Consider the following 223,924-nt stretch of genomic DNA (forward strand, 5'->3'; position numbering starts at 1 on the left):
CCACGCTGGTCCAGTGCACGCTGACCGCAATCCGCTATTCGGGTTACCTCAATGCCTTCTACCGGCGCATCAAGGACCGGCGTGGCCCGGGAAAGGCCATCATCGCCACAGCCCGCAAGCTGCTCACCATTATCTTCGACACCCTGAAAAACGGATGGGTCTTCGAGGACTTTCCAAACTTCATCATCGCCGGAAAAGAAAATCCGGCTCGACAATCATCATAGGAGGAGCATATTATGAGCATGGATAAGCCCATCGTGACGCAGGCGATGATCAATGCCTATGATGAATATACGCATCTGACGCTCGATCGCCGCGGTTTCATGGAAAAGCTGACGAAGCTCGCAGGCTCGGCGGGGGCCGCGGCCGTGATCGCGCCTTTGCTGGCGGCCAACAAGGCGAGCGCCGAGATCATTGCCGCCGATGACAGCCGCCTGGAGACGAAGGACGTCACCTATCCCGGCAGCGGCGGTGAGATGAAAGGGTATCTCGCTCGGCCCAAGGGCGAGGGCGAGAAGCTTGGCGGCGTGATCGTCATCCATGAAAATCGCGGCCTCAATCCGCATATCCGCGATGTCGCTCGCCGCATCGCGCTGCAAGGCTTCGTCGCCCTGGCGCCGGACTTCCTGTCGCCGCTCGGCGGCACGCCGGAAGATGAGGACAAGGCGCGCGAGATGTTCACCAAGCTCGATGCAGCACTGACCGTTGCCAATGCCGAAGCGAGCCTGACCTATCTTTCCAAGCTCGACGGCTCCAACGGCAAGATCGGTGCGGTCGGCTTCTGCTGGGGCGGCGGCGTCGTCAACCGCCTCGCCACCAAATCACCGGAGCTGAAGGCTGGCGTTGCCTATTACGGCATGCAGCCCGCGGCCGCCGATGTACCCGATATTAAAGCTGCCCTGATGCTGCATTATGCCGGCCTCGACGACCGCACCAATGCCGGCATCGACGCTTATCGGAAAGAGCTGCAGGCCGGCGGCAAGACCTTCGAGATCTTCGTCTATGACGGCGCGAACCACGCCTTCAACAATGACACCTCGGCTGCGCGCTATGACAAGAAGGCGGCCGATCTTGCCTGGGGCCGAACGGTCGAGTTCCTGAAAAAGTATCTGGCCTAACCGCAGGCGGCGACGGACTAGAGGGATAACGGCGGAATGATCCTTCCGCCGTTGCCGCCGCGGCTGTAACAACACTTAACACTTAAAATTGAACTTTTCCCATTTACGCGCATTGAACATGGCTGCGGGATAAGCTTTCATACGCCCCGGCGTCGCTCCGACGGAATAATAAAAATGGGAAACGCATGAGCCCGGACAAACCCGATCGCATCAAATTCCGCAAGGCGCCGCAGCAGGAACGAAGTATCCATCGCGTTGACGTCATTTTGACGGCCGCCGCCCACCTGATTGCGGAAAAAGGCGTGAGCGCCATGAAGATGACGGAACTCGCCGCGGTAGCCGGTGTGCCGATCGGTTCCGTGTATCAATATTTTCCCGAAAAAGCGGCGATAGTCACCGCGCTGTTCGACCGCCACGCCGTTCTCGTCCAGCAAAAAACGGCGGAAGTCTTCGTCGCCGTAAAATCCCTCGATCACGCCATCGATCTCGTCTGCGGCATGGTCGATTGGTACTATCGCGAGTTCCGTGGCGATCCGACCTATATGGGCGTGTGGCTGGGGACGGAGATGGATCAGGATCTTCTGAAGCTGAACATCCAGCACAGCAATCGCGTCGCCGAAATCTTCCTGCAGGGCATCGAAGCCCACATTCCGGCCGACAGTCAAATCGACCTCCAGGCTCGCGCCCAACTCTTCAGCCATCTCATCGGCGCCTCGGTCCGCCTCGCGATCATGAGCGAGAGAAGCCTCGCCATCCGCATGCTCCACGAATGGAAGCGGATGATCCGCGCGACGCTATTTGCCGAGCCGAGCGGCGAGGCAATCGGCAATAGGCATTAGGCAAGTTCTCGACGGAGGCCGGCTTAGGCCAGTTCGGTCTTGCGGCGGTCTGTATCCATAGAATAAAATGCCTCCATGGCTAAGCAGGTCCTCTTCGTTCAAGGAGCCGGCGAAGGCGTCCACGCCCGCTGGGACAATAAGCTCGTGGCGGGCCTTGAGCGCGAACTCGGTGAAAACTACGCCATCCTCTACCCCCAAATGCCAGGCGAGAACGATCCCAGCTATTTGGCTTGGAGGGCTGCGCTGATAAGGGAATTCGATTTGCTGGAGGATGGGGCAATTCTGGTCGGCCACTCGATCGGCGGCACAATTTTGCTGCATGTGCTTGCCGAGCAGCCGCCGAAACTCAGGCTCGGCGGGCTATTCATCATCGCTGCGCCTTTCATCGGCGAAGGCGGCTGGCCGAGCGATGACATCGACGATCGCAAGGATTTCTCAGAACGCCTTCCGTCCGACGTTCCTGTCTATCTCTACCATGGCGCGGATGATGACGTGGTGCCAACAGCCCATGTTCATCTCTATGCGAAAGCGATTCCGCACGCGGTAGTCCGCGCGGTCGAACACAGAGATCACCAGTTCAACAACGATATGAGGGACGTCGCCCGAGACATCCGTTCAGCAGGTTGAACTGAGCCAAGGCTTGCGCCCAGCTCCTAAAATCACCAACCCGGCAGAATATGCCCGGCGCGCAGGCGCGGGTAATAGCGCGTGAAGGTCTTTACGTCGCCATCGAGATCATCGTCGACCGCAGCCGGCGTAATGTTGTCAAGGCAAGCGGAAATGTGGGCGGTGATGGCGTTCATCAGCGATACCGAAAGCCCCGGCCGCTTCATGATGCCGATCTGCACGGGCGGCAGTGGCGGGAAGCCATCGGCCTGGCTCAGAACCTTCATGCCGGTGCGAAGTGCCGATTCCGGCATGACCGATACCGCCATGCCGGCAAGCACGGCAGCGGCGACAACGGTGCAGGACCAACTGGTGAACAGGATCTGGTAGTCGCGGCCGCCGGCATCGAGCGCCGAGCAGGCAAGCTGCCGCCACTGACAGTCACGCCGCCCGACGGCGAGCGGTACAGGTGCATCGTCGCGTAGCGGATGATTGGCCGAACCGACCCAGCAGAGCGGTTCCGTGCGCACCACATCGGACATTCTCTCGCGCGGGTTGTGGGTAACAAGCGCAATATCGAGCTCGCCGCGATGCATGCGTTCGGCGAGATCGACGGAAGGTTCGCAGACAATATAGAGCTCGACATTCGGATGCGTCTTGGCGAAGCGTCCGATGATTTCGGGCATATAGCGGTCGGCATAATCGTCCGGCGTGCCGATGCGCAGCGTGCCCTCGAGCCTGTTGTCGTCGAATGCGGCGATCGCCTCGTTGTTCAGCCGGATGATGCGGCGTGCATAGTTGAGCAGCTTTTCGCCTTCTGCCGTCAGCCGGTTGCCGCGGCCGTCCTTGATGAAAAGCTGCTTGCCGACGCGTTCCTCCAGCCGGCGCATCTGCATAGAGACCGCCGACTGGGTCTTGAACACCCGGTCGGCCGCCTTGGTGAAGCTGCCCGAATCCACGATGGCGATGAAGGTCTGCAACTGATCGATATCAAGCGGCGCGGCCATGATCTCACCTATAAAGGAGTTTGATAATTATCATTAGAAACATTCGTTGGACTGATCAATAGGGGTTTGGCATCTTCCTAATGCAAATCAGCATACCAATCGACAGACCTCCTGCCGAATTCCTCCCAGACCACGCGCCTTCTCCGGACCTCCGGGAAGGGGCTTGGCCAGCGTGTGCCTGAAAGAAAGGACCATTGAAATGCGCACGACAGATCGGACACTACATCTCGGCCACGCAAGGCCGTCGCTGCCTTTGACGGCACGCCTGACGCTTGCTTTCGATAAGATGGCATCCGTCTGGCGCGCACTCCGCAACCGCCGCGAGATCAATCATCTGAATGAGCTGAACGACAGTCAGTTGAGGGACATCGGCTTGACACGCCTTGACGTCACGGCCGCGCTCTACACGTCGACCTTCTTCGAGGACCCGTCCAGCTATCTAACCAACTCCGCGCGTCGCCGTACGCGCTCCCTCGGTCTCACCAGCTTTCGTCGTTGAGACCGATTAAGCGTTTCCCCGCAGGGTGATAGCCAATAAGCCCTGCCTCTTACCCGGTGTTCGGTTCCCAACCGACACCGGGTTTTTTCTTTTTCGAGACGAAGCACGGCCGGGAAATTGCCATGTCTTTCAGATGCCATATGTTAGGACCTGGCTAATGCGAGGACAGTGACAATGGCAACGGTGATCCTCTTTCATTCCGTTTATGGATTGCGCCCACTCGAACTGGACGCTGTCGAGCGCTTGCAGGCGGCAGGTCATAAGGCGTCCGCGCCCGATCTTTATGATGGTTGGGTCGCGAGCTCCATCGATGAAGGCTTCGAACTGAAGGATGAAATCGGTTGGCCGACCATCTGCGAGCGGGCGGAATGGGCGATGGCCGGCCTGCCGCCCTCGACGGTGCTGGGTGGGTTCTCCATGGGCGCGGCTGTCGCGGCAAGTCTTTGGCCGAAGCGGCCCCAGGCCGCCGGCGTGCTCTTCCTGCACAGCATCGCCCAAATCCCGCAAAGCGCCCGCGAAGGCTTACCCGTGCAGGTCCATCTTGCCGATCCGGATCCTTTCGAACCCGCGGAAGATGTCGCCGCATGGCGATCCGAAGCGGCCCGGTCAAAGATCGCGGCCGATATCTTCACCTATCCTGGCGCCGGCCACCTCTATACCGATGCCAGCCTGCCCGATTACGATGCCAAGGCCGCCGATCTCACCTGGAGCCGCGTCATCCGTTTCCTCGACGCTCTTTGAAGCTCCATCTTGAACCGAAAGCGGTTGTTGCCTAAGTTACCTGCCGCGAGCAATACCAACAGGATGTGTGTCATAATGGATTTCAACCCGATCGCAACGTCGATTCACCTTGCCATCGGGAACTATACTATCCATGCCTGCATCCATCATTCTCGCCGATCTTTCGTGGTCCACGCCTGACGGCCGGACGCTTTTCTCCAATCTTGACCTGAGTTTCGGCGCCGAGCGCACGGGCCTTGTCGGCCGCAACGGCGTGGGCAAGACCACGCTTCTGAAGCTCATTGCCAGGGAACTGCGGCCTCAATCCGGGGCGATTTCCTCTGGAGGCAGTCTCGGCACCTTGCGCCAGAGCGTCCAGGTGAAGCCCGGCGACACCGTGGCGGATCTCTTCGGGGCGACCGCGGCGTTGGCCATTCTTCGCCGTGCCGAAGCAGGCGAGGCGACTGCCGAGGAGCTTGCCGCCGCGGACTGGACGCTGGAGACACGCGTCGCCTCCGCCCTTGATCGCGCCGGGCTGGGTGCCACACCCGAAACCCGCCTCGAAGCGTTGTCGGGCGGGCAGCGCACGCGCGCCGGTCTCGCTGCGCTCATCTTCACCGATCCCGATTTTCTCATTCTGGACGAACCGACGAACAATCTGGACCGCGACGGCCGGGAGGCCGTCATCGAGCTGCTCGCAAACTGGCGGGCCGGCGCGATCGTCGTCAGCCATGATCGGGAATTGCTCGACACAATGGATGCCATCGTCGAATTGACCTCGCTCGGCGCCAGCCGCTACGGCGGCAACTGGAGCCAATATCGCGAGCGCAAGGTTCTGGAGCTTGCTGCTGCCCAACACAATCTTGCCGATGCCGAAAAGCGCGTCGCTGAGATTGCCCGCAGCGCGCAGGCGACGGTGGAACGGCAGGCGCGCAGGGATGGTGCCGGCAAGAGGAAGGCCGCCAAGGGCGGCATACCACGTATCATGCTGGGCGGACTGAAGGAGCGGAGCGAGATGACAGGCGGCGAAAACGCGCGTCTCGCCGAACGCCGTCGCGCACGGGCACTCGAAGACGCCGCTGCTGCTCGCGAGCGCATCGAAATCCTCCAGCCTCTGTCCATCAGGCTTCCGTCGACCGGATTGCCGGCAAGCAAGGTCGTTCTGAGGATCGACGGCGTGACCGCGGGCTACCTGCCCGGCCAGCCGATCGTCAGAAATCTCTCTTTCAATATGATGGGACCCGAGCGCGTCGCTATCACCGGTCCGAATGGTTCGGGCAAGACGACATTGCTGGCGCTGATCTTGGGCGAATTGCAGCCGTGGGCCGGGACAGTTCGCGTCATGACCTCCGTTTCCATGCTCGACCAGCGAGTAAGCCTTCTCGATCCGTCGCTGTCGATCCGCGACAACTTCCGGCGGATAAATGCGCAAGCGGATGAAAATGCCTGTCGTGCGGCACTTGCCCGGTTCATGTTCAGGGCGGAGGCAGCGCTTCAAATCGTATCAACCCTGAGCGGCGGACAGTTGCTGCGGGCCGGCCTTGCCTGCGTCCTCGGCGGACCAGCGCCGCCGTCATTGCTGATCCTTGATGAGCCGACAAATCATCTGGATATCGATTCGATTGCTGCGGTCGAGGTTGGACTGCGCGCCTATGACGGCGCGCTTCTGGTGGTCAGTCACGACGAAGTTTTTTTGAAGGACATCGATATATCGCGGCGGCTGGAATTGCCTGCAGGCCTTTCAAGGCAGGTGTCGGTCGTAGAATGAGGCGGGCGTCCCGATACCATCGGATCGCCCGCGCTTTTCCTATTGCCATCAAGCTGCGTCTGCGATCCCATCCAGCTTCGCGATCTCGTGATCCGGCAGCACGAGCGCGGCGGCAAGGTTCTGCCGCAGGTGCTCGAGAGAGGAGGTGCCGGGGATCAGCAGGATGTTCGGGGCGCGATGCAGGAGCCAGGCGAGCGCCACCTGCATGGGTGTGGCGCCGAGGCGGGCGGCGACCTGCGAGAGGGTGGTGGATTGCAACGGGGTAAACCCGCCGAGCGGAAAGAACGGCACATAGGCTGTCCCGTCGCGGGCAAGTTGGTCTATCAGAGCATCGTCGGCCCGATGCGCCAGATTATATTGGTTTTGCACGCAGACGATCTCGGCGATCTTCCGGCCTTCCGCAACCTGTTTGGCCGTGACGTTGCTGAGCCCGATGTGACGGATGAGGCCTTGCCGCTGCAGGTCTGCCAGAATGGTTAAAGGCGCTTCGATCGATCCCTCGGTAGGATGATGCGGATTGAGCATGATGCGGAGATTGACCACGTCGAGCACATCCAGTCCGAGATTGCGGAGATTGTCGTGCACAGCCTGGGTCAGCTCTTCGCGGGAAAAGGCCGGAATCCATGACGCATCGGTGTCGCGGCGGGCGCCGATCTTCGTAACGATAACGAGATCGTCATTGTAAGGATGGAGCGCCTCACGGATCAGTCGGTTGGTGACATGCGGCCCATAAAAGTCGCTGGTGTCGATATGGTTGACGCCAGACGCAACCGCTTCCCGCAACACAGCCACGGCCATGTCGTGATCCTTTGGCGGTCCGAACACGCCGGGGCCTGCAAGTTGCATGGCGCCATAGCCCAGCCGTTTGACGCTGGAATCGCCGAGGGTAAAGCTGCTGGATTGATCGATGTTCGACATGACTACCTCCTGTTCAAGATGAAAGAGAGATAGAGGCGGTAGGAGTGTATGAAAATGGGGTACAATCCGCACGGCTTGTGCGGAATTTCGAACAGTAGCCTGGCTTGACGGAAACTGCCGTCGAATTACGCGATGGTCGGATCGCGCCTGGGGAATGTCTGCACTTCAGCCTTGTTGCGGCGCGGGCTTGCCGTTCGCCGGCATGTAACTATCGAAGATCGCTTCCATGTTCTTCTGATAGTTCTTCTGCACTTCCAGGCCGCTGTCGAACATGGCGTTGAACATCTCGGTATAGGCGGCCATGTCGACGCCGGGTGCGGCGGGTTTGGCTTTTGGTGCTTCCTTCGGCGGCTCGGCGGGCATGGGGAAGTTGCGCATCATATCCTGGAACGCCTTGGCGAAGGGATTGTCGAGGAAAGGATTGGCGGCAGGGGGCTTTTCACGCTCGACCGGCTGGGCGCCGAACATCAGTTCCATCGCCTGGGTAAACGGATTGTCGAAGATGCTCGCCTGCGGCGTCGGCTGCTGCTTCGGCGCAAAGCCGATGGTCTGCAGCCAGTTCTGCATCATCTCGCCCATTGCCGTATTGAGGAAAGGATTGGCCATTGGGGGCATTTGGCCGCTGGTTTCCTTGAAGAGGCCGCCCATCAGCGTGTCGGCCATGACAGGCAGCATGCGCTTGTAAATCTCCTGGCCGATGCCGGTCATCTGCGCCGCCTGCGCAGCGATGGCGCGCGATACCTCCTTGGAGCCGAACAGGCGGGCCAGCACGGTATTGCCATCGGCAATGCCCTCGGGCGTAAAGGCCTTACTCATATCCTCGAAATATTTGGCATAGTTGCCGGAGGTGATGTCCTGCATCACGCCCATGAAATTATAGGGGTTCGTTGCGCTTCGCTTGAACCCCGAGGAAAAGGCGGGCATCAGCGCCGCCATGGCTTTCGCCGCCTGCTCCTGCGCGAGGTTGAACTGCTTGGCTATCGCCTCCGTGGCGGCGCCGTTCTGTGCCTGCATCATCATGTCGAAGAGTGGCAGCATCGAAGTTCCTTTCCGCGCAATCATGCCGCTTCGGAATCAGAAGACGTGCAATCCTGATAGTATAGCGGGAAAAAAAACGGCGCATACCGGTTTCTGCCGGTATGCGCTTTAACAATCGCGGCTAAAGCCGGCCGTCAGTATTGATATTCCTCGAAGACCGGCTCGACTGATCCGTTCCAGCGGCCGTGATAAAGCATCAGCAGATCGTCGGCGAGCGTGCCCTTCTTGGCGAGCACCTCGTCGAGCGGCGCAAGGAAGACGCTTTCGTCCTGGCCGTCGCCGTTCAGCCGGGCGCGGTTCTTCAGGCCGGCGCGGGAAATGCCGACGACCTCGCGCGCCATGTCAAGCAGCTTATGGCCCTTGATGCCAGCCTTAAGGCCCTGCACCGGCACGACATCGCGCAGAGCATTGACCTCTTCGAAAGTCCAATCCTTGGTCAACGCGTCGGCAGCCGTCAGCGCTTCGTCGTCATAGAGCAGGCCGACCCAGAAGGCCGGCAGCGCACAGATGCGCCGCCAGGGACCGCCGTCTGCGCCGCGCATCTCCAGGAAGCGCTTGAGCCGTACATCGGGGAAAAGGGTGGAGAGATGATTCGTCCAGTCGCCCATCGTCGGCTCCCAGGCGGCGATCTCGCCCTTCAACGCGCCGTTCATGAACTGGCGGAAGGTGACATGAGTGCAGTCGTGGTAATGGCCGTCGCGGACAACGAAATACATCGGAACGTCGAGCGCCCATTCGACATAGTCGTGGAACCCGAAATCGTCGCGGAAGGTGAAGTCGAGCAGGCCGCTGCGGCGGTTGTCGGTATCGCGCCAGATGTCGCCGCGCCAGGAGGAGAGGCCGTTCGGCTTGCCCTCGGTGAAGGGCGAGGAGGCAAACAATACGGTCGCCAGCGACTGCAGCTTCATCGACACGCGCATCTTGCGGCGCATATCCTCTTCCGAAGAGAAGTCGAGGTTCACCTGGATCGTGCAGGTGCGGTACATCATGTCGAGACCCTTCGTGCCGACCTTCGGCATGTAGCGGCTCATGATGTCGTAACGCGATTTCGGCATGCGCGGCGTCTCGGCCAGCGTCCATTTCGGGCTGCCGCCGATGCCGAGGAAGCGGATGCCCATCGGCTCGGCGATTTCGCGCAATGTCGCGAGGTGCTGGTTCGATTCCTTGCAGGTCTGGTGAATGTTTTCGAGCGGCGCCCCGGACAGTTCGAACTGGCCGCCGGGCTCGATCGAGATCGCGCCCATGCCGGTCGGCTCGCCAAGTCCGATGATGTTGTCGCCATCCATGATCGGATCCCAGCCGGACTTTTCCTGCAGGCCCTTCAAAAGTGCGGAAATGCTGGCGTCGCCGAAATAAGGCACAGGGCTGTTGTCGGCCCGGAAGAACACGAATTTTTCGTGTTCCGTGCCGATGCGGAATTGCTCCTTCGACTTGCTGCCGGCCGCCAGATAGGCCGTCATGTCCGAGACCGAAGAGAGCGGAGTCTGGTCGGTGGTATCGCGCGCCATGATATTACCTTGATCTCGGAAAGAAGCCCGCGCAAGCCGCAAGCCAATAGGAAGGGTGATTGACGCGGAATGAGGTACGGTGCAAGTGAATTTCTTTCAAGAGCCGTTCAAAAAAATAGGATTTTGTGCCTGGAAGCTATGGTGTAATCGAAGCTGATGCCGGCGCGCTTGCACAAGCGTTCAAGACGCCCAACCGACAGTCGACATAGTCTTGCCTTCCGCCGACGAGGGGAGGGCACATCGATGTTCGAGCAGACTGCATTTCATCCGATCCTGACACTGCTTCTGGCCTCTCTGGTCATCATGGGCAGCCCCGGTCCGTCCACGATCAGCGCGACCGCGGTTGGTGCCGTCTACGGCTTCCGCCGGTCGATCGGTTACGTCTGTGGTCTGATTGCCGGTACAGTCGTCGTTCTGTCGGCCGTCGCGGTCGGCGTCGTCGCAATCCTGTTCTCCGTGCCCTATGGCGCGTCAGTGCTTACCGCCGTCTCCACCGTCTATATCGCCTACTTGGCCTTTAAGATCGCCACCGCTCCGCCGCTCGCGCGTCGCGGTGACCAAATCGCAACGCCTGCCTTTACTGGCGGCTTTCTGCTGGCGGTCGCCAATCCCAAGGCATATCTGGCGATCGCCGCGGTCTTCGCCGGCGTCAGCCTTTTCCATGATCAGCGCACGCTCGATGCGATGCTCAAGATAACGCTGCTCAGTTTGATGATTGTCGCTATTCATCTATGCTGGCTTCTGGTCGGGACCTCGCTGTCCCGCTTTCTCCAGAACCCCACCATTTCGCGCATCGTCAACATCTCCCTGGCGGGTATGCTGCTTGTCACGACCGCGCTTGCATTAGCCGGCTGAAACAACCATCGGCGAGGAAACTAGTTCCAGTCCCCGATCGCCGCCTGAATGACCGCCATCGCCGCTACGGCCGCCGTATCGGCACGCAATATCCGCGGGCCCAAGGGAATGGCGGTGACGAAATCGAGGCTGTGCAGCAGAGCGCGTTCCTCCTCCGAAAAGCCGCCTTCGGGCCCGATCAGCAGCGCCAAATGGTTCTCCTTGATCTTTGTCAGGAGCGGCAGCGGGTTCTGTCCGGCATCGCCTTCATCACAATAGATGATGCGGCGTTCCCTGGGCCAGCGCGCCAGGAGGTCGGTCAGCTTTATCGGCTCGGCCACATCGGGAATGCTGAGAATGCCGCACTGCTCGGCTGCCTCGATGACATTGGCCTTCAGCTTGTCGAGATTGGTGATCTTGCCCTGCACGTGCTGCGTCATCACCGGCTGCAGCAGCCCGGCGCCCATCTCCACCGCCTTCTGCACGAGATAGTCGAGCCGTCCAACCTTCAGCGGCGCGAAGAGATAGTGCAGGTCAGAAGGGGCGGGCTGCGGCCGCGTCTGCTCGACAGGCGTCAGCAGGATGCGTTTGCGTGCGGGAAAGGAGATGCTGGCCTTCCATTCTCCGTCGCGGCCGTTGAAGATCAGCAGCTCGGCACCGTCCTCCATGCGCAGCACATTGGCGAGATAGTTGAATTGATCCCGATCGGCTTCGATGCCGACATTCGCTTTGATATCCGAAACCACGAACAGCCGCTGCATGCGGAAATTGGCGCGCATGGGTAATCCCTTAAATGAAGAGCGCGACCATAGCCCAATATACCGCGGCTGCAAGCATCGCCGAGACCGGCACGGTGATCGCCCAGGCGCCGATGATGGTCATGAAATGCGAGCGGCGCACGAGGCGGCGGCGATGGATTTCGTCCGGATTATGCTCGTAGACTTTCTCGATCTCGCCCCATGCGACCCCCGAGGCTTCAGCCTTCCTCCGCATATAGGCGATGCGGCGCTTCGAGTGGCTGATATACCATTCGCGGAAGAAGCCGACGCCAAAGACTGCGCCGACCGCAATATGGGTGGAACTGACGGGCAGGCCGAACCAGGAGGCGACGATGACGGTGAGCGCCGCCGACAGTGCGACGCAATAGGCCCGCATCGGATTGAGCTTGGTGATCTGCTCGCCGACGAGGCGGATCAGGCGTGGACCATAAAGCAGCACGCCGACGGAAATGCCGCAGCCGCCGATCAGCACGACCCAATGGGGCGCGCTATATCCCGCCGCGCCTCCGACGACATCAAGACTGCTTCCCTGGCCGACGCTGCGTATGATCGCTGCTAGCGGCCCGATCGCGTTGGCAACATCGTTGGCGCCATGGGCAAAGGACATCAGCGCCGCCGAACAGATCAGCGGCAGGCGGAAGAGTTTACGCAGCGAGCTATTCTTGTTTTCGCAGCCGACGGATTGTGCCGCCACCAGCGGTCTTGCGGCGAGCCAGATCGCCAAACCGACAACGACGCCGATCGTCAGGGTCGAGAAGCCCGCGACGGTATCTTTGGGCGCGAGCTGCAGGACCAGATAGGCGGTAAAAGCACCGGCCATCAGGCCGATCAGAATGGGAATCCAATATTTGGCGGCCGCGATCTTGTCGTCGCGATAGATGATGAAGGTCTTGATGAAAAACAGGATGCCGGCGGCGATCGTGCCGCCGAGGAAAGGCGTGACGACCCAGCCGGCGGAGATGGCTCCCAACACGCGCCAATTGACCATCTCCGGCCCGACCGCGGCAGCCCCTGCGCCGACCACCGCGCCGACGATCGTGTGGGTGGTCGAAACCGGTGCTTTCAGCCAGGTGGCGAAATTGATCCAGAGCGCGGCGGCCAGCAGCGCCGCCATCATCAGCCAGGCGAGCTTGCCGCTGATGATGATGCGGTCGGTATCGATGATATGCGAGGAGATGGTCTTGATGACCGGGCCGCCTGCAATCATGGCGCCGAGAATTTCGAAGATCGCCGCCATGACCAAGGCCTGCGTCATCGTAATGGCGCGCGCACCCACGGCCGCGCCGACATTGTTGGCGACGTCCTTGGCGCCGATATTCATGGCCATGTAGCCGGCGAGCGCCACGGCGGCGATGGCCAGCGTCGCGCCGGGCTGGTTCAGCACGTAAATGCCGGCAAAGCTCATTGCGAGGCCGAGGAAGATTAGGCCGATGCTGGGAGCGACCAGCCGCTTCGTGACATGATTGGCCGCATCCTCGACATAGGTGAATTTGTCGAGATCTTTGTCTAGCGTCCGTTTTGTCAGTCTCGCCGGTCTGTCGGGCATGCCATTCTCTGACTCGAAATATATACTCTTACGCCGCCCGGCAGGCCGCGCAATGCCTGGCGATCATCCTGGCATAGTTTGTTGGGAGTATGATGGGGCCTATTTGGCCTCTGCTGCGGCAAATCTTGCAGTCATCCGCCGCTCAAAGGCGAGGATGATGTCGCGCAACTCCGGTTCGCGGACGCGCTTGATCGCTTCGTTGCAGGAAACCCACTCGATCGTACGCTCGCCCTTTTCCTTGAAGTTCTTGGCGAGATCGCTGACGTCGAGCGCATAGACCTGAACCCGACACGGCACCTGGATCCCGTCCTTTAGCACTTTGTCGTAGCTGAATGCGCCAAGCGGTTCGGTCTCCACGGTGCCGCGTACACCGGCCTCTTCGAAGGCTTCCCGGGCCGCCACTTCATGCGACAGCTTGCCGGGCATCGGCCAACCCTTGGGAATGACCCAGCGGCCGGTATCGCGGCTGGTGAGCAGCAGCACTTCCAACTCACCCGTCTTCTTTCTCACTCGATAGCAAAGCGCGGCATATTGCTGTCGCGGCGGACGCCGAAACATGAGCTGCACATCATTTGCGATACGGGCGAGAATGGCCAAGGGTCGAGTCACCTTTAGAGTTGGAGTTTAGAATCATCTGCATATTAGCATTGCATGGAAAAATTGTGCATGCCATATGACTTTATATGGTATTTCCCCACACTTTCGTTGAGTGCTGAGTAGATAAAAATGTGCGGCTTCGGTCTCTGATATTCGCCAGCGACTATTCTATTAACGACATCAAATCCTTTTAATATGCCGCAGATGGCGCAGTCGCTCTATGGCTCTTCCTATCTTACCGGAAAATAAGCTAAATCTCCGTTATGCCCGAACGCTCCCCACCGTCGCGTCTGCCGCCGATGAACGCGCTGCGCGCCTTTGATGCCGTTGCCCGTCGTGGTAGCATTTCGAAAGCGGCCGAGGAGCTCGGTGTCGTACGCGGCGCTGTACGCCAGCAGCTTGCCGTGCTGGAAACATTTTTCGGTATTGTTTTGTTCCGGCGCGATGGCCGGCGCTTGGTACTGACCGAGAAGGGCAGGGCCTTTGCCGACTCCGTCGGCATTGCCTTCGGCATTTTGGCGCGAGCCTCGGCCGAACTTACAGCCGGTGAGCGCCGGATGCTTCGGCTCGGTGTCCCTTCCGCCTTCGCCGTGTGGTGGCTGATGCCGCGGGTTGCGGATCTGCAGGCTGCACTTCCCGACGTCGATGTTGATATCATCCCGATGGCGATGGTCGAACCGCTGGCGCGCCATCCCGATCTCGACGCGGTGATCATGGGCGGCGAATATCGCCCGGCTCCGGACATCACCGCAATCCGTTTCATGGAAGACGAGTTCGGCCCGGTGGCGACGCCGGACCTTTCCGCCCGACTCGGGCTTTCCACCGGTGTGGAAGCCCTTGCCGGCGCGGTCGCTCTGACCAGCCGTTCCGCGCCCCGTCTTTGGGTTGATTGGTTTGCCGAAAGCGGCCATGCGCCCATTCGCTTTGCCCGTACGCGCGAATTCGAAGATCTGCTTCTGGCGATCGGCGCCACCCGCTCCGGCGTCGGCATTGCCATCGTCCCACGCACGGCTGTTGGTGACGATATCGATCGTGGCACGTTGGTAGCGCCCTATGGCTTTATCCGCAGACCCGCGGGATACAGCCTCAGCATCCGCAGCGGCGATGCGAAGAAAGCGGCTTTTGTCCGGCTGGCCGACTGGCTGGTCAAGGCAGGGGCCGGCCCTATCCCGCCAAGGGCGAGATGAGCTCGTGCATATGGCACTTTTTCTCCCCTATCGCTCATTCCAATGTCCATAGACAGCCTGTCACTTCCCATGAGAGATCAAGGCACGACAGATCGCCGTCAGGAGTGCGTTATGGACCAGCCTTCCTCTCTTTCCCGTATCGATTGGGTTGCCCGGAGCTGCCGCCTGCTTGCGGCAACGGCAGCGGAATTCCGCGAGACCAGACCCTTCGAGGGCCTGGCGATCGGAGCCGGCATTCATCTCGAGCCGAAGACGGTGGCGCTGCTGATGACGCTGCGCGCCGGCGGTGCTCGCCTCGTCTGCACCGGCAATCTCAACAGTACCCAGCCGGAAACCGTCACATATCTGCGTGCGCAGGGCATCACCGTTTTCGCCACCCAGACCACCGATGCCGCCGAGCATGGCGCCAGCCTCGACGCCATCCTGGCGGAAAAGCCGGACCTGCTGCTCGACAATGGCGGCGATCTCTTTGCGCGCGCCGCCGAGCGGCCCTATGCGAATCTCCTGGGCGGCACCGAGGAGACGACGTCGGGCCGCACCCGGTTGCTGCCGATGCGCGACAGGCTGGCGATGCCGATCCTCGTCATCAATGACAGCCCGATCAAGCAGTTCGCCGAAAACAAGCACGCAGTCGGCCAAAGTCTGTTCGAGAGCTATCTTCGCTTCACCAACCGCTCGACCAACGGCAAACGCGTGACTGTCTTCGGTTACGGCGCCTGTGGCAAAGGCACGGCGGCCTGTTTCCGCAACGCCTATGCCACGGTTAATGTCGTCGATATTAATCCCGTGACGACGCTGGAGGCGCATCTGGACGGTTTCGTTACGCCGCTGCGGGATGAGGCGATCCGTACCGCCGATATCCTCATCACCGTCACCGGCTATCACGACATCGTGACTGCGGCGGACCTGCCGCTGATCAAGGATGGTGCGATCCTGATGAACGGCGGTCATTTCCCGCGTGAGATCGACGTCGAGGCCTTCCGAAACAGTTCGGATGTCGCCGGCATTGACCGCTATGAGGCCGAGCACATCGAGACCATCCGCATGCGGGACGGGCGCGCTTTCCACATTCTCGGCGCCGGTCACATGGCCAACCTCGCCGGCCCGCGCCCGCTCGGCAATACCGTCGAATCCATGGACCTCGGCTTCGCGCTGCAAGCCCGCTGCCTGGAGCGTGTGGCAAAGGGCGGTCTCGGCAAGGAGGCCTGCATCATTCCCGTGCCGGCCGATATCGACGCCATGGTGGCAGCGGCCTATCTCGATCTGGCGAGATGACTGCGAAGCCTATCCCGGGCGTGGAACACCGACTGTCAAATCCAGAGGACCATGACGCTGGCGAGAATGACGAAAGACGCCCTAAGCCTTCAACGCTTCCGGTAGCAGCCGGTCGTAGAGCCCAGCCATTTCATCGCCAAAGCAGCAGAAAATAATCTCGTTGAAGTCGCCGCCCATGCTCTCGGCAACAGCGGTGCGTGTCGCGATTGTGGCTGCGGGCTCGGCGGGGAAACGGTAGACGCCGGTAGAAATGGCGGGAAAGGCGATGGTTTTCAGACCGTGATCCCTGGCAAGGCCGAGGCTGCTGCGATAGCAGCTTGCGAGCAAATCGTCTTCGCCGCGCCCGCCATTCCAGACGGGGCCGACCGTGTGGATCACATGCTTGGCTGGCAGGCGATATCCCCTGGTGATCTTGGCCTGTCCAGTCTTGCAGCCATTCAGCGTCCGGCATTCCGCCAACAACTCCGGCCCGGCGGCACGATGGATCGCGCCATCCACACCGCCGCCGCCGAGCAGGCTGCTGTTTGCCGCGTTGACGATGGCATCGACGTCGAGCTTGGTGATGTCGCCGAGGATGACGGTGAAGCGTGTATTCGAGATCGCGGAGAGATCGAAGCGGATGGTTTCAAAAGCGGGCATTATGACACTCTCCAATCTTTGGATTGAGGTAGCGGTCGTCTATCGCTCCCAATAGGGAACCGGCCCATAAAGTTCCGCCAGGAAATCGATAAAGACCCGCACCTTGGCCGGCAGGAACTGGCGGCTGGGATAGACGGCCGACAGCGTGACGCTGTGCGAGCCTTCATAGGCCGGCAGCACCTGCACCAGACGGCCATCCTTGAGTTCGGGGCCGACATCCCAGGTGGAGCGCAGCGCAATGCCGAGGCCGGCGATCACCGCTTCGCGGATCACCTCGCTGGAATTGGTGATCAGCTTGCCTTCGGGCCGGAAGGTCAGCGCGCCCTTCGGTCCGTCCAGTCGCCACGGATCGTGATTATGCGGCGGCAGGCAGATGTGCCGCCGCAGATCATCGATATCCTCTGGCATGCCATGGGCGGCGATATAGGCTGGCGAGGCGCAGAGCACGCGGCGCACCAGCGCGAGGCGCCGTGCCACCAGACTGGAATCGGTGAGCTCCGCAATGCGGATGGCGAGATCAAAGCCGCCGCCGACGATATCGGTGAACTCGTCGGTCAGCATCAGATTGATCGCCAGATCCGGATGCGCCTGCATGAAGGCCTTCAAATGCGGGGCGATGTGCAGCCGGCCGAATGACGTCGGGGCCGAAATCTTCAGCGTGCCCTGCATCTGCGCGGAACGGCCGGCAATATAGGCCTCCGCCTCCTCCAGTCCGGCGAGGATGGCGAGCACCCGGTCGTAAAAACCTTGACCGGCTTCGGTAAGCGAAATCTGCCGCGTCGTGCGCTGCAAAAGCCGGGTGCCGAGCCGATCTTCCAACCGTTTGATTCGCTTGGAGATCACCGCCGGCGAAAAGCCAAGCAATCGACCGGCGAGCGACATGCTGCCGGTCGTGACGACACTGGCAAAGATTTCGAGATCCCCAAGATTGGTCATGTTCTATTTATTCCTGTTTTGACATAAATGCTTATCATTTACGCCAATTTCGCGAAAGTGATAAGCGTGATATGGCGTTAAAAAGAGGGGCGTCTATATTCGGGTGCAGGAGGAGAACGCCATGGCCGAGGCCATTTCATTTCTGGCGCCGCGTGCCGATGTTCTTGCCCGCCGGCGCGAGATCGTGGCGGACCTTATCGACCTCTTGCCGCCGGAATGTCTGATTCATGAGCCGCGCGAACTCACGCCTTTCGAGACGGACGCTTTCATTTCCTATCGCCGTATGCCGCTCGCCGTTGCCTTGCCGCGCTCGACGGCCGAGGTCGCGGCCGTCATGAAATACTGTCATCGCTATGGTATTCCCGTGGTGCCACGTGGAGCCGGCACGTCGCTCTCCGGCGGCGCTATTCCGCAGGAAGATGCCGTCGTGCTCGGCCTTTCCAAGATGAACCGCATTCTCGATATCGATCTCGCCAACCGCACAGCGACTGTGCAGGCCGGCGTGACCAATCTGCATATTTCCGAAAGCGTCTCGGCGGATGGTTTCTTCTATGCGCCCGACCCGAGCTCGCAGCTCGCCTGCACCATCGGCGGAAATATCGGGATGAATTCCGGCGGCGCACACTGCTTGAAATACGGCGTTACGACAAACAATCTACTCGGCGTCAAGCTGGTGCTCACCGATGGCACGGTGATCGATCTCGGTGGCAAAGCCTTGGATGCGGCGGGTTATGATCTGCTCGGACTTGTCTGCGGTTCGGAAGGCCAGCTCGGCATCGTCACCGAGGCGACGGTGCGGTTGATCGCCAAGCCGGAGGGTGCGCGGCCGGTTCTCTTCGGTTTCGACACGTCGGAACAGGCGGGCGCCTGTGTTGCCGATGTCATTGCCGCCGGCATCATCCCCGTCGCCATCGAGTTCATGGATAAGCCGGCGATCGAAATCTGCGAGGCCTTTGCCCATGCCGGCTATCCGCTGGATGTCGGCGCGCTGCTGATCGTCGAGGTCGAGGGTTCGGAAGCGGAGATGGACGACATGCTGAAAAGCATCGTCGAGATCGCCCGCACGCACACCGTCAAGACGGTGCGCGAGTGCCAGTCGGCGACCGAGGCGGCGCTGATCTGGAAGGGGCGCAAGTCCGCCTTCGGCGCCACCGGCCGCATCGCCGACTACATCTGCATGGACGGCACGGTGCCGCTCAGCCAACTCTCTTATGTCTTGAAAAAGACCTCTGAAATCATCGATGCTTACGGCCTGCGTGTCGCCAATGTCTTCCATGCCGGCGACGGCAATATGCATCCGCTGATCCTGTTCAACGCCAATGATCCCGAGGACGCCGCGAAAGCGGAAGCGGCGGGCAACGACATTCTCCGGCTCTGCGTCGATGCCGGCGGCTGCCTGACGGGCGAGCATGGCGTCGGCATTGAGAAGCGCGACCTGATGCGGCACCAATATTCGGAAGCCGATCTGGCGCAGATGATGTCGGTGCGCGCTGCCTTCGATCCCGGCTGGATTCTCAATCCCTCTAAAGTCTTCCCGCTGGATGGGCGCAACGCCGCATGAGAGAATATTTGCCGAAGACGGAAGACGAGGCGGCAGCCATCATCCGCGATCACGCCGCACGGGGTGCGGCATTGGCCATCGTCGGCGGTAACACGCGCGCTGGTTTCGGCAATGCCGTTGCCGCAGAGGCCATATTATGTTCGTGTGGGCTTACCGGTATCGTCGCCTATAATCCGGGCGAGATGGTGATGACCGCGCGGGCAGGGACGCCGGTTGCGGAAATCGAAGCGGTGCTGGCCCAAAACGGCCAGATGATGGCCTTCGAACCGATGGACCACCGACCGTTGATGGGAACGGACGGCGAGCCGACGATCGGCGGCGTCTTTGCCGCAAATGTTTCCGGCCCGCGGCGCTTGGTAAGCGGCGCCGCACGCGACAGCCTGCTCGGCGTTCGCTTCGTCAACGGCAAGGGGGAAATCGTCAAGGCCGGCGGGCGGGTGATGAAAAATGTCACCGGCCTCGATCTCGTCAAGCTGATGGCCGGTTCGCATGGCACGCTTGGCCTCCTGACGGAAGTCACCTTTCGGGTGCCGCCGCGGCTGAAGACGGAGGAGACGATCATCGTCTCCGGCCTCAACGATGCCGAGGCGGCAAACGTCACGGCCGCGGCCATGGCGCTGCCCGTCGATGTATCCGGCGCGGCACATCTGCCGCTGACCGTCTCCTGGACGTTTCTGGACGGCCAATTGCCCGAAGGAGCGGCGACGGTGTTGCGCATCGAAGGTTTGGCCGGCTCCGTTTCGGTGAGGGCGGAGAAGCTGGCCTCGGCCATGCGCCGACTTGGCATCGTGGCGCGACTTGCCGAAGCGGAAAGCCACCGTCTCTGGCGCGAAATCCGCAATGTAAAGCCTTACGCCGACGGCACGATGCGCCCTGTCTGGCGTGTTTCGGTCGCCCCCAGCATCGGCCACCAGCTCGTCGCGGCGCTGCGCCTCGAAGCTGGCGTCGACGCCTATTACGATTGGCAGGGCGGCTTGGTCTGGATGCGCATGGAGGCGGAGCCGGAGGGAGAATTGGTGCGCCGCTACATCCATGCGCTCGGCGGAGGTCATGCCACTTTGCTGCGCGCTGCGCCCGCCGACCGCGCGATGACATCAGCGTTTCAGCCGCAGCCTGAGGCCGTGGCCCTGCTGTCGGCGCGCGTGAAGGAAAAGTTCGATCCTGCGGGGATTCTCAATCCGGGGAAGATGGGATGATGCGGATGGCGTCTTTTGCTAGGCACCCCCTCACCCTAACCCTCTCCCCGCGGGGGAGAGGGGATGACCTCATTTACAGGGATCCTTCGATGCTCTCCTTTCCCCTTCTCCCCTTGGGGAGAAGCTGCCCGACAGGGCGGATGAGGGGGGTGAGGAGCGTCAGCGACGAACACCTCGAACAGCAGCGCAAGTTTGCTCTTGTTTGCAGCCATAACGTCCCCTCAACCCGCACTGCCAGCACTCATCTCCCCGCCGGGGCCAAGGTAGGGAGAGCCTGATGCAGACCAATTTCACCCCCGCCCAGCTTGCCGATCCGCATGTTGCAGAATCCGAGGCGATTTTGCGCAAATGCGTCCATTGCGGCTTCTGCACCGCCACCTGTCCGACCTATGTGACGCTCGGCAATGAGCTCGACAGTCCGCGCGGCCGGATCTATCTGATCAAGGATATGCTGGAAAACGGCAGGCCTGCCGATGCCGAAGTGGTGACGCATATCGACCGCTGCCTTTCCTGCCTTGCCTGCGTGACCACCTGTCCGTCCGGCGTCGACTATATGCATCTCATCGACCATGCCCGCATCCATATCGAAGAGACCTACAAGCGGCCCCTGATGAACCGGTTGACGCGCAGCGTGCTGGCTGCGGTGCTGCCTTATCCCGGCCGGTTCCGCCTGGCGCTCAATCTTGCTCGCTTGGGACGGCCCTTCAAGGGCTTGATGAGCCGCATCCCGGCGCTGAATCCCTTCGTTGCCATGCTCGATCTTGCGCCGCGCTCCATCGCGGCGCCGTCGGCTTTCGCCAAGCCCGGCCGGCATCAGCCGCAGGGGGAACGGCGTGGGCGGGTGGCGATCCTGACCGGTTGCGCCCAGCCGGTGCTCGATCCTGCCATCAATGAGGCAACCATCCGGCTTCTCGCCCGCCTCGGCGTCGAAGTGGTGGTGCCGCAAGGCGAGGTCTGCTGTGGTTCGCTGGTGCACCACATGGGCCGGGAAGAACAGGCGCTGGCCAGTGCCCGCGCCAATATCGATGTCTGGATGCGCGAGATCGAAGCCGGTGGGCTCGACGCGATCATCATCACCGCATCCGGTTGCGGCACGACGATCAAGGACTACGGCCATATGCTCCAGCTCGATTCCGCCTATGCCGACAAGGCCCCGCGCATCTCGGCGCTCGCCAAGGACATTACCGAATATCTCGCAGGCCTCGATCTGCCCTCGCATATGCCGCGCGGCATCACTGTCGCCTATCATTCCGCCTGCTCGATGCAGCATGGTCAAAGGATCACCATGGCGCCGAAACTGCTGCTGAAGGCAGCAGGCTTCACCGTGCGCGATCCGGCGGAAGGGCATCTCTGTTGCGGCTCGGCCGGCACCTACAACATCATGCAGCCGGAAATCTCAGGGGAGCTGAAGGCGCGCAAGGTCAGGAATCTCGAGGCGACGAAGGCCGATATCATCGCAACCGGCAATATCGGTTGCATCACGCAGATCGCGACAGGAACCGACAAGCCGATTCTGCACACGGTCGAATTGCTGGATTGGGCCTATGGCGGCGACATGCCGGATAAGCTCCGCCAGCTCAAGGTGGCGGCCTCCTAAGGCCGTCCGGGACAGGGGAAAAGCTTCCGTCGGATTGGTGAAAAGCCGGACCGCTTAGTGCAGCCGACTGGTCGGCGATGGCCGGTGTGCCCGCCATTCCACCTCGAATTTTTCGGCGCCTATAAGCGTCAGACTGATTCGATCTTGCCCTTCCTCAATGAAGACACCGTCGACCAAGCCGGCAACACCATCATAAAACGAACCTTCAACGAGGCTGTCGATGCGCGCCATCTCGCGCTCCCGGTCTGTATAATCGGCAATGGACACGCATTGCCGATGGCCATCGGCAAAAACATCGATCAGCCGGGGGACGTCTCCGCCGTCGCCGACCTCGTAATAGACGATGACCGGCTCCTCGCTTTCCGGATGGATCCAGTCGCATCGGTAATAGGAAAAGCTCATGCCGGTATTGTCTACTACAAAAACCCCTAAATCAGAACAGATTTAGGGCTTTCGGCAACAATAATGGCCGCGTTTCTTAGAAGTTGAACGATACGCCGAAGTCGATGGCATGGGTGAAGACATCGGTCTTCAGGTTGGCGCCGCTGTCGATCGGGACGTTCACGAAGTTGTAGTTGCCCTTATATTCGACGAAGGTCGACCAGTGTTGGCTAAACTGATAGCTGATGCCAGCCTGCGCCTGCAGCGATGCGCCGCCGAACTCGTAATCGAAGGTGCGGCCAGAGGCACGGGTGACTTCGACATGCGGCACGTTGATGCCGGCGCCGAGGCCGACATAGGGCGTCCACTTGCGGCTCGGATCCTGGAAGCGATAGAGCGCATTGAGCGTCAGCATATTGAGGCCGTCGGTGAACTCGAAATGCGACCAGCCGGGTGTATTGCCGAGATCGCCATAGACCTTGGCGTGGGTGTAGTCGAGCGAGACGCCACAGTTCGACTTGTTGAACTCGTCCAGCCACCAGATGCCGCGGGCGCCGAAATAGGGCGGCATCTTGAAGGACTTGCCGGACCAGTTGGGATCGAAGTCCGCGCCGTCAGATGTCTTGACATTGTTGCCGGTCGCGCCCTGGAAGCCGCCGTAGGCCGAAAACTGCATCTCCGCTGAAGCCGAACCGGCGGCAAAGACAAAAGCTGAAACCGCAAGCGCGGCTACAGCCGGCTGCCTGATGCGAAGTGCACGATGCATCTAAAATCCCCAAGTAGCAAAGTGTCGCTATCTAAACGTGCTTATGTGACAGTTCTATTGCAACGTCCCCTGATCGGAGTGGCTTAGGTGGGAAGGCTGACACCAAACTGAACCAAAAGGGCAGTTTGCCGAGCGCCGGACGCGATAAGTTTGGGGATGTTACACCTCCGCCACAGTGACTATGGTCGGACGGATATGCCGCCGCACAATGGGGCGGGCTGCTTTGCCCGTCTCCCCCAAGGCGGGGGAGACGTCACTATGGCGATAGAGAAGAGATCAGACGTTCCGCAGGCCGAAACGTCTTGCTTGGAAAATCCTGCCGCTGCTCAGCCGCCGAATATCGTCCGCAATACGTCGATGCCGCGGTCCTGGTAGCTGACTTCGCCCTGCTTATTGCCGGGGCCGACGACGATGACCTTGGTGCCGACAGGGACGCGCTCGTAGAGGTCGATCACATCCTTGTTCATCATGCGGATGCAGCCGGAAGACATGTTCAGGCCGATGCTCCAAGGCTGGTTGGTGCCATGAATGCGGAACGCCGTGTCGTTGCCGTTGCGATAGAGATACATCGCGCGGGCGCCGAGCGGATTATCCTCGCCGCCTTCCTGATAGGCCGGCAGCTTGTGGCCCTTCTTGGCTTCGCGAACGATCATTTCCGGCGGTGGCGTCCAGCCCGGCCACTCCGCCTTGCGGCCGACCTTGACGACACCGGACCAGCCGTAGCCTTCGCGGCCGACGCCGATGCCGTAGCGCCGCGCCCGGTTGTCGCCTTCGACAAGGTAGAGATATTTATTGTTGGTATCGATGATGACCGTGCCTGGCGCTTCATTGGTCACCAGCCGCACGATCCGCCGCTGAAACTGCGGCTTGACCTGTCCCTGCGGCTGCATTGCCACACGGATCACATCGGTGCGCGTCGCTTGCGCGGCCTGAGGCGCAGAGGCGCTGAAGGCCGCGGCATCCGATGCCGCCAAAAGGCACGACATAACCATTCCCGCCGCCGCCACGACCGGTAGTATTGATTTCATCCGTCATTCCCCTCTCGATTTACCGCGCAAGAAACTAACGAAACTTGCGAGAGTATCAAGATGAAATCGCTGAGGGCAAAGATCGAACCGGTGGGCCGGCGACCTGATGTAGCATCCGAAAGAGCCTTATTGGCGGGTAATATCAATGCTTACAACGGCATTGCTGCGCCCGACGTGCCATGCGCAGCAATCTTGATAGCAATCACATCACTATAACGCGTGTCCCGACCTTCACACGATCGTAGAGGTCGATCACATCTTCATTGCGCAGACGGATGCAGCCGGAGGACACGGCGTTGCCGATCGTCCAGGGGGCATTGGTGCCGTGGATGCGGTAGAGGGTCGAGCCGAGATACATGGCGCGGGCGCCGAGCGGGTTGGCCTCGCCGCCCTCCATATGGGCCGGCAGATAGTGGCCCTTCGCCGCTTCGCGCGCCAACATTTCCGATGGCGGCGTCCACTCGGGCCATTCCTGCTTGCGGGTGATCGTATGTGCACCGGCCCATTCGAAGCCGGGTTTGCCGACGCCGACGCCATAGCGCCGCGCCTTGCCGCCGTCCATCACCAGGAAGAGGAAGCGATTGTTGGTGTCGATGACGATCGTGCCTGGTCTTTCCCTCGTCTGGTAATCGACGATTTGCGGCAGGAACTGCGGGTCGACTTGGCCGCGGATTGCCGGATATTGCGGCCGGACGACGGCCGCCGGCTGTACGACGGGACGGGCAAACAGGCCGCGCGGCTGGATTACCCGCCGTACCTGCGGATTGACGGCCTGGCTATCCGCCGGATCGTTCATCGGGTTGACGGCCCGCCGCGCCATGGGGCGAACGGGATAGACCGCCGGCTGCACGGTGGCGCCGCCGAGCTGCATCACCCAGGGCGCGGTCAGATCGGGGCTGACGATGACGGGCGGGCGCGACTGGTAACGGTCATCGGCGAAAGCGCCGGAAGCGAGCAGGCTCAAAGCGCCCGCAGCAAATAAAATGCATTGTTTCATCATCGGACAAACTCTCTACAAACGGGCCGAGGATGGGCGTAATTGCGCCCGGTCCAGAATATGGTGCCACTTGCGCGCCAGCGAATGGTAAACATCTATTCATCAAAATGCCGCGAAGCGGATAAACCTTTGTCAGGGTTACTGCTTGGTTTGGAAAGACGGTTTGCAAGTGGTAAACCTTGAATCGGGATGACTTGCCTTCGAATCGTTCTCTCGATCTTAAGTATTTGATTGGCATGATCTTATCCGAAAGCTGCTCGCCAGTTTTCGGGATCGGGTTCTAAAAATAGGGGACGAACTGTAACAATGGCCGGAACAGGCATCATTACCGGTGAGGATGGCAAGGACCGCTGCTTCTGGCACGGCAATCTGCCGGAGTATCAGCGCTACCATGATCAGGAATGGGGCCGGCCCGTCATCGACGACATCAGGCTTTTCGAAAAGATCTGCCTGGAAGGATTTCAATCCGGCCTGTCCTGGTTGACGATCCTGCGCAAGCGCGAGAATTTCCGTGCTGCCTTTGCCGGTTTCGACTTCGAGAAGGTGGCCGATTTTGGCGAGGCTGACATCGAGCGCTGCCTCGGCGATGCCGGCATCATCCGCCATCGCGGCAAGATCGTCTCTACCATCAACAATGCCCGCCGCGCCATCGAGCTGCGCCAGGAATTCGGCTCGCTCGCCCGCTATTTCTGGAGCCATGAACCATCGGCTGAGGAGCGTCCGGCCTTTGTCGATTATCCGACCATTGCCGCTAATCCCACGACACCGGCCTCGGTGCGGATATCGAAGGATCTGAAGAAGCGCGGCTGGACCTTCGTCGGGCCCACTACGGTCTATGCCTTCATGCAGGCCATGGGCCTCGTCAACGATCACATCGAAGGCTGCTATTGCCGGAAAGAGGTGGAGGCGATGCGCACTGCATTGGTACGGCCATGAGACGCCTGGCGCTGGCTTTTTCGCTGCTCACTTTCGTCCTGCTCGGCAGTCACGCCGCCTATGCGCAGGATACTCAGGAGGATGAGAGCACCCATGGCACCCAGCAGACGCCGCTTCCGCAACTCGATCGCGGCGAGACCGTGGAAAAGCTCGGTTTCCCCGCCGTCCTGGAGAAATTGAAGGGCTGGACGAAGTTCGGCAAGGGCAAGGTCTATACCCTGCCGCTCAAAAAGGGCCAGCACGTCCGGATCACCTTCAGCTCGAAGAGCAAATACGCCTATATGGCGATCTTCGATCTTTCCTCGAACGATGACGAATCCTTCTTCGGGACCGACGAAGACGGCATGGTTGCCGATGTCACCGTCAATGAGGACACGACATGGCTGATCAAGCCCTATTACTCCCGCGTCACCCGGCGCCGCGGCCTGGGCGCCCCCTATGAAATCCTCATCGATCCCAATCCGCCCGCCACACAGCAATCGAACCAGCCGGCTGATCAAGCGCCGTCGCTGTTTCCGCCGAGGTCAAAACAGGGGCAGTGAGAGATATTAGGAGAGTTCCGCAATGACCCCTCGCAACTCTCCCAGATGCTCGATCTTCCGAAATCTCGGCGCTTCGGTCGGTTCAGCGACATGTTCGAAGGCCCATGTGAGTTCGTGCGGCACGAAGACGCCGTAGCTTCCGGCAGCGAGCGCAGGCACGATGTCCGACTTCAGTGAGTTGCCGACCATCATCGCCCGTTCCGGCCCGTCGCCGACCTTGGAGAAGATGCGACGATAGGTGGAGGCATTCTTGTCGGAGACGATTTCGATGGCATCGAAGAGATCGCCGAGGCCGGACTGCGCAAGCTTGCGCTCCTGGTCGAAAAGATCGCCTTTGGTGATCAGCACCAGCAGGTAATTGCCCGTCAGGGCTTCCAATGTTTCCCGGACATTGGGAAGCGTTTCGACGGGATGGGCGAGCAGATCGCGGCCGATATCGAGGATTTGCGCAATCACGGTCGTCGGCACTTCGCCCTTGGTGATCTCGATCGCCGTTTCGATCATCGACAGCGTGAAACCTTTGATGCCGAAGCCGTAATGGTGCAGATTGCGCTTCTCGGTTTCCAGCAACTCCTGGGAAATGTTCTCGCTTTCTGCGTAGTCGGCAAGCAGTTCGATGAACTGCCGTTCCGTCAGACGATAGAATTGTTCGTTCTGCCAGAGCGTATCGTCGGCATCGAAGCCGATCGTGGTCAAAGGGCGTTGTGTCATGGACATTCTTGCTCTTGCGGATTGCATGGATGCGAGAGTCTATCGCGCGTCTAAAAGGAGGCAAGGGCGAAGCGCGGGTCACTGCATCGTGATCGGTGCCGGGTATCGTGTTGAAATCGGATTCCGGTGCATTATGTCGATGTTGTCTCGATGGTGGTGGCGCCAAGACCGCTCCTCGATGACCTTCTTCGGACCTCCCAAGGCAGCGCGGATGAGCGGCTGTCATGCCGAGGCCAATAGCCAAGAGACAAGAATTCACCGGCCGGAAGCTGCCTTTCGGCGGATCACAAGGGATTTCTTCAAATGCGTTATAACCAACTCGGCAATACCGGCATGTTCGTCTCAGAACTTTGCCTGGGCACGATGACCTTCGGCGAAGCCAATCCCAACAGCATGTGGGGTGCGATCGCCGATGTCGACCAGGCGAAGGCTGACGAGATCGTCGAAAACTCGCTCGCCGCCGGCGTCAATTTCATCGACACCGCCGACGTCTATTCCTTTGGCAACTCGGAAAAGCTGCTCGGCCAGGCGCTGAAGAATGTCGGCGTGCCGCGCAAGGATGTCATCATCGCCACCAAGGTTTACGGCGTCATGGGTGACAAGCCGAACGATCGCGGCGCCTCGCGCGGTCATATCATGGATTCGGTTCAGGCAAGCTTGGAGCGGCTGCAGACCGATCATATCGACCTCTATCAGATCCATGCCACGGACACCGTGACGCCGATCGACGAAACGCTGCGTGCGCTTGACGATCTCGTCTCTCGCGGAATGGTGCGTTATGTCGGTGTGTCCAACTGGCAAGCTTGGCGCATCGCCAAGGCGCTTGGCATTTCCGAACGCCGCGGCTTTGCCCGCTTCGAAACGGTGCAGGCCTATTATTCCATCGCCGGCCGCGATCTGGAGCGCGAAATCGTACCGCTGATGGCTGAGGAAAAGCTCGGGCTTATGGTCTGGTCGCCGCTCGCCGGCGGTCTTCTTTCCGGCAAGTATGGTCCGGGCGCACCCGGCAACGGCGAGGGACGACGCGCCAGCTTCGACTTTCCGCCTGTCGACAAGGACCGCGCCTGGGCCTGCGTCGCCGCGATGCGCGAAGTCGCTGAGAAACACGGCTCCAACGTGGCGACCGTGGCGCTTGCCTGGATCCTGGCAAAGCCTTTCGTCACCAGCATCATCATCGGCGCCAAACGCCTCGACCAGCTCGACCAGAACCTGGCCGCCGTCAAGCTGAGGCTCGATGCAGACGATCTCGCCAAACTCGACGAGGTCAGCGCGCTTGCTCCGGAATATCCCGGCTGGATGCTGAGCCGCCAGGGTGCCGCCCGCCGGCCGCAGCCATTCGAGCCGAAGGCCTGAGCCTTCACGAATGAAACGCCGCCGTCTCGTGAGACGGCGGCGCTTGCCGGAGAAAGAGGCGCCGCCTCTCGCTCCGCGTTCCCTGGCTTATTTGCCGTGCTTCTTCAGCCAGGCGTTCATTTCCTTGATTTCGGCCTCCTGCGCCTTGATGACACCTTCCGCCAATTTGCGCAGTTCCGGGTCTTTGCCGTATTTGAGCTCGATCTTGGCCATGTCGATGGCGCCTTGATGATGCGGGATCATGCCGCGGACGAAATCCGCATCGGCATCGCCGCTATAGGTGATCATCATATCCTTGTGCATCTTGCTCATGGCATCGTTGAAGGCCTTGCTGGATGCGCCTTGGTTCCCCATGGGCTTGCTCATGTCCATGCCGGACATGTCGTCAGCAAGGGCAGGAACGGCAAGTGCGAGAGCAAAAGCGCCGGCGATGATCATGGATTTTGAAACAGGCATGAGAATTCCTTTCCGTTTTGAACGGCATCTGAAATCTTGTGCGGCAACGCCGCATCATTGATGAATGGAAATCAGGAGCGTCAGGCAAAACGGGGAGGCGGCGCTCTTGGAGCGGGACGGGAATCATGCAGCCGTTGGCCATGCCTGGGCGCTGGATATGAGAATGCCAGAGGCTTGCCATCATCCATTGCAAGCGAGGGCGCGACCGCAAGGCAGGCGGCGCAAGAAGGGGCATGTGCCATACCGCCGGCGCAGGGATTGTCCGGCTTTTTGTCGGCGTGCATGGCTATGGAATCATGATCCGTCATGCCAGGCATATCAGCCATGCCGGCGTGCATGCTCATGCCCGAGATAGCCGGCATTGCCACCGCGGAATCGCAGATTGGGCAATTCGCCAGCGCCGGCATGGCGCCATAGAGCAGCCAGGCAATGAGCATTGTCAGGATCGCAAAGAAGCGCATGCGCAAAAATCTAAATTTGTGGTCGCAAAAGGCAAGCGGAAATCGCATTCAGCGATGGTTGGCGGAATATCGGGGCGCCAGTTTGATCTCGCTCAGGATTTCGACGGGAGGAGATCTCACGCAATCGGCAACATCGAAAGTCACGGTAAATCTTGCCGGCGTTTCCGCAGCCCATGTCAGCGCCGTTTCGGCCGATGCCATCGGGATTTTCATCGCGATCGTGCAATGAGGCTGCCAACGGTTGGGGCGGTAATGCTCATCACATAGGAGGGGATCGATTTCCCGATGAATGGCTTGGTGGGCATGGCGCAAGGCGCTGTCATCGACCGGACGCGCCCAAAGCACCAGCACTTCGTTCCTGAAGTGCCGAATGCCCGAAAACTCCACCGAAATCGCCGGAATATTATCAAATGCCTTGCGCGCTGCCTCGCAGAGGTACTCGGGCGAGATATCTTCGTAGATGGCAAAGGTCAGATGCGGAGGGTAGTTCAGCCCTTGCATCGATGGCACGGTCTCGAAAGCGCTGGCTTGTCGCCAGAGATCGAGGACGGGCAGCGCCGTATTGTTGGTGCATTTCAGGCTGATCGCGTAGGGCATGGCTTCTACGTCCCCCGTCGTCTGCTCCGTCGCTTTTGTCGGTTTTGACGGACGACAGCATACAACAATCCTTGCCGCATCCCGCGCTATCCGCTAGTTAACCGCCACTGTTCCCGTACCGGATTATCCTGCAAATGAGCGATAAACAAAAGAAACCGCAAAAGCTCAAGGCCCGCTTGCCGCGTGGCTTTGTCGATCGTTCGGCGAGCGATATTCGCGCCGTCAACGAAATGACCGCCAAGATCCGGGCCGTGTACGAGCATTATGGTTTCGATCCCGTCGAGACGCCGCTGTTCGAATATACCGATGCGCTCGGCAAATTCCTGCCCGATAGCGATCGGCCGAACGAAGGTGTGTTTTCGCTGCAGGACGATGACGAGCAGTGGATGTCGCTGCGCTACGACCTGACGGCGCCGCTCGCCCGTCATGTCGCGGAGAATTTCAACGAGATCCAGCTCCCCTACCGCACCTATCGTGCCGGCTATGTTTTCCGCAACGAGAAGCCGGGGCCGGGCCGTTTCCGCCAGTTCATGCAGTTCGATGCCGATACGGTCGGCGCGCCGGGCGTGCAGGCCGATGCCGAAATGTGCATGATGATGGCCGACACGCTGGAGGCGCTCGGCATCAAGCGCGGCGACTATGTGATCCGGGTCAACAACCGCAAAGTTCTCGACGGCGTGCTGGAAGCGATCGGCCTCGGCGGCGATGACAAGGCTGCCCAGCGCCTGAACGTGCTGCGTGCCATCGATAAGCTCGACAAGTTCGGCCCGGAAGGCGTGTCGCTCCTGCTCGGGCCGGGTCGCAAGGACGAGTCCGGTGACTTCACCAAAGGGGCAGGGCTGGACGCGGGCCAGATCGAAAAAGTGCTCTTTTTCGTCGGGATCAAGGATTATGCCGAAAGTGCTGTTCGGCTCGCAGAGCTTGTCGCCGGCACATCCAACGGCAGCGAAGGCGTTGACGAACTGAACCTGATCGGTTCGCTGGTCACCAGCGCCGGCTATCATTCCGATCGCATCAAGATCGATCCGTCCGTCGTGCGCGGCCTCGAATATTATACCGGCCCGGTCTACGAGGCCGAACTCCTGTTCGACGTGACCAACGAAAAGGGCGAGAAGGTCGTCTTCGGCTCGGTCGGGGGCGGTGGCCGTTATGATGGGCTCGTCTCGCGCTTCATGGGCCAGCCTGTACCGGCCACCGGCTTCTCCATCGGCGTGTCGCGCCTGATGACGGCGCTGAAGAACCTCGGCAAGCTCGGCACGGAAGAAGTGATCGAGCCCGTGCTCGTCACCGTGATGGATGGCGATGTCGAGGCCATGGGTCGCTACCAGCGCTTCACGCAGCAACTGCGTGCTGCCGGAATTCGTGCCGAGATGTTCCAGGGCAATTGGAAGAAATTCGGCAATCAGCTGAAATATGCCGACCGCCGCGGCTGCCCGATCGCCATCATCCAGGGTGGCGACGAGCGCGCCCAGGGCGTCGTGCAGCTCAAGGACCTGATCGAAGGCAAGCGCCTTTCCGGCGAGATCGAGGACAATGCAAGCTGGCGCGAGGCCCGCGTCGCGCAGGAGACCGTGCCGGAAGCTGATCTGGTGGCTAAGGTCAAGGCCATGCTGGATGCGCAGGCGGAAGATCGCAAGAGGGCACTCGGCAATGTCTGAGTGCGCGGCTCTGCCCCTCACCCTAACCCTCTCCCCGCTTGCGGGGAGAGGGGACGATCTCTTTTGCTGCGGCCCGTCGACCCTCGTAGAGGGGAGGGCCGACGGAGGCTGCGTTTATCCCCTTCTCCCCTCGGGGAGAAGGTGGCCCGAAGGGTCGGATGAGGGGAACTTTCCGCTCGGGGAAACTATCCTTCGCTTACCGCTCAGGATTTTCCCCGCCGGGAAGAAGGGGAGGGCAATCCCATGCCTCTGATCAACCTCCCAGATTTTGCCGGCGATCTGCTGGCTGAGTTTGCCGCCCGCCGGACGGAGAGGGTGGACACACCGATCATCCAGCCGGCAGAGCCTTTTCTCGATATGGCCGGCGAAGACCTGCGCCGTCGTATCTTTATGACCGAAAGCGAAACCGGCGCCAGCCTTTGCCTGCGCCCGGAATTCACCATTCCCGTCTGTCTGCGCCACATCGAGACCGCGACAGGCACGCCGAAGCGCTATTCCTATCTCGGCGAGATCTTTCGCCAGCGCCGCGAAGGTGGCCATGAATTCTATCAGGCCGGCATCGAGGATCTGGGCGATGGCGATACGGCGAGCGCCGACGCCCGCGCCATCGGTGATGCCATCGGCATTCTCAATCGGTTGGTGCCGGGCAAATCGCTTACCGTGACGCTCGGCGACCAAGCTGTCTTCGAAGCGGTCGTCCAGGCGCTTGGCCTGCCATCCGGGTGGCAGAAGCGGCTGATCCATGCCTTCGGCAATATGATGCATCTCAAAGCGCTGTTGGCACGGCTCGCAAGTCCGCAGCCGGTGACCGGCCTTGATCCGCATGTGCTGGACTTTCTGACGCGCGGCGACGAGCAGGGACTGGTCACGCATATCGACAGCACCATGAAGGCGACCGGCTATTCGACCAACGCCAGCCGCTCGCCATTGGAGATTGCCCGTCGGCTCCGCGAAAAGCTGGTCCTTTCGGAAACTCATCTCGACGATGCGGCTTTCGGTGTGCTGGAGGAATTCCTGCAACTCCGCCTGCCACTCGCCGACGCCTCTTCGGCGCTGGCCGGCTTTGCCGATGCGGCCGGTCTGAAGCTCGGCAATGCACTTGAGCGTTTCGATGCCCGCGTTACGGCTCTTGCCAGCGCCGGCGTCGACGCTACCCGGATCGAATATCGCGCCGCCTTCGGCCGTCCGCTCGATTATTACACCGGTCTCGTCTACGAAGTGACGGTGGAAGGATCACCGGCGGTGCTCGCCGGTGGCGGCCGTTTCGACCGGCTGCTGACGTTGCTCGGTGCAACGGATCACATCCCGGCCGTCGGCTTTGCGCTCTGGCTCGACCGGATCGAAACTGCGAGGGCCGCCTGATGACCATCACCATTGCGCTTCCCTCCAAGGGCCGCATGAAGGACGATTGCTCGGCTGTCTTCGAACGGGCCGGCATGCCCATCGTCGCCGTCGGCAACGACCGCTCCTATCGCGGCCGTGTCGAAGGTTGGGATGATGTCGAGATCGCCTTCCTCTCCGCTTCCGAAATTTCACGCGAGATCGGCAATGGCAGCGTCGATTTCGGCGTCACCGGCGAAGATCTGGTGCGCGAGGGCTTGGCAGATGCTGATAGGCGCGTCGAGTTCTGCGCCCGCCTCGGCTTCGGCCATGCCGACGTCGTCGTCGCTGTTCCGGATATCTGGCTCGATGTCGATACCATGGCCGATCTCGGCGATGTCGCCGCTGATTTCCGCGCGCGGCGCGGCCGCAGGCTGACGATCGCCACCAAATATTGGCGGCTGACGCAGCAGTTCTTCTCCAGCCAGCACGGCATCCAGCTCTACCGCATCGTCGAAAGCCTCGGCGCCACGGAAGGGGCGCCTGCCGCCGGCTCCGCGGATATCATCGTCGATATCACCTCGACCGGCTCGACGCTGAAGGCAAACCATCTGAAGGTGCTCTCCGATGGCACGATCCTGCGCTCCGAGGCCTGCCTCGTCCGCGCCCGCAAGGAGAGCCACGAGAGCGATCCCATGGTTCAGCGGATCATCGCCGCCGTGCGCGCCGCGCTCTGATATTTCTGCTCTCTTCAACGATACGAAAAAGCCCGCCGGGGAAGCGGCGGGCTGCTGATGCTTGGGAGGTCTTGAGCAATCAGGCGGCTGCGTAGGCGCCGCGGCGTGCGTCGAGCGAATAGACGCCCGGGCCGTTGGTGGCGAGCATAATGTAGGCGCCGGCGAGCGTGACGTTCTTCAGGAAGTTGACGAAGTTCAGGCCATTGATCCAGCCATTGGCGGCAGCCGGGAAATCCGGAACGTTGACGGTCGGCAGATGGAAGACGATGCCGGTGAAAATGCAGAACAGGGCAAGCAGCCAACCGACGATGCGGATCTGGAAGCCGATGAGAACGCAGACGCCGGTGACGAATTCGAAGGCGCCGGCGAGATAGGTGAGAAGCGTAGCGGCGGGCATGCCGGCACCCGCGATCATGCCTGCGGTGCTCGACGGATCGGTCAGCTTGCCAAAGCCGGCGAAGATGAACATGAAGGCGAGCAGGATGCGCGCCACGAGAATGATGATGTTATTGGTGTTGGACATGACGGTCTCCAGTAGAGGCGGTTGGTGCCGAGTGACGATTTCTGGGATCCGTTATTCGCGATTTTGATGAGATTGGAAAGATAAACAAAAGCGCACGATTAGTTCACAATTGTTGAACAATCTCCCGCCGCCGGCACTCTTCCCATACGCTCCATATCGGCTATGTTGACGCGAATTTACTCGTCGTTGGCGCCGATTCATTCCGCCAAATCATGATCTTCAGAAGGAAGCCCCATGGCCGATCTGTCTTCATTCCCGATCACTACGCGCTGGCCGGCCAGCAATCCGGATATCATCCAGCTCTACTCGCTACCGACACCGAACGGCGTCAAGGTATCGATTGCACTCGAAGAGCTTGGCCTTCCCTACGAGCCGCATCTGATTTCCTTCAGCACAAACGACCAGAAGTCGCCGGAATTCGTTTCGCTCAATCCGAACGGCCGTATCCCGGCCATTATCGATCCGAATGGCCCTGACGGTAAGCCGATCGGCCTGTTCGAATCCGGTGCCATCCTCGTCTATCTCACGGAAAAGACCGGCAAGCTGATGCCGAGGGATGCGGCCGGACGTTATGAAACGTTGCAGTGGGTGTTCTTCCAGATGGCCGGTATCGGCCCGATGTTCGGGCAGTTCGGTCACTTCTTCAAATTCGCCGCCGACAAGGTCGCCAACAACTCCTATCCGGTCGAGCGGTATCGCGATGAAAGCAAGCGCTTGTTGAGCGTGTTGGAAAGCCGCTTGAAGGGCCACCAGTGGATCATGGGCGACGAATATAGCATCGCCGACATTGCCACTTTCCCGTGGGTCAGAGGCGTTGACGTCTTTTATGGTGGCCGCGAGCTTCTCGAATTCGCAAGTTTCCCGGCGGTGATGGATTGGCTTGAACGTGCGATAGCCCGCCCGGCGAGCCAGCGCGGGCTGAATATTCCGAAGCGGGATTGATAGCGAGCGTTTCTCTACGTGAGACGAAGGCCGATCCGAAAGGATCGGTCCGATCCGAAAGGATCGGCCTTTCGCGTTCAGGCCCTACTGCCGGCTCGCCAACTGGCTGCCCGGCTCGAGTTTGAAGCGTGGAAACAGGAAAACGCCCACCATGCTGCCGGCGTGTTTTCCTTCCGTGCCGATCGATTCACCGACGCAGAAAATCGGTTGCCGATGTCCGCCGACGCCGAGCGCGGTGGTGGAATAGCAGAAACAGGAGGAGGCGGTTGCCGCTTGCTCGAACAGGTCGAGGATGCGGGCGCGATCATGGGCCTCATAGCAATGCATCAGGCTCAACAGGCCGCATTCGGACGAGCTCAACCCATGTAGCATGGTGCCCCATTGACCAAGCTTGATGATGCCGCTCGCTAAATCGCCGGTCCATCCTTCGGAGACGCAGAACTGCGCCAGAAGATCAGGGTCATGTCCATCGAACTCCAGCGACCCCGGAGCAAAAGGTGCGGCAAGATTGGCTTTGGCGATCTTGAACAAGATATTCCCCACCCTTGAGGCGCGGGTTCCCCTGCGCGCGCTTCAATCGAATTTCATGCTATTGGACGGAGCGTCGCTCCGCATATTGCACTGCTATGGACTGGCGAAGCCGCAGCTTCGCTGAACCCATCCCCCCGGGCGTGCTTCCGGATCGACAATTGAGTGTATCAAGTCACTTCAAGTAACGAATCTATACGCGCAATCTATATAAAAGGTTAGGACCGCGCCTAGCCGCGGGTAACGCGCACTGAAAACAAGTAAAATTTACGTGCTCTGCAACAATCCCTCGAACATCATTGCGCTGCGATTTATAGGGGCTTTTATAAAAACGGCAATGGGGCCATTTGCGTAAATTTGCATAGTTTGAAAATGTCTTGAACCTTGCGCCGCAGCTAGTTCAACATAAATGAAAAGGGCGGCCCGAGAGCCGCCCTTCGTCAATTCCGGTGCCGGAATGAACAGTCGTTATAAGGCCAATGCCCTATCAAATCATGTCCATGCCGCCACTTCAGGCCGCTTGACGGCCTGAAGCATCAAAGATGCATGGGCGAAGCTTTATGGACATTCCTGTGATTGGGCCAATGCCCTATCACATCATGTCCATGCCGCCCATGCCGCCCATGCCGCCCGGCATGCCGGCAGGGGCATCCTTCTTCGGCAGTTCGGCGATCATGGCTTCGGTGGTGATCAGCAGCGAAGCAACCGAAGCCGCGTCCTGCAGAGCCGTGCGAACGACCTTGACCGGGTCGACGATGCCCATGGAGATCATGTCGCCATAGACGCCCGTCTGAGCGTTGTAACCCCAGTTGTCTTCGTTCTTGTCGAGGATCTTGCCGACAACGATGGAGGCTTCATCACCAGCGTTTTCAGCGATCTGGCGGCACGGAGCCTGCAGAGCGCGGCGGATGATGTTGATGCCAGCTTCCTGGTCGTCGTTTTCACCCTTGGCGGTGATCTTGACGGAGGAGCGCAGCAGAGCCGTGCCGCCGCCCGGTACGATGCCTTCCTGAACAGCAGCGCGCGTCGCGTTGAGGGCGTCGTCGATGCGGTCTTTCTTTTCCTTCACTTCGACTTCCGTCGAACCGCCAACGCGGATAACGGCAACGCCGCCAGCGAGCTTGGCAAGACGTTCCTGCAGCTTTTCGCGATCGTAGTCGGAGGTGGTTTCTTCGATCTGAGCCTTGATCTGGGCAACGCGGCCTTCGATGTCGGACTTGGCGCCCGAACCGTCGACGATCGTGGTGTTTTCCTTGGAGATCGAGACCTTCTTGGCGCGGCCGAGCATGTCGAGGGTGACAGATTCGAGCTTGATGCCGAGATCTTCGGAGATGACAGTGCCGCCCGTCAGGATGGCGATGTCTTCCAGCATGGCCTTGCGGCGATCGCCGAAGCCCGGAGCCTTGACGGCAGCAATCTTCAGACCACCGCGCAGCTTGTTGACGACGAGCGTTGCGAGAGCTTCGCCTTCGACGTCTTCAGCGATGATGAGGAGCGGCTTGCCGGTCTGAACGACGGCTTCGAGAACCGGAAGCATTGCCTGCAGGTTCGAGAGCTTCTTCTCGTGCAGGAGGATGAACGCGTCTTCGAGGTCGGCGATCATCTTTTCCGGGTTGGTGACGAAGTAGGGGCTGAGATAGCCGCGGTCGAACTGCATGCCTTCGACGACTTCGAGTTCGGTTTCGGCGGTCTTGGCTTCTTCAACGGTGATGACGCCTTCGTTGCCGACCTTCTGCATGGCTTCAGCAATATCGAGACCGATCTGCTTTTCGCCGTTTGCCGAAATCGTGCCGACCTGTGCGACTTCTTCCGAGGTGTTGATCTTCTTGGCCTTGGCCTGGAGATCCTTGACGACTTCAGCAACGGCGAGGTCGATGCCGCGCTTCAGGTCCATCGGGTTCATGCCGGCTGCAACAGCCTTGGCACCTTCGCGAACGATGGCCTGGGCGAGAACGGTTGCGGTCGTCGTGCCGTCGCCGGCGATGTCGTTGGTCTTCGAAGCAACTTCGCGGACCATCTGTGCGCCCATGTTTTCGAACTTGTCTTCGAGTTCGATTTCCTTGGCGACCGTGACGCCGTCCTTGGTGATGCGCGGAGCGCCGAAGGACTTGTCGATAACGACGTTACGACCCTTCGGGCCGAGCGTGACCTTCACTGCGTCAGCGAGGATGTCGACGCCACGAAGCATCTTTTCGCGGGCGCTGCGGCCGAATTTTACTTCTTTAGCTGCCATGTTTGAAACTCCTGAATTCGCGTTGTCCGGGTTTATGGCCCGTCAGCTTTATCGGAAAAGGGAAACCGGCCGGATTAGCCGATGATGCCCATGATGTCGGCTTCCTTCATGATCAGAAGGTCTTCGCCGTTGAGCTTGACTTCGGTGCCGGACCACTTGCCGAACAGAACGCGATCGCCAACCTTGACGTCGAGTGCTACGACCTTGCCGGATTCATCGCGGGCGCCAGAGCCAACGGCGACGATTTCGCCTTCCTGCGGCTTTTCCTTGGCGGTGTCCGGAATGATGATGCCACCCTTGGTCTTTTCTTCCGACTCGACGCGACGAACGACGACACGGTCATGAAGGGGGCGGAAATTGGTGCTTGCCATTGTCTAATCCCTCGATCAAATGACATTCACGGATCAGCGGCGGATCCGTATGGGGCTTTGTTAGCACTCCGCCTCGGCGAGTGCTAGCGACGGTGATTTAGGGGTGGCTCCTGGACGAGTCAAGAACAGCACTGTGAATTTTTTGCGGCGCTGTTCGGCTTCTTCGCGGATGATTAACAGGGCAGACCAATCCTGTCTCACATGCCCGTCGTAAAAGCGCCTTCCCCCTTGGGGTCCATTGAGCCGAAGATCGCCGGCTTTTACCCCAGTTTGCCGCTTGAGCTTTGTGCAATGCAAAAACCCGAGCTCTGCTCTTGTAATTTGCCGGACGGTTTGCGATGTCAGCCCGTGATTTCTTTCACCACGAGGACTGCATGGGCAAGCGTATCGAAAGCTTCCGCGAGATCGGCAAACTTTATGACGTGGCGCTCTGTGACGTCTGGGGGGTGCTGCATAACGGCGTCTCCGTCTACAACGACGCGCCGGTGGCGCTGGAAGCTGCACGCGCCGAAGGGCTGACGGTCGTCCTCATCACCAATTCTCCCCGCATAGCGCCGAAGGTGGTCCAGCAGTTGCGGGAGATCGGCGTTCCCGACAGCGCCTATGACCGGATCGTCACCTCCGGCGACGTCACCCGCCGCCTGATTGCCGAGGGCCCGAAAAAGGTATTTCTGCTCGGTCCCGAGCGCGACATCGCCATCATCGAGGGGCTGGATGTCGTGCGCGTTGAGGCCGAAGAGGCCGAAAGCATCGTCTGCACCGGCTTTTTCGATGACGAAACCGAGACTCCAGACGACTATACCGACATGCTGAGGGCCTGGTCGGCCCGTAAGGTGCCGCTGATCTGCGCCAATCCCGATCTCGTTGTCGAGCGTGGCCACCGCATGATCCCCTGCGCCGGCGCCATGGCCGCTTATTACGATCGGCTCGGCGGCGAGACGCGGATCGCCGGAAAACCGCATCAGCCGATCTACGATGCCTCGATTACCGCTGCCCGCGAAGTGCGCGGCGAATTCCCGTTGTCGCGCGTTGTCGCGATCGGTGACGGCATGCCGACCGACGTGCGCGGCGCGCTCGATTACGGCCTCGATCTTCTATATGTAAGCCATGGCATTCATGCTCGCGAATATGTCGTCGACGGTCACACCGACGAGGCAGCGCTTGGCGCGTTTCTGGCGCGCGAACAGGCCTCGCCGAAGTGGTGGATGCCGCGCCTTGTCTGAGAGAGTGGTAGCCGATGACCGTTTTCCACCGCAATGAGACCCGAGAGCCGCTGCCGGACAATCTGAAAGGCGGTGTCATTGCCATCGGTAATTTCGACGGCGTGCATCGCGGCCATCAATCCGTGCTCGATCGTGCGCTGGAGATCGCCGGGGAGCGCGGCGTGCCCGCGCTGGTGCTGACCTTCGAGCCGCATCCGCGAACCGTCTTCAAGCCCGATCATCCGGTTTTCCGCCTTACGCCGGCGCCGCTGAAGGCGCGGCTCCTCGAGGCGATCGGCTTCAATGCCGTCATCGAATATCCCTTCGACCGGGCTTTTTCGCAGCGATCCGCCGATGAATTCGTCCATTCTATTCTGATCGACTGGCTGCATGCATCCGAAGTCGTCACCGGCTTCGATTTCCATTTCGGCCATGACCGCCAGGGCGGCCCGGCCTTCCTGATGAACGCCGGCAGCAAAAACGGCTTCGGCGTCACGCTAATCGACGCTTACCGCGATGAAAATGCCGAAGTGGTCTCGTCAAGCCGCATCCGGGAATTGCTGGTGGAAGGCGATGTGGCGGAGGCCGCAGGCCTGCTCGGCTATCGCTACACCATCGAGGCGGAAGTGATCGGCGGCGAAAAGCTCGGTCGCTCGCTCGGCTTCCCGACGGCCAATATGCGGTTGCCACCCGAAGCGCGGTTAAAAGCCGGCATCTATGCCGTGCGCTTCCGCGCCGCCGATGGCGTCATTCGCGATGCTGTCGCCAGTTATGGCCGGCGCCCGACGGTGACCGACAATGGCGCGCCGCTGCTCGAAACCTTCGTTTTCGACTTCAGCGGCGATCTCTATGGCCAGATCTGCTCCGTCTCCTTCTTCGGCTACCTCCGGCCCGAACTGAAGTTCGACGGCCTCGATCCCCTGGTGGCACAGATCAGGAAGGACGAAGAGGAAGCGAGGGCGCTGCTTGCCGGCGTCCGCCCACTCGGTGAGATCGACCGGTTCATCGCCTTTTCTTGAACGCCACGCTTGCACGGGCAGCAGCGTAGGCCTGATTGGGCCGGCTCCGATCGGCTTTTCTATGCCTTCCGGCGGCTGATCCCTCTTTCTTTCCATGCAAAAAGCGCCTATGAACCGCCAACCATGACCCAATTTCGGCTGAGCCCATCGATACGAATTATTGGCCCGGCCTTCCGCGCGCTGTAAGCTGCCGGAAGGTCCGGGTTTTGGGCGCCTGTTCCCGAGGCGCTTTCCGCCGCCGAAAAATCCCCATATGGCTGCGCCTTTCCGGCGCAAAATGCCCGAGACGCCGAGGCAATTGTCAGAACAATGACCGATACCGCTGAAAAGATCGACTATTCGAAAACCCTTTACCTGCCCGAGACTGACTTTCCGATGCGCGCCGGCCTGCCGCAGAAGGAGCCGGAGCTCGTCAAGCGCTGGCAGGAAATGGATCTCTATAAGAAGCTGCGCACTTCGGCCGCCGGACGCGAAAAATTCGTGCTGCATGACGGCCCTCCTTATGCCAATGGCAACATCCATATCGGCCACGCGCTGAATAAGATCCTCAAGGATGTCATCACCCGTTCGTTCCAGATGCGCGGCTATGACAGCAATTATGTTCCGGGCTGGGACTGCCACGGCCTGCCGATCGAATGGAAGATCGAGGAAAAATACCGCGAGAAGGGGAAGAACAAGGACGAGGTCCCCGTCAACGAATTCCGCCAGGAATGCCGCGACTTCGCCGCCGGCTGGATCAAGGTCCAGTCCGAGGAGTTCAGGCGCCTCGGCATCACCGGCGATTTCGACAATCCCTATCTGACGATGAACTTCCATGCCGAATCCCGCATTGCCGGCGAGCTCCTGAAGATCGCCCGCAGCGGACAGCTTTATCGCGGCTCCAAGCCGATCATGTGGTCCGTGGTTGAGCGTACGGCGCTGGCGGAAGCTGAAGTCGAATATGCTGATGTCGAGAGCGATGCGATCTGGGTGAAATTCCCGGTCGTCGAAGGTCCGGCTGCACTTGCCGATGCTTTCGTCGTCATCTGGACCACAACGCCGTGGACGATCCCCGGCAATCGGGCGATCTCCTATTCGTCGCGGGTGTCCTACGGCCTCTATGAAGTGACCGAGGCCGTCAATGATTTTGGCCCGCGTCCGGGCGAAAAGCTGATCTTTGCCGACAAGCTTGCCGAAGAATCCTTCGCCAAGGCAAAGCTGCAGTTCAAGCGCCTGGGCGACGTGACCGCCGATGACCTCGCCGCGAGCATCTGCGCCCATCCCCTGGCTTCGCTCGGCTACGACTTCAAAGTTCCGCTGCTCGACGGCGATCATGTCACCGACGATGCCGGTACTGGCTTCGTGCACACCGCTCCCAGCCATGGCCGTGAGGACTTTGACGCCTGGACGAGCCATGCCCGCCAGATTGAAGCGCGTGGGATCTCCACGCGCATCCCGTTCCCGGTCGATGATGCCGGCTTCTACACCGCCGATGCCCCCGGCTTCGAGGGCGGCCGCGTCATGGACGACAACGGCAAGAAGGGCAATGCCAACGAGCTGGTCACCAAGGCCCTGATCGAGACGAACACGCTTTTCGCGCGCGGACGGCTGAAGCATTCCTATCCGCATTCTTGGCGCTCGAAGAAGCCGGTCATCTTCCGCAACACGCCGCAATGGTTCGTCTATATGGACAAGGACCTTGCCGACGGCACGACGCTGCGCTCGCGCGCCCTGAAGGCGATCGACGACACGCGCTTCGTGCCATCAGCCGGCCAGAACCGCCTGCGCGCCATGATCGAGCAGCGCCCGGATTGGGTTCTGTCGCGCCAGCGCGCCTGGGGCGTGCCGATCTGCATCTTCGTGGACGAAGAAGGTCAGATCCTGCGTGACGACGGCGTCGATGCCCGCATTCTGGAAGCTTTCGACAAGGAAGGCGCCGATGCCTGGTTCGCCGAAGGCGCGCGCGAGCGCTTCCTCGGCGAAAAGGCCAATGAGCCCTGGACGCAGGTCATGGATATCCTCGACGTCTGGTTCGACTCGGGCTCGACCCACACCTTCACGCTGGAGGACCGTCCGGATCTGAAGTGGCCGGCCGACATCTATCTCGAAGGCTCGGACCAGCATCGCGGCTGGTTCCATTCGTCGCTGCTCGAAAGCGCCGCGACGCGTGGCCGCGCGCCCTACAATGCGGTCATCACCCATGGCTTCACCATGGATGAGAAGGGCGAGAAGATGTCCAAGTCCAAGGGCAACGTCGTTGCGCCTCAGGACGTGATGAAGGATGCCGGCGCGGATATCCTGCGTCTCTGGGTCATGACCACCGATTACTGGGAAGACCAGCGTCTCGGCAAGGCCATCATCCAGACCAACATCGATGCCTATCGCAAGCTGCGCAACACGATCCGCTGGATGCTCGGCACTCTGGCGCATGACAAGGGCGAAGTCATCGCCCATGCCGATATGCCGGAGCTGGAGCAGCTCATGCTGCACCGTCTTGCGGAGCTCGATGAACTCGTACGCGAAAGCTATGACGCCTTCGACTTCAAGCGCATCGCCCGTGCGCTCATCGATTTTGCCAATGTCGAGCTTTCGGCATTCTATTTCGATGTCCGCAAGGATGCGCTTTATTGTGATGCGCCCTCGAGCCTGCGCCGCCGCGCCGCGCTTGCTGTCATCCGCACGATCTTCGATTGCATGGTGACCTGGCTTGCGCCGATGCTGCCGTTCACGACGGAGGAAGCGTGGCTCTCGCGCAATCCACAGGCGGTCTCGGTGCATCTCGAACAGTTCGTCACCGTTCCCGGCGAATGGAAGAACGAGGCCTTGGCCGAGAAGTGGAGGAAGATCCGCGCCGTGCGCAGCGTCGTCACCGGCGCGCTCGAAATCGAGCGCAAGGACAAGCGCATCGGCTCCTCACTGGAAGCAGCGCCCGTCGTCTATATTGCCGATCCAGAGCTGCTGAAGGTGCTGGAAGGTCACGATTTCGCGGAAATCTGCATCACCTCCGATATCGCCATCCATGGCGGCGAAGGCCCCGCGGATGCGTTCCGCCTGGATGATGCCGCCAAGGTGAGTGTCGTGCCGAAGCTCGCCGAAGGCCGCAAGTGCGCCCGCTCCTGGCGCATCACCACGGATGTCGGTTCCGATCCGGAATATCCCGATGTTTCGGCGCGTGATGCGGCTGCTTTGCGCGAGTTGATGGCTGTCAACTGAAGAAAATTGCCGGATGAATTGCCATTGCGGCATTCATCCGGTAAAAGCTGCCTGAAAATGGCCTGATTTTTGCGGCAGTTGCCGTGCAATGGGGTTCTGCGATAGTTGCACCGGCTTGGCTGGGAAGGGTATTCATGAGAGCGATGCATAGGGTTCGTGTCGGCGTCAGCTTGGCGGCACTCGTGGTTGGCTGCGGTCTGATGTCCGGCTGCTTGAGCAGCCCGCGCTACGGCACGGACAAGACCGCCGGCGAGCAGCTCTTCGACGATCTTAGCGACATCGCCTCCGTTTCGGCCGTCACGCCGAAGGACAAGGGCGTGAAATATCCGAACCGCCCGGGCCTGGTGCTTCCCGCCGAAAAGGACAGGGAAAGCCTGACCTCGCCGCAGCAGTCGCTCGCGAGCAAGGATAATCCGGCCTGGCTGGAATCGCCGGAAGATTCGCGCAAGCGCCTGGCGGAAGAAGCCGATCAGAACAAGAACAATGTCAATTATCGCTCTCCGCTCGCTCAGGCCGACAGCGGCCGCAACCGCGTGAGCGAGGCGCAGCAGACGGCCGCCTATCGCGCCGCGCGCCAGGATCAAGACGGCACCTATATCGATCAGCGCCGCTATCTGATCGACCCGCCGCAGCAATATCGTCAGGTCTCCGACCCGGCTGCGCTGAACGATCTCGGCACGCCCGAGACCAAGAAGGAAAAGCAGCGCAAGAAGGACGCTGAGGCCGCGCAGCAGACCAACAACAGCAGTTGGTGGAAGCCCTTCCAATAAGCCTTTCTAGCTGAGGCGGCGGTCAAAACCGCCGCTTTTTAGAGCACTTCCAGGAAAAGTGCGAAGTGGTTTTCCGTCCGGAATGCGTAAAAACAAAGGAATAGAGCGGGTCAGCGATTCCGTGAAACGCTGACCCGCTCTAGTCTTCCATGCGCTTTTGCTGGAAGAATTCCCTGAGAATGTCGGCCGCATCCCGCTCGGCCATGCCCGAATAGACTTCTGGCGCGTGATGGCAGGTCGGCTGGCGATAAAAGCGCACGCCGTTATCGACCCCGCCGCCCTTCGGATCTTCCGCGCCGTAATAAAGGCGGCGGATGCGGGCAAATGAGATGGCGGCGGCGCACATGGTGCATGGCTCGAGCGTCACATAAAGATCTGCACCCGTCAGCCGCTCCTGGCCGAGTGCCTCGCAGGCCATGCGGATCACGGCGATTTCGGCATGCGCGGTGACGTCGTTGAGCTCTCGGGTGCGGTTGCCGGACTTGGCGACGACGGCATTGTCGAGCACGAGGACGGCTCCGATGGGCACTTCGCCACGCACTCCGGCGCTTCGCGCTTCGGCGAGCGCCAGCTCCATGAAGTGATTTGTATTCACCATTTAAGATTTTCCACTTAACCGCGGGGGCGTGACCTGATAGGAACACGCCTTAAAAATTCAGGCAAACAACAAATGACAATGAATGACAAGCCCAAGCGGCCTGGGTCCAAACCCTTTACCCGCGATGCCAAGACGAAGCCGGCGAAGACACGCGACGACGCAAGGCCGATGAAGGCTGCGCCCGCCAAAGTGGCGACAGAGGCGGAAGGCGGAGATGGAAAAGCCGAGCGCATTTCCAAGGTGATGGCCCGCGCCGGCGTGGCGTCGCGCCGCGACATCGAGCGCATGATCCTGGATGGCCGCGTGAAGCTGAACGGTGTGCTGCTGGATACTCCGGTTGTCAACGTCACGCTCGCCGACAAGATCGAAGTGGATGGCGTGCCGATCCGCGGCATAGAGCGCACGCGTCTGTGGCTCTATCATAAGCCGGCCGGCCTTGTGACCACCAACGCCGATCCGGAAGGGCGTCCGACCGTCTTCGACAACCTGCCGGAAGAGTTGCCGCGCGTCATGTCGATCGGCCGTCTCGACATCAACACCGAAGGCCTGCTCCTGCTGACCAATGACGGCGGCCTTGCCCGCGTGCTGGAACTGCCGACCACCGGCTGGCTGCGTCGCTATCGCGTCCGCGCCCACGGCGAGATCGATCAGGAAGCGCTCGACAAGCTGAGGGAAGGCATTGCCGTCGATGGCGTGCTCTACGGCTCGATCGAGGCGACGCTCGACCGCACGCAAGGCTCCAACGTCTGGATCACCATGGGCCTGCGGGAAGGCAAGAACCGCGAGATCAAGAATGTGCTCGGCGCACTCGGCCTTGAGGTCAACCGCCTGATCCGCATCTCCTACGGCCCGTTCCAGCTCGGCGAGTTGCCGGAAGGCCGGGTGCTGGAAGTGCGCGGCCGCACACTGCGCGATCAGCTCGGCCCCCGCCTGGTGGAAGACGCCAAGGCGAATTTCGACGCGCCGCTTTACAATACATCGGCTGTTTCCGCCGAGGATGAGGCGGATGCCAAGCCGGCCCGCGCCGCGAAAGAAGACCGCCCACGGCGCGAGCGCCCGGAGGACAAGCGCGAGCGCGCCCTGAGCCGTCTCGACACCAAGCGCGACGATCGTCGTGAGGGGGGCCGACGTGGGGATGATCGCCGCGAAGGCTCGCGCCACGCGGAGGATGATCGTCCGAAGCGGCAGCCGCTCGGCGCGCGCCGCAGCGCCAATGTCTGGATGGCGCCCGGCGCCCGCCCGCTCGGCGAAAAGGCAGCCCTGAAGGCCGCCAAGAATTCGAAAACCGCCGCCAAGCGCGGCGAAACGGAGCGCCCGCAGCGCAGCGGCTTCGACCGCCCGGACGAAGGCCCGCGCGTTCGGATCAACCGTGTCGACGAGGGTGACGGCGAATGGATCCGCTCGAGCGAGGTTGCGCCGCGTAAATCGCGTGGTGAAGACGAAGGTTTTGATCGCAAGCGCTCTCGCGATGACCGTCCGCGTGGCGAACGATCTTTTGGCGACAAACCCCGCGGCGATCGGTCGTTTGGCGACCGTCCACGCGGCGAACGCGGCTCGCGGTCGGAGGGCGGTGACCGTCCCCGCACGAAATCCTTCCAGGGCGAAGGCCGTTCCGAACGTCCTCGCGGTGATCGCCCCTTTGGCGATCGTCCGCCGCGTGGCGATCGGCCCTTCAGTGACAAACCGCGTGGTGATCGTCGGCCGCGCTCCGAAGGAGACGAGCGTCCGCGCACGAGATCCTTCGATGGCGAGCAGCGTTCCGAACGGCCTCGCAGTGATCGTCCGCAGGGCGAGCGTTCTTACGGTGACCGCCCTGCGGGCAAGCCCTTCGGTAAAAAGCCAGGCGGAGGAAAGTCCTTTGGCGGCAAGCCGGGCGGAAAGCCCGGCGGTGCACGCGGCTTCTCGGGCAAGCCCGCTGGCGCTGGTCGTCCGTCCGGCGGTCCCGGCCGCGGCGGCCCGAATCGCGGCGGCTCCGGCAGGGGCGGCCCTAAGGGCGGAAGGGGTTGACGCGCGGTGCGGATCGTCGGCGGTGAATTTCGCGGTCGTTCGCTTGCTGTGCCGAAGTCGAACGACATTCGTCCGACGGCGGACCGCACGCGCGAGAGCCTGTTCAACATATTGAGCCATACCTATCCCGAGGCCATCGACGGCACGCGGATGATGGATGTCTTTGCCGGCACGGGCGCCGTCGGGCTCGAAGCTGCCTCGCGGGGCTGCCGCCATGTGCTTTTCGTCGAAAGCAGCGTCGAAGGCCGTGGCCTGCTCTGGGAGAATATCGATGCGCTCGGCCTGCACGGCCGCACGCGCATGTTAAGACGCGACGCCACCGATCTCGGCAGCGTCGGCAATCTGGAGCCTTTCGATTTTCTCTTTGCCGATCCGCCCTATGGCAAGGGTCTGGGTGAGAAGGCCTTTGCCGCTGCCGCAGCCGGCGGCTGGCTGGTGCCGGGAGCCTTGGCGATCCTCGAGGAACGCGCCGACGTCACGGTCGCCGTCGCGCCGGATTTTCTGTTTCTCGAAGAGCGGACTTTCGGCGACAGCAAAATGCATTTCTTCCGTTATCAGCCTCGGCAGGCCTAGCGCGGAGGGAGAAAGACATGGGCGACTATGCCGATTTTGTTGGCAGCGATTATACGCTCGCGACATCCAGCACGCCGAGTGTCGCGGTCGCCTTTGGCTGCGGCGGTGCACGCGGACTTGCCCATATCCACGTTATCGAAGCACTAGATGAGCTCGGCATCCGTCCGGTCGCCATCGCCGGCGCCTCCATCGGCTCTATCATGGGCGCCGCTATGGCGGCAGGGATGAGCGGCGCGGAGATCCGCGATTATACGCTTGCCACCGTCGGCAATCGCCCGGCGGTGCTCAACAAGATGTGGAGCCTGCGGCCGCCGAACATGCGCAGCTTCCGGATCGGCCAGTTCAATCTCGAACGTATCCTGCGCGCTTTCCTGCCTTCGACCTTTCCGGAGGACTTCTCCGAGTTGCACATCCCGTTGAAGGTGGTGACGACTGATTATTATGATCAGAACGAGGTGGTGACCGAAAAAGGCGAGCTTTTTCCAGTGCTGGCCGCCTCCGCCGCCATCCCCGCCGTCTTCATGCCGGTTAAAGTTGGTGACCGCGTCATGATCGATGGCGGCATCATGAACCCGGTTCCCTACGAGCATCTGGCAGGGCTCGCCGATATCATCATCGGCATCGATGTCGTTGGCGGACCGGAAGGCGACGGTACCCATATCCCCAATCGCATCGAGAGCCTGTTCGGCGCCGGGCAACTGACCATGCAGTCCAACATAGCCTTGAAGCTGCGGCTGCTTGCACCGCAGATCTTCCTGCGGCCGTTGGTTGGCCGCACCGGCGTGCTCGATTTTTTGAAGGCCCGCGACATTCTCGCGATGTCGGCCGGCGTCAAGGACGAGCTGAAATTCGCGCTCGACCGGGTAATGACCGCGAAGAATTAAGCCCGCTCCGGCTCCTCCGCTGGCATGGAAAGATCGTCGTCGTCGCTGAAGACATCGGCACTGCGTTTCGGTTTTACCAGCGGTTCCGGCTTGACCGGCCGTGAATAGAGCATGTCGCGCCCGGCCTGTAATCCTTCGCTCACCTGCAGCACTAGCCGCTGCTCGTCGCGCTTGCGGATATCCTCGCCGATCTCGAAGGCTTCGGCCTCGCTGACCCCCAGCGCTTCCAGCGTGCGGCGGCCGAAGAGGAGGCCGGATTCCAGCGTTTCGCGCAGCTCGTAATCGACGCCCTGGTTGCGCAGCGCGATCGAGTGAATACGGTCGTAGGAACGAACGAAGATGCGAGCATGCGGATAATCCGTCTGCACCAGCTCGACGATCTTGTCGGTGATTTCGCGCTGATGCGTGCTGACGACCACGATTTTGGCGCGGTCGATGCCCGCCGAACGCAAGACGTCCTTGCGGGTGCCGTCGCCGAAATAGATGCGGAAACCGAAGTTGGAGGCCTGGCGGATGCGGTCGGCGGAAAAATCGATAACGGTGACGTCGCGGCCGCCGGCAAGCAGGATTTGCGCGGCGATCTGGCCGAAACGCGAGAAGCCGATCATCAGCACGTCCGAGCCCGCGCCCTCGAAATCCTCATCCAACTCCTCATGCCCATCGCCCGTCAGCATGCGCTTCGAAAGCGCGGCACCGAGCGGCGTCAGCGCCATGGAGAGCGTTACGATCGCAATCAGCAGCGAGGCAGTGCTGGCGGAGAAGAGACCGCCGCCCATGCTGGCCGCGCTGAAGAGCACGAAACCGAATTCACCACCCTGGGGAAGCAGGCAGGCGATGCGGATGGCATCGTCATGCGAGGAACCAGTCACCCGGCAGAGCGCATAGATGATCACACCCTTGATGATCATGATGACCGGCACGGCAAGCACGATCAGCAGCCAGTTCTCGGCAATGACATCGAGCTTCAGCGACAGGCCGACCGCGATGAAGAAGATGGCGAGCAGCACGCCGCGGAACGGCTCGATATCCGCCTCCAGCTCATGGCGATAGGAGGATTCGGCGAGCATCACGCCGGAGAGAAAGGCGCCCATTGCCATGGAAAGGCCGGCGAGCTGCATCAGCGTTGCCGATCCCATGACGACGAACAGAGCGGCCGCAATCATCGCCTCGCGGGCACCGGTCCGGGCGATGACCTGGAACAGCGGCGTCAGCAGGTAACGTCCGGCGATAATCATCGCCGCGACCGCACCGAGGGCTATGGCAAGGTCCAGGATAGGATTGGAAGCCTGCTTCGGCCCGTCGAGGACGGTGATCAGGGCAAGCAACGGCACGATCGCGAGGTCCTGCAGCAACAGCATCGAAAAGGAACGCTGGCCGTATTTCGTGTTGACGTCGCCCTCCTGCTCCAAAATCTGCATGGCAAAGGCTGTGGACGACAGCGCCAGGCCGAAGCCGACGATGATGCTGCCGCGCCAGCCGGCGATAGCAGCAAGGTAGGCGGCGAGCGTCAGCGCCAGTCCGCTCAAGATCACCTGCGCCGTGCCGAGGCCGAAAATGTCGCGCCGCATCTGCCAGAGGCGCGACGGCTTCAACTCCAGGCCGATGATGAACAGCAGGAACACGACACCGAGTTCGGCGACGGCAAACACGGATTCGCCGTCACCGATACCGTGCAGTACCGGACCGATGACGACACCGGCGGTGAGGTAGCCCAGCACGGTGCCGAGCCCCAGTTTCTTGAAGATCGGCGCCGTGATGACGGCGCCACCGAGCAGCATCAGGGTTTCGGTAAAGAGGGCATTAGGCGCGGACATCGTCTGTTTCTTTCTATGGGCAGGCGGTGTTGCAGCGCATAGCCGTCAGAAACAACCATGCGTGAAGACATTAGGGCAAGAATCGGCGTAGCCGCCCTTGATGCTTTATGTAGTGCACAATAAATGGAACGCGAAGGAAAGGCCAAATCATGTCTTCAGAAATCGATTCCGCCACTCTGCTTTCCCGCGCCAGCCAATTGATCGATCTTGCCCGGAAAGCCGGTGCGGATGCGGCCGATGCCGTCGTCGTGCGCTCGCGGGCGCAATCCGTCAGCGTCCGCCTCGGCAAGGTCGAGGGCACCGAATCCTCCGAAAGCGACGATTTTTCATTAAGGGTTTTTGTTGGCAACCGTGTTGCCAACGTCTCGGCCAATCCGGGCTTCGACCTAAAGGCGCTGGCCGAACGCGCTGTCGCCATGGCAAAGGTTTCGCCGGAAGATCCGTTCGCCTGCTTGGCTGACGAAGCCGATCTCGCCAAGACCTATCCCGATCTGGAACTCTTCGATCCGACCGAGGTCTCGTCGGTTCAACTGCGCGAAGCAGCCCTTGCGATGGAAGAGGCAGCACTCGCCGTTCCCGGCGTGAGCAACTCCTCGGGCGCGGGCGCATCCGCCGGCATGGGCGGCATGGTGCTTGTGACGTCCCATGGTTTTGCCGGTCACTATATGGGCTCGCGCTTCAGCCGTTCCGTCAGCGTCATTGCCGGTGAAGGCACCGGCATGGAGCGCGATTACGATTTCGACAGCCGCCTCTATTTCGCCGATTTGGACGCAGCCGAGGACATCGGCCGCCGTGCCGGCGAGCGGGTGGTCAAGCGCCTCAATCCGCGCCAGGTTCCGACCGGCAAGGATGTGACGGTTGTTTTCGATCCGCGCGTGGCGCGCGGCTTCGTCGGTCACATCGCCGGCGCGATCAACGGCGCATCCGTCGCGCGCAAGACCAGTTTCCTGCGCGATAAGATGGGCGAGCAGGTGCTGAAGGCCGGCCTGTCGATCACCGATGATCCTTTGATCGTGCGCGGCCCGGCCTCGCGCCCCTTCGATGGCGAAGGCGTTTCGGGCAAGCGTCTGGTGATGATCGAGGATGGCGTGCTGAAGCATTGGTTTTTGTCCACGTCGACGGCGCGCGAGATCGGCGGTCTCAAGACCAATGGCCGCGGCTCGCGCGGCGGCACGACGGTTTCGCCATCTTCCACCAATCTGGCGCTGGAGCCGGGCGATATTTCCCCCGAAGAGCTGATCCGCAATGTCGGCAACGGCTTCTACGTCACCGAGCTGATCGGCCAAGGCGTCAATATGATCACCGGTGAATACAGCCGCGGCGCGACCGGCTTCTGGATCGAGAACGGTGAACTGACGTTCCCGGTGTCGGAGGTGACGATCGCCTCCAACCTGAAGGACATGTTCATGCGCGTGACGCCGGCAAACGATATCGATCGCGATTTCGGCGTCGCGGCTCCGACGCTCGCCATCGAAGGCATGACGCTGGCTGGGCGCTGAGACGGAGATTGGAATTTCGGAATGAGCGATAGAGACGCAGTCGGCCAATTGAGCGATCTCGATCTGATCGTTGAAGCGGCACGCCAAGCGGGTAATATCGCGCTCAGCTTTTTCCGCCAATCGCCCGAGGTCTGGTGGAAGAACGAGGGCCGTTCCCCGGTCAGCGCCGCCGATTTCGCGGCCAACGAGAAGCTCGCCTCCATCCTGCGTCCCGCGCGGCCCGGTTACGGCTGGCTTTCGGAAGAGACCGATGACGATGCCGAGCGGCTGTCGCATGGGACCCTCTTCGTGGTCGATCCGATCGACGGCACGCGTGGGTTCCTGTCGGGCCTTGAGCTATGGTGCGTCAGCGTCGCGGTGGTGACCGATGGGCGCCCGACCGCGGGCGTACTTTACGCGCCGGCACTGGATGAACTGTTCGTTGCAACGGCTGACGGTCCGGCGCTGAAGAATGGCGAGCCTATCGCCGTTTCCGAGAGGTTGGAGCACGATATCCACAGGCTTGCCGCCGGTGAGGATATGTTGAACGGCTTCGATCCGGATTTCCGCAAGACGATCGAACGGGCAAAGCACGTGCCGTCGCTCGCCTATCGCCTCGCCATGGTTGCCGATGGCCGGTTGGAAGGGACGATCGTCAAACGCAATTCCCATGACTGGGATGTCGCGGCCGCCGATCTCATTCTTGAGCGGGCAGGCGGGGGGCTGGTCGATCTCTCAGGCCATCCGCTCAACTACAATCGTGCGGATGTCTCCCACGGCGAACTCTGCGGCGCGTCGGCGGCGCGGCTGCCGGTGTTCCTGCGCCAGCTTTCCCACAGACGAAACGGTTGACCTTTTGGTCAAAATCCCTCAGAGGAAGTGTGGAGGGGGACGACAGCAGAAAGAGACGAAAATGACTGATACCAGCGGCAAAAAGCAGCTCTTGCACCTCGTATTCGGCGGGGAGTTGGAAAATCTCGAGGAAGTGCAGTTCCGCAATCTGAACGAACTCGACATTGTCGGCATGTATCCCGACTATGCGAGTGCGCTGACCGCTTGGAAGTCGAAGGCGCAGCAGACCGTCGACAATGCCCATATGCGTTATTTCATCGTCCATCTGCATCGTTTGCTCGATCCGCAGGACAAGGCTTCCTCCTAAGGTCGCGTTTTGCCCATTTGATATTTGATATTCCCGTCCGGACGGGCGTTGTCGTTTTAATCCGGCTATGGCGCAGTATTTTTGACGCAATCAGAACGAAAAATCGGCCGAACTTTCGGCCGTGGCTAATTGGGATTTGGCATCGATGACGATCAGCTTGGATCGGAGGCAATCGAGATGAGCAGCCTTAGGGCGCGCCTCGCTTTGGGTGCCTATCGCTTTGGCGGGATTGCAGTCTATCCCCTTGTTGGGACTTACCTTACCGTCCGCGCCGCCAAGGGCAAGGAAGACCGCTCCCGTCGGCTGGAGCGTTTCGGCTATGCCAGCGCCAACCGTCCGCAGGGCCCGCTCGTCTGGTTTCACGCCGCAAGCGTCGGCGAGACCTCGGCGGTCGTGCCGCTGATCCGCGAAATCCGCCGCCGCGATATCCACGTCATTCTGACGACGGGAACGGTCACCTCGGCCAAGGTGACGCAGGGGCGCCTTGGCGACGAGGTCATCCACCAATATGTGCCGCTCGACTTGCAGCCGGCCGTCAGCCGTTTCCTGGAATATTGGCAGCCCGATTGCACCATCATCGCCGAATCCGAAATCTGGCCGATGACCATCATGGAGCTCGGCCGCCGGCGCATACCGCAAATCCTCGTCAATGCCCGCCTGTCGGATCGCTCTTTTGCCCGCTGGAGCCGGCATCCTGCGCTCTCGGAAGCACTCTTCGAAAACCTGGCGCTGGTCGTCGCACAATCCGATCTCGATGCCGAGCGTTATCGCGATCTGGGTGCGCGGCAGGTGATCAAGTCCGGCAATCTCAAGGTGGATACGGACGCACCGCCCCATGACGCGGCAACCCTTGCCCGCTACATGAAGCAGATCGGCGGCCGCAAGACCTGGGCTGCCGTCTCGACCTTCGAGGGTGAGGAGAGTGCCGCCGCCATTGTCCACAAGACGCTGAAGGAGCATAACGGCCAATTGACCATCATCGTGCCGCGCCATCCCGAACGCTGCGACGCGATCGAAGCGATGCTGACCGAGCAGGGACTGAAAGTGGCGCGCCGCACCAGCAATGATGTGCTGTCGCCCGATGTCGATGTCTTCCTCGGCGACACGATCGGCGAAATGGGCCTTTATCTGCGCATGACCGAAATCGCCTTCATGGGCAAGTCGCTGCACAACGAGGGCGGACAAAACCCGCTGGAACCGGCCATGCTCGGCTGCGCCATCCTGACGGGCGGTCACGTCCAGAATTTCCGCGATGCCTATCAACTGCTCGCCCGTCGCGGCAGCGCCCGCATGGTGCGCGACACCGAGATGCTGGCGCGGGGCGTGCATTACCTGCTGACCAACGATGCGGCTCGGCGCGGCATGATCGATGCCGGCTACGTCGCCGTGCACGAGATGCGCGGGGCGCTGGCGGCGACCATCAAGGGATTGGAACCCTACATCAATCCGCTGACGGTGAAGGCACGTTTGCTGCCGAAGACGATGGCGCGGGGATAAGGGGCTGTATATGACATCGGTCAAACTGGGCGCGATCGCGGGCATTCTTTTCGACAAGGATGGCACGCTGCTCGACTATGATGCGAGCTGGCTGCCGGTCAATCGCGAACTTGCCAGCATTGCGGCGCGGGGTGACGCTGTCCTTGCCGATCATTTGCTTCTGGCCTGCGGCATGGACCCGGTCACCGGCCTTATCGTGCCCGACAGCCTGCTTGCCGCCGGCAATACCCGCGAGATTTCCGAGGGCCTTGTCGCCGCCGGCTCCATGATGGACATGATCGAGCTGACGGAAAAGCTCGATGCGCTATTTTCCCATGCCGTCGATTTCTCTGCGCCGGTCACCGATCTTGCCGGTTTCTTCCGCCGCCTGCATGAGCGCGGCTACAGGCTCGGCGTCGCCTCGAGCGACAATGAGCGCTCCATTCGCCAGACGGCGCGCCGCTTCGGCTTTCTCGATTATCTCGACTATATTGCTGGCTATGACAGCGGTTTCGGAACCAAGCCGGAGCCTGGCATGGTGCTCGGCTTCTGCGCGGCGACAGGCCTTTCGCCGGCGCAAATCGTCGTTGTCGGTGACAACAATCACGATCTGCATATGGGGCACAATGCCGGCGCGGGCCTGACGGTCGGCGTGCTGACCGGCACAGGATCGCGTGAATCGCTTGCCGCCGCCGATTATTGCCTGAATGACATTACCGAGCTGGAAGGCCTGCTGCCGGTCGCTCAGCCGGTGTGAGCACGCAAAGGCTTGCTTTTTCGCCCGATCTGCCCTTTCTTGCCGCCTTGCTGAGATCTATGGGAAGAGCGGGCGCGAGGCGGGATTAGATTATGGTATCGGAAGCACCGCCTTTCTGGTGGCGGAAGCCGGATTGGCGCGCCTGGGGCCTTTCGCCCTTTTCCTTTTTGTACGGTTGCATTGCCGGCCACCGCATGGCGCATGGTCGGCGCGCTTCCGTGCCGGTACCGGTCATCTGCGTCGGCAATTTCACGGTGGGCGGCGCCGGCAAGACGCCGACAGCGCTGACGATCGCGCGTGTGGCCAAGGCAAGGGGATTGACGCCGGGCTTCCTCAGCCGCGGCTACGGCGGTTCGCTGGACGTCACGACCGTCGTCGATCCCGACCATCATCACGCTACCGCGGTCGGCGACGAGCCGCTGCTGCTTGCCCGCGAGGCATTGACGGTCATCTCACGCCGCCGTTTGGACGGGGCGGAGCGGCTGGTACGCGAGGGCGCGGATCTCATCATCATGGACGACGGTTTCCAGAGCGCACAACTCGCCATCGACTATGCCTTGGTTGTCATCGATGCGACGAGAGGCATCGGCAACGGCCATCTCGTTCCTGGCGGGCCGGTGCGCGCGCCACTGCGCACGCAGTTGCGTCATGCCTCGGCGCTGCTGAAGGTCGGCGGAGGCAACGCTGCCGACCGGCTCGTGCGCATGGCAGCGAGAGCCGGAAAACCGTTCTTTGCGGCATCAATCAAGGTACGCGGCCAGGAGGATCTGCATGGGCGCAATGTCCTCGCCTTCGCCGGCATTGCCGATCCCACCAAATTCTTCCGCACGGTCGAGTCGTTGGGGGCCAGCATTGCCGTCAGCCGTACCTTTGGCGATCACGAACACCTGGGCGAAGACGACATAGCCGACATTCTCGATATCGCCGCTCGCGATGGCCTGGAGATCGTCACCACTTCCAAGGATTATGTCCGTCTGATCGGCCATCACGGCCAAGCCGACGAGCTGTTGGCGGCGTGCCGTGTCATCGAGATCGACATGGTCTTCGATGATCACCGCGCGCCGGCTCTGATTATCGACCGTGCGGTCGCAGCCGCCCGCGAGCGACGATTACGGGAAAAGCAGAAAGCAAAATAGGGATCGCAGCAATCAGCGCTTCTGGTTCGGAAGCGCGCCGGCGCGTTTTTCGGCTTCCAGCGAGGACATCACGTCGGCATAGGGTTCCTGCCGTGCGACGCTCCAGTAGCGCAGCTCGTCGAGCGCTATGTGCTTGCCGGTCATGGCGCAGACGACATAGGAACCGGGCATGAGGATTTGGAAGTCGCCGTCGAGATAGCGAATCTTCGCCTCCCGGTTTCCGTGTCCCTCAAAAAGATTCATCTGATGCCGTCCCTGATCTCTGTCATCTCTGCCATAACCCGGCAAGCCTGACTTTTCCAGTTCTTTCGACCGTATCTGTTTTCAGCTTCGTCCGAACAGCCGTTCGATGTCCGAGAGCTTCAGCTCTATATAGGTCGGCCGGCCGTGATTGCACTGGCCCGAGCCGGGCGTTGCCTCCATTTGACGCAACAGCGCGTTCATTTCCTCTGGCCTCAGCCTTCGGCCGGAGCGCACCGAGCCATGGCAGGCCATGGTGGCGGCGACATATTCCAGTTTGGCGGCAAGACTCGAGGCGGTCTCCCACTCGGCAATCTCATCCGCCAATTGCCGGATCAACCCTTGCGCATCCACTTCGCCGAGCATCGCCGGCGTCTCGCGCACCGCAATGGCTCCGGGACCGAAACGCTCGATCGCAAGGCCGAGTTTGCCAAGCTCGTCGGCAAACACCATCAGCCGGTCGCAATCCTCCTCCGGCAGATCAACGATTTCCGGGATCAGCAGGACCTGCGAGGACAATTGCTTCGAATACAGCGCCTTGCGCATTTCTTCGAACACCAGCCGCTCATGCGCGGCGTGCTGATCGACAATGACGAGGCCGTCGTCGGTCTGGGCGACGATATAGTTCTCATGCAGTTGGGCGCGCGCCGCACCCAGGGGGAATCGAGCCGGCTCCTCCGTGCGTGCAAGCTCTACAGCCGGGGCCGTCTCGGCACGGGCGGTCGGCATGGCAAGGCCATCGAAGGCGGCCTGAGGCCGTTCGCCGAAACCATATCCGTTCGTGGCCGAGGACTGATAGGGCCGCGATGGTGAAGCCTCTGGTGTCCATGGTGCTGATGGTGTCGACGGCCAGGCCGGCTGGAAGCCGGAACGGCCTGGGCTGAAGGCGCGAAGCATGCCGTCGGCGCCGGTCGTCGCGGCGCGATCGCCTTCCCGCGCCAAAGCCTCGCGGATGGCGCCGACGATCAGGCCGCGCACCAGCCCCGGATCGCGGAAGCGTACATCGGACTTCGCCGGATGCACATTGACGTCAACGAGGGCAGGATCGAGCCTGATGGAAAGAACGGCGATGGGATAGCGCCCCGAGGGGATTGTCTCGGCATAGGCGCCGCGGATCGCCGACAGGATCAGCTTGTCCTGCACGGGCCTGCCGTTGACGAAGGCATATTGATGCGCCGAGTTGCCGCGATTGAAGGTCGGCACGCCGATGAAGCCGGTCAAGCTCACATCTTCCCGCGCGGCGTCGAGTTCGATGGCGTTGTCCTTGAACTCGTGGCCGAGCACCTGCGCCATGCGGGCGAGATGATCGTCGCCGGTGGCTGGAAATTCCAGCGTCGAGCGGTCGCTGCCGGAGAGCACGAAACGCACCCGCGGAAAGGCGATCGCCATGCGTTTGACGACTTCGCTGATCGCCGCAGCCTCGGCTTTTTCCGTCTTCAGGAATTTCAATCGCGCCGGCGTGGCGAAGAACAGGTCGCGCACCTCGACGATCGTGCCGGGATTGGCCGCTGCCGGGCGCAGGTGCAGCACCCTGCCGCCGGCGACCGCAATCTCGGCGCCCCCGTCGCTGCCGGGCTTCCGGCTGGCGATCGACAGCTTCGCTACCGAGCCAATCGAGGGCAGGGCTTCGCCGCGGAAGCCGAGGGTGCGAATATCCTCCAGCGTGTCCGATATCTTCGAGGTACAGTGCCGTCTGACCGCCAGTTCCAGATCCGCCTGTTCCATGCCGGCGCCGTTGTCGCTGACCCTCAGCAGCGCCTTGCCGCCGCCGGCCGTCGCGATCTCGATGCGCGTCGCGCCGGCATCCAGGGCGTTTTCGATCAGTTCCTTGGCCGCACTCGCCGGCCGCTCGATGACTTCGCCGGCGGCGATCTGGTTGATCAGGGTTTCGGAGAGTTGCTTGATGGCCATATCCGCATTTTCGTGGATTCGCGGCGAGGTGGAAAGAGAAAACGCAGACTGTCTTTCGTCATCCACCCGATTCAGCGGGAGCTTTGTTTAGAAATTTAATCAAAGCTTAAGGGAATGATGACAGGTTGCATTCATAAAACTTGAAATGATTGCAGGTGGCGCGCTCACGCACGTTTCGGCTTTTGGCGGCAGGCTGGCGACCGCCATACAGCGGCCGGCTTCCGCCTGTTTCGAGTGTTCGGGCCAGCATGATATTTCCATAAATTTACCTCGGGAGCTGTGATCGCTCTCAAACCTGGCGTACCGCGGTACTGGATAGATGTAGGAATCGGACGAATGACTGCCGAGATTGACAAGGCAGCTTTTGCAGCAATGGCCGAAGATATGCCGTCTGACGGCAATCTGCAGGCGGCGCTGTTCGATGCGGTCTGCGATGGGCTCTCCAGTGCCTTCCTTATCTATGACAAGAACGATCTGCTCCTGTTTGCCAGCCGTCAGGTCCTGAATTTTTTCCCGATCCCGCCGCAGTTCCTGCAGCCATCGACGCGGCTGCGCGACTTCCTGGGCGCTGTGTTCGACAGCGGCGTTCGCCATCATGATGCTCGTGCGAGATCGGCAGTCACGCGCGATGATTGGATATCGCAGCGCATCGCCTCGCATTGGCGCGAGCGTTTTGAAACGACGGAACATTTCGGCGCGGACCGCTGGGTCCGCTTCGTCAAGCGCCGGCTGCCGTCCGGTCTCGGCGTCTGCATTCTCTCGGATATTTCGGAGGTGAAGAAGCGAGAGGAGCAATGGCGTCTCGACATGGAGCGCGTGCAGCTCACCGAAGACATTCTTGACAATCTGTCGTTTCCGCTCTTCGTCAAAGACCGCAATATGGTCTATGTCGCGGTCAACAAGGCGTTCTGCGACAAATACCAGACCTCGGCAGATGAGGTGCTGGGCCGCAAGGGCGTCGATCTTTTCTCGACGGATATTGCCAGTCGCTTCGAGGAGAGCGACCGGCATGTCCTGGAGACAGGCGAAATGTCGATTTCGCGCCAGAGGCAAATCGCGCGCGACGGTATCGAGCGCGATGTGGTCACGAGGAAGCAGCGCATCGGCAAGCCCGGCCGCTATTTCCTGGTCGCCACCATGCAGGACCTGCCGAAAGACGGGGCGGATTTCGACGAATTTGCTCTTGCCACGGAGATCAAAGAGAACAGCGACCGGTCTTACCGACGCGCCTATGTGCCGATGGCAGCGCTTCAGACCGCCTCGCGTCGCCCTCCGGCGATGGAGACCTTCGTTCCCGAAAATTTCTCAGGTCGGAAGATCCTCGTGGTCACCGCCGATCTTGCCGCGGAATCGGCGGCGTTGAAGATGCTCGCCAAATACGGCTTCGAGGCATGTTCGGTCCACAATGAAAGCGAGGAGGCGGCATTTCTGGATGTCGCAAGCTCTCTCGGCATCAAAATAGATCTCGTCATCGTCGACAACCAACTCGGCAACCGCGGCCTGGAATTGGCCGAGCGGCAGAATGTGCCGGCTCTGTCGCTGGACGGCTCGCAGCTCGCCACCGAACTCACCTTCCTGATCGCACGGCATTTCAATCGCAATATCCGCGGCAAATCGGGCGATCCCATCGAAGGCAGCGCGGATGATTGGCAGATCGCAACCGGCAGTGAGGATAGCGGCTTCCAGATCCTCGTTGCCGAAGACAACGATATCAATCAGATCGTCTTCTCGCAGATCCTGGAAGGGCTCGGTTATCGCTACATCATCGCCACCAGAGGCGACCAGGCGGTGCGGCTGTGGAGCGAACACCGCCCGCAACTGATCCTGATGGATATTTCCCTGCCGGGCCTCAACGGTTTTGAAGCCGCAAGACTGATCCGCCGCACGGAAAAAGGGGGCGGTTCGCACACCCCGATCATCGGTGTGCTTACTCAGGCTTTCGAGCGGGACCGCAACGAATGTATCGATGCCGGCATGGATGATATCATCATGAAGCCCGTGAGCCCGGATATTCTCGAGACCGTGTTTCAGAAATACATGCGCGGCGGCCGCAAAGCTCAAATCCAGCAACTCTCATAGTTTTTTAATGTCTAATGAATAGATTTTCCTCGCATGGAATGACTGCCGTCCCGCCATCCTTTGTTAAGACTTCGCCGTCATTCTCTTTCGCGGGTGGAGGAGAGTGTCGGGACTGAATATGAAATCGGCTGAAATTCCGCTTGCGCCAGTAAGTCACAATGAATTGCAGGCGATGGCTTATACCGATCCGCTGACCGGCTTGGGCAACCGCTATCGCATGCGCGACCGCGCGCGCGTGCTTTCCGTCGAGCGCGCGAGCGATCCTGCACCCTTCACCATCGGCATCGCCAATCTCGATTCCTTTAAGCCCATCAACGACCTCTTCGGTGTCGAAGCTGGCGATGAGATCCTTTGCCAGGTCGCGCATCGCCTGAAAGCCTGCATCCCCGACGGCGCCACCGTCACCCGCCACGACGGTGACGAATTTGCCTTCGTGCTGCCGCTGGTCTTTGAACGTGTTGGCGCCGAAAAGTTCGGGCAGATGATCCGTGAGGTGCTGTCGGCGCCCTATGATCTCGGCGACCGCAACGTCCGTCTTTCCGCCTCCTTCGGTTTCGCCATCTATCCCTTTGCCGGCGAGGAGTTCGAAGATCTGCTGAAAAGCGCCGAAACGGCGCTTTATCGTTCCAAGCGGCGCGGCCGTGGCCAGATCACCGTCTATTCCAAGGAGATCGCCCAGGAGATGAAGCGCGCGACGCAGCTTGAACAGGCGCTGCGCAATGCCATCATTTCCAACGCCATCGACGTGCATTTCCAGCCGATCGTTTCGCTCGCCAACAATCTGATCGTCGGCTTCGAGGCGCTGGCCCGCTGGAACGACGCCGACCTCGGCTTTGTTTCGCCCGCCGTCTTCGTTCCGCTTGCCGAGGAGCGCGGCTTTATCGATGCTCTTTCCGAGACCCTGCTGCGCAAGGCGGCCGAGGCCGCACTTTCCTGGCCGCGCGAGCTCTTCCTCTCCTTCAACCTGTCATCGGCGCAATTGATGGATCCCGGCACGAGCAGCAGCATTCTCGCCATTCTCGGCCGCGTCGGCCTCGATCCGCACCGCCTGGAACTGGAAATCACCGAGACCGCGGTCATGAGCTCGGCCGACACGGCACATCGCATCATTGCCGATCTCAGGGCAGCCGGCGTGCGCATCTCGCTGGATGATTTCGGCACCGGCCAATCGAGCCTCGGGCGCTTGCGTGATTTCATCTTCGACAAGGTGAAAATCGATCGCGCCTTCGTTTCGCGCATCAATTCCGATCGTGCCTCCGAACATATCATCAAGGCGATCCTGGCGATGTGCGAAGGGCTTGACCTGCAAGTCGTTGCGGAGGGGATCGAAGACTATGCCGAGGCGGCAGCACTCCGGTCGCTCGGCTGTGCGATGGGGCAAGGCTATTACTACGGCAAACCCGCCGATAGCGTCGCGACGCTGCGATATCTCCACGAAAACCACTACGAACTCGGCGGTGAGCGCGAAAGCGCCTGAATGAGATGGCTAAGACAAATGCGAAAACGGCGGCCTGTAAAGACCGCCGTTTTTAATGTTGCGCGATGACCTTCGTTACTTATTGGTCGTCGACGAGGTCGTCGTGGTGTCGGTTCCAGGCACTGCGGCTGTTGCCGGGGTCTTTGCAGCCTTTTCGGAAGCCTGCATGGACAGCGTCTTGAACTCCGGAGCGGCCTTCAGCGACTCAGCCGTTTCGGTGGTCGTCAGCTTGATGCTGCCGTCCTGGGTGTTCTGGGTAGCGGTGATCTTGTCGAACGGAACAGCGACATTCTTCTGGCCGAGGCCCAGGAAGCCGCCGACGCCAACGATCGCGGCTACAATACCGCCCTGCTTCTGCAGGATAAGGTCGTCGATGCTACCGATGCTCTTGTTCTGAGCGTTGTAGACCGACTGGCCTATATAGGTCTTGGCGCTCATCTGATCTGCCGACTGTTCGGTCAGATAGCCCGGACCCTGAGCCGTGGTTGTTGTCGGCGCCGGAGCCGGAGCCTGGGCATCATTTTGCATCTTGGTAGCCGGCTTGGTCGTGTCAGGCGTTGCCGGGGCGGTTTTTGTCATCGGCGCAGTAGTATTGTTGTCAGTTGACGGCTGCTGCTGCGCCAAAGCCATCGGGGAAAGAACCGATGCTGTAGCAAAGATTGCGCCAGCAGCGGCGGAAGTGAACAATTTGCCGGTCATCGTGAACCTACCTTTCATTCTGATGGGCTTGTTCACCAGCTCGGGCGGGGCCACTCCTTTGGCTGACCATCACCGTGCCGGTTCGTTAAGGAAAATGGTCGAATGAGGGTTTAGTTCCGGCAAGAGTTGCGGGAAACGGCCGCATATTGCCGCGGTTGGGCAGAAATAACCGGAAAAAATAGGCGGATGAGATGCCGCTTTGTACAACCGAAGCAATTAATCTGGCAGTCGGTTGCAGCGATTGGCGGAGCGCTCAGCGTCCGGCGACGGTCTGAACGCCGCAGGCCGGCAAGATCTCTGCCGGCCGCATTATCTCCCACCACGCGAGAAAAAGATCGAATACAATCAGATCTTGTAGACGGGATCGAAGACGCCCTTGACCGTCCGGCCGAGTTCGAGAAGTGCACCGGCTTGCGGCTGCATCGAGCGAGCGTCTTCATCCAGACCTTCCCAGGCGGTGGTCACGGCGAGGCGGTCACCATTCTGACCGATGAAGGCTGGGCAGGACGGCTGCATGGCGGGCACGCGATAGCGCTCGATTCGCAAGCCGTCCGGGCTGTAGCGATCGACGAAACCGGAGCCCCAGCGAGCATTCCAGATATAACCGTCGGCATCGCAGACGGAGCCGTCGAGGCCGCCGGGATCCTCCATGCTGTCGACCATGACGATCGGTTCGCCGACCGGAAGCCCCGTCAGCGGGTCGACCAGCACCCGCATCAACTGGCTGATGCGGGTATCGGTGAAGTAACCGATCGTTCCGTCGGGCGAAAAGCAGATGGAGTTCGGAATGCTGAGCTGGTCGAAGATCTTCGTCACCTTGCCGGCCGCGACGTGATAGATTGCGCCGGCCTGCAGTTCCGCGCGCTTGCCCATGGTGCTGATCCACAGGGAACCGGAGATATGCGTGCGCCCGTCATTGGAACGGTTTTCCGGCTTGTCAGCCTCGATCGCCGCATAGAAAGTCAATTCGCCGGATCTGATATCGCGCAGAAACAATCCGTTTTCCGTGGCGATCAATTGCCGTTCGGCATCGACGCGGGCGAGTACGCTCGCCATCATCGGCAGAGCGTGAACCTCCTTCTTGCCTGACGATAAATGCAGTTCATGCAACTCCTTGCCGAGAATATTGAACCACCAGACCGTATCCGTATCGGGATCATAGGTCGGTCCTTCGCCCAGGGCCGATGCGGTGTTGCAGAGTATATTGCCCTGGAAATCATGAATGTCAGTCATATGTCTCAGGCTCCTACGGCAGCATCATAGGCGTAAATGGTCACCTTGGCACGTTCGGCAACCTCTGCGGTCGTCATTCCCGGCTTGTAAAGACTGGTGCCGAGACCGAAAGCCAGGATGCCTGCTTTGGTGTAATCGGCGAAATTCTTGTCCGAAACGCCGCCGACCGCCGCGATAACGAGTTCGGGCGGCAAGACGGCGCGGATGGCGGTGATGCCGGAGGCACCGAGCACGCCGGCCGGGAAAAACTTGAGGCCCGTGGCGCCGGCCCCCGCGGCCGAAAGAGCTTCCGTTGCGGTGAACACGCCAGGCATGGTCACCATGCCCTTGTCGCGGGCGCGGCTGATGACTGCGGGTTCGACATTCGGCGTCACCAGCAGTTTGCCGCCAGCGGCATCCAGCCGGTGGACATCCTCCACGGTCAGCACCGTGCCGGCGCCGATCAGGCAATCCGCGGGCGCCATCTTGGCGGCGATCTCGATAGAGCGGAAGGGCTCTGGCGAATTCAGCGGGATTTCGATTGCCGTCAAGCCGGCATCGATCAGCGCGCCGACGATGTCAGCCGTCTCCTCGGGTTTGATACCGCGGAGAATGGCGATGAGGGGGCGCTTCATGGCAGGGAAGGGGACGCGGGTCGTCATCAGCTTTTTCTTTCGTCATTCGGCCAGATCGCCTTGGCAGCGGCGGAAAGCCCGCGGCGGACGGCGGCATCGGCATCAACAGTCGTATAGGTGAGGGAAAGGGTGCGGAACGCATCTTCATAGAGCGCCTGCAGGCGTCCGGAGGCGACCAGTGTGATCGCAGCCCCTTGTCCCGCGGATGACAGCACCCCGGCGATTTCGGCGCCGATCAGCGTGCCGGAAATCAACGCTTGGGCTCCGGCCGCCGTCAGGCCATGCAGAAGTTGGCCGGCACGGGCGGTAAAGAGCAGGTTGGTGGCAAGCGCCGGCTTGTTGAAGGCAGCTTTGATCGCCGTTTCGAAGGCGGAGGCGTCCGCGGGCATATCGGCCGCGCCGGCAACGGCGTGGGACAGGATGCTGTGTTTGGTAATGACGTCGAAGAGCTCGCCGGTCATGAAGGTCGAAAAGCCAGTGACCTGGCCGTCGACGACACGCACCCATTTCGAATGGGTGCCGGGCATGCAGACGAGTTGTTCGCCCTTGGCGTCGGCAGCGATCGCGCCGAGCAATTGCGTCTCTTCGCCGCGCATGACGTCGGGCGCTTCCTTGGCGCGTTGCGCAAGGCCGGGCAAAATACGGACATCGCGCGATTGACCGGGTACGGAGACGGCGCCGGTAAGAATGGCGGAGAGCGACGTCGGCGTGTCGATATACCCGGCTTCCACCCAGCCCTGTCGCGCTCCGGCCATGCCGCAGACGATGACGGGAAGGTGTTCCGGCGCGGCGAGTGCATCGAGATGCGACTGCAGCACATTCGCAAAGCCCGTCTGAGCCGCCGAGGTCATGCCTTCGCCGCTGCGGCGTTCGCCGAGAATGCTGTCATCTTCGCCGATCAGCCACAGCCGGAAACTGCTGGTGCCCCAATCGACCGCTATGTATGCGGGTCGTGCCATTTAACAATACCTCTGATTTTTCACTAGAAAATGCCGCTGGTTTTTCACTAGAAAATGCCGCTGGTTTTTCATCAGAAAATACCTCCGTCGACGATGATGGACTGCCCGGTGATGCTGCCTGAGCAGTTGGACGCGAGAAAAAGCGTCGGGCCGACCAGATCGGCGGCCTTCAGAACATGCTTGAGGCATTGGCGCTCGACTGTCCTCGCTATGCTTTCTTCCGTCAGCCAAAGTTCCATCTGCCGCTCGGTGACGATCATGCCAGGCAGAACCGCGTTGACGCGGATATTTTCCGGCCCGAAGCGGCCGGCAAGGCTCTTGGTCAGGCCGATGATCCCGGCCTTTGCGGTTGCGTAAGCGGAAAGATGCGGCGGGTTCATCTTGAAGACGATTGATGAGAAATTGATGATCGCCCCGCCGCCGGCCGCGCGCATGCCTGGCGCTGCCGCTTGCGAGACGAAGAAAACCTGCTTGAGGTTGATCGCCTGATTGTTGTCCCAATATTCTTCGGTGGTTGTGTCTATCTCGTGCCGGTCGTCCCAGGCGGCATTGTTGACGAGGACGCGAATTGCGCCGAGATCGGATTCGACGGCAGCGACCGTGCTTTTGACGGCACCAATATCGCGCAGGTCGGCATGATAGAAGGCGACGGGATGCGCCGACTGCGAAGAAAGCCGGGCAACAAGTGCCTTGCTCGGCTCCTCGGCTATGTCGATGAAGGCGACTTTGGCACCCTGTTGGGCAAAACCTTCGACAAGTGCAGCGCCGATACCGGAGCCACCGCCGGTGATCAGGACGGTGCGATCCTTAAGGTCGGCAAATTGTGCCTGTATCTCGGTCAAGTTCGTTTCCTCCCGTGAACTGAAAATACCTTACTGTTCCATTATTCGGAACATAATTTGACTATATGGAATTATCCGATTACCCTTCCATCGTGTCAAGGACGTGAGGCTATGTCAGCAGCGCGCGGAGGCAATCGTGAATTCGAGGCAGGGCGATGACATGAGGGAAATCCGTCGCGGCCGGGAAACCGGCACGCTCGGCAAGCTCATGACGCTCGTCGATCTCGTTGCGCTCGCCGATCGTCCAATGCGCTTCACCGACATTCTGTCTCTCTCCGACCAGCCGCGCGGCACGCTGCATCGGCAATTGTCTCACCTCGTCGAAGAAGGGCTGCTGGAGACCGATCGCGACGGCTGTTATGTGCCCGGCATCAGGCTCTTGAGCCTTGCCTCGCGCAGTTGGGCGCGCAATGAATTTCGCACCGTCGCCGAGCCGCATCTGCGCCTGCTGCAGGCGCAGACCGGCGAAACCGTGCACCTCGGCGTGTTGCGCGGCACCGAGGTCATTTATCTCGACAAAGTCGAAGGCCGGCAGTCCGTCCGCATGTACTCGCAGATCGGCAATGCCTCGCCGGCCTATTGCACGGGCGTCGGCAAGGCTGCTTTGTCCGCGCTCGACGATATCAGTTTCGAAGCACGCGTCGCCGGCCTCGAGTTTCACGCCTACACCGAGCGCACCCATCGCAGCTTGGCAGATCTCCGGGCAGACATTGAGGCGATCAGAAGGCGCGGTTGCGCTTTTGACCGTGAAGAGCACGAGAGCGGCATATGCTGCGTTGCCGCGCCAATTTACTCCGATGATAATGATATGCTGGCCGGCGTTTCGGTCACCGGCCCCGCCTACCGCGTTACGCCGGAAAAATTGCAGGAATGGGCGCCTTTGGTAAGAGCAGCGGCGGCCGCGATCATGCAGGATATGCACAGTCGCCTCGGTCCGAGGCGTTAAATTCGCCTGCTTTTCTCGACTGTCATGTGAAATTCACCAATTTGGCCTTTCGTGTGCTGGACCTTCGCCAACTTACACGTTTATTCTGAGTTGCTTGTGGGAATCGCAGGTGAACTGCCGTTCTCCTTGATGCCTGCGGCTACACCTGGAGGAGGTTGGCGAGTCGGTTATCCGGCGACGCAGCAAATGGTGTCGCAGCAGACGAAATTTTTAAAATTTATATTGATCAAGCGCCGGTTTGTCGGCGTTCATGTGGTGACCCGGAGGCTTGGAGGCGGCGGTTTCGCGTTTGTGCCCCTCCCTTATATAAAGAAGACTAATGATGGCAGCATTGGTGCAGGCGGGAAAGGCCCCTCGGGCCGAAGATTACATTCATGAAATTAGCAGTCTAAAAACGCAGTTCGATGTTTTTCGTTTCATGAAGCGGCTGACTGAAGCTTATCGCTGCCGGGCTTTCATGGTGCTGAACCTGCCGCCGGTGACATCCTTCGAACTGCAGAGCAATTCGGTCATCAACAACTGGCCTGCCGAACTCCTGGCGACCTACGATCAGGAAGGGCTGATGACCAACAGCCCTGTGCTGCGGCGCCTGCGCAGTTCCACACTGCCTTTCGTCCACGAGACGACGGCGCACACCAATCGCGACGACGGAAAAGCCGAACTCATCGCTGCCCTGTTCGAACGCTTTCGCATGACGCGCTGCGTCTATTTGCCGACCCATGACGCATCCGGTCTTCGTGGCGCGATATCGCTTGCCGGCGATCGCGAGCCCTTCACGTCCGAAGAGATCAAGGATCTCAGCTTTGTCGCGATCTATGTTTTCGACAGGCTCGCCGAAATCCGCAATATGGACATACGCGTCGTCGATGCACTGACCGACCGGGAGATCGATTGCCTGAACTGGACGGCGGCCGGCAAGACCAGTGCCGAAATCGCCGAGATCCTGACCCTCTCCGAACATACGGTCAATCACTACCTGAACCGGGCTACCAAGAAACTGGACACGGTCAACCGCACTCAGGCAGTCGCAAAGGCGCTGCGTGTGGGACTGATAAAATAGGGCATCATCCGAGCGGGAAGGTTAGTAAGCGCGAGCGAAATCCGGCAATTTTCTGCGCGAATTTTGTGCGCTGCACATAAAGTTTGCCGCTATCTTATGCGGTCGTTTTTAGGTTCGGCGCGGTTGATTCAATAACAGATTGAAAAGATGTATCTTTTTTGATTTCGACGAATTGGCACGCTTTCTGCATTTCAATTGGCAGAGGTCCAGAGGGGACTTTGATGACAGCGCCGACAAACGCGCGCGGATCCGGCAGGCGCCGCCGATACCATAGCCGTTGCTTTTTCGCAGCGGCAGGTAGGGCGGCGCCTGTTGCTTATTTGGCACGTCCCCAAAATCTACGGGCTTGAAGGAGCGATTTTTCGCGCGCTCGCCCTACTTCTTTCGAAGCTTTGCTTTATGTCCGCCGCTGACATTTCGGTCTCCAAGGGAGCGTTGCGGCTGGTAGGGCTATAAGCCCGGCGGACCTGCCGGCCGCAACGGACTGAGTTCTGTGTCGATATTCCCTTAATTTCGTTTGGCGAAGTTCCCCCACTCCACTATTTAAGCCTCAAGAGATCTGGAGCGTTTGCCGCGTGGACGTCCATGCGCGGCGATCCGGATGGAAATCGTGCAGTGAGGATGGAATGACGGACATCACCAAGGAACAGGTTCTGGAAACGTTGAGGACCGTTCGTGGCCCCGACCTGGAGCACAATATCGTTGAGCTCGGCATGGTCTCGGATGTCTTCATTTCCGATGCCAAGGTTTATTTCTCAATTACGGTTCCGGCGGAGCGCGCCAAGGAACTGGAACCGATGCGGCTTGCTGCCGAGCGGGTGATCAAGGAGTTGCCCGGCGTCAAAGGCGCGATGGTCGCCCTGACGGCCGACAAGAAGGCCAATGCCGCTGGCGCGCCTGCGCCGCGCCCGGCTCCTGCCCAGCCGCATGCTCATACTCATGCCCATGCGCCGCAACAGCCGCCGCGCGCTGCCAAGATCGGCGTGCCCGGCATCGGAGCCATCATCGCGGTTGCCTCCGGCAAGGGCGGCGTCGGCAAGTCGACCACGGCCGTCAACCTCGCGCTCGGCCTGCTCGCCAACGGCCTGCGGGTCGGCATTCTGGATGCCGATATCTACGGGCCTTCCATGCCGCGCCTCCTGAAGATTTCCGGCCGGCCGACCCAGATCGACGGGCGCATCATCAACCCCATGCAGAATTACGGCCTCAAGGTCATGTCCATGGGCTTCCTAGTCGAAGAAGAGACGGCGATGATCTGGCGCGGGCCGATGGTGCAGTCGGCACTCCTGCAGATGCTGCGGGAGGTTGCCTGGGGCGAGCTCGACGTGCTGGTCGTCGACATGCCGCCCGGTACCGGCGATGCGCAGCTTACAATGGCGCAGCAGGTGCCGCTCGCCGGCGCCGTCATCGTTTCGACGCCTCAGGATCTGGCGCTGATCGACGCCCGCAAGGGCATCAACATGTTCCAGAAGGTGGAAGTACCCGTTCTCGGCATTGTCGAAAACATGAGCTATTTCATCGCTCCGGACACCGGCGCCCGGTATGATATTTTCGGTCACGGCGGGGCGCGGAAGGAGGCCGAGCGCATTGGCATACCCTTCCTCGGCGAAGTGCCGCTGACCATGGGTATCCGCGAGACGTCCGATGCCGGTACGCCGTTGGTCGCTTGCGACCCCAATGGCACCATCGCCGGTATCTATCGCGATATCGCGGCCAAAGTCTGGGCGCAGGTCAGCAACACGCCTCAACGCGCAGCACCCGCCATCGTCTTCGAATAATTCACAAGCGCGTGCACTGAACAGCGATCGGCGCGATTGCCTTGCCCGCGCCGTGTGCTATGACTTCGCCCAATTGTGAATCTGCGGTGAAAGCGCGCATCGAAGGGGTTGTGACTTGATTCTTTGCGGGCTTTGCTGCATATGCGCCGCCGGCGTGAGTTTGGTCGGGCATATCCGATGACGGCTCTCTGCCTAATGGTGACTTCGTCTCGCTTGAGCAGTCGGCTTTGTCATGACGGACGAAGGATTGGTACAGCAGCGCAATGGAGCATGGACACGGATTCCCGGCCGAACCGGCGGGATACGCCCGGAGTTTTATGATTTTTTCTCAACGTCCATCGGCAGCATCGCGGCAAGAGCGCACAAAGCGCCGTGGTGATAGCTTTGCCTCCGTCGTGCCGAGGACGATCCGTTGATCACGGCCTATTGCTCCGATTGCAAGCCGCTCGAATTGGCAGATCTGTCGACCATTGCCCAATTGCCGGACAACGCCGTCTGGATCGATATGGTCGAGCCGTCGCGTGAAGAAGAAGAGAACATCGAGCGCCTGCTTGGGCTCGAGGTCCCGACGCGCGAAGATATGAAGGACATCGAGCCCTCAAGCCGGCTCTATGTCGAAGACGGCTCGGTTTTCCTGACGGCATCGCTGCTCTGGAAAGCCGATACCAGCCTGCCGACATTGACCGACGTCGCTTTCATCCTGACCGGCCATCGCCTGATCACCATCCGCTATGCACGGCCGAAATCCTTTGCGCTGTTCATTGCGGCGCTACAGCGTATACCGCAGGAACGGCGCACGGGCGTCGCGCTTCTGACGAAACTTCTGGAAACAATCGTCGACCGCACGGCCGAAGTCCTTGAACAGACGGTCTCAAGCATCGATATATTGTCAGTGCATGTGTTCGGCGACCGGGTGAAGAAAATCCGCCGCCCGTCGAACTATCTGGAAGAGAAGCTGAAAGACATTGCAGGCTATCACCGCACGGTCAGCAAGGTGCGAGACAGCCTGAGTTCATTGTCGCGAGTTTTAACCTTCCTCCAAACCATCCCCGCCATGCAGCAGGACCGTGAGGCCAAGGAATTGTGCCGCAATGTCTCGCGGGATGTGCAATCTTTGTCCGAACATGCGTCCTTCGTCGCCGGTAACGTCACCTTCCTGCTGGATGCATCGCTCGGTCTGATCAATATCGAGCAGAACGCCATCATCAAAATTTTCTCGATCGCCTCCGTGGTCTTCTTGCCGCCGACGCTTGTTGCCTCGGTCTACGGCATGAACTTCGAGTTCATGCCCGAGTTGCATTTCGCCTATGGATACCCGACATCGTTGCTTTTGATGGTGGTGTCTGCCGTCGTTCCGTTTCTCTTTTTTCGCTGGAAAGGCTGGCTCTGAGAGTCTAGTGATCCTGAATGTCTGACGAAACCCATCATTCTCCCGACGGGAAAATGAATCCACGCAAACTCTTTTACCTCGCCTTGGGGTCGGTTGGCGTAGTCTACGGCGATATCGGTACGAGCCCGCTTTACGCCTTTCGCGAGGCGCTGAAACCGGTGGCCGCCGATGGCCTCACGCGCGGCGAAGTCATAAGCCTCGTTTCGCTGATGTTCTGGGCGCTCACCATCATCGTCACCATCAAATATGTCCTTTTTCTGCTGCGCGCAGACAACGATGGCGAAGGTGGCACGCTGTCGCTCTTGGCGCTGCTGATGAAAACGGCGAACGGCCACACCGCCGTTCTGATGCTGTTGGGCCTGCTGGGCGCCGCGCTCTTCCTTGGCGATGCGATGATCACCCCGGCGCTGTCGGTTCTTTCGGCGGTCGAAGGCCTGAAATTGGTGACGCCGAGGCTCACGGATTATATCGTGCCGATCTCGGTCGGGATCCTGGCGCTGCTCTTTGCCATCCAGTCGCATGGCACCGGCGCAGTCGCGCGCTTCTTCGGCCCGATTACGGCGCTTTGGTTCATCGTCATGGGCGCGGTCGGCATCATGCATATCTCGGATGATTTCGGCGTTTTGGCCGCTTTGAACCCCTGGTATGCGATCACCTTCCTGATGAACGAGGGTTTTCTCGGTGTCGTCGTGCTTGGCGCGGTCTTCCTGACCGTGACCGGCGCGGAAGCACTTTACGCCGACCTGGGTCACTTCGGTCGCCGGCCGATCCAATGGGCCTGGTTCGCCCTGGTGTTTCCGTCGCTGACCCTGAATTATCTCGGCCAAGGCGCCTTGGTGCTGCGCCAGCCGCTCGCCATGTCCGACCCCTTCTTCCTGATGTATCCGCATTGGGCGATCCTGCCGGTGGTCATTCTGGCCACGCTCGCGACCATCATCGCCAGTCAGGCCGTTATCACCGGCGCCTTCTCGCTGACGCGGCAGGCTATTCATCTCGGCTTCCTGCCGCGCATGGAAATCCTCTTCACCTCCGAGACCAATACTGGCCAGATTTTCCTGCCGTCCGTTAACACGGTGCTGTTCTTCGGCGTCATCTTCCTGGTGTTGAGCTTCAAAACCTCGGATGCGTTGGCGACAGCCTACGGCATTTCCGTGACCGGGGCGATGGTCGTTACCTCGATCATGGCCTTCGAGTTCGTGCGTGTGCGCTGGAACTGGACGCTGCCCATGGCAATTGCCGTTCTGACGCCGCTGCTGTTGCTGGAATTCGTCTTCTTGGGCGCCAACCTGCTGAAGATTCACGACGGCGGCTACGTTCCGGTGCTGATCGCGACCGCCTTCACGGTGATCATGTGGACCTGGCGCCGCGGTACGGCGATTTTGATGGAGAAGACGCGGCATACGGATATCCCGTTGTCATCCTTCGTCAGCTCCATCGAGCGCAAAAGCGATCACTCGCCGGCGCATGTCCCGGGGACGGCGATCTTCCTGACCAGCGATCCGGAATCGGCGCCCGCGGCGCTGCTGCACAATTTGAAGCACAATCACGTCTTGCACGATAAAAACGTCATCCTGACGATCCGCACCATCAACAAGCCGCGCGTGCTGCAGGAGGATCGCTACTCGGTCGAGAAAGTTTCCGATCGCTTCTCGCGCGTCGAGCTGCGCTTCGGCTTCATGGAATCGCAGAACGTCTCGCAGGCGCTGGCGACCTTACGCAAGACCGGACTGAAGTTCGACATCATGTCGACCTCCTTCTATCTCGGCCGCCGCAAGCTGGTTCCGGATGCCAAGTCGGGCATGCCGCATTGGCAGGACCGGCTCTACATCGCGCTCGCCAATGCTGCGACCGATCCTTCCGACTACTTCCGCCTGCCGGCCAACCGTGTGGTGGAATTGGGCTCGCACGTCATCATCTGACGCTGATCAATCGGCTCACTTATATGGAAGGCCCGGTGGGTACCCGCCGGGCCTTTTGCTTGCGGCCTCATGAATGGGTGCGCGGTGGGGCCGCGGCCAAAGTTAACCATCCATCAAGGTTAATGCGAGATTATTTCGGCTCCTAGTCCAGAGTGCCGTTTGGAGTCCGGTATTGTCTCGCGCGCGTCGTATCCCTCGCAAGTTTGGTCTTCTGCCGAAAAACTGGACTTCGCCAGCCGTCTTCGGGTTTTGCGCATGGCTGATCTTTCCTTCGACGGTGGCCTATGCCGATCTTGCCGGTCTATTGGCGGGCATTGACAGGGGGAGCAGCAACTGGCGCATGGTCATCACCAATTCGCCGGCAGGCTCGACGCATCAGGCCGAGCTTGCCTTCGGCGACGCGTCGACCGCTGCGGCCGTTGGCGATGGCGGTCTCGTCCTGCCCGACGGCCGCCGCGTGGCGTTCCTGTCCCAGGAAAAGGGCAGTGATCCCAGGCCGGACGAAGATCGCATCAATCGGCAGGATAAGAAGAGCAGGGTGGTCGCCGTTGCGCCGATGCAGCCGCCCAAGGATTTTTCCGCCGGTTCCGTGCTGCAGCGTGACAGCCTATTGTTCCGGCCCGAGTTGGACACCAAGGACAAGACGGTTTTCCTGAAGCCGAAGATCGGAGGCAAGGAAATTCAGATCGCCACGGCCTTCTATCGAAAAGAGCCGCCAAAGCCGGACAACAGTGTGCCGTCCTATCTCGCAAGCCTGATAACAAATCGGGATGCCGATGTTCTCGCCGCTGCCTATGCGTCGCCGCCGCCTGATTATGCCCGCGTCTCCCCCTTCGATTCGATTCTCGCCAAGGATCAGGATAATCAGGGCCGCTTCGTGCCGCAGATCGGTCCTGATGATCACGCCTGGGCCGCAAATGTCTTGCCGCCTTCGGTCTTTTCCTCGGACGAACAGCAATGCCTTGCCACCGGCATCTATTTTGAAGCGCGCGGGGAATCGGTAAAGGGGCAGGCGGCCGTCGCACAGGTGATCCTCAACCGCGTCCGCAATCCCGCCTATCCGAAAACCATCTGCGGCGTCGTCTATCAAAACGATGATTGGCACAATGCATGCCAGTTTTCCTTTGCCTGCGACAACGTCAAGGATCGCGTCAACTCGCCCGAACACTGGAAGGTCACCCGCCAGGTCGCTATGGCCGTGACCGCCGGCAAGATCTGGCTGCCGGAAGTCGGTTCCGCCACGCATTATCACGCCGTCTACGTCAGGCCGAAATGGGCGGCCGAGATGGTGAAGGTCGGCCGTATTGGCATGCACATCTTCTATCGTACCTATGGCGGCGGTTGGAGCTGACGGCCTGTCGGGCACCGCGACGGCTCAGTTCCGCGAGTGCGGAGCGGGCGATAAAAAGGCCACAGAAAAACCCGGCCTGAAGAGGATTCTCAGGCCCAGTTTTGCGCCGGTATGGCGATTTCGGCCTAAGATCATGATTTATTTCGGCTAATTTATGGCTGGACAGATGACGCCTACGCCTTGACTATGCTTTTTCCTAAAACTATGTTGCGCGCGACTTCAAAACGGGCCGAAAAGGTGGCGAAACCTGCCGTTCGTTCATGCGTTGACCGGGGTAATGGGGCTGCGCGCAACGAAAATGGGAGGAAATCACCATGTCGGACGACCGCGACGAAGGTCTGGAAAAGCGACGGGAGCAATTGGAAGCCGAACTGGTGAACAAGCGCTCTGCGTTGGGAGAGGATGAACGAGGGGAGGTTCGCGCCGAGGAGAGCCGCAAGGGCTACGCCGAGGCGATGAAGCTTTCTAGTGAATTCATTGCTGCCATCATCGTCGGCGCTGTTCTGGGCTATCTATTCGACCGTTTTGTGGGCACGGCGCCGTGGGGCATGATCATTTTTCTGCTTCTCGGATTTTGTGCCGGCGTTCTGAATGTTCTGCGCTCTGCGGGCAAGGTGGCGACACCGATGCTTGAAAAGCACGGGCTTGATAAGAAGTGAGGCGGATGCGGCGCTGCGGCGCTGTTTCCTGGTGAGAGGCATCCGCTTTTACGAGCGGGAAAATGAAAGAGAACAAGCGGTGGCAAACGGACCTACCCATCAGTTCCTGATCTACAAGATTATCCCGATCGATATCGGCGGAATTGATTTTTCGTTCACCAACGCTTCCTTGTTCATGGTTGCCTCGGCAGTGATCTCTGCCGGCTTCCTCTATTTTGCCACTGCACCCCGCAGCGTCATTCCGAGCCGCTCGCAATCGATTGCGGAAATGGCTTACGAGTTCATCGCCTCGATGCTGAAAGAAGGCGCGGGAACCAAGGGGATGAAATTCTTCCCGCTGGTCTTCTCGCTTTTCATGTTCGTCCTGACGGCGAACCTGCTCGGCATGGTTCCCTATTTCTTCACCGTTACCGCCCAGATCATCGTCACCTTCGCCCTGGCGCTTCTGGTCATCCTGACGGTCATTCTTTACGGCGTCATCAAGCATGGCTTCGGCTTTCTGAAACTCTTCGTGCCGCAGGGCGTGCCCGGCGTTTTGCTGCCGCTGGTGGTGACGATCGAGATCATCTCCTTCCTGTCCCGGCCGATTTCTCTCTCTGTTCGTCTGTTCGCCAACATGCTGGCAGGCCATATCACGCTTAAGGTGTTCGCAGGCTTCGTTGCCTCGCTCGGAGCCCTTGGCGCGATCGGCATCGGCGGCGCCATTCTTCCCCTGATCATGACCGTCGCCCTGACCGGTCTCGAATTCCTCGTCGCCTTCCTTCAGGCTTACGTCTTTGCGGTGCTGACTTGCATGTACATCAATGACGCAATCCATCCGGGTGGCCACTAAGGATTACCGACATTGACGTCTGCAGGGCGTCAGTCATTCGCCGCAACAACCATTTCAAAGGAGTTCAACATGGAAGCGGAAGCAGCAAAGTTCATCGGCGCAGGTCTGGCTTGCTTTGGTATGGCCGGTACGGCTCTCGGCCTCGGCAACATCTTCGGCAGCTACCTGTCCGGCGCACTTCGCAATCCGTCTGCCGCTGACAGCCAGTTCGGCCGTCTGGTATTCGGCTTCGCCGTTACGGAAGCTCTGGGCATCTTCTCGCTGCTCATCGCTCTCCTCCTGCTCTTCGCCGTCTGATATCAACGGCATGATAGATCACGGTTCGCGGGACAGCGGGCCGTGATTCTTTGTATTTGCAGACCACCTGGAGGTGAGCATGTTTGTGACCCCGGCATATGCTGAAGAAGCACCGCCGGCAGCCGGCGCGGTGCATACGGAGACGGGTGCGCCCGATCAGGGCCATCACGCAGGCGTATTCCCGCCGTTTGACCATACGACGTATCCGTCACAGCTCCTTTGGCTGGTGATCACTTTCGTCATCTTCTACGTGGCCATGCAGAAGATCGTCATCCCGCGCGTCGGCGGCATTCTGGAAAGCCGGCACGATCGCATCGCCCAGGATATCGACGAAGCCTCGCGTCTGAAGGCCGAAGCCGATGCTGCTGTTGCGACCTACGAAAGCGAATTGGCCGCAGCGCGCGCCAAGGCGAATTCGATTGGCGCCACCGCCCGCGACGCCGCCAAGGCAAAGGCTGAGGCAGATCGCAAGGCGATCGAAGCAAGCCTTTCCGAGAAGCTGAAGGCCGCTGAGGTGCGTATCGCCGAGATCAAGGCAAAAGCCTTCGGTGATGTCGGAGCCATTGCCGAAGAAACGGCCGCTGCCGTTGTCGAGCAGCTCGTCGGCAACGTCGCCGGCCAGGCAGACGTCGTTTCGGCTGTGGCCGAAGCATCCGTCAAGCGGGAGGGTTGATCCATGGAATTCGGTCTCGACGAAACTTTCTTTGCCTTCGTCGCTCTCATCATCTTCCTCGGCCTCGTCGTCTATCTGAAGGTGCCGGGCATGATGGCCAAGTCGCTGGACGACCGCGCCGATCAGATCCGCAACGATCTGGCAGAAGCCAAGCGCCTGCGGGAAGAGGCCCAGCATCTTCTGGCCGAATACCAGCGCAAGCGGAAGGAAGCCGAAGCGGAAGCTGCCCACATTGTTGCGGCAGCCGAGCGCGAAGCTGAAATGCTGACGACGGAAGCCCGCAAGAAGACGGAGGAATTCGTCGCCAATCGTACGGCGCTTTCCGAGCAGAAGATCAAGCAGGCGGAAGCCGATGCGATGAAGGCGGTCCGCTCCGCCGCTGTCGATCTGGCTATCGCGGCTGCCGAATCGGTCCTCGCCAAGAAGGCCGATGGCCCGGTTCAATCCGAACTCTTCAGCAACGCCATCGGCGAAGTGAAGGCGCGGCTGAACTGAGCGCGTAAGCAATCGATCTTTGAGAAAGCCCGGCTTCGACCGGGCTTTTTGCTTTTGAAGGCGACGGTCGATAGTGGCAGCATTGGACTACGGCTCTGAACCAAAGCTTGATATCGTCCCCGCTTTTAGGGAGTGAGATGGTGACACTGACCGAGGACATTGGCGAAGGGCCGTTTCGACTTGATGATCTCATCTGTCGGCGCACCCGCCCTTGGACGGGGAGCGTTCACGCCCTGCTCTCCGCACTTCAATCACATGGCTTTGCAAATGCGCCATTGTCCGCCGGATATGACGGGACGTGGGAAAGGGTGAGCTTTCTTCCAGGTGAGACCGGTGACCTGGACGAAAGCGAGACTATGAGGTCTATGAAGGCCCTGCAGTCGGCGGCGCGCCTGCTGCGGCGCTATCATGACTACACCGGGCTGTTTATGCGGCCGATGCTGGAGGATCAGATATGGCAATTGCCGCCGAGACCGCCGTTCGAGGTGATCTGCCACGGCGATTTCGCGCCCTATAATGTTGTTCTGAGCGGTGGCGAGCTCATAGGCATCATCGACTTCGAGACAGCCCATCCCGGTTCACGTTGCTGGGATCTCGCTTACGCCATCTATCGCTGGGCGCCTCTATCCATTGGCATCGCGGTCGACGATCTCGGCGGGCTCGATACGCAAATTCTCCGCACTCGCATTTTTCTTGATGCCTATGGCCTGCCGGCAAAGCAGCGACGGACATTGCCGGGCATGATCGTCGATCGTCTGAATGCCTTGGTCGCCTTTATGGAGACAGAGGCGGCCAATGGTGTGGAAAGATATCGTCGCAACATCGAAGAAGGTCACGATCAAATCTACCGGTGCGATATCGCCTATATCAGCGAACATCGCGAGGAGATCATAGCCGGCCTTTGAATGAAGGGAGGCGGAAGCGGCTGTCAGGCCTCTTCCCTTCGAAGGGGCCGAAAGCTCATGCGATGCAGCGAGCAGGGGCCGTGCTTCTCGATACCGGCGCGATGCTCGGGCGTGCCATAGCCGACATGGGACGCAAATCCGTAAGCGGGAAAGACGTCTCCGGCGCGGGCCATCATCCGGTCGCGCGTCACCTTGGCGACGATCGAAGCGGCGGCGATGGAAAAGGAGCGGGCATCGCCCCTGACCACGGCTTTTCCCGGGCAGGCGAGACCGACAGGCACATCCAGCCCGTCCGTCAGAACATAACTTGCTGGCACGGCAAGGCTGCAGATGGCGCGCCGCATGGCGTCCAGGCTTGCCTTGCGAATATCGGTGATATCGATGCGGGCCGCACTCGAGGACGCAATCGAGACGGTGGCGGTTGCAAGTATTTCGACAAACAGCGCCTCGCGTCTCAGGACCGAAAGCTGCTTGGAATCGTTCAATCCCTCGGGAATGCGCTCCGGATCGAGAATGACCGCGGCCGCGACCACCGGGCCAGCCAGAGGCCCGCGTCCGGCTTCGTCGGCACCGGCGACAGGCCAGTGTCCAGCGCGGCGGGCAATCAGCTCAAGCTCGAAAGTCGGAACGATCGGGCTCTCGTCGAAAAGCATGGGAGAATCGGATGGTGTGCTGCGTGGCATGCGGCAAGCTCGCACACCACCCGATCTCCTGCAAGCCCCCAGCGGATCAAGGCGGCGAACCTGGGGGCTCTTCCGGCGGGCAGGGAAACCCGCGGGAAAGGGTCAGAGCAATTCCAGGAAAAGCGCGAAGCGGTTTTCCGTCCGGAATTGCGAAAAAACAAAAAGAGAGAGCGGTTCTAAGATTCCATGAAAAGCTGAACCGCTCAGAGAAGTGAAAGCTGTACGCCGCTGCCATCCGGCGGCACAAACAGATCGTCGCGCAGCGCGATATTGCGGCGGGTGAGCTCCAGCCGCTTGGTCGCCATTTCGAAACGGCGCCCGATCTGCCAGGCATAAGGGCCTGCACCCTTCATCCGTTTGCCGAATTCGGCATCATAATCCTTGCCGCCACGCATCGAGCGGATCAGCGACATGACATGGCGGTAGCGATCCGGATAGTTCTGTAGCAGCCAGTCGCGGAAGAGCGGGCTGACCTCGAGCGGAAGGCGCAGCATGACATAGCTCGCTTCCATGGCGCCGGCGGCTTTGCCGGCATCGAGGATGCGCTCGATTTCGTGGTCGTTGAGCGCCGGAATGATCGGCGCCACCATGACCGCCGTCTGGATGCCGGCCTCGCTGAGCGCCCGGATTGTCTCCAGCCGCCGCGGCGGCGTCGCCGCGCGCGGTTCCATAGTGCGCGCCAGCTTGCGGTCGAGCGTCGTCACGGAAATGCCCACCCGAACCAGGTTCTTGGCGGCCATCTCCTGGAGAATGTCGATGTCGCGCATGATCAGCGCCGACTTGGTGACGATCGCAACCGGATGGTTCGCCTTGTGCAATACTTCGAGAATCTGGCGCATGATGCGCCATTCCTTCTCGATCGGCTGATAGGGATCGGTATTGGTGCCGATGGCGATGACGCGCGGCTTATAGCCCGGCTTTGCCAGTTCCCGTTCCAGAAGCCGCGCCGCGTCGGGCTTGGCGAAAAGTTTCGATTCGAAATCGAGCCCCGCCGAAAGCCCCATATAGGCATGCGTCGGCCGCGCGAAACAATAGATGCAGCCATGTTCGCAGCCGCGATAGGGATTGATGGAGCGATCGAAGGAGATATCGGGAGAATCGTTGCGCGTGATTGCCGTGCGCGGCTTTTCCACCTGCACTTCGGTTTTGAATGGGGGCAGCTCTTCCAGCGCCTGCCAGCCGTCATCGAATGTCTCACGCTTCAGCGGCTCGAACCGGCCGCTTGGGTTCAGCCCGGCACCGCGACCGCGCCTGCGGTCGATCTCTACTCTGAGACCGGTGTCGGCGATCAAAGCATTGGCAACATCTGCCGTATTGGCAGGCGCAAATGCGGCCTGCCCTGCAAGGGACTGCTCGTTCATCGGTAACTCCAGGGCGGTGCTTGGCATCGCATGCCGCGTCTAAGATGATTAAATTCCTATCCGACAAACGAGAACAATGCAAGAACAAAATGCGGAGCTATACACCGTGGCGCGGTATGTCCACTTGGACGCGCGGAGGTCGCGGCGGCATTTTTGACACCAGCCAGGCCTTCTTCCAAACCCTCCGGTTCTAAAGTTTATACGCTGGCAATAAATTGTGCGCCGCTCTATAAATGGGCAATGTTGACGGTAATCATTGAATGCCAGGACCAGGAATCGGAACTGGCGCAGACATTGGCGGTTTTGGTGGCGGGCGCGATCGAAGGGCTCGTGTGCGACGTCGTCGTGCTCGACCATGGCTCACGCGACGGCACCTCGCATGTCGCAGACGCCGCCGGCTGCCGTTTCTATTCCCAGTGGGATATCAAAGACATATTGCAGTCGGCGCGCGGTGAATGGCTGCTTTTCGTCGAGCCCGGCGCCCGCCCGCAAGCGGGCTGGATCGATGAGATCGCCGAATATGTTTCGCTCAACAAGGTGCCGGCGCGCTTCACCGCGTCGCGCGGCTATCGCCGGCCTTTGCTGCAGCGCATCAGCCGCAGCCTGCCGCCTCTGGAACTGGGCTTGCTCCTCTCCAAACGACAGGCCATCGCCGCTGCCAAATCGGGCATGCGGCTCGCCGAGCTTGCCAAGGGGCATAAAAGTCGCCAACTGTCGAGCGAACTGATTCCTTCCTGGGTCGCGCGCGCAGCGCGGTAGCGCTGCCTTTGTGATCAATCCAGATTCCATTTGAAAATGAGGGAATTGCTGTCATAATTTTCATATGGCGGCACGTCTCGCGTGTCGCGTTCGGGCGGCCGACCATGAAGATGCCGGTATGCGGCAGAGCAGGTCAGCGGAACTCTCCTCTTCTGCCGGATTTCCGGCGAAAGGAGGTGCGTCATGGGACGCACAATGCTCTGCCGGCTCATCGGAACGGCCCTTGTGGCAACGGCAATTCTTCATCCCAACTCAGCCGCTTCCCAGGCGATGCTCGCATGCGCTCAGCGCGCCGATATCGTCGCTTTCCTGGATGCGCGCTATTCCGAAAAGCTCTCGGCCATCGGCCAGCTTGATCGGAAGACGATCATCGAAATCTTCGCCGCCGAAAGCGGCAGTTGGACAATGATGGTCACCAATGTCTCCGGCCGGAGCTGCGTGATCCTCACGGGCCAGAAATGGGAATCAATTCCTGCCTTGCCCGGATCGAAGGCATAGGGATTTGGAGAAGCCGGTATCGCCCGGGCGAAGCGGCTTACTTCGAGCTGGCACCGCGCTTTAGATGTTCGTCGAGCCGCGGCATGATCTCCACGAAATTGCAGGGCATATGCCGGTAGTCGAGCTGCGCCTTCAAAATGCCGTCCCAGGCATCCTTGCAGGCGCCCGGAGAGCCCGGCAGCACGAAGATGAAAGTGGCGTTGGCGACGCCGCCGGTTGCCCGCGACTGGATCGTCGCCGTACCGATCTTGTCGTAGGAGATACGATGGAACACCTCGGAAAAACCATCCATCCGCTTCTCGAACAAGGGCTCCAGCGCTTCGGGCGTGACATCACGGCCGGTAAAACCGGTGCCGCCGGTGGTGATGACAACGTCGATTGTGTCGTCGCGCGTCCAGGCTTCCACCTGGCTTCGGATACGCTCCTTGTCATCCGGAACAATGGCGCGGGCCGCCAATCTGTGACCGGCTTCCGCAATGCGGGCAACCAGCGTATCGCCGGATTTATCGTCGGCCAGCGCGCGCGTATCGGAAACGGTCAGCACCGCGATGCCGACGGGGATGAAGGATCGTGCTTCGCTTGGACCGGCCATCATGTCCCTCCCGCTATCGTTTCGGTCGCCTGAAAATACCAATCCGGCCTCAAGCTGTGAAGCGAGACCGCCGCCGCCGTCGCCTGCTCAATATTATCGAAAAGGCCGAAGCAGGTGGCGCCGGAGCCGGACATGCGCGTGGTGAGCGCGCCTTGGCTGTCGATCAACTGCGAGAGCGTGGCGATCTGGGTGCAGAGCGTGCGCGCCGGCGGCTCCAGATCGTTGCGCAAACCGTTGATGGTCTCGATCCATTGCATGCGCCCGCTTTTTGCCTGCCAGGAGAGTGCGAACGGGGGATTGTCCTTCCGGCCAAGCAGACGAAACACCTCCGGCGTTGAAACGCCGACGAGGGGATTGCCGAGCACCATGGCGAAGGACGGAAAGTCCGGCAGCAACTCGATCGACTCGCCGATACCGCGTGCGATCAGCGGCCGGCTGACGAGGCACATCGGCACATCGGCTCCGAGCCTCAGCGCAATTGCCGTGATCGTGTCGGAGGGCAGGGAGAGACCCCAAAGCCGCGTCAGCGCACGGAGAGTCGCCGCGGCGTCTGCTGAGCCGCCGCCGATGCCGGACGCGACGGGCAGGTTCTTTTCAAGATGGATGTGGACGGGCGGCGCCTCGAAACCCGCGTCATGAGCCGCTTGTCGTAGCAGATCACGCGCCTTCAGCACCAGATTGCCGCCCGCACTCTCCTCGGCAAGAAGGGGAGAGAAGCGTCCGGACAGGCTGAATTCGTCACGCGCGCTTGCGCGAAAGCCAAGGCGGTCGCCATGCCGGGCAAAAGTAACGAGCATGTCGAGCAGATGGTACCCGTCAGCCCGCTGGCCCGTCACGTGCAGGGCCAGATTGATCTTAGCGGGCGCCTCCTCTGTAAGGTCGAAATCATCAGCCGCTAAGATCACGGTCATCGAAAGTGTTAGGACTTCTTATCGGCCGGCGGCGGCGTTGTCGTATTGGGCGATGGAGTTACCGCCGGAGCCGGATCGGGCTGCTTGGTCTTGTCGACCGTCCGTGGATCGTTGTCGAGCGCTGGCAGGCCGTTGGCGATCTTTTCCTTGATCTTCGGAATATCCGCGTCCTCGGGCTTGGAAGCCAGCGCGCGGTTCCACTGGTAAACCGCCTCCAGCTTGCGGTTGACGCGCCAATAGGCATCGCCCAGGTGGTCGTTGATCGTCGGGTCGCCGGCCTTCAACTGTGCGGCACGCTCCAACTCGTTCACCGCATCGTCGAAGCGATTGAGTCGGAAATAGGCCCAGCCGAGCGAATCGACGATGTAGCCATCATCCGGCTTCAGATCGACGGCTTTCTTGATCATATCTAGACCTTGGTCGAGATTCAGGTTCATATCGACCCAGGAATAGCCGAGATAGTTCAGGACCTGCGGCTGGTCGGGGTTCAGCTCCAAGGCCTTCTTGAAATTCGGCTCGGCCTTGTCCCACTTCTTCAGCCGCTCATAGGCGATGCCGCGCTGAAAGAATACGGCCCAGTCGCCGCGGTTCGGCACGGCACCGATAACCTCAGCGGCCTTGTCGTAATTGTCCGCCATGCCCTGAAAGTCCTTGGCGTCCGAAAGAACGCTGCCATAGGCGAGATAGCTGCGGATATCGTTGGGATCGGAATCGATCAGCGCCTTTAAATGCTTGCGCGCATCGTCGACCTTGCCAGACTGGGCGAGCGCAAGGCCGAGCTGCAGCTCGGAGATGCGGGCCATGGGCGAGTTATTGGGCACCTTCTTGTAGAAGGCGATGGCGCGGTCCATCTGCTCCTGCTTTTCCGCAAGTCCTCCAAGCAGAACCAGCGTGTCGGCGCTCTTGGGATCAAGCGTATTGGCGATCTGCAGATAAAGCGAGACGACATCTTCGGCGCCGTCACGGTTGAGCGCCGCGCCGACGGTAAAGAGCACCGAGGCGGCACCCTGCGTGCTGTCGGTCACCTGCTGCTGCGGCGTTTCGCCCTTGTTGATGCTATCGCGCAGCGCGTTCAGCGGCGCGTAATTGTTGATCAGGTTGTCGCCGACCGAAACGGCATCCAATGCCTTCTGCTTGTCGCCGGCTTTGGCTTCGAGCTCCGCAAGCGCCATGACTGCACGCATGAATGTGTCTGGAGCCGTTGCGCCGCCCGCCTTGTCGAGAATGGCGTCGTTCAGGTGCGAGCGGGCGGACTTGGTATCGCCGATGGTGATGGCAATTGCGCCCGCATGATAATTCTTGAAGATGTTGAACCAGTCCGGCCCCTTCATCCTGTCGATCATGGCGATCGCTTCCTTGCCATGATTGGAGCCGGCGCGGGCCCAGGCAAGCAGAAGACCGGCCATCATCCGGTCCAGATCGTTCGGACCCTCATATTTGAGAATTTCCTGCGCGGCTTTGTAGTCATGCCGGCGGATGGCGTCCATGCCGCGTACAATGGTGGTGACGCGTTCGACCGAGGGATCGTTCTTCAGCTCGTTGGCGTATTTCACGCCCTCATCGAGATTGCCGTTGAGCAGCAGCGAGATCATCAGCCGCTGGCGGATCTCCGGGTTGCCCGGCTCGATCATCAACGCCTTTTTATAAAGCGAAATTGCGGTTTCATAATCATGGTCGACATCGGCTGTACGGGCAGCAAGGAAGGCGCCTGCGAAGGTGTCGACGTTTTCCGCATCGAATGTCACCGGGGTGCTCGCCTCCGGCGCTTCCGGGGCATTCACGGCGTGCGCGCTGTTCAGCGCTGCCATCGAAAGGATCGCCGCCAGGGCTGCGCCCGAGAGGAAACGAATGGCAAGTCTCTGCCGCATTAGTAAGCCTTTCATCAAGGGATTTGCCGGTGAGAGCGCCGGCGGCATAAAGCGTTCGTGTCAATTGATTCACAACAGGATGGCTTTTTTGAAGCGGTCCTGCAAGAAATTCGGCCGGCTGTGATCAGTTCACACGTTCGATGCAGAAATCAATCACTTCCATGAGCGCGGATTTCCACGGCGTTTCCGGTAGCGGCGCCAGCGCGTCGCGGGCGATAGTGCCGTAGTGAACGGCACGGGCGATGGTGTCGGTGAGCGCACCGTATTTGGTGATCAGACCCAACGCCTTTTCCAGGTTCTCGTCGCTATTGTTGCCGGTCTCGATGGCATCGCGCCAGAAAGCACGCTCTTTCTCGGTGCCGCGGCGATAGGCGAGGATGACGGGGAGCGTGATCTTGCCCTCGCGGAAATCGTCGCCGACATTCTTGCCGAGATCGGCGGCCTTGCCGCCGTAATCCAGCGCGTCGTCGACGAGCTGGAAGGCGAGGCCGAGATTGGTGCCGTAGGACTTCAGCGCATTGCGCTCGGCCTTGCCGGCATTGGCGACGATCGGTCCGACTTCGGCGGCGGCGGCAAACAGCGCCGCCGTCTTGGCGCGGATGACGGAGAGATAATCGTCTTCCGTTGTTTCCATGTTCTTGGAGACGGAAAGCTGCAGCACCTCACCCTCGGCGATGACGCAAGCTGCAGACGACAGCACGTCGAGCGCCTCCAGCGAACCGACTTCGACCATCATGCTGAAAGCCTGGCCGAGCAGAAAGTCACCGACAAGGACGCTCGCCTGGTTGCCCCAGATCATGCGAGCGGTGGACTTGCCACGGCGCAGATCGCTTTCGTCCACCACGTCATCGTGCAACAATGTCGCCGTGTGCAGGAATTCGACCGAGGTGGCGAGCTTGATATGATTGTCGCCCTGATAGCCATAAAGCGCGGCGGAGGCGATGGTCAGCATCGGCCGCAGGCGCTTGCCGCCAGAAGAGATCAGATGCTCGGCAACTTCCGGGATCATCTGCACATCGGAGCCGGCTTTCGACAGGATGAGCTGGTTGACGCGTTCCATATCCGCCTTGGTCAGGTCCACCAATGGCTTGATGGAGGCCAGTTTATTCTTGCTTTCTTCAAGCGGTATCACGACGCCCAACGATCCGGACTCCTGTTCATTTTCTGCAAAGCACAATAAGAAGGGGCGAAAGAGGCGGCAAGAGGCGATTTGTCTCGTCTCGTAAATTTGACAGGAAACCCAAGGCTTATGCACGAGCTGATACGCACCAATGACCCCGTTTTACTCTCCTTCGCCGAGAGCCTGATGAAGGATGCCGGGATTCATTGCTTCGTCGCGGATCAGGCCATGAGCGTTCTCGAGGGCTCGCTCGGCATGCTGCCGCGTCGCTTCCTGGTCGAGGATGAGCGTGCCGATCAGGCCCGGCGCATTCTTATCGATGCCGGCCTCGGCGACGAACTGCGCCCGGCGCGCGGCTGAACTCCGCCATGGCCGGCAATCCTTCCGAAACCATCGATGCCTTCCATCGCGGTGCCTTCCATATAGTCCAGCCGAAGGGCAGGGGCCATCGCTCCGGCATGGACGCCATGTTGCTCGCGGCTTTGGTGGCCGATGACCGGAATATCAGGGTGGCGGATCTCGGCGCGGGCGCCGGTGCCGCCGGCATGGCGGTGGCCTCACGGCTGGAACGGGCTGAGGTGGTGCTTTTCGAGCGCTCGCCGGAAATGGCCGAGTTTGCCCGCAAGAGCCTTGAGCTTCCAGAAAATGCCCGCTTCGCCGACCGCGTCGCCGTTATCGAGGCCGATGTGAGCCTAACCGCGAAGGCCCGCAACGACGCGGGTCTGATCGATGACAGTTTCCATCATGTCATCATGAACCCACCCTTCAACGATGCCAGTGACAGGCTGACGCCGGACGCGCTGAAAGCGCAGGCGCATGCGATGACTGACGGCCTGTTCGAAAGCTGGGTGCGGACGGCAGGCGCAATCATGATCCCCGGCGGTCAATTGTCGTTGATTGCCCGGCCGCAATCGATTGCAGAGATCATCGCCGCCTGCGGCCGCCGTTTCGGCGGCATCGAGATCACGCCGATTCATCCGCGGGAGGGTGAAAATGCCGTTCGCATCCTGGTGACTGCCATCAAGGGCTCACGCGCGCGGCTGGCGCTGCGGGCGCCGCTGATCATGCATGGCGAGGGAACGCACAAATTCTCCGACTTCGTCGACGACCTCAACAATGGCCGCGCCGCTTATTCCCGAAAATAGAGGATCATCCCGCGGGCATGACGCGGTTTTCGGTAGGATCGCTGGAATTCAGGGCGTGCCTCGGAACGCATCGAAGATCAGCTTGACGTTCAGGATGGCGATGGCAAAGGCGATGACATAGGCGACGGTGCTCAGCCAGCGCGGTGCGACGAGATCGCCCATCTTGGTCTTGTCGGCGGTGAACATGACCAGCGGGAAGACAGCGAAGGAAAGTTGCAGGCTGAGCACGACCTGAGTCAGGATCAGCAGATCCGCCGTACCGGAATCACCGTACCATATGGTGACGATCCCGGCTGGAGTGATTGCCAGTCCGCGCGTCACGATGCGGCGCAGCCAAGGCTTCACCTTGAGCCGCAAAAAACCTTCCATCACGATCTGCCCGGCAAGCGTTGCCGTCACCGTGGAGTTGAGGCCGCAACAGAGAAGCGCGATCCCGAACAGCGTCGGTGCGATCGCCAGGCCGAGAAGCGGCGCCAGCAGCGATTCCGCCTGTGCGAGTTCCACGACATCGGTGTGGCCATGTGCGTGAAACGCCGCGCCGGCGAGAATGAGGATGGAAGCATTGATGAGCAGAGCGAAGGTCAGCGCCACGGTCGAATCGATCGTGGCATAGGTCAGCGCCTCTTTCTGTTCCGAAAGCGTATGGCCGAAGGCGCGCGTCTGCACGATGCCGGAATGCAGATAGAGATTGTGCGGCATGACCGTCGCGCCGAGGATGCCGAGCGCGAGGTAGAGCATGTTCGGATCCCGGACGATCTCGCTCGTCGGGAAAAAGCCTTTGATGACCTCACCCCAATTGGGATCGGCAAGGAAGACCTGGATGCCGAAACAGAAGGCGATGACACCGAGCAGGGTGATGATCAACGCCTCTACCCAGCGAAAGCCCAGCCGCTGCAGGAAAAGAATGAGAAACACGTCGAAGGCGGTCACCAGCACGCCGAGTTCGAGCGGCAGGCCGAAAACGAGATTTAAGCCGATGGCGGTGCCGACGACTTCTGCAATATCCGTCGCGATGATGGCGATCTCCGCCATCGCCCACAGCGGTACGGAGACGAAGCCCGGAAAGGCATCCCGGCAGGCCTGGGCAAGATCGCGGCCGGTGGCGATTGCAAGGCGCGCGCAAAGCGCCTGCAACACCACGGCCATGATGTTGGACAACAATGCGACGGTCAGCAGCGCATAGCCGAATTTCGATCCGCCCGCGAGCGAGGTCGCCCAGTTGCCAGGGTCCATATAGCCGACCGCGACAAGATAGCCCGGACCTGCGAAGGCGGCGACGCGACGCAGTACCGAACCGCCCTTGGCGGTTTCGACCGAGCGGTACACATCGGAAAGAGTGGCCTCTTCTCGGTCATGGCGCCAGCCGGCGTCAGACTTGGGTTTCATAAGATCCATGGGGCTTCCGCAGGCTTCGATACCGCGAGAGGTTAGTGGTTTAGAATGATAATGCAATTCATTCGCAACAAGAAAAGCCATTCCCGGTCTCGTTCGCGCCGGGTGTGGCATTCCTGCAATCCGCAGTAACCCAGGCCGCGCGATGCCAGCGAAAGCCTTCTTCTGTACTTCTTGCCTTTCGGCGAAAAACCTGCGGTCGCGAAGGGAAGCGGGCGCGAAATACGATGATGGATGTTGCGTTTGCCATTTCCGTGCATACATCACCTGCAGCAAACATCATGAATCAGGGACGACGAATGGCTGGATTTTTTAGGCGCATGCTTCCGAAGCGGTTTCGCAAGGAAAGGGTGGTCGTTCCCGTCGTCCGGCTGAGCGGCGTCATCGCCTCCGGCGGCGGTCCTCTCCGCCAGTCGCTCAATCTTGCGGGCATCTCGCAGGCGCTGGAAAAGGCCTTCGGCATGAAGGCTGCCCCGGCAGTGGCGATCGTCATCAATTCGCCCGGCGGATCGCCGGTGCAATCACGCATGATCTATAGCCGCATCCGCGATCTTGCCCGCGAGAAAGAGAAGAAAGTGCTGGTTTTCGTCGAGGATGTGGCGGCATCCGGCGGCTACATGATCGCGCTCGCCGGCGATGAGATCATTGCCGATGCCACCTCCATCGTCGGTTCCATCGGCGTTGTCTCCGGCGGCTTTGGTTTTCCGGAGCTTTTGAAGAAGCTCGGAGTCGAGCGCCGAGTCTATACTGCCGGCGAAAACAAGGTGATCCTTGATCCGTTCCAGCCGGAGAAGGAAAAGGACATCGAATATCTGAAGAGCCTTCAGGTCGAGATCCATAAGGTTTTCATCGACATGGTCCGCGAGCGTCGGGCGGGCAAGCTCGCCGCAGACGAGGTCGTGTTCTCCGGTCTCTTCTGGACCGGCGGGCGCGGTCTCGAACTCGGCCTGATCGACGGCCTCGGTGATATGCGCCAGGAGTTGAAGAAGCGTTTCGGCGACAAGATCAAGCTCGAACTGGTCACCACACCGCGCAGCCTCTTCGGCCGCCGCACGCCCGGCATTTCCCTTTCGGGCATGGACGGCATCGGCGCCGGCCTCGCCTCCGGACTTGCAGAGGTGGCAGAGGAAAAGGCATTGTGGGGGCGGTACGGATTATAATCGGGAGCGCTGCGCGATGCCGCAGATCATCTTCTTCATCGTTGCTGTCGGCGGTATTTGGCTTCTTTATCGGCGCTTCCTGCGCGACGCCCGAAAACTCACCGAGAAATCCCGCCGCGCCGAAAGCGAAAGGCGCACGGGCGCCATCGGCACGCTGGTGAAGGACCCGAAGACCGGGGAGTATCGGGTGAAGCGGGAGGATGAATGAGTATGGACGAATCGGAGCGACGCAAGCGGGCGTTAGAGAAGCTGAAATCATTCGGATTCAAACTTCCTGCCGATTGGAGGTTTGAGCGCGATCAAGCCAATATACGGGGCAATGATACTGATCTCAACGCCGCTTTTTTACCTGTGACATCCAATCCGCGCCCGCATAGCTGACGCAGATGATGCGGACGATCCTGGTCTTATCATCTACGGTGAAACAGACGACTGCTTTTTCAGAAGCGGGTATTGCCCGCAGCGTTGGCCCCATATCGGTACGAATTGTGCCGATATGCGGAAATTCGCTGAGCTTGTCGATGAAATCCGTGATTTCATCTACCTTCGCTAGCCCGGCTTCGATACCTGCATAGTTGGAAATCAAATCTACGATGTCGAAGAGATCGCGCTCGACAAATGGATGCTTCGTTATCGCATAGCGCATGGGAAAAATTACTTGGCGTACTTTTGGCGCAGTCGATCTTTCACCCTGGACGCCATTTCCTTACCGTCCCAAGGCAACCATTGGTCATAAGGCAATTCCAACCGCCGGCGAATTTCGTCCGCCATGTCGGACACTACATCATCAGGCACGCCGTCATGATGCGTTATCTGGTCGATCTGCTCGATAGCTGCTTCAACGAGACTGGAGATGGATGGAAATGCGCCTTCCTCGACCATCTTCTCCGCAAGGCGGAGATGGCGTTCAGATAAGGTGATTTCGGTTTTGACATTCATAATCCTTCTCCAAAGCGGCGTGGAGACGCACAGCTCTATCTATACGTCATCTCTTGACCCTTGTCTTCCATCGTGGCACCTGTCGCGCCAACCAACCTACACCAAGCAGATAGTGGCTGATCTCCATGACCGCGACCCCGCCCGATAATATGAATCCGAAGCGCTCGTTTCAGGCATTGATCCTGACGCTGCACAATTACTGGGCCGACAAGGGTTGCGCGGTTCTGCAGCCCTACGACATGGAAGTCGGCGCCGGCACATTCCATCCGGCGACGACTTTGCGCGCGCTTGGGCCGAAGCCGTGGAAGGCAGCCTATGTGCAGCCGTCGCGTCGTCCCTCCGATGGCCGTTACGGCGAAAACCCGAACCGCATGCAGCATTATTATCAGTATCAAGTGATCCTAAAGCCGAACCCGCCGAACCTGCAGGAGCTCTATCTCGGCTCCCTCGCGGCCATCGGCCTCGATCCGCTGCTGCATGACATCCGCTTCGTCGAGGACGATTGGGAGAGCCCGACGCTTGGCGCCTGGGGTCTCGGCTGGGAATGCTGGTGCGACGGCATGGAAGTGTCGCAGTTCACCTATTTCCAGCAGGTTTGCGGCATCGAGTGCGCTCCGGTCGCCGGCGAATTGACCTATGGTCTCGAACGTCTGGCAACCTATGTCCAAGGCGTCGACAGCGTCTATGATCTGAATTTCAACGGTCTCGAAGGCGACGAGAAGATCACCTATGGCGATGTCTTCCTGCAAGCCGAGCAGGAATATTCGCGGCATAATTTCGAATATGCCAATACGGAAATGCTGCATCGCCATTTCATCGATGCCGAGAAGGAATGCCAGGCGCTGCTCGCCGCCGGCGCGCCGGGCGACAACGCCAATCAGCTCCTCCACAAATGTGTCTTCCCGGCCTATGACCAGTGCATCAAGGCTAGCCACGTCTTCAATCTGCTCGATGCGCGCGGCGTGATTTCGGTTACCGAACGCCAGAGCTATATCCTGCGCGTCCGCACCCTGGCGAAAGCCTGCGGCGAAGCATTCCTGCTGACTGATGCCGGCGGTGCGAACTGGGATAAGCAGGCCGCTTAAGGCACATTCCTTATCTCTAAGGTATTGGCTTAGCGGCGAAAAGCGAATGACAATATCCGTTAAGCCGCATAGTCTTCCTCGCGGTTGCATTCGCCACGAGGGTTCGCGATGTATATTATTTTGGCGATCATCGTTCTGATCGCGCTTTATGCCGTCTTCACCTATAACGGCCTCGTTCGCGCGCGTCAGATCGCCGAGGAGGCTTGGTCAGGGATCGATGTGCAGCTCAAGCGCCGTGCCGATCTCATTCCGAATTTGGTCGAGACGGTCAAAGGCTATGCTGGCCATGAGCGGCAGACTTTGGAAGAGGTCGTGGAGTTGCGTAACAGGGCGCAGGCCATGCCATCCGGCGATGTCGCCGCTCGCGGCCAGGTGGAAGGCCTGCTTTCGCAAGCGCTCGGTCGTGTGATCGCGCTTGCCGAAGCCTATCCCGATCTGAAGGCCAACGCGAATTTCCTCGAATTGCAACGTTCTCTCGAAGGTATTGAGGGCGAAATCCAGATGTCGCGGCGCTACTACAACGGTGCCACCCGCGATCTTAATGTCAAGGTCGAGAGCTTTCCCAGCAATCTGCTCGCCGGCCCCTTCGGTTTCTCCAAGCGCGCCTTCTTCGAAATCACCAACGAGGCGGACCGCGCCGTTCCATCCGTCAAGTTCTAAGATTCCTTCTATCGGTTTTGCATTGCAGGCGGTAAAGGAACCCCACCGCAGGCCATTGGCCGCTTTCTGGACTGACCAAAGAGATTGATGATGGGTAGAGCCAAACTCACGATTATCCCCCCCGGCAAGCCGCTTACCGGACGTGCCATGCCGCCGGGGTCGAAGTCGATCACCAACCGCGCGCTGCTGCTCGCCGGCCTCGCCAAGGGAACCAGCCGGCTAACGGGTGCGCTGAAGAGCGATGACACGCGCTATATGGCCGAAGCGCTGCGCGCCATGGGCGTTGCGATCGCCGAGCCGGACGACACCACTTTCATCGTGACCGGCGACGGCAAACTGAAGTCACCGGCCGCGGCCCTGTTTCTCGGCAATGCCGGCACCGCGACCCGCTTCCTGACAGCCGCCGCCGCTCTGGTGGACGGCAAGGTGGTGGTGGACGGCGATGCGCATATGCGCAAGCGGCCGATCGGCCCGCTGGTTGACGCTCTGCGTTCCCTCGGCATCGATGCCTCGGCCGAGACCGGTTGCCCGCCCGTGACCATCAACGGCACCGGCCGCTTCGAGGCGAGCCGGGTTGAGATCGATGGCGGCCTCTCCAGCCAATATGTCTCGGCGCTGCTGATGACGGCCGCTGGCGGCGATCGGCCGGTCGATGTCGTGCTGCTTGGCGAACATATCGGCGCTCTCGGCTATATCGATCTGACGGTTGCCGCCATGCGCGCCTTCGGCGCAAAGGTGGAGCGCGTCAGCTCCGTTGCCTGGCGGGTTCAGCCGACCGGCTATCACGCGGCCGATTTCCACATCGAGCCGGATGCGTCAGCCGCGACCTATCTCTGGGCGGCGGAAGTGCTGACCGGCGGCAAGATCGATCTCGGCACGCCGGCGACGGAATTCTCGCAGCCGGACGCCCGTGCCTACGAGATGATCTCGCAGTTTCCGCATCTGCCCGCCGTCATCGACGGATCGCAGATGCAGGATGCCATTCCGACGCTTGCCGTGCTGGCTGCCTTCAATGAGACGCCGGTGCGTTTCGTCGGTATTGGCAATCTCCGCGTCAAGGAGTGCGATCGCGTCCGGGCACTGTCGAGCGGCCTGTCGCGCATTGTTCCCGGCCTCGGCACCGAGGAGGGCGACGACCTGATCGTTGCCTCCGATCCAAGCCTTGCCGGCAAGACGCTGACGGCCGAGATCGACAGCTTCGCCGATCACCGCATTGCCATGAGCTTCGCGCTTGCTGGTCTAAAGATCAGCGGCATCACCATCCTCGACCCCGATTGCGTCGCCAAGACCTTCCCGGCCTATTGGAGTGTCCTGGCGTCACTGGGAGTTGCCTACGACGATTGATACCGCCGCAAGGGCAGACGGATGGAGATTTCAGCACGCGCGGCGCTCTGAAAAATGGGGTGCCGTCGGATAGCAGGAGGTGTGATGACGCGTTGGCTTTCCGGACTCTCTATCGCTTTGCTCCTGCTGTTCTCCGCATCGCTCGCGTCAGCCGCCGAAGTCATTAACACTTTCGATCAGGCGATTATTCTCAATCGCGATGGCTCGATGCAGGTGAGCGAGACGATTGCGGTGAACGCGGAAGGCCGCGCCATCCGCCGCGGTATTTTCCGCGACTTTCCGCTGACTTTTGTCGATTCTGCAGGCCGCCAGGCGCAGGTGGATTTTGACGTCGTCTCTGTCGAGCGCGATGGACAGCCGGAAGATTGGCACAAGGAGCAGATCGAAGGCGGGGAACGCATCTATATCGGCAATGCCGATCGAATCATAAGCCGTGGCCAGCATGTCTACCGCATCGCCTACACCACCGATCGCCAGACCCGCTATTTTGAGGATCACGACGAGCTCTATTGGAACGTCACCGGCAACGGCTGGCAATTCCCAATCCTTCGCGCTTCTGCCACCGTCACCCTGCCGGACGGCGTGAAGCCGCAACAGCTTGCCTATTATACCGGGTCGATCGGGGCGACGGGCCAGGACGCGAGCGCCAGCACGCAGCAGGACAAGATCACCTTCGTCACCACGCGGCCCTTGGCCCCGGCGGAGGGCCTGACGATCGCCATCAAGCTGCCGAAGGGCGCGATCCTGCCGCCAAGCAGCCAACAATGGCACTGGTTCATAACCGATCATCTCGACGCGATCATCGCCATCGGCGGCTTGATTTTGGTGTTTGCCTATTATCTCCGCAGTTGGATTGCCGTCGGCCGCGATCCCCGACGCGGTGTGATGGTCCCGCGCTGGGATCCGCCCGAGGGTATTTCGCCGGCGTTGGTCAACTACATCGACAGCAGGGGTTTTTCCGGTGCGGGGTGGACAGCGCTGTCGGCGACGGCGATCGATCTTGCGGTGCGCGGCTATGTCATTCTGGACGACCTGAAGGAAAGGGTGGTCATCCGTCCGACCGGCAAGGCAGGCAGCGATCTCAGCGGTGGCGACAAGGTGCTCATCCAGGCCGTCGGGCCATTTTCCCCGCTTGTTATCGACAGGGCGAATGGCGAGGCGGTGCAGCAGCTTGGCTCGACATTCCGCAGCGCGATCGAGCGCGATCATCGCGGCGAATATTACAAGGCCAATTTTCTCTACGTTATCGCGGGCCTTGCCCTGTCGGTCCTTACCCTGGCTGCGATCGTGATTTTCGGCCGCTTGCACGAGAATGCGCTGCCTCTCATCATCGTGCCCGGCTTCTTGTCGATCGTGGTGACGATCTTTGCCGGCACGATCGGCCGCAGGTTCCGCCGTCATGATGCCGGTCTTGGACGGCGAATTCTTTCCGTTCTGATCGCTGCTTTCTTCGGCTTTCTATTCGTGTCGGCCGCGGTCGGCGGCTTGGCTGCGGCTGTCGTCCCGTTGTGGGAAGCGGGCGAACTGCCTCTTCTCGCCGGCATCGTCGGCATCTTCGCGCTCAACGTTGTCTTCTTTTTCCTGATGGGGGCGCCGACGCCGCTCGGGCGCAAGATGATGGATGGCATCGCCGGGCTGCGGCAATATCTGACACTGGCCGAGCGCGACCGGATGAACATGCAGGGCGCGCCGCAGATGTCGCCGCAGCATTTCGAAAAGCTGCTGCCCTATGCGGTCGCGCTCGGTGTCGAAAAGCCTTGGTCAGCCGCTTTCGAGACATGGTTGGCAACTGCCGCGGGTGCCGCTGCGGCGGCGGCCTATGCACCGGCCTGGTATTCCGGCGATTTCCACCCAGGCAATATCGGCGGCACGATCGGCGACTTTTCCTCCTCCATGGCATCCACCATCGCCTCCACCATCCCCGCGCCCGTCTCCAGCTCTTCCTCTGCCTTTTCGGGCGGTGGCGGCGATGGCGGCGGCTCCTCCGGCGGCGGTGGAGGCGGCGGAGGCGGGGGTGGATGGTGATCGCCTAGGATTGGCTTCGCGGGGGCGCGTCGTTGTTGAAGGGTGGGGTATGGGAATATCGTTTTCAATCAGAAGTGTAATCATTGCACTTCTGTCCGTCTTCTTGGCACATGCCGCGACCGCGGCTGAGATTATCACGGGGTTCGATCAAACGATAACCGTCGAACGCAGCGGCTCGCTGCAAATCGTCGAGACGATTGCCGTCGATGCCGAAGGCAAAGCTATCCGCCGCGGCATTTTCCGTGACTTTCCATTGGATTTCTTGGATGCCACCGGCCGCAAGAAGCGGGTCGATTTCAGCGTGATATCCGTCGAGCGGGACAGTCAGCCGGAGGAGTGGCGCCAGGAAGACATCGATGGCGGCACGCGCATATACATCGGGCGCCCCGATAAGGACGGAAAGACGTTCCTGCTCGACCGCGGCAAGCACACATTCCGTATCGCCTACCAAACGGATCGGCAGTTTCGATTCTTCGATGATTATGACGAGCTTTATTGGAACGTCACCGGCAACGGCTGGCAATTCCCGATCCTCCGGGGCATCGGCAACGATCATCCTGCCTGATGGGATGACGCCGCAAAGGTTTGCTTATTTTACCGGCGTTGCCGGTGCGACTGGCAAGAACGCGACGGTTACTCAACAGCCAGATAAGATCGTTTTCTCGACGACGCGCCCTCTCGCGAAAGGCGAAGGGTTGACGGTCTCTGTCATGCTGCCGAAGGGCTCCATCGTGGTGCCTGACGACCTACCACATCTTATCATGATCGCTGCCCTTGGGTTGTTCCTATTGCTCGTCTACTATCTGTGGGCGCGAAACAAGGTTGCGGTCTCGTCATTCTCGAAGGTTGTTGTGCCGCGCTGGGACCCGCCTGAAGGCGTGTCGCCAGCGGTCGCGAATTATATCGACAATAAGGGCTTTCCCCACGGGGTGGGCGCCGCGATGTCGGCGGCGCTCCTCAATCTTGCCGTGAAGGGCTATGTAACCCTGGACGATCTCGGCGACAGGCTTCTCGTTCACGCCACCGACAAGCCGCCGTCGCGGGAGCTTGATAGCGCTGAAATGCTCTTGAGAAGTGCGATCGCGCCTTATGAACCATTGGTGTTTGACCGGAAGAACGGCGCGGCAATCAGCGCTCTCGCGGCGCGGTTCAGAACCGTGATCGAGCGTGATCACGCCGGCAGATACTTCAAGACAACCAATGCAAAATTGGGTGGAGGTCTGCTGGTCACTCTTGCGGCACTCCTCGCCATTGCGATGGCGGGGTATGACAATATCGGCTTGGCGGCGGTCCTGATGCTCGTTCCGTTGGCGTTGATGATCGGATTGCCGATCATGGTTATCCGTCGGCGTGGCACCGGTCGTCGAGAGCGCATCTCCGCGATCTGGTGTCTCATCGTCGTACTCGGCCTCTTGGCATTTGTCGGCGCGCAGGTCCTTGGCCGGCCCAGCACAATAGGTCCGGAAGGCCTTGTCCTTGCCGCTCTGGTTATGTCGATAGTCGGGATCAATTTCGTTTTTGCGCCTATTCTGGAAACATGGACGAAGCTCGGCGTCGCGGTGATTGGTCAGTTGGACGGCCTGCGGCGCTATCTTTCTCTGGTGGACGAGGCGCGCATGGCGGTGCGGGACGATGTCCGGATGTCGCCGCAGCATTTTGAGAGGCTATTGCCTTATGCTGTCGCGCTTGGAGTAGAAAAGAAGTGGTCGGAGGTGTTCGAGACCTGGATCACGCCAGCTACTGGGGAAGCCGCGGGACTGGCGTCAGTGTCTTCCTATCAACCATCGTGGTGCAACCGACACCAACATTATCACCATCATCATGGGGTGGGCTGGGTGAGAGATGCCGCCGCGCTGCCGTCGGCAGTCGCGGCGTTCATACCGTCCACCATTTCCTCGGCTTTGACATCGACCTCAGCTTCTGCTTTTTCGGGAGACGTTTCGTCGGATTCGACCGGCCGGGACGAGTCTTCCGATGATCCACCAAGCCGCAGCAGCGGCTCCTCCGGCGGCGGTGGAGGCGGCGGGATGGTAATTTCGCCGTTTGCCTTGGTGACTTTTGCCGCCGGGCTTGCTAAGTCCGCCCGGACCCTTTTTGCCTCAACATAAAAGACAGTTGACATGCCCGATCTCCTTCTCGAACTCCGCTCCGAGGAAATTCCCGCCCGTATGCAGCGCAAGGCTGCCGGCGACTTGAAGAAGCTCGTCACCGACGCGCTCGTCGAAGCGGGTTTGTCCTATGAGGGTGCGCGCGAATATTGGACGCCGCGGCGGCTGGCACTCGACATTCGCGGCCTGACGGCGCGCTCGGCCGATGTGCGCGAGGAGCGCAAGGGACCGCGCACCGACGCCAATGAAAAGGCGATCGAAGGCTTTTTGCGTGGCGCCGGCCTCTCCTCCATCGCCGAGGCGCAGGTGCAGAGCGACCCGAAGAAGGGCGATTTCTACGTTGCGGTCATTTCCAAGCCCGGCCGCGCCGCCGAGGAAATCGTTGCCGAAATCATGCCCGGCATCATCCGCGATTTCCCCTGGCCGAAGTCGATGCGCTGGGGCAAGGCATCGGCCAAGCCCGGCTCGCTGCGCTGGGTGCGCCCGCTGCAGTCGATCGTCTGTCTCTTCGGCACCGAGCATGAGGAGACCGCCGTCATCCCCTTCGAGATCGACGGCATCGTCGCTTCGAACGTGACTTATGGCCATCGCTTTCATGCGCCGCAGGCGATCACCGTCAAGCGTTTCGACGACTACGTGGCGAGCCTGGAGAAGGCGAAGGTCATTCTCGATGCCGAACGCCGTAAGGACATCATTCTGCATGATGCCCGCGATGTGGCCTTTGCCAACGGCCTGGAACTTGTCGAGGACGAGGGCCTGCTGGAAGAGGTTTCCGGCCTTGTGGAATGGCCGCAGGTGCTGATGGGCTCTTTCGAAAAGGATTACCTGTCGATCCCTTCGGAGATCATCCGTCTGACGATCAAGACCAATCAGAAGTGCTTCGTCACCCGCCCGCAGGTCGGCGAGACGCTTTCCAACCGTTTCATCCTCGTCTCCAATATCCAGGCGACGGATGGCGGCAAGGAGATCATCCACGGCAACGGCAAGGTCGTGCGCGCCCGTCTTTCGGACGCGCTGCATTTCTGGAAGCGCGACCAGGGCGACCTGCCGGATCTCGAAACGCTGGAAGCCTCTGCCCAAAAATTCGGCCTTGATCTGAAAAAGCCGCTCGACCAGCGGATGGCGAAGCTCGACGCGCTGAACGTCACCTTCCATGCCAAGCTCGGCAGCCAAGGCGAGCGCGTCTCCCGTATTCGTACGCTGGCATCCGAGCTTGCCAAAATCACCGGCGCCGATCCGGCCAAGGTCGATCGCGCCGCGATCCTCGCCAAAGCCGACCTGCGCACCGAAGCCGTCGGCGAATTCCCGGAGCTTCAGGGCCTGATGGGCCGCAAATATGCGGTGCTGCAAGGCGAAGACGCTTCGGTAGCTGCCGCAATCGAAGATCACTACAAGCCGCAGGGTCCGTCCGACCGTGTGCCGGAGGATAAGGTCGCGATCACCGTCGCGCTCGCCGACAAGCTGGACACGCTAATCGGCTTCTGGGCGATCGACGAAAAGCCGACGGGGTCGAAGGATCCGTTCGCGTTGCGCCGCGCCGCTTTGGGCGTGGTGAGAATCCTGCTGGAATGCAAGGTGCGCTTGCCGCTTCTGGCGACAACAAGGGACGTCGATCTCCTCGCCTTCTTCCATGACCGCCTGAAGGTTTACCTCCGCGATCAGGGCGCCCGTTACGACCTTATCGACTCCGTGCTGACGCCGGAAGCCGACGATCTCCTGATGGTCGCCCGCCGTGTCGAAGCGCTGACCGCTTTCATCACCTCCGAAGACGGCAAGAACCTGCTTGCCGGCACCAAGCGCGCCACCCAGCTTCTCGCCGCCGAGGAGAAGAAGGGCACGGTCATAGCCGATGGCGCTTCAGAAAACCTATTGAAGCTCGATGCCGAAAAAGACCTCTTCGCCGCCATCACCAAAGCTTCCGCCGAAGCCTCCGATGCGATCGCCAAGGAAGATTTCCGTTCCGCCATGGCCGCGCTCTCCAAGCTGCGCGCACCCGTCGACCGCTTCTTCGAAGACGTGCTCGTCAATGACGAGGACGCCGCCATTCGAGCCAATCGTCTCGCGCTGCTGCGCCTGATCCGCGAAGCGACAGGCACGGTGGCGGATTTCTCGAAGATTTCGGGGTAAGGCATGGAGGCGCGATGACTGGAAAAATCCTCGTCAGCGCCTGCCTCATGGGTCATGCCGTCCGTTATGACGGCCGCTCGAAGTCGCTCGTCCATCCGGCGATCGAACGATGGCGCGAGGAAGGGCGGCTGGTGACGATCTGTCCGGAAATGTCCGCTGGCATGGCAGTTCCAAGGCCGCCGGCCGAAATTGCCAATGGTGCGACCGGTGAGGACGTGCTTGCCGGCAGTGCACGTGTGATGGAGATCACCGGCGGGGATGTCACGCAGGGATTTCTTCAGGCGGCTGAAAATGCCCTGGCGCTCGCTCGGGAAACCGGCTGCCGCTATGCTCTGCTGATCGATGGCAGCCCGTCCTGCGGCTCGGGCTTCATTTATGATGGCACCTTCTCCGGCGGCCGGCATGCCGGCCACGGTGTCGCGGCGGCGCTGTTGAAGCGGGCAGGCATTGAAGTCTATTCCGACCGCGAGATTGACACGCTCGTCGAGCGGCTGGCGACGGCCGACTGAGGCAACCGTTCATACCAAAAAAGAAAACCGCCGGGTTTGCGCCCGGCGGCTGCTGACATTTGTTGCGTTGCCGCTTACGCGGCGCGGCGGCTCTGGGCGAGCGGACGGCTGTCGTTGACGCGGAAGCCGCGGATGAGCCCGAGCAGATCCTCGGTGTCGGCGGCGAGCGTTTCGGCCGATGCCGTCGTCTCTTCGGCCATGGCGGCGTTCTGCTGCGTGGCAGCGTCGAGCTGGTTCATCGAAGACGAGATCGAGCGCAATGTCGTATCCTGCTCGGAGGCGCTGTGGGCGATCTTCGAGACGATCTCATTGGCGGCCTTGATCTGGTCGGAGATGCGCTTCAGCGCTTCGCCTGCCTCGCCGACGAGGCGAACGCCCTCGTCGACTTGGCCGGAGGAGCGGGCGATCTGGTCCTTGATTTCCTTGGCGGCAGCGGCCGAGCGCTGCGCCAGTTCGCGTACTTCCTGGGCGACAACGGCAAAGCCCTTGCCGGATTCGCCGGCACGAGCCGCCTCGACGCCGGCGTTCAGCGCCAGAAGATTGGTTTGGAAGGCGATCTCGTCGATGACGCCGATGATCTTGCTGATCTCTTCCGACGATTTCTCGATGCCGCTCATCGCGTCGATCGCCTGGGCAACGACGGCGTCGCTGCGCGATGCCTCGGTGCTGACGGCGTGCACGCGTTTGCTGGCCTCATGGGCGCCTTCGGCGGTCTGGCGCACGGCGACGGTGAGTTCGTCGAGCGCTGCCGAGGTCTCTTCCAGGCTCGCGGCCTGGCGCTCGGTGCGCTGCGACAGCTCGTTCGAGGCCCTGCGGATTTCTTCCTTGCTGACGCCGATGTCGTTGCCCTTGGCATTGACCCGACCCATGGCGGCTTCCAGATGTAGCAGCGCCTCGTTGAAGTTGTTGCGCAGCCCGGCATAGCCAATGCCGATATCGCCGCAGCGCACGGTCAGATCGCCCTGGGCGAGTGCTTCGAGCGCCCGGCCGATGATGGAGACGACGCGTGCCTGCTCATGCGCTTCGTCCTGCTGCTGACGAAGGTTCTGTTCGCGCTCGCTGCTGATTTCCAGCTCCTGGGCGGCCTGACGATCCGCCAGCGCATGGCGTTCGCGCACCTTCTCCTGCAGCGCCAGGGTGGCCCTAGCCATAAGCCCGATCTCGTTGCGCATCTCGGCGTGCGGAATGACGATCTTCACGTCGTCATCGGCCACGGCCTTGAGAGCGGTATGGACCTCGGCGAGCGGCTTGGTAATGCCACGGATGAAATAGAGGGCGGAACCGATGCCGACCAGGAAGACGAAGCCGCAGATCAGCAGCGCCCGCCACATTGCCGCGTGAATCTGGCCTTCGAGGTCGTCCATATAGACGCCGCAGCCGAGAACGATCTGCCAGGGTTCGAAGGCTGCCGAATAGCTGCCCTTCAGGAAAAGCTCACCGTCGGGATGGCCGGGCTTGCCCCAGTAATAGACTGTACGGCCGCCGCCCTTGATGCCCTTTTCTACCATTTCCTTGCTGAAATAGGTGCCGCTCTTGTCGACCTGGCCGGACATGTCCTTGCCGACATTAGCCGGATTGGGATGAAAGCGCATAATGGCGCTGTAGTCCAAGCCGAAGAGATAGCCGGCGGGCTGGAAGCTGATATGCGAGAGGATCTTGAAGGCTTCGGCCTGGGCCGCCTCATGCGTCATCTCACCGGATTTTTCGCGCTGATAATATTGATTCAGAACCGAAATACCGGACTCGACCTGCGTGCGGAGCATGTCGAAGCGATCGTCATAGATGGAATCCGCCTGCGACCGGATCTGGAAATAGGTCGCCACGGCAAAAGCGGCCATAAGCAAGCCGAGAAGGGCGAAGAGTTGACGCGCGATCTTGAGATTCTTCATAATGCCTCGCAACAGGGTAGGACGAATACCGGCGCGGTCTTCTACCGCCTGTGCGATCGCCTGGGAGAACCCCAATACGCTTGCCGCTGCTCGAAATGACATGCTGCTGTCCGGTGCAAGCAAAATCGCGCTTTATGTCTAACAAAGTTTTAATCAAAACCGCGTGATCAGGATTTAAGCAGTTTTAATCAATCGCTCCGTTGCATCGCAATAAATAATACTAACTCGCTTTCAAGTTTATCTGGAATTGGCGGCAAAATTCTTTTGCCTTGTTATACAAAACAAATGCGCCCCTGCTTCTCTTCAGGGGCGCATAGGTCCGCCTTGCGGCAGACCCCGTCGACCGAAACTTTGGCCGGGCGGGGCAGGGAACAGGATAAAACGGCTGTTATTACTGGCGAAGCTGAAAGCCGGAGAGATCGAGCGGCGGGGGTGCCTTCGCCTTGGCGGATTCGGGCAGTGCGGCCGTTTTGGTGGCAAAATCGATGCCGTCGCTCGGAGCGTCGGCGGCCGCAAGGGCTTCAGGTGTCGGCTTGGAGATGAAGACGACCGGAGAGCCACCCATCCAGGCTTCGGTGCGAACCACCTTCCGCTGGCCATCGATGTCGCGCACGACGATGGACTGTGTGCCCGGCGTCAGCTCTGGCACCACATAATCCTTCTTGACGGCTTCCGGCTTGAGCGCCGGGCAGTCGGTGCAAACCTTGTCGATGATGCTGCCGCCGCCGGTTTCCGTCTTGCTGTCGATGGGCTGGATTGACGAAGCCATGGCCGAGCCGGCGGCCAGCACACATGCCAAAGTCAGGAAAAAGGGACGCATAACAAAACCACTCCGTCTTATATGGCGGAGAGATTAGCGCCGCTTTGTTTCCATCCCGTCAGGAGATTTGCTAAAAGTTTAGCGGAACCGCAGAAATCGGCACAGGCTGGCGTTCTTCGGTTCAAGCCTTTTCCCGTTCGATTGCGCGCCAGCCAATATCGCTTCGATTGAAACCATTCGGCCATTGCACCTCGACAGCCAGGGCATAGGCGCGCTTCTGAGCGTCACTGACTGTCTTGCCGGTCGCCGTAATGTTCAGCACCCGGCCGCCGGTTGCCACCAGCGCGCCATCCTGCAGCGCTGTGCCGGCATGAAACACCTTGGCGTCGTCGCTGTCGGCGGGCAGGGCCGCTATCGGCGTGTTCTTCGCATAGGAGCCAGGATAGCCTTTCGAGGCCATCACCACCGTCAGCGCCACATCGTCGCTCCACTCGGCGCTGACCTGATCCAGCGTGCCGTTGGCGCAGGCGAGAAGCAGCGGCAGCAGGTCGCTCTTCAGTCGCATCATCAGCACCTGGCACTCCGGATCCCCGAAGCGGACATTATATTCAATCAGTTCCGGCCCTTTGGCGGTGATCATGAGCCCGGCGAAGAAGACGCCGGAGAAGGGATGGCCGCTTTCCGCCATGCCGCGGATTGTCGGTTCGATGATTTCCTTCATCGTGCGCTCGACCAGGTCAGCCGTCATGACCGGAGCGGGGGAATAGGCGCCCATGCCGCCGGTGTTCGGGCCGGTATCGCCGTCGCCGACGCGCTTGTGATCCTGGGCGGTGGCGAGTGCCAGCGCATGCTTGCCGTCGCAAAGGCAGAAGAAGCTCGCCTCTTCACCATCGAGATAAGCCTCGATAACGACTTCGGCGCCGGCCGCGCCAAATGCACCTTCAAAGCAGTCATCGACAGCGGCGAGCGCTTCCTCGACCGTCATGGCAACGGTGACGCCCTTGCCGGCGGCAAGCCCATCGGCCTTGACGACGATCGGGGCGCCCTGCGCACGGATGTAGGCTTTCGCTTTCGGCGCATTGTTGAAACGCTGATAGGCGCCGGTCGGGATATTGTAGCGGGCGCAGATATCCTTGGTGAACCCCTTGGAGCCTTCCAACTGCGCGGCGGCCGCGGAGGGCCCGAAAACGGCAATGCCCTCGGCCCGCAAGCGGTCGGCAAGGCCTGCGACCAGCGGCGCCTCCGGGCCGACGACGACGAAGTCGATGGCCTTTTCCTTGCAGAAGGAAACGATGGCGCCATGATCTTCGACGTCGATGGCGGCAAGCGTCGCATGTTCGGCAATGCCGGGATTGCCGGGCGCGGCGTAGAATTCCGTCATCAGTGGCGATTGCGCTAGCTTCCAGGCCAGAGCGTGCTCGCGTCCGCCCGATCCGATCAACAGAACTTTCATGGCTTGCCCTTTTCTAGAGCAATTCCAGGAAAAGTGCGTAGCGGTTTTCCGTCCGGAATTGCGTGAAAACAAAGAGATAGAGCAGTTCAGCGAATCCGTGAAGCGCGGAACTGCTCTAACGTCCATTTGCGCGGTTAAGGGCCGTTGGACCAAAGGTCAAGCGGCAAATCCTGTGGAGGCATAGGCTACAACATTGCCACGCCTTTTTGTGGCACTATGGTCGCCGCACTTTTATCAAGTTCAGAGAATCATATGGCCGCCGATATTCGCTCCCTTGCCGCCACCATCGCCACAGAGATCAATTCGCGTCCGGATCAGGCCAAGGCCGCGATCGAGCTTCTCGACGAAGGCGCCACGGTGCCCTTCATTGCCCGGTATCGTAAGGAAGTGACTGGTGGATTAGATGACGGCCAGTTGCGCACGCTGGCGGAACGCCTCGTCTATCTGCGCGAGCTGGAAGCCCGCCGGGCGGCAATCGTCGAGTCGATTACCGGCCAGGGCAAGATGACCGATGAGCTGATGCGCAAGATCGCGGTGGTCGCCACTAAGGCAGAGCTGGAAGATCTCTATCTGCCCTATAAGCCGAAGCGTCGCACCCGCGCCGAAATCGCCAGGGAGCGCGGCCTCGGCCCGTTGGCCGATACCATCCTTGCCGATCGCTCTAAGGAGCCTGCGGTCCTCGCGGAAGGTTTCATCACCGCTGACGTGCCCGACGTGAAAACGGCGCTCGAAGGCGCGCGCGACATCATCGCCGAAGGCATTGCCGAAAATGCCGATCTGCTCGGCAAGCTGCGCAGCTATATGAAAACGAATGCGTTGCTGAAAGCCAGGGTCGTTGACGGCAAGCAGGAGGCTGGTGCGAAATTCGCCGATTATTTCGACCATCAGGAACGCTGGGCAACCGCCCCCGGCCATCGCGCGCTCGCCATGCTGCGCGGCTGGAATGAGGAGGTGCTGACGCTGACCATCGAGGTTGACATCGATGCCGTCTCGCCGAACAAGCCGGTCGAGCGGATGATCGCGACGGCWTACGAGATCGGCCCGAGCAGGCCTGGTGATCGCTGGTTGACGGAGGTGGCAAGCTGGACCTGGCGGGTCAAGCTCTCCATGTCGCTGTCGCTCGACCTGATGCGAGAGCTGCGTGAACGGGCGGAAGAGGAAGCCATCCACGTCTTTGCCCGCAATCTGAAGGATCTTTTGCTCGCGGCTCCGGCCGGGTCGCGTGCGACCATGGGCCTCGATCCGGGCATCCGCACCGGCGTCAAGGTCGCCGTGGTCGATGGCACGGGCAAGTTGCTGGAGACGACGACGGTCTATCCCTTCCCGCCCAAAAATGACGTGCGCGGCACGCAGGCGACCTTGGCGACATTGATCCGCAAGCACAAGGTCGAGCTGATCTCCATCGGCAACGGCACCGGCAGCCGCGAGACGGAGAAACTGGTGGCCGATATGCTCGCCGATCTGCCGGCACCGAAACCGACCAAAGTGATTGTTTCCGAGGCAGGCGCATCCGTCTATTCCGCCTCGGAAACGGCAGCGCTGGAGTTCCCCGGCCTCGATGTATCACTGCGCGGCGCCGTCTCCATCGCCCGTCGCCTGCAGGATCCGCTGGCAGAACTCGTGAAGATCGAGCCGAAGTCGATCGGCGTCGGCCAATACCAGCACGATGTCGACCAGCAGAAGCTGTCACGCTCGCTCGATGCCGTCGTGGAGGATGCGGTGAACGCAGTCGGTGTCGACCTCAACACCGCCTCCGCGCCGCTGCTTGCCCGCGTCTCGGGTTTGGGCCCGTCCATTGCCGATGCGATCGTCAGGCATCGCGACGGGGAGGGACGCTTCGAAACCCGCCGCGACCTGCTGAAGGTTGCCCGTCTCGGCCAGCGCACCTTCGAGCAATGCGCCGGCTTCCTGCGCATCCCTGATGGCAAGGAGCCGCTCGACGCCTCATCGGTGCATCCGGAAGCCTATGGCGTGGCCAAGCGGATCGTTGCGGCCTGCGGCCGTGATCTGCGCAGCCTGATGGGTGATGCCGCCGCGCTGAAGGCGGTTGATCCCCGCCAGTTCATCGACGAAAAATTCGGCCTCCCGACGGTGCGCGACATCATTGCCGAACTGGAAAAGCCCGGCCGCGATCCGCGCCCGAGCTTCAGGACCGCGACCTTCGCCGAAGGCATCAACGAGATCGGCGATCTCAAGCCCGGGATGCTGCTGGAGGGCACGGTGACTAATGTCGCTGCCTTCGGCGCTTTCGTCGATATCGGCGTCCACCAGGATGGTCTCGTCCACGTCTCGCAGCTCGCCGACCGCTTCGTGAAGGACCCGCATGCGGTGGTTAAGGCCGGCGACATCGTGAAAGTGAAAGTTGTGGAGGTAGACGTCAAACGCAAACGAATCGGTCTTTCCATGCGCAAAGATGGCAGCGCCGTGGCAGCGACGCCTGGACAGCAATCGCGCGAAAAAACTGGCGGGCACAACGCTGGCGGTAGGCGTGACAGCGGTCAGAAACCGGAGCAGCAAGGCAGCTTCGGCGCCGCTCTGGCGGACGCACTCAAGCGAAAATAAGTACTTAGCGAGACTCAGTGCAAGAATGTCACACTCTGGCAGAGTTGTTGCCGGAGTGCCAATCAGTGCGAAAAGGTGTGCTTGCCACAATGCTATGAGGCGCTAAAGTCAGCGGCAATGTCATGTCATCATATGCGAGGCGTCCATGGCGTCGGCACTCTTCTCGATTGTCAAGAAAATCGTCCGTAAAGGCTCTCTGAAACTTACACTCGCGTCCGGCGAGACGCACATGATCGGCGATGGATCCGGCGAAACGGTTGCCGTCCGCGTCGCTGACCAACAGGCGGAGGACGCGATTGGGCGCGATCCGACCCTGAAGCTCGGCGAAATGTACATGGAGGGACGCTTCATTCTGGAGCAGGGGGATATCTATGAATTCCTCTCGCTTGTGAAGCAGAACACCACCAACGAGATCTTTGACCTGCGCATGGCAGCGCTCCTGATCGGCCGCATCGCCTGGCAGCAGATCAAGAGTCGCTCGCCGATCAACCGCAACAAATACAATGTTGCGCATCACTATGATTTGTCGGCCAAGCTCTTCGATCTCTTCCTCGATGAGGACTGGCAATATTCCTGCGCCTATTTCGTGCCACCCGGCATTAGCCTCGATGAAGCGCAACTGGCCAAGAAGCGCCATATTGCCGCCAAGCTCCTGGTCGAGCCAGGCCAGCGCGTTCTCGAGATCGGCTCCGGTTGGGGCGGCATGGGCATGTATCTTGCCGAAGCCAATCCCGGCCTCGATTTCACCGGCATTACGCTCAGCGAGGAGCAGCTCAAGGTTTCGCGCGATCGCGCCGCCAAGCGTGGACTCTCCGAGCGCATGCGCTTCGAGCTTCAGGACTACCGCTATATGACCGGCAGGAAGTTCGACCGCATCGTCTCGGTCGGCATGTTCGAGCATGTCGGCATTGGCAACTATGGCAAGTTCTTCGGCAAGGTCTCTGAGTTGCTCGACGATAACGGCGTCATGGTGCTGCACTCAATCGCCCGTCCGAAGCCGAGCTTCGCCACCAACGCCTTCATCGAGAAGTATATTTTCCCCGGCGGCTACATTCCATCGGTTGGGGAGGCCGTGATGCCGCTGGAAAAGGCGGGGCTTATGGTCAAGGACATCGAAATCCTGCCGATGCATTATGCCCATACGCTGCGGCACTGGCGCAACCGTTTCGTGGCGCGCAAGGCCGAGGCCGTCGCGCTCTACGACGAGAAGTTCTTCCGCATGTGGGAGTTCTATCTGGCCGGCTCGGAAATGGGCTTCCGCTGGGATGACCTCTTCATCATGCAGATCCAGATTGCCAAGAACCAGTTCGCAGTTCCCGACAACCGCAATTACATCGCCGAGCGGGAAGCAAAGCTCAGGCAATTTGAGGCAACCCGCGCGCCGCTGGAAAAGGTGACGTTCTAACCTCTGCACGCAATATTGGGATTGCGCCGGGCCCTGGTTTCCCATGGGCCCGGCGTTTTGATTTTGATCCTGCCGGATAGGACGGCTTCTATGTTATTTGACCACTTGAACGGTCAGATTCTCGTCGCTGACTTTGCTTGCATATAAGACGGTCATACGCACAATGAACTGATCCGTGCCGGTGAAGCCGGGATCGGACGTGTAATATACCGTCGTTCCCTCGACCGGCTTGCCACTGCAGACGTAAGCGTCGCTGTCCTTGTCGTATTTCACGCGAACCGGGCCATGTTCGAAAGTGACCTTGCCATGGCTGGGTTGCTTGACGATCCCGGTATAAGGGTAGGAATTGAACGTACAATCGCGCTTCACGGAAGCGGCCATGCCGAGCGCCGTCTTTTTCCCGGAGACTACTCTGTGGGAGTATTGGTTTTGTTTGGTGCCATCAAGCGGCGTGCCGACACAGCCTGAAAGCGTCATGCCGATGCCGACAAATGCACTGAGAGAAATCAAAGATATAGTATTCATTTCGGTCTATTCCTGAGTGCTGCCTGGTAATACCCATGATTGAGTATCTCATGCGGCAGTTAAATCACCGCGACACATCGGCGCAGGCTCGGATCCCATGAAACCGCCCTCCAAAGTTTCGTCTGCTGTTCCCTGAATTCGGTCGCGTTTGGTTAAGGGAGCGGTAACGCGATCGGGATAATTTGCGGCAACTCTGAGGGCGTGTATGGCCCTTTGTATTGCGTATTATGGAGTTGTTTGTGTTTACGAATTCGCGTCTGTTTTTCACCCTCGGCCTGTTCGCCGCCTCTGCCGGCGCCGCTTGCGCCGGCGACGGTCAGCATTTCTGGTCGGGCGACTGGTACCTAAGCGTCGGTGCAGCCGGTTTCACGGCACCGAAGTTTGAAGGCAGCAAACACAACAAGCTGCAGTGGTCGCCGTTGATCTCCGTAGGCAAACAAGGTCCAGGCCCGCGTTTCTCCTCGCGCAACGACAATCCCTCTTTTGCACTCATCGATAACGACGGTATCCGGGCCGGCATCGTCGGCAAATTCGTGCCGAGCCGGGATTCCAGCGACGGTCACGAGCTGAAGGGCCTGAAGAAGGTGAAGTGGGGCGCCGAAGCAGGCGGCTTCGTCGAAGCCTACCCCACCGATTGGCTGCGCGCCCGCGTCGAAGTCCGCCAGGGCATTCGCGCGCATAGCGGCGTCGTCGCCGATGCCGCCGTCGACGCCTTCACCGACATCACGCCGGAACTGCGCCTTTCCGGCGGGCCGCGCATGACGCTTGCTTCCCCCGACTATTTCGACACTTATTACGGCGTCAACGCCAAGGAGTCCGCGGCATCCGGCCTCAGCCGCTACAATCCGGGTGGCGGTATAAAGTCTGTCGGCGCCGGCGGCGCGTTGACTTGGAAGGCGACGCAGAACTGGACCACAAGCGCCTTTGTCGAATATACGCGCCTGACTGGTCCGGCAGCCGACAGCAGCCTCGTGCGCGAGCGCGGCGATCGCAACCAGTTGCTGGTGGGCGTCTCCGCCAGCTACAAGTTCAATTTCACGCTGAACTGAAAAGAGCGGGGCCCAGCCCCGCCGCTTGACCGCAGGCGCCAGATATCACTACTAGTCGTCTATGCAAAATACAGGCGACATCAAAGGGCGCGTCGCGGACGCGCCCTCCGGCAACTGGGTTTACCGCATCCTGCCCCCGGCGCTTTGGCCTTATGCGCAGCTCGCGCGCTGGGACAGGCCGATCGGCTGGGAGCTTTTGATGTGGCCGTGCTTCTGGTCGGCCGCATTGGCGGCCAATGCCGCAGCGGCGGCAGGCCAGGCCTCGCCCGGCTTTCTGCTGATCTACCACCTTTTCCTCTATTTCATCGGCGCCGTCGCCATGCGCGGCGCCGGCTGCGCCTATAATGATCTGGTCGATCACGAGATTGACATGGCAGTGGCCCGCACGCGCTCGCGCCCGCTGCCCTCCGGCCGCGTCACGCGCGCGCAGGCGAAGATTTTCATAGCGCTGCAGGCGCTGGTCGGCCTCGTGGTCCTGCTGCAGTTCAATTGGTTCACCGTCGTTCTCGGCGTGCTATCGCTCGCCATCGTCGCGCTTTATCCCTTCGCCAAACGCTTTACCGACTGGCCGCAGTTCTTCCTGGGGCTGGCTTTCTCCTGGGGTGCGTTGATGGGCTGGGCCGGGCTCTTCGGCGGTCTGTCGCTTGCTCCCATCTTGCTTTATGCCGCGGCCATCGTGTGGACGATCGGTTATGACACGATCTATGCCCATCAGGACAAGGAGGATGACGAGCTGATCGGCGTGCGCTCTACAGCCCGGCTCTTCGGCGACAAGACGCGCCTCTGGCTGGTCGGCCTCTACGGTGCGACGCTGCTGCTGATGCTGTTGTCCTTTGCACTGGCGGGAGCAGGGTGGCTCTCCTATGTCGGCCTTCTGATTGCCGGCGGGATGTTCGCCTACCAGATCGCCGTGCTCGACATCAATGATGGGCAGCAGTGCCTGATCCTATTCAGATCCAACGGCAAGGTCGGCCTCATCATCTTCGCCGGCCTCTTCCTGTCGTTTCTATTTCTCGTTCCGTGATGAAAGCGGGCCGCACAGCGGCCTTGCTGGCAGCGATGGGTGCTTAGCGTGGGATATGACATCCGGTTGGCTCAAGAGGCGGATATAGAGGCCATCAGCGCCGTGATATTGTCCGCTCTTCGCGAAACCAATTCGAAGGATTATTCGCCGGACATAATCTCCCGCGTTGCAGAGAATTTCACTCCTGCCGCTGTGCGAAAACTCTTGGACAGCCGGATTGTTTGCGTAGCGACGAAAGACGAAAATGTCGTTGGCACAGCCAGTCTCGATGGCGCGGTGATCCGCACTGTGTTCGTGTCCCCGTCGATGCAGGGACAGGGAGTGGGAACCCAACTGATGGCCGAAATAGAGTTGATAGCGCGTAACAAGGGAATCGCGACTCTTGCCGTTCCCTCGTCCGTTACTGCGCAGGCTTTCTATGCCAAGTTGGGCTACCAGGCTATAGGAGATAACTTCCACGGGAATGAACGGACGATCATTATGGAGCGTTCGCTAGAGCAATAGCTATATCGGTCGCAAGGCTGAACGTCCTGCGGCCGATCATAGGCAATATGCCGAGATTTCGATTCGGATACTTTAGCTCCGCGCGATGATCTCGCGGCCTTCGATCTTCATCTTGACGCCGAGCTTGCCGGTCGTACGGCGCACGAGGAAGCGCGGGCGGCGATTGGCGAAATAGGAGTGACGGCGACGGGGCTGGATGTCGCGGGTGGCGACGCCGCCCAGATGCTCTTCAAGCGGACGGGCGACGCCGTCGGCTTCGATCATCATCATCGGGATGCGGAAAGCTTCCGACCATGAGCGCCAGTCGGCGGCGATATCGCTCAGATCATGGGCGACGAGGAGGGGAATGCAGAGATCGGGATCCTCATGATGCAATTCCAGCGTCACCGTGACTTCGCCGTCGCCATGGTCGATGGCGCGGGCGGCAACGCCCTTGAAGGCACGCTTCGGCAACGCGACCGACAGCGGCAGGCCGCTCGACGGCAATATCTTGCGCAGCACCGCGCCGCGCTCGTCGATTGTGATGGTGACGTCACCCGCGGTACCGCGCATGGCATAGCTGACCTGTTGCGGAAAGCGCGTCGGATCTAGCCGCAGTGTGGTTCCAGCCCAATCGGGCTTCAGGACGGTATTTGTCATCTAATCTCTACCCTTGCTTTACCTGAGAGCCGGTTTTCCGGTCTTCTACGGAGAACTTCATGTCCTCTCGTTGGGTGCAGATTAGGCGGGCCCCCTTCCAGACAGCTTAAAAATCGCGGTTAAGAAAACTTTGCGTCCTCAAATGGTTAGCAAAATCGAATGCATCACGGTTTCCATAAAGTGAATGTATGGCTGGGCACTCGTTGTCCCGATCTGACGCAGGCAGCGGAGAAAGTATTGTAAGTCTCAGGTAAGGTTTATCTGCGACACTACGGGCAGATTCGCCTGCATATATTAGAGATTTATTGGGGTTCATGCTGATGATATCCACCTATCTTGGCTATTCGATCGCGACCCGCAGCATGGCGACGACGCTCAATCAGGTGGGAACGCAGCCGCAGAACAAGCGTGCGATCGATTATTACAACGCCAATATTGGCAAGGTCACCAGCGTCGACGACTTCATGAACGACTATCAGCTCTATAGCTACGCTATGGAAGCCTACGGTCTTTCGGACATGACCTACGCCAAGGCCTTTATGAAACAGGTGCTGACCAGCGACCTCAGCGATTCCAGCAGCTTTGCGAACAAGCTGACGGATTCGCGCTATAAGGAATTCGCCGCCGCGTTCAATTTCGGCACGGGGAGTGCCTCTTCGGCGCAAACCAGCGCGCAGGAAGACGATCTGGCCGGTCTTTATCAGCAGTCCTTTACGACTGAGGAGACCAACGCCCAAACTGAAACAAGTTATTACAGCCAGCACATCAGCGACGTTAAGACCGTGGACGATCTCCTCGGCAATACGCGCTTGAGAAATTATGTGCTGCAGGCCTACGGCATCGATCCAACGAATGTCTCGAATACATTTTTGAAAAAGATGCTGACGAGCGACCTCAGCGATTCCAGCAGTTTCGTAAATCAGAACGGCAGCGCTGCCGACAAGGCGATCGTCGCAGAATTCAATTTCAACGCCGACGGCACCGTGAAGACCACGACGGCGGACGCCGATACGACCTACTATCAGAACCAGATCAGCACGATCACCTCCGTCGATCAGCTTACCTCCAATCCCAAGCTGTTCGACTATGTCAAAACCGCCTTCGACATACCCGCCTATATCACCGCCGATCAATTCAATGCCTCGGCCGAGGATGCGGGCGTTGCAAAGTCGAATGGGCTGACCAGTGTGCTCGCGCAGTTCAATTTCCAAGCCGATGGCACCGTCGCCAGCGGCGAGCAGGCACAGACCGCCACTCAGCTCAGCACCACGACGTCAGCCTACGCAACCAATTATCCGGGCGGTCCGCAGACGCTCGGCCAGACGGCCGACGTTATGAGCGCTTACAATTCTACCGTCCCCTCATACACGACCGATGTCGGCGCCACGGATAACGATCTTTACTATAAGGATCATATCGGTTCCATCACCTCGGTCGACGAGCTGACCTCGGACACCCGGCTCTTCAATTATATCAAGACGGCCTATGGGATCGATGCGAGCACGCCCGCCGTCGTATTCAAAAACGCGTTTGCCGACCCGACCACCGCCTCCATTTTCGGCCTGACCAACGTTGTGGCGGCATTCAACTTTCAGTCCGATGGTACGCTGGCCTCAGGCGACGTAGCGCAGTCTCAGGCTGAGATCACCGCGGCATCGACCGCCTATATGAAAAATTACACGACGTCGCAGACGTCACTGACCACCGATGCGGTCAGCAATTACAAGACCCGCATCGCCAATGTGAAGACGATCGACGACTTCTTTGCCACCAACGCCGCCGCTGACAGCGACACGTCGAATGACGATCTTCCCGAGCTCTACCAAATGGCGCTGCGCGCCTATGGTATCAGCCCGGACGAGATGTCGAAGACGCAGATGAAGAAGGTTCTCGAAAGCGATCCCTACGATTCGAAAAGCTATGTCAGCTCGCTCAAGGACACGCGTTTCACCAATCTCGCCAAGGCTTTCAATTTCGATAGTGATGGCAAGCTGAAACAGCCCGTCCAATCTTTGTCGCAGACGCAAATCAACAGCTACATCTCGAAATATTCCAGCAACACCACGGCCGGGCTGACGGGTGCTCAGGAGACGAAGGCCTCCGATGACGCAAAGGATGCCGGTACCTATTTTGCAACCAATATCGTCAAGGTCACCAGTGTCACCGACCTTCTGGCCGACAGTAAGCTCACGGATTTCATCCTGACTGCCAATGGCATCGACCCGAAGAACGTCACCACCGCGACGCTGAAGAAGGCTTTCGCCTCCGATCCGAGCGACTCCAAGAGTTTCATCAACACGGATGATGGCGCGCAGTTCAAGAGTATCGTCGAGGCGTTCAATTTCGACACGGACGGAAACCTGACCGACTCGAAACTGGGTACCGCGCAAAATCAGGGCGCGATTGCTGACACGAACGACCTCTTCTTGCACCAGACCCTGGAGGATCAGCAGGGAGAGAGCAACCCCGGCGTACGCTTGGCGCTCTATTTCCAGCGCAAGGCGCCGGACATCAATTCCATCTACGATATCATGGGCGACACCGCGCTCTATCAGGTCGTCACGACGACCTTCAACCTGCCGAGTTCGATCTCATCGATGGATGTCGATCAGCAGGCCAAGGTGTTGGGCAACGTTCTCGATGTCTCCGATCTCAAGGACCCCGACAAGGTCACCAAGCTTCTGCAGCGGTTCTCCGCCATGTATGACCTGGAGAACAATACGACCTCGTCGACATCGCCCGCGCTGTCGATTCTGACGGGTTCGTCGAGCGTCGGCATCAGCGCCGATACGCTGCTCTCGATCGCCCAGCTTTCCAATAAATAGCGCATGCTCCTCGAAAATTTATGATCGATTCGCGCTGCTTCGATAGGCGGCACGAAGCCGTTGATATGCCCGTTGCGGCCGTGCCGGCATGGGTCAAGGGGTAGGTTTTGGAGACGCGGAATAAGTGCGTTCGGCGCCGATAAGAAGGAACTTATTAACCGTCTTTGCCCTATTCGATTTGGGAAGCCATCGGCAATATCAATGACTGGGTTGCAGGTCTCATGCGTCTTTCTCGAACGAACATTTCGAATGCGGCAACCGGCTTCCTGGAAGAGGGAGAACCGGACGCGGAGCAGGTCGCAGAAGAGGCCCGCCGGGCCGAGCAGATCGCCGCCCGCCGTGCTTTTCTGGAAGAAAAGATCCGCAATGCACGGCAGGCAAAGCAGCGCGCGGAAGAACAGCGGCGTGCGGAAGAACTGCGGCTTGCCGAAGAAGCACGGTTGCGGATTGCCGCCGCCCCAAAACCCGTCGTCGAAGCCCTGCAAACCAGCACCGCGGCAGGCGCCCCTATCATGCCGATCACGCCGCACGGCATCTCGGCCGAGGACCTTGCCTCGCCCGGCTGGCAAAACGCCTTCCTGATGGGACCGAACGTCCGTTTCACCCGCACGCGCGAAGCCGAGATCATCAGCCGGCGCCCGCCCGCGGAACCTGCATCCATTCCGACGCCCGTAGCCATGAACCAGGCCGCCATGCGCGTCGTTGAGCAGCCGGCAATCGAATCGCACGTCTCGATCGATAGTTCACAAATGGAACAGACGGCAGAATTCCAACTGCCGCCTTGGGAAGACATGCCCTTCGCGGCTGACACCTACAAGCCCACCGTAATTCAGAAATCTCCGGCGATGGAGCCGGACGCATTGGAGATGACCGTCATCGCTACCGCATTTCATAAAGCTCCCGTGATCGCGCTGGATGCTTCGCCGTCATTGCCGAAAACTGCAGAATCCGTTGCCGCGCCGGTGGTCGAGTCGCGGCTCGCCAATCTCTCCGATTTCGCCTTCTGGGATGCCATGCCCTTCGAAAGCGAATTTATTGCCGCCGTCAGGGGCACGCCGGTTCAGCCGGCACTCGTTCCCGAGATCCAGTCGCAGGTCGAATCGATCGTCGCTAAATACCGCGTCGTCGAATGCCGCCGCCCTTCGCCCGCCGTGGCCTCACCGGCGGAGATCGGGGTGTCGCCGAATGCGGCGCCCATCATCGCCGCCGCACCTGTTCCGGCTGTCGAGCCGGCCTCTGCCGGCGCATTCGTGATGGACGAGCTTGCCGCGCTGGAAACGATGGCACTGGCGCCTGTCGCGCGGGTCGAAATCGAAGCTGCAGCGCCGACGCCTGCGGAATCAAACGAGACCGAATCTGCCGCGTTCGTCCCGCCGGCATTCGTCACCGCCGTATTTGCCAGCGAAACCCAGCCGGCCCCGGCCGTAAGCTTGCCTTCTCCGGCTCCGGTCATGGTCGTTGCGCCAATGCCGGTTCGGACATTGGCACCGGCTGCCGTCGCTCCTGTGGTCGAAGCAAAGCCGGTCATTCCCGCCGTTGAAGCGGCCAAGCAGCGGCTGATCGATCCGCCGCCGTCGCAGATTACACCGCGCAGGGCTAATGCCCTGGCTCTGCCGGAATGGCGGCCGATCGCCCCCAGCGGCGAGGGTGAATATGAGCTCCCGCCCCGTGAACTGCTGCAGGAGCCGGTCGCCCGCACTGGCGTGATTATGACGCAGGAAACGCTGGAGCAGAATGCCGGCCTTCTTGAAAGCGTGCTCGAGGACTTCGGCGTTAAGGGTGAGATCATCCATGTTCGTCCTGGTCCGGTCGTCACGCTCTATGAATTCGAGCCGGCTCCCGGCGTCAAATCCTCGCGCGTCATCAACCTCGCCGACGATATCGCTCGCTCCATGTCGGCTCTGTCGGCCCGTGTCGCCGTCGTGCCCGGCCGCAACGTCATCGGTATCGAACTGCCGAATGTCACCCGCGAGACCGTCTATTTCCGCGAGATGATCGATTCGCCCGACTTCGAGAAGAGCGGCTACAAGCTGGCGCTCGGCCTCGGCAAGACGATCGGCGGCGAGCCCGTCATCGCCGAACTCGCCAAGATGCCGCATCTGCTGGTTGCCGGTACCACCGGTTCGGGCAAGTCGGTCGCCATCAACACCATGATTCTGTCGCTGCTCTATCGCATGACGCCGGAACAGTGCCGCCTGATCATGGTCGACCCGAAGATGCTCGAACTCTCCGTCTATGACGGCATCCCGCATCTGCTGACCCCCGTCGTTACCGATCCCAAGAAGGCCGTGATGGCGCTGAAATGGGCGGTACGCGAGATGGAGGATCGCTACAAGAAGATGTCGCGCCTTGGCGTGCGCAACATCGACGGCTACAACAGCCGCGTCGCATCCGCCAGGGAAAAGGGCGAGACGATCCACGTCATGGTCCAGACCGGCTTCGACAAGGGCACCGGTGCCCCGATCGAAGAGCAACAGGAAATGGACCTGACGCCGATGCCCTACATCGTCGTCATCGTCGACGAAATGGCCGACCTGATGATGGTTGCCGGCAAGGAAATCGAAGGGGCGATTCAGCGTCTGGCGCAGATGGCGCGTGCCGCCGGCATCCACCTGATCATGGCCACGCAGCGTCCGTCCGTCGATGTCATCACCGGCACGATCAAGGCAAACTTCCCGACGCGCATCTCCTTCCAGGTGACCTCGAAGATCGACAGCCGCACCATCCTTGGCGAGCAGGGTGCCGAACAGCTCCTCGGCCAGGGCGACATGCTGCATATGGCCGGCGGCGGGCGCATCTCGCGCGTGCATGGCCCCTTCGTGTCGGACGAAGAGGTCGAAAAGGTTGTCGCGCACCTTAAGCTGCAGGGCCGTCCGGAATATCTGGATACGGTCACCGCCGACGAGGACGAGGAAGAGGATGAAGAAGACAGCGGCGCCGTTTTCGACAAGGGTGCTATCGCATCCGAAGACGGCGACGATCTCTACGAACAGGCGATCAAGGTCGTCATGCGCGACAAGAAGTGCTCGACCTCCTACATCCAGCGCCGCCTCGGCATCGGCTACAACCGCGCCGCATCCCTGGTGGAACGCATGGAAAAGGACGGCCTCGTCGGTCCCGCGAATCACGTCGGCAAGCGCGAAATCATTTCGGGCAACCGCAATGGCGGTGGAGTGCAGCCGAGCAATGAGGATTTTGATTGATGGAATAGGGGAAGAGGCGGGGTTTTAAATATGCTGAACCTCTGTCACCCCCCTCTGTCACTGTCGTGACATCTCCCCCACAAGGAGGGAGATTGGTAACTCGCGGCATGTACTTGCCTCAAACAAAACATCGCATCCGCAGAGGCCAAAGCTTGATGGCATGCTGAAGCGGTGCAGCGCACTCCAAACGATCTCCCCCCTTGTGGGGGAGATGTCACGAAAGTGACAGAGGGGGGTATCAGAGGCGCGGCATACAGCGAGCTTTCAGATCTTCACGCGGAAGCTCTTCTTTCTAAACCCGCAAAACCTTCCCCGGATTCATCACTCCTGCCGGATCGAACGCCATCTTGATCCGGCGCATCAGGTCCATCTCGATCTCCGAGCGGATCGAGGCCAATTCGTCACGCTTCAACTGCCCGATACCGTGTTCGGCGGAGATCGAGCCGCCATGTTGCAGCACAAGCCCATGCACGATCTTGTTCATCTCGCGCCAGCGGCCGATGAACTGCGCCTTGTCGGCTCCAATGGGCTGAGAAATGTTGTAATGGATATTGCCGTCGCCCATGTGGCCGAAAGCGCAGATGCGGGCGCCGGGCATGGCCGCCATCACGGCCGCCTCCGCTTCGTGCATGAATTTTGGGATCTGCGCGACCGGGACGGAGACGTCGTGTTTGATCGAGCCGCCCTCCGGCTTCTGCGCGTCCGACATGCTCTCGCGCATGTGCCATAGCGCCTTCTGCTGCGCCTCGGAGCTGGCGATCGTTGCGTCCTGGACCAGACCGGCCTCGTAGCCCCGCTCCAGCAGCGTCGTTATCATCCGCTCGGCTGTTTCAGGCGAATCCGATGTCGATATATCGATCAGCACATACCAGGGATGCGCGGTTTCCAAAGGATCGCGCACGCCCGGAATATTGCGGACAGTGAACTCGACGCCAATGCGCGGCATCAACTCGAAACCGGTCAGCGCCGGGCCGCAGAGGCTGGATGCATTCTTGAACAGCGTCAAAGCGTCCTCGACCGATTGAATGCCGGCAAAGGCCACTTGATGACCGAGCGGCTGCGGGAAAAGCTTCAGCACCGCGCCGGTGATGACGCCGAGCGTTCCCTCCGCGCCGATGAAGAGGTCGCGCAGATCATAGCCGGTATTGTCCTTCTTCAGCCGCCGAAGGCCGTTCCAGATCTCGCCGGTCGGCAGCACCACTTCGAGCCCAAGGCAGAGCTGGCGCATATTGCCATAGGCGAGGACGGCCGTGCCGCCGGCATTGGTGGAGAGATTGCCGGCGATGCGGCAAGAGCCCTCGGAGCCGAGCGACAGCGGAAACATGCGGCCATGCTCTTCTGCCGCCTTCTGCACGTCGGCCAGGATGCAGCCGCCATCGACGATCATGGTATTGCCGACCGGATCGATGTCGCGGATGCGGTTCATGCGCTCCAGCGAGAGAATGATATCGGTGCCGCCCTCGCGTGGCGTCTGGCCGCCGACAAGGCCGGTATTGCCGGTCTGCGGCACGATCGGTGTACCGGTCTCGCTGGCAAGCTTCAGGATGGCCGAAACCTCTTCCACCGAGCCGGGCTTCAAGAGCAGCGGCGATGCGCCGTGATAAAGCCCGCGGTTTTCGATGAGATGCGGCGCCATGTCAGCCGCCTCCCGCAACACATGCTTTTCGCCGACGATGGCGGCAAAGCGATCCAGAAGGGCGGAAGAGGGGGCGGAGCTGCTCATGGCGTGTCCTTTGCCGATTTGTCTTTGACCGGATTTACTCTCTTGGCGCGGCCGCACGGCGCAGCCGGTCGTTGATGGCTTCGCCGAGGCCTTCGTCGGGAATGCTCGAAAATGCGATCGTTGCCGCTCCGCTGCCATCGGCGCGCTTCATGAAATCGAATAGATTGGCGGCGGCTTCCGAAAGATCGCCGGACGGGCTGAGGTCGAGCACCATCGCGGCCTTCTCCACCCCGCCAATGTCTGGCCGGCCGAAACGGATCAGCGCCTCGCCGGGCAAAACAGCCGTCGCATCGAGCCGCACAGCGGCGCCCGGCGCATAATGAGACGCAAGCATGCCCGGGGCTTCGATGGCCGGCGAGGCGCCGTTCTTTCGCTTGAGTGGCTGACCTGCGACCCGCTCGATCTCCTCCGCCGCCAGACCGCCCGGCCTCAGCAGACGCATCTCTCCGTCTTCGACCTTGACGATGGTCGATTCGACTCCGACGACCGAGGCGCCGGCATCGAGGACCAGGGAAATCCGTTCGCCGAGATCGTCATGGACATGATCGGCGCTGGTGGCGCTGATCTTGCCGGACGTATTGGCGCTGGGAGCGGCGAGCGGCCGGCCGAAGGCCCGGATCAGATCGCCCGCAAAACCCTGCGGCACGCGGATCCCGATCGTATCAAGCCCCGCCGTCGCCAGCGGATGGATATCGCTTCCCGGCCGCAGTGGCAGGACGAGGGTTAAGGGACCGGGCCAGAAGGCTTCTGCCAGCTTCCGCGAGATCGGGTCGAAGATCGCATACCGTTCCGCCATGGCGAGATCGCTCATGTGGCAGATCAGCGGGTTGAAGCGTGGCCGCCCCTTCGTCTCGTAAATGCGCGTAATGGCGGCGGGATTGGTGGCGTCAGCGGCAAGCCCATAGACTGTCTCGGTCGGCAACCCGATCGGCAGCCCCTCGGCAAGTGTTGCCGATGCCTCAGCGATCGCCGTTTCCGGTTGTTGGAGAATGTCTATGTGTCGCGCCATGGCCTGACCGGTTGCCGTTCAGGCCGTTCTTATGCTTTTCAAGTTTGAGGATCAATGATCAAAGCTGGCGAATGATGTCGCGGAGCTGTTCGTTGCGCGCGCCAAGCAGCAATACATTGCGAATGGCGATCTGCGGATCATGCGTGTGGAAGAGCACGCCGTTGCCTCTGATCTCGCGATTGATCGTCAGTTTCTTTTCCGGCGACTCCTGATCCGGATGGACGGCGACCGCAAAATACATCCGCGAATATTTAAGGCTGATATTTTCGAAGAAATTGTCGTTCTGGCCGATGCGGGCAAAGAAATTGGCGATGTAGAAGGCCCAGCTCACCTCTTCATACTGTGCGAATTGCGTTCGCGCCGCGGTGACATGGCAATAGCCGAGATGCGGCGTATCCTTCAGCGTGTGATGGAAGATCAGCTTCGGAAAACGAATCGATTGGTGAAAACTATTCAGCCGATCATGGGTTTTTTCTCCGGCATTCCGCAACTTGTTCGCCGTGCGTTCGGCCACTTCTTCATAGCTGAGATAGCGCCGCTCTTCGGCCAGCCAATGTGCCCTATCGCGGGTGATGCGGCCGGTGCGCAGGAATTCGCTATGGGAGGCCGCCGGCAACTCCGGTTCCGGTTCGGCAGGCTTCTTGGCGTCGAAATATCTGAGCTTGGCCATGGCGGCACTCACGGTATGGGTATGGATACCAGTTGATAGATCGCCTAGCTTGAGCCGGGCTTAAGCCAGCGTGCTGACGGTTTGAGGAGGATCAGAACCATGCCGGGCATCACCGATCTCAAACTCTTGATTTCGAGCATGAAACCGAATCTCGTTGACGGCGAATTCGTCTTTTGCAGCGTGCCCGTATCCGCACTGACAAACTACGTTCATTTGAATCCAATCGGGATGTTCCAGGAAAAGGAGGGGATGACCCTGATCCTTCCGATCGAGGCGGCCCGGCGGGCGAGGCTTCCGGCGGAACCCGTGATGCGAATGATCACTCTCGACGTCCACTCCTCATTGGAAGCGGTCGGCCTGACCGCCGCCTTTGCCACGGCGCTCGGAAACGAGGGCATCAGCGCCAATGTCATTGCGGCCTACTATCATGATCATATCTTCGTGCCGACCGCCGATGCCGCCCGTGCCATGGCGGCACTCAAGGCGCTCTCCGCCGGCCAAGATCCTCTCTAAAATCGGCCGCCGAACGCTCTGTCGCAATCAAGATAAAGCGTCATGGAGCGCAAAGCGGCCCACGCGGGCACCCGTCTTGTCGGCGGCGCGATAATGAATTGAATTTGTTCGCATTGTCGCGCCCATATTCGCTCCATTTCCAAACTTCATCTCGCCTGTCGCCAATTTCGAAGCCGATGTCGCATTGCAGCAGAGCAGCCGGCGGGGCGATAGCTATGATGACCTCAATCTCAAGGTGCCTCCTGCTAGGGAGACGGAGAATTTGGGAAGCCGGTCAAAGTCCGGCGCTGCCCCCGCAACGGTGGTGGAGTAAGGCATGGCAAAAAAGCCACTGGGTTCAGACTGCCTGGGAAGGCGCCATGGGGTCCTCTCGAGGACCGCTCCAGAGCCCGGAAACCAGCCTTGAGACTATAGATTTTACTGACCGCGGCGGGCGGTCGGCGGGCAACGCGCTGAGCTGTTTACGGCCGGCCGATGCATGTCCTCTGCCTGCTGCCTGGCATTGCACGAGGATAGGCAAATGGATATCGGCACCAATGTTCTGCGGCAATTGAAGAACCGCCGCCAGGGTTTCAGCCTGGAGCAGGCCTTCTACACGGACCCCGATTACTTCAAGCTCGACATGGAGATGATCTACTATCGCGATTGGCTGTTCATCGGCCATGATTGCGAAGTGCCGCGTGCGGGTAATTATTTCACCGTCCAGATCGGCGATTATCCCGTGGTTATCGTCCGCGGCCGGGATCAGGTCATCCGCGCCTTCCACAATAGCTGTCGCCACCGCGGCTCGCGTGTCTGCGCCTCCGAGCGCGGTTCCGCGGCCAAGCTTGTCTGCCCCTATCACCAGTGGACATACGAGCTCGACGGTTCACTGCTTTTCGCCCGGCAGATGGCGGAGGATTTCGACAAGAACCAATTCTCCCTGAAGCCGGTTCATTGCGAAAGCGTCGGCGGCTATATCTTCATATGTCTCGCGAAGAACGCCCCGGATTTCTCCTCGGTCCGCGCTGCGATCGAGCCGTACATGGCGCCGCATCGCATCGGCGAGACGAAGGTTGCCTTCCAGAGCACCATTATCGAAAAGGGCAACTGGAAGCTCGTATGGGAGAACAATCGCGAGTGCTACCACTGCGCCGGCAATCATCCGGAACTCTGCCGGACCTTCCCGGAAGCGCCGACCGTCACCGGTGTGCAGGGCGCCATGAACGATCCCGTCATCGCCGAGCACTGGCAGCGCTGCGAAGCCGCCGGTCTGCCGAGCGAATTCAAGATCTCGCCGGATGGTCAGTTCCGCGCTGCCCGCATGCCGCTGATCGGTGGCGCTGAAAGCTACACCATGTCTGGCGAGCGTGCGGTCAAGCGGCCGCTATCACCCGACGTGACCATCAACAATATCGGCGCGATGCTGCTGTTCCACTACCCGACGACGTGGAACCATCTTCTCGGCGACCATGCCATTTCCTTCCGCGTCCTGCCGATCAGCGCCGAGGAGACCGCGGTCACCACCAAATGGCTGGTGCACAAGGATGCGGTCGAGGGCGTCGATTATAACCTCGAAGAGCTGACCCATGTCTGGACGGAAACCAATGATCAGGATCGCCGCATCGTTGAGGAAAACGCCTTCGGAATCCGCTCGCCGGCCTACGAGCCCGGTCCCTATTCGGAACTCCATGAAGGCGGCGTGATGCAATTCGTCGAATGGTACTCGAATTTCATGATCAACCGGCTGCAGGGCGATCAGGCCAAGCTGTCGGCGGTTGCCTGAGTATGAACATGACCATCTCTCTCCGCCATCACCACCTGGACCAGATGCAGCCATGGAGCGACAGGCAGCATCTGCTGGAATGCCTGTCGTCAACGCCGGAAGCACCGGATGTGATGACCTTCACATTCCGCTCCGACAAGGACAATTGGTTCCGCTATCTGCCCGGCCAGTTCGTGACCCTGGAACTGCCGGCGGCTCCCGAGCCGGTCCTGCGCACCTACACGCTGTCGTCCACGCCCTCGCGGCCCTTTTCCGTCGCCGTTACCGTGAAGGCGCAGAAGGACAGCGTCGGCACGCGCTGGATGTTCGAAAATCTGAAGCCCGGCATGCGCATCAAGGCTTTTGGACCGCTCGGCGATTTCAGCCATGTCCGTCATCCCGGCGAAAAATATCTCTTCGTATCGGCCGGTTCCGGCATCACGCCAATGATGGCGATGACGCGGTATATGGCCGATACCGCGCCGCTCTCGGACATCACATTCGTCAATTGCTCGCGCAGTCCGGCCGACATTATCTTCCGCTCGGAGCTGGAATACCTCGCCCGCTTCATGCCGAACCTCGATCTCGGCTTCATCGTCGAGGGCTGCGGCCGCACTGATCTCTGGTCGGGGCTGAAAGGACGCATCGACAAGGCGAAGATCGCACTGTTGGCGCCTGATTTCATGGAGCGCACCATCTTCTGCTGCGGCCCGGAAGTCTTCATGGACGCTGTCCGTTCCATGCTGGAAGCGCACGGCTTCGACATGGCGCGCTACCATCAGGAAAGCTTTCAGCCGGTGCAGGCGGCAATGCCGCCGGCCGAAGTCGGCGATGACGTCTCGACGGAGGCGGCGACCTCCATCCGCTTCACCATGGCCGGCCGGGATGTCGCTTGCGCCCCAGGCCAGACGATCCTGCAGGCCGCGCGCGGCGCCGGCATCCGCATTGGCGCTGCCTGCGAATCCGGCCTTTGCGGCACCTGCCGCGTGTTGAAGCTCTCCGGCGAGGTCGAGATGAACCACAATGGTGGCATCCTCGACGATGAGATCGAGGAAGGCTACATCCTCGCCTGCTGCTCTCGGCCTAAATCGGATGTGCAGATAGAAGCCTAGAGCTTGTCATAGCGGATGCCCTAGAAATCCTGATAATTCAGCTCGTTGATTTCGACCGGTTTAGGCCGCGTGGCGGCCGTGACGATGGGATCGATCATCAGCGAGACGAGCGTCTGCAGTGGTGCAGTGCAGCTCGGCCCCTTGGCAATGATCATGGGGGCCGGCTCCGGTTTGGCGGGCAACAGATCGCCCTGCGGCCATATCTTGGCGAGCTGCACCTTCGTCATCTGCACGACGTTGACATCGATATCAGTGAGCGTTCCCGGCACCCGGTAAGGACAGGTCTTCTCCGAGCAATTGTCGGACGAGGAGAATTGCCAGAGCACGTAATTGTCCCAATTGCCGAGGGGGAAGGTGCCCTTCACATCCGGCTTGTAGCGGGCGTACCACAACGGCAGCCGCGACAGGATCGGGTAATCCTCCCGATGATCGGCAATATACTTGGCAGTGTTGTGATTGGTGTAGAGGATGGGATAGCGGCCTGTTCTCACCTTGATATGACCGACGAAGATCTGGGCGTCATCCAGCGACATGAACTGCGTCGGATCCAGACCGTCGATATCGAGCACCATCAATTCGTCCGGTTTCGGATCGGCATAATCCAGAAAATGATTGGCCTGGTCGACCGGGTTGCCGGGCCGTCCGAGGTGATAGGCACCCCAGAGCAGGCCGTTCATTTTCGCCAGCATGCGGCGGGTCTGATAGAGCTCGCGACTGACGGCATATTTGCGCCACATCGTCTTACAGTGCGCAAAGCTGTCGCCGGCGTGATCGCCGGTGCAGCTAAAGCTTTCAGGCAGGCCGTCGGAAGCCTTGGAGATGAAGCCGGCGATGCGCTTGTCCTGGAGAAGCTGGTCCCAATCGATGGTGTTCAACTCGTAGGCATCGACGATGAGGGCGTTCTGGGGATCGTTCCAGGGCTGGTTCTCAGCGGCCGCAAGCCGGGAAGCCAGTCCCAGCAGCGCCAGAACCATCAGGAAACTGCAAATCAGAGGGTGAGTCTGCCGGTATCCCTTCATGAAACAATGGTAAGGATCGGTGGTTAATCCTGGGTTAAGGATGAAATCGCTATAAATTAAACGTGGGGTCCGCGCATAGCTCCTTAAATTGGTAGGAATTTAAGGGAATGACTATGCGCCGCCGCCGCGTCTTGGCGCGTCATCATGAACGCGCGACGCGGTTGGTAACTCGAACCCTGTCTTGGGGAACCTTCCCCAACACGGAACGTTATTTGTTGCCTGAGCACAATATAAGCCAGGGAATGGAGATATAAATGCTTGGTTTCCGTGCGAAAATTGCGACCATCGCTGTTTCGGCCGCCGTCGCTCTGACGAGCTTCACCCCGTCCTTCGCAATGCAGATGCCCGCCGCGCCCGTTGCGGCAGCAGACAAGGCAGAACCTGCCGACATCCAGCAGGTTCAGTGGCGCCATTATGGCGGTTATCACGGCGGGTACTATCCGTATTATCGCCGCGGCTGGTACGGCGGCTATCGCGGTTATCCGGGCTATCGTCATGGCTACCGCTATTATGATGGCTATTGGTACCCGCTGGCAGCCTTTGGCGCCGGAGCCATCATCGGCGGTGCGATTGCCAGCCAGCCGCGTTACGTTGCGCCGGCTGGAGGCATCAACCCACGCCATGTCGAATGGTGCGAAGCGCGCTATCGGTCCTATCGCGCTTACGACAATACGTTCCAGCCCAATCGCGGTCCCCGGCAGCAGTGCTACTCGCCCTACTATTGAGCAAGAAATTCAGAGCTAACAACGCCAACCGCCCGGTCGTTCGCCGGGCGGTTCTTTTTGATCGCTATCGCACTGTTAGAGAATGTTGACCCGCTTCAGCAGCCACCAGGATAATACCATCGAAGCGACAATGAGCCCGACGGCATACTCCGTGCCGCCGCCACCGGTTGAAAATGGCAAATTTGACGTATTCATGCCGAAAAAGCCGGTGACCAGTGTCGGTGGCAGCAGGAAAGCCGTCATGATCGACAGAATGTAGAGATGACGGTTGATCTCGGAGGAAAGCTTCGAGTCGATTTCTTCATGCAGCAGCCTGGCGCGTTCCTGCAGCGCATAGACGTCGTGATCGACCGCTTCCAGCCGGCCCGTCAGGCGGCCGGCGACATCCTCGAAACCGAGCGGCATCTCGTCGTCATCGGATGCCGCAGCACGCCGCATCAGTGTCAAAACGGTGCGCAAATGCCGGTGCAGGCGCACGATCGTCCGGCGCACAGGCGCCAGCCGCCGGCGTTCATCCCGCGGAGCGTTCTCGTAAACGAAATCCTCGATGAGGTTGAGCTCCTCGGTCATCTCGATGACCAGCGAGATCAGGGTGCGCTGGAACTCGACGACCAGCAGTTCGAAAATATCGAGCGGCCGGACGAATTTGGCGGCATTCTTTTCGATCAGCATGCGCGCCCGCTCCACGCTGCGCAGCGGCTGCAGCCGTGTGGTGATGAGCATGCGGTCGGTGAGAACGAAATGCAGCCAGCCGATGTCGCGCGTGTCCTGATCGAATTCGCGCTGGAAATCGACCAGCGTGCCATACAGCATCTGTTCGTCGACGGTGAGCGCCGCATGCGTCTCATGGGTGGTGAGCGCCACACGGGCCACTTCGTTCAAGCCCGGTGCATCCTCCAAAAAGGCAGGCACGCGGGCATCGACCAGGCTGAGATGCAGCCACAGGAAACCGTCTTCGGCAAACAGCGCGGTACGGTCGGTATCGTCGGATAGCCGCTCCGGCTTACCCGCGCCGGGGCGCAGGCGATAGGCCCAGACGAGACCGGGTATCGTGGTGGTTGACGTGATCGTGTTCATGGCCGGGTTGTTCGTGTCCATCAAGGGAATTGCCATAGTCATTGTTCATGACGATTGTTTATGCAAGCCCCGGCCGCGGCGCGACAATCGTTTGGGAAGGCGGATATGCCGCAGGTGGGCATGGCGTGGCTGGAAGATCGCCGGTTTGATTCCGATGCGACTTCTCGGGAAACAAAATGGATTCGCAATCCTGGGCGCCATTCAGCATCTACGGAATTTCAGCATTATGGGGCAGTGCGACAGACCTGAATCAACGAAATGGTACCGTTACGTCACGTGCTGGTACGTTGGGCAATCGCGCACTAACGTACACAGGAGGCAATCACCGCTCCACCTGAGGATGCTGAGCAGTTTAATTTTTAGGTTGTGGGAACTGAAAAATCTGTTTTACATGAGCGCTTGCTGATTGGCTTATGGGGGATTTTGCCAATGGGGTGGACGCGCAGGGATATTTTGCTTGGTGGTTTGGTTTCACTTGGCACTGTGGCGGTCCGGAAACCGGCATTCGCTGCGTCTTCCTATTTTTCCGGCACCAGCGTCGACAATGGCGTGACGTTCCGAAGTACGAACTTTGCCAAGATCGACAGGAAGTGGCAGCGCCAGGTTGTCAAATATTTCAGCAGCGAGCCGATTGGCACCGTCGTTGTCGATACCACACATCATTTTCTCTACCTGATCATGGAGAACAAGACTGCTATCCGCTATGGCGTCGGGGTCGGCCGCGAGGGATTCAAATGGTATGGCCGCGCCACGATCGACCAGAAATCGCTCTGGCCGCGCTGGACGCCGCCACCGGAGATGCGGCAGCGCCACCCCGAACTGCCTGAATACGTCGAGGGAGGTTCTCCGAAGAACCCGCTTGGGCCGCGCGCCATGTATTTGCATCGCGATGGCGTCGATACCGGCTACCGCTTCCATGGTACTCTGGAGCCGGGCAGCATCGGCAAGGATGCCTCCAGCGGCTGCATTCGCATGTTCAACGAAGATGCCATCGATCTTTATCAGCGTTGCCCCATTGGCACTGCGGTGCAAGTACTGCCGCACATTGCCGACCAGGCTGAAAGTGCCGCCCGGCTAAGCCAAGCAACTCCGCTTCAATGAGGGATATGCGCTAATGTCTGCTTTGATCGGATATTCGAGGCTGCTTGTCGCTGCAGCAACGCTCCTGACGCTTGCCGCCTGCAGCACCACCGATATCGCGGAGGTGGAGGAACCCGCCGTGCCGCCGATGACCGGACAGACCAACGATCCGGCGCCCGGTTTCGAGAATGTCGTCGCTGGCAGCGAACAGGACTTTATTCTGAATGTCGGCCGACGGACCTACTTCACGCAGGACTCGTCCACGCTCGATCCCATCGCCAAGACAACGTTGGATAAGCAGGCCATCTGGCTCAACAGCAACCCGCAGTGGCAAGTCAAGCTGCAGGGATTTGCCGACGATTCCGGATCCGCATCACAGATGGCGAGGCTGTCACAGACACGTGCGGATACGGTAATGACCTATCTCGTCTCGAGGGGCGTGGATGCCAACCGCATGTGGGCCAAGGGATACGGCAACGACCGCGAGGTCCGCGACTGCACGAGCCGCTCCTGCAAGGTGCAGAACCGGCGCGTCGTCTCCAATCTGCGCACCCAGCGCGACTCGCTCTGATCACAGGACTTCAGGCGAGTGAATTCCGTCGACCATCCATGATTTGGATGCTTCCAGACCCGACGAAATGATATTTGCTGGGCGAGCAGACAACCCCACACGGCATCTCCATATCGCTTCTTCAAAATTGACGTTTACGTAAAAATCAATTAGCTGTAAATATCATGTGGCCGATAGCCTGGGTGAGGCAGACTGTGGGCATAATTATTGTGGAGGAGGATTTCATGTACAAGGCGCCGGTCGAGGAAATCGCGTTTACGCTGAAGCATGTCGCCGGCATGGGGCGAGCGATGGAAGAGGGGCGTCTTGGCGATCTCGGCGGCGACGTCGTCGACGCCGTCCTGACGGAGGCCGGCCGGTTTGCCTGCGACGTGATGGAACCGCTTGCCGAGATCGGCGACCGTCAGGGCGCGAAGCTTGTCGACGGTAAGGTGGTGCTGCCGGATGGCTGGGAAAAGCTCTATCGCGACTGGATTGCCGGCGGCTGGAATGGGCTGACGGCGCCGGAGGAATTTGGCGGCCAGGGTCTGCCGCATATGTTGAATATCGCGACGCTGGAAATGTGGAACTCCGCCTCCATGGCCTTCGGGCTCGCACCGACCTTGACCATGGGCGCGGTCGAGGCGCTATTCGCTCACGGCAGCGAGGACCTTAAGCGCAGGTATTTGGCGAAACTGGTTTCCGGAGAATGGGCCGGCACGATGAACCTGACTGAGCCGCATGCCGGCTCCGATGTCGGCGCGCTGCGCACCCGCGCCGAACGCCGCGACGATGGCACCTATCGCCTGTTCGGCCAGAAGATTTTCATCACCTGGGGCGATCATGAGGCGGCGGAGAATATCATCCATTTCGTGCTTGCCCGCCTTCCGGATGCGCCTGCCGGCACCCGCGGCATCTCCCTGTTCCTGGTGCCGAAATTTCTTGTGAACGACGACGGCTCGCTCGGCGCCCGCAACGATTATTTCGCCCATTCGCTGGAGCACAAACTCGGCATCCACGGCTCGCCCACCTGCACGATGATCTATGGCGACGGCAAATATGGGACCGAGAAGGGCGCAGTTGCCTGGCTCGTCGGTGAAGAAAACAAGGGGCTCGCCTGCATGTTCACGATGATGAACAACGCTCGCCTCGCCGTCGGCATCCAGGGCGTGGCGATTGCCGAAGCCGCAACACAGAAGGCCGTCGCCTACGCAAAAGAGCGCACGCAGGGCCGGGCGCCGGGTACGACCAGCGCAGGCATGAGCCCGATCATCGAACATCCCGACATCGCCCGCATGCTGCTGACGATGAAGGCGCTGACGCAGGGTTCACGCGCCATCTGCTATGCCTGCGCCGAGGCAATCGACATGTCGCATCGCGATCCCGGCAGGGCGCGGTATTGGCAGGAACGCGCTGCCCTGTTAACGCCGATCGCCAAATCCTTCTCCACCGATGCCGGCGTCGATGTCGCCTCGCTCGGCATTCAGGTGCATGGCGGCATGGGTTTCATCGAGGAGACTGGCGCGGCCCGCCTCTTGCGCGACGCCCGCATCGCGCCAATCTACGAAGGCACTAACGGCATCCAGGCGATCGACCTCGTGACGCGCAAGCTGACAATTGCCGGCGGGGACCATTTGCGTGGCTTCACCCACGAGCTGCGCGAGATCGCCGATGCCGTTGAGAAATCCAATCTGGACGGTTTCGGCGAAACGGCTGCCCGGCTCTACGCTGCCATCACCGATCTCGAAGCGGCAAGCGAATGGCTGCTGGCGCGCCAGGCGGAGGGCCGTATCGCGGAGGCTCTCGCGGGTGCCACATCCTATCAGCGGCTCTTCGGCCTCGTGCTGACGGGCTGCTATCTCGCCAAGGGCGGTCTGGCTGATGTTGCGGACGGCGAGGGGAAAAAGCGCATCGCGCTCTGCCGCTTTGCTGCGGAAAACATGCTGGCCGAAACCACCGCACTCACTGATCGCATCGTCGCCGGCGCTTCCAGCCTCGAAGCTGCGCGCATCGCTCTTGCCTGAGGACATACATTTGACCGACCATATCCTGATCGAACGCCCTGAGACTGCGCCGCACGTGCAGGTGATCCGCTTCAATCGGCCGGAAAAGAAAAATGCCTTCACCCGCGCTATGTATCAGACAATGACGGATGCGCTGCGGGCAGCGGATGAGACGTCGGATATCCGCGTCATCGCCTTCCTCGGCAGCGAAGGCTGTTTTTCCGCTGGCAACGATCTCGCCGATTTCCTGGCCTTCGCCATGAGCGGCAGCATGGGCCGCGAGGTGCTGGACTTTCTGGCCGCACTGGCGACGTCGAAAAAGCCTGTCATCTCCGGCGTCGACGGCCTGGCGATCGGCATCGGCACCACAATCCATCTCCATTGCGACCTGACGATCGCCTCCGACCGCAGCCTGTTCAAGACCCCCTTCGTCGATCTCGCTCTTGTCCCCGAAGCCGCCTCCAGCCTGATCGCGCCGCGGCTCATGGGCCATCAGCGCGCTTTCGCTTTGCTCGCTCTGGGGGAGGGCTTTTCTGCCGCGGAAGCAAAAGATGCCGGCCTGATCTGGAAGGTCACCACGCCGGAGGCGCTTGAACCCGAAACCCTGGCGCTCGCCGCCAAACTCGCGGCCAAACCGCCCGAGGCGCTGCGGATCGCGCGCGACCTGATGCGCGGCTCGACGGAGGATGTGCTCGCTCGTATCGACGAAGAGGCAAAACACTTTGCGGCGCAGTTGAAGAGCGCGGAAGCGCGGGCGGCTTTCGAGGCGTTCATGAAGCGGTGAGGGATATTCTTTTCCCCCATCCGCCCTCGTGGTTCGAGGGTCGCTTTGCTCCCGCCTCACCATGAGGGCTGATCTTTTGCGCTCAGCCAAAGAAGATTAATCTGCCCCTTCCGCACAGTTGGGGCGGAGCGCGGGCATTCCGATATAAGCTGGAAAATCGCCCTGCACCTCCAGCTTATTGAAGGGGTATTTTACCGACGAGTCACTCCGCGCTCATGGTGAGGAGGCCCGAAGGGCCGTCTCGAACCACGAGGGTCGGCCCCTTATTCCCGGTCATCTCCGTTTAGCTTATGCCCTGCGGGTCCTCGCCGCGACAAAGCAGGCAAAGCTTCATAATCCAATGCGATCAACGCTTCCTTCTTCCGGCGCGACCAACCCTTGATCTGCCGCTCGCGGGCGATGGCATCGATGATGCGGTCATAGATTTCATGAAACACCAATTCGACAGGCCGGCGTTTGGCGGTGTAGCCATCGTAGATGCCTGCATTGTGTTCCCAGACGCGCGCTTCGATTTCCTGTTTGGTGAGACCAGTATAATAGGAGCCATCGCTGCAGCGAAGAATGTAGACGGTGACTTCCATGATAGAGCTTTCAAGCTGGAATGAGTTGATTGCTACCATTAAGTGTATGAGCAATCAAATCTTTTCCCTCATCCGCCCTCGTGGTTCGAGGGTCGCTTCGCTCCCGCCTCACCATGAGGGCTAATCTCCTCAAAACTCAGCATCCCACGTCCTAACTTTGTCGAAGGACGCTCTATGAAGGTGGCCCTCCGCCCTCATGGTGAGGAGGCCCGCAGGGCCGTCTCGAACCACGAGGGTCGGCCCCCTAAGCCTGTGTCGTTACTTCTCCAGCGCCGCCACGACCTCGACATGCGAGCTCCAGAGGAATTGGTCGATCGGTGTTACCCTCGTGATGCGGTAGCCGCTTTCGACAAGCAGGGCTAGATCGCGCGCCAGCGTCAGCGGATTACACGAGACCGCAACGATCTTTTTGACTGCGGAGCGAGCCAGTTCCTTGCTCTGAAACTCCGCACCGGCGCGGGGCGGGTCGAAGACGACGGCGTCGTAGGCTTTCAGCTCCTGCGCCATCAACGGCCGGCGGAAAAGGTCGCGGCGTTCAATCGTCACAGGTTTCAGCCCCTGCGTGTTGCGCGCCGCATGGTCGAGCGCTGCCAGCGGCTTGTCTTCACCTTCCACCGCATGCACGCGGCCGATGCGCGCTAGGCGCAGCGTGAACGTGCCGCTGCCGGCGAAAAGATCGGCGATGCGCTTCGCCTTGCCGACATGGGCAGCGACCAGCTCGGCCATGGCGTCTTCCGCCGGCTTCGTCGCCTGGGTGAAGGCGCCCGGTGGCGGCGAAACCTGGACACCGCCGAACTCGACCATGGGCTTCATCGGCTCGACCAGGATCTCGCCGTTCAATGAGACGCGGGCGATGCCGCGAAGGGTGAGAACGGTCTCGATGGCGCTGCGGCGCTGCTTGTCGGAGAGCTTCTTGATGTCGTCGACAGCGATATCGAGACCGGAAAGCGTCTCTAGAACGGAGATGCGAAAGGCTTCCGCGCTGACGGCAAGCGCTGCCCCAACCGCCCTGATTGCCGGCAGCCGTGACATGATTCCAACAGACGCGATCGGACATTCCTGAATGGCGACGATATGGTGGCTTTCGGCCTGATTGAAGCCGATCAGCATCTCCTTTTCGGTCTTACGCGCGGCGAAGACGACGCGCCGGCGCTCGCCTGGATGGGCAGCGATAATGTCGTCGACCTCGGGCGCCAGCCCCTTGGAGCGCAGCGCATCGATCACGAGCTGGCGCTTGAAGCCGCGATAGGGCTGATCCGCATAATGCTGCAGCGTGCAACCGCCGCAGGCACCGTTGACGCCCTCCGGGCCGAAATGCCGACAGTGCGGCTCCTGCCGGTCGGGCGAGGCAGACGCAATCGACATCAACGTGCCATGGCTCTTCACGCGGGCAATGGCAACACTCTCGCCGGGCAGGGTGAAAGGCACATAGATCGGCCCGTCAGCGCCTTGTGCAATGCCGTCGCCCTGGGCGCCGAGCTTCTGGATGGTCACGGTTTCGGTGCTCATGGCTTGATCCCTGCGAGAAGAAATTCCTGATTGCCGTCGCCACCTGCAATCGGCGAGGGGATGAGGCCGAGGCTCCGCCAGCCGATGTCTTCGATGAGCCAGCGTTCCAGCTCTGCCGCGACCGTCGGAGCGGAGGAGGGGTCCTTCAACAGGCCGGCTTTGCCGATCGCCTCGCGTCCGGCCTCGAATTGCGGCTTCACGAGCAGCGCGCAGTGCGAGCCCGGCTCTGCGAGTGCCAGGGCAGGTGCCAGCGCCAGCCTCAGCGAGATGAAGGAGACGTCCGAGACGATGAAGGTTATGGGCTTGCCAATATCCTCGGCGGTCAGGTTGCGGGCGTTCAGGCCTTCGATATTGGTCACGCGCGGATCGGCTGAAATGCGCGAATGCATCTGCCCGTGGCCGACATCGATGGCGGTGACATGCGCCGCACCCCGCTGCAGCAGCACTTCGGTGAAGCCGCCGGTCGAGGCGCCGACATCCAGACAGTGCTGCCCTTTTGGGTCGAGCTGAAAATGATCGAGCGCCGTCACCAATTTCAGCGCGGCCCGCGACACATAGTCCTGAGCCGGATCGTCGATCGCGATCTCAGCATCTTCGGTAAATAACGCCCCCGGCTTGCTCACCACCTTGCCGTCAACCATTACCGTGCCGCGCTGAATGGCGTCGCGCGCCCGCGAACGGCTGGCGAAAAGTGAAAGGGAGACGAGAAGCTGGTCGAGGCGTTGCGGTTCGGACATGGGCTGTCCATGCCGGGCAATGGTCTGCGTTGCAAGCGTTTTGTGTTGATGGCGGCTGATCTCGGCGTTGACGCTATGCGGCATCTGACCATAATCGCCGCAAACCGGCGGTTGATGGGGGCTCGAATGCGCGGGATTTGCGGTTATGCGACGGCTATGGCGATGATTGCTATGCCGGCCTTGGCGAATGATAGCATGGCCGAACTCAAGACCGGTGGCCTCACCTATGTCCGAACCGGCGATATCAGCATGGATGACGAAAAGCTCTTCATTTCTCCGACCGAGGTGAAGGTCGATTACATCTTCGAGAACACCTCGGACAAGGATGTCGAAAGCGTCGTTGCCTTCCCCATGCCGGATATCGAGGGCGTCCTCGATAGCACGGTCGCCATCGAGGACGCCGATGCCGACAACTTCCTCGATTTCACCGTTATGCAGGACGGCAAACCGATCACGCCGACTCTCCAGCAGAACGTGACAGTCGCCGGTATCGATATGACGGCGGAGCTGAAGGCGCACAATATTCCACTGCGACCGCTCGGCTCTGCCGCGTTCAAAGCGGTTGCGAAGCTGCCGCCTGATGTGCTCGAGGACTGGACGGCGCGGGGCCTCATTACCGATGACGAATATGATGATGACGGCCAGGGCATGAAGCGTCATTCGACGCCGATCTGGACCTTGCACACGACCTATTGGTGGCGCACCAAGTTTCCGGCCGGCGCCAAGATCAGCGTCCAGCATCGCTACAAGCCGAGCGTTGGCGGCACGGTCGCCATCACCTTTGCTGGGGACGATGACTACAAGAAAGAGCAGCTCAAAACTTATCAGACCAAATATTGCGTGGACGACGCTTTCCTTAAAACTGCTGCTAAACTATCCGACGCCGCCGACAAGGGCGGCCGCGGCTATACCGAAAGCTGGATTTCCTATGTTTTGAGCACAGGCGCCAACTGGTCCGGTCCGATCAAACATTTCCAGCTAACCGTCGATAAGGGCAGCCCGGACAACTACGTCAGTTTCTGCGGCAGCGGCGTCAAAAAGACCGGCCCCACGACCTTCCAGATGACAGCGAAGGATTTTTCTCCTGAGCATGACCTCGATATTCTGATCCTCAATGCAGTATCTCAAAATTAGGGTATAGCTGCGCCTCTCGCACTGCACAGAGTTAAATGATTTTAAAGTTGTAGCATCTAGTTATGCATAGGATTGCGATTGTCCTCTTCGGGGACACCCGCCTGCCATGACGGCTTCGCGCCTTCGCGCCCAATCATGCCTCTTCCCTGAATTTTCGAGCATCCGGCCGCGCTCTCCGAGCGGGTTCGTCGATGTTTACCAGGACCAGCGCTCAGGAGGCGCTCGCCCATGTTTGCGAAGAACCTTTCCTTGAATGGCAAACTCGCCATCACCTTTGCCGCACTTATCGCTTTCTTCGCCTGCGTTTCCATATTCGTTTACGCCAAGGAAGAAGTATCGACCGGGGCCGCCGCCGAACAGGCCAAGTCACAGCAGCTCGTCAATCTGATCGACGATTCCCTGCAGGCCATGCTGGAACAGGCCGTCAATTTACGCGGCTTCCTGCTGCTGCGCAGCAATAGCACCTATGGCGACGTCGGCACCAATCGCGATCGCATGCTGAAGAGCATGGCGGCCGCCAAGGCGGTTGCCGCCAACGAGCCCGATCTGCTTTCGGCGATCGACGGCATGCAGAAGGCCGCAGACCTCTATTTCCACCAGCTCGCCGAGCCGCAGATGAAGGCGCGCAAGGAAACGGAGATGCCACTCGATCAGATCGTCAAGATCGGCCAGAACGAGACCAAGGGCCAGCTTGATGGTTTCCGTGAGGCGGCAGCCAAGATCAAGCAGGCTGCCCGCGCCAAGGCCGCTGCCTTGTCAGCCACCCAGGACGAAGCGAATAGCGATCTTCGCATGACGCTGATTGCCGGCGGCATCATCGCCTCGCTGGCCGCTGCCGTGCTTGCTTGGCTCCTTGCACGCACCATCGTTCGCCCGATCGTCGGCATGACCGCCGCCATGGGCCGCCTTGCCAGCGGCGAGCACAATATCGACGTACCGGCCATCGGCCGTGGCGATGAAGTCGGCCGCATGGCCGATGCCGTCCTCGTCTTCAAGGATGCGGCAATCGAGAAGCTGCGTCTTGCCGGCGAAACCGACCGCATGCGCGCCGATGCCGAGCGTCAACGTCAGACGAGCGACGAGCAGAAGGCTCGCGAAGAGGGCGAGATCCGCTTCGCGATGGAGGGATTGGCCGGCGGACTTGCCGCTCTTGCCTCTGGCAACGTCGCCGCGCGCCTCGACCGCGCCTTCGCGCCGCAGTTCGACGCTGTTCGCGTCGACTTCAACAATGCCGTCGAAAAGCTGGAAGCCGCCCTGCAATCGGTTGGCCGCAATGCCTCGGCGATCAATGCGGGCGCCGCCGAAATCCGCTCGGCCGCCGACGATCTTGCCCACCGCACGGAACAGCAGGCCGCCGCCGTCGAAGAGACGGCCGCAGCCCTCGAGCAGGTGACGACGACGGTTCGCGATTCGGCCAAGCGTGCCGAAGATGTCGGCCATCTCGTCGAACGCGCCCGCCAGGGCGCTGAGAAATCCGGCGACGTGGTGCGTAAGGCGGTCTCTGCCATGCAGCAAATCGAAAAATCCTCGGGCGAGATCAGCAACATCATCAGCGTCATCGACGATATTGCTTTCCAGACCAACCTTCTGGCTCTCAATGCCGGCGTCGAAGCCGCACGCGCCGGCGATGCCGGCAAAGGTTTTGCGGTCGTCGCCCAGGAAGTCCGCGAGCTGGCACAGCGTTCGGCGAACGCCGCCAAGGAAATCAAGGCGCTGATCAACACGTCGAGCGATCAGGTCAACACCGGCGTGTCGCTGGTCGGAGAGACCGGCAAGGCGTTGGAACTGATCGTTTCGGAAGTGCAGGAGATCAACCGCCACGTCGGCGCCATCGTCATTGCCACCCGCGAACAGTCGACGGGCCTCCAGGAGATCAACACCGCCGTCAACAACATGGACCAGGGCACGCAGCAGAATGCCGCCATGGTCGAGGAACAGACGGCGGCGAGCCATGCACTCGCCCGCGAGGCTGCCTCCCTCAACGAACTCCTGCACCAGTTCCGTCTGAATGACATGCCCCGCGAATCCAAGCGCCCGGCGGCCGTCACCGCCCAGTCGCGGCCGGCCGCTTCCCCTGCAAGGGCATTGGGCCGGACGGTTGCAAAGGTGTTTGGCGGTAAGGCCGCTACCGCGGCAGTTGCCCGGGATGAGTGGGAGGAATTTTGAGCAAGGCGTCTTTCTGACGCCGACCTCCTCCGCTCTTTTTACCGGGCACCGGAGGCTCGGGCGTAGACTGTTTCGAACGACGATCTGTCTCGCTTATTTCGAGGCGAGACAGATCCCAGTTAGCGACAACCGGCAAGATGGTTATAGCCAGCGCTGCGTTCCTCAATACTTGGACGGAACATAAAGCTCCGGCGGCAGGACCTTGCGCTCGTAGTTGGGATTGAAGATCCGCTCCGGTAGGGTGATGTCCTCGTGAGGCACGTCCTCATAGGGAATTTGCTTGAGCAGATGGTCGATGCAGTTCAGGCGGGCGCGCTTCTTGTCGTTGCCCTCGACGATATGCCAGGGTGCTTCCGGAATGTTCGTGCGCGCAAAGGTTTCTTCTTTGGCCTTCGTATAGGCTTCCCACCGCACGCGGGATTGCAGATCCATCGGCGACAGCTTCCACTGCTTCAGGGGATCATGGATGCGCACGAGGAAGCGAAGCTGCTGCTCTTCGTCGGTGATCGAAAACCAGTATTTGACAAGCCGGATTCCGGAGCGAACCAGCATGCGTTCGAACTCGGGCACGTCGTTGAAGAACTGTTCGACCTGATCTTCCGTCGCAAAGCCCATCACACGCTCGACACCGGAGCGATTGTACCAGGACCGGTCGAAGAGAACGATCTCGCCGCCCGCCGGCAGATGGGGTACGTAGCGTTGGAAATACCATTGCGTCTTTTCGCGATCGGATGGCGCCGGTAGCGCGACGACCCTGGCAACGCGTGGGTTGAGCCTCTGGGTGATCCGCTTGATGGCTCCGCCTTTGCCCGCCGAGTCGCGACCCTCGAAGATCACGACGACCTTCTCCTTGTGATAGGTCACCCAATCCTGCAGCTTGATCAGTTCGGCTTGCAGCGACAGCAAGGCGCGGAAGTATTCGATGCGCGGCATCGCAGCCGGATGCACCTTCTGGTAGATCTTTCGGATCTCTTCGGAGAGAGCCGGTTCCGAAAGTTCCAATTCGTAGTCTTCATCTAGCGTATCGGCCAATTCCGCTTCAAGCCAATCGGAATGCTCGTGTTCTTTGTCTGGATTGCGCAAGGTTCTCTCCGCTTGTCGATGGCAGCTAACGATAACAGTCGAAGGCATGATCGCTCCTAAAAACGCAAACATGCCCGTTCCTGCATTGCTGCAAGTTCCGCTTTGTTCATGACAGATGGATGAATGATTGCGGCAAGAGGGAAGGTAAAGCAAGCCGAACACCAGAGATGACCCGGAAGACCCGGGCCGATCCCAACACGCATGACATATCATGTGCCGGAAGCTTCAGGCCTCGGACTAACGGTAGATTGATGGCGAGTTTAGCCGAGCTTACCCGGCAGCCTCGATAATCCGGCTGCGGCCCAACGCCTTGAACACCGTCTGCACGATGCCGGCTCGGTCGAGGCCGGCTTTGGCGTTCATGACTTCGGGCTTTGCCTGCTCCATCCAGATGTCGGGCATGACCAGCGCGCGGATCTTGAGGCCATTGTCGAGCAGGCCTTCGGTGGCGAGGAATTGCATGACCTGGCTGCCGAAGCCGCCGACAGAGCCTTCTTCGATGGTGATGAGCACCTCGTGATGGCTGGCAAGCTGGCGAATGAGATCGTGGTCCAGCGGCTTGGCGAAGCGGGCGTCGGCAACCGTTGTCGGCAGGCCGGCGGCGTCGAGATCCTCGGCGGCGGCGAGACTATCGGCGAGGCGCGTGCCGAAGGACAGCAGCGCCACCTTCGAACCCTGCTTGACGATGCGGCCCTTGCCGATCTGGAGAATTTCGCCGCGTTCCGGCAGCTCGATGCCGACGCCTTCGCCGCGCGGATAGCGGAAGGAGATCGGGCCGAGATCATAGGCGGCGGCCGTGCGCACCATATGCTTCAGCTCCGCCTCGTCGGCGGCGGCCATGACCACGAAACCGGGCAGGCTGGCGAGGAAGGCCGTATCGAAGGAGCCGGCATGCGTCGGCCCGTCGGCGCCGACGAAGCCGGCGCGGTCGATCGGGAAGCGCACCGGCAGGCCCTGGATCGCAACATCATGCACCACCTGGTCATAGGCGCGCTGCAGGAAGGTCGAATAGAGGGCGGCGAACGGTTTGAAACCCTCGGCGGCGAGGCCAGCCGCGAAAGTGACGGCATGCTGCTCGGCAATACCGACGTCGAAGCAGCGGGACGGGAAAAATTCCTGCAGCTTGTCGAGCCCGGTGCCGTTCGGCATGGCAGCGGTAATGCCGACGATCTTCTCGTCGAGCATGGCTTCCTGCACGAGGGCATCCGCAAAGACGCTGGTATAGCTCGGCGCATTCGGCTTTACCTTGGCCTGTGCACCGGTGATGACGTCGAACTTGTTGACGCCATGATATTTGTCGGCCGCCGCTTCGGCGGGCGGATAGCCCTTGCCCTTCTGCGTTACGACATGGATCAGCACCGGCCCCTGCGCATGGTCCCGCACATTCCGCAGCACCGGCAGCAGATGGTCGAAGGAATGACCATCGATGGGGCCGATATGGTAGAAACCCATCTCCTCGAACATCGTCCCGCCGGTGACGTAGCCCCGTGCATGCTCCACGGCGCGGGTAATGGCGCGGTCGACATTCTTGCCGAGATAAGCGGTCAGCTTCTTTCCGAAATCGCGAAAGCCCATATAGGTGCGGCCGGAGGCGAGGCGCGCGAGATAGGCGCTCATGGCGCCGGTCGGCGGCGCGATCGACATGTCGTTGTCGTTTAGGATGACGATCAGCCGGGCATCAAGCGCGCCGGCATTGTTCAGCGCCTCATAGGCCATGCCGGCCGACATCGCGCCGTCGCCGATGACCGCAATGACGCGGCGGTCGGTCTTGTCGAGTTCGGCGGCGACCGCCATGCCGAGACCGGCGGAGATAGACGTTGAGGAATGCGCAGCGCCGAAGGGATCGTATTCGCTCTCTGCGCGGCGGGTGAAGCCGGAAAGCCCGTCTTCCTGGCGCAGCGTTCGGATACGGTCGCGCCGGCCGGTCAGGATTTTATGCGGATAACATTGATGGCCGACGTCGAAGATCAGACGGTCATTCGGCGTATCGAAGACATTGTGGATGGCAATGGTGAGTTCGACGACGCCAAGGCCGGCGCCGAGATGTCCACCCGTGCGCGATACCGCATCGATCATCTCGTTGCGAAGTTCGCGGGCGAGTTGCGGCAAATCCCGGTCCTCCAGCTTTCGCAGGTCGGAAGGATAGTGGACCTGGTCCAGCAGGGGCGTCTCTGGCATGTGTGTCAAGGCTGAAGCCTCTTTCTTGCTATTCTTGGGCGGCGGCCCGCCTTTGTGTCAAAACAGATTGCGTCAGAAGACGACGAATTCAAGGACTGCCTGAACAAGAAACATTTGGCATTGTTATGAACCCGTTAGCTTTCCGGCAAAGGAATAAACTCTTCCTCGTCTCCCGGCACGATGTCGAAACGGCCGGTGCGCCATTCTTCCTTGGCCTTTTCGATGCGTTCCTTGGAAGAAGACACGAAATTCCACCAGATATAGCGCTTCGAATTGAGCGCCGCACCCCCAAAAAGCATCAGATGACAGCCTTTCTCAGCCGTCTCCAGGGTAATGGCATCGCCGGGGCGGAAGACAAGAAGCTGATCCTGCTCGAAACGGTCACCCGCAACGATCAATGAGCCGGAGAGAATATAGACCGCCCGTTCCTCATGTCCCGGACCGAACGGGAACTTCACGCCGGGCTTGAGCTGAAGATCGACATAAAGTGTGTCGGAGAAGGATTTTACCGGTGATTTCAGGCCTTCGAAGCTGCCGATCACTACGCGCCCCATTACGCCGCCGTCGGAGATTACAGGCATATCGTCCTTCTCCGTATGGGCAAAGGACGGATCGATCTCTTCCTTGTCATCGGGGAGTGCCAGCCATGTTTGAAGGCCGGACATGGCGAATGGGTGATCGCGCAGATTCTCAGGCGTGCGCTCCGAATGCACGATGCCGCGGCCGGCCGTCATCAGGTTGATATCGCCGGGGCGAATGACCTTTTCCGTGCCGAGACTATCCCTATGGCGGATTTCGCCATCGAAAAGATAGGTCACGGTCGACAGGCCGATATGCGGATGCGGCCTGACATCCAGCGCCTCGCCGGGCCTGAGCACCGCCGGTCCCATGCGGTCGAAAAAGATAAACGGTCCCACCAGCCGCCGCCGGCTGCTCGGAAGCGCGCGGCGGACGAAAAAGCCGCCGAGATCGCTGGTGCGCGGAATGATGAGATGCTCGATCGCGTCGCAGGCGAAGGAATCGCCAGGCAGCGGATCTTTGCCAGGAAAGAAGGACATGGCGAGCGCTCCGTTGAAATTGCAAAATAGCTTAACGGGAAAGAGGAACTAGGGATAGCAGAAGCTGCAGCGATGTCGCCTCCTATTGAAGGGGGCATGAGCCGATGACCGCGTCATCGCCTGCCTTGCTTCCCAATATCAGGCATTCGCCGTCGTGGCAGAGAGTCCAACCGCTGATTGTCTTGCCCGATGCGGCGAGCGACAGCCTCGCGATCGGCTGCCGCTTTGGTCTCCAGTTCCACCATCCGTCTTTCAGGACGGCATCATCTCCCGGTTCCATACCCGCGCCCGAACCCTTGATCCAAGCCTCAGTCAGCACCAAACCGGCCGGCTGGACGTTCCAAGCCTCTCGCCATTCGGTTTTTTCGATCGAATGCGTCCATTGCAGCGTGAATGCCGTCGCCGCGAGCGTGATCAGCTTGCCGCCGGTAAGAATGCACAGGCTCATGGTGTAACCGGCTTTCGCGGTGGATGACGGTTGCGCCACCAATGAACGGCGATTACCGCTGCGCCGACGGCAAACCCCGCCTCATCCGTCAAGGGCAGCGCAACAATAAGGCTGACGCCGGCGGCGAAGGCGAGTAAGCGTTCCAAGGGCGTCAGGAGTGCCAGCAGAAAGCCGACCGATGCGGCGCCCCAGAGCGCGATGCCGAAACAGGCCTTGACGACGATGTAGGCGACTTCGACGGGATAACCCCACGCGGCCGCAAGCGGACCGCCGTCCTGCAGCATGAGCGCCGGCGTGTACACCGCCATGAACGGAACGACGAAGCCAGCCGTGGCAAGTTTCGTCGCCTGCACCGCAATCCGCAGGCCCGATGTCTTCGCCATGGGGGCTGCGGCGAAGGCGGCGAGGGCCACCGGCGGCGTGAGGTCTGCCATGATGCCGAAATAGAACACGAACATATGGCTGACGAGCAGCGGCACGCCGAGTTGCAGCAGCGCCGGTCCCGCCAGCGATGAGGTGATGATGTAGTTCGGAATGGTCGGAATGCCCATGCCGAGCACAAGACAGGTCAGCATCGTCAACACCAGCGAAAGGAAGAGGTTGTCCTTGCCGATGCTGATGATCGCCCCGATGAAGGTGGAGGCGATGCCGGTCAATGTCAGCGTGCCGATAACGATGCCGACGATCGCACAGGCTATGCCCACCGGAAGCGCATTCTTGGCGCCTTCGGCCAGCGAATCACGGCAGATGGCGAGCGTCTCGCGTCCTCCCTTGAAGAAGACGCAGGCAAGGACCAGGGCGCCGATCACCAAGGCAAGAATGTTCACGCCCAATTCGGTGAAGGAAGCAGCGGCAATGCCAAGGATGATCCAGAACACGCCCCGCAGAAACTTCGGACCGATGAGCGCCGAAAGTGGGGTTCCAAGAATGAGCACGACGACCAGCGCCAGCCCCATCGTTCCGGCGTAGATCGGCGTATAGCCGGCAAAGAGGAGATAGACGAGGGCGGCAAGTGGCAACACCAGCGGCCAGTGCTGCCGGACTGCCTGCCAGGGGTTTGGCAGTTCGGATTTCTTCATGCCCCTCAAGTCGGCCTTGCCGGCCTCGAGATAGACGATCCAGAAACAGACGCCAAAGTAGAGGAAGGCGGGGATCAACGCTGCCTTGACGATTTCCGCATAAGGGACATTGAGGGTTTCGGCCATGATGAAGGCGACAGCACCCATCACCGGCGGCATGATCTGTCCGCCCATGGATGATGTCGCTTCGACGCCGCCGGCAAAAGCGGAACGGAAGCCGAAGCGCTTCATCAGCGGAATGGTGAATTGCCCGCTGGCGACGACGTTTGCCACGCCCGAACCCGAGATCGTCCCCATCAGCGCCGAGGAGAGCACGCAGACCTGCGCCGGCCCGCCGCGCCAGGTGCCCACCAGCCCGAGAGCGAAATCGTTGAACAGCGCCAGCATTCCGGCGCGTTCGAGAAAGGCGGCAAAGACCACGAAGATGAAGATATAGCTGGCCGAGACGTAGATCGGCGTGCCGTAGATACCTTCTGTGCCGTAGCTGAATTGCTCGATGATCAGCGCGAAATCATAACCTCGGTGGTTGAAAGGTGAAGGCAAATGATTGCCCACGAAACAATAGAGGAAGAAGATCCCGGCAATGATGGTCAGCGGCAGGCCCATCAGCCGGCGGGCGCTTTCGAAGACGAGAGCAATCAGGACGACGCCGACCGCCAGGTCGATGTCTGTTAGGAAACCCGCGCGCTCGATCAGCGCGGCATAGAAGACCCAGTTATAGATACCCGTCAGGAAACCTATGATGCCGAGCGCCCATAGCACCGTTTTGCCAAACGCCGTTTTGGCCACGAGATTTCCGAGCAGCGCGAAGCCGAGCAGCAACAGAAAGCCGACATGCATCGCGCGTATGATCTGGCTGGGCAAGGTGCCATAGGCAGCCGTCCAGAGCTGAAACAATGAAAAGCTGAAAGCGATCCAGAACGCGACGCGGCCGGATAGCCCGTCGCCGAATCCCTGCGGAAGGCCTTCGATAGGTTCTTCGGCGGAATGCGGTGCGAGATATTGCTGCCCGGACTCGATATCGGTCATTGCTGCCCCCGGCTTCGATGGTTTGGAATTCTGCGATTGCGACGGTGTTGGCGGTGCGCTTCGTCCCGATGGGATTCGACGCACCCAAAACCTCGCTATTTCAGAAGACCCACTTCGCGGTAGTAACGCTCCGCGCCGGGATGTAAGGGCACTGGCATCCCCTCGAGGGCCTTGGAGCGATCAATCGCTTTTGCCGCGGCGTGAGCGGCAGATAACTGTCCGAGATTTTCGAAGAGCAGTTTCGTCATCTGATAGACGGTCTCGTCCGAGACGCCCTCATGCGTGATGAGAAAATTGCCGACGGCTGCCGTTTCCACGTCTTCCGTCTGACCCTCATAGGTGCCCGCCGGAATTTTCACGGAAATATACGGCGCTCCGATCTTGGCGACATCGGCGGCAGGCACGGCCACAACATTGATCGGCAATGAGGTTGCTAGGTCGCGGATTGATGCGACGCCCAGTCCGGCCGATTGCAGGGTTGCATCGAGCTGGCGATTCTTGATGAGCTCGACCGATTCCGCAAATGGCAGATATTCGGTCTTGCCAAGCTCTTTGTAGCTCATACCGGCGGCCTGCAGGATGGCGCGGGCGTTCAGCTCCGTACCTGATTTCGGCGCTCCGACGGAAAGGCTCTTGCCCTTCAGGTCGGCGAGCGTCTTGACGCCCGATTCCTTCGAGGCGACGATCTGGATGTAATTCGGATAGATAGCGGCTATGCCGCGGAGCTTGGTGAGCTTGCCGGGAAAGCCGGCATCCTTGTTGCCGTCCCAGGCCATCTGCACGGAATCGCCAAGCGAAAATCCGATTTCGCCCTTGCCTTGCTGCAGAAGATTGAGATTTTCCACGGAAGCCTTGGTGGCCTGCACCTGCGTTCTGGCGCCAGGAATATTGTCGCCGTAGATTTTCGCCAACGCCACGCCGAGCGGATAGTAAACGCCCGATGTTCCCCCGGTCAGCACATTGATGAATTCGTCGGCCTTGGCAGTGGTTGCCGTAAGGATGCCAGTAAGAGCCAGCGTGCTGGCAACAAGAAAATTGGCTGCGGTGCGCTTCACGATTGTCCTCCCCAATCAATCATCAACGGCGCTATCATGGGCGGAGAGCCGGATGGCGTCAATGAGAGGTTGAAGATCGGAGGATGCAAAACCGGAGAACCGCTCTCCTGGCGAGCGTTTTGCCTTACTGTCCGTCCAGCGGTTCCGTACCCTGCGGCTTGCCGGCCCGATCGAGCCTGATTTTCTCGATGCGGTTCTCCGCCGCCGAGAGCAAGGTCTCGCAATGCTTTTTCAACGCTTCGCCGCGCTCGTAAATGGCGATGGATTCGTCGAGCGCTACGTCGCCGCGTTCCAGCCGCGCCACGATGCTTTCGAGCTCCGCCACAGCCTTTTCGAATGAATAGCCGGAGACATCCACTTTGGCGCTTTCGTTCATCATCAACCCTTCATCATGCGCAGAATATGCAGGCCTGCCGATTCGGCGAGACCCTCCAGATCATAGCCGCCTTCGAGCAGGCTGACGACCCGGTTCTTGGCGCTGCGGTCTGCCGCTTCCAGGATGCGCCCGGTCGCCCAGTCGAAATCCTCACCTGTGAGATTCAATTGCGCCAGGGGATCGCGATGATGGGCGTCGAAGCCGGCGGAGATGATGATGAGGTCGGGGCGGAAATCATCGAGCGCCGGCAATACGCGCGATTTGAAAGCCTCGCGGAAATGGTCGCCACCGGTATTGGGCGAAAGCGGCGCGTTGACGATGGTATTGTGCGTGCCGCGCTCGTCCTTTTTGCCGGTGCCCGGGTAAAGCGGCATCTGGTGCGTGGAGCAGAAAAGCACGGACGGATCATCCCAGAAGATATCCTGCGTGCCGTTGCCGTGATGCACGTCCCAATCGACAATGGCAACGCGCTCGGCTCCATGGGCTTTCTGCGCATGACGGGCGGCGATCGCCACATTGTTGAAGAAGCAGAAGCCCATCGCCTTGCTCTTCTCGGCGTGATGGCCGGGAGGGCGAGCCGCGACGAAGACATTGTCGGCCGCGCCCGAGAACACATCGTCGACCGCCGCCATAGCGCCCCCGACGCCATGCATGATCGCCTGCAGCGTCTTCGGGCTGGCATACGTATCGGCTTCGAGCTGGTTGATCTCGTCGTCGTCACCCCCGTCGGGGATCGAGCGCAGAACGAAGGTCAGGTGCTCTTCCGGATGGGCAAGCAGCACCGCGTCCTCGCTGGCAAGCGGCGCCTTGCGCCGGTCCAACCTCTCGAAGTTCGGATGCTCCAGCGCAATATTCAAAGACCGCAACCGGTCGGGCCTCTCGGGATGCCCCGGCGGGGTAAGGTGTTCCAGAAAAATCGGGTGCTCGTAAAGACGTGTGCTCATGAAACCAATCTACAGACGAGATATGACGTCTGATACAGGACATGGGCAGTATCACCATAATGTCAACAATCCATCTTAACCACGTTGAGCTACCAACCGTTTACTTCTTGAGGCGCGATGTTAAGCTTTCATTAAGGTGCGAGCCGCGCCGGCCGAGGTTTTGCGTTATGATGAGTGTCGAACGATCTGATGTCATCGAGATGCGGGTACCGCCTCGCGATGTCGACAGGCAGGGGCAGATGTTCATCGCCTCCTACATCTCCCAGGCGGAAACGGCGTTGTCGAATTTTTGGCGCGCCCGGCCGCTGGTGAGCGATGAGCCGGTCTACATTGCCACGAAGGCCTCGTGCGCGCTGCATCGGGCGTTGCGCTATGACGATCTCGCCCGCTTTTCGGTGAGCGTCAACAAGATCGGCGGCAAGTCGATCGGCTTCATGGTTATGGTCGAAACCGGCAATGAACTGGCGGCTGAGGTGGAAATCCTCTGGCTCGCCGTGCGCGGCGAGGAACACGATCCCGTGCCGCTGCCCGAAGACACCCGCGACTGGCTCTACAAGTACTTGGATTGATCCTTCGGTCGATCCAATCCTCTCCGAAACCGCTTACATTGGCTTTGCGGTTCTTCGGTTTCGGAATCCTGCTCAGCTTCGCTGCGGCAAAAGGGGATAGCCGACCATGACGGCACGGCCGACGAGGGCGGCGACGGCAGCCTTGACGAGATCGCCGGGAACGAAGCCCATCGACCCTAGGAATGCTTTGGTGAATCCGAGATTGGCGGCAATTGCCAGCCAGGCGATGCCGAAGGCATAGAGGACCACGACGCCGCCGATCACCGCAGCGATGAAGAAGCCGATGCCTTGGGCAAGGGCCGTCTGCTCGCCATTCACCAGCCGCTCGGAAAGATAACCGGTGACATAGGCGGCAAAGATCCAGCCGATGAAGAAGCCAGCGGTCGGACCCGCAAAGACGGCAAGGCCGCCGCGACCACCCGACAGCACGGGCAAGCCGATCGCCACCAGCACGACGAGGATCAACACCGCGATCGCGCCGCGCTTCGCGCCGAGCACCACGCCCGCAAGCATCACGCCGAGCGACTGCGCCGTGATCGGCACCGGAATGATGCCAATCGAGATCGGCGGCAGCAGGCCGAGCGCCACGATGATGGCGGCAAAAAGCGCAGAGAGAACGAGGTCGCGGGTGGTCATGGCGGCTCCATACGAAAACAGTGTCTTTTCAATGCCGCCGAATGCCGCGGGCGTCAATCGCAGCCGCAATATTATCGGCATCGCGCAGGGTTAGGATAATCAGCGGCACGAGCGCCGTCGTAAGGCGGATCTTGATCCCGCGCGCCTCATGCGCCTCTCGGATGGCCCGGTAACGGTCGAGAATTTCCGGGACGAAGCGCACGACGAGGCCAACCGCAAGACCGATATCGGCGGCCTTCAGCAGGCCGGCCTTTTCCAATGGCGCGGCAAGCGCCGTGATCTCGTCGATGAAAGCGGCGATCGACGTCGTTGCCGTCACCACGGCCGCGAAAAGCATAAGCGCGGTCAGCCGCAATACGGTGACGACAGCGACATGGACAGGATTGAAGATCAGGCTGAACAGCGCCACGACGACAATGGTGAGAATGACCGGCCGCAGCCGCTTCAGCGCTTCGCTCACCGGCAAACCAGTACTGAAATACAGGATGGCGCCGATGGCAACGGCAAGGCCGAGCAGCGTGAGCTTGTCCGTCAGAAACAAGAGCAGGCCGAGAGCCGCCAGCGTGCCGAGCTTGAGACGCGGCGATATCCGGTGCATCCAGGTGCTGGCGTCGACATGCAGCGTCTGCATCAGGCGGCGAACTCCCTGTAGCGGGCAATGGCCTCGGCCGGTGATGCGTCGGCGATCAACCGGCCTTCATCGAACAGCAGCACGCGATCGAAATCCTCTATCAGCGGTAGGTCATGGCTGATGACGATGACATGTTCCGGCAGACCGGCAATGGTTGTCTGCACCAGAGCCCTGTTCCTAAGATCGAGGTGATTGGTCGGTTCGTCGAGGATGAGGATGTCCGGCCCGGTGACGAGCACGGAACAGAGGGCAGCCATCTGCAGTTCGCCGCCGGAAAGTTCATGTGCCCGCCGTTCCGCTAGGTGGCGGACATTGAACCGGTCGAGAATGCCGTCCACCGCTGCCTCGATATCGCTTTTGCCAAGGCCACGCGCCTTGAGGCCGAAGGCGATATCGTCGCGGATGATCGGCAGGATGATTTGGTTCTGCGGCGACTGGAAGATATAGCCGACCTTGCCGAGCACGGATTTGGCGTCGGTTACGGTGTCCAGCCCGTTGACGGTGACCCGGCCGGTCGTTGGCTTGGCAAGCCCGTTGATCAGCCGCGCAAATGTGGTCTTGCCAGAGCCGTTGAGCCCGATCACGCCGATGCGCCGCTCGCTCAACATCAGGCTGAGCGGCGAAAGCGCAAGCCGCGGGCCGAAATTGACGCCGGCATTGTCGAAGCGGATATCCAAGCTGCGGACCCTGTTTCATCGTGATATCGGGGTCCTATAGCCCATTGCGGCGAATTATCAAATCAACGCCCGTTTGAAAGCATGGGAATTAATGCCTATGATCTCAGCATGACGAATCTGCTTTCAAACCGCGATGCCCGCCGTGTCTTCCTCGCCAAGCAGGGGCTTTCCAATCCGCCGAACCGGGCCTTGACCAAGGCCGGGCTGCTGCAGTTGATACACGATATCGGCTACGTGCAGGTCGACAGCATCGCAACCGTCGAGCGGGCGCACCACCAGATCCTGTTTTCGCGAAACCAGACCTATCGGCGCGAGCATCTGACGGAGCTGCTGGAAAAGGATGGCGCGCTGTTTGAAAACTGGACGCATGATGCCTCCATCCTGCCGAGCGCGTTTTTCGTCTATTGGAAGCACCGCTTCCGCCGCGAGGAGCTGGCGATCATCGAGCGCTGGCGCAAATGGCGGGGGGAGGGGTTCGAAGCCGCTTTCGAGGAAACCTATGAGCGCGTCCTGAAAAACGGGGCCATCACCGCCCGCGAGATCAAGGACGACAATCATACCTCCGGCGGCTGGTGGAACTGGCATCCGAACAAGACCGCGCTCGAATATTTCTGGCGCACCGGCAAATTCGCCATTGCCGGCCGCTCCAATTTCCAAAAGGTCTACGATCTCGTTGAGCGCGTATTGCCGGAAAAATTCCATATGCCCGAAGTCGGCCATGACGAATTCGTGGATTGGGCTTGCCGCAGCGCCTTGCAGCGCCTGGGATTCGCGACATCGGGCGAAATCGCCGCCTTCTGGGATTTGGTGACGCCGCAGGAGGCAAAGGCCTGGGTCGAGATGCACCGCGCGGAACTGACGGAAGTGTTGATCGAGCCCGCCCTGGACGGCAAGCCACGCCCTTCCTTCGCCTTCGCCGATTTCCCAGCGACGGTGGACAGCTTCCCCGAAGCACCTGCCCGCATGCGCGTCCTCAGCCCCTTCGATCCGACCATACGCGACCGCAACCGCACTGAACGCCTCTTCGGCTTCTTCTACCGCATCGAGGTCTTCGTGCCGGAGCCGAAACGCGAATATGGCTACTATGTCTTTCCACTCTTGGAAGGAGACCGGCTGATCGGCCGGATCGATATGAAAGCCGATCGTAAGGCGGGTACGCTGGACGTCAAACGCCTGTGGCTTGAGCCCGGTGTCCGGGCATCCGCTGGACGGCTGGAAAAGTTGGAAGCCGAACTGGACCGGGTGGCGCGCTTTACCGGGGTGGAGAAGGTGGTATTTCTGGACGGGTGGCGCGGCTAGGACCTTCTCCCCGAGGGGAGAAAAAAGAATCAGCAAATCTCCGTCTGGGTGATCTCGATACCGAATCCCTCTAGGCCGACATAGTGCCGCTCGCGGCTGGTCAGCAGTTTGATCGAGCTGACGCCGAGATCTTTCAGGATTTGTGCGCCGAGGCCGATTTCCAGCCATTCGCTATCGCGCGCCTGGGCCTCGGCGTGGGTCTCGTGGCCCGTCTGCCGGGATTTGCGGCCATTATCGAAATGGCCGACACCCACCGAACCTTCCCGCAGATAGACAATGATGCCGCGGCCCTCATCGGCAATCTTCTTCATATAGAAGTCCACCGGACGGCGCTTGCCGAACAGGTCTTCAGCGACGTTTTCCGGATGCAGGCGCACCGGAATGTCGATGCCGTCGCGGATATCGCCGAAGACAACGGCGAGGTGCTGCATCGGATCCCAGGGCAGTGAATAGGTATGTGCGCGCGCCTTGCCGAAGGGCGTCTCGATATCGAAGCTGCCGCCGAGTTCGATGAGTGTTTCCTTGCGCTGGCGATAGGCGATGAGGTCGGCGACGGAGATGAGCTTCAGCCCGTTCTGCTCGGCGAATTCCACCACCTGCTGGCCGCGCGTCACGGTGCCGTCGTCATTGACGAGCTCGCTGATGACGCCGATCGGCGGCAGGCCGGCGAGCCTGCAGAGATCGACGGCGGCCTCCGTATGGCCCGAACGCATCAGCACGCCGCCCTCGCGGGAGACCAGTGGGAAAATGTGGCCGGGACGGAGGAAATCGGTCGGGCCGACATTCGGATTGGCGAGATTGCGCACCGTTAGCGTGCGGTCGTCGGCGGAAATGCCCGTGGTCGTGCTGTGCTTGAAGTCGACCGAAACGGTAAATGCAGTCGTATGTGCCGAATCGTTTTCCGCCACCATGGCATTGAGGTTCAGGCGTTTGGCTTCCTCGCGCGGCATCGGCGTGCAGACGATTCCAGACGTGTGGCGGACAATGAAGGCCATCTTCTCGGGCGTGCAATGGACGGCGGCAACGATCAGGTCGCCTTCGTTCTCCCGGTCGTTATCGTCCATGACGACGACGATCTCGCCTGCCTCGAAGGCTCGAATGGCTTCCACGACACGCTTCTGGTCATAAGGCATGAAGACGTCCTTACTTCAGCCGGCCGGTCTGGCCGCGGTCCCTAACGTAGTGATCGGCGATCGCGCAGGCAACCATCGCCTCGCCGATGGGCACGGCGCGAATGCCGACACAAGGGTCATGGCGGCCCTTGGTGCGCACATCGACGTTGTTGCCGTCGGCGTCGATCGATCGGCGTTCGGTGAGGATCGATGAGGTTGGCTTGATGGCGAAGCGGGCGATGACAGGCTCGCCGGTGGAAATGCCGCCGAGAATGCCGCCGGCGTGATTGGACAGGAAAATACGGTTGCCATCATTGCCCATGCGCATTTCGTCGGCATTTTCCTCGCCGGTCATTTCGGCGGCAGCAAAGCCATTGCCGATCTCGACGCCCTTGACGGCATTGATCGACATCAGCAGCGAGGCGATATCCTGATCGAGCTTGCCGTAGATCGGTGCACCGAGCCCGGCGGGTACCCCCTCGGCAACGACTTCGACGACGGCGCCGATCGAAGAGCCGGCCTTGCGGATGCTGTCGAGATACTCCTCCCAGACCGGCACGATCTCCGGATCCGGCGAGAAGAACGGGTTTTGATCGACCTGAGCCCAGTCCCAATTGGCGCGATTGATCTTGTGCTTGCCGATCTGCACCAGCGCGCCGCGCACGGTGACGCCGGGCACGACGAGGCGGGCAATACCGCCGGCGGCGACACGCGCCGCGGTCTCGCGGGCCGACGAACGGCCGCCACCGCGATAGTCGCGAATGCCGTATTTGACATCATAGGTATAGTCGGCATGGCCAGGGCGATAACGCCGCGCGATCTCGCCGTAATCCTTGGAACGCTGGTCGGTGTTTTCGATCAGCATCGAGATCGGCGTGCCTGTCGATATCATCGTCTCGCCGTCTTCATCCAGCATCACGCCGGACAGCACCTTGACGAGATCGTCTTCGCGGCGCTGCGTGACGAAGCGCGACTGACCGGGCTTGCGCTTGTCGAGCCAGACCTGAATGTCCTGAAGCTTGAAACGCAGCCCCGGAGGGCAGCCGTCGACGACGCAGCCGAGTGCCGGCCCGTGGCTTTCGCCCCAGGTGGTGACGCGGAAGAGATGACCGAATGTATTGTGCGACATGGGAAACGACCGGATTGCTGCGGCCCGGCGGCGGCCGCGCCTTTATCTCTTGGAATTGCGGCACACTCATAGGCCAAAAAGCTGCCGAGGCAAATCTTTCTTTCCGGGATGAGTCCGCACATCCCGGGCCTGCCACCATCCATATGGTAAACGAAGATTAATTCATGCTGTGGATCGTGAAAACACATTCATCAATTGGGCGGCGAAAGCCATTGTTGCGGGCAACTTCCGCCATATTCAAAGCGTTACCTGAGGCCAATCAAATTTAGCACCGATATTGAGATTAAAGGGTACTCCCGATGCGCTTCTTTGTTGCGACCCTTCTGGCCACGGCAAGTCTTCTCGCTCCCGTCGCCGGTTTTGCCGAAAGCGCTGACGTCGAGGCGACGATCAAGAAGGTCGACGAGAAGAATTTCAGCATTACGCTGGACGACGGCAAGAGTTATCAAGCACCGCAGGACTTCGATTTCACCGGCCTGAAAGCCGGCGTCAAAGTCGTCGTCTTCTATACCGAGGTCGATGGCAAGCGCGTCATCAACGATCTCGACATCGTACAGTAGGGATCGAAAAATATCAGCTTGGCTGGCGGCTTTCAGATCCAGCCAATGATGTTTGTCTCCGGATCGACTTTCAAGATGCGATCCTGCGGAATTTCCGCGTCAGCGGCATCCTCTTTCGAGATATCGGCGATTAACCGGAACAGTGAGCGGATAACGCCGCCATGGGTGACGCAGACGGTCGGCCGATCGACCGAAGTCAGCCAGGAGCCGACACGCCAGGAGAGGATTTCATAGCTCTCCGCATCCTCTCCGGGCGGGATGAAGTCCCACTTGCCGGCATTGCGCTCGGCGAGGCGTTCGGCCTGGGTCGCCTTCAATTCCTTGAGGGTGAAGCCTTCCCAGGCGCCGAAGGAAACTTCGACCAGCCGCTCGTCGGTGCGATAATCTTTCGGTGGCAGGCCCATGGCTTCGCGCGCGATCTCCATCGTCTCGCGGGTGCGCCTGAGCGGGCTTGCGACAAAGTCAAAAGGCTGGTTTTCGAAAGCGAGGATTTCAGCGAGCTCAACACCGTTCTGCCGCGCTTGCGCGCGGCCGATGGCGTTGAGATCGATATCTTTCTGTCCCTGCAGCCGGCGCTCGGCATTCCAGTCCGTCTGACCGTGGCGTATCACATAGAGAGGCGGCACGGTTCAGGCTTCCTGTTGATCAATCCTTGACGACGGCGATGTCGGGCGCATCCACTGCCTTCATGCCGATGGCGTGATAGCCCGAATCGACGTGGTGCACTTCGCCGGTGACCGCCGTGGAAAGATCGGAGAGGAGATAAAGCGCGGAGCTGCCGACTTCGTCGATCGAAACCGTGCGCTTCAGCGGCGCGTTATATTCGTTCCATTTCAGGATGTAGCGGAAGTCGCCGATTCCTGCGGCGGCGAGCGTCTTGATCGGGCCGGCGGAAATCGCGTTAACGCGAATGCCGCGACCGCCGAGATCAACGGCGAGGTAACGCACGCTGGCTTCGAGGGCAGCCTTGGCAACGCCCATGACGTTATAATTCGGCATGACCTTTTCTGCGCCATAATAGGTCAGCGTGATGATCGAACCGCCATCATTCATGATGCGCTCGGCGCGCTGGGCAACCGCGATCAGCGAGTAGACGGAGATGTCCATCGTGCGCGCAAAATTATCGCGGCTGGTGTCGACATAACGTCCGGTCAGCTCATCCTTGTCGGAGAAGGCGATGGCATGCACGACGAAATCGATCTTGCCCCATTTCGCTTCCAGCGTATCGATGACCGCATCGATCGTTGCCAGTTCCGTAACATCGCAATGGCCGGCCATGAAGGCGCCGAGTTCCTGGGCGAGCGGCTCGACGCGCTTCTTCAAAGCGTCGCCCTGCCACGTCAACGCGATTTCGGCACCGGCTTCCGAACAGGCCTTGGCAATACCCCACGCTATGGAACGGTTGTTTGCAACGCCGAGGATGACGCCGCGCTTGCCTGCCATGAGGCCAGTGGCTTGAGCCATATTCTGCTCCCTTGAACTTTCGAATGATCCTGCCTATGGCATAGGCCGATCCCCTGTTCAAGCATCGGAAAGATCATCAACTGTTAGGGATCGTAACAAAGGGTGCGGTTGTCACTGAAATTTCACAGAAAAAGCCCCTCGCGCATACTGCGCATCAAATCGGTGACTTTGTCATCCGGTTTTTCCCACAGCATCAAGCGCAATTCCACCACGAGATTGCCTTTTCCGCCATGCCCATCCGGCAGTCCCTGATCCGAGATTCGGATGACCTGATCCGAACCGGACCAGGGCGGGACTATCAGCTTGACCGGACCGTTCAGTCCCTCGACGGTTGTTTCATAACCGAGCACCGCATTTTCGATGGTCACGGGAAGTGTCGTATGGACGTCGAGGCCGTTAAGGGTGAAGCGGCTGTCGGTGGAGAGATGGATGGTGATCGCGACATCGCCGCGCAGCATGCCCGGCAATTTCAGCCCTTGGCCCTTCAGATGCACGACCTGGCCGTTGCTGATATCCGTCGTCGCCTGAAAGCGCGCCTCGCGTCCGTCTGAAAGCGGGACGGTGATCCAGTTCCCCTTCAGCATGTCGTCGAGGGTGACGGTTGCTTCGGCAGCGATCTCGGGCGTCTTCTCCGGCGCCTTATCCTGAGTGCCGCCGCCTGTAATGCGGCGCACGAGCGAGCCTAAAATGCCAAAGCGCGAGCGAAAGACGGTCGAGCCGGTCCCCGTCGCAAGCTGCTCCTCTTCGGCAAGGGTCTCTTCGGTCTCGACGCTGTTTTGTTCGCGCTGCTTTTCCGTCTCCGCGGCACCGGCGCTGGTCTCGGCCTGGTGCGGAGCAGCGCGTGCGGCCTTGGCGCCGAAGATGCGCTCGACCATATCCTCGGGCGACTCGCTCCCGGCGGCCTGTGGGTTGGCGGCGGTGGCAGCCTTCTGCGCCTTCTGAGCATTGGCGCGGGCAAGCTCTTCCATAATCTTTTCGGCGTTGGCGCGCGCAGCCTTGGCACGCTCCGCGGCTTCGCGGGCTGCCTGACGCTGCTGCATGATGGTCTGCTCTGCGCTTTGGCCCTTCGCTTCGGCCATGCGCGCCACCTGGTCGTAGCGGCTGCGCTTCTGCGGGTCCTTCAGCGTTTCATAGGCGCGGCCGATCTCGGCAAAGCGCTCCGTTGCCGTGGGATCGCCGATATTATGGTCGGGATGCACGGCCTTGGCGAGGTTGCGCCAAGCCGCCTTGATTTCATCCGCCCCAGCATCCCTCTTTACGCCAAGCACCTTGTAAGGATCGCGCATCATCGTAACCACCGTTTTGAAGGTGTGCCCGGCCTCGTTGTGGCACCCCAAAAGAAGAAAACCATATGGATCGCGCCGCATCTCTCGCCCCCAAGAAGCGAAAAAGATTGACGCGTATATGGTGTGACCTTGCGGGAGCAGTTGCTAATCAGTTGTTACGCGGGGCTGGACGCGACCGGTCGACCTGCGGCAATGGTTAGCCATTCGCTAAGCTCGGATGCGGGATATCGTCCGGAATACCACGCCTGCTCAGACCGGCCGCAGGGTTCCGCCAGGATTTGCCTTGACAATAAGTATAGACAAATCGTTTCATGATAAGGCGAGCATAGCAACAAGCGGAAGGGTCAGGATTCCATGCAGGAAATTTGGATCGACTATCTGAACGCCATCGATGCCAAGGCGCTGGCGCTGACCAACGACGAAATCCTCGATGCCGTCAGCGAGGCGCTGGACGCACAGGGACGTGGCGAAACGGTGATCGAACCGCGCGTGCATCTCGTGCCCGAAAGCTCCGACAAGGGCCATTTCAACGTGCTCCGCGGCTATGTGAAGCCACTCGATTATGCGGGTGTCAAAGTGGTCGGCGATTTCGTCGACAACTACAAACAAGGCCTTCCGTCTGAAATGGCGGTGCTCAATCTTTTCGACCCGCGCACCGGCATGCCGAAGGCGATCATCGACGCCACGGCGATCACCGATATGCGCACCGGCGCGGTCACCGCCATCGGTGCTCGCCATCTCGCCCGCAGGGATAGCAAGGTGCTCGGCCATATCGGCGCTCGCGGCACTTCCTACTGGAATGTCCGCCTTCTCGACCATCTCTTCGATTTCGAGGAAATCCGCGTCCACTCCCGCCGCCCGGAAAGCCGCGACGCCTTCGCGGCCCGATTGGAAAAGGATCTCGGCAAGAAGATCGTCGTCACCGACAATTGGGAGGATTGCCTGAAGGACGCCGACATCATGGTCGAGGCCAGCCGTCTGCCGGAGCCGACACCGCTCTTCAAGACCGCCTGGGTCAAGAAGGGCGCCTTCGTGGTTCCCTATGGCACGATGACCGCGCTGGAATTCGATCTGACCGACATTATGGATAAGGTCGTCGTCGACGATTGGGGCCAGTGCGGCCCCGGTCGTCCCTATGGCGCATTGCGCCGGCATGTCGACGAGGGCAAGGTGACGGCGGAGACGCTGCATGCCGAAATCGGCCAGATCGTCTGTGGTGCGCGGCCTGGCCGCGAAAGCGACGACGAGACCATTCTCTTCTGGCATCGCGGCCTCAGCACAACCGACGTCGCGCTTGGGGCTGCCATGGTCGGCAAGGCGAAGCGGATGAATATCGGCCAGCGCCTGCGCTTCGCCTGAAAACGGACGGTCTGAGAAACGGACAGACGGATGGGTGCTGACATCAAAAGCGTTGTCTTCGATGCCTCCGGCGCGGATGTCGACAAAATCTGCGCCATTGCCCGCAACAGCGCCGAGGTCATGATCGGTGCCGATGCGCTGGCGGGCATTGAAGCCGCCTATGCCTGTCTCACCCGCCATGCCGGCGAGGGCAAGGCGATCTATGGGGTCAGCACTGGCTTAGGCGCGGCTGTCGATACGCGCCTCGATCCCACGAAGGATTCCGGACAGCACCGTATTCCGCGCCCCCGCGCCGTTGGCGTCGGGCGCTTTGCCGAAGCGGACGAGGTCCGCGCCATGATGGCGGCGCGCTTGGCCCGCTTCTGCCGCGGCTATTCGGGTGTGTCGCCGGAGGTGGCGCAAGCGCTTGCCGGCATGCTCAATCGCGCCGTTTATCCGAAGGTGCCGATGACCGGCTCGATCGGCGAGGCTGATCTTCCGCCGCTTGCGCACATCGCCCTTGTATTGGTCGGGGAAGGGAGAGCCATTCTGCCGGACGGCCGTGAGGTCTCCGGCGCCGATGCCTTGGCCGTTGCCGGGCTGGCGCAGCCGCCCTTCGGCATCAAGGATGGACTGTCGCTGATCTCGTCCAACGCGGCTTCCGTCGGTCTTGCCTGCCTGCTGCTGCAGGATATCAGGCGCATTTTCGACGCACATGTCGGTGCGGCGGCGCTGTCCTATGAAGGGTTTCGCGCCAGCCTCGATCCGCTGGATCCGCTGGCAATCCGCCTGCGGCCCGGTCCTGGCCAGGGCGACGTCGCGGCAGCGGTCTGCTCGCTGCTCGAAGGGGGCGATCTGACGAAACTAGGGGCCGCACGGCGTCTTCAGGATCCGCTCAGCCTTCGTTGTGTGCCATCCGTGTCCGGCGCCGCATTGAATGCGCTAAGAGCGGCGTGGTCGGCGGTCGAGCTGGAGCTGCGCTCCAGTGACGACAACCCGTCGGTTCTGGCCGCTGAAGATATCGTGCTGCCGACGGGCAATTTCGACCCGACCCATATGGTGCTGGCCTTCGATACGTTGGGACTGGCGCTCGCCCGTCTCGCCGCCATGATAGCCGAGCGGATTATGAAACTGCTGTCGCCGGGGTTTTCCGATCTGCCGCGCTTCCTCGCCCCTGAAGGTGCCGGCGCCAACGGTTTTGGCGCGTTGCAAAAGACCGTTGCGGCACTGACGGCGGAGATCGGCCATATGGCGATGCCCATGCCCTTTGCAGTGACGCCGGTTGCTGATCGCGTCGAGGACTATGCGTCGCTTGCCATGTCGGTGATCGACAAGACCGGCCGGTTGGCGGAGAAGCTGCGGTATCTGACCACGATCGAACTCATCGTAGCCGCCCGCGCCATCGATCTGCGCGGCGCAATAAAGTTGGGTGAAGGAACCGAAGCGCTGTTTACCACCGTCCGGTCCATCGTGCCGCCCCTTGAGGTGGATCGTTCGCCCAGCAACGATATCTACGCGCTCGCCGATCGCATTGCTGCAGGCACGCTGATCGGCCCGCTTTTGACCATGACGTAAGGGAGGCTGTTAGCCGGCTTGCTGGAAACTCAGCAATTGCCATTCGCCTTGGCCGACAAGGCAGGTCTTTCCGAAGAAATTGGCGATGCCCTCATAGGAGTGACGGGTGGTGCGGAACTGGCGGCAGACCTGTCCCGAGGCGTTGTTTTCGACGATGGTGTCAATGACGCCGGCACTGCCTGTCGAGGCGTTCGCCCAAGGAACGGGCTGTCCATTCAGCTTGTTGAGATCCGCCGAAGTCACGGCATTGCGCACGGTGGTTTCGTCCGAAGCGCTGTCGGTCGTCACAGGACTGGTTGGAATAGTGCCGGTCGAAACGCTCCGATCCACCTTCACCGAACTCAGCGTGTCCATGCCGCCGCCGACGCAGCCGCCAAGGGAGAAAAGGGCGAGAATGGCAATCGCCATCGTCGCGCCTTTTGCAAGCTTGCGCTTTGTATGAACCGTCGACTTTGCTATGACTTCCACCCGAGTATCTTGGCCAGTGTTGGGGCTGGCGATTTTTAGGAAATGCGGAGAATTTGAGCTAATATGTCGGAAAACGAGTTAACAAGCGGTGACTTCACCGAACAGAACGAGCCTTTCGCGCTTTTCGCTGCCTGGCTGCGCGACGCTGAAGCCAATGAGCCGAACGATCCGAATGCGGTTGCCCTGGCAACGGTTGATAAGGATGGATTGCCAAATGTCCGCATGGTTCTTCTGAAAGGTTTCGATAGCCAGGGATTCGTATTCTATACAAATTTCGAGAGCCAGAAAGGCCAAGAAATACTTTCCCAAAAGAAAGCGGCCATGTGCTTCCATTGGAAATCGCTCCGCCGGCAGGTCAGGCTCCGCGGCCTGGTTGAAGTGGTCAGCGACAGGGAAGCCGACGACTATTTCAAGACCCGCGCCCGCGGCAGCCGCATCGGCGCCTGGGCGTCGAAGCAATCGCGTCCGCTCGAGGGGCGCTTTGCTCTGGAAAAGGCGGTTGCCGAATATACCGCCCGCTATGCCATCGGCGATATTCCGCGCCCTCCCTATTGGTCTGGCTTCCGCATCCGGCCGCTGTCGATCGAATTCTGGCACGATCGCCAGTTCCGCCTGCACGACCGCGTCGAGTTCCGCCGAGACGTTCCGGAGGGCGCCTGGGAAAAGGTGCGGATGTATCCGTAACGGACTATGCGGGTGCTGAAAGCACGTCGCGGATCTCGTTGCGCTTTAGCGCCCCATCAGCCGCATGGGGATGCCGGAGGCAAGCGCCGAGGCATATCGGGCCTTCTGGTAGTGCCCGTTCAACGACAGCCGCGGCAGATGGGTGAGGGCAGCGGCACTTGCCGCTCCGATCGTTCCGGGCCGGGTGGTGACGCCGACGGAAAAGCCGAGTTCCGCCGCAAGCCGGGCTTCGCGCGGAGAGACCGCATCGGCGGTGCCGTAGGGATAAGCGATGGCCACCGGCCGCCGGCCGATGATCTCAGCGACATAATCCGCCGACAACGCCATTTCCGCTGCCGCTTCCGCTTCCGGAAGGCGGGCGAGCGCCCGGTGGCTGACCGTATGGGCGCCGAGCGAAGCGAGGGGGTGGTGGCTAAGCTGTGTCAATTCCTGGCGGTCCATGATTGCTGAGCGCACGAGATCGAGCGGCTCCAGACCGTTCGTTCGGGCAAGCTCGTCGATCCTAGCGACGGCCTCCGTCTCGTCCTCGGCATGAACATAGGCGGCAAAGCGGGCAAAGACGGCTTGCCGTTGACCGGCTTTGCTAAGATCGAAGCTCTCCACACCAATCCCGAAATCGAACGTCAGGCGGTCCAGTTGGCCGAGCAGGTCTGCCAATGTTTCCCACCATATGCTATGCGTCCGCTCCGACAGGCCTTGGGTGACAAAGACCGTGAAGGGGACGTCATGGCGGGCAAAGACCGGCAGCGCATAATCGCGATTGTTGCGATTGCCGTCGTCGAGCGTGAAGACAGCAAAGGGTGGCTTGTTGCGATCACTTGCGATACGGTCCGGCAACGCATCGAGCGAGACGAAATCGTAACCGTCCCGTTTCAATCGGGTGATTGCGCGGTCAAGGAATTCGGGCGAAATTTCCAGATGGGCATTCGGGGCAAAGGTTCGGGGCGAGGGAGGACGGACATGATGCAGGGTGAAGATAGCGCCGAGGCCGGCGACGTCACGCATCAGGCCGAGATTTTTCAGAATTGCGGCGGTTTCCAGCCCGCCGGAGATCACAGCGCGCTTGAAACGGATGCAGATGCCCTGTTGCATGGGATAGACCCGGTTGACGAATGCCCATGCTGTAGCCCATCCGCCGTTAAGTCTTGCTGAATCTGCGCCATCTTTTCAATATGTTAACCGTTATTTTACCAGCAAAGGCAAAATAGGAATTCTCTCGAGGGTGTTGCCTCAATCTCGCACCGAAATCAGGCGTTTGTCGCAAATTCGTACAATGGGTTGATGCGGTGTATTGGCATTTGTTTCAGTTGGGGACGAATATGAAAAAACTTTTGATGGCCCTTTCTGCGGCCGTCTTGCTGTTGAGCGCACCTGTGGCGAGCTTTGCGGGCAGCGCCTATTTCATTATGGATGCGAAATCCGGCAAGGTCCTGGCTTCGGATAATGCCGATGATCTCAACCATCCGGCATCCCTGACGAAGATGATGACGCTGTATCTGACGTTCGAAGCGATCCATCGTGGCAGGGTCGGTTGGAACACCGCAATTCCGGTCTCGCGCAACGCCTCCGGCAAGAGCCCGACGAAGCTCGGCCTGAAGCCCGGCAGCACCATCACCGTCCGCGATGCCGTCAACGGCATGATCATCAAGTCCGCTAACGATGCCGCCACCGCCATGGGCGAAGCGCTGGGCGGCAGCGAAAGCGGCTTTGCCCGTATCATGACGCAGAAAGCACGCGAACTTGGCATGCGTCGCACCGTCTTCACCAATCCGTCGGGCTTGCCGAGCATGGAGCAGGTGACGACCGCGCGCGACATGTCGACGCTCGCCGTCGCACTCATCAACAACTATCCTCAGGAATATCGGCTGTTCTCGCAATCGAGCTTCAGCTATCGCGGCAGGAACATTCGTGGCCATAACAATCTGATGTATCGCTATGAAGGCATGGATGGCATCAAGACCGGCTATACCAATGCCTCAGGTTTTAACATCGTCAGCGCCGTGCGCCAGGGCAACCGCCGCGTCATCGGCGTGGTGATGGGCGGAGCGACTGCACGCGGCCGTGATGCTTTCATGGCTTCGCTTCTCAATCGTTATGTGCCTAAAGCGACCTCCGGTGCATCGTCGCGCCTCGTGGCAAGCGTCGGTGGGTCCAGGCAGGTTGAAGTTGCTTCGGCAGCGGATGATGTTGCCGTCGATGTGGACACGCAAACCACGGCCACGACGCGCAAACATGCCGAGTTCACCCCGGTTCCGACCCCGCTCGCCTATGCCGCCACGACGAATGTGACCGTGCCGGTGGATCGTCCGGTGGCGATGGATGAAATCCAGAATGCCGGCAAGCCGGCGACCGGCGGTTGGCAGGTGCAGATTGCGGCTACTCCGACTGCGCAGGCCGCCAAGGACCTGCTGTCCGAAGCTCAATCCAAGGCGGGTGGCGCGCTTGCCAACGCTTCGCCCTATACCGAAGCCGTCGGCAAGGGTAGCAACACGGTCTATCGCGCCCGGTTCGTCGGCTTTGGCAGCCGCGATGACGCCAATTCCGCCTGCGCTGCGCTGAAGCGCAAAGATTTCAATTGCATGCTGTTGCCGAACAAGGGCTGAGCGGAAGTCCAAGTTTTGAAACCGGTAAGACGGCGGGGCGCAAGCTCCGCCGTCTTGCTATTTACGGCAGAATCGGTCACTTCTGTTAGGAACATACAGGGAACGATATCTATGTTAACCGATCTGATCCAGCAGTTCGAAAAAGCGTCCGCCACCTATGCCGCCGCCAATGGATTGCAGCGCGACGCCGACTGGTTTGTTCTGAAATTGCTGGAGGAGATGGGCGAGCTTACCCAGGTCTGGAACAAGACGACTGGCCGGGGAAGACGCAAGGGCATGAGCGATGAGGAATTGGCGACGGCTCTGGCCGACGAAACCGCTGACGTGCTCGGCCATATCCTTCTCTTCACGCACCGCAACGGCCTCGATCTCGCGGCCGCCGTAGAGCGGAAATGGCGGTTCCGGCCGGAAGAAGGTAACGCTGCGTAGTCTGAACCGCTACGCCTTCGTCCCGCCGACCGTCACCTGGTCCATCCTCAGATGCGGCTGGCCGACGCCGACAGGGACCCATTGGCCGCCCTTACCGCAATTGCCGATCCCGGTATCAAGCTTCATGTCGTTGCCGATCATGGAGACGCGTTTCATCGCGTCCGGGCCGTTGCCGATCAGCATGGCGCCCTTGATCGGCGCGCCAATCTTGCCGTTTTCGATCAGGTAGGCTTCGGTGCAGCCGAAGACGAATTTACCGGAGGTGATGTCCACCTGGCCGCCACCGAAGGAGACGGCATAGATGCCCTTTTTCACCGAGGCGATGATCTCTTCCGGCGTCTTGTCGCCGCCGAGCATATAGGTGTTGGTCATGCGCGGCATCGGCGTGTGGGCATAACCTTGGCGGCGACCGTTGCCGGTTGCCTTCATGCCCATCAAGCGGGCATTCTGCCGGTCCTGCATGTAGCCGACCAGCTTGCCGTTTTCGATCAGGACATTGTAGGCCGATGGTGTGCCTTCGTCGTCGACCGTAATCGAGCCGCGGCGGTTTTCGATCGTGCCGTCATCGACGACGGTCACGCCGAGAGCGGCGACCATCTGACCCAGCAGCCCGGCGAAGGCCGAGGTCTTCTTGCGGTTGAAATCGCCCTCCAGCCCGTGGCCGACGGCTTCGTGCAGCATGACACCGGGCCAGCCGGAGCCGAGAACGACGTCCATGGTGCCTGCCGGCGCATCGATCGCCTCTAGATTGACCAGCGCCTGGCGCAAGGCTTCGTCGGCGCCGCGGCGCCAATTTTCCTGTGTAACGAAATCGCCGAAGCCGACGCGGCCGCCAGTGCCGAACGAACCGGATTCCTGCCGATCGCCTTCACCGACCATCACCGAGATATTGATGCGCGTCATCGGTCTGATGTCCCGAACGCGATGGCCGTCGGCACGCAGAATATCGACCACCTGCCAGCTCGCCGCGATGGAGGCCGTCACCTGACGGACCTTGCCGTCCTTGTCGCGCAGATAGCTGTCGATCTCCTGCAAGAGCTTCGCCTTGTCCTCGAAGCTGGGGCTCCCGATCGGGTTCTCATCGCTATAGAGCACCTTGTTGGTGCGCTGAGGCGCGGCCGCATAGGAACCCGCATAGCCGCTGGTGACGGCGCGCACCGCATCGGCGGCGCGCTTCAGCGCCGCTTCGGAGAGATCGCCCGCATGCGCATAGCCCACCGCTTCGCCGGCGACGGCGCGCAGGCCGAAACCCTGCTCGGTGTTGAAGCTGCCGCCCTTCATGCGCCCGTTGTCGAAGGTCAGCGATTCCGCCTGGACATGCTCGACGAAAAGCTCGCCGTCGTCGGCGCCGGCAAGCGCCTCGGCGACGATGCCGCGCAGCTTGGTTTCGTCGGTATCGAACAAGGTAAGGAGATCGGTATTCATGGATCAGGTGCTCCGTTCAGAGCCGATGTAGGTTTCGGATGACGAGAGAGCAAGCCCTGTCGATTTACGGAAGCGCGTCGTAGCCTTCGGCAAAGCCCTTGAGATCGACGGGAATGCCAATGCCTTCCTCAGGCGACTGGAAGACGATGAAGGTGGCGGTTGCACCGCTGCGCAGCGTTTTCAGCAATTCGTCCTCAAGCACCACTTCGGCATAGCAGCCGTCCGAGAAGCAGCGCACGAAATAGGCGCGGCCGATATCCTTGCCGTCGACATTGAGGCCGAGCCCGTTCGGCAGCAGCACGCCAAGCGGCGCCAGCACGCGAAGGATCTTCGACTTGCGGTCGGCGGTCTTCAGCACAACCACCGAAAGGCCCACTTCCGGCCGGTCCTCGGCGATGACGTTCTGCATAAGCGCGCATTGTTCAGTCGATGCGCCGGCCGGCTTGTCGCAGACCACGGACCATGCGCCATGGCTCGAGCGCACCGTACCCGGCGGTTGTGGAACCTGATTGGTCGGAAGCTGTTGCGTATGCGCCGGCGGCTTTTGGCCCGGCTGCTGCGGTGGCTGGGTTTGCAGTTGCTGAGCCTGCGGCGCCGGTTGTGTTTGCTGTGCCTGCTGCGCCAGAACGGGTGCTGCGGCCGCGGCAGCGATGCTGGCGCTGACAAACCAAAGCCGGGCGAGGGAACGAAAACCCATGGAAACCTCTAGATTCGAATCAGTGCCGCTATTGTTGAAGCCCACGCCGGCAAATGAAAAGCCCCGCGTGCTGAATTCCAACCGACTGCGGCGGAAATACGACCTCTATCCCATTTTGCCCCGGCAATGCGATGGACCCGCATGCAATTTTTCGTATGATGATGAAATGCTTGCCATGTTTCGGCGGGCCGGGGGGTATACTTCGCGCAAAAATGCCGCACGGACAACTGTTGTGAGTTGTTGCGGAGTGCTCCAAACTGTGGTTTGAAGCGCAATGGACTGTAGGGATACTGCGTTTGAGATTGATCTGGGATCAAACGCTGGAGGGAGAGACATCGTGATTAAGAGGGCTTACGCAGCTCTGGCGGCTATCGCCTGTCTGCTTTTTGCGACCGGCAGCTATGCCGATCAGCCAAGACCATGGGAAACCGGCCTGCAAGAGGCAGCAACCGGCAACATGCATCAAATACGTTGGTTCGAAGCATACACGCTTTGGTTTATCGTTCCCATCACGCTGCTGGTGCTCGTCCTTTTGATCGTCGTCATGGTCAAGTTCCGGGTATCGCGGAATCCAGTGCCCTCCAGAACGAGCCATAATACGCTGATCGAGGTCATCTGGACCGTCGGGCCGGTTCTCGTTCTTCTGTTCCTGGCTGTTCCGTCCTTCGATCTTCTGACCACGCAGCTCACCTTCCCGCAAAATCCTGACGTTACCGTCAAGGTGACAGCCACGCAGTGGCAGTGGAACTACGAATATGAAAACAGCGGAAACACGCCGCTGGCCTTCGATTCCTTCCTACTGAAGGATCAGGACCGCGCCGCCGCCGGCAAGGAAGACAGGTCGAAATATCCGCGGCTTCTCGCCGTCGACAACGAGCTGGTGCTGCCCGTCGGCAAGGTCGTCCGCGTCCTTGTCACCGCCGCACCGACCGATGTCATCCATTCCTTCGCGATGCCGTCCTTCGGCATCAAGATCGACGCCGTTCCCGGTCGTTTGAACGAAACCTGGTTCAAGGCCGACAATGAGGGCCTGTACTACGGCCAGTGTTCCGAGCTCTGCGGCAAGGATCATGCATTCATGCCGATCGCCATCCGCGTCGTCTCTCAGGATCAATACCAGCAGTGGCTGACCACCGCCGCCGGCGACCTGAGCAAGGCAAACAAGGCCCTGATGGCCGCCGTCGATCAGCCGGCTACCGTCAACGTCGCTGAAAACACGGCTGAGTAAGAGGGATAGGGATAATGGCTGGATCTACGGCACACGACGATCATTCGCACGCTCTTCATGACGCTCACGCGCATGACGACCATCACGCTCATAAGCCCAGTTTCGCGGACCGTTGGCTCTTCTCGACGAACCACAAGGACATCGGCACCCTCTATCTGATCTTTGCGATCTTTGCCGGTATCATCGGTTTCCTGCTGTCCGTGGCGATCCGCATGGAATTGCAGGAGCCCGGTATCCAGATCTTCAGCGGTCTGGCCTCCATGGTCTATGGCTATTCGGGCGACGCCTCCATCGATGGCGGCAAGCAGATGTACAACGTCTTCGTCACCGCCCATGCGTTGATCATGATCTTCTTCATGGTCATGCCGGCGATGATCGGCGGCTTCGCCAACTGGATGGTGCCGATCATGATCGGCGCGCCGGACATGGCTTTCCCGCGTCTGAACAACATTTCCTTCTGGCTGATCGTTCCCGCCTTCCTGCTGCTGATCCTCTCGATGTTCGTCGAAGGTCCGGCTGGCGCCTATGGCGCGGGTGGTGGCTGGACGATGTATCCGCCGCTATCGGGCCTTGTCGGCCATCCTGGCCCGGCGGTCGACCTGGCGATTTTCGCGTTGCATATCGCCGGCGCTTCGTCGATCCTCGGCGCGATCAACTTCATTACCACCATCCTCAACATGCGCGCCCCGGGCATGACGCTGCACAAGATGCCGCTGTTTGCCTGGTCGGTGCTGATCACCGCCTTCCTGCTGCTCCTGTCGCTGCCGGTTCTCGCCGGTGCCATCACCATGGTGCTGACCGACCGCAACTTCGGCACGACCTTCTTTGCGCCGGAAGGCGGCGGTGACCCGATCCTTTACCAGCATCTGTTCTGGTTCTTCGGTCACCCGGAAGTCTACATCCTGATCCTGCCGGGCTTCGGCATGATCAGCCACATCATCTCGACCTTCTCGCGCAAGCCGATCTTCGGCTATCTCGGCATGGCCTACGCCATGGTCGCGATCGGCGCCGTCGGCTTCGTCGTCTGGGCCCACCACATGTACACGGTCGGCCTGTCGCTTGACACGCAGCGTTACTTCGTCTTCGCGACGATGGTCATCGCCGTTCCGACCGGCGTGAAGATCTTCTCCTGGATCGCGACGATGTGGGGCGGCTCGATCGAGTTCCGCACGCCGATGATCTGGGCGATCGGCTTCATCTTCCTGTTCACGGTGGGCGGCGTTACCGGCGTGCAACTCGCCAATGCCGGTCTCGACCGCGTATGGCAGGACACCTATTACGTCGTCGCGCACTTCCATTATGTGCTGTCGCTCGGCGCCGTCTTCGCCATCTTCGCTGCCTGGTACTACTGGTTCCCGAAGATGACCGGCTACATGTACAGCGAGAAGATCGGAAACTGGCATTTCTGGATCACCTTCATCGGCGTCAACATGATATTCTTCCCGCAGCACTTCCTCGGTCGTGCCGGCATGCCGCGCCGTTACATCGACTATCCGGACGCCTTTGCTGGCTGGAATTTCGTCTCCTCGATCGGCTCCTATGTTGCAGCCGTCGGCCTCTGCTTCTTCTTCTGGGGCGTGATCGATGCTTTCGCGAAGAAGCGCATTGCCGGCAACAATCCCTGGGGCGAGGGTGCGACCACTCTGGAATGGCAGCTTCCTTCGCCGCCGCCGTACCATCAGTGGGAAGAGCTGCCGCGCATCAAGTAGCTTATTTCCGGACGCCGTGATAAACGGCGTCCGGCTTAACGGACATTGGATGAAAGAATGACGGTCATCGACAATCACGAAGTGCTCGCGAAGAAAGGCGAAACGGGCCTGTCGGAAGCGAGTGCGCGCGATTATTTCGAGCTTTTGAAGCCGCGGGTCATGTCGCTGGTCGTCTTCACCGCCTTTGCCGGCCTTGTGCTGGCGCCGGGCCACATCAACCCGGTTCTTGGCGTGATCGCCATTCTCTGTATTGCTGTCGGCGCCGGTGCGTCCGGTGCGCTGAATATGTGGTACGACGCCGATATCGACGCGGTCATGAGCCGCACGGCACGCCGTCCGATCCCCGCCGGCCGCGTTACGCCTTCCGAGGCCCTTGCCTTCGGCTTGGTTCTCTCCGGCTTCTCGGTGACGATCCTCGGTCTCGCCGTCAACTGGCTTTCAGCCGCAATCCTCGCCTTCACCATTTTCTTCTATGCCGTCATCTACACGATGTGGCTGAAGCGGTCGACGCCACAGAACATCGTCATCGGCGGCGCTGCCGGCGCTTTTCCGCCGGTCATCGGCTGGGCTTGTGTCACGGATAGCGTGACGATCGAGAGCATCGTGCTCTTCCTGATCATCTTCCTCTGGACGCCGGCCCATTTCTGGGCGCTGGCGCTGTTCAAGATGCGCGACTACGAAGCCGTTGGCGTACCCATGCTGCCGAATGTCGCTGGCGTGCCGACCACCAAGAACCAGATCATTGCCTATGCCGTATTGACGGCAGTCGTTGGCGTCGTGCCGGCATTCATGGGCCTTGCAAGCTTCGGCTATGGTGTTGTCGCCGCCGTGCTTGGTGCGGTCTTCATATACTGTTCCATCGCCGTCCGGCGCATGCCGGATGGCGATGTCAAGATGATCCCGGCGAAGAAACTCTTCGGCTTCTCGATCTTCTATCTCTTTGCAATCTTTTCAGCATTGCTGATCGACCGACTTGTTGCGGTGCTGACATCTGGCGGTGCGGGAGGCTGGCTGTGATCGAACTCGTCAAGCTCACGGAAGCGCAAAAGAAATCGCGGCGAGGGCGCAACATCGCGCTTGGTTTGGTGCTCGCCGGCCTGGTGATCCTGTTCTATGCGATCACCATCATCAAGGTCGGCACCGGACACGTTTGAGGAGGCGTGATGGAGGAGGGGACAACGAACAAGGCAAGACGTGCCGGCCGCAACAACGGCCTGGTCGTTGCCATGTGCCTGAGCTTCGTGGTCGGCATGGGCGCGATGTGCGCCGCTGCCGTGCCGCTCTATCGCATCTTCTGCGAGGTGACCGGCTTCAACGGCACGACGCGGCGGGTCGATCAGGCCTCCAGCGTCATTCTCGATAAGTCGATCAAGGTCTCCTTCGACGCCAATGTTGCCCCGGGCGTGCCTTGGGATTTCAAGCCGATGCAGAAGGAAGTCGACCCGAAGATCGGCGAAACGGTCGAAATCAAGTTCCTGGTCGAGAACAAGTCCGACCAGCCGACACGCGGGCAGGCTATTTTCAATGTCTCGCCGGTGGAAGCGGGCGCCTATTTCAACAAGGTGCAGTGCTTCTGCTTCAACGAGACCGATCTGGCACCGGGAGAAAAGCGCGAGATGCCGGTGGTTTTCTACGTCGATCCTGAGATCACCAAGGCCGAAGAAACCAAGACGATCACGGCGCTGACACTGTCTTACACCTTCTATCCGCGCGACGGCGCGAAGCCTGTGGCTTCCAACGAGGGCGCGGCGAAGGTGGTGGAAAAGAAACTTTGATGGAGAGTGCTTTCGGCTCAGCCGGAGGCGATATGGGAAAAGTCATTCGGGGAATTGCTGACATGGCAGAGGCGCATACGAAGAAACACGATTACCACATCATCGACCCCAGCCCGTGGCCGATCACAGCGGCCTTCGGAGCCTTTGTCATCACCTTTGGCGGCGTCTGCTTCATGCGCTACCTGAACGGTGGCGCCGTGCATCTGTTCGGCCTGAATTGGGCGCAGCCATGGCTGTTCTTCATCGGTTTGGCCGTGATCCTCTATGTCATGTACGGCTGGTGGTCGGATACGGTGAAGGAAGCGCATGAGGGTGCGCATACCCGCGTCGTCTCGCTGCACCTGCGCTACGGCATGATCATGTTCATCGCCTCCGAGGTGATGTTCTTCGTCGCCTGGTTCTGGGCCTATTTCGACGTCAGCCTCTTCCCCAACGAGGCGATACAGGCTTCGCGAACGGCCTTCCTCGGCGGCCAATTCCCGCCCAAAGGCATCGAAGTCCTCAATCCCTGGCATTTGCCGATCTACAACACCATCATCCTGCTGCTCTCGGGCACGACCGTCACCTGGGCGCATCACGCGCTGCTGCACAACGATCGTAGGGGCCTGATACAGGGGTTGGTTCTGACCGTGCTTCTGGGGGCGCTGTTCTCCTGCGTGCAGGCCTATGAATATGCGCATGCCCCCTTTGAGTTCAGAAACTCGATCTACGGCGCGACCTTCTTCATGGCGACCGGCTTCCACGGTTTCCACGTGCTGATCGGGACGATCTTCCTGCTGGTCTGCCTCATTCGCGCGATCGGCGGCGATTTCACGCCGAGACAGCATTTCGGTTTCGAAGCGGCCGCCTGGTATTGGCACTTCGTCGACGTCGTCTGGCTGTTCCTCTTCTTCTGCATCTATATCTGGGGAAGCTGGGGCGCGCCGGTCGCAGCCGGCTAAGCGGCGGACAACGAATGATCAAAGGCGGGTGCCTCGGCGCCCGCCTTTTTCATTGCGAGAGGGGCCTCTCAAGCGCCCGCCGCAAGCCGCTCGAATGCCGTTGGATGCGGAGCGCCCCGATCCATGAGCTGCCTTATCTCGTCGGCGCAGGTTTGCGGAGTTTTGACCGAGGTATCGACCTCGAGATCATAGATGCCGGGCTGATGCACCTCCGCCTGCCATGCTGATATCGGCGCGGGAATCGGGGCATCGGCGGAAACGCCGACGTATTCATTGCGCCTTTCGGCACCTTCCGCCAAACGCCGCTGCATGATGGTCTTGATCGGGCAGCGCACCCCGACGAAAAGAACGGGCAAGCCGGCAAGCTGTCGGGCGCAATCCGCCAAAATGCCAAGCGGCCTCGAATAGGCGTCATGATGGCCGAATTCGGCAACGACATTGAGTCCAAGACGGCTGTGGGCCGCAATCGAGGCATAGAGCGCTGAATAGAATGTCGGAATCAGCGGCTCCAGATCGGGCCGTTCGCCGCCCGGCCGAAGACCGATACCCGGCCGGTAACGCTGCGGTGTGATATGCCGCACATAGGCGTCGACGCCCAGGTTCATCCACGGGCCTTCGAAACTTGCCTGGATGGCCTCGACAATGCTCGATTTACCCGATCTCGGCGCGCCGTTCAGAATGATGATCTGCCCGGCCTTGGTGGCTGGATTGTTGTCCATACTTTCTTTCTATGGCCAGGATGACGATTTTCAAGCCAACTGGAGAAGGCGGCCGCGACATCATGCTGCGGGATCAGGTCCTTGTTTGCCTGCCGCGCGGCGGTCACCATGCTTTTGGATTGGACGGATGGCTGCGTCGCGGCTACTGATGATGGGACGAGATCCGGATGCTCGTCGTAAATGGCAATCAATCGAGATCAAACGTTGAGCCCAGAACAGGACAGACCTTCAGCTAACGGAACAGGCCAAACTGAAGGGGCAAATAGCGACAGCGCCCTTTTTCCTCCCGTCGATCCGTTCAAGGTCGGCATTCAGGGATGCTGCCCGCGTTGCGGTCACGGCAAGCTCTTCGATGGACTGTTGTCGCTGAAGCCGCGCTGCGCCGCCTGTGGTCTGGACTATGCCTTTGCCGACGCCGGCGATGGGCCGGCGGTCTTCGTCATCCTTATCGTCGGCTTCATCGTCATCGGCTCGGTGCTGTGGCTGCAGGTCAATTATGCGCCGCCGATCTGGGTGCATATCCTGCTGTTCGGTCCCTTGACCATCATCCTGTCGCTTCTGTCGCTCCGCTGGTGCAAAGGCATCCTGATCGCGCTGCAATACCGCAACAATGCCAGCGAAGGGCGCATTCACCGTGACTGAGACCGCCATGCCCGCTCGCCGCGCCAATCCTTTCTGGCAGGTCGGCAAGGCGCTGATCCTGCTTGCGGCGTTTTGCATTCTGTTGGCACTCGGCACCTGGCAGGTCGAACGGCTGCATTGGAAGGAAGGCTTGCTGGCCGACATTGCCGAACGCCAGGCCGCTGCTCCTGTGCCGCTGTCGACGATCGAGACGATGGCCGCATCCGGTGGCGATATCGAATATCGCATCGTCACCGCAACTGGTCGCTACCTCAACAACAAGGAACGGCATTTCTTCGCGACCTTCGGCGGCGCTTCCGGCTTCGATATTTATACGCCGCTGCAGCTTGCGGATGGCCGCTATCTCTTCGTCAACAGAGGCTTCGTGCCCTACGACGCCAAAGAGCCGGAAATGCGTATGCAGGGGCAATTGACGGACGAACAGACCGTTACCGGCCTTGCCCGCGGCAAGCTCGCCGGTCAGCTCTCGGGCATGCCGGACAATGATCTGGCTAAGAATATATTCTATTGGAAAGACCTGAACGCCATGGCTGACAGCGATGGGCTTCCAAGGGATAAAGTGCTGCCCTTCTTCGTCGATGCCGACAAGACACCCAATCCCGCCGGCTTGCCGATCGGCGGCGTTACCATCGTCGATCTGCCGAACAACCATCTGCAATATGCCGTGACCTGGTACGGCCTGGCGGCGGCGCTGGTTGCCATCGTCGCCATCTCCTGGTGGCGCAAACGTCATCCGGATGCACCCCGGCAATAGTTTGACGCAATAGAACAGCTTCATTTCGATGGAATATTCGGCTAGAGCATGATCCCAAAAAGTGCGCAGCGGTTTTTGGATAAGATCATGCGCACTAAATAGAGCAAACGGCGGGGCGAACCTATCTATAGCCTTGCCATCGTCCCGCATTCCGGAAGAGACATGAATATAGCGGTTTCCAAACCTGACCTGACCATCCGGCTCTGCGGCCCGCGCGGCTTTTGCGCCGGCGTCGATCGTGCCATTCAGATCGTCGTGCTGGCGCTGAAGGCCTATGGCGCGCCAGTCTATGTCCGCCATGAGATCGTGCATAATCGCTACGTCGTCGAAGGGCTGGAGGCCAAGGGCGCCGTCTTCGTCGAAGAGCTCAACGAGATCCCGGCGGAACACCGCGCCCAGCCCGTGGTCTTTTCCGCCCATGGTGTTCCAAAGTCCGTGCCGGCGGATGCCGACGCGCGCAATCTCTTCTATCTCGATGCCACCTGTCCGCTGGTCTCCAAAGTGCACAAGCAGGCCATGCGGCATAACCGCCTCGGCCGCCATGTCATCCTCATCGGCCATGCCGGCCACCCGGAAGTGATCGGCACCATGGGTCAGCTTCCGGAGGGTTCGGTGTCGTTGATCGAGACGGTGGAGGATGCCGACGCCTATCAGCCGGCCGACCCCGACAATCTCGGTTTCGTCACGCAGACGACGCTCTCGGTCGACGATACCGCCGGCGTCATCGCGCGGCTGCAGCAGCGTTTCCCGAATCTTACCGCGCCGGCCGCCGACTCGATCTGCTACGCTACGACCAATCGCCAGGAAGTGGTGAAGGAAGCCGCTCCCGGCTGCGATCTCTTCATCGTCGTCGGCGCACCGAATTCGTCCAATTCCAAGCGTCTCGTCGAAGTGGCGCTGAGAGCTGGTGCCAAGAAATCCGTGCTTGTCCAGCGCGCCTCGGAAATCGACTGGGACGATATCGGCGCTATCAAAACCGTCGGTCTCTCCGCTGGCGCATCTGCGCCCGAGGTCATCGTCAACGAGATCATCGAAGCCTTCCGCGCCCGCTACAATGCCGTGGTGGAGCTTGCCGAGACGGTGAAGGAAACCGAGAATTTCCTTGTCAATCGCGAGCTGCGCAATATCGAACTGACGACGGCCGACATGGCCTTCGTCAACGGAGATTGAAGGGCATCTCGTCTTCGAGGCTTTGCCGCTTGCGCTGACGCTGCATCGGCAGCACCTCGGGATGAGACATAGAGAGTTTCGTCCGGGCGCCAAAGATCAGCCCTCATGGTAAGGAGGCCCTGCTGAACCTGAGCGGGGCCGACTCGAACCACGAGGGCGGGTGGTTGCGGTGGCCCGGCGTGTATCAAACAGGGAATAATTCGTGGCCGTTTATACCGATATTACCGAAGACGATCTGAAGTGGTTCCTCACGGAATATGATGTCGGCACATTGCTCTCCTATAAGGGCATCGCCGAGGGCGTCGAAAACTCCAACTTCCTGCTGCATACGTCGCGCGAGCCGCTGATCCTGACGCTCTATGAGAAGCGCGTCGAAAAGGGCGACCTGCCGTTTTTTCTCGGCCTGATGCAGCATTTGGCAAGCCGCGGTCTTTCCTGCCCGCTGCCCCTGCCGCGCAAGGACGGAGCGCTGCTCGGCCATCTCTCCGGTCGCCCGGCGGCGCTGATCTCCTTTCTCGAAGGTATGTGGCTGCGCAAACCCGAGGCAAAACATTGCCGCGAAGTCGGCAAGGCGCTCGCCGCAATGCATGTCGCCGGCGAAGGCTTTGCCATCAAGCGGCCGAATGCGCTGTCGCTTGAAGGCTGGCAAGGGCTTTGGGAAAAATCCGAAGCGCGTGCCGACGAGGTCGAACCCGGCCTGCAGGACGAGATCCGCGGCGAGCTGGATTTCCTTAGGCGCCATTGGCCGAAGGATCTGCCCGATGGCGTCATCCATGCGGATCTGTTTCCCGACAACGTCTTTTTCCTCGGCGACGAGCTTTCCGGGCTGATCGACTTCTATTTCGCCTGCAACGATCTGCTTGCCTACGACGTTTCGATCTGCCTCAACGCTTGGTGCTTCGAGAAGGACGGCGCTTACAACATCACCAAGGGCATGGCGCTTCTGGAAGGCTATCAAAGCGTGCGTCCGCTGGATGCCGCCGAAATCGCCGCCCTGCCGACGCTGTCGCGCGGCTCGGCGCTACGCTTCTTCCTGACCCGCCTCTATGATTGGCTGACGACGCCAGCTGGCGCTCTGGTCACCAAAAAAGACCCGATCGAATATCTGCGCAAGCTGCGCTTCCATCGCCAGGTCGCCTCCAGCGCCGAATATGGGCTGAAGGCATGAAACATGTCGATATCTTTACCGACGGCGCTTGCTCCGGCAATCCCGGTCCCGGCGGCTGGGGGGCGGTGCTGCGTTATGGCGATGTCGAAAAGGAACTTTTCGGCGGCGAACAGGAAACGACCAACAACCGCATGGAACTGATGGCGGCGATCTCGGCGCTCGGTGCGCTGAAGACGCCCTGCGAAGTCGATCTCTATACCGACAGCGTCTACGTCAAGGACGGCATCTCCAAGTGGATTTTCGGCTGGAAGAAAAACGGCTGGAAGACTGCGGACAAGAAGCCTGTGAAGAATGCCGAGCTATGGCAAGCACTTGATGAAGCCTATAACCGTCACAAGGTGACGCTGCATTGGGTCAAGGGCCATGCCGGGCACCCGGAGAACGAGCGCGCCGACGAGCTGGCGCGCAGGGGCATGGAGCCGTTTAAGCGGCAGTAGGCATGGCGGTCGGCCAATATTGGATAGTTGCTTTGCGCCAAGGGCAGTGATCAGACTGTCATGCAATTGGATCAAGCAAAGTGCTTGTTGGTTAAGGATCACGTTTGCTAACGAATTCTTTGAAAGTAATTTGATGATTTATCTCCTGCGGCACGGCGAAACTGTATGGAATACACTTGGTCGGTTCCAGGGACAGAAGGACTCGCCGCTCACCAACTATGGCATTGAACAGGCCGATTTGGTCGCCGAACTTCTCTATCAGGAGCTTTCCGACGACTATCGCTCGTTCGACTTTCAGGTCAGCCCTCTCGGTAGGACTCTTGAGACAGCCGGCAGGCTCAAACGTGTACTACCGCTCTCGATCCGCGAGGATGCACGGCTTATGGAAGTGACGGTCGGTTCATGGGATGGAATGACCAAATTCGAAATCGACACCGAGTTTCCGGGTGCCCTTGATGGTTCAGACGCTTTTGATTGGTATTTCAGGTCGCCCGATGGCGAGACGTTTGACCATGCGTGTGATCGTGCGAAGGCGTGGATTTCCGACGTTCAACGCCCAACCGTAGCGCTGTCGCACGGCCTTTTTGGCAGGATAATCCGCGGTGTCTATGCGGGCCTCTCTGAACGTGAGATGCTGGAGCTACCTGTTCCACAGGACGGTTTTTATTGTCTTCGCGATGGCGATCTCAACCTGATCTACCGCAAAACTTCCGCCGTACAGGCCGCAAATTGACCGGTCCTTAATGGCCGGATTGGGCCGGTAGATGAACAAGCTCTCGGGTGGGGCATGCCAATTCTATTCATCGTATCGATTTGTCTATAGTTCCCCGCGAACGGAATTACTTGGTGGACCAGTCCATGACAGAGGCAAGCATCAATGGTTTGAGTCCACGGCAATTGCACGCCAAGGCCTGGGCTGACGAATACGAACTTATCGATCGGCAGCTCTCGCCGCTCGGTTTAAGAGCCATGAAAGAGTTGCATCTAGCTCGTGCCAATACCGTCATCGATGTTGGCTGCGGGACAGGGCAGACGATCTTACAGTTGGCGGAGCGGGTCGGTGAGAAAGGATTGATCTACGGCGTTGATATTGCAGAAGAGCTTCTGACTGTCGCCAATCAACGCACGAGCCATCTCAAGCGTGTTCAGCTTATCAACGCTGATGCCCAAGCTTTAGAGCTTCCCTCCCACAGTGCGGATGCGATTTTCTCTCGTTTCGGCGTGATGGCATTTGATGATCCAATCGTTGCCTTCTCGAATTTTCATCGCTTACTGAAACCTGATGGAAGGATCGCATTCTGCTGTTGGCGCGCTTTCAGCGATAACGAATTGGATAGGTTTCCATTACTTGCAGCGGGATTTCGATCGCCATCGGATGAAACGCCGTTCAGTTTTGCTGACGCTGACTACGTCCGCAACGTCCTTGCTTCTGCCGGATTCAAGGATATCGAGATCGCAGCCTACGACGAAGCGGTGACAAGCGGTGGCGTAGATGCAATGACGCGCGTCCTTCTAAGCGTTGGCCCGCTGGGAAAGATCGCCCGCGAAAACCCCGCCGCAAAGTTGGCGGCCGAACCTAAGCTGCGAGAAGGACTCATTAGCCTTGGCAATGGGCCGAGCGTAGCGTTGGCTGCCTCGGTATGGATAGTGTCAGCAGTGGCCTAGTCGGGCCGAGGAATTCCCCCAGCCCGCTATCTCGTAGAGGCCGCAATGGGCCAAAATCGGCCATGATAGGTGCTCACCAAAAAGCCCAAACATCGCAACACCGCATCTTGCCCCTCAGCCCTTTCCCTCTATGCTGCGCCAAAACACCCAGGGAGATGAATATGATCTTGCATTGCGTTTTCATGCGGCTCAAATCCGCCATGACACAGGACGAGAAGAAAACGCTTTTCGAATCCATCGCCGCCTTGCAGCAGGTCATCCCCGGCATTCTCGATATCAAATACGGGCCGAATGTCTCGCCGGAGGGGCTGCATGGCGGCTTCGTTGATGGCTTTGTGGTGACGTTCGAGAGCTCTGAAGTGCGCGATGCCTATCTTGTGCATCCCGAACACGTGGCTGTCGGTGAGCGCATCGTCTCCTCGACCGATGGCGGCCTTGCGGGTCTTTTGGTTTTCGATCTCAACCTTTAAAGGCGCAGGCATAGGTCTGCGGGCCTGGTCATATGGGCTGCCGGCGCATAACGACGCGAAGACTCATCTCGGAGCGCAAGCGAAAACCCATCGCCCTGTAAAGCGAGATGGCCGGTGTGTTCGCGGCATAGGCATGCAGGTAGACCGTTTCGTCCCGCGCGGAGATCTCGCCGGCAGCGAAGCGGAAGAGCAGGGTGCCAAGACCGCGTCCCTGAAAATCAGGATGGGTGCAGAGCCCGCTGAGCTCGGCAAAACCCGGCTGGCGCATGCGCTGGCCGGCCATGGCGACGAGGCGGCCATCGATCTTTACGCCCCAAAAGGTGCCAAGGCTCTGGGCGCGTAGCGTGAAGGGACCGGGTTTGGTCAGCGTGGCTAGGGCGAGCATCTCCGCCGCATCGGCTTCCGTCAGCGGCTCGATCCGGCTGTCCGAAATCCGCTCATAGGGCCGTTCGGCGATCATCTGCACCAGCCTGCCTTCAGAGACGATCGTCAGCCCCTCAGGGAGCGGAAAGGGATTGGCTTCGACGAGCGCCATGACCTCGTCGGCGGCCGGCAGGTTCGCCAGAGCCTCGAGGCTTTCCGTCGAATCATCGGCGGGCGCTGCGAAGGGAACGATGGAGGGCGGATAGCGCCAGGCGCGCTCGTTGCCCTCGGCCAATGTCGTATGGGCGGTTCGAAGGGCGTTCCAAACCGGGCGATCGAGAATATGGCTCATGGTTTCTGCTCCTTGTGGAGCTTGCCTCGGCGGGCAAGGGGCGCTTCGGCAAGTCCGTCCTCGATTGCAGCGAGCTGGTCCAGGATCGGCCCGGAACTCTCGCCGCAGAGTTCGGTCACCGCCTGTTCGATGCGAGGCCAGACCGCTCGTTTCGAATAGTCGACGAGCTCCTGTCCTTGCGGCGTCAGTGAGACCAGTCTTCGTCGCTGGTCCGCGTGCGAGGCCTGCATGTCGACATAACCCAGCTCCAGAAGTTGCGAGACCGTGCGCGTGGCGCCGGGCTGAGTGATGCCGACAGCCTGGGCAAGTTCGCCGATGGTCAGCGGGCCGGCGCGGTCAATGGCCGCGAGGAAGGGATATTGGGCGGATTGGAGGGAAACGCCGAGCTCATCCATAACCTGCTGGGTATCGGCTTGAAGGCGTTCGCCGATACGGCGGAAGCGACTGCCGAGACACAGTAAGCCCAGGGATTTCACGACATCTTCAACCATGCGCCTATGGCTTCATTTATATAACTTGTTATATAAATTGTTATGGAAGTATTGTCCATTTGTTTTTGCCTTCCCATGGCTTCCGCTCTTGATCTTTCAAATGGACCGAGGCCGCAGGCACATCCCCGCGGCCACGTTTGTCCGGTTTTCTCAGCTCGACCTCGCCATCGCGGCAGCAAGCTGATCAACGTTATAACGGAACATTTTTTCATATGTCGCAGCCGGGCCGTTCGCCTTGGAGAGAGCCTCGACATAGAGCTCGCCGCCAGGCTCGGCGCCGGTGGCCTTGGCAACCTGCTGGACGAGACGCGGATCGTTCGAGTTTTCGAAGAAATAGGTCTTCACGTGCTCCGTTCTGATCTGCTCGATCAGCTTGGCGACGCCGGCTGCCGAGGCCTCGGTTTCGGTCGAAACACCAAGGGGCGACAGGAAGGTGACGTTGTATTCGCGGCCGAAATAGCCGAATGCGTCATGGCTCGTCAGGATCTTGCGGCGATCCCCGGCGATCTTGTCGAACTTGCCTTGCGCGTAGGCATCAAGGTCGGTCAGCGTCTTGGTATAGCGCTCGGCATTGGCCTTGAAATCGGCGGCGTCGGCCGGATCGGCGGCGGATAGCGCTTTTTCGATATTGGCAACCCAGATCTTCACATTGACCGGGCTGTTCCAGACGTGTGGATCGATGATGGTCTTGCCATCGTCGACCATGGTGCGGGTATTGATGCCCTCGGAGACGACGACCGGCGTGCCCTTATAGCCGGAAGCGCTGATCAGCCGATCCATCCAGCCTTCCAGACCTTCGCCACTGACGAAGGTGATCTTGGCTGCATTGAGCTTCTTGGCGTCAGTCGGCGAAGGCTCGAATTCATGGGGATCGCCGTTCGCGCCGACAAGGCTCGACACCTTCACATGGTCGCCGCCGACCTGCTTGACGACATCGGCGAGCACGGTGAAGGAGGCGACAACGTCGAGGGTTTCAGCCGAAGCCGGTGCCGCGATGCCGAAGGCGATGAAAGCCGGCAGCACCGCGGAGAGAAGCAGTCTGCGTCTGATCATAAAAATCTCCTTGATCAAGATTAGCCCCTGAGATGGGGGCGGGGAATAAACCGGCGGGCGAGGCCCGAGGGTGCGAAGAGAATGGAAAAGCCGTAGATCAGGCTTGCCGTGATGATGATGGTCGGGCCGGAGGCGAATTCGAGGTGATAGGAGGCGATAAGCCCGACATAGCCAGACGCAGTCGCTGTTGCCGCCGCGATCACCATCATTGCAGGCAGGCTGCGCGACCAGAGCTGCGCGATCGCCGCCGGCAGCATCATCAGCCCGACCGCCATCAGCGTCCCGAGCGCCTGGAAGCTGGCGACGAGATTGAGCACCACCAGCAGCAGGAAGAGAAAATGATAGACCGGCCCGCGACCGCCGACGGCGCGCAGAAAACCGGGATCGAAGCACTCCATCACCAATGGCCGGTAGATGACGGCGAGCGCCAAAAGCGTCACCGTGGTGATCGCGCCGATCTGGTAGAGGGCAGGGGCGTCGATCGCCAGGATGGTGCCGAATAGCACATGCAGGAGATCGATATTGGAGCCACGCAGAGATACGATGAGTACGCCGAGCGCCAGTGACGTTAGATAGAAGCTGGCGAAACTCGCATCCTCCTGCAGCACCGTCATGCGGCTGACAAGCCCGGAAAGCAGCGCCACCGACAGGCCGGCCACAAGCCCGCCAAGCCCCATTGCCGTCAGCGACAGCGAACCGGCGATCAGATAGCCAATGGCGGCCCCCGGCAGTACGGCATGGCTCATGGCATCACCCATCAGGCTCATGCGCCTCAGCATCAGAAAGACGCCGATTGGTCCGGAACCAAGCCCGAGGCAAAGGCAGGCGACGAGCGCGCGCCGCATGAAGCCGTAGTCGGCAAAGGGCGCGAGGAAGATGTCATAGGCCGTCATTGAGCCGGCTCCCGCTTCGCCAATTGCTGGTGGGTAAACTCCCGTTTCGGGACGCAGTCTTCGGCGTCCTCGTCCCATTGCTCGGCCATTGCCCGCGCCTTGATGAGATTGTCGGAACTCATAACGTCCTCTGTCCGGCCCCAACCAATGAGTTCGCGGGCGATCAGCAGCGTCTGCGGAAAATGCGCACGCACCTGATCGAAATCATGCAGCACCGCAATCACCGTGCGTCCATCGCTATGCCAGCGCAGGACAATGTCCAGCAGGTCGCGCGTGGTGCGCTGGTCGATGGCGGTAAAGGGTTCATCGAGGAGGATGACTTGGGCGTCCTGCAGCAGCAGCCGCGCAAAGAGTACGCGCTGGAATTGCCCGGCTGAAAGCGAGCCGATGTGCCGGCGCTCGAAACCGGCAAGACCCACAGCCGCGAGCGCATCTCGGGCACGTTCTGCGTCGGCGCGTGAAAAACGGCCGAAGGCACCGGAATTCTTCCAAGCGCCGAGCATGACGGTATCGGCCACAGAGATCGGAAAACGTCTGACGATGTCAGCCGCCTGCGGCAGATAGGCGAAATCGTTGCGCGAAAGCGTGCCGCGATCGATAGACCCTTCCGCCGGCTTCAATTCTCCAATGATTGCCTTGAGCAGCGTCGATTTGCCGGCGCCATTGGGCCCGGCAATCGCCGTCAGGCTGCCGGCCTGGAAGGTGCCGGAAATGTGGTGTGCGGCGGGATGCCGCTCATAGGCGACGGTGAGATTGTCGAGACGGATGGGAGCGCTCATGCCAGCGCCACCGCCCAACCGATCGCAGCCCAGAGAATTGCAATGCCGATCGCAACAAGGGCGAGGCGTGTCAATGCCGATCGCCCGATCAGGGATGAGATAAAGGGATCTTTGCTGAAAGACATATGGCAATTTCCATTATGTAATAACATTACGTCTTGTAACCCAGGAAATGCGGCGGAAAAGTGGCGGAATGCGGCGCTTATATCTTTGATCGCCAGAAAAAATCACGATGACGATTGGCCTTAATCGCTGCCAATGCTATAGATTGCGCATTATATGTTACACGGCTCATTGTGAAGGCTGCACAAAAGGATACGCCCATGAACGTCTCAATTGGTGAGCGCTGGGAAAAATTCGTTGAAAAAACGGTCGAAGAAGGGCGGTACAGCTCCGCCAGCGAAGTTGTGCGGGAAGGTCTCCGGCTCGTAGAGGAGCGTGAGGCGAAAATCGCAGCTTTGCGACGCACTTTGGAGGCATCGATCGCTGGTGGTGGCGATGTATCGGAAGAAGAGCTCGATGCATCGCTAGACGCGGTGGAAGCCGAGCTGAAGAAAGAAGGTTATTGATGTGCCGCGCATTCGTTATCTAGCGAGTGCCAAAGCCGATTTCGATAATATCTATCGATATATCAGACAAGAAGGAGGTAGCGCGGAAAGCGCTCGAAATTTTATTGGCAAACTTCGTGGCAAGTGTCGTCACTTGGCGACACTGCCAGGTCAGATGGGTCGTGCAAGGCCCGAATTGTTGACCGATGCTCGCAGTTTTGCATTTCAGGGGTACGTGATCTTCTTCCGCTACGTCGATGATGTTTTTGAAGTTGCGAACATCCTCGAAGGCCATCGAGACCTTGAACGCCATTTTGACAAGGGCAGCTAGTAGGACAAAGGGCGCCGGTCTTCGGATACCCTTTGTCCTTTCATCCTCAAAGCCTAAAGCTGCTCGATCATCGCTGCCGCGCCAGAAACCGTCGCTTGGCCGGGGCTTTCCTCGATGTTGAGCGTCTTCACCACGCCGTCTTCCACCAGCATGGAATAGCGCTTCGAGCGGATGCCGAGGCCGCCGGCGGAGAGGTCGATATCGAGGCCCAGGGCCTTGGCGAAAGAGGCGTCCCAATCGGCAAGGAAATGGATCTTGCCCATGCCGCCGGAGGATTGCGCCCAGGCGCCCATGACATGCCAGTCATTGACGGCAACGACGGCGATGTCGTCGATGCCCTTGGCAAGTATGGCGTCGCGGTTTTCCAGATAGCCAGGCAGATGGTTCAGCGAGCAGGTCGGCGTAAAGGCGCCGGGAACGGCGAAAAGCACGACACGCTTGCCGGCGAAAAGCTGGTCGGTGGTGAGCTCCACCGGACCGTCTGCAGTTTTTTCCTTGAAGGTGGCGGCAGGCAGTTTGTCGCCGATAGCGATGGTCATGGCACTCTCCTTTGGTTGCGATCAAGGCGGCTGAACCGCCGCCCTTTGAATGAAAATGGTTGGGCGAAACTATAGGTCCGCGCTATTCGAACGCAAGCGTGGTTTCCATGGCGTGTTCGCCGTCAATGACGAGGATGCCCCAGCTTTTGCCCTTGATATCGTAATTCTTCGGAAGCTTGCCGATCGCGATATCCGTCGCAAAGATCTTACCGTCGCGTGTGCCGTTCGCCTGTTTGAAAAAGACATAGCCGGCCGGCCCGGTCACGTAGATCGACGGAGCGCTTGCTGTTGCCTCCGGTAGCGTCAGGCGCAGCGAAAGGGTCTTTGCGTCGGGCGAGAGCCGGTGATCTTCGACGGCAAAATCAGGAGAAGGAGCCTGCGGCAACGAGGCGTCGGCGGCGTCCAGCAGCGCCTGTTCATGCGCCGTCGATTGGCCGGCAGCGGGCAGCGGCAGCGAAAATTCGGTCTGGAAGGGAATGCAGATGTCCTTGCAGAGCCCGATGAAGGCTGTGAGGTGGAGTGTCGCTGGCGGATGGCTGCTGACACGGAAATCGAGAGGAAACGTCACCGGGGCATCGTAGCCAATTTCCTGAATCGCGCCGACGGTGATCGGCTTCGGCGTAGGATAGCTGGTCTTTTCCAGCGTAACGCCACTATCGGGCGCTGGACTGACCTGCGGCGGAATTCCGCTTTCGCCCGGCTCGCGCCAATAGGTAATCCAGCCGGGTGCAGGCTCGATTTGCAGAGCGGCGCGGATATGGCCCTGAGCATCCGCCGCCAGCGCCACCAGCCGCATGCGGCCGCCCTCATTGTTTGCCCAGTCGCTCATGGCAGCATGGGCAGTGCTGTCACTTAGCGTTGCGGCTGCCAGCATTGTCAACAGCGGGATAAAAGAGAGTTTTCCGATCATGGAACAAGGATTTACCGGATGGCGCAGGCCTCGGCCAGAACGGTGCGAAAAAGAAATGATCATTTTCAGTTGATTGATTTATGACATTGCCCCATCTTCTTTTCGAGGGGCGCAGTTACAGACTGCAGTCAGGAGGTACGATGTCCCTATCGACTCTGAAGAATAGAAGCGAAAGAGGTTTTCTCGACGGCCAGTTCCTGATTGCCATGCCCGGTATGGAAGACCGGAATTTCAATCGCACGGTGATCTATATCTGCGCCCATTCCGCCGCGGGCGCCATGGGCTTCGTCATCAACCGCGCGCAGAACCTGACCTTTACCGATGTGCTGCTGCATCTCGAAATGATCAAGGATGACGATGCTATTCTTCTGCCGCCGGTCGCCCGTGATTTCCCGATCCAGACCGGCGGGCCGGTCGAAAGCGGCCGCGGTTTCGTCCTCCATTCCGACGACTATATCAGCGACAGCAGTATTCCGGTGAGCGACGATATCAGCCTGACCGCAACATTGGATATCGTGCGCGCCATTTCCAAGGGCGGCGGGCCAAAGCGCGCCACCATGCTGCTCGGCTATGCCGGCTGGGGTGCGGGTCAATTGGAGGCGGAAATCAGCAATAACGGCTGGCTCAATTGCCCGGCCAACGAGGAATTGATCTTCGACCGCAGCCTTGACGATAAGTATGAACGTGCCTTGGCTTTGATGGGTATCAATGCCGCCATGCTGTCGCCGCACGCGGGGCATGCCTAGCCCTCAACGTCCTTGTGGAACGAAATATTGATAGTGACGTTTCTTTGTCACCGCGCCGGCAACTCCGCTGGTGCTGAATGAGGAGGCGTTCGCCATGGGCAGCATGAGTGACAAGGTATCCGGCAAAGCCAACGAGACGGCTGGCAAAGCCAAACAGGTGGCTGGCAAGGCCACCAAGAGCAAGAGCATGCAAACCGAAGGCACGGCCCAGAAGGCTAAAGGTAAGGCCCAAGTGGCCGTTGGCAAGGCCAAGGATAAAGCCAAGGGCGCAGTAGACCGGATGTGATCCGGCAGTTCGGGTATGCGCCAAACTAAGTGCTGCGCCCTTTCGCATGCTGTCGCATGCCCGGTGCAGTGAAAGAGCCTGTCACGAATTCGCGACAGGCTCTTTTCCATATTTGCCAGGGCCAAATTCGGAGCGCTTTCCATGAGGCTTTACGCCTGCGACCATTGCGGCCAACCGGTCCATTTCGATAACCGGCAATGCGTGCGCTGCGGCTATCGGCTTGGCTTTGTTCCCGAGCGTCTCGCGATGCATGCGCTGGAGGCCGATGGATCGAATTGGCGCCTTGTTGCCGAGCCGACCCAGGTCGTCCGCTTCTGTGCCAATGCTACGCTGGATATCTGCAATTGGATGGTCGAAGCGGAAGATCCCGAACCCTTTTGCATCGCCTGTCGTCATAACCGGCTGGTGCCGAATACGGATACGCAGCAGGGCATAGACCGTTGGAGGCGCATCGGCCAGGCGCAACGGCATCTGTTCTATTCCTTGTTACGCTGGCGTCTGCCGCATCCCGATTGCAAGCAGGATCCGGAAGGCGGGCTAGTCTTCGATTTCCTCGAGGATGAGGTGCAGGACGGCACCGTCGTGCCGGCCACCACTGGCCATGAGGAGGGCCTCATCACCATCCGTGCGGCCGAGGCCGACGATGTGACGCGCGAACAGGCCCGCACGTCAATGAACGAGCCTTACCGCACGCTGCTCGGCCATTTCCGTCATGAGACTGGGCATTTCATCTGGAACAAGTTGATCCGCGACCGCGATCAGTTCGATGCCTTCCGCGCCATCTTCGGCGATGAGCGGGTGGATTACGGCGCGGCCCTGCAGCAGCATTACGACAATGGCCCGCCGGCGAACTGGCAGGAGAATTTCATCAGCGCCTATGCCAGCGCCCACCCCTGGGAAGATTTTGCCGAGTGTTTCGCGCATTATCTTCACATCGTCGATACGCTGGAGACTGCCCGCTCCTTCGGTCTTGCGGTCGATCCTCGTGGCTATCACGAAATGGCGGCGGAGGTGGATTTCAATCCCTACAAGGCTGAGAGCGCCGAACAACTCGTCAGCGCCTGGATTCCACTGAGCGTCGCGATCAATTCCATCCAGCGCAGCATGGGTGAGCGGGATTCCTACCCCTTCATCCTGTCGCCGCCGGTCGTCTCCAAACTGGACTATATTCGGCAGGTGATTGATGCAGCATAATTTCCCTCACCCTAGCGGGAAGGGGAGTTATTGGAGAAAATCCCCGCCAGTATAAAGGGAACCGTCAGGCCCGCTTCGTCAGCGGAAATCGTTCCTTCAGCAGCCGCAGCACCGAGTCCGATCCCATCGGCGGGCCGAAGATGAAGCTCTGGCCATAGGCGCAGCCCATCTTGGCGAGTTCGAGTGCATCCTCTTCCGACTCGATGCCTTCGGCGACGACGCGCATGTTGAGCTCGCGCGCCATGGAAATCACCGAACGCAGAAGCACGGCCTTCTTGTCGCTTTCATCGCGCACCATCGCTTTGTCGAGCTTGATCGTGTCGAAGGGGAAGCGGGTGAGATAGGAGAGCGAGGAATAACCGGTGCCGAAATCGTCGAGTGCCAGACCGATGCCGGCTTCGCGCAGCTTGCCGAGCACGAGGCGGGCCTGTTCCGGATTTTCCATCACCTGCGATTCCGTCAATTCGAGCTTGATGCGGTTCGGCTCGCAATGGGTTTTGGCGAGCAGGGCGCGGATATCGTCGTAGAGCTCGTTGTTGAGGAGCTGCACGCTGGACAGGTTGATGGAAACGAAGAGCGGCAGATCGCCGGTCTGGCGCTGCCAGGCCATCAGATCGTTGGTTGCCTGCTCCATCGCGAACATGCCGAGTGGGCCGATGATATCGGAAGCCTCGGCGATCGGGATGAATTCCGACGGCGGAATATTGCCGCGTTTCGGATGCTCCCAGCGCATCAGTGCCTCGAAACCGGCGACTTCGGCATCCTCCAGCCGAACGATCGGCTGGTAAACCAGCGACAGCTCCTTGCGCTCGACAGCACGGCGAAGGTCCGTTTCAAGCTGCAGACGATCAGTGCCGAAGCTGCGGAAAGCGGGCTGGAAAGGCTCGACGCGATTGCCGCCGGCCCGTTTGGCGCGGTACATGGCAAGCTCGGCGTCGCTCAAAAGACCCATAGCGCTTTCCTGCTGATCGACCCAGGACGTCAGCCCGATCGAAGCTGTCAGGATGATTTCGCGATTGGCGAAATTGATCGGCACCATGATTGCCTTGCTGATGGCATCGGCGAAATCGGCGACCTTGGCCGGATCGCGCTCCGAAACAAGGATAAGGCCGAACTGGTCGCCGGAAAGCCGCGCCAGCGTGTCCTGCGGCTTCATCAGGCGGCGCAGCCGCCGCGTCAGCGCGATCAAAATATTGTCGCCGGCAGCGACGCCGAGCGTATCGTTGACCAGCTTGTAGCGATCAATGTCGATCACCATCACCGTCGGACGCACCTGATTGCCTTCCGGCGCCAAGGCGAGAACGGCCTGCAGGCGGTCGATAAAGACCTGACGGTTCGGAAGTCCGGTCAGATTGTCGTGCAGCGCGTCGTGAAGCAGACGCTCGATCGAATTCTTCTGCTCGGTGACATCGACGACGGTGCCGACGCAGCGGATGATTTCGCCGTTCGAACCCAGCACCGGGCGAGCGCGGATCGACAGCCAATGGAAATGCCCGTCTTCGGCGCGGATGCGGAATTCATGGTTCAGCCGGCCGCGGCGGTGTTCAAGAAGCACGTCGAGCGTCGCGCGGAAACGATCGCGATCATCGGGGTGCAGGCGCGGCAGCCAGTTGCGCGCTGCGCCATGCATAGTGCCTGGAGACAGGCCGAGTTTCACCGAGATATCCGGCGTCGTCACCACGCGGTCGCGTGCCACATCCCAGTCCCAAACAGTATCGCCGGAACCAGTGAGCGCCAGGGATTGCCGCTCGAGATCGGAGAACAGGCCCTGCTGAAATGCGCCACCGGCAAAGGCATGCTGCATCACCGTGAAACCGATCAGGAGCACGATCAGAACGAGGCCGCCGCCGAGGGCGGGCTGGATGATGTCGTTGTCGAGCTTGCCCGTTATCGTCATCCAGGCGCCGAATAGCCAGACGAGGATCAGCGCCCAGGCGGGCACGAGCAGAATGGCGCGGTCATAGCGGCTGAAGCCGAGATAGATGATCAGCAGTAGCCCCGCCGTTGCCGTCAGCGCCAGCGATAGCCGAGCGACGCCGGCCGCGATCGACGGATCATAGATCGCAACGCCGAAGAGAAGGGCGAGACCGAGCACCCAGGCAAGCGTCACATAACCGAGATGCGCATGCCAGCGATTGAGGTTCAGATAGGTGAACAGGAAGACCACCAGGCTCGACGCGAGCGCCACCTCCGCACAGGCGCGCCATATTCGTTGATCGCTGGAGGTAATGCTGATGAGTTTGCCGAGAAAACCGAAATCGACGCAGATGTAGCCGAGCACCGCCCAGGCAAGCGCAGCCGTCGCCGGCAGCATCGAGGTACCTTTGACCACGAAGAGAATGGTCAGGAACACCGCCAGCAGACCGGCAATGCCGAGCACGATGCCCCGATAGAGCGTGAAGGCGTTGACCGTGTCCTTGTAGGCGTTCGGTTCCCAAAGATAGAGCTGCGGCAGGTTCGGTGAGGAGAGTTCGGCGACAAAGGTGACGACCGCGCCGGGGTTCAGCGTGATGCGGAAGACATCCGCCTCGTCGCTCGGCTGCCGGTCGAGAGCAAAGCCTTCGCTCGGCGTGATGGCGATGATGCGTTGCGAGCCGAGATCCGGCCAGAACAATTTCGAATTCACCAGACGGAAGTGAGGCGCGACGATGACGCGTTCGAGCTGCTCTTCCGAGACATTGGCGAGTGCGAAGACCGCCCAGTCGCCTTGATGGTTCGGCGACGAGGATCGTACCTCAATACGGCGGCGAATGCCGTCGGCGCCGGCTGCTGTGGAAACCTGAAAGGCTTCACCCTGATTGGTGTAGATCTCGGTCGTCGCCGTCAGATCAAGCGCGGTATCGTCGCGCGAAATCTTCACGGGCTCGGCTGCATGCGCCATGCCGGCAAGCAGGAACAACATGACAGCCGCAAGCGTCGCGAGGATCGCGGACAACCATTTGGTCAACGGCGGGGCCGGCGTGAGGTCGACGGTCATGGTTTGTCGGATTTTCTGCTCAGGTCGGCATCGGATGCCAACCGGGAAAACATCACGTGATCACGCCACTGACCGTTAATTTTTAGATAACCGCGCAAATGACCTTCCCGCTGGAAACCGGCCTTTTCCAAAAGCCGCATGCTACGCTCGTTATCCGGAATACAGGCTGCTTCAATACGGTGCAACTCAAGTCCGGAAAAGATATAGGGTATAACCAACTGAAGTGCGGCGAACATATGGCCCTGGCCTGAATGCCGCTCGCCCATCCAATAACCAATCATGCAGCTTTGTGCAGCGCCACGGCGGATGTAACCGATCGTTATGCCACCCAGCAAGGTCATATTCTCTTTAAGGAAAATAAAAAGTGGAATGGCCTGGCCGGAACTATATTCCTGTTTTCCCCGAATGACACGGGCCCGGTAGGCGCCCTCGGTCAGTTCGTCATGCCGCCAGGTGGGTTCCCAGGGTTCCAGGAAACGGCGGCTTTCGGCGCGCAGCCGGTGCCACTGATTGAAATCGGAATAGCGGGGCAGACGCAGCAGATAGGTCTCGTTTTCGAGTTCAACCGCGTCCGGATGACGTGACAGAAACCGAAAGACCGATTTTTGCATTCCGCCCAGTACTCCCCGGAAGATTGAACCCATCGGCGCGCGATGTGGGTTTTAGCCGCTCGCGCTTATGGAGGCTGGGGTCGAAGATGATAGGGATGTCACGATATCTTCCATCGGCGCCAACTGCTCCAACGGTCCGATCGCCGACAGCGTCGGCACCGTGTCGAAGAACAGGCGGCCGGCCAGATCGGTCAGCCGGTCGATAGTAATGCCTTGCAGCCGCTCCAGCATTTCCTGATTTGGAATTGGCCGGCCGTAGAGCATCATCTGCCGCGCGATCTGGCCGGCGCGGGCTGCCGGGCTTTCCTGGCCCATCAGCAACTGCGCGCGGATCTGGGCGCGGGCGCGCTCGATTTCCTGCTGTTCGATCTTGTGGGAGGATTTGTGCAGCTCGTCGACGATGACCGGCAGCAGTTCCGGCAGGTTCTCGCCGCCGGTCGCGGCATGGATGCCGAAGATGCCGGTGTCGGAGAAGCCCCAATGGAAGGCATAGACGGAATAACAGAGGCCGCGGAACTCACGTACTTCCTGGAACAGCCGCGAGGACATGCCGCCGCCGAGGATGTTGGCGAGGATCTGCGAGCAGTAGAAATCGCGCGTGTGGTAGGCGCGGCCTTCAAAGCCGAGCAGGATCTGCGCATCCATCAGGTCTCGCGTCTCGCGGATATTGCCACCGATATAGCGGGCAGGTTCGATGACGGGCGGCGCCGAGGGCTTGGTCGGCAGGGTGGAGAAACGCTCTTCGACCTGGCGCACGAAGCTTTCGTGATCCACCGCGCCGGCGGCAACCACGAACATGCGATCGGTCGTGTAATTCCGGCTGAGATAACCGCGGATTTGCCCGGGCGAGAAGGAGACCACGGTTTCCGGCGTCCCTAGAATCGCCCGGCCGAGCGTCTGGCCGCGATAGGCGACTTCGGAAAACTTGTCGAAGACTACATCGTCGGGCGTGTCGTTCGCTGCGTTGATTTCCTGCAGGATGACCTGCTTTTCGCGCTGGAGTTCATCCTCGTCGAAGGCGGATTCGGTGAGGATATCAGCGAGGATATCGACGGCGAGCGGCACATGATCCTTCAGCACGCGGGCATAATAGGAGGTCGTCTCGGTCGAGGTGGCGGCATTGACTTCGCCGCCGACATTTTCGATTTCCTCGGCGATTTCGCGCGCCGTGCGGCGGGCCGTGCCCTTGAATGCCATGTGTTCCAGCAGATGCGCGATGCCGTGTTCCGCCTCGGTTTCATTACGCGAACCCGATTTGATCCAGACGCCGAGTGCCACGCTTTCGAGGTGTGGCATCGTCTGGGTCGCTACTGTCAGCCCGGACGCAAGCCGGGTGCACTCCACTGTCATCGTCTATCTTTCTGCGTCTATCATTCCCCGGCCCGGGCATGTTTGCCGATAAAAGTTTCAACGGCTTTCAGCTCGGGATCGAGGATATCGAAACGCTCCTCCCTGTTCATCAGTCCAGCAAGCCACGTCGGAAGCGCCGGGTCAATACCGCATGCCGATTTTACTGCGGCGGGGAATTTTGCCGGATGTGCGGTGGCAAGCGTAACCATCGGGCTTGACGACTTCTCGTTTTTCTCTGCCACGAAGACGCCGATGGCCGTGTGTGGATCGATGAGATAGCCGGTGTTATCGAGTGTTTTGCGGATCGTCGCAGCGACCTGTTTCTCGTTGGCGCGGCCGGCGCGGAAGTCCTTCTTGATGGTCTTCAGAGCCTTTTCGCCGATCGAAAAACCCTTCGATTGTTTCAGGCTTTCCATGGCAGCGCGGACCTTCGACGCATCGCGGCCATGGGCTTCGAACAGCAGCCGTTCGAAGTTGGAGGAGATCTGAATGTCCATGGACGGCGCGGTGGTGGCCTTGACCTCACGCATCTCATAACGCCCGGTCTTCAGCGTGCGTGCAAGAATGTCGTTCTCATTGGTGGCGATCACCAGCCGGTCGATCGGCAGGCCCATGCGCTTGGCGACGTAGCCGGCGAAAATATCGCCGAAATTGCCGGTCGGGACGGTGAAGGAAATCTTCCTGTCCGGGCCGCCGAGCGCGACGGCGGTGGTGAAATAATAGACCACCTGCGCCATGATGCGCGCCCAGTTGATCGAATTGACGCCCGAAAGTTTGACGTGGTCGCGGAAGGTGGTGTCGTTGAACATGGCTTTGACCAGGTTCTGGCAGTCATCGAAATTGCCGTTGATCGCCAGCGCATGCACATTGGCCGCCGTCGAGGTGGTCATCTGCCGTTGCTGCACCGGGGAGACCTTGCCATGCGGGAAGAGGATGAAGATGTCGGTGCGGCCGCGTCCAGCAAAGGCGTCGATCGCCGCCCCGCCGGTGTCGCCCGAGGTCGCGCCGACAATGGTCGCCCTTTGGCCGCGCTTTTCCAAGGCGTAATCCATCAGCCGCGCCAGCAACTGCATGGCGACGTCTTTGAAGGCAAGCGTCGTGCCGTGGAACAGCTCCATCACGAAACTGTTCGGACCTGTCTGCACCAGCGGCGCGACGGCCGGATGGCGGAAGGTGGCATAGGCTTCGTCGATCATGCTCCGGAAGACATCGTCCGGAATTTCGCCGTTGGTGAAAGGCGACAACACGGCAAAGGCGACGTCCTGATAGCTCTTGCCTCGGAAAGCACGGACCTCTTTTTTTGTAAGGGTCGGCCATTCACGGGGTACGTAGAGCCCGCCATCGCGCGCAAGGCCGGCCAGAAGGGCGTCGCAGAAGCCAAGGGCAGGGGCTTCACCCCGCGTTGAGATGTAATCCACGGTTTAGAATTCCTTTGGTCGCAAAATTGCCGGAGTGGTGGGATGAGAGGGTAAAAGAACGAAGCGATGGCAGCCCGTCTTTTTGCGTCGGATCAGCCGCGTGGTTTTCGCGTTTGCACAAGGCCCGCCCGGCTCTGTCCGGTGGGCGGCGGCTTGCGCCAATCTGTCGACGTCGAAAAGTGAGCCAAAACGGTGCCTACCCAATCGATTTTTCGTTGCGCCGCTGGTATAGACCATCGCCAAGTGTCATAAAAGGCCCGTCGAACAGGCTGCAGGCCGATAATGTGAATTATTGCAGAGGGTGGAATAATAGTGTTTGGCAGGGTTTCGCGTCGTCTTTTCTCCGCTTCGACTTTGGCATTGTTGGCTGGTTGTAGTTCTCTCGGTTTCGGCGGTAGCGACAAGCAGGCTGGAACGGATGTGACGGTAGCGCCGCAGGCAACGGCCGGCAACCCATCTTCCGCCAGCCCCGCGCCGCAGGTGACCGGCGGCCAGGCCTATGTGGCCGGCAAGTGCCCGCAAGTCGTAATCCGTGATGAGGCGTCCAGCTATCGCACCTACGCGAAAGGTGCCAAGGACGATCCGAACCAGTTGACCTATCAGGCATCGCTCGCCCAGGCAACGCGCCAATGCACGACCGATGGCAGCAGTCTCAGCATCCATGTCGTCGCGCAGGGCCGCCTTGTCGCCGGCCCGATGGGAGGACCCGGTAAGGTGACCCTGCCGATCCATGTTGCCGTTATGGACAACAACACCGCGCTCTACAGCAAGACCGTCAATTTCACCGCCGAAATCCCGCCGGGCGAAACCACGACGCAATTCCTCTTCACCGATGACGACATCAACGTCGCCGGCGGCTCCGGTGGCTTCACGGTTGTCCAGGTCAGCTTCGATCAAGGGCCGCAGAAACCCGAGAAGGGCCAGAAGCCAGTCCGCAAGAAGCATCAGTAAGGTTGTGATCGGGCAGGCAGTAGGCAGTAGGCAGTAGGCAGTAGTAAAAGGTCACCTTGTCCTTGCCACTGCCGACAATATAGGCGCAGCTTCTATTGCCTATTGCCTACCGGCCTCACAAAACGCCTTCCCACTCCGCCAGCGCCATCACCACGCCGGGCAGATCGGCCATCCGGGAGATCACCGTTTCCGCGCCCGCATCGGTCAACCGGTCGGCATGTGAAGGATAGGTGTGCGAAGCGCCGGTGAAGCCGATGACGCGCATGCCGGCGGCGCGTGCCGCGTGGACGCCATGGACCGAGTCTTCGACGACAATGACGTTGGCCGGCGCAACGTTCAATTGCTTGGCGCCGTGCAGGAAAATATCCGGCTTCGGCTTCACGCGGTCGGCGCCGAGATCCTTGGCGGAATAGATGTGCGGGGCGAACAGTTCCTTGTAGCCGACCTTGGAGAGCATCATGTCGAGCCGTGCGGAACTGGAGTTCGAGCAGACGCAACGCGGCATCGGCAGGCGTGACAGGGCAAGAGGAACGCCCGGGATAGCCTTGACGTCGTTGGCGAGCCTCAAGTCCAGAAGCTTTTCGGACTTGTCGAGCAGCGATGCCGAGATCGGGATGCTCGCCTCACGTTCGACTTCGAACAGAATGTTCTGCCAGGTCATGCCGGAAAAGCGCTCGCCCATTTCTTCGACGCCGATCGGGTAACCTGCTTCCGTCAGGAGCTTGGATTCAACATCCGCCGCGATGATTTCCGAATCGACCAGAACGCCGTCGCAGTCAAAGATGATGAGGTCGAAGCCATTGCTCATGAGAATACACTGCCTTTAGTGGGGCTCTAAATAGGCATGGCCTTAATCCAAAAACTGCGTGGCGCTTCTTGGGGCCTGCTCTGAATGGGCCTGCTCTGAATGGGATTGTGCGGCTTTACACGATGCTCCGGCAAAGCTCAACCAACGAGCAGACATGGCAGTATTGCGTTGGCGGAAAGGATAGGCCGAGTTTTGGGGCCGACTAAAAGGGTCAACCGTGATGAGTCATGTTGAAAAAGTCGCTGCGCAGGCTTTTGGCATGCAATTGCCCAACCTGCGCCTCATATTCCTCTTGAGCCGCCTGCCAGAATGGCTGTGCCTCGGTAATCTTGCTTCGCCCAGCGGGCGAGAGCTTCAACATCAGCCGACGGCTCCCGTCCGTTTCGGGCGCGCTGACGATCAGCTCCTGTTGCTGCAGCGGCTTCACGGCCCGCAGCAGGGTCGTGCGGTCCATCAGCATCGCGGCCGCCAGTTCGTTCATGGTCATCCGCTCATTCTGCCGGAGGAAGTTCAGGAGCGAAAACTGCGTGCTGGTTATGCCGGTCGGCGCCATATGGCGCTCGTAGAGTTTCGAGACGTGCCTTGCCAGTTGCCTGGTCGCCAAGCAATGGCACGCAAGAGCACCAAGATCGTCTTCGGTTTGCATGATGCCAATATGCATGTGCATATGCACCAAGTCAAGTTGCCGTCAAGACCTGGAGAGATGTCCGACATTCAGGCGTCGACGCTCTCGGGTCCTTTATCCAACTCGCCGGCTTCAATAGGAAACAGCGCCAGAAACCGGCGTTCACCCTCCGAGGTAAATAGGATCGAACGGCTGTTTTCCATTCGCCGAGCCCAGCCCTTGTCGAAGAAATTGGAAAGCAGCGCCTTGCCGAGGCTGCCGGCGAGATGTGCACGGCGTTCGCTCCAATCGAGGCAGGAGCGGCAGAGCGGGCGCCGTGTCGAGCGCAGCCCCGTCACGTCGATGCCGATCGAGGTAAGCCGCGCTTCGCCGCATTCCGTCAAATTCAAACCGTCGCCGACCTCCAAGATCGCGCCGGATGCGATCAGGCTATCAAGCATGCGCACGCCGTAATCCCCGGCAAGATGGTCGTAGCAGATGCGTGCCTTGCGCAGCGCCGGCTCTTTCGGGCCAGGCCGGTGGCGCAGATGTCCTCGCGTGGCAGCAAAGCCCATGATACTTTCAAGCAGCTTGCCGACGCCATCGTCGGCCAGCGCGAAATAGCGGTGCCGGCCTTGCTTTCGCTGCGCGAGCAACCCGCCCGCTTCGAGTTTCGACAAATGCGTGCTCGCCGTCTGCAGGGTGATACCGCCGACCTCGGCCAGTTCCGTTGCCGTCAGGGCGCGGCCATCCATCAGAGCGGTGAGCATGTTTGCGCGCGCCGGATCGCCGATGAGCGCGCCGATCTGCGCTATGTCAGGACCTTCCTTCATACTTCGATCGTAACCGAAGCATCGACGTCACGCAATATGCGAAAACATCCCCATCACCAAAGGAAACGACCATGATCACCTGTTTCATCCGCTACGAAATCGATCCCTTCAAAAAGGATGCCTTTGCCGAATACGCCAGGGCTTGGGGCCAGGTCATCCCACGCAACGGCGCTGATCTCATCGGCTATTTCGCACCGCATGAAGGTTCGGAGACGACGGCATACGGCGTCTATAACATCGAAAGCTTGGCTGCTTATGAAGCCTACCGCGCTCGCCTCACAGCCGACCCGCTCGGCAAGGCGAACTACGATTTCTCCTGCCGCGAACGCTTCATCATCAGGGAAGATCGTATCTTCCTGAAAAATGTTTCGCTGCCGCATGGCCCGAAGGTGACGCCATGATCGCCGTCATTTTCGAAGTCGTTCCCTATCTCGGCGAACGGCATCACTATCTCGATCTTGCCGGCAAGCTGCGCGCGGAACTCGAGACGATCGACGGCTTCATCTCCATCGAACGCTTCGAGAGCCTGACGCAACGCGGCAAGCTTCTCTCGCTGTCCTTCTGGCGCGACGAGGCGGCGGTCAAGGAATGGCGCAATCGTGAGGCCCATCGCGCTGCGCAAAAGGCCGGGCGAGGCGGCGTTTTTGCGGATTATCGCCTGCGTATAGCGCATGTGGTGCGTGATTATGGAATGAATGAGAGGGACGAGGCCCCGGCTGATAGCCGGGCGGTGCATGATGGATCGGAGACCGCGAGCGACGACGGACAATCGACGCAGCCTTGAGAATTTGCAAAATGTGATGCCCGCTTCAGCCTTTGGTAACCAACTTAGGTAACCATAACACTCAGTTAAGCGTATCGAGTAAGTGTAACAGCGAGTATCACATGGCGTCAGTTTTCCCGCTTGCCGACCTCAGGACTTCCGCAACGTCGGGCTCTTGGGTCGACACGATCATCAAGGGCGATTGCGTGGCCGCTCTTGAAGCACTGCCCACGCATTCCGTCGATGTCATCTTCGCCGACCCGCCTTATAATCTGCAGCTCGGCGGCACGCTGCATCGCCCCGACCAGTCGCTGGTCGACGCCGTCGATGACGAGTGGGACCAGTTTGCTTCCTTCGAAGCCTATGACGCCTTTACCCGCGCCTGGCTGCTTGCCTGCCGTCGCGTGCTGAAGCCGACGGGCACGATCTGGGTCATCGGTTCCTATCACAATATCTTCCGCGTCGGTGCGACGATGCAGGATCTGAACTTCTGGATCCTCAACGACATCGTCTGGCGCAAGACCAACCCGATGCCGAATTTCAAGGGCCGTCGCTTTCAGAACGCCCATGAAACGATGATCTGGGCAAGCCCTAACGCTAAGGCCAAGGGCTACACCTTCAATTACGACGCCATGAAAGCCGCCAATGACGACGTGCAGATGCGCTCCGACTGGCTGTTTCCGATCTGCAGCGGCGGCGAGCGGTTGAAGGATCAGGACGGCAAGAAGGCGCATCCGACGCAGAAGCCGGAAGCCCTGCTTGCGCGCGTCATCATGGCATCGTCCAAGCCCGGCGACATCATTCTCGATCCTTTCTTCGGCTCTGGCACCACCGGCGCCGTCGCCAAGCGCCTTGGCCGCCACTTCGTCGGCATCGAACGCGAACAGGATTACATCGACGCGGCCAGCGCCCGCATCGCAGCCGTCGAGCCACTCGGAAAGGCGGAACTGACCGTCATGACCGGCAAGAAGGCCGAAGTTCGCGTCGCCTTCAACGTGCTGATCGAAAGCGGTCTCATCAAGCCCGGCCAGGTGCTGACGGATGCGAGGCGCCGCTATAGCGCCATCGTGCGCGCCGACGGTACGGTCGCCTCCGGCGGCGAAGCAGGCTCCATTCATCGCCTCGGTGCAAAAGTCCAGGGCCTTGATGCATGCAACGGATGGACGTTCTGGCACTTCGACGACGGGCAGTCCCTGCGCCCGATTGACGAGTTGCGGTCGATCGTCCGCAATGATCTGGCCAAGGCGGAATAATCGCAATTATTTAAGCGGCATGGTTTATCCGAAAGCCTTTCCCGGCTTTCGCGACCATGCTGCAGCCGGATCCGCATATCCGCCTTCTTCCGTCGAGTACCTCCAGTTAGGGAGGAAGGCGAGATGCCCAGGATTCACAAATCCTGGGCGTCTTTTTTTGACGGCTCAAAACTCCTGATAATCCGTCACCTCGACCCGGACGACGCGTCCGTTTTCGTCGAAGGTGATCGTCTCTTCACCCTCCCGGATCAACGGCTTGCCGGTCTTGCTGTTCGTTGCCCGGACGGACCAGACGGCGCGGCCGGAAAGCGGCGTCAGCGTTTCCACCAAGGAATTAGCGGCGGTTTGATCCGGATAGGTATCGAAATAGCCGCGGAAAGCTTCCATGATCGCCTCGCGACCGGCAAGGCTGCCGACGCCGTTCGAGACGTAGGTGGCATTCTCCGCGAAGAAATTTTCGATTGCTTCGTAGTCGAGCCTGTTGATCGCGTCATGAAACAGGGTGATGCGTTCTGCCGGATCGAAAACCATGAGCTCAAACCTCGATGCCGTAGCCGGCGAGATCGCGGCGCAGCTTCTCGGCGCCAGTGAAATGGACGGCGTTCCAACCCGCAGCCTTTGCACCTTCCACGTTGGCGAGCGAATCGTCGATGAAGATGGTGGAGGCCGGATCCAGACCGAAACTTTTCACATGCGCTTCGTAGATTGCAACATCCGGCTTGATGAGGCCGATGTCGCCGGACACGGTGACGCCGCGCGGTTTGGACAGGAAATCGAAGCGCGTCTGTGCCTCGCGAAACGTGTCGGAGGCGAAATTGGTCAGCATGGTGACATCGCGGCCCTCGGCAATCAGTTTCTCCAGGATGGCGACGCTGTCGTCGTAGGCATGTGGTACCATGTCATGCCAATATTTGCGGAAGGCGCGGATCTGTTCCTCCCGCTCGGGATGCTCGGCGATCAGCAGCGCTTCGGCCTCTTCCCACGTCCGACCGCGATCCTGCTCGATATTCCATTCATTCGTGCAGACGTTGGCGAGGAACCAGGCTCGCTCCGCTTCATCCGGGATGATTCGGCTATAGGGGATGCTCGGGTCATAGTGAACAAGCACCTTGCCGATGTCGAAGACGATGTGGCGGATTTCCGTGGTCATGAATTGGGTCCTGATGTGTAAGCGCTGGCTTTAGCGAATGCGCGTGGAATAGCCTGTGCGATCGCTTTTTTCATGACGGTCGGCAAGGCCTGCGCTTCAAGATTTGTAACCGGCTCCCACCATCCGTCATTGCGGATCATGTTAGATGCCACCTGAGCGCGATAGATCGATAGCCGCAGTTCGAAGTGGGTGAAGACATGCGTTACAATGCCTGCTGCCTGCCAATCGGCCGGGAAGGGGGCGGCGGTGGCGCTGGTCTCGCCGTCGATGCGTGCCGTCCAGCCGGTCGTCGGCACTTCGGTCATGCCGCCGAGAAGGCCACTGGCGATGCGCCGGCGCAGATAAATCTCGCCATCGCCATTCACAGCCACGAAAGCGGCACCCTGGCGTACCGGTTTTTCCTTCTTTGCCGCTTTGACAGGAAAATGCTCGGGATCATGCAGCCGCAGCGCCTTGCAGGCATTGTTGAAGGGACAGAGCGAACATGCCGGCCGTTTCGGCGTGCAGATCGTCGCGCCCAGATCCATCATCGCCTGCGCGAAATCGCCGGCACGATCGGTTGGCGTCAGCAATGCCACCTTCTGCCTCATCAGCGGCTTGGCGGCCGGCAAAGGTGTGGCAATGGCGTAAAGGCGGGAAATAACCCGCTCGACATTGCCGTCCATGACGGCCGCTTGCCGGTTGAATGCGATGGCAGCGACTGCCGCGGCGGTGTAGTCGCCGATTCCTGGCAAGGCGCGCAGTCCATCTTCGGTGTCCGGGAACTGCCCTCCATGCTCCGCCGCCACGGCCTCCGCACATTTCTTCAGGTTGCGGGCGCGGGCGTAATAACCAAGCCCTGCCCAGGCAGCCATGACATCGTCGGTGGGCGCCGCCGCAAGGTCACGGACTGTCGGCCAGCGCTCCAGGAATTTGGCGAAATAGGCCTTAACTGCCGGCACGGTGGTCTGCTGAAGCATCACCTCGGATAGCCAGACATGATAGGGATCAGGTCGGATGCCACGCGCTGCCATTGGCGGCGAGACGCGCCACGGGAGGTCACGGTGATGGCGGTCGTACCAGGAAAGCAGGGATGCGGCCGTCGGGGATTCTATTGTCGTCGTCATGATTTGCCGCATCGAGGGGAAGTGCTCTATACTTGGCCAAGCTGCGCTAGCCAATCAAGGCCTTGGATGCGCAAACAGGGTCCCGGGTTCACTATCCAATGAGTTATCCCCGAAAAGGCGAAAAGCAGATTTCCGAGCTGACCAACGGCATCATCGATCCCGTGCTGGCAAAGCGTGCGGGAATCAATACCGCGCTGCTCGGCTCCTGGGACGAGATCGCCGGCGAGGATTTCGCCGAATGCACGCGGCCGGAGAAGATCGCCTGGGCCAAACGCGGCGGGTCGGGCGAAGACGGTGGCTACCAGCCTGGTGTGCTGACCATCGCCTGCGAAGGCGCGCGCGCCCTGTTTCTGACCCATGCACAGGGAGAACTCATCCAGCGTATCAACGGCTTCTTCGGCTTCCACGCCGTCAGCCAGATCCGCATCGTCCAAAAGCCGGTCTTCGTGGCCTCCAAACGCTCGCGCACGCCCCCGCCGCTGAAAGGCGAGGCAGCGCGAAAGCTGGAAGACATGATGGACGGCATCGAGGACGACAAGCTGCGTGCGGCAATTCAGAGGTTAGGCACGGCGATGGTTTGGAAGCGGGGTAAAAGATAGCTTCGTTCTTGCGACGAAAGCAGTTGGTCGGCGGGTTCCGGAATGCTATATTTGTATAGCAATTTGGAGTGAAGATGATGTTGGCCCTACGGCTTCCGCCGGAAATTGAAGCAAGACTCGATGAGCTCGCCAAGCGTACCGGGCGCAGTAAAAGCTTTTATGCCCGTGAGGCGATCCTGGAGCACCTGGACGACCTTGAGGATATCTATCTCGCGGAGAAGCGCTTGGAAGAGTTTCGCCGGGGGGAGAGCGATACCGTTTCCCTGGCTGAGTTAATGGCACGCTATGGCGTGGACGATTGAGTTTCAGCGATCTGTGGAGCGCGAACTCGAAAAGCTCGGACATGAGACTGCGCGCCGCATTCTTAAATTTCTTCATGAGCGTGTCGCCAAACTGGACAATCCGCGCTCAATCGGAGAGGCCTTGAAGGGTTCTGATCTCGGTGATTTCTGGAAATATCGGGTGGGAGACTGCCGAGTAATCGCACACATCGAAGATAGCGCCATACGAATTCTGATTGTCCGGGTCGGAAATCGCCGTGAGGTTTATCGAAGATAGTTCCACATCGCGGTTCGTATTTAGGACCGACCGCCCATCCCCATCAATTCTGACGATAATTTAACCTCTTTGTCTTCGGCAGGTCACAATTCTTTGAAGAAAGTTGGCCAACCGTGCCTTGTTCGTAGCAACTAGCCGTTATATCGCAATGAACCATTCACAGACCTCTTAAACGACGGGTGACTTATGCCGATGTCCGACATGCTCTTGACCAAACGCCGCCTGCTGGGCGGTACCGCCGTTGCGGCTCTCTCCCTGGCGTTCGCTGCTTTTGCCGACACGGCATCCGCCGCCAACGCCACCACGGTCGGCGGCGCTCAGGAGAACACCAATACCGCTGCCTCGCCGGAGGATGCAATTCCGTCGTCGGAAGGCAATGTTGACATGAACGAGGTGCTGAAGCCCGGCCCGCTGCCGGAAATCGCGCTTGGCAAGGAAGACGCTCCGGTCAAGATCGTCGAATACATGTCGCTGACCTGCCCGCACTGCGCGCATTTCGCCACGACCACCTTCGATGCGATCAAGCAGAAATACATCGATACCGGCAAGGTTCGCTTCATTATCCGCGAATTCCCCTTCGATCCGCGCGCCGCCGCCGCCTTCATGCTGGCCCGTTGCGCGCCGCAGGAACAGTACCTGCCGATGGTCGATATGCTGTTCAAGCAGCAGATCGCCTGGGCGTCGCCGGATGTCGATGGCCGTGCCGCACTGCTGCAAATGTCGAAACTTGCCGGTTTTACTGAGGATAGCTTTACGAAATGCTTGACGAACCAGAAGCTTCTGGATGATGTCAACTCAGTTAGGGAACGTGCAGCCAAGGACTTCGGCGTCAATGCTACGCCGACCTTCTTGATCAACGGCAAGCGTTATGCAGGGGACATGTCGGTTAATGCCATGTCGAAGCTCATCGATAGCCTTCTCTGATCCGTGCCTTTTCAAAACGGCGGGCGGCGGGGAAACCTGCGCGCCCGTTTTTTTGTGCCCGGCTGTTACCTTCTCCCCCGCGGGGAGAAGGTCGCGCGTAGCGTGGGTTGAGGGGGCGTTACGGGGAGGACTGGGCTCTAGGCATGGCTTAAGGTATTCGTCGTTGCGCTCCTCATCCTCCTCATCCGCCCTTCGGGCACCTTCTCCCCGTCGGGGAGAAGGGGGGGAATGCCCATGAAGTTCAACAGGCTTCGTCTCGTCGGCTTCAAATCCTTCGTGGAGCCGGCGGAATTCGTCATCGAGCGCGGCTTGACCGGCGTCGTCGGCCCGAACGGTTGCGGCAAGTCCAACCTGGTCGAAGCGCTGCGCTGGGTTATGGGCGAGAACTCCTATAAGAACATGCGCGCCTCCGGCATGGATGATGTCATCTTCTCCGGTTCCGGCAATCGCCCTGCGCGCAATACCGCCGAGGTCGGTCTCTATCTCGACAACAGCGACCGCACGGCGCCTGCCGCGTTTAACGACAGCGACGAAATCCAGGTCACTCGCCGCATCGAGCGCGAGCAGGGCTCGCTCTATCGCATCAACGGCAAGGAGGCCCGTGCCAAGGATGTGCAACTGCTGTTCGCCGATGCCTCGACCGGCGCGCGTTCGCCGTCGATGGTGGGGCAGGGGCGTATCGGCGAGCTGATTCAAGCCAAGCCCCAGGCTCGCCGGCAGCTTCTCGAAGAGGCGGCAGGCATTTCCGGCCTGCATTCGCGCCGGCATGAGGCGGAACTCCGTCTGCGTGCCGCCGAAGGCAATCTCGAACGTCTCGACGACGTGACCTCGCAGCTTGAAAGCCAGATCGAGAGCCTGAAGCGCCAGGCGCGTCAGGCCAACCGCTTCAAGATGCTGTCCGCCGACATCCGTGCCCGCGAGGCCATGCTCCTGCATATCCATTGGAAGCAGGCCAAGGAGGCGGAAGCGGAGGCCGACAGCGCTCTCAACCAGGCAACCGTTCTGGTCGCGGAAAAAGCGCAGATACAGATGGAGGCGGCGAAGGCGCAGGGCATCGCCAGTTTCAAGCTGCCGGACCTGCGCGAAGAGGAGGCGAAAGCCGCGGCCGCCTTGCAGCGCCTGCAGTTTGCCCGCAATCAACTGGAAGAGGATGCCAACCGCATCCTGCGCCGTCGTGACGAACTGACCCGGCGACTGGCGCAATTGGCCGAAGATATCAGCCGCGAGGAGCGCCTTGTCGCCGATAATGCCGCGATTCTCGCCAAGCTTGATGCTGAGGAGGCCGATATTGCCGAACTCCTCGCCGATTCCGGCCGGCTTGCCGAGGAGACGCGCGAGGCTTTCGATGCCGCCGCCGCCAAGCTGGAAGACAGCGAGCGTATCTTTGCCGCGCTGACCGCCGAGCGCGCCGAGGCTTCAGCCGCCCGCAATCAGCTCGAGCGCGCCATCCGCGATCTTGCCGACCGCAAAATGCGGCTGGAACGCCAGATGGACGAGGCCAGCCGAGAGCTCGACGCGATCGATGAAAAGATGGCCGCCCTGCCAGACCCTGGCGAAAAGCGCGATGTGGTCGAAGCTGCTGAAACCGTCGTTGCCGATGCCGATGTGGCGATCCAGCTCGTCGAAGCGGCGCTTTCCAAGGCCCGCGAGACCGAAGCTTTATCGCGCGCGCCGGTCGACGAAGCCCGTTCCCGGCTGAACGCCTTGGAAACCGAGGCGCGCACGATCTCTAATATGCTAGCGGCGGGAGCAGCTTCGGCCACATTTGCACCGGTTGCGGAAGAGCTGCGCGTCGATCGCGGCTTCGAGACAGCGCTCGGTGCAGCTCTTGGCGACGACTTGGAATCGCCGCTGGATCCGCAAGCGCCGGTCTATTGGTCGGACAACGGCAGCGGTGCCACCGATCCTGCCTTGCCGGAAGGTGTCGTGCCGCTGATTTCGCATGTTGGGGCACCGGCGGCATTGACGCGACGTCTTCGCCAGATCGGCCTTGTCGCAGCCGAAGATGCCCTGCGTCTCATGCCGGCGTTGAAGCCTGGGCAGCGGCTGGTGACGAAGGACGGCGCCGTATTTCGTTGGGACGGGCATGTGACCGGGGCAGATGCCCCCAGCGCGGCCGCTCTGCGGCTGGCGCAGAAAAATCGCCTAGCGGAGCTCGAAGCCGAAGCCGAGATGGCACGTGATGTCCTGGTCGAAGCCGAGGAGCGCTTGGCAATTGCCGGTGACGCGATCCGGGCCGAGGAAGGTCGTCTTGTCGTCGCGCGTGATACCAGCCGGCTTGCTGGCCGGCAGCTCGCGGAGGCTCGCGAAGCATTGGCGATGGCAGAGCGCGCCTCCGGCGATCTGATCCGTCGTCGCGACGTCATCTCGGAAGCTGCCAGCCATCTGCAGGCGCAGATGGAAGAGGTGATGCTACAAGATGAAAATGCCCGCATCGAACTGGAGGATGCGCCCGATCTGACGACCATCGATCTCAAGCTGCGCAATCAGCAGGCAGATGTCGCCACAGATCGCGGAGCGCTCGCCGAGGCGCGCGCCCGTTACGAAGGGCTGAATCGGGAAAACGAGGCGCGGCAGCGCCGCATTCTGGCTATCCGGCAGGAGCGTGACGGTTGGCGCCAGCGCGCCGCCAGTGCCGAAGAGCATATCCAGACCTTGCGCGACCGCGAAGAAGAGGCGCGCGACGAAGCCGCCGAGCTGGACCTTGCTCCGGATGAATTTGATGACAAGCGTCGCAGCCTGATGAATGAATTGCAAAAGGCTGAGGAGGCGCGCCGCGCCGCGGCTGATCGCCTGGTCGAGGCGGAAATCGTTCAGCGCGAGGCCGATCGCCAGGCCGCCACGGCGTTGTCGGAACTGGCTGAAAGCCGCGAAAAGCGTGGCCGTATCGAAGAGCGGCTGGTCTCTGCCCGCGAGCGCCGCCAGGAAAGTGAATTGCGCATCCGTCAGGCGTTGAATGTCGAGCCGCACGAGGTGTTGCGGCTTGCCGGGCAGTCGGCGGGGCAGAATGTTCCCGATTTGCGCGAGGTCGAGCGCGAGCTGGAGCGGCTGAAGATCGAGCGCGAGCGCCTCGGTGCCGTCAACCTGCGCGCCGAGGAAGAAAGCAAGGAATTGGCCGAGCGGCTGCGGGCCTTGATCAAGGAGCGCGACGACGTCATCGACGCCATCCGTAAGCTGCGCGGTGCGATCCAGAGTCTCAACCGCGAAGGCCGCGAGCGACTGATCGCTGCTTTCGACGTGGTCAATGTTCAGTTCCAGCGGCTGTTTACCCATCTTTTCGGCGGCGGCACGGCCGAACTGCAACTGATCGAGTCAGACGATCCGCTCGAGGCGGGCCTCGAAATCCTCGCCCGTCCGCCGGGCAAGAAGCCGCAGACCATGACGCTGCTTTCCGGTGGCGAACAGGCGCTGACGGCGATGGCGCTGATCTTTGCCGTCTTCCTCACCAATCCGGCGCCGATCTGCGTGCTGGACGAAGTGGACGCGCCGCTCGACGACCACAATGTCGAGCGCTATTGCAATCTCATGGACGAGATGGCCGCCTCCACTGAGACGCGTTTCGTGGTCATTACCCACAATCCCATCACCATGGCCCGCATGGACCGCCTCTTCGGCGTGACCATGGCCGAACAGGGTGTCTCACAGCTTGTTTCGGTTGATTTGCAGACCGCCGAGCGGCTGCGGGAAATTGCTTGAAACGCCTTTTTCCGATTGGAAAAAAGAAAAACCATTTCCATATCGACAAGAAATTGCCGCTTCGGCTGCCGCACAGCCGGAAAGCGTGTTAGATTTCTTTTCGATCAATAATACGTGGCGCTCATCCGCCCGGAAGGGAAGCATGTCTGGATTTGATGGCGGTATTTTCGATTTTCTCGGAATACTTGCCGTGTTGTTCCTCGTCGCCGCCAATGGTTTTTTCGTTGCGGCCGAATTTTCGCTTGTCTCCGTTCGGCGCAGCCGCGTTGCCGAACTGGTCCTAGAGGGGCGGATGAACGCGACCGCCTTGCAACGGGCGGTCGACAATCTCGACGCCAATCTCGCGGCCACTCAGCTCGGCATCACCATATCTTCGCTCGCTCTCGGCTGGGTGGGTGAACCGGCGCTTGCCCATCTCTTGGAGCCGCTTCTCGATTTTCTGCCCGGCTCCTGGGCAGCCGCCGGATCGCACGCCGTCGCCGTCGTGATTTCCTTCATCATCATCACCGCCCTGCACATCGTCCTTGGCGAACTGGCGCCGAAGAGCCTGGCATTGCAGCGTAGCGAAGGCACTGCCCTGGGCGTCGTGCGACCCTTGGGGTTGTTCCTGTTTCTGCTCCGCCCGGCGATCGTGGTACTGAACGGTCTCGGAAATCTGGTTCTGCGCCTCTTCGGCCTGCGGCCGGGCGCCGGCGAAGGCTCGCTGCATTCCCCCGCGGAAATCAAGATGCTGGTGGCCGAAAGTCAGGAGGCTGGCCTGTTGGAACAGGCGCAGCAGGAACTGGTCGAACGTGTCTTCAACATCGGCGATCGCGATGTCTCCGATATCATGACGCCGAGGCTGGAGGTCGATTGGATCGACGCCGAGGACACGCCGGAGGAGATGCTGAAGGCTATTCGCGAAAGCCGGTTCGAACAGCTCCTGGTCGGGCGCGGGACGATCGATGAACCGATCGGCATGATCCTGAAAAGGGATCTTCTCGATCAGCTCCTCAACGGTCAATCGCTCGATCCAATGGCTGTCATGCGGCAGCCTCTTATCGTTCACGAGGCGACGGCCGTGTTCAAGGTGCTCGAAAGCTTCAAGCGCGCGCCCGTCCGTCTCGCCATGGTCATCGATGAATATGGTAGCCTGGAGGGCATCGTCACGCAGACGGACCTGCTGGAAGCCATCGCCGGCGACTTGCCGAACATGGAGAACGAAGGGCCGGATATCGTCGAGCGGGCCGACGGCTCATTGCTGATCGAAGGCATGATGCCGGTCTATGATGCTTTCCAGAGGCTGGGGCTCCGCGAGCGTTCCGAAGACAGCGGTTTTCACACCTTCGCCGGCTTTGCACTCTACCAGCTCGGTCATATTCCGGAGGTCGGCGAGAGCTTCATATTCGACGGCTGGCACTTCGAGATCGTCGATCTGGACGGCATGCGGATTGACAAAATTCTGGCAAAGCGGGAGGGGACGGCTTAGTCGCCTAATCCGATCATCAGGTTGCGGTCGATGGCGGATCGTTTGGCTTGCCTTTGAATGGTGCCACCTTGATGTCTCCCTCCCGCTTGCGGGCTTGAGCAATGTCATAGCTATTCTGCATCCGCATTAGCGTATCCATAGATACGCCAAATGCTTTCTCGATTCTGAGCGCCATTTCTGGCGACAGATGGGCTCGTTCGTTGAGAAGCGCGGACAAGGCCGGGCGTGTAACGCCCAGCGCCTTGGCTGCGTCGGTGACGGAAAGCTCAAGAGCTTCAATGATCTCGCTTTTGACGAATCCGCCCGGATGGGCTGGATTTTTCATGCGGATGCCCTGTGCAGCGTTCATTGCCGCCTCCTAGTGATAATCTTCATAATCGAGGTCGATGATCTCAATTTCTGTCCGGTCTATCCGGAATGTCAGCCGCCAGTTTTTCGTGACAAAGAGGCTCCAGGTGCCTTTGCGATCGCCGGCGAGCAGATGCACTTTCCAACTCGGCACCGTCCGCAATTCCTCCTCCTGTTCCATATCCTGGAGAAAGGAAATAATTCGCCGCAGTTTTGGTATGAAGGCCGGTTGCAAGCCGGAGGCATCGTCCTCTTCGATGAACCGGCGTAGCCCCTTATGAATCACGTTTCTGATCTTCATGAATTTTACTTAGTGGAGCGTGCGTCGTGCGTCAAGTGACGCTTTACGCATCCGTTGTAATGGACGCGGTTTTCAACGCTGTAATCCGATATTTATTGTGCGGCGCAACATTTCGCCGCATTTGTCGATTTTCATTTCCACCTCAATGAATTAAGTTCAACCTTAGGAGTTGGACGGGGGAAAATGACCAAGTGGGTTTATACATTCGGCGACGGAAAGGCCGAAGGTCGCGCCAAGGATTATGAGCGGCTCGGGGGGAAGGGCGCTAATCTTGCCGAAATGTGCAGCCTGGGCCTGCCGGTTCCCCCTGGCTTGACGATCGTCAGCGAAGCCTGTGCTTTCTACTACAAGAACGGCCGCAACGTTCCGGAAGACCTGAAACCGCAGGTGATGCAAGGACTGAAGCAGATGGAGACGATCACCGGGCGCAAGTTCGGCGATACCGCTCGCCCGCTGCTCGTTTCTGTGCGCTCCGGCGGTCGCGCTTCCATGCCGGGCATGATGGATACCGTCCTCAATCTCGGCCTCAACGACGATACGGTGCAGGCGCTCGGCCATGACGCCGGCGACGCCCGCTTCGCCTGGGATAGCTATCGTCGCTTCATCCAGATGTATGCCGATGTCGTCATGGGTCTCGACAACGAGATTTTCGAGGAAATTCTGGAGGATGAGAAGGCCCGCCTTGGCCACGAGTTCGATACCGATCTTTCCGCGGTCGAATGGCAGCATGTGGTCTCCCTTTATAAGTCCGTCATCGAAGAGGAACTGGACGAGGCCTTCCCGCAGGAGCCTGAGGTGCAGCTCTGGGGTGCCGTCGGTGCGGTGTTTTCCAGTTGGATGAACCCGCGCGCGATCACCTATCGCCATTTGCACAATATTCCCGAAGCCTGGGGCACGGCGGTGAATATCCAGGCCATGGTCTTCGGCAATCTCGGCAATTCCTCCGCCACCGGCGTCGCATTTACCCGCAATCCCTCGACGGGTGAGAAGGAGCTCTACGGCGAATTCCTGGTCAATGCGCAAGGCGAGGATGTCGTCGCCGGCATTCGCACACCGCAGAGCATCACCGAGGCGGCCCGCATCGCCTCCGGCTATGACCGGCCGTCGATGGAAAAACTGATGCCGGAAGCCTTTGCCGAATTCCGCCGCATCTGCGCCGAGCTCGAAGCGCATTACCGCGATATGCAGGATCTGGAATTCACCATCGAGCGCGGTAAGCTCTGGATGCTGCAGACCCGCGCGGCCAAGCGCACCACCAAGGCGGCGATGAAGGTCGCCGTCGACATGGTCGACGAAGGTGTGATTACTGAGGAGGAGGCCGTTTCGCGCATCGAGCCCTCGACCCTTGACCAACTCCTGCACCCGACCATTGATCCGCGCGTGCATCGCGAGGTCATCGGCTCCGGCTTGCCGGCCTCGCCGGGGGCAGCGACCGGGGAGGTCGTATTCACTGCCGAGGAGGCGATTATCGCCGAAGAGGAGGGCCGCAAGGTCATTCTCGTGCGCATCGAAACGAGCCCGGAGGATATTCACGGCATGCATGCCGCCGAGGGGATTCTCACGACGCGCGGCGGCATGACCAGCCATGCGGCGGTAGTTGCCCGCGGCATGGGCATTCCCTGCGTCGTTGGCGCCGGCACCATGCGCATCGACATGCGCAACGAAAAGCTGATCGGCATTGGCGTCACCCTGAAAAAGGGCGATATCGTCACGATCGACGGCTCCACCGGTCAGGTGCTGAAGGGCGAAGTCCCGATGATCCAGCCGGAACTGTCAGGCGATTTCGGCCGCATCATGGCTTGGGCCGACCATTCGCGCCGCATGACGGTGCGCACGAATGCCGATACGCCGGCGGACGCCCGCGCCGCCCGTTCCTTCGGCGCCGAAGGCATCGGCCTTTGCCGTACTGAACACATGTTCTTCGAAGGCGACCGTATCCATGTCATGCGGGAGATGATCCTCGCCGAAGGCGAGGAGGGCCGACGCGCCGCGCTCGCCAAGCTCCTGCCTATGCAGCGGCTCGATTTCACCGGCATGTTCACCATCATGCACGGCCTGCCGGTGACCATCCGCCTGCTGGACCCGCCATTGCACGAATTTCTGCCGAAGACGGACGAGGAGATCGCCGAGGTTGCCGGCATCATGGGCATGGAGCCGGCCATATTGCGCCAGCGCGTCGATGCGCTGCATGAGTTCAATCCCATGCTCGGCCATCGCGGCTGCCGCCTGGCGATTTCCTATCCCGAGATCGTCGAGATGCAAGCCAGGGCCATCTTCGAGGCGGCGGTCTCCGCCGCAAAAGAGACGGGTGCGGCAGTTGTGCCGGAGATCATGGTGCCGCTGGTTGGCCTTCGTTCGGAGCTCGATTACGTCAAGACATGTATCGATGCGGTGGCCCGCGCCGTCATGACGGAAGCGAAGATGAAGATCGACTATCTCGTCGGTACGATGATCGAGCTGCCGCGCGCCGCCCTTCGCGCCCATATCATCGCCGAAGCGGCCGAATTCTTCTCCTTTGGCACCAACGACCTGACGCAGACCACCTTCGGCATGTCGCGCGACGATGCCGCGGCCTTCATTCCCACCTATCAACGCAAGGGGATCATCGAGCATGATCCTTTCATCTCGCTCGATTTCGATGGCGTCGGAGAGCTGATTCGCATCGCGGCCGAACGCGGCCGCCGCACGCGCAACGATATGAAGCTCGGCATTTGCGGCGAACATGGCGGCGATCCGGCGTCGATCCACTTTTGCGAGGAGATCGGGCTGGATTACGTCTCGTGCTCGCCCTTCCGCGTGCCGATCGCAAGGCTTGCGGCGGCGCAGGCGGCAATCAGAGGCAAGGCATAGTTTTCGTCGCGGGGAGAGGCGAAGTGATCAATGCCAATGGCGATGATAATATCGCGGTCCGACCACGATGGACGGTCCCCAGAAGAAATCATCATTGCTTTCCATGAAAGCACGCTGATCGGCGCGCCGGCTCAGATCCTGATTCATCAGGCAGTTGGCGAAACTCTCGGTGCCGCGGCGAAAGCCGTAGCTGCTGCATCTCGCTTCATCCGCCGCTCGAATCTCCTCTGCCGTCTGGCAGGCGGTTAAAGCCAGAGCCATGGCAATGAGAGAAAGTGCGGGAAAAATACGCATGACTCGATATCCTCGGCACAAAATATGCACGCGAAAACTATAGTCTCCCTCGATAAGGTGCGAAAGGCATATCGCCGCCGGTTCATCACGAAACCGTTGAACGGCATGGTAAGACTGAAGCTGTTCAAGCGTCTTCGCGCGGCCTTGCCGGCAGGCGTTGCAGCAGATCGACGAAAGCATCGGCAAAGCGGAGCAGGGGCTCGGTCTCCTCGTCCGGCTGCAGCAGGCGGATTTCCGCATCGTCTTCGTCTAGCACGGCGAAGATGACGCGCATGGTCTCTCCATCATCAGGGATCCGCAGCACCGCAAGCCGGCGGCAATCCGATATCAATCCCGTGGCTGGAAGATCGAAGAGAAATTCGCCATGCGCAGCCCGGGCGGCATCCCGCACCGCTTCGCAAAAGGCAGCCTCGCCACCGGAAAAACCTTCCAGCGATAATTCCAGCTCAAGAAGTTCGAGCGGCAGGGTGGGATCGGCGGCATCGGCGATCGTGCCGGCGGCCGCAGGCAACGGCTTGGCGGCGATGTCCGGCGATTGCATCGTTTCCATCTCCTCAAGTCCTTTCATGGCCTAAGCAGAACCCAAAAAGCATGGCCTCTTTTCAGAATTTAAGCAAGTACTCACATTTCGCACCGATTGACCCCTCTAACCGGCTTGCGATCGAACGTTGTTCATCCGGGCCGAGAGCCGATTTATTTTCGCCATGTCTTGCTCTAAACATGAAGTCGACCTTCGGGATTGGGTAGCATCCGCCTTCCGATCCGACGCGCCGACGAGCTTTTGATGACCATTCGCTTCGACCGTCCCGTTTCGCATGCCGCCCGTGCCGCGCGCCTGATTGCGTCCTTTGCGCTGGTGCTATGCGCGGTGATTCTGATCGGCCATCGATTCGGGCCGCTGGAAACGCCCTATTTCGTCCTGCTGATGCTGATTTCCGCTGGTTTCGCGGCGCTGGCGGTGCTGCTTGCGGCCGTTGGCTTGTCGCAACTCTGGCGGGTTGCCGCCGTTGGGGGCGTTTCGGCTTTCAAGGCGCTGATCTACGCTGCGCTGCCGCTGGCGATCGTCGGCCTCGGCGTCGAGCGATATTGGACACGGCCCGCCATCTACGATGTCTCCACCGATCTCGTCGATGCCCCGGAATGGCTGGCGCCACCGCAGGCCGAACAGATCTGGCTGCCGGCAAGGCATTTCGTGACAGCACAGGATCGCGAGGCGCAATATGCCGCCTATCCGGCGCTGACCGGCCGGCGCTATGAAGGCGCGGTTGACCGTGTGCTTGAGGCCGTGCGTAAGGTCGCCAAGGACAATCATATCACCATCGTCAAGGCCGAAGGCGCCGCTGTCGTTGATCCGAACAGCGATGAAAAGCCGAAGCGCCGCGCACCGCGGCAGAACCAGAGCCAGACACCGGACGACAGCGCCGTCACCGACATGCCCGATGTCGTCCCCGTGCCGACGCCGCGCCCCTTCCGCGACGATGTGGCTGATCTGATTCGCCAGAATTCTGACGTGGTCCTGCAGGGCGAGACCCGCACCCGCATTCTCGGCCTGAATTTCGATGTGCTGATCCGCCTGCGTGAAGAGGCGGAGACGACGCTTGTCGATGTCCGCGTCGCCTCCCGCTATGGCCAGGACGATCTCGGCATTAGCGCCAACATAGCGGAAACCTATCTGAAGGCGCTCGACGCCGAACTCCTTGGCATTGCCGGAAGCTGAAGCCGCTTACGCCAGCCGATACGTTCCGAATAGCGCCGGCGGCCCGTCCGTCTCCACCTGGCCTTTTCCCACCAGATCCTCCAGATGTGCCAGCACGGAGAGCGCGGCTGCGCCATGCAGGCGAGGGTCGGTGTCGCGATAGATGGCTTTCACCATATCGGGGATCAGGCGGTCGCCTGCCTTGATCCGCTCCAGCACGGCGCGTTCGCGCATGCGCCGATGGGTCCTGAGGCCCCGCAGGAAGGAGGCGGGTTCCATCACCGGCCCGCCATGGCCGGGAAAGAACCGGCGATCGTCGCGGGCAAGCAGCCGCTCGAGCGAAGCCATATAGTCTGCCATGGAGCCATCAGGCGGTGCGACGATCGTCGTCGCCCAGGCCATGACATGATCGGCGGAAAAGACGATGCCGCTGCCCTCCAGCGCAAAACAGGCATGATTGGCCGTGTGGCCGGGTGTCAAAAGCGCAGTCAATTCCCAACCGTCTCCCGAGACGCTTTCGCCGTCGGCAAGCGCGATGTCCGGCAGAAAATCCGTATCCGAGCTTTCGGCAAAGGGATTGACCTCGCCTTCATGCAAGGGCCGGGCCGCGCGGTGCGGCCCTTCGCCGACCGTCAGGGCACCCGTTGCCTCCTTGAGCCGCTTGGCGAGGGGAGAGTGGTCGCGGTGAGTATGGCTGACGAAGATATGCGTCACCTCGCGGCCCTTCAACGCTTCCATCAGAGACGTAAAATGCGCCTCATTCTCCGGGCCGGGGTCGATGACCGCCACGGACGAGCCGCCGACAATATAGCTGTTGGTGCCGTGAAAGGTGAAAGCGCTGGGATTATTGACCGTCATCCGCTCGACACCGGGCGCTATCGGCACGGCGCGCCCGTAGGCAGGCTCGAAGGCAAGGTCGAATTCGGGAACGCTCATCGTTTGTATTCGATTTCAATCAAGGACATCGGTTCCGCCCCGGCATTGACCACATTATGCTCGACGCCGGCGTCACGCCGGTAGGCCGCGCCCTTGGCGAGGTCGACACGCCGGCTTTCATCCGCTTCTTCGATCAGGAACTGGCAATCCGTCATCGGCACCACGACATAGCCGAGACCATGAACATGATGCCCCGTATCGGCGCCCGGCTCGAAATCCCAGCGGGTAATGCGCACCATGGCGTCGTCGATAAGAACGGACGGAACGGCCGGAGGGCGGGCGCGAAACTGGCTCATTGGATCTCCTAAAGTGGATTTTGGAACAGCAAGCCCTATCATAGCCCCGCTGGAAGCACACAGAAATATGCGCTCACGCATAACTTAATGATTGTGAGCGGATGCGACCTTTGCTAATCAGACGCCGATTTGGCGCGAACAGTCGCCATGTCGCACTGTTGGGGCGTAGCCAAGCGGTAAGGCAGCGGTTTTTGGTACCGCCATCCCCTGGTTCGAATCCAGGCGCCCCAGCCACTCAAATTTCCAAAAATCTAAATTGATTTGGCCGCAAAATAGCCGCCCCGCCCACCAAAACAAAAACAGGCGACCCTTTCGAGCCGCCTGCGATAGTCCGTCCCCGGTAATCCGAGAAACTCAGCTCGCCTTTTCTGCCGGTGCCAGCAGTTCGGCGCAGTAGGAGGAGCCGTTGGTGCCCGGCTGGTCGCCGAGAATATGGACTGAGCGGATGACATAGCTCTGGTTGGTGACGATATCGGCCTTGCAGCTAAGATAGAGCTTGCTCTTCTTCGCGCCCTTCTTGCCGCCGATGGCGACCGTCTTGTAGCCGCCGCGCCAGGTGTAGACGCGGTTGCCGCCTTCGTCGCGGTCGGAGATCGGCGGGCCGTAGGAGGCAAAGAACCGGCCGGCCGACTGGCCTTCCCAGCGGTCTTGAACCGGGTTGCTGGCAATCGTCGGAAGAGCTGTGCCTGTGGTGCTGCAGCCGGCCAGGGCCAGTAACAGCCCTGCCGCGGTGATCATGCGGATATTCATCGTATCGTCCTTGAGCTTCTGTCTCGCAATCGGCTGCGAAAATGCCGCTGTCCCACGACATTTCCGCCTGTCCCGCAAAGGCTTTAGCGCCAAAGCCGGCAAAAGAAAATTCCAATCCGCGTGAAGACGCGGGATTTTGCCAAAGGTGTTGCGTCTTACGCACTTCGGCCGATTCGAGACCTGTTTTTCTGCCGATTTTCTGAGCAATTGCCTCTGTAATCTTTTCGTCAAAAATCGATTGGTTTTTTTGATTTTGGTGCTTGTGCATCAAAAATGGCTGGTCTATAGAAGCGCCGCTGGTCACGGAGTGTAGCGCAGTCTGGTAGCGCACCACGTTCGGGACGTGGGGGTCGAGTGTTCGAATCACTCCACTCCGACCAGCGAAAAGCCTTACAAATCAAGGCTTTCATCCCGAAGAAAGCTTCCTCCGCGAAAGCCATTTTCTAGATAACGGACCGATTGCGGACCGTTTGAAGCATCGGACCGATTAGAATGCGTTCGCTGCCTGCTGTTGGAAGTCGGGACTCGCGTGCGCGTATGTCCGCTCAAACTCCTCCGAAGTCATCCCAAGAGACGCTGCAGCCTGCTCGGTATCAACGCCGGCCTGGGCAAGCCATGTTGCGCGCGTATGCCGCAGTACGTGAGGGGTGACATCATCTCCGAAGCCGGCAGCGTCACGCACAGTCCTGAAGGCTTTATGCGGCTTGATGATCTTCTCCCCGGCATACGTCACCACATAGCGTAGCGTCACCTCGTTGCCTTCCGAATCGGTCGTGGTGTCGGCTTTGTGCCAATACCGAAGGAAGCGCAGAAGGCGAGGGGGAACCTTGACGGGTGTACGGCGCTTGTTGTGCGCGACCCGCTCGCCCTCGGCACGGCGATAGATGACACCGCGCTCGAGATCGACATGGCCGGCGGTGGTATTCGGCATCCATTGAAGGTTCAGAACGGCGGAAAGGCGTGTGCCGGTGTAAAGGCCGATCATAATAAGTCGGACCAGGTGGCCGCATTGCTTTTCTTTCCTGGCGGCGCGCAAAAGGCGGCCAATCTCCTTCCGCGTGAGCCACTTCTGCCGCGGCATGCCCTTTTCGGGCAAAGTGACCTTGGGAACCATATCGAGCGTATGCTCGGCGTGGTAATAATTGATGGCCGCCCGCAGGACTTCCAGATCCCGGCGAGCGCCACCCAGATTTCCCCGATCGGCAGCATATTCTCTGCACGTCTGCCCTTTGACCTCTGTCAGCAGCATATCGCCGAAATAGTCGGTGATGCGATCGAGCATTGCCAACGTCTCCTTCGGCCGGGCCGTCTGCTGCGCCTTTTCTTCCGAATAGACGATGACGACGTCTGCTACCGTGACTTCAGCGGAACGACTGCTGCGCTGAGGCCGGTATCGGTCGTTGATGTATTCGGCAAGGCGTTCCTGAGCTGCCGCAATTTCATCTTCGCGGCATTCCGTGGGGACACGCTTGCCTCCGTCCTTGATGAACCATGTCCCGGTGTCTGGCCTGAGCCAGAGACGGGCTGGTCGTTTCTTTTGAGACATTTTTCTATCATCCTCTCGATTGATCGACGTGTGACGAAATCCTTGTTGGCAATCTGAAGGATTTCCAGGTTGCCTTTGCGCGCTTCAGTGCGAAGAGCGGACTTCGTCAGCCGACCACCGAAGAATAATCGGCAGGCTTCAGCAAGAGTGACCGGCTCGTCATCGCCGATCTGTTCGGAGGAGGAGAGCGGCACGTCTCGGTTACCCCCGTTATCCACAGAGGAGCCGCTCATTCAGATGCCTCCTGCTGTTCAGGCATCCGATCGTCGGCCATTGCCTCGATCGTCACAAGCAGATCGACGGCGATCATGGTGCCGTGATCGAGTGGGTCGCGCTCGTGCTTCATCTCGAGTGATCGAGCTGCCAAATTGAGCAGCCCAAGGACATGGCGAAGCTCGGCGAGCTTATCGAGAATTTCAAGGTTGCTGACCATCACAGTTTCTCCGGAAGAGTGTCGACGAGGTTCTGCGCGTTGATGATTTCCTTGTCGGCAGCTTCTGCCAGTATCTGGAAAGCGCAGTTTTCGCGGTTGTCGGAAAGGGATTCGGCCGCCATCTTGATCGCGTGCAGGAAGCTTCTGGCGGCACCAAGCGAATCTTCGAATTCGGTCTTCGTGCTCATATTTCCAATCCAGTTCATGGAGAGGGGCGCTGGGTCATTGAAGGCACTCCCCTCTAGCTGCCGCGTCAAATGCCACCTGTAACCGCGATGCTCTTGAGGCAACGTCGTTCCAGGCGAACGAGAGCATCTCCATTTCTGAATCGGTCAGCTTGATGGTGAGAACGGCAGAACCGGCGTCGACGCTACGGTCAAAGAGGCTATCGTCCAAGAGGTCAGCCAGGATTCGAGCCATATTGCGGAGACACGAGATGTCGTGATCTAAGCCGCGGAAAGCATCTATGATTTCTTCGTTGGCCTTCGCTGCCTTTGCTTCAGTGACGAAGTTCGCGGGAACGTGTTTCATGACTCGGCGCTCCCCTGGACACGGCTGCAAACAAAACAGAATTCGAGATCCCACGCGATCTTCCCGTTGACCTCTTTTCCCGTTGCTTCTGCGAGAGCGGCACGCAGTTGGTCGAAATAATATTCGACACGCTCGCGCGGTGTCAGAGCGAGCTTCGCCGGTTCACTGGCGACCGAGGCGAATACTGGTGGGATAGCCGCTGTCGCAGCTAGACCGGGAAGGGCGGAAAGGAATGTGCGGCGAGAAGTAGGCAAGCCTTCGGCGGCTGCCACAACTGGTGTGTTCGGCATTGGTGTTCTCCAAATTTTCAGAAGGGGAATTGACGCGCTGTCGCGCCGGTTATTCGCGTTTGGCTTGGGTCTTGTGGTCGATGGCAACCATTCTGAAGCGGCCGTCGACATAGGGATGGGTGAAGAACTGACCAGTGACCTTCTTCGCCTCGGAAACGAAACGCTCGAATGTAGCAGTCACGTCCTTCTGCCAATAGACGGCATATGCAGCGCCATCTGCCTCGACATGCTCATTGCGGACCATACCAGCCGGCTTTGGCGCATAAGGCGATTGGCGCACAACAGCGTCCACGATGGCCGCGGATAGACCGAACGCTTTCCTGATCCGCTTGCGAACGTGGATAATGCTCTCCGAATTGGCAGGCCGGGCACTGAGAATGGTTTGCGCTGTTTCGACACGCTCCACACGGGCATCGATGGCCGTGATTGCCGCTGCCTGTTCGGCCTGACGTCGTTCTACTTCAGCCTGGATCGTGAGCATTTGGATGAGGGTTTCGGTCGTGGTCAGCATGCGAGGCTGATGCGCCTGCTGTTCAAGCTCCTGCCAGCGGTCAACAAGGCGAGCGGTGAATTCTGGCGAGAGCTGTGCCACGATCACGTAGCTGTCACGCTTGCCGATCTGATAGACTTGAACAGTCTGCCCGAGATGATTTTTAACATCCCCTGATGGGGGAAGTTGAATCGCGCCGCGCTCGGCAAGGCGCTCGATCGATTGTTTAACCTTATCGTGGCGCGAATTCACCAGTTCGGCGATGTCCTGGCTCGACATCGTGACTGGTGCATTGATGTGGATGAGCGGATTCATATTCACTCCATCGGTTAAGATGAAGCTATAGTTAACGCTCTAATGTGTTGTTGTCAACACATTCAATTGTTAATGTCCCTGGGTGCGGGCAATCTTGCCACGACTGGTCCCATCGCCGGCCAAGTGAGCCAGCGCGCGAGGAATGCCTCCGGCGGATTCCAGAACTTAACCTTTACCTGGAGCTCGCCCTCTGAAGAATGCATGTTTTCAAAGCCGGTCCAAGTACACAGCATACCCGCGGTGCGCCCATCCGGCATTCCGTGGATCATAAAGACCTCGCCCAATGGTTCGCTTCCCGCATCGGGGTCGACAATCGCTATCTCGCCTTTCTTTAGGACAGGGTGCATTCGATCGTCGGGAACGACAATGCCGTACGCTCCAAGACTTTCTTGAACGGGATAACCGCGTGGCAGGAATATTGCTGGTTTCGAGTTAATGATCCATGTGGTTTCCCCACTCTCTTCGCCTAGTGCCATTGTGAAAACTGGCATTCTCTCGCGGTCTCGATAGTCTTCGGCGATGTGGGCTCGTACACCGTAGCCCGCCCCATATTTGGCGGAAAATCGGACAAGGCTTTCTTCTTCCTGAATCGGCGATGGCAACCCGAGGACCTTCCGTATCTCTGGCATGTATTTTGATTGCCTAGTCAATCCCCGCTCCAGCCTATCTATCGTCTGCTGATTTGTTCCAGCGCGTGAGGCGAGTTCGGCTTGGGACAGTTCAAGCTTCTCTCTTGCCGACTTTATCTCTTCGCCCTTTGCCGACATCAGCTTGTCGATGAGTGTTTCATTTCTTTCGATCATGGTCGCCCTTGTGTGCCCTTGTGTGTCTGATACTCATCTAATGACACATTAAAGCCGCGCTGCATAACAACCAAGTGTGTTATTTTACTTGATGGTTAATGGCGCCTTGTGTTATCAAGGGTGGGCCATGACAAACACACCGAATCCCAAAGTCATCACTCGGCTGTTAGAAGCAGCCATCTCGATTGCCGGTTCCGAGGCAAAGCTCGGTAAGCTCATAGGCAAATCGCAGAACGCCATTTGGTCCGCGAAGCGTAAGGGTCGCGTATCAGCAGAAATCGCCGTCGGAATCGATCGGGCCACAAAAGGAGCGATTTCTAAATCGCATCTTCGCCCCGACATTTTTCCGCCGATTGTCGAAACTTCGCAGGTGTCCGCATGATGGGCGCCTCTGAAACAGTGCGCCATCGCGCAGAAAATGACGCCGTTACTCGCGCCGCTCAATGGCTCGCCGATCGCAAAGGCGACGAATCCGGCGTCGTCATTCCCGTTCTCAAACAACGCTTCGGTCTGACGCGCGTCCAGGCTGCACAGACCTGCACGTTAGCGAAATCCTTTCGCGTCTGCAGGAGAGCGTTCGGATGAGCCACTACCGGAAAATTGATGTCCACGTCTGGAATGACGCCAGGTTCATGTCTCTGTCGCTTGAGGGCAAACTTGCTTGGTTCAATCTGCTCACCCATCCAATGATGACCTCGCTCGGTGCAGTTCGCGCCACGCCCGAAGGCCTTGCTGCCGAGTTGGCAATGGGCGGCGAAGCCTTTCGGGAAGCCTTTCGGCAAGCCTTGCAGGATATCATCGACAAAGGCATGGCGGATTACGATCCGAAAGCCAACTTAATCGCCCTGCCGAACTTCCTGAAATACAATAAACCGGAGTCTCCCAACGTCGTGAAGGCTTGGGCGAGCGCCGCCGAAATGTTGCCCGAGTGCGGACTGAAAGAGCTTATAATTCAAAGATCTGTAGCCTACGCGGAAGGCTTAGGCAAAGGCTTCAAGGACGCTGTCCATCAGGCCTTTCCGAAGGCTACCGGTAAGGCTTACCCGAAGGCTTCCCCTATACAGAGAGCAGAGAAGCAGAGAGCAGAGAACAGAGATTTAGATTCTGCTTTGGATGAAGAAGACACTACAGAGGGTACGTATACGCGTGAGACGATGTTCACGCCGTATCCCATCCCAACATCATCGGCCGAAGGGAAAGCTTTCCTTCTAGGCAAGGGAGTTCCGGCGGATCAGATCGACATCTGCCTTCGGAACCTCCTCGGCGGCAATTTTAGCCCATACGATCTTGAGGGAATTCTAACTCAGGCAAGGAGCGCCGCATGAGTCCGCTACCTCCTTTCATCCGAGACCCGTCTATGCTTCCCCCGAACGTCCTAGATGTCATGCCGGTGATCATCCGGAAGATTGCGGCCGAGACTCCGTGGCCTCCCACTCCGAAGGCGGGCGAACTCGTGCATCTCAAAAGGAGGGTCGCATGAACAAGGCTGACGCCGTCATCGTGTACGATCTCCTCTTCAAGCGTCTCTTGAACTGGGACATCGCGCTTGCCTGCAATAATCCTCGCGGTCGCATTGATGGCCGATCGAAGGAAAGCAGAGCTTCCGCCCTGCTTCTGAGAGACCTAGTCGCGAACATGCCAACCTTCGACAATCTGGTTGCTGCTATCCGGAAGGATCAAGATCCGGCTGACCTGTGGCCGGAGCCGTTCAGAGAGACCGTTCGGTTCCGCCTCTGTCATATGGTCCCGCGTGCCATCAACGAGCCCCTTTCGGAGGAAAGCAAATCACACGGTCGCGCTTGGCCGGATTTCATTCAGCGGTACGCCAAGCCCGCGACCTGCGCGGACCATCCGCCGTTTCCGCCGCCCTCCCATGGCATGCAGGAATTTAGCAGGCGTCGTCGCCAATCCAAGATCAGTGCCGCGAAGGGGGTGGCCTGATGGTGATCTCATTCCCCGTACACGAACACGCCGTCTTCTCGCGCAGCCGCAATCATGGCGTTTCGCGCTGCCTCGGTTGTGATTGTCCCCTCCAGGGCATCAATAAGCGCTTGCTTTGCCGCGTCATAGGCTTGGCCGGTCTTCTCCTTCGGCCATTCGTACAGCAGGAATTCCGCAGCTCGTTCGGTACTGTTGATCGTGACTGCTCTGCCGAGATGTTTCGTTTCCAACATCAGGGTTTTATCCCACCATTGCCTGGGCATGGCATTTCTCCTCCGAATTCACAACAGGCGATCGGGTGCTTTGTTCCGAGGAGGGCAGCGCAATGATCATTCTCGAAATCTACTGGCTCAAGCTTCGGCTGTCGCTCCGCACATGGAGGGTCCGCATGTGACCAAAATCCTCAACGTCACGCGAAACGATGAAGGTCAATACGAAATCACCGACGCGCGCGGTAAGCTCCTAGAGGGACCATTTGAAACGAACGCAGCGGCATGGAAGGCGCTAGACCGTCTCGACACGCAATCCGCTGACATTCCCGATCGCCGCCGCAGCAACAAGAAAGTGCTCTGGGGCAAGCCGGACCGGACTTCGAAGAAGAGCAAGAAGGAAAAGAAACGCGCTGCGAAGCAGGAAAAGCAGATGCAA

226 protein-coding genes, 2 tRNA genes, 1 pseudogene and 1 riboswitch (1 of these 230 cut by a window edge) are annotated in these 223,924 nt (G+C 60.2%); of the genes and pseudogenes, 124 read left to right on the forward strand and 105 right to left on the reverse strand.

Going from position 1 to position 223,924, the window contains the following annotated elements; genetic code table 11:
• The 4 genes and pseudogenes from QDY28_RS04355 to QDY28_RS04370 form a co-directional block, all read left to right on the forward strand.
• A pseudogene (locus QDY28_RS04355) lies at positions 1-224 on the forward strand (IS110 family transposase); the annotation flags it as partial.
• A gap of 18 nt (positions 225-242) precedes the next feature.
• Positions 243-1,118, forward strand: a complete 876-nt coding sequence (locus QDY28_RS04360; protein ID WP_331380859.1) for a dienelactone hydrolase family protein — start codon at positions 243-245, stop codon at positions 1,116-1,118.
• A gap of 185 nt (positions 1,119-1,303) precedes the next feature.
• Positions 1,304-1,957, forward strand: a complete 654-nt coding sequence (locus QDY28_RS04365) for a TetR/AcrR family transcriptional regulator (protein ID WP_331380448.1) — start codon at positions 1,304-1,306, stop codon at positions 1,955-1,957.
• A 75-nt stretch (positions 1,958-2,032) separates the two neighbouring features.
• On the forward strand, positions 2,033-2,584 hold the full coding sequence (locus tag QDY28_RS04370) for an alpha/beta fold hydrolase (protein ID WP_331380449.1): 552 nt from the start codon (positions 2,033-2,035) through the stop codon (positions 2,582-2,584).
• Positions 2,585-2,616: 32 nt separating this feature from the next.
• On the opposite strand, the gene QDY28_RS04375 is transcribed toward QDY28_RS04370, so the two are convergent.
• A complete protein-coding gene (locus tag QDY28_RS04375) occupies positions 2,617-3,570 on the reverse strand; it encodes a LysR substrate-binding domain-containing protein (protein WP_331380450.1) in 954 nt (317 codons plus the stop codon).
• Positions 3,571-3,769: 199 nt separating this feature from the next.
• Between QDY28_RS04375 and QDY28_RS04380 the strand changes: the two genes are divergently transcribed.
• From QDY28_RS04380 to QDY28_RS04390, 3 genes are all read left to right on the forward strand, one after another.
• Complete coding sequence (locus QDY28_RS04380; protein WP_331380451.1) at positions 3,770-4,069, forward strand: DUF1127 domain-containing protein; 300 nt, start codon at positions 3,770-3,772, stop codon at positions 4,067-4,069.
• Between the two features lie 174 nt (positions 4,070-4,243).
• Complete coding sequence (locus QDY28_RS04385) at positions 4,244-4,810, forward strand: dienelactone hydrolase family protein (protein WP_331380452.1); 567 nt, start codon at positions 4,244-4,246, stop codon at positions 4,808-4,810.
• A 133-nt stretch (positions 4,811-4,943) separates the two neighbouring features.
• The gene (locus QDY28_RS04390) at positions 4,944-6,557 is read left to right on the forward strand and encodes an ABC-F family ATP-binding cassette domain-containing protein (RefSeq protein ID WP_331380453.1); all 1,614 of its coding nucleotides are present in this window, start codon (positions 4,944-4,946) and stop codon (positions 6,555-6,557) included.
• A 48-nt stretch (positions 6,558-6,605) separates the two neighbouring features.
• On the opposite strand, the gene QDY28_RS04395 is transcribed toward QDY28_RS04390, so the two are convergent.
• The 3 genes from QDY28_RS04395 to QDY28_RS04405 form a co-directional block, all read right to left on the reverse strand.
• Entirely contained in the window at positions 6,606-7,475 is an 870-nt protein-coding gene (locus QDY28_RS04395) for an aldo/keto reductase family oxidoreductase (protein ID WP_331380454.1), read from the reverse strand.
• 165 nt (positions 7,476-7,640) lie between these two features.
• Positions 7,641-8,513: a DUF937 domain-containing protein gene (locus QDY28_RS04400; RefSeq protein ID WP_331380455.1), complete on the reverse strand. Its 873-nt coding sequence runs from the start codon at positions 8,511-8,513 to the stop codon at positions 7,641-7,643.
• Between the two features lie 134 nt (positions 8,514-8,647).
• Positions 8,648-10,021 carry a glutamate--cysteine ligase gene (locus QDY28_RS04405; RefSeq protein WP_331380456.1) on the reverse strand — a complete coding sequence of 458 codons (1,374 nt, stop codon included), beginning with the start codon at positions 10,019-10,021 and terminating at the stop codon, positions 8,648-8,650.
• Between the two features lie 243 nt (positions 10,022-10,264).
• Here QDY28_RS04405 and QDY28_RS04410 point away from each other — a divergent pair, with 243 nt between their 5' ends.
• Positions 10,265-10,876 carry a LysE family translocator gene (locus QDY28_RS04410; protein WP_331380457.1) on the forward strand — a complete coding sequence of 204 codons (612 nt, stop codon included), beginning with the start codon at positions 10,265-10,267 and terminating at the stop codon, positions 10,874-10,876.
• 20 nt (positions 10,877-10,896) lie between these two features.
• Here the strand turns inward: QDY28_RS04410 and QDY28_RS04415 are convergent, their stop codons facing one another.
• The 3 genes from QDY28_RS04415 to QDY28_RS04425 form a co-directional block, all read right to left on the reverse strand.
• Positions 10,897-11,634 (reverse strand): 16S rRNA (uracil(1498)-N(3))-methyltransferase, encoded by a 738-nt coding sequence (locus QDY28_RS04415; RefSeq protein WP_331380458.1) that lies wholly within the window; start codon positions 11,632-11,634, stop codon positions 10,897-10,899.
• Between the two features lie 10 nt (positions 11,635-11,644).
• A complete protein-coding gene (locus QDY28_RS04420; RefSeq protein WP_331380459.1) occupies positions 11,645-13,180 on the reverse strand; it encodes an inorganic phosphate transporter in 1,536 nt (511 codons plus the stop codon).
• 99 nt (positions 13,181-13,279) lie between these two features.
• The gene (locus QDY28_RS04425; protein ID WP_331380460.1) at positions 13,280-13,777 is read right to left on the reverse strand and encodes an NUDIX hydrolase; all 498 of its coding nucleotides are present in this window, start codon (positions 13,775-13,777) and stop codon (positions 13,280-13,282) included.
• 263 nt (positions 13,778-14,040) lie between these two features.
• On the opposite strand from QDY28_RS04425, the gene QDY28_RS04430 reads away from it, so the two are divergent.
• Together QDY28_RS04430 and QDY28_RS04435 are read left to right on the forward strand one after the other, a co-directional pair.
• The gene (locus tag QDY28_RS04430; RefSeq protein WP_331380461.1) at positions 14,041-14,964 is read left to right on the forward strand and encodes a LysR substrate-binding domain-containing protein; all 924 of its coding nucleotides are present in this window, start codon (positions 14,041-14,043) and stop codon (positions 14,962-14,964) included.
• A gap of 111 nt (positions 14,965-15,075) precedes the next feature.
• Complete coding sequence (locus tag QDY28_RS04435; protein WP_331380462.1) at positions 15,076-16,239, forward strand: adenosylhomocysteinase; 1,164 nt, start codon at positions 15,076-15,078, stop codon at positions 16,237-16,239.
• Between the two features lie 81 nt (positions 16,240-16,320).
• Here the strand turns inward: QDY28_RS04435 and QDY28_RS04440 are convergent, their stop codons facing one another.
• Together QDY28_RS04440 and QDY28_RS04445 are read right to left on the reverse strand one after the other, a co-directional pair.
• On the reverse strand, positions 16,321-16,878 hold the full coding sequence (locus QDY28_RS04440; protein WP_331380463.1) for an O-acetyl-ADP-ribose deacetylase: 558 nt from the start codon (positions 16,876-16,878) through the stop codon (positions 16,321-16,323).
• A 39-nt stretch (positions 16,879-16,917) separates the two neighbouring features.
• Positions 16,918-17,814, reverse strand: a complete 897-nt coding sequence (locus QDY28_RS04445; protein WP_331380464.1) for a LysR family transcriptional regulator — start codon at positions 17,812-17,814, stop codon at positions 16,918-16,920.
• 121 nt (positions 17,815-17,935) lie between these two features.
• Here QDY28_RS04445 and QDY28_RS04450 point away from each other — a divergent pair, with 121 nt between their 5' ends.
• The 3 genes from QDY28_RS04450 to glcF all read left to right on the forward strand — a co-directional run bounded on the left by QDY28_RS04450 (position 17,936) and on the right by glcF (position 22,168).
• Entirely contained in the window at positions 17,936-19,375 is a 1,440-nt protein-coding gene (locus QDY28_RS04450) for an FAD-binding oxidoreductase (RefSeq protein WP_331380465.1), read from the forward strand.
• Positions 19,372-20,571, forward strand: coding sequence for an FAD-binding protein (locus QDY28_RS04455; RefSeq protein ID WP_331380466.1), 1,200 nt, complete (start codon positions 19,372-19,374; stop codon positions 20,569-20,571). The genes QDY28_RS04450 and QDY28_RS04455 overlap by 4 nt, the downstream gene beginning before the upstream one ends.
• A 277-nt stretch (positions 20,572-20,848) precedes the next feature.
• Positions 20,849-22,168, forward strand: a complete 1,320-nt coding sequence (gene glcF, locus QDY28_RS04460) for a glycolate oxidase subunit GlcF (RefSeq protein WP_331380467.1) — start codon at positions 20,849-20,851, stop codon at positions 22,166-22,168.
• A gap of 54 nt (positions 22,169-22,222) precedes the next feature.
• On the opposite strand, the gene QDY28_RS04465 is transcribed toward glcF, so the two are convergent.
• The 4 genes from QDY28_RS04465 to QDY28_RS04480 all read right to left on the reverse strand — a co-directional run bounded on the left by QDY28_RS04465 (position 22,223) and on the right by QDY28_RS04480 (position 25,343).
• Positions 22,223-22,570, reverse strand: coding sequence for a DUF6881 domain-containing protein (locus QDY28_RS04465; protein WP_331380468.1), 348 nt, complete (start codon positions 22,568-22,570; stop codon positions 22,223-22,225).
• 76 nt (positions 22,571-22,646) lie between these two features.
• Positions 22,647-23,315: an outer membrane protein gene (locus QDY28_RS04470; RefSeq protein WP_331380469.1), complete on the reverse strand. Its 669-nt coding sequence runs from the start codon at positions 23,313-23,315 to the stop codon at positions 22,647-22,649.
• 326 nt (positions 23,316-23,641) lie between these two features.
• On the reverse strand, positions 23,642-24,343 hold the full coding sequence (locus QDY28_RS04475) for a L,D-transpeptidase (protein WP_331380470.1): 702 nt from the start codon (positions 24,341-24,343) through the stop codon (positions 23,642-23,644).
• A gap of 202 nt (positions 24,344-24,545) precedes the next feature.
• Positions 24,546-25,343 (reverse strand): L,D-transpeptidase, encoded by a 798-nt coding sequence (locus tag QDY28_RS04480; protein WP_331380471.1) that lies wholly within the window; start codon positions 25,341-25,343, stop codon positions 24,546-24,548.
• Positions 25,344-25,646: 303 nt separating this feature from the next.
• Between QDY28_RS04480 and QDY28_RS04485 the strand changes: the two genes are divergently transcribed.
• Together QDY28_RS04485 and QDY28_RS04490 are read left to right on the forward strand one after the other, a co-directional pair.
• The gene (locus tag QDY28_RS04485; RefSeq protein ID WP_331380472.1) at positions 25,647-26,276 is read left to right on the forward strand and encodes a DNA-3-methyladenine glycosylase I; all 630 of its coding nucleotides are present in this window, start codon (positions 25,647-25,649) and stop codon (positions 26,274-26,276) included.
• The gene (locus QDY28_RS04490; protein ID WP_331380473.1) at positions 26,273-26,818 is read left to right on the forward strand and encodes a hypothetical protein; all 546 of its coding nucleotides are present in this window, start codon (positions 26,273-26,275) and stop codon (positions 26,816-26,818) included. Before QDY28_RS04485 ends, QDY28_RS04490 begins: the two co-directional genes overlap by 4 nt.
• Before the next feature lie 6 nt (positions 26,819-26,824).
• Here QDY28_RS04490 and QDY28_RS04495 read toward each other — a convergent pair whose 3' ends face one another.
• The gene (locus QDY28_RS04495) at positions 26,825-27,529 is read right to left on the reverse strand and encodes an HAD family hydrolase (protein WP_331380860.1); all 705 of its coding nucleotides are present in this window, start codon (positions 27,527-27,529) and stop codon (positions 26,825-26,827) included.
• Between the two features lie 303 nt (positions 27,530-27,832).
• Here QDY28_RS04495 and QDY28_RS04500 point away from each other — a divergent pair, with 303 nt between their 5' ends.
• The gene (locus QDY28_RS04500) at positions 27,833-28,882 is read left to right on the forward strand and encodes an aldo/keto reductase (RefSeq protein WP_331380474.1); all 1,050 of its coding nucleotides are present in this window, start codon (positions 27,833-27,835) and stop codon (positions 28,880-28,882) included.
• A gap of 87 nt (positions 28,883-28,969) precedes the next feature.
• On the opposite strand, the gene copM is transcribed toward QDY28_RS04500, so the two are convergent.
• Both copM and QDY28_RS04510 read right to left on the reverse strand, forming a co-directional pair.
• Positions 28,970-29,338 carry a CopM family metallochaperone gene (gene copM, locus QDY28_RS04505; protein WP_331380475.1) on the reverse strand — a complete coding sequence of 123 codons (369 nt, stop codon included), beginning with the start codon at positions 29,336-29,338 and terminating at the stop codon, positions 28,970-28,972.
• 509 nt (positions 29,339-29,847) lie between these two features.
• Entirely contained in the window at positions 29,848-30,396 is a 549-nt protein-coding gene (locus QDY28_RS04510; protein WP_331380476.1) for a 2'-5' RNA ligase family protein, read from the reverse strand.
• 134 nt (positions 30,397-30,530) lie between these two features.
• On the opposite strand from QDY28_RS04510, the gene hisS reads away from it, so the two are divergent.
• The 3 genes from hisS (at position 30,531) to hisG (ending at position 34,111) form a co-directional block, all read left to right on the forward strand.
• Entirely contained in the window at positions 30,531-32,054 is a 1,524-nt protein-coding gene (gene hisS / locus QDY28_RS04515) for a histidine--tRNA ligase (RefSeq protein ID WP_331380477.1), read from the forward strand.
• Positions 32,055-32,297: 243 nt separating this feature from the next.
• Entirely contained in the window at positions 32,298-33,416 is a 1,119-nt protein-coding gene (locus tag QDY28_RS04520) for an ATP phosphoribosyltransferase regulatory subunit (protein ID WP_331380478.1), read from the forward strand.
• Positions 33,416-34,111 (forward strand): ATP phosphoribosyltransferase, encoded by a 696-nt coding sequence (gene hisG, locus QDY28_RS04525; protein ID WP_331380480.1) that lies wholly within the window; start codon positions 33,416-33,418, stop codon positions 34,109-34,111. Before QDY28_RS04520 ends, hisG begins: the two co-directional genes overlap by 1 nt.
• Positions 34,112-34,190: 79 nt before the next feature.
• On the opposite strand, the gene QDY28_RS04530 is transcribed toward hisG, so the two are convergent.
• A complete protein-coding gene (locus tag QDY28_RS04530; RefSeq protein ID WP_331380481.1) occupies positions 34,191-34,634 on the reverse strand; it encodes a DoxX family protein in 444 nt (147 codons plus the stop codon).
• Positions 34,635-34,868: 234 nt separating this feature from the next.
• On the opposite strand from QDY28_RS04530, the gene QDY28_RS04535 reads away from it, so the two are divergent.
• Positions 34,869-35,576 carry a glutathione binding-like protein gene (locus QDY28_RS04535; protein WP_331380482.1) on the forward strand — a complete coding sequence of 236 codons (708 nt, stop codon included), beginning with the start codon at positions 34,869-34,871 and terminating at the stop codon, positions 35,574-35,576.
• A gap of 84 nt (positions 35,577-35,660) precedes the next feature.
• On the opposite strand, the gene QDY28_RS04540 is transcribed toward QDY28_RS04535, so the two are convergent.
• From QDY28_RS04540 to groES, 3 genes are all read right to left on the reverse strand, one after another.
• The gene (locus QDY28_RS04540; protein WP_331380483.1) at positions 35,661-36,107 is read right to left on the reverse strand and encodes a hypothetical protein; all 447 of its coding nucleotides are present in this window, start codon (positions 36,105-36,107) and stop codon (positions 35,661-35,663) included.
• Between the two features lie 589 nt (positions 36,108-36,696).
• Positions 36,697-38,337, reverse strand: coding sequence for a chaperonin GroEL (groL, locus tag QDY28_RS04545; protein WP_104822124.1), 1,641 nt, complete (start codon positions 38,335-38,337; stop codon positions 36,697-36,699).
• A gap of 74 nt (positions 38,338-38,411) precedes the next feature.
• Positions 38,412-38,708 carry a co-chaperone GroES gene (gene groES, locus QDY28_RS04550; protein WP_004109735.1) on the reverse strand — a complete coding sequence of 99 codons (297 nt, stop codon included), beginning with the start codon at positions 38,706-38,708 and terminating at the stop codon, positions 38,412-38,414.
• A gap of 374 nt (positions 38,709-39,082) precedes the next feature.
• Here groES and QDY28_RS04555 point away from each other — a divergent pair, with 374 nt between their 5' ends.
• From QDY28_RS04555 to QDY28_RS04570, 4 genes are all read left to right on the forward strand, one after another.
• Positions 39,083-39,931 carry a TIGR01459 family HAD-type hydrolase gene (locus tag QDY28_RS04555; RefSeq protein ID WP_331380484.1) on the forward strand — a complete coding sequence of 283 codons (849 nt, stop codon included), beginning with the start codon at positions 39,083-39,085 and terminating at the stop codon, positions 39,929-39,931.
• 14 nt (positions 39,932-39,945) lie between these two features.
• A complete protein-coding gene (locus tag QDY28_RS04560) occupies positions 39,946-40,929 on the forward strand; it encodes a bifunctional riboflavin kinase/FAD synthetase (RefSeq protein WP_331380485.1) in 984 nt (327 codons plus the stop codon).
• A 309-nt stretch (positions 40,930-41,238) separates the two neighbouring features.
• Positions 41,239-44,121 (forward strand): isoleucine--tRNA ligase, encoded by a 2,883-nt coding sequence (gene ileS / locus QDY28_RS04565; protein ID WP_331380486.1) that lies wholly within the window; start codon positions 41,239-41,241, stop codon positions 44,119-44,121.
• Positions 44,122-44,255: 134 nt separating this feature from the next.
• On the forward strand, positions 44,256-44,891 hold the full coding sequence (locus QDY28_RS04570) for a hypothetical protein (RefSeq protein ID WP_331380487.1): 636 nt from the start codon (positions 44,256-44,258) through the stop codon (positions 44,889-44,891).
• Between the two features lie 139 nt (positions 44,892-45,030).
• On the opposite strand, the gene QDY28_RS04575 is transcribed toward QDY28_RS04570, so the two are convergent.
• Positions 45,031-45,489 carry a nucleoside deaminase gene (locus QDY28_RS04575; protein WP_331380488.1) on the reverse strand — a complete coding sequence of 153 codons (459 nt, stop codon included), beginning with the start codon at positions 45,487-45,489 and terminating at the stop codon, positions 45,031-45,033.
• A 72-nt stretch (positions 45,490-45,561) separates the two neighbouring features.
• Between QDY28_RS04575 and QDY28_RS04580 the strand changes: the two genes are divergently transcribed.
• Genes QDY28_RS04580 through QDY28_RS04590 form a run of 3 tightly spaced genes read left to right on the forward strand, consistent with a single transcriptional unit; the run spans position 45,562 to position 48,953 of the window.
• Positions 45,562-47,496 carry a pseudouridine synthase gene (locus QDY28_RS04580; RefSeq protein WP_331380489.1) on the forward strand — a complete coding sequence of 645 codons (1,935 nt, stop codon included), beginning with the start codon at positions 45,562-45,564 and terminating at the stop codon, positions 47,494-47,496.
• Positions 47,497-47,502: 6 nt separating this feature from the next.
• A complete protein-coding gene (gene rsmD / locus QDY28_RS04585; RefSeq protein ID WP_331380490.1) occupies positions 47,503-48,069 on the forward strand; it encodes a 16S rRNA (guanine(966)-N(2))-methyltransferase RsmD in 567 nt (188 codons plus the stop codon).
• A gap of 17 nt (positions 48,070-48,086) precedes the next feature.
• Positions 48,087-48,953: a patatin-like phospholipase family protein gene (locus QDY28_RS04590; protein ID WP_331380491.1), complete on the forward strand. Its 867-nt coding sequence runs from the start codon at positions 48,087-48,089 to the stop codon at positions 48,951-48,953.
• Here the strand turns inward: QDY28_RS04590 and QDY28_RS04595 are convergent.
• Positions 48,950-50,767, reverse strand: a complete 1,818-nt coding sequence (locus tag QDY28_RS04595; RefSeq protein ID WP_331380492.1) for a monovalent cation:proton antiporter-2 (CPA2) family protein — start codon at positions 50,765-50,767, stop codon at positions 48,950-48,952. The two genes, QDY28_RS04590 and QDY28_RS04595, sit on opposite strands and share 4 nt — an antisense overlap.
• A 149-nt stretch (positions 50,768-50,916) precedes the next feature.
• Between QDY28_RS04595 and QDY28_RS04600 the strand changes: the two genes are divergently transcribed.
• The 6 genes from QDY28_RS04600 to lpxK all read left to right on the forward strand — a co-directional run bounded on the left by QDY28_RS04600 (position 50,917) and on the right by lpxK (position 56,773).
• Positions 50,917-52,266 (forward strand): TldD/PmbA family protein, encoded by a 1,350-nt coding sequence (locus QDY28_RS04600; protein ID WP_331380493.1) that lies wholly within the window; start codon positions 50,917-50,919, stop codon positions 52,264-52,266.
• A gap of 21 nt (positions 52,267-52,287) precedes the next feature.
• Positions 52,288-53,097, forward strand: coding sequence for a 3'(2'),5'-bisphosphate nucleotidase CysQ (locus QDY28_RS04605; protein WP_331380494.1), 810 nt, complete (start codon positions 52,288-52,290; stop codon positions 53,095-53,097).
• Positions 53,098-53,158: 61 nt separating this feature from the next.
• Positions 53,159-53,404, forward strand: a complete 246-nt coding sequence (locus QDY28_RS04610; protein ID WP_028750550.1) for a DUF4170 domain-containing protein — start codon at positions 53,159-53,161, stop codon at positions 53,402-53,404.
• 177 nt (positions 53,405-53,581) lie between these two features.
• Positions 53,582-54,901 carry a lipid IV(A) 3-deoxy-D-manno-octulosonic acid transferase gene (gene waaA, locus QDY28_RS04615; protein ID WP_331380495.1) on the forward strand — a complete coding sequence of 440 codons (1,320 nt, stop codon included), beginning with the start codon at positions 53,582-53,584 and terminating at the stop codon, positions 54,899-54,901.
• A gap of 10 nt (positions 54,902-54,911) precedes the next feature.
• Positions 54,912-55,637 (forward strand): HAD family hydrolase, encoded by a 726-nt coding sequence (locus QDY28_RS04620; protein ID WP_331380496.1) that lies wholly within the window; start codon positions 54,912-54,914, stop codon positions 55,635-55,637.
• A 92-nt stretch (positions 55,638-55,729) separates the two neighbouring features.
• Positions 55,730-56,773 (forward strand): tetraacyldisaccharide 4'-kinase, encoded by a 1,044-nt coding sequence (gene lpxK / locus QDY28_RS04625; RefSeq protein WP_331380497.1) that lies wholly within the window; start codon positions 55,730-55,732, stop codon positions 56,771-56,773.
• A 12-nt stretch (positions 56,774-56,785) separates the two neighbouring features.
• Here lpxK and QDY28_RS04630 read toward each other — a convergent pair whose 3' ends face one another.
• Together QDY28_RS04630 and mutL are read right to left on the reverse strand one after the other, a co-directional pair.
• Positions 56,786-57,016 carry a DUF2093 domain-containing protein gene (locus QDY28_RS04630; RefSeq protein ID WP_028750554.1) on the reverse strand — a complete coding sequence of 77 codons (231 nt, stop codon included), beginning with the start codon at positions 57,014-57,016 and terminating at the stop codon, positions 56,786-56,788.
• Positions 57,017-57,097: 81 nt separating this feature from the next.
• The gene (gene mutL, locus QDY28_RS04635; protein ID WP_331380498.1) at positions 57,098-58,924 is read right to left on the reverse strand and encodes a DNA mismatch repair endonuclease MutL; all 1,827 of its coding nucleotides are present in this window, start codon (positions 58,922-58,924) and stop codon (positions 57,098-57,100) included.
• Positions 58,925-59,260: 336 nt separating this feature from the next.
• Here mutL and QDY28_RS04640 point away from each other — a divergent pair, with 336 nt between their 5' ends.
• Positions 59,261-61,003, forward strand: a complete 1,743-nt coding sequence (locus QDY28_RS04640; protein WP_331380499.1) for a response regulator — start codon at positions 59,261-59,263, stop codon at positions 61,001-61,003.
• A gap of 118 nt (positions 61,004-61,121) precedes the next feature.
• Positions 61,122-62,480 carry a putative bifunctional diguanylate cyclase/phosphodiesterase gene (locus QDY28_RS04645; RefSeq protein WP_331380500.1) on the forward strand — a complete coding sequence of 453 codons (1,359 nt, stop codon included), beginning with the start codon at positions 61,122-61,124 and terminating at the stop codon, positions 62,478-62,480.
• A 75-nt stretch (positions 62,481-62,555) separates the two neighbouring features.
• Here the strand turns inward: QDY28_RS04645 and QDY28_RS04650 are convergent, their stop codons facing one another.
• Positions 62,556-63,140, reverse strand: coding sequence for a PRC-barrel domain-containing protein (locus QDY28_RS04650; protein ID WP_331380861.1), 585 nt, complete (start codon positions 63,138-63,140; stop codon positions 62,556-62,558).
• On the opposite strand from QDY28_RS04650, the gene QDY28_RS04655 reads away from it, so the two are divergent.
• Positions 63,022-63,285: a hypothetical protein gene (locus QDY28_RS04655; protein WP_331380880.1), complete on the forward strand. Its 264-nt coding sequence runs from the start codon at positions 63,022-63,024 to the stop codon at positions 63,283-63,285. The genes QDY28_RS04650 and QDY28_RS04655 overlap by 119 nt on opposite strands.
• A gap of 239 nt (positions 63,286-63,524) precedes the next feature.
• Here QDY28_RS04655 and QDY28_RS04660 read toward each other — a convergent pair whose 3' ends face one another.
• The 4 genes from QDY28_RS04660 to QDY28_RS04675 all read right to left on the reverse strand — a co-directional run bounded on the left by QDY28_RS04660 (position 63,525) and on the right by QDY28_RS04675 (position 66,827).
• The gene (locus QDY28_RS04660) at positions 63,525-64,412 is read right to left on the reverse strand and encodes an SMP-30/gluconolactonase/LRE family protein (protein ID WP_331380501.1); all 888 of its coding nucleotides are present in this window, start codon (positions 64,410-64,412) and stop codon (positions 63,525-63,527) included.
• Positions 64,413-64,417: 5 nt separating this feature from the next.
• Positions 64,418-65,053, reverse strand: coding sequence for a 2-dehydro-3-deoxy-6-phosphogalactonate aldolase (locus tag QDY28_RS04665; protein WP_331380502.1), 636 nt, complete (start codon positions 65,051-65,053; stop codon positions 64,418-64,420).
• Entirely contained in the window at positions 65,053-65,985 is a 933-nt protein-coding gene (locus tag QDY28_RS04670; protein ID WP_331380503.1) for a 2-dehydro-3-deoxygalactonokinase, read from the reverse strand. The genes QDY28_RS04665 and QDY28_RS04670 overlap by 1 nt, the downstream gene beginning before the upstream one ends.
• A 71-nt stretch (positions 65,986-66,056) precedes the next feature.
• Complete coding sequence (locus tag QDY28_RS04675) at positions 66,057-66,827, reverse strand: SDR family NAD(P)-dependent oxidoreductase (RefSeq protein WP_331380504.1); 771 nt, start codon at positions 66,825-66,827, stop codon at positions 66,057-66,059.
• Between the two features lie 160 nt (positions 66,828-66,987).
• On the opposite strand from QDY28_RS04675, the gene QDY28_RS04680 reads away from it, so the two are divergent.
• The 12 genes from QDY28_RS04680 (at position 66,988) to QDY28_RS04735 (ending at position 79,132) form a co-directional block, all read left to right on the forward strand.
• A complete protein-coding gene (locus QDY28_RS04680) occupies positions 66,988-67,773 on the forward strand; it encodes an IclR family transcriptional regulator (protein ID WP_331380862.1) in 786 nt (261 codons plus the stop codon).
• A gap of 319 nt (positions 67,774-68,092) precedes the next feature.
• Positions 68,093-68,833 (forward strand): helix-turn-helix transcriptional regulator, encoded by a 741-nt coding sequence (locus tag QDY28_RS04685; protein ID WP_442967477.1) that lies wholly within the window; start codon positions 68,093-68,095, stop codon positions 68,831-68,833.
• 626 nt (positions 68,834-69,459) lie between these two features.
• A complete protein-coding gene (apbC, locus tag QDY28_RS04690) occupies positions 69,460-70,611 on the forward strand; it encodes an iron-sulfur cluster carrier protein ApbC (protein ID WP_331380506.1) in 1,152 nt (383 codons plus the stop codon).
• Between the two features lie 412 nt (positions 70,612-71,023).
• Positions 71,024-72,001 carry a magnesium/cobalt transporter CorA gene (gene corA, locus QDY28_RS04695; RefSeq protein ID WP_331380507.1) on the forward strand — a complete coding sequence of 326 codons (978 nt, stop codon included), beginning with the start codon at positions 71,024-71,026 and terminating at the stop codon, positions 71,999-72,001.
• Between the two features lie 17 nt (positions 72,002-72,018).
• Positions 72,019-73,920: a potassium transporter Kup gene (locus QDY28_RS04700; RefSeq protein ID WP_331380508.1), complete on the forward strand. Its 1,902-nt coding sequence runs from the start codon at positions 72,019-72,021 to the stop codon at positions 73,918-73,920.
• A gap of 172 nt (positions 73,921-74,092) precedes the next feature.
• On the forward strand, positions 74,093-75,271 hold the full coding sequence (locus QDY28_RS04705; protein WP_331380509.1) for a cell wall hydrolase: 1,179 nt from the start codon (positions 74,093-74,095) through the stop codon (positions 75,269-75,271).
• 314 nt (positions 75,272-75,585) lie between these two features.
• Positions 75,586-75,930 (forward strand): AtpZ/AtpI family protein, encoded by a 345-nt coding sequence (locus QDY28_RS04710; protein WP_331380510.1) that lies wholly within the window; start codon positions 75,586-75,588, stop codon positions 75,928-75,930.
• A gap of 79 nt (positions 75,931-76,009) precedes the next feature.
• Entirely contained in the window at positions 76,010-76,762 is a 753-nt protein-coding gene (locus tag QDY28_RS04715) for a F0F1 ATP synthase subunit A (protein WP_331380511.1), read from the forward strand.
• 69 nt (positions 76,763-76,831) lie between these two features.
• On the forward strand, positions 76,832-77,059 hold the full coding sequence (locus QDY28_RS04720) for a F0F1 ATP synthase subunit C (RefSeq protein ID WP_028750571.1): 228 nt from the start codon (positions 76,832-76,834) through the stop codon (positions 77,057-77,059).
• A gap of 79 nt (positions 77,060-77,138) precedes the next feature.
• On the forward strand, positions 77,139-77,732 hold the full coding sequence (locus tag QDY28_RS04725; protein ID WP_331380512.1) for a F0F1 ATP synthase subunit B: 594 nt from the start codon (positions 77,139-77,141) through the stop codon (positions 77,730-77,732).
• A 3-nt stretch (positions 77,733-77,735) separates the two neighbouring features.
• Positions 77,736-78,227 (forward strand): F0F1 ATP synthase subunit B, encoded by a 492-nt coding sequence (locus tag QDY28_RS04730; protein ID WP_331380513.1) that lies wholly within the window; start codon positions 77,736-77,738, stop codon positions 78,225-78,227.
• Positions 78,228-78,364: 137 nt separating this feature from the next.
• Entirely contained in the window at positions 78,365-79,132 is a 768-nt protein-coding gene (locus QDY28_RS04735) for a phosphotransferase (RefSeq protein WP_331380514.1), read from the forward strand.
• 23 nt (positions 79,133-79,155) lie between these two features.
• On the opposite strand, the gene QDY28_RS04740 is transcribed toward QDY28_RS04735, so the two are convergent.
• Positions 79,156-79,815, reverse strand: a complete 660-nt coding sequence (locus tag QDY28_RS04740; protein ID WP_331380515.1) for a ribonuclease HII — start codon at positions 79,813-79,815, stop codon at positions 79,156-79,158.
• A gap of 203 nt (positions 79,816-80,018) precedes the next feature.
• The gene (locus QDY28_RS04745; protein ID WP_331380516.1) at positions 80,019-81,176 is read right to left on the reverse strand and encodes a PA0069 family radical SAM protein; all 1,158 of its coding nucleotides are present in this window, start codon (positions 81,174-81,176) and stop codon (positions 80,019-80,021) included.
• Between the two features lie 240 nt (positions 81,177-81,416).
• Between QDY28_RS04745 and QDY28_RS04750 the strand changes: the two genes are divergently transcribed.
• Both QDY28_RS04750 and QDY28_RS04755 read left to right on the forward strand, forming a co-directional pair.
• Positions 81,417-81,935 (forward strand): glycosyl transferase, encoded by a 519-nt coding sequence (locus QDY28_RS04750; protein ID WP_331380517.1) that lies wholly within the window; start codon positions 81,417-81,419, stop codon positions 81,933-81,935.
• A gap of 183 nt (positions 81,936-82,118) precedes the next feature.
• Positions 82,119-82,433: a hypothetical protein gene (locus QDY28_RS04755; protein ID WP_331380518.1), complete on the forward strand. Its 315-nt coding sequence runs from the start codon at positions 82,119-82,121 to the stop codon at positions 82,431-82,433.
• Between the two features lie 37 nt (positions 82,434-82,470).
• Here the strand turns inward: QDY28_RS04755 and moaB are convergent, their stop codons facing one another.
• The 4 genes from moaB to QDY28_RS04775 form a co-directional block, all read right to left on the reverse strand.
• Positions 82,471-83,025 carry a molybdenum cofactor biosynthesis protein B gene (gene moaB, locus QDY28_RS04760; protein ID WP_331380519.1) on the reverse strand — a complete coding sequence of 185 codons (555 nt, stop codon included), beginning with the start codon at positions 83,023-83,025 and terminating at the stop codon, positions 82,471-82,473.
• Positions 83,025-83,936 (reverse strand): 4-(cytidine 5'-diphospho)-2-C-methyl-D-erythritol kinase, encoded by a 912-nt coding sequence (locus QDY28_RS04765; protein WP_331380520.1) that lies wholly within the window; start codon positions 83,934-83,936, stop codon positions 83,025-83,027. Before QDY28_RS04765 ends, moaB begins: the two co-directional genes overlap by 1 nt.
• An 8-nt stretch (positions 83,937-83,944) precedes the next feature.
• Positions 83,945-85,804, reverse strand: a complete 1,860-nt coding sequence (locus tag QDY28_RS04770; protein WP_331380521.1) for a tetratricopeptide repeat protein — start codon at positions 85,802-85,804, stop codon at positions 83,945-83,947.
• A 124-nt stretch (positions 85,805-85,928) separates the two neighbouring features.
• A complete protein-coding gene (locus tag QDY28_RS04775) occupies positions 85,929-86,945 on the reverse strand; it encodes a polyprenyl synthetase family protein (protein ID WP_331380522.1) in 1,017 nt (338 codons plus the stop codon).
• 108 nt (positions 86,946-87,053) lie between these two features.
• Between QDY28_RS04775 and QDY28_RS04780 the strand changes: the two genes are divergently transcribed.
• Together QDY28_RS04780 and QDY28_RS04785 are read left to right on the forward strand one after the other, a co-directional pair.
• Positions 87,054-87,284 (forward strand): putative signal transducing protein, encoded by a 231-nt coding sequence (locus tag QDY28_RS04780; RefSeq protein WP_331380523.1) that lies wholly within the window; start codon positions 87,054-87,056, stop codon positions 87,282-87,284.
• Positions 87,285-87,292: 8 nt separating this feature from the next.
• Positions 87,293-88,069 carry a tRNA1(Val) (adenine(37)-N6)-methyltransferase gene (locus tag QDY28_RS04785; protein WP_331380524.1) on the forward strand — a complete coding sequence of 259 codons (777 nt, stop codon included), beginning with the start codon at positions 87,293-87,295 and terminating at the stop codon, positions 88,067-88,069.
• Between the two features lie 48 nt (positions 88,070-88,117).
• On the opposite strand, the gene QDY28_RS04790 is transcribed toward QDY28_RS04785, so the two are convergent.
• The gene (locus QDY28_RS04790) at positions 88,118-89,464 is read right to left on the reverse strand and encodes an Nramp family divalent metal transporter (RefSeq protein ID WP_331380525.1); all 1,347 of its coding nucleotides are present in this window, start codon (positions 89,462-89,464) and stop codon (positions 88,118-88,120) included.
• A 296-nt stretch (positions 89,465-89,760) separates the two neighbouring features.
• Here QDY28_RS04790 and QDY28_RS04795 point away from each other — a divergent pair, with 296 nt between their 5' ends.
• A complete protein-coding gene (locus QDY28_RS04795; RefSeq protein ID WP_331380526.1) occupies positions 89,761-90,621 on the forward strand; it encodes a S49 family peptidase in 861 nt (286 codons plus the stop codon).
• Between the two features lie 16 nt (positions 90,622-90,637).
• The gene (locus QDY28_RS04800; RefSeq protein ID WP_104822173.1) at positions 90,638-90,829 is read left to right on the forward strand and encodes a hypothetical protein; all 192 of its coding nucleotides are present in this window, start codon (positions 90,638-90,640) and stop codon (positions 90,827-90,829) included.
• A 123-nt stretch (positions 90,830-90,952) separates the two neighbouring features.
• Here the strand turns inward: QDY28_RS04800 and QDY28_RS04805 are convergent, their stop codons facing one another.
• Positions 90,953-91,267, reverse strand: coding sequence for a type II toxin-antitoxin system RelE/ParE family toxin (locus QDY28_RS04805; RefSeq protein ID WP_331380527.1), 315 nt, complete (start codon positions 91,265-91,267; stop codon positions 90,953-90,955).
• 8 nt (positions 91,268-91,275) lie between these two features.
• Positions 91,276-91,560, reverse strand: a complete 285-nt coding sequence (locus QDY28_RS04810; protein WP_331380528.1) for a hypothetical protein — start codon at positions 91,558-91,560, stop codon at positions 91,276-91,278.
• Positions 91,561-91,685: 125 nt separating this feature from the next.
• Between QDY28_RS04810 and QDY28_RS04815 the strand changes: the two genes are divergently transcribed.
• The 8 genes from QDY28_RS04815 (at position 91,686) to QDY28_RS04850 (ending at position 101,418) form a co-directional block, all read left to right on the forward strand.
• A complete protein-coding gene (locus tag QDY28_RS04815) occupies positions 91,686-92,645 on the forward strand; it encodes a glycine--tRNA ligase subunit alpha (RefSeq protein WP_331380529.1) in 960 nt (319 codons plus the stop codon).
• A gap of 108 nt (positions 92,646-92,753) precedes the next feature.
• Entirely contained in the window at positions 92,754-93,305 is a 552-nt protein-coding gene (locus tag QDY28_RS04820) for a LemA family protein (RefSeq protein ID WP_331380530.1), read from the forward strand.
• A gap of 87 nt (positions 93,306-93,392) precedes the next feature.
• Entirely contained in the window at positions 93,393-94,649 is a 1,257-nt protein-coding gene (locus QDY28_RS04825; RefSeq protein ID WP_331380531.1) for a 3-phosphoshikimate 1-carboxyvinyltransferase, read from the forward strand.
• 84 nt (positions 94,650-94,733) lie between these two features.
• Entirely contained in the window at positions 94,734-96,674 is a 1,941-nt protein-coding gene (locus QDY28_RS04830; protein WP_331380532.1) for a DUF2207 domain-containing protein, read from the forward strand.
• Positions 96,619-97,239: a DUF2207 domain-containing protein gene (locus tag QDY28_RS04835; RefSeq protein ID WP_331380863.1), complete on the forward strand. Its 621-nt coding sequence runs from the start codon at positions 96,619-96,621 to the stop codon at positions 97,237-97,239. Before QDY28_RS04830 ends, QDY28_RS04835 begins: the two co-directional genes overlap by 56 nt.
• Positions 97,240-97,384: 145 nt before the next feature.
• Positions 97,385-98,782, forward strand: a complete 1,398-nt coding sequence (locus tag QDY28_RS04840) for a DUF2207 domain-containing protein (RefSeq protein ID WP_331380533.1) — start codon at positions 97,385-97,387, stop codon at positions 98,780-98,782.
• A gap of 12 nt (positions 98,783-98,794) precedes the next feature.
• Positions 98,795-100,909, forward strand: a complete 2,115-nt coding sequence (gene glyS, locus QDY28_RS04845) for a glycine--tRNA ligase subunit beta (RefSeq protein WP_331380534.1) — start codon at positions 98,795-98,797, stop codon at positions 100,907-100,909.
• 14 nt (positions 100,910-100,923) lie between these two features.
• Complete coding sequence (locus tag QDY28_RS04850; protein WP_331380535.1) at positions 100,924-101,418, forward strand: DUF523 domain-containing protein; 495 nt, start codon at positions 100,924-100,926, stop codon at positions 101,416-101,418.
• 74 nt (positions 101,419-101,492) lie between these two features.
• On the opposite strand, the gene QDY28_RS04855 is transcribed toward QDY28_RS04850, so the two are convergent.
• From QDY28_RS04855 to purD, 3 genes are all read right to left on the reverse strand, one after another.
• Complete coding sequence (locus tag QDY28_RS04855) at positions 101,493-103,307, reverse strand: methyl-accepting chemotaxis protein (protein WP_331380864.1); 1,815 nt, start codon at positions 103,305-103,307, stop codon at positions 101,493-101,495.
• 391 nt (positions 103,308-103,698) lie between these two features.
• Positions 103,699-104,127 (reverse strand): plant virulence effector HPE1-like domain-containing protein, encoded by a 429-nt coding sequence (locus QDY28_RS04860; protein WP_331380536.1) that lies wholly within the window; start codon positions 104,125-104,127, stop codon positions 103,699-103,701.
• 121 nt (positions 104,128-104,248) lie between these two features.
• Positions 104,249-105,520, reverse strand: coding sequence for a phosphoribosylamine--glycine ligase (gene purD, locus QDY28_RS04865; protein WP_331380537.1), 1,272 nt, complete (start codon positions 105,518-105,520; stop codon positions 104,249-104,251).
• A gap of 252 nt (positions 105,521-105,772) precedes the next feature.
• Between purD and QDY28_RS04870 the strand changes: the two genes are divergently transcribed.
• Positions 105,773-108,082 (forward strand): Tex family protein, encoded by a 2,310-nt coding sequence (locus tag QDY28_RS04870; protein ID WP_331380538.1) that lies wholly within the window; start codon positions 105,773-105,775, stop codon positions 108,080-108,082.
• A 145-nt stretch (positions 108,083-108,227) separates the two neighbouring features.
• On the forward strand, positions 108,228-109,487 hold the full coding sequence (locus tag QDY28_RS04875) for a cyclopropane-fatty-acyl-phospholipid synthase family protein (protein ID WP_331380539.1): 1,260 nt from the start codon (positions 108,228-108,230) through the stop codon (positions 109,485-109,487).
• A 93-nt stretch (positions 109,488-109,580) separates the two neighbouring features.
• On the opposite strand, the gene QDY28_RS04880 is transcribed toward QDY28_RS04875, so the two are convergent.
• The gene (locus QDY28_RS04880) at positions 109,581-110,012 is read right to left on the reverse strand and encodes a hypothetical protein (protein ID WP_331380540.1); all 432 of its coding nucleotides are present in this window, start codon (positions 110,010-110,012) and stop codon (positions 109,581-109,583) included.
• A gap of 227 nt (positions 110,013-110,239) precedes the next feature.
• Between QDY28_RS04880 and QDY28_RS04885 the strand changes: the two genes are divergently transcribed.
• The 3 genes from QDY28_RS04885 to QDY28_RS04895 all read left to right on the forward strand — a co-directional run bounded on the left by QDY28_RS04885 (position 110,240) and on the right by QDY28_RS04895 (position 112,589).
• Positions 110,240-111,061, forward strand: a complete 822-nt coding sequence (locus tag QDY28_RS04885) for a MipA/OmpV family protein (RefSeq protein WP_331380541.1) — start codon at positions 110,240-110,242, stop codon at positions 111,059-111,061.
• 61 nt (positions 111,062-111,122) lie between these two features.
• Positions 111,123-112,085, forward strand: coding sequence for a 4-hydroxybenzoate octaprenyltransferase (ubiA, locus tag QDY28_RS04890; protein ID WP_331380543.1), 963 nt, complete (start codon positions 111,123-111,125; stop codon positions 112,083-112,085).
• A 48-nt stretch (positions 112,086-112,133) separates the two neighbouring features.
• Complete coding sequence (locus QDY28_RS04895; RefSeq protein ID WP_331380544.1) at positions 112,134-112,589, forward strand: GNAT family N-acetyltransferase; 456 nt, start codon at positions 112,134-112,136, stop codon at positions 112,587-112,589.
• 72 nt (positions 112,590-112,661) lie between these two features.
• Here QDY28_RS04895 and QDY28_RS04900 read toward each other — a convergent pair whose 3' ends face one another.
• Positions 112,662-113,228: a DUF6101 family protein gene (locus tag QDY28_RS04900; RefSeq protein WP_331380545.1), complete on the reverse strand. Its 567-nt coding sequence runs from the start codon at positions 113,226-113,228 to the stop codon at positions 112,662-112,664.
• Positions 113,229-113,548: 320 nt separating this feature from the next.
• Here QDY28_RS04900 and QDY28_RS04905 point away from each other — a divergent pair, with 320 nt between their 5' ends.
• Positions 113,549-116,053: a DUF1217 domain-containing protein gene (locus QDY28_RS04905; RefSeq protein ID WP_331380546.1), complete on the forward strand. Its 2,505-nt coding sequence runs from the start codon at positions 113,549-113,551 to the stop codon at positions 116,051-116,053.
• Between the two features lie 221 nt (positions 116,054-116,274).
• A complete protein-coding gene (locus tag QDY28_RS04910) occupies positions 116,275-119,256 on the forward strand; it encodes a DNA translocase FtsK (RefSeq protein ID WP_331380547.1) in 2,982 nt (993 codons plus the stop codon).
• A 292-nt stretch (positions 119,257-119,548) separates the two neighbouring features.
• Here the strand turns inward: QDY28_RS04910 and QDY28_RS04915 are convergent, their stop codons facing one another.
• Genes QDY28_RS04915 through QDY28_RS04925 form a run of 3 tightly spaced genes read right to left on the reverse strand, consistent with a single transcriptional unit; the run spans position 119,549 to position 122,658 of the window.
• A complete protein-coding gene (locus QDY28_RS04915) occupies positions 119,549-120,979 on the reverse strand; it encodes an FAD-binding oxidoreductase (protein ID WP_331380548.1) in 1,431 nt (476 codons plus the stop codon).
• Positions 120,980-121,013: 34 nt separating this feature from the next.
• Positions 121,014-121,988, reverse strand: coding sequence for an L-threonylcarbamoyladenylate synthase (locus QDY28_RS04920; RefSeq protein ID WP_331380549.1), 975 nt, complete (start codon positions 121,986-121,988; stop codon positions 121,014-121,016).
• A gap of 58 nt (positions 121,989-122,046) precedes the next feature.
• A complete protein-coding gene (locus tag QDY28_RS04925) occupies positions 122,047-122,658 on the reverse strand; it encodes a DUF6656 family protein (protein ID WP_331380550.1) in 612 nt (203 codons plus the stop codon).
• Between the two features lie 99 nt (positions 122,659-122,757).
• Between QDY28_RS04925 and QDY28_RS04930 the strand changes: the two genes are divergently transcribed.
• The 3 genes from QDY28_RS04930 to QDY28_RS04940 all read left to right on the forward strand — a co-directional run bounded on the left by QDY28_RS04930 (position 122,758) and on the right by QDY28_RS04940 (position 126,027).
• The gene (locus QDY28_RS04930; protein WP_331380551.1) at positions 122,758-123,171 is read left to right on the forward strand and encodes an ACT domain-containing protein; all 414 of its coding nucleotides are present in this window, start codon (positions 122,758-122,760) and stop codon (positions 123,169-123,171) included.
• A 216-nt stretch (positions 123,172-123,387) separates the two neighbouring features.
• A riboswitch (cobalamin riboswitch) is annotated at positions 123,388-123,590 on the forward strand.
• A 101-nt stretch (positions 123,591-123,691) separates the two neighbouring features.
• Entirely contained in the window at positions 123,692-124,936 is a 1,245-nt protein-coding gene (locus QDY28_RS04935) for an aromatic ring-hydroxylating oxygenase subunit alpha (RefSeq protein WP_331380552.1), read from the forward strand.
• A gap of 8 nt (positions 124,937-124,944) precedes the next feature.
• A complete protein-coding gene (locus tag QDY28_RS04940) occupies positions 124,945-126,027 on the forward strand; it encodes a 2Fe-2S iron-sulfur cluster-binding protein (protein ID WP_442967478.1) in 1,083 nt (360 codons plus the stop codon).
• Between the two features lie 20 nt (positions 126,028-126,047).
• Here the strand turns inward: QDY28_RS04940 and QDY28_RS04945 are convergent, their stop codons facing one another.
• Positions 126,048-127,001 (reverse strand): glycoside hydrolase family 25 protein, encoded by a 954-nt coding sequence (locus tag QDY28_RS04945; RefSeq protein ID WP_331380554.1) that lies wholly within the window; start codon positions 126,999-127,001, stop codon positions 126,048-126,050.
• A gap of 299 nt (positions 127,002-127,300) precedes the next feature.
• Between QDY28_RS04945 and QDY28_RS04950 the strand changes: the two genes are divergently transcribed.
• On the forward strand, positions 127,301-127,771 hold the full coding sequence (locus tag QDY28_RS04950) for a BA14K family protein (protein WP_331380555.1): 471 nt from the start codon (positions 127,301-127,303) through the stop codon (positions 127,769-127,771).
• Positions 127,772-127,846: 75 nt separating this feature from the next.
• On the opposite strand, the gene QDY28_RS04955 is transcribed toward QDY28_RS04950, so the two are convergent.
• Positions 127,847-128,848: a transporter gene (locus QDY28_RS04955; RefSeq protein ID WP_331380865.1), complete on the reverse strand. Its 1,002-nt coding sequence runs from the start codon at positions 128,846-128,848 to the stop codon at positions 127,847-127,849.
• A gap of 429 nt (positions 128,849-129,277) precedes the next feature.
• Here QDY28_RS04955 and QDY28_RS04960 point away from each other — a divergent pair, with 429 nt between their 5' ends.
• From QDY28_RS04960 to QDY28_RS04975, 4 genes are all read left to right on the forward strand, one after another.
• Positions 129,278-129,949, forward strand: coding sequence for a L,D-transpeptidase (locus tag QDY28_RS04960; RefSeq protein WP_331380866.1), 672 nt, complete (start codon positions 129,278-129,280; stop codon positions 129,947-129,949).
• Between the two features lie 13 nt (positions 129,950-129,962).
• Positions 129,963-130,499: an OmpA family protein gene (locus QDY28_RS04965; protein WP_331380556.1), complete on the forward strand. Its 537-nt coding sequence runs from the start codon at positions 129,963-129,965 to the stop codon at positions 130,497-130,499.
• A gap of 224 nt (positions 130,500-130,723) precedes the next feature.
• Positions 130,724-132,502 carry an acyl-CoA dehydrogenase gene (locus QDY28_RS04970; protein WP_331380557.1) on the forward strand — a complete coding sequence of 593 codons (1,779 nt, stop codon included), beginning with the start codon at positions 130,724-130,726 and terminating at the stop codon, positions 132,500-132,502.
• A 10-nt stretch (positions 132,503-132,512) separates the two neighbouring features.
• Positions 132,513-133,265: a crotonase/enoyl-CoA hydratase family protein gene (locus QDY28_RS04975; protein WP_331380558.1), complete on the forward strand. Its 753-nt coding sequence runs from the start codon at positions 132,513-132,515 to the stop codon at positions 133,263-133,265.
• Positions 133,266-133,528: 263 nt separating this feature from the next.
• Here the strand turns inward: QDY28_RS04975 and QDY28_RS04980 are convergent, their stop codons facing one another.
• The 3 genes from QDY28_RS04980 to QDY28_RS04990 form a co-directional block, all read right to left on the reverse strand.
• Positions 133,529-133,846 (reverse strand): GIY-YIG nuclease family protein, encoded by a 318-nt coding sequence (locus QDY28_RS04980; protein WP_331380559.1) that lies wholly within the window; start codon positions 133,844-133,846, stop codon positions 133,529-133,531.
• A gap of 258 nt (positions 133,847-134,104) precedes the next feature.
• Positions 134,105-135,355 carry a class I SAM-dependent RNA methyltransferase gene (locus QDY28_RS04985; RefSeq protein WP_331380560.1) on the reverse strand — a complete coding sequence of 417 codons (1,251 nt, stop codon included), beginning with the start codon at positions 135,353-135,355 and terminating at the stop codon, positions 134,105-134,107.
• On the reverse strand, positions 135,352-136,092 hold the full coding sequence (locus tag QDY28_RS04990) for a TlyA family RNA methyltransferase (protein ID WP_331380561.1): 741 nt from the start codon (positions 136,090-136,092) through the stop codon (positions 135,352-135,354). The genes QDY28_RS04985 and QDY28_RS04990 overlap by 4 nt, the downstream gene beginning before the upstream one ends.
• A gap of 126 nt (positions 136,093-136,218) precedes the next feature.
• On the opposite strand from QDY28_RS04990, the gene QDY28_RS04995 reads away from it, so the two are divergent.
• Complete coding sequence (locus tag QDY28_RS04995; protein ID WP_331380562.1) at positions 136,219-137,226, forward strand: DUF4424 domain-containing protein; 1,008 nt, start codon at positions 136,219-136,221, stop codon at positions 137,224-137,226.
• A gap of 228 nt (positions 137,227-137,454) precedes the next feature.
• Positions 137,455-139,392, forward strand: coding sequence for a methyl-accepting chemotaxis protein (locus tag QDY28_RS05000; protein ID WP_331380563.1), 1,938 nt, complete (start codon positions 137,455-137,457; stop codon positions 139,390-139,392).
• A gap of 162 nt (positions 139,393-139,554) precedes the next feature.
• Here the strand turns inward: QDY28_RS05000 and ppk2 are convergent, their stop codons facing one another.
• The 8 genes from ppk2 to QDY28_RS05040 all read right to left on the reverse strand — a co-directional run bounded on the left by ppk2 (position 139,555) and on the right by QDY28_RS05040 (position 148,642).
• Positions 139,555-140,475 (reverse strand): polyphosphate kinase 2, encoded by a 921-nt coding sequence (gene ppk2 / locus QDY28_RS05005; RefSeq protein ID WP_331380565.1) that lies wholly within the window; start codon positions 140,473-140,475, stop codon positions 139,555-139,557.
• A 270-nt stretch (positions 140,476-140,745) separates the two neighbouring features.
• Positions 140,746-142,662, reverse strand: a complete 1,917-nt coding sequence (gene dxs, locus QDY28_RS05010) for a 1-deoxy-D-xylulose-5-phosphate synthase (RefSeq protein WP_331380566.1) — start codon at positions 142,660-142,662, stop codon at positions 140,746-140,748.
• A 125-nt stretch (positions 142,663-142,787) separates the two neighbouring features.
• Complete coding sequence (locus tag QDY28_RS05015; protein ID WP_331380567.1) at positions 142,788-143,711, reverse strand: pirin family protein; 924 nt, start codon at positions 143,709-143,711, stop codon at positions 142,788-142,790.
• Between the two features lie 82 nt (positions 143,712-143,793).
• A complete protein-coding gene (locus QDY28_RS05020) occupies positions 143,794-144,159 on the reverse strand; it encodes a DUF1850 domain-containing protein (RefSeq protein WP_331380568.1) in 366 nt (121 codons plus the stop codon).
• A complete protein-coding gene (locus QDY28_RS05025; protein WP_331380569.1) occupies positions 144,156-146,267 on the reverse strand; it encodes a TRAP transporter permease in 2,112 nt (703 codons plus the stop codon). Before QDY28_RS05025 ends, QDY28_RS05020 begins: the two co-directional genes overlap by 4 nt.
• Positions 146,268-146,362: 95 nt before the next feature.
• Entirely contained in the window at positions 146,363-147,322 is a 960-nt protein-coding gene (locus QDY28_RS05030; RefSeq protein ID WP_331380570.1) for a TAXI family TRAP transporter solute-binding subunit, read from the reverse strand.
• 124 nt (positions 147,323-147,446) lie between these two features.
• A complete protein-coding gene (locus QDY28_RS05035; RefSeq protein WP_331380867.1) occupies positions 147,447-147,698 on the reverse strand; it encodes an exodeoxyribonuclease VII small subunit in 252 nt (83 codons plus the stop codon).
• A 2-nt stretch (positions 147,699-147,700) separates the two neighbouring features.
• On the reverse strand, positions 147,701-148,642 hold the full coding sequence (locus QDY28_RS05040; protein ID WP_331380571.1) for a histone deacetylase family protein: 942 nt from the start codon (positions 148,640-148,642) through the stop codon (positions 147,701-147,703).
• A 167-nt stretch (positions 148,643-148,809) separates the two neighbouring features.
• On the opposite strand from QDY28_RS05040, the gene QDY28_RS05045 reads away from it, so the two are divergent.
• Complete coding sequence (locus tag QDY28_RS05045) at positions 148,810-149,211, forward strand: acyl-CoA thioesterase (protein WP_331380572.1); 402 nt, start codon at positions 148,810-148,812, stop codon at positions 149,209-149,211.
• Positions 149,212-149,283: 72 nt separating this feature from the next.
• Here the strand turns inward: QDY28_RS05045 and QDY28_RS05050 are convergent, their stop codons facing one another.
• The 3 genes from QDY28_RS05050 to QDY28_RS05060 are packed head-to-tail and all read right to left on the reverse strand — an operon-like array spanning position 149,284 to position 151,155.
• Entirely contained in the window at positions 149,284-149,847 is a 564-nt protein-coding gene (locus QDY28_RS05050; protein ID WP_331380573.1) for a biotin transporter BioY, read from the reverse strand.
• Between the two features lie 28 nt (positions 149,848-149,875).
• Positions 149,876-150,478, reverse strand: a complete 603-nt coding sequence (locus QDY28_RS05055) for an energy-coupling factor transporter transmembrane component T family protein (protein WP_331380574.1) — start codon at positions 150,476-150,478, stop codon at positions 149,876-149,878.
• On the reverse strand, positions 150,478-151,155 hold the full coding sequence (locus QDY28_RS05060; protein ID WP_331380575.1) for an energy-coupling factor ABC transporter ATP-binding protein: 678 nt from the start codon (positions 151,153-151,155) through the stop codon (positions 150,478-150,480). Before QDY28_RS05060 ends, QDY28_RS05055 begins: the two co-directional genes overlap by 1 nt.
• A gap of 108 nt (positions 151,156-151,263) precedes the next feature.
• Between QDY28_RS05060 and QDY28_RS05065 the strand changes: the two genes are divergently transcribed.
• On the forward strand, positions 151,264-152,454 hold the full coding sequence (locus QDY28_RS05065) for a winged helix-turn-helix domain-containing protein (RefSeq protein WP_331380576.1): 1,191 nt from the start codon (positions 151,264-151,266) through the stop codon (positions 152,452-152,454).
• Positions 152,455-152,483: 29 nt separating this feature from the next.
• On the opposite strand, the gene ribB is transcribed toward QDY28_RS05065, so the two are convergent.
• Complete coding sequence (ribB, locus tag QDY28_RS05070; RefSeq protein ID WP_331380577.1) at positions 152,484-153,587, reverse strand: 3,4-dihydroxy-2-butanone-4-phosphate synthase; 1,104 nt, start codon at positions 153,585-153,587, stop codon at positions 152,484-152,486.
• A gap of 10 nt (positions 153,588-153,597) precedes the next feature.
• Entirely contained in the window at positions 153,598-154,695 is a 1,098-nt protein-coding gene (gene aroC / locus QDY28_RS05075) for a chorismate synthase (RefSeq protein ID WP_331380578.1), read from the reverse strand.
• 299 nt (positions 154,696-154,994) lie between these two features.
• On the opposite strand from aroC, the gene QDY28_RS05080 reads away from it, so the two are divergent.
• Positions 154,995-155,255, forward strand: a complete 261-nt coding sequence (locus tag QDY28_RS05080) for a DUF1344 domain-containing protein (protein WP_283057347.1) — start codon at positions 154,995-154,997, stop codon at positions 155,253-155,255.
• Positions 155,256-155,287: 32 nt separating this feature from the next.
• On the opposite strand, the gene QDY28_RS05085 is transcribed toward QDY28_RS05080, so the two are convergent.
• From QDY28_RS05085 to QDY28_RS05095, 3 genes are all read right to left on the reverse strand, one after another.
• Positions 155,288-155,881, reverse strand: coding sequence for a histidine phosphatase family protein (locus tag QDY28_RS05085; RefSeq protein WP_331380579.1), 594 nt, complete (start codon positions 155,879-155,881; stop codon positions 155,288-155,290).
• 19 nt (positions 155,882-155,900) lie between these two features.
• Complete coding sequence (gene fabI, locus QDY28_RS05090; RefSeq protein ID WP_028750636.1) at positions 155,901-156,719, reverse strand: enoyl-ACP reductase FabI; 819 nt, start codon at positions 156,717-156,719, stop codon at positions 155,901-155,903.
• Between the two features lie 122 nt (positions 156,720-156,841).
• A complete protein-coding gene (locus tag QDY28_RS05095; protein ID WP_331380868.1) occupies positions 156,842-158,005 on the reverse strand; it encodes a DnaJ domain-containing protein in 1,164 nt (387 codons plus the stop codon).
• A 354-nt stretch (positions 158,006-158,359) separates the two neighbouring features.
• Here QDY28_RS05095 and QDY28_RS05100 point away from each other — a divergent pair, with 354 nt between their 5' ends.
• The gene (locus QDY28_RS05100; RefSeq protein ID WP_331380580.1) at positions 158,360-159,364 is read left to right on the forward strand and encodes an ornithine cyclodeaminase family protein; all 1,005 of its coding nucleotides are present in this window, start codon (positions 158,360-158,362) and stop codon (positions 159,362-159,364) included.
• Between the two features lie 30 nt (positions 159,365-159,394).
• Positions 159,395-160,918, forward strand: coding sequence for an HAL/PAL/TAL family ammonia-lyase (locus QDY28_RS05105; RefSeq protein ID WP_331380581.1), 1,524 nt, complete (start codon positions 159,395-159,397; stop codon positions 160,916-160,918).
• A gap of 9 nt (positions 160,919-160,927) precedes the next feature.
• Here the strand turns inward: QDY28_RS05105 and QDY28_RS05110 are convergent, their stop codons facing one another.
• Entirely contained in the window at positions 160,928-161,386 is a 459-nt protein-coding gene (locus QDY28_RS05110; protein WP_331380582.1) for an RT0821/Lpp0805 family surface protein, read from the reverse strand.
• Between the two features lie 63 nt (positions 161,387-161,449).
• On the opposite strand from QDY28_RS05110, the gene pdxH reads away from it, so the two are divergent.
• Positions 161,450-162,070 carry a pyridoxamine 5'-phosphate oxidase gene (gene pdxH / locus QDY28_RS05115; RefSeq protein ID WP_331380583.1) on the forward strand — a complete coding sequence of 207 codons (621 nt, stop codon included), beginning with the start codon at positions 161,450-161,452 and terminating at the stop codon, positions 162,068-162,070.
• Positions 162,071-162,115: 45 nt separating this feature from the next.
• On the opposite strand, the gene QDY28_RS05120 is transcribed toward pdxH, so the two are convergent.
• A complete protein-coding gene (locus tag QDY28_RS05120; protein ID WP_331380584.1) occupies positions 162,116-163,162 on the reverse strand; it encodes a polysaccharide deacetylase family protein in 1,047 nt (348 codons plus the stop codon).
• A gap of 227 nt (positions 163,163-163,389) precedes the next feature.
• On the opposite strand from QDY28_RS05120, the gene QDY28_RS05125 reads away from it, so the two are divergent.
• Together QDY28_RS05125 and QDY28_RS05130 are read left to right on the forward strand one after the other, a co-directional pair.
• Positions 163,390-164,673, forward strand: a complete 1,284-nt coding sequence (locus QDY28_RS05125; protein ID WP_331380585.1) for a D-alanyl-D-alanine carboxypeptidase family protein — start codon at positions 163,390-163,392, stop codon at positions 164,671-164,673.
• A gap of 111 nt (positions 164,674-164,784) precedes the next feature.
• A complete protein-coding gene (locus QDY28_RS05130) occupies positions 164,785-165,102 on the forward strand; it encodes a pyrophosphatase (protein ID WP_331380586.1) in 318 nt (105 codons plus the stop codon).
• Positions 165,103-165,111: 9 nt separating this feature from the next.
• Here QDY28_RS05130 and tldD read toward each other — a convergent pair whose 3' ends face one another.
• Together tldD and QDY28_RS05140 are read right to left on the reverse strand one after the other, a co-directional pair.
• The gene (gene tldD / locus QDY28_RS05135) at positions 165,112-166,527 is read right to left on the reverse strand and encodes a metalloprotease TldD (protein ID WP_331380587.1); all 1,416 of its coding nucleotides are present in this window, start codon (positions 166,525-166,527) and stop codon (positions 165,112-165,114) included.
• Positions 166,528-166,591: 64 nt separating this feature from the next.
• Positions 166,592-167,224, reverse strand: coding sequence for an invasion associated locus B family protein (locus tag QDY28_RS05140; RefSeq protein ID WP_331380588.1), 633 nt, complete (start codon positions 167,222-167,224; stop codon positions 166,592-166,594).
• Positions 167,225-167,561: 337 nt separating this feature from the next.
• On the opposite strand from QDY28_RS05140, the gene coxB reads away from it, so the two are divergent.
• The 6 genes from coxB to QDY28_RS05170 all read left to right on the forward strand — a co-directional run bounded on the left by coxB (position 167,562) and on the right by QDY28_RS05170 (position 172,877).
• Positions 167,562-168,452, forward strand: coding sequence for a cytochrome c oxidase subunit II (gene coxB, locus QDY28_RS05145; RefSeq protein ID WP_331380589.1), 891 nt, complete (start codon positions 167,562-167,564; stop codon positions 168,450-168,452).
• A 14-nt stretch (positions 168,453-168,466) separates the two neighbouring features.
• Positions 168,467-170,161: a cytochrome c oxidase subunit I gene (gene ctaD, locus QDY28_RS05150; RefSeq protein WP_331380590.1), complete on the forward strand. Its 1,695-nt coding sequence runs from the start codon at positions 168,467-168,469 to the stop codon at positions 170,159-170,161.
• Positions 170,162-170,218: 57 nt separating this feature from the next.
• Positions 170,219-171,178: a heme o synthase gene (locus QDY28_RS05155; RefSeq protein WP_331380591.1), complete on the forward strand. Its 960-nt coding sequence runs from the start codon at positions 170,219-170,221 to the stop codon at positions 171,176-171,178.
• Positions 171,175-171,315 carry a hypothetical protein gene (locus QDY28_RS05160; RefSeq protein WP_034488087.1) on the forward strand — a complete coding sequence of 47 codons (141 nt, stop codon included), beginning with the start codon at positions 171,175-171,177 and terminating at the stop codon, positions 171,313-171,315. The genes QDY28_RS05155 and QDY28_RS05160 overlap by 4 nt, the downstream gene beginning before the upstream one ends.
• A 9-nt stretch (positions 171,316-171,324) precedes the next feature.
• Positions 171,325-171,936, forward strand: a complete 612-nt coding sequence (locus tag QDY28_RS05165) for a cytochrome c oxidase assembly protein (RefSeq protein ID WP_331380592.1) — start codon at positions 171,325-171,327, stop codon at positions 171,934-171,936.
• Positions 171,937-171,998: 62 nt separating this feature from the next.
• A complete protein-coding gene (locus QDY28_RS05170; RefSeq protein WP_331380869.1) occupies positions 171,999-172,877 on the forward strand; it encodes a cytochrome c oxidase subunit 3 in 879 nt (292 codons plus the stop codon).
• A gap of 68 nt (positions 172,878-172,945) precedes the next feature.
• Here QDY28_RS05170 and QDY28_RS05175 read toward each other — a convergent pair whose 3' ends face one another.
• Positions 172,946-173,596 (reverse strand): chloramphenicol phosphotransferase CPT family protein, encoded by a 651-nt coding sequence (locus QDY28_RS05175; RefSeq protein WP_331380593.1) that lies wholly within the window; start codon positions 173,594-173,596, stop codon positions 172,946-172,948.
• 204 nt (positions 173,597-173,800) lie between these two features.
• Here QDY28_RS05175 and QDY28_RS05180 point away from each other — a divergent pair, with 204 nt between their 5' ends.
• The 8 genes from QDY28_RS05180 (at position 173,801) to QDY28_RS05215 (ending at position 179,902) form a co-directional block, all read left to right on the forward strand.
• Positions 173,801-174,238 (forward strand): DUF983 domain-containing protein, encoded by a 438-nt coding sequence (locus QDY28_RS05180; RefSeq protein ID WP_442967479.1) that lies wholly within the window; start codon positions 173,801-173,803, stop codon positions 174,236-174,238.
• A complete protein-coding gene (locus QDY28_RS05185) occupies positions 174,207-174,992 on the forward strand; it encodes an SURF1 family protein (protein WP_442967480.1) in 786 nt (261 codons plus the stop codon). Before QDY28_RS05180 ends, QDY28_RS05185 begins: the two co-directional genes overlap by 32 nt.
• A gap of 162 nt (positions 174,993-175,154) precedes the next feature.
• Positions 175,155-176,162 carry a 4-hydroxy-3-methylbut-2-enyl diphosphate reductase gene (ispH, locus tag QDY28_RS05190; RefSeq protein WP_331380594.1) on the forward strand — a complete coding sequence of 336 codons (1,008 nt, stop codon included), beginning with the start codon at positions 175,155-175,157 and terminating at the stop codon, positions 176,160-176,162.
• Between the two features lie 202 nt (positions 176,163-176,364).
• Entirely contained in the window at positions 176,365-177,330 is a 966-nt protein-coding gene (locus tag QDY28_RS05195) for a homoserine kinase (RefSeq protein ID WP_331380596.1), read from the forward strand.
• Entirely contained in the window at positions 177,327-177,767 is a 441-nt protein-coding gene (gene rnhA, locus QDY28_RS05200) for a ribonuclease HI (RefSeq protein ID WP_331380597.1), read from the forward strand. Before QDY28_RS05195 ends, rnhA begins: the two co-directional genes overlap by 4 nt.
• 133 nt (positions 177,768-177,900) lie before the next feature.
• Positions 177,901-178,500: a histidine phosphatase family protein gene (locus tag QDY28_RS05205; protein WP_331380598.1), complete on the forward strand. Its 600-nt coding sequence runs from the start codon at positions 177,901-177,903 to the stop codon at positions 178,498-178,500.
• Positions 178,501-178,625: 125 nt separating this feature from the next.
• On the forward strand, positions 178,626-179,432 hold the full coding sequence (locus QDY28_RS05210; RefSeq protein ID WP_331380599.1) for a class I SAM-dependent methyltransferase: 807 nt from the start codon (positions 178,626-178,628) through the stop codon (positions 179,430-179,432).
• 161 nt (positions 179,433-179,593) lie between these two features.
• Positions 179,594-179,902 (forward strand): Dabb family protein, encoded by a 309-nt coding sequence (locus tag QDY28_RS05215; RefSeq protein WP_331380600.1) that lies wholly within the window; start codon positions 179,594-179,596, stop codon positions 179,900-179,902.
• Between the two features lie 28 nt (positions 179,903-179,930).
• On the opposite strand, the gene QDY28_RS05220 is transcribed toward QDY28_RS05215, so the two are convergent.
• The 6 genes from QDY28_RS05220 to QDY28_RS05245 form a co-directional block, all read right to left on the reverse strand.
• Positions 179,931-180,617, reverse strand: a complete 687-nt coding sequence (locus QDY28_RS05220; protein ID WP_331380601.1) for a GNAT family N-acetyltransferase — start codon at positions 180,615-180,617, stop codon at positions 179,931-179,933.
• A complete protein-coding gene (locus tag QDY28_RS05225; RefSeq protein WP_331380602.1) occupies positions 180,614-181,108 on the reverse strand; it encodes a MarR family winged helix-turn-helix transcriptional regulator in 495 nt (164 codons plus the stop codon). Before QDY28_RS05225 ends, QDY28_RS05220 begins: the two co-directional genes overlap by 4 nt.
• 150 nt (positions 181,109-181,258) lie before the next feature.
• Positions 181,259-182,161 carry a metal ABC transporter solute-binding protein, Zn/Mn family gene (locus QDY28_RS05230; RefSeq protein WP_331380603.1) on the reverse strand — a complete coding sequence of 301 codons (903 nt, stop codon included), beginning with the start codon at positions 182,159-182,161 and terminating at the stop codon, positions 181,259-181,261.
• A gap of 20 nt (positions 182,162-182,181) precedes the next feature.
• Complete coding sequence (locus QDY28_RS05235; protein WP_331380604.1) at positions 182,182-183,054, reverse strand: metal ABC transporter permease; 873 nt, start codon at positions 183,052-183,054, stop codon at positions 182,182-182,184.
• Entirely contained in the window at positions 183,051-183,833 is a 783-nt protein-coding gene (locus QDY28_RS05240; protein WP_331380605.1) for a metal ABC transporter ATP-binding protein, read from the reverse strand. The genes QDY28_RS05235 and QDY28_RS05240 overlap by 4 nt, the downstream gene beginning before the upstream one ends.
• On the reverse strand, positions 183,830-183,958 hold the full coding sequence (locus QDY28_RS05245) for a hypothetical protein (protein ID WP_331380606.1): 129 nt from the start codon (positions 183,956-183,958) through the stop codon (positions 183,830-183,832). Before QDY28_RS05245 ends, QDY28_RS05240 begins: the two co-directional genes overlap by 4 nt.
• Before the next feature lie 198 nt (positions 183,959-184,156).
• Here QDY28_RS05245 and QDY28_RS05250 point away from each other — a divergent pair, with 198 nt between their 5' ends.
• Both QDY28_RS05250 and QDY28_RS05255 read left to right on the forward strand, forming a co-directional pair.
• Positions 184,157-184,402, forward strand: coding sequence for a type II toxin-antitoxin system ParD family antitoxin (locus QDY28_RS05250; protein WP_331380607.1), 246 nt, complete (start codon positions 184,157-184,159; stop codon positions 184,400-184,402).
• Between the two features lies 1 nt (position 184,403).
• Positions 184,404-184,712: a type II toxin-antitoxin system RelE/ParE family toxin gene (locus tag QDY28_RS05255; RefSeq protein ID WP_331380608.1), complete on the forward strand. Its 309-nt coding sequence runs from the start codon at positions 184,404-184,406 to the stop codon at positions 184,710-184,712.
• A 53-nt stretch (positions 184,713-184,765) separates the two neighbouring features.
• Here the strand turns inward: QDY28_RS05255 and QDY28_RS05260 are convergent, their stop codons facing one another.
• Together QDY28_RS05260 and QDY28_RS05265 are read right to left on the reverse strand one after the other, a co-directional pair.
• Entirely contained in the window at positions 184,766-185,251 is a 486-nt protein-coding gene (locus tag QDY28_RS05260; protein WP_331380609.1) for a peroxiredoxin, read from the reverse strand.
• Positions 185,252-185,333: 82 nt separating this feature from the next.
• Positions 185,334-186,161, reverse strand: coding sequence for a protein-disulfide reductase DsbD domain-containing protein (locus tag QDY28_RS05265; RefSeq protein ID WP_442967481.1), 828 nt, complete (start codon positions 186,159-186,161; stop codon positions 185,334-185,336).
• A 140-nt stretch (positions 186,162-186,301) separates the two neighbouring features.
• On the opposite strand from QDY28_RS05265, the gene QDY28_RS05270 reads away from it, so the two are divergent.
• The 3 genes from QDY28_RS05270 to QDY28_RS05280 all read left to right on the forward strand — a co-directional run bounded on the left by QDY28_RS05270 (position 186,302) and on the right by QDY28_RS05280 (position 188,387).
• A complete protein-coding gene (locus QDY28_RS05270; protein ID WP_331380610.1) occupies positions 186,302-186,907 on the forward strand; it encodes a YqgE/AlgH family protein in 606 nt (201 codons plus the stop codon).
• A gap of 94 nt (positions 186,908-187,001) precedes the next feature.
• Positions 187,002-187,193, forward strand: coding sequence for a CsbD family protein (locus tag QDY28_RS05275; protein WP_331380611.1), 192 nt, complete (start codon positions 187,002-187,004; stop codon positions 187,191-187,193).
• 141 nt (positions 187,194-187,334) lie between these two features.
• A complete protein-coding gene (locus QDY28_RS05280; protein WP_331380612.1) occupies positions 187,335-188,387 on the forward strand; it encodes a zinc-binding metallopeptidase family protein in 1,053 nt (350 codons plus the stop codon).
• Between the two features lie 64 nt (positions 188,388-188,451).
• Here the strand turns inward: QDY28_RS05280 and QDY28_RS05285 are convergent, their stop codons facing one another.
• Genes QDY28_RS05285 through thrC form a run of 4 tightly spaced genes read right to left on the reverse strand, consistent with a single transcriptional unit; the run spans position 188,452 to position 194,743 of the window.
• The gene (locus QDY28_RS05285; RefSeq protein ID WP_442967482.1) at positions 188,452-191,364 is read right to left on the reverse strand and encodes an EAL domain-containing protein; all 2,913 of its coding nucleotides are present in this window, start codon (positions 191,362-191,364) and stop codon (positions 188,452-188,454) included.
• Entirely contained in the window at positions 191,361-191,975 is a 615-nt protein-coding gene (locus QDY28_RS05290; protein ID WP_331380614.1) for a GNAT family N-acetyltransferase, read from the reverse strand. Before QDY28_RS05290 ends, QDY28_RS05285 begins: the two co-directional genes overlap by 4 nt.
• A 51-nt stretch (positions 191,976-192,026) precedes the next feature.
• Entirely contained in the window at positions 192,027-193,325 is a 1,299-nt protein-coding gene (locus tag QDY28_RS05295) for a M16 family metallopeptidase (protein WP_331380615.1), read from the reverse strand.
• Between the two features lie 20 nt (positions 193,326-193,345).
• Complete coding sequence (gene thrC / locus QDY28_RS05300) at positions 193,346-194,743, reverse strand: threonine synthase (RefSeq protein ID WP_331380616.1); 1,398 nt, start codon at positions 194,741-194,743, stop codon at positions 193,346-193,348.
• 420 nt (positions 194,744-195,163) lie between these two features.
• Here thrC and QDY28_RS05305 point away from each other — a divergent pair, with 420 nt between their 5' ends.
• Positions 195,164-195,694, forward strand: a complete 531-nt coding sequence (locus tag QDY28_RS05305; protein WP_442967483.1) for a hypothetical protein — start codon at positions 195,164-195,166, stop codon at positions 195,692-195,694.
• Positions 195,695-195,809: 115 nt separating this feature from the next.
• Here QDY28_RS05305 and QDY28_RS05310 read toward each other — a convergent pair whose 3' ends face one another.
• The 3 genes from QDY28_RS05310 to QDY28_RS05320 form a co-directional block, all read right to left on the reverse strand.
• Positions 195,810-196,502 (reverse strand): HAD family hydrolase, encoded by a 693-nt coding sequence (locus QDY28_RS05310; RefSeq protein WP_331380618.1) that lies wholly within the window; start codon positions 196,500-196,502, stop codon positions 195,810-195,812.
• Between the two features lie 211 nt (positions 196,503-196,713).
• Positions 196,714-197,055, reverse strand: coding sequence for a MarR family winged helix-turn-helix transcriptional regulator (locus tag QDY28_RS05315; RefSeq protein WP_331380619.1), 342 nt, complete (start codon positions 197,053-197,055; stop codon positions 196,714-196,716).
• A 161-nt stretch (positions 197,056-197,216) separates the two neighbouring features.
• Positions 197,217-197,939, reverse strand: a complete 723-nt coding sequence (locus QDY28_RS05320; RefSeq protein WP_331380620.1) for an ArsR/SmtB family transcription factor — start codon at positions 197,937-197,939, stop codon at positions 197,217-197,219.
• A gap of 71 nt (positions 197,940-198,010) precedes the next feature.
• Between QDY28_RS05320 and QDY28_RS05325 the strand changes: the two genes are divergently transcribed.
• From QDY28_RS05325 to QDY28_RS05335, 3 genes are all read left to right on the forward strand, one after another.
• Positions 198,011-198,340, forward strand: coding sequence for an NIPSNAP family protein (locus QDY28_RS05325; protein ID WP_331380621.1), 330 nt, complete (start codon positions 198,011-198,013; stop codon positions 198,338-198,340).
• Entirely contained in the window at positions 198,337-198,723 is a 387-nt protein-coding gene (locus tag QDY28_RS05330; protein WP_331380622.1) for an antibiotic biosynthesis monooxygenase family protein, read from the forward strand. Before QDY28_RS05325 ends, QDY28_RS05330 begins: the two co-directional genes overlap by 4 nt.
• Positions 198,724-198,824: 101 nt before the next feature.
• On the forward strand, positions 198,825-199,955 hold the full coding sequence (locus QDY28_RS05335) for a site-specific DNA-methyltransferase (protein WP_331380623.1): 1,131 nt from the start codon (positions 198,825-198,827) through the stop codon (positions 199,953-199,955).
• A gap of 165 nt (positions 199,956-200,120) precedes the next feature.
• On the opposite strand, the gene QDY28_RS05340 is transcribed toward QDY28_RS05335, so the two are convergent.
• From QDY28_RS05340 to mutY, 3 genes are read right to left on the reverse strand one after another with little or no spacing between them, the layout of a single operon-like run.
• Entirely contained in the window at positions 200,121-200,486 is a 366-nt protein-coding gene (locus QDY28_RS05340) for a nuclear transport factor 2 family protein (protein ID WP_331380624.1), read from the reverse strand.
• 4 nt (positions 200,487-200,490) lie between these two features.
• Positions 200,491-201,105: an HAD family hydrolase gene (locus QDY28_RS05345; RefSeq protein WP_331380625.1), complete on the reverse strand. Its 615-nt coding sequence runs from the start codon at positions 201,103-201,105 to the stop codon at positions 200,491-200,493.
• Positions 201,102-202,211 (reverse strand): A/G-specific adenine glycosylase, encoded by a 1,110-nt coding sequence (gene mutY / locus QDY28_RS05350; protein ID WP_331380626.1) that lies wholly within the window; start codon positions 202,209-202,211, stop codon positions 201,102-201,104. Before mutY ends, QDY28_RS05345 begins: the two co-directional genes overlap by 4 nt.
• Positions 202,212-202,309: 98 nt before the next feature.
• Between mutY and QDY28_RS05355 the strand changes: the two genes are divergently transcribed.
• The 6 genes from QDY28_RS05355 (at position 202,310) to QDY28_RS05380 (ending at position 209,456) form a co-directional block, all read left to right on the forward strand.
• Entirely contained in the window at positions 202,310-202,810 is a 501-nt protein-coding gene (locus QDY28_RS05355) for a DUF721 domain-containing protein (protein WP_331380627.1), read from the forward strand.
• Between the two features lie 77 nt (positions 202,811-202,887).
• On the forward strand, positions 202,888-203,112 hold the full coding sequence (relB, locus tag QDY28_RS05360; protein WP_028750684.1) for a type II toxin-antitoxin system RelB family antitoxin: 225 nt from the start codon (positions 202,888-202,890) through the stop codon (positions 203,110-203,112).
• Entirely contained in the window at positions 203,096-203,368 is a 273-nt protein-coding gene (locus tag QDY28_RS05365; RefSeq protein ID WP_331380628.1) for a type II toxin-antitoxin system RelE family toxin, read from the forward strand. Before relB ends, QDY28_RS05365 begins: the two co-directional genes overlap by 17 nt.
• A 186-nt stretch (positions 203,369-203,554) precedes the next feature.
• Positions 203,555-204,292, forward strand: a complete 738-nt coding sequence (locus QDY28_RS05370; protein WP_331380629.1) for a DsbA family protein — start codon at positions 203,555-203,557, stop codon at positions 204,290-204,292.
• A 234-nt stretch (positions 204,293-204,526) separates the two neighbouring features.
• Positions 204,527-207,988 carry a chromosome segregation SMC family protein gene (locus tag QDY28_RS05375; RefSeq protein WP_331380874.1) on the forward strand — a complete coding sequence of 1,154 codons (3,462 nt, stop codon included), beginning with the start codon at positions 204,527-204,529 and terminating at the stop codon, positions 207,986-207,988.
• Positions 207,989-208,130: 142 nt separating this feature from the next.
• Positions 208,131-209,456, forward strand: a complete 1,326-nt coding sequence (locus QDY28_RS05380) for a hemolysin family protein (protein WP_331380630.1) — start codon at positions 208,131-208,133, stop codon at positions 209,454-209,456.
• Between the two features lie 16 nt (positions 209,457-209,472).
• Here the strand turns inward: QDY28_RS05380 and QDY28_RS05385 are convergent, their stop codons facing one another.
• Both QDY28_RS05385 and QDY28_RS05390 read right to left on the reverse strand, forming a co-directional pair.
• Positions 209,473-209,805, reverse strand: coding sequence for a HigA family addiction module antitoxin (locus QDY28_RS05385; protein WP_331380631.1), 333 nt, complete (start codon positions 209,803-209,805; stop codon positions 209,473-209,475).
• Positions 209,806-209,814: 9 nt separating this feature from the next.
• Positions 209,815-210,105, reverse strand: a complete 291-nt coding sequence (locus tag QDY28_RS05390; protein ID WP_331380632.1) for a type II toxin-antitoxin system RelE/ParE family toxin — start codon at positions 210,103-210,105, stop codon at positions 209,815-209,817.
• 183 nt (positions 210,106-210,288) lie between these two features.
• Here QDY28_RS05390 and ppdK point away from each other — a divergent pair, with 183 nt between their 5' ends.
• Positions 210,289-212,955, forward strand: coding sequence for a pyruvate, phosphate dikinase (gene ppdK / locus QDY28_RS05395; RefSeq protein ID WP_331380633.1), 2,667 nt, complete (start codon positions 210,289-210,291; stop codon positions 212,953-212,955).
• A gap of 27 nt (positions 212,956-212,982) precedes the next feature.
• On the opposite strand, the gene QDY28_RS05400 is transcribed toward ppdK, so the two are convergent.
• A complete protein-coding gene (locus QDY28_RS05400; protein ID WP_331380634.1) occupies positions 212,983-213,249 on the reverse strand; it encodes a hypothetical protein in 267 nt (88 codons plus the stop codon).
• Between the two features lie 124 nt (positions 213,250-213,373).
• A complete protein-coding gene (locus QDY28_RS05405; RefSeq protein WP_331380635.1) occupies positions 213,374-213,790 on the reverse strand; it encodes a hypothetical protein in 417 nt (138 codons plus the stop codon).
• Between the two features lie 243 nt (positions 213,791-214,033).
• On the opposite strand from QDY28_RS05405, the gene QDY28_RS05410 reads away from it, so the two are divergent.
• Positions 214,034-214,966 (forward strand): DUF1499 domain-containing protein, encoded by a 933-nt coding sequence (locus QDY28_RS05410; RefSeq protein ID WP_331380636.1) that lies wholly within the window; start codon positions 214,034-214,036, stop codon positions 214,964-214,966.
• Positions 214,967-214,972: 6 nt separating this feature from the next.
• Here the strand turns inward: QDY28_RS05410 and QDY28_RS05415 are convergent, their stop codons facing one another.
• Both QDY28_RS05415 and QDY28_RS05420 read right to left on the reverse strand, forming a co-directional pair.
• Positions 214,973-215,881, reverse strand: coding sequence for an MBL fold metallo-hydrolase (locus QDY28_RS05415; RefSeq protein WP_331380637.1), 909 nt, complete (start codon positions 215,879-215,881; stop codon positions 214,973-214,975).
• A complete protein-coding gene (locus QDY28_RS05420) occupies positions 215,878-216,177 on the reverse strand; it encodes a cupin domain-containing protein (protein WP_331380638.1) in 300 nt (99 codons plus the stop codon). The genes QDY28_RS05415 and QDY28_RS05420 overlap by 4 nt, the downstream gene beginning before the upstream one ends.
• Before the next feature lie 159 nt (positions 216,178-216,336).
• Here QDY28_RS05420 and QDY28_RS05425 point away from each other — a divergent pair.
• Positions 216,337-216,411, forward strand: a tRNA-Gln gene (locus QDY28_RS05425).
• Between the two features lie 120 nt (positions 216,412-216,531).
• Here the strand turns inward: QDY28_RS05425 and QDY28_RS05430 are convergent.
• Positions 216,532-216,927 carry a hypothetical protein gene (locus tag QDY28_RS05430; RefSeq protein ID WP_331380639.1) on the reverse strand — a complete coding sequence of 132 codons (396 nt, stop codon included), beginning with the start codon at positions 216,925-216,927 and terminating at the stop codon, positions 216,532-216,534.
• Between the two features lie 303 nt (positions 216,928-217,230).
• Between QDY28_RS05430 and QDY28_RS05435 the strand changes: the two genes are divergently transcribed.
• Positions 217,231-217,307 (forward strand) — tRNA-Pro (locus QDY28_RS05435).
• 107 nt (positions 217,308-217,414) lie between these two features.
• Here the strand turns inward: QDY28_RS05435 and QDY28_RS05440 are convergent.
• The 7 genes from QDY28_RS05440 to QDY28_RS05470 all read right to left on the reverse strand — a co-directional run bounded on the left by QDY28_RS05440 (position 217,415) and on the right by QDY28_RS05470 (position 221,335).
• Positions 217,415-218,473: a tyrosine-type recombinase/integrase gene (locus QDY28_RS05440; protein ID WP_331380640.1), complete on the reverse strand. Its 1,059-nt coding sequence runs from the start codon at positions 218,471-218,473 to the stop codon at positions 217,415-217,417.
• A 229-nt stretch (positions 218,474-218,702) separates the two neighbouring features.
• Positions 218,703-218,906, reverse strand: coding sequence for a hypothetical protein (locus tag QDY28_RS05445; RefSeq protein ID WP_331380641.1), 204 nt, complete (start codon positions 218,904-218,906; stop codon positions 218,703-218,705).
• Entirely contained in the window at positions 218,906-219,094 is a 189-nt protein-coding gene (locus QDY28_RS05450; protein ID WP_331380642.1) for a hypothetical protein, read from the reverse strand. The genes QDY28_RS05445 and QDY28_RS05450 overlap by 1 nt, the downstream gene beginning before the upstream one ends.
• 34 nt (positions 219,095-219,128) lie before the next feature.
• Positions 219,129-219,437, reverse strand: a complete 309-nt coding sequence (locus QDY28_RS05455) for a hypothetical protein (RefSeq protein WP_331380643.1) — start codon at positions 219,435-219,437, stop codon at positions 219,129-219,131.
• Complete coding sequence (locus QDY28_RS05460) at positions 219,434-219,727, reverse strand: hypothetical protein (protein ID WP_331380644.1); 294 nt, start codon at positions 219,725-219,727, stop codon at positions 219,434-219,436. Before QDY28_RS05460 ends, QDY28_RS05455 begins: the two co-directional genes overlap by 4 nt.
• Before the next feature lie 49 nt (positions 219,728-219,776).
• The gene (locus tag QDY28_RS05465; RefSeq protein WP_331380645.1) at positions 219,777-220,532 is read right to left on the reverse strand and encodes a Rha family transcriptional regulator; all 756 of its coding nucleotides are present in this window, start codon (positions 220,530-220,532) and stop codon (positions 219,777-219,779) included.
• A 62-nt stretch (positions 220,533-220,594) separates the two neighbouring features.
• On the reverse strand, positions 220,595-221,335 hold the full coding sequence (locus QDY28_RS05470; protein WP_331380646.1) for a helix-turn-helix transcriptional regulator: 741 nt from the start codon (positions 221,333-221,335) through the stop codon (positions 220,595-220,597).
• Positions 221,336-221,462: 127 nt separating this feature from the next.
• On the opposite strand from QDY28_RS05470, the gene QDY28_RS05475 reads away from it, so the two are divergent.
• The 3 genes from QDY28_RS05475 (at position 221,463) to QDY28_RS05485 (ending at position 223,276) form a co-directional block, all read left to right on the forward strand.
• Positions 221,463-221,717: a transcriptional regulator gene (locus QDY28_RS05475; protein ID WP_331380648.1), complete on the forward strand. Its 255-nt coding sequence runs from the start codon at positions 221,463-221,465 to the stop codon at positions 221,715-221,717.
• A 199-nt stretch (positions 221,718-221,916) separates the two neighbouring features.
• On the forward strand, positions 221,917-222,660 hold the full coding sequence (locus tag QDY28_RS05480; RefSeq protein WP_331380649.1) for a hypothetical protein: 744 nt from the start codon (positions 221,917-221,919) through the stop codon (positions 222,658-222,660).
• A 151-nt stretch (positions 222,661-222,811) separates the two neighbouring features.
• Positions 222,812-223,276, forward strand: a complete 465-nt coding sequence (locus QDY28_RS05485; RefSeq protein WP_331380650.1) for a hypothetical protein — start codon at positions 222,812-222,814, stop codon at positions 223,274-223,276.
• Positions 223,277-223,284: 8 nt separating this feature from the next.
• On the opposite strand, the gene QDY28_RS05490 is transcribed toward QDY28_RS05485, so the two are convergent.
• Positions 223,285-223,539 carry a DUF982 domain-containing protein gene (locus tag QDY28_RS05490; RefSeq protein ID WP_331380651.1) on the reverse strand — a complete coding sequence of 85 codons (255 nt, stop codon included), beginning with the start codon at positions 223,537-223,539 and terminating at the stop codon, positions 223,285-223,287.
• A 127-nt stretch (positions 223,540-223,666) separates the two neighbouring features.
• On the opposite strand from QDY28_RS05490, the gene QDY28_RS05495 reads away from it, so the two are divergent.
• A protein-coding gene (locus QDY28_RS05495; RefSeq protein WP_331380652.1) for a hypothetical protein crosses the window boundary here: on the forward strand, positions 223,667-223,924 show its 5' portion. Its footprint extends 174 nt past the window's final position; the window shows 258 of its 432 coding nt (coding positions 1-258); it begins with the start codon at positions 223,667-223,669; its stop codon lies off the right edge, out of view.

It is taken from the genome of Rhizobium sp. BR 362 (genome assembly GCF_036528765.1).
Classification (GTDB): domain Bacteria; phylum Pseudomonadota; class Alphaproteobacteria; order Rhizobiales; family Rhizobiaceae; genus Rhizobium.

Coding starts and splice junctions, on each gene's coding strand:
- QDY28_RS04360 (WP_331380859.1), top strand. CDS start 243: ATGGATAAGCCCATCGTGACGCAGGCGATGATCAATGCCTATGATGAA.
- QDY28_RS04365 (WP_331380448.1), top strand. CDS start 1,304: ATGAGCCCGGACAAACCCGATCGCATCAAATTCCGCAAGGCGCCGCAG.
- QDY28_RS04370 (WP_331380449.1), top strand. CDS start 2,033: ATGGCTAAGCAGGTCCTCTTCGTTCAAGGAGCCGGCGAAGGCGTCCAC.
- QDY28_RS04375 (WP_331380450.1), bottom strand. CDS start 3,570: ATGGCCGCGCCGCTTGATATCGATCAGTTGCAGACCTTCATCGCCATC.
- QDY28_RS04380 (WP_331380451.1), top strand. CDS start 3,770: ATGCGCACGACAGATCGGACACTACATCTCGGCCACGCAAGGCCGTCG.
- QDY28_RS04385 (WP_331380452.1), top strand. CDS start 4,244: ATGGCAACGGTGATCCTCTTTCATTCCGTTTATGGATTGCGCCCACTC.
- QDY28_RS04390 (WP_331380453.1), top strand. CDS start 4,944: ATGCCTGCATCCATCATTCTCGCCGATCTTTCGTGGTCCACGCCTGAC.
- QDY28_RS04395 (WP_331380454.1), bottom strand. CDS start 7,475: ATGTCGAACATCGATCAATCCAGCAGCTTTACCCTCGGCGATTCCAGC.
- QDY28_RS04400 (WP_331380455.1), bottom strand. CDS start 8,513: ATGCTGCCACTCTTCGACATGATGATGCAGGCACAGAACGGCGCCGCC.
- QDY28_RS04405 (WP_331380456.1), bottom strand. CDS start 10,021: ATGGCGCGCGATACCACCGACCAGACTCCGCTCTCTTCGGTCTCGGAC.
- QDY28_RS04410 (WP_331380457.1), top strand. CDS start 10,265: ATGTTCGAGCAGACTGCATTTCATCCGATCCTGACACTGCTTCTGGCC.
- QDY28_RS04415 (WP_331380458.1), bottom strand. CDS start 11,634: ATGCGCGCCAATTTCCGCATGCAGCGGCTGTTCGTGGTTTCGGATATC.
- QDY28_RS04420 (WP_331380459.1), bottom strand. CDS start 13,180: ATGCCCGACAGACCGGCGAGACTGACAAAACGGACGCTAGACAAAGAT.
- QDY28_RS04430 (WP_331380461.1), top strand. CDS start 14,041: ATGCCCGAACGCTCCCCACCGTCGCGTCTGCCGCCGATGAACGCGCTG.
- QDY28_RS04435 (WP_331380462.1), top strand. CDS start 15,076: ATGGACCAGCCTTCCTCTCTTTCCCGTATCGATTGGGTTGCCCGGAGC.
- QDY28_RS04440 (WP_331380463.1), bottom strand. CDS start 16,878: ATGCCCGCTTTTGAAACCATCCGCTTCGATCTCTCCGCGATCTCGAAT.
- QDY28_RS04445 (WP_331380464.1), bottom strand. CDS start 17,814: ATGACCAATCTTGGGGATCTCGAAATCTTTGCCAGTGTCGTCACGACC.
- QDY28_RS04450 (WP_331380465.1), top strand. CDS start 17,936: ATGGCCGAGGCCATTTCATTTCTGGCGCCGCGTGCCGATGTTCTTGCC.
- QDY28_RS04455 (WP_331380466.1), top strand. CDS start 19,372: ATGAGAGAATATTTGCCGAAGACGGAAGACGAGGCGGCAGCCATCATC.
- glcF (WP_331380467.1), top strand. CDS start 20,849: ATGCAGACCAATTTCACCCCCGCCCAGCTTGCCGATCCGCATGTTGCA.
- QDY28_RS04465 (WP_331380468.1), bottom strand. CDS start 22,570: ATGAGCTTTTCCTATTACCGATGCGACTGGATCCATCCGGAAAGCGAG.
- QDY28_RS04470 (WP_331380469.1), bottom strand. CDS start 23,315: ATGCATCGTGCACTTCGCATCAGGCAGCCGGCTGTAGCCGCGCTTGCG.
- QDY28_RS04475 (WP_331380470.1), bottom strand. CDS start 24,343: ATGAAATCAATACTACCGGTCGTGGCGGCGGCGGGAATGGTTATGTCG.
- QDY28_RS04480 (WP_331380471.1), bottom strand. CDS start 25,343: ATGATGAAACAATGCATTTTATTTGCTGCGGGCGCTTTGAGCCTGCTC.
- QDY28_RS04485 (WP_331380472.1), top strand. CDS start 25,647: ATGGCCGGAACAGGCATCATTACCGGTGAGGATGGCAAGGACCGCTGC.
- QDY28_RS04490 (WP_331380473.1), top strand. CDS start 26,273: ATGAGACGCCTGGCGCTGGCTTTTTCGCTGCTCACTTTCGTCCTGCTC.
- QDY28_RS04495 (WP_331380860.1), bottom strand. CDS start 27,529: ATGACACAACGCCCTTTGACCACGATCGGCTTCGATGCCGACGATACG.
- QDY28_RS04500 (WP_331380474.1), top strand. CDS start 27,833: ATGCGTTATAACCAACTCGGCAATACCGGCATGTTCGTCTCAGAACTT.
- copM (WP_331380475.1), bottom strand. CDS start 29,338: ATGCCTGTTTCAAAATCCATGATCATCGCCGGCGCTTTTGCTCTCGCA.
- QDY28_RS04510 (WP_331380476.1), bottom strand. CDS start 30,396: ATGCCCTACGCGATCAGCCTGAAATGCACCAACAATACGGCGCTGCCC.
- hisS (WP_331380477.1), top strand. CDS start 30,531: ATGAGCGATAAACAAAAGAAACCGCAAAAGCTCAAGGCCCGCTTGCCG.
- QDY28_RS04520 (WP_331380478.1), top strand. CDS start 32,298: ATGCCTCTGATCAACCTCCCAGATTTTGCCGGCGATCTGCTGGCTGAG.
- hisG (WP_331380480.1), top strand. CDS start 33,416: ATGACCATCACCATTGCGCTTCCCTCCAAGGGCCGCATGAAGGACGAT.
- QDY28_RS04530 (WP_331380481.1), bottom strand. CDS start 34,634: ATGTCCAACACCAATAACATCATCATTCTCGTGGCGCGCATCCTGCTC.
- QDY28_RS04535 (WP_331380482.1), top strand. CDS start 34,869: ATGGCCGATCTGTCTTCATTCCCGATCACTACGCGCTGGCCGGCCAGC.
- groL (WP_104822124.1), bottom strand. CDS start 38,337: ATGGCAGCTAAAGAAGTAAAATTCGGCCGCAGCGCCCGCGAAAAGATG.
- groES (WP_004109735.1), bottom strand. CDS start 38,708: ATGGCAAGCACCAATTTCCGCCCCCTTCATGACCGTGTCGTCGTTCGT.
- QDY28_RS04555 (WP_331380484.1), top strand. CDS start 39,083: ATGGGCAAGCGTATCGAAAGCTTCCGCGAGATCGGCAAACTTTATGAC.
- QDY28_RS04560 (WP_331380485.1), top strand. CDS start 39,946: ATGACCGTTTTCCACCGCAATGAGACCCGAGAGCCGCTGCCGGACAAT.
- ileS (WP_331380486.1), top strand. CDS start 41,239: ATGACCGATACCGCTGAAAAGATCGACTATTCGAAAACCCTTTACCTG.
- QDY28_RS04570 (WP_331380487.1), top strand. CDS start 44,256: ATGAGAGCGATGCATAGGGTTCGTGTCGGCGTCAGCTTGGCGGCACTC.
- QDY28_RS04575 (WP_331380488.1), bottom strand. CDS start 45,489: ATGGTGAATACAAATCACTTCATGGAGCTGGCGCTCGCCGAAGCGCGA.
- QDY28_RS04580 (WP_331380489.1), top strand. CDS start 45,562: ATGACAATGAATGACAAGCCCAAGCGGCCTGGGTCCAAACCCTTTACC.
- QDY28_RS04590 (WP_331380491.1), top strand. CDS start 48,087: ATGGGCGACTATGCCGATTTTGTTGGCAGCGATTATACGCTCGCGACA.
- QDY28_RS04595 (WP_331380492.1), bottom strand. CDS start 50,767: ATGTCCGCGCCTAATGCCCTCTTTACCGAAACCCTGATGCTGCTCGGT.
- QDY28_RS04600 (WP_331380493.1), top strand. CDS start 50,917: ATGTCTTCAGAAATCGATTCCGCCACTCTGCTTTCCCGCGCCAGCCAA.
- QDY28_RS04605 (WP_331380494.1), top strand. CDS start 52,288: ATGAGCGATAGAGACGCAGTCGGCCAATTGAGCGATCTCGATCTGATC.
- QDY28_RS04610 (WP_028750550.1), top strand. CDS start 53,159: ATGACTGATACCAGCGGCAAAAAGCAGCTCTTGCACCTCGTATTCGGC.
- waaA (WP_331380495.1), top strand. CDS start 53,582: ATGAGCAGCCTTAGGGCGCGCCTCGCTTTGGGTGCCTATCGCTTTGGC.
- QDY28_RS04620 (WP_331380496.1), top strand. CDS start 54,912: ATGACATCGGTCAAACTGGGCGCGATCGCGGGCATTCTTTTCGACAAG.
- lpxK (WP_331380497.1), top strand. CDS start 55,730: ATGGTATCGGAAGCACCGCCTTTCTGGTGGCGGAAGCCGGATTGGCGC.
- QDY28_RS04630 (WP_028750554.1), bottom strand. CDS start 57,016: ATGAATCTTTTTGAGGGACACGGAAACCGGGAGGCGAAGATTCGCTAT.
- mutL (WP_331380498.1), bottom strand. CDS start 58,924: ATGGCCATCAAGCAACTCTCCGAAACCCTGATCAACCAGATCGCCGCC.
- QDY28_RS04640 (WP_331380499.1), top strand. CDS start 59,261: ATGACTGCCGAGATTGACAAGGCAGCTTTTGCAGCAATGGCCGAAGAT.
- QDY28_RS04645 (WP_331380500.1), top strand. CDS start 61,122: ATGAAATCGGCTGAAATTCCGCTTGCGCCAGTAAGTCACAATGAATTG.
- QDY28_RS04660 (WP_331380501.1), bottom strand. CDS start 64,412: ATGACTGACATTCATGATTTCCAGGGCAATATACTCTGCAACACCGCA.
- QDY28_RS04665 (WP_331380502.1), bottom strand. CDS start 65,053: ATGACGACCCGCGTCCCCTTCCCTGCCATGAAGCGCCCCCTCATCGCC.
- QDY28_RS04670 (WP_331380503.1), bottom strand. CDS start 65,985: ATGGCACGACCCGCATACATAGCGGTCGATTGGGGCACCAGCAGTTTC.
- QDY28_RS04680 (WP_331380862.1), top strand. CDS start 66,988: ATGAGGGAAATCCGTCGCGGCCGGGAAACCGGCACGCTCGGCAAGCTC.
- QDY28_RS04685 (WP_442967477.1), top strand. CDS start 68,093: ATGATGGCAGCATTGGTGCAGGCGGGAAAGGCCCCTCGGGCCGAAGAT.
- apbC (WP_331380506.1), top strand. CDS start 69,460: ATGACGGACATCACCAAGGAACAGGTTCTGGAAACGTTGAGGACCGTT.
- QDY28_RS04700 (WP_331380508.1), top strand. CDS start 72,019: ATGTCTGACGAAACCCATCATTCTCCCGACGGGAAAATGAATCCACGC.
- QDY28_RS04710 (WP_331380510.1), top strand. CDS start 75,586: ATGTCGGACGACCGCGACGAAGGTCTGGAAAAGCGACGGGAGCAATTG.
- QDY28_RS04720 (WP_028750571.1), top strand. CDS start 76,832: ATGGAAGCGGAAGCAGCAAAGTTCATCGGCGCAGGTCTGGCTTGCTTT.
- QDY28_RS04725 (WP_331380512.1), top strand. CDS start 77,139: ATGTTTGTGACCCCGGCATATGCTGAAGAAGCACCGCCGGCAGCCGGC.
- QDY28_RS04730 (WP_331380513.1), top strand. CDS start 77,736: ATGGAATTCGGTCTCGACGAAACTTTCTTTGCCTTCGTCGCTCTCATC.
- QDY28_RS04735 (WP_331380514.1), top strand. CDS start 78,365: ATGGTGACACTGACCGAGGACATTGGCGAAGGGCCGTTTCGACTTGAT.
- QDY28_RS04740 (WP_331380515.1), bottom strand. CDS start 79,815: ATGCCACGCAGCACACCATCCGATTCTCCCATGCTTTTCGACGAGAGC.
- QDY28_RS04745 (WP_331380516.1), bottom strand. CDS start 81,176: ATGAACGAGCAGTCCCTTGCAGGGCAGGCCGCATTTGCGCCTGCCAAT.
- QDY28_RS04750 (WP_331380517.1), top strand. CDS start 81,417: ATGTTGACGGTAATCATTGAATGCCAGGACCAGGAATCGGAACTGGCG.
- QDY28_RS04755 (WP_331380518.1), top strand. CDS start 82,119: ATGGGACGCACAATGCTCTGCCGGCTCATCGGAACGGCCCTTGTGGCA.
- moaB (WP_331380519.1), bottom strand. CDS start 83,025: ATGGCCGGTCCAAGCGAAGCACGATCCTTCATCCCCGTCGGCATCGCG.
- QDY28_RS04765 (WP_331380520.1), bottom strand. CDS start 83,936: ATGACCGTGATCTTAGCGGCTGATGATTTCGACCTTACAGAGGAGGCG.
- QDY28_RS04770 (WP_331380521.1), bottom strand. CDS start 85,804: ATGCGGCAGAGACTTGCCATTCGTTTCCTCTCGGGCGCAGCCCTGGCG.
- QDY28_RS04780 (WP_331380523.1), top strand. CDS start 87,054: ATGCACGAGCTGATACGCACCAATGACCCCGTTTTACTCTCCTTCGCC.
- QDY28_RS04785 (WP_331380524.1), top strand. CDS start 87,293: ATGGCCGGCAATCCTTCCGAAACCATCGATGCCTTCCATCGCGGTGCC.
- QDY28_RS04790 (WP_331380525.1), bottom strand. CDS start 89,464: ATGGATCTTATGAAACCCAAGTCTGACGCCGGCTGGCGCCATGACCGA.
- QDY28_RS04795 (WP_331380526.1), top strand. CDS start 89,761: ATGGCTGGATTTTTTAGGCGCATGCTTCCGAAGCGGTTTCGCAAGGAA.
- QDY28_RS04800 (WP_104822173.1), top strand. CDS start 90,638: ATGCCGCAGATCATCTTCTTCATCGTTGCTGTCGGCGGTATTTGGCTT.
- QDY28_RS04805 (WP_331380527.1), bottom strand. CDS start 91,267: ATGCGCTATGCGATAACGAAGCATCCATTTGTCGAGCGCGATCTCTTC.
- QDY28_RS04810 (WP_331380528.1), bottom strand. CDS start 91,560: ATGAATGTCAAAACCGAAATCACCTTATCTGAACGCCATCTCCGCCTT.
- QDY28_RS04815 (WP_331380529.1), top strand. CDS start 91,686: ATGACCGCGACCCCGCCCGATAATATGAATCCGAAGCGCTCGTTTCAG.
- QDY28_RS04820 (WP_331380530.1), top strand. CDS start 92,754: ATGTATATTATTTTGGCGATCATCGTTCTGATCGCGCTTTATGCCGTC.
- QDY28_RS04825 (WP_331380531.1), top strand. CDS start 93,393: ATGATGGGTAGAGCCAAACTCACGATTATCCCCCCCGGCAAGCCGCTT.
- QDY28_RS04830 (WP_331380532.1), top strand. CDS start 94,734: ATGACGCGTTGGCTTTCCGGACTCTCTATCGCTTTGCTCCTGCTGTTC.
- QDY28_RS04835 (WP_331380863.1), top strand. CDS start 96,619: ATGGCGGCGGCTCCTCCGGCGGCGGTGGAGGCGGCGGAGGCGGGGGTG.
- QDY28_RS04840 (WP_331380533.1), top strand. CDS start 97,385: ATGCTGCCGAAGGGCTCCATCGTGGTGCCTGACGACCTACCACATCTT.
- glyS (WP_331380534.1), top strand. CDS start 98,795: ATGCCCGATCTCCTTCTCGAACTCCGCTCCGAGGAAATTCCCGCCCGT.
- QDY28_RS04850 (WP_331380535.1), top strand. CDS start 100,924: ATGACTGGAAAAATCCTCGTCAGCGCCTGCCTCATGGGTCATGCCGTC.
- QDY28_RS04855 (WP_331380864.1), bottom strand. CDS start 103,307: ATGAAGAATCTCAAGATCGCGCGTCAACTCTTCGCCCTTCTCGGCTTG.
- QDY28_RS04860 (WP_331380536.1), bottom strand. CDS start 104,127: ATGCGTCCCTTTTTCCTGACTTTGGCATGTGTGCTGGCCGCCGGCTCG.
- purD (WP_331380537.1), bottom strand. CDS start 105,520: ATGAAAGTTCTGTTGATCGGATCGGGCGGACGCGAGCACGCTCTGGCC.
- QDY28_RS04875 (WP_331380539.1), top strand. CDS start 108,228: ATGGCGTCGGCACTCTTCTCGATTGTCAAGAAAATCGTCCGTAAAGGC.
- QDY28_RS04880 (WP_331380540.1), bottom strand. CDS start 110,012: ATGAATACTATATCTTTGATTTCTCTCAGTGCATTTGTCGGCATCGGC.
- QDY28_RS04885 (WP_331380541.1), top strand. CDS start 110,240: ATGGAGTTGTTTGTGTTTACGAATTCGCGTCTGTTTTTCACCCTCGGC.
- ubiA (WP_331380543.1), top strand. CDS start 111,123: ATGCAAAATACAGGCGACATCAAAGGGCGCGTCGCGGACGCGCCCTCC.
- QDY28_RS04900 (WP_331380545.1), bottom strand. CDS start 113,228: ATGACAAATACCGTCCTGAAGCCCGATTGGGCTGGAACCACACTGCGG.
- QDY28_RS04905 (WP_331380546.1), top strand. CDS start 113,549: ATGATATCCACCTATCTTGGCTATTCGATCGCGACCCGCAGCATGGCG.
- QDY28_RS04910 (WP_331380547.1), top strand. CDS start 116,275: ATGCGTCTTTCTCGAACGAACATTTCGAATGCGGCAACCGGCTTCCTG.
- QDY28_RS04915 (WP_331380548.1), bottom strand. CDS start 120,979: ATGAGCAGCTCCGCCCCCTCTTCCGCCCTTCTGGATCGCTTTGCCGCC.
- QDY28_RS04920 (WP_331380549.1), bottom strand. CDS start 121,988: ATGGCGCGACACATAGACATTCTCCAACAACCGGAAACGGCGATCGCT.
- QDY28_RS04925 (WP_331380550.1), bottom strand. CDS start 122,658: ATGGCCAAGCTCAGATATTTCGACGCCAAGAAGCCTGCCGAACCGGAA.
- QDY28_RS04930 (WP_331380551.1), top strand. CDS start 122,758: ATGCCGGGCATCACCGATCTCAAACTCTTGATTTCGAGCATGAAACCG.
- QDY28_RS04935 (WP_331380552.1), top strand. CDS start 123,692: ATGGATATCGGCACCAATGTTCTGCGGCAATTGAAGAACCGCCGCCAG.
- QDY28_RS04940 (WP_442967478.1), top strand. CDS start 124,945: ATGACCATCTCTCTCCGCCATCACCACCTGGACCAGATGCAGCCATGG.
- QDY28_RS04945 (WP_331380554.1), bottom strand. CDS start 127,001: ATGGTTCTGGCGCTGCTGGGACTGGCTTCCCGGCTTGCGGCCGCTGAG.
- QDY28_RS04950 (WP_331380555.1), top strand. CDS start 127,301: ATGCTTGGTTTCCGTGCGAAAATTGCGACCATCGCTGTTTCGGCCGCC.
- QDY28_RS04955 (WP_331380865.1), bottom strand. CDS start 128,848: ATGAACACGATCACGTCAACCACCACGATACCCGGTCTCGTCTGGGCC.
- QDY28_RS04960 (WP_331380866.1), top strand. CDS start 129,278: ATGGGGTGGACGCGCAGGGATATTTTGCTTGGTGGTTTGGTTTCACTT.
- QDY28_RS04965 (WP_331380556.1), top strand. CDS start 129,963: ATGTCTGCTTTGATCGGATATTCGAGGCTGCTTGTCGCTGCAGCAACG.
- QDY28_RS04970 (WP_331380557.1), top strand. CDS start 130,724: ATGTACAAGGCGCCGGTCGAGGAAATCGCGTTTACGCTGAAGCATGTC.
- QDY28_RS04980 (WP_331380559.1), bottom strand. CDS start 133,846: ATGGAAGTCACCGTCTACATTCTTCGCTGCAGCGATGGCTCCTATTAT.
- QDY28_RS04985 (WP_331380560.1), bottom strand. CDS start 135,355: ATGAGCACCGAAACCGTGACCATCCAGAAGCTCGGCGCCCAGGGCGAC.
- QDY28_RS04990 (WP_331380561.1), bottom strand. CDS start 136,092: ATGTCCGAACCGCAACGCCTCGACCAGCTTCTCGTCTCCCTTTCACTT.
- QDY28_RS04995 (WP_331380562.1), top strand. CDS start 136,219: ATGCGCGGGATTTGCGGTTATGCGACGGCTATGGCGATGATTGCTATG.
- QDY28_RS05000 (WP_331380563.1), top strand. CDS start 137,455: ATGTTTGCGAAGAACCTTTCCTTGAATGGCAAACTCGCCATCACCTTT.
- QDY28_RS05015 (WP_331380567.1), bottom strand. CDS start 143,711: ATGTCCTTCTTTCCTGGCAAAGATCCGCTGCCTGGCGATTCCTTCGCC.
- QDY28_RS05020 (WP_331380568.1), bottom strand. CDS start 144,159: ATGAGCCTGTGCATTCTTACCGGCGGCAAGCTGATCACGCTCGCGGCG.
- QDY28_RS05025 (WP_331380569.1), bottom strand. CDS start 146,267: ATGACCGATATCGAGTCCGGGCAGCAATATCTCGCACCGCATTCCGCC.
- QDY28_RS05035 (WP_331380867.1), bottom strand. CDS start 147,698: ATGAACGAAAGCGCCAAAGTGGATGTCTCCGGCTATTCATTCGAAAAG.
- QDY28_RS05040 (WP_331380571.1), bottom strand. CDS start 148,642: ATGAGCACACGTCTTTACGAGCACCCGATTTTTCTGGAACACCTTACC.
- QDY28_RS05045 (WP_331380572.1), top strand. CDS start 148,810: ATGATGAGTGTCGAACGATCTGATGTCATCGAGATGCGGGTACCGCCT.
- QDY28_RS05050 (WP_331380573.1), bottom strand. CDS start 149,847: ATGACCACCCGCGACCTCGTTCTCTCTGCGCTTTTTGCCGCCATCATC.
- QDY28_RS05055 (WP_331380574.1), bottom strand. CDS start 150,478: ATGCAGACGCTGCATGTCGACGCCAGCACCTGGATGCACCGGATATCG.
- QDY28_RS05065 (WP_331380576.1), top strand. CDS start 151,264: ATGACGAATCTGCTTTCAAACCGCGATGCCCGCCGTGTCTTCCTCGCC.
- ribB (WP_331380577.1), bottom strand. CDS start 153,587: ATGCCTTATGACCAGAAGCGTGTCGTGGAAGCCATTCGAGCCTTCGAG.
- aroC (WP_331380578.1), bottom strand. CDS start 154,695: ATGTCGCACAATACATTCGGTCATCTCTTCCGCGTCACCACCTGGGGC.
- QDY28_RS05080 (WP_283057347.1), top strand. CDS start 154,995: ATGCGCTTCTTTGTTGCGACCCTTCTGGCCACGGCAAGTCTTCTCGCT.
- fabI (WP_028750636.1), bottom strand. CDS start 156,719: ATGGCTCAAGCCACTGGCCTCATGGCAGGCAAGCGCGGCGTCATCCTC.
- QDY28_RS05095 (WP_331380868.1), bottom strand. CDS start 158,005: ATGCGCGATCCTTACAAGGTGCTTGGCGTAAAGAGGGATGCTGGGGCG.
- QDY28_RS05100 (WP_331380580.1), top strand. CDS start 158,360: ATGCAGGAAATTTGGATCGACTATCTGAACGCCATCGATGCCAAGGCG.
- QDY28_RS05105 (WP_331380581.1), top strand. CDS start 159,395: ATGGGTGCTGACATCAAAAGCGTTGTCTTCGATGCCTCCGGCGCGGAT.
- pdxH (WP_331380583.1), top strand. CDS start 161,450: ATGTCGGAAAACGAGTTAACAAGCGGTGACTTCACCGAACAGAACGAG.
- QDY28_RS05120 (WP_331380584.1), bottom strand. CDS start 163,162: ATGCAACAGGGCATCTGCATCCGTTTCAAGCGCGCTGTGATCTCCGGC.
- QDY28_RS05125 (WP_331380585.1), top strand. CDS start 163,390: ATGAAAAAACTTTTGATGGCCCTTTCTGCGGCCGTCTTGCTGTTGAGC.
- QDY28_RS05130 (WP_331380586.1), top strand. CDS start 164,785: ATGTTAACCGATCTGATCCAGCAGTTCGAAAAAGCGTCCGCCACCTAT.
- tldD (WP_331380587.1), bottom strand. CDS start 166,527: ATGAATACCGATCTCCTTACCTTGTTCGATACCGACGAAACCAAGCTG.
- QDY28_RS05140 (WP_331380588.1), bottom strand. CDS start 167,224: ATGGGTTTTCGTTCCCTCGCCCGGCTTTGGTTTGTCAGCGCCAGCATC.
- ctaD (WP_331380590.1), top strand. CDS start 168,467: ATGGCTGGATCTACGGCACACGACGATCATTCGCACGCTCTTCATGAC.
- QDY28_RS05155 (WP_331380591.1), top strand. CDS start 170,219: ATGACGGTCATCGACAATCACGAAGTGCTCGCGAAGAAAGGCGAAACG.
- QDY28_RS05165 (WP_331380592.1), top strand. CDS start 171,325: ATGGAGGAGGGGACAACGAACAAGGCAAGACGTGCCGGCCGCAACAAC.
- QDY28_RS05170 (WP_331380869.1), top strand. CDS start 171,999: ATGGCAGAGGCGCATACGAAGAAACACGATTACCACATCATCGACCCC.
- QDY28_RS05175 (WP_331380593.1), bottom strand. CDS start 173,596: ATGGACAACAATCCAGCCACCAAGGCCGGGCAGATCATCATTCTGAAC.
- QDY28_RS05185 (WP_442967480.1), top strand. CDS start 174,207: ATGCCAGCGAAGGGCGCATTCACCGTGACTGAGACCGCCATGCCCGCT.
- ispH (WP_331380594.1), top strand. CDS start 175,155: ATGAATATAGCGGTTTCCAAACCTGACCTGACCATCCGGCTCTGCGGC.
- rnhA (WP_331380597.1), top strand. CDS start 177,327: ATGAAACATGTCGATATCTTTACCGACGGCGCTTGCTCCGGCAATCCC.
- QDY28_RS05205 (WP_331380598.1), top strand. CDS start 177,901: ATGATTTATCTCCTGCGGCACGGCGAAACTGTATGGAATACACTTGGT.
- QDY28_RS05210 (WP_331380599.1), top strand. CDS start 178,626: ATGACAGAGGCAAGCATCAATGGTTTGAGTCCACGGCAATTGCACGCC.
- QDY28_RS05215 (WP_331380600.1), top strand. CDS start 179,594: ATGATCTTGCATTGCGTTTTCATGCGGCTCAAATCCGCCATGACACAG.
- QDY28_RS05220 (WP_331380601.1), bottom strand. CDS start 180,617: ATGAGCCATATTCTCGATCGCCCGGTTTGGAACGCCCTTCGAACCGCC.
- QDY28_RS05225 (WP_331380602.1), bottom strand. CDS start 181,108: ATGGTTGAAGATGTCGTGAAATCCCTGGGCTTACTGTGTCTCGGCAGT.
- QDY28_RS05230 (WP_331380603.1), bottom strand. CDS start 182,161: ATGATCAGACGCAGACTGCTTCTCTCCGCGGTGCTGCCGGCTTTCATC.
- QDY28_RS05235 (WP_331380604.1), bottom strand. CDS start 183,054: ATGACGGCCTATGACATCTTCCTCGCGCCCTTTGCCGACTACGGCTTC.
- QDY28_RS05240 (WP_331380605.1), bottom strand. CDS start 183,833: ATGAGCGCTCCCATCCGTCTCGACAATCTCACCGTCGCCTATGAGCGG.
- QDY28_RS05245 (WP_331380606.1), bottom strand. CDS start 183,958: ATGTCTTTCAGCAAAGATCCCTTTATCTCATCCCTGATCGGGCGATCG.
- QDY28_RS05250 (WP_331380607.1), top strand. CDS start 184,157: ATGAACGTCTCAATTGGTGAGCGCTGGGAAAAATTCGTTGAAAAAACG.
- QDY28_RS05260 (WP_331380609.1), bottom strand. CDS start 185,251: ATGACCATCGCTATCGGCGACAAACTGCCTGCCGCCACCTTCAAGGAA.
- QDY28_RS05265 (WP_442967481.1), bottom strand. CDS start 186,161: ATGATCGGAAAACTCTCTTTTATCCCGCTGTTGACAATGCTGGCAGCC.
- QDY28_RS05270 (WP_331380610.1), top strand. CDS start 186,302: ATGTCCCTATCGACTCTGAAGAATAGAAGCGAAAGAGGTTTTCTCGAC.
- QDY28_RS05275 (WP_331380611.1), top strand. CDS start 187,002: ATGGGCAGCATGAGTGACAAGGTATCCGGCAAAGCCAACGAGACGGCT.
- QDY28_RS05280 (WP_331380612.1), top strand. CDS start 187,335: ATGAGGCTTTACGCCTGCGACCATTGCGGCCAACCGGTCCATTTCGAT.
- QDY28_RS05285 (WP_442967482.1), bottom strand. CDS start 191,364: ATGACCGTCGACCTCACGCCGGCCCCGCCGTTGACCAAATGGTTGTCC.
- QDY28_RS05290 (WP_331380614.1), bottom strand. CDS start 191,975: ATGCAAAAATCGGTCTTTCGGTTTCTGTCACGTCATCCGGACGCGGTT.
- QDY28_RS05295 (WP_331380615.1), bottom strand. CDS start 193,325: ATGACAGTGGAGTGCACCCGGCTTGCGTCCGGGCTGACAGTAGCGACC.
- QDY28_RS05310 (WP_331380618.1), bottom strand. CDS start 196,502: ATGAGCAATGGCTTCGACCTCATCATCTTTGACTGCGACGGCGTTCTG.
- QDY28_RS05315 (WP_331380619.1), bottom strand. CDS start 197,055: ATGGCGCCGACCGGCATAACCAGCACGCAGTTTTCGCTCCTGAACTTC.
- QDY28_RS05320 (WP_331380620.1), bottom strand. CDS start 197,939: ATGAAGGAAGGTCCTGACATAGCGCAGATCGGCGCGCTCATCGGCGAT.
- QDY28_RS05325 (WP_331380621.1), top strand. CDS start 198,011: ATGATCACCTGTTTCATCCGCTACGAAATCGATCCCTTCAAAAAGGAT.
- QDY28_RS05330 (WP_331380622.1), top strand. CDS start 198,337: ATGATCGCCGTCATTTTCGAAGTCGTTCCCTATCTCGGCGAACGGCAT.
- QDY28_RS05335 (WP_331380623.1), top strand. CDS start 198,825: ATGGCGTCAGTTTTCCCGCTTGCCGACCTCAGGACTTCCGCAACGTCG.
- QDY28_RS05340 (WP_331380624.1), bottom strand. CDS start 200,486: ATGGTTTTCGATCCGGCAGAACGCATCACCCTGTTTCATGACGCGATC.
- QDY28_RS05345 (WP_331380625.1), bottom strand. CDS start 201,105: ATGACCACGGAAATCCGCCACATCGTCTTCGACATCGGCAAGGTGCTT.
- mutY (WP_331380626.1), bottom strand. CDS start 202,211: ATGACGACGACAATAGAATCCCCGACGGCCGCATCCCTGCTTTCCTGG.
- QDY28_RS05355 (WP_331380627.1), top strand. CDS start 202,310: ATGAGTTATCCCCGAAAAGGCGAAAAGCAGATTTCCGAGCTGACCAAC.
- relB (WP_028750684.1), top strand. CDS start 202,888: ATGTTGGCCCTACGGCTTCCGCCGGAAATTGAAGCAAGACTCGATGAG.
- QDY28_RS05365 (WP_331380628.1), top strand. CDS start 203,096: ATGGCGTGGACGATTGAGTTTCAGCGATCTGTGGAGCGCGAACTCGAA.
- QDY28_RS05370 (WP_331380629.1), top strand. CDS start 203,555: ATGCCGATGTCCGACATGCTCTTGACCAAACGCCGCCTGCTGGGCGGT.
- QDY28_RS05375 (WP_331380874.1), top strand. CDS start 204,527: ATGAAGTTCAACAGGCTTCGTCTCGTCGGCTTCAAATCCTTCGTGGAG.
- QDY28_RS05380 (WP_331380630.1), top strand. CDS start 208,131: ATGTCTGGATTTGATGGCGGTATTTTCGATTTTCTCGGAATACTTGCC.
- QDY28_RS05385 (WP_331380631.1), bottom strand. CDS start 209,805: ATGAACGCTGCACAGGGCATCCGCATGAAAAATCCAGCCCATCCGGGC.
- QDY28_RS05390 (WP_331380632.1), bottom strand. CDS start 210,105: ATGAAGATCAGAAACGTGATTCATAAGGGGCTACGCCGGTTCATCGAA.
- ppdK (WP_331380633.1), top strand. CDS start 210,289: ATGACCAAGTGGGTTTATACATTCGGCGACGGAAAGGCCGAAGGTCGC.
- QDY28_RS05400 (WP_331380634.1), bottom strand. CDS start 213,249: ATGCGTATTTTTCCCGCACTTTCTCTCATTGCCATGGCTCTGGCTTTA.
- QDY28_RS05405 (WP_331380635.1), bottom strand. CDS start 213,790: ATGCAATCGCCGGACATCGCCGCCAAGCCGTTGCCTGCGGCCGCCGGC.
- QDY28_RS05410 (WP_331380636.1), top strand. CDS start 214,034: ATGACCATTCGCTTCGACCGTCCCGTTTCGCATGCCGCCCGTGCCGCG.
- QDY28_RS05415 (WP_331380637.1), bottom strand. CDS start 215,881: ATGAGCGTTCCCGAATTCGACCTTGCCTTCGAGCCTGCCTACGGGCGC.
- QDY28_RS05420 (WP_331380638.1), bottom strand. CDS start 216,177: ATGAGCCAGTTTCGCGCCCGCCCTCCGGCCGTTCCGTCCGTTCTTATC.
- QDY28_RS05430 (WP_331380639.1), bottom strand. CDS start 216,927: ATGAATATCCGCATGATCACCGCGGCAGGGCTGTTACTGGCCCTGGCC.
- QDY28_RS05440 (WP_331380640.1), bottom strand. CDS start 218,473: ATGTCTCAAAAGAAACGACCAGCCCGTCTCTGGCTCAGGCCAGACACC.
- QDY28_RS05445 (WP_331380641.1), bottom strand. CDS start 218,906: ATGGTCAGCAACCTTGAAATTCTCGATAAGCTCGCCGAGCTTCGCCAT.
- QDY28_RS05450 (WP_331380642.1), bottom strand. CDS start 219,094: ATGAGCACGAAGACCGAATTCGAAGATTCGCTTGGTGCCGCCAGAAGC.
- QDY28_RS05455 (WP_331380643.1), bottom strand. CDS start 219,437: ATGAAACACGTTCCCGCGAACTTCGTCACTGAAGCAAAGGCAGCGAAG.
- QDY28_RS05460 (WP_331380644.1), bottom strand. CDS start 219,727: ATGCCGAACACACCAGTTGTGGCAGCCGCCGAAGGCTTGCCTACTTCT.
- QDY28_RS05465 (WP_331380645.1), bottom strand. CDS start 220,532: ATGAATCCGCTCATCCACATCAATGCACCAGTCACGATGTCGAGCCAG.
- QDY28_RS05470 (WP_331380646.1), bottom strand. CDS start 221,335: ATGATCGAAAGAAATGAAACACTCATCGACAAGCTGATGTCGGCAAAG.
- QDY28_RS05475 (WP_331380648.1), top strand. CDS start 221,463: ATGACAAACACACCGAATCCCAAAGTCATCACTCGGCTGTTAGAAGCA.
- QDY28_RS05480 (WP_331380649.1), top strand. CDS start 221,917: ATGAGCCACTACCGGAAAATTGATGTCCACGTCTGGAATGACGCCAGG.
- QDY28_RS05485 (WP_331380650.1), top strand. CDS start 222,812: ATGAACAAGGCTGACGCCGTCATCGTGTACGATCTCCTCTTCAAGCGT.
- QDY28_RS05490 (WP_331380651.1), bottom strand. CDS start 223,539: ATGCCCAGGCAATGGTGGGATAAAACCCTGATGTTGGAAACGAAACAT.